This is a genomic window from Dyella sp. GSA-30 (genome assembly GCF_027924605.1).
Lineage (GTDB): Bacteria > Pseudomonadota > Gammaproteobacteria > Xanthomonadales > Rhodanobacteraceae > GSA-30.
Genome location: NZ_AP027042.1, coordinates 1,836,657 through 2,067,342 on the forward strand (window position 1 = coordinate 1,836,657; position 230,686 = coordinate 2,067,342).

The following is a 230,686-nucleotide window of genomic DNA, read 5'->3' on the forward strand; positions in this document are numbered from 1 at the left end:
GCGGCGACGTGGTGGTTTACGAATCGACCGTCTATCCCGGCTGCACCGAAGAGGTATGCGTGCCGATACTGGAGCGTGTGTCGGGCTTGCGTTTCAATCAGGATTTCTTTGTCGGCTATAGCCCGGAACGCATCAATCCAGGCGACAAACAACACCGGCTTACAGCCATTCTCAAGGTCACTTCGGGGTCGACGGCAGAGGCCGCCGACTTCGTCGATCGTCTTTATGGCAGCGTGATTCCGGCCGGGACGCATCGCGCCAGCAGCATCAAGGTGGCCGAGGCGGCCAAGGTGATCGAGAACACGCAGCGTGACTTGAATATTGCGCTGGTCAACGACCTGGCGATTCTGTTCAACAAGCTGGGCATCGATACGCTGGAAGTGCTGCAGGCCGCCGGCACCAAGTGGAACTTCCTGCCGTTCCGGCCGGGCCTGGTCGGCGGTCATTGCATCAGCGTTGATCCGTATTACCTCACGCACAAGGCGCAGGAAGTCGGCCATCACCCGGATGTCATTCTCGCGGGCAGACGCACCAACGACAGCATGGGTGCGCATGTGGCCAACGAGGTGATTCGACTGATGGTGCGCAAACGCATCAATCCGATACAAGCGCGCATCCTCGTGCTGGGCCTGGCGTTCAAGGAAAACTGCCCGGATCTGCGCAATACGCGCGTGCTTGATATTGTCGATGCGCTGCGCGGATACAACGCACAGGTGGATGTACATGATCCATGGGTCGATGCAGCCGAGGCCGAGCACGAGTACGCGTTAAAGCCGGTGGATGCACCTCGGCAGGACACGTACGACGCGGTCATCATTGCTGTTGCCCACCAGCAGTTTGCTGCACTTGGCGCCGAAGGCATCCGTGCGTTCGGCAAACCCGAATCCGTTCTTTACGATGTGAAATACGTGCTGCCGCGCGATGCGGTGGACGGGAGGTTGTAAGCGATGAAGATCCTGGTCACCGGCACGGCCGGCTTTATCGGATCGCATGTGGCGCTCAAGCTGCTCGAGCGCGGCGACGAAGTGATCGGCCTGGACAATCTCAACGACTACTACGATGTGTCGTTGAAGAAGGCGCGGCTGGCCCGCTTCGAGGGTCGCGCCGGTTATACGCATGTGCATGCCGACCTGGCCGATCGCATGGCCATGGAGAAGCTGTTTGCCGAGCACCGTCCGCAGCGTGTCGTGCATCTGGCTGCGCAGGCCGGTGTGCGTTACGCGGCACAGAATCCGCACGTCTACATCAGCAGCAATGTCACAGGCTTTCTGCACGTGCTTGAGGGCTGCCGCCACCACGGCGTGGAGCATCTGGTGTTTGCGTCGACCAGTTCGGTCTACGGCGCCAATACGACGATGCCGTTTTCGGAACATCAGTCGGCCGAACATCCGTTGACGTTGTATGCCGCCAGCAAGAAAGCCAATGAGCAGATGGCGCACAGTTACGCGCACCTGTACCGCATCCCCAGCACTGGCTTGCGCTTCTTCACCGTGTATGGTCCCTGGGGGCGCCCGGATATGGCGCTGTTCCTGTTTACCAAGGCCATCCTCGCGGGCGAGCCGATCAAGGTGTTCAACCACGGCAAGCACAAGCGCAGCTTCACGTTTATCGACGATATCGTCGAGGGTGTGATTCGCACGCTGGATAAAGTCCCCGGTCCCGATCCGGACTGGAACAGTGCTGCGCCCGATCCGGCCAGCAGTAATGCGCCATATCGTATCTACAACATCGGTAACGAGCGGCCGGTAGAACTGCTGCGCTATATCGAAGTGCTGGAAGAGTGCCTCGGGCGGAAGGCCCGGATGGAGATGCTTCCGCTACAGGCCGGCGACGTACCCGATACCGAAGCGGACGTGTCCAGTCTGATCGACGCCGTGGGCTATCGCCCGAAGGTGTCGGTGGAAGAGGGCGTTCGCCAGTTCGTCGATTGGTATTTGCAATACCAGCCTCGTTGATCGCTTGCCAACCGTTCCCACCCCTGTCCTGTAAGGAGATCCCCATGTCTACAGTCACTCTCAAAGGCAATCCCGTTCACGTCGACGGATCCCTGCCGGCCACCGGCGCTACCGCACCGGCATTCTCGCTGGTCGCCAAAGATCTCAAGAATGTCACGCTGGCTGACTTCGCCGGCAAGCGCAAAGTCCTGAATATTTTCCCCAGCGTCGACACGCCGACCTGCGCTACTTCGGTGCGTCATTTCAACCAGGATGCCAGCAGCCTCGATAACGCCGTGGTGCTGTGCATCTCCGCCGATCTGCCGTTCGCCCAGGCGCGCTTTTGCGGCGCCGAAGGCCTGGAGAACGTCGTTACGCTGTCGACCATGCGTGGTGCCGCTTTCCTGAAGGATTACGGCGTGGCCATCGCCGACGGCCCGCTGGCCGGTCTGGCAGCGCGTGCGGTCGTCGTGCTGGACGAGCATGACAAGGTGCTGCACACCGAACTGGTGGGCGAGATCGCGCATGAGCCCAACTACGATGCGGCACTGGCTGCATTGAAGTAACTCAAAAATAGAGCAAAAAAAAGCCGGGCGCGATGCCCGGCTTTTTTATCGGAACAAAGCTTACTTCGCGGCCATCAACGCCTTGGTCATATCCAACATGCGGTTGGAGAAGCCCCACTCGTTGTCGTACCAGCTCAGCACCTTCACCAGCGTACCGCCCATGACACGTGTCTGCGTCGCGTCGTAGGTGGAGGAGGCCGGGTTGTGGTTGAAGTCGATCGATACCAGCGGCTTGGTGTTGACGGCCAGGATGCCCTTCAGCGCGCCGTTGGCCGCTTCGTTGATCGCGGCGTCGATTTCTTCCTTGCTGGTTTCACGTGCGGCAACGAAGGTCAGGTCGACGACCGACACGTTGATGGTCGGTACGCGAATGGCGAAACCGTCCAGCTTGCCGTTGAGCTGCGGCAGCACCAGGCCGACCGCGGCGGCGGCGCCGGTCTTGGCCGGGATCTGGCTGTGCGTGGCGCTACGGGCGCGGCGCAGGTCCGGGTGATACACGTCGGTCAGCACCTGGTCGTTGGTGTAGGCGTGAATCGTCGTCATCAGGCCGTGCACGATGCCGATCTTTTCGTGCAGTACCTTGGCCAGCGGGGCCAGGCAGTTGGTGGTGCACGAGGCGTTGGAGATGACCTGGTGCTTGGCGGTCAGCTGGTCGTCGTTGACGCCGAAGACGAAGGTACCGTCCACATCTTTGTCGCCCGGGGCCGAGATGATCACCTTCTTGGCGCCGCCGGCGATATGCGCGCTGGCCTTGGCCTTGGAGGTGAAGAAGCCGGTGGACTCCAGGACCACGTCCACACCCAGGTCGCCCCAGGGCAGCTTGGACGGATCGCGTTCGGCCAACACCTTGATGCGGTCGCCGTTGACGATCAGGTCGCCACCGTCCACCGACACCTGGCCCGGGAAGCGGCCATGGGCGGTGTCGTACTGGGTGAGATGCGCATTGGTCTCGGCGTCGCCAAGATCGTTGACCGCGACGATCTGAAACTCGTTGGTGCGGCCGGATTCGTACAGCGCGCGCAGCGTATTGCGGCCGATACGACCGTAACCATTGATGGCAACCTTGATGGCCATGAGACAGCGTCCTCCGACAGTGATGGGGGCAGCAAAAGCGGCCCAGCTCGGGCCGCCAAAGCCGGCATTTTAGCGCGAACCGGGGGCGGACCCCAGCCGGCAGGGGCCGATGTCGCAAAAACAAGCGTCGAACCCTATGGCAGAATCCCAGGTTCACTCGCAGGGGAACCGACTTCATGACGATTCATCGCCGCCTGGCCGTTGCTGTGCTTGCCTTTCTGGGCGTTGCGCCCCTGGCCCAGGCTTGGGGGCCGCTCGGCCATAGCGTGGTCGCTGAACTGGCCCAGCGCCACTTGAGCCCGGCTGCCAAGGCCGAGGTCGAGCATTTGTTGTCGTTGGAGAACAAGACCAGCTTGGCCGACGTCTCCAGCTGGGCGGACGAAATCCGCAACGATGCGAATCAGCAGGACCTGTGGAAGAACACGCGCGGCTTGCACTACATCAACTTCACCAGCGAAAAATGCAACTACGTGCCACCGCGCGACTGCCCTGACGGCCACTGCGTCGTCGCGGCCATCGATCATTACGCCGAAATCCTGGCCGACAAGAAACAGTCCGACGCGACGCGTCTGGAAGCGCTGAAGTTCGTGGTGCACTTTATCGGCGACGAGCATCAGCCGTTGCATGCCGGTTACCGCGATGACAAGGGCGGTAACGACTACCAGGTGCAGATGAACGGCAAGGGCAGCAACCTGCATCGCGTATGGGATTCGAGCCTGCTGCTCACTCATAGCAACGACTGGAAAGCCTATGCCGACGAACTCGATAAACGCGGCATGGTGACCCTGCCTCCAACCATCGCGCCGTTTGACAACTCCTTCGCCCAGTGGGCGGAAGAATCCTGCCGCGCTACGGCGCAGCCGGGCTTCTACCCCAAGGGGCACAAGATCGACGACGCTTACGTAAAAGCCGAGTTGCCGCTGGCCGAGGAACGGCTGCGCGACGCCGGCAGGCGCCTTGCGGAAGTGCTGAATATTGCGCTGAGCAATTGATTCGGTCGTGACGGGATAGTGGGTCGCGGCTGAAGCCGCTCCTACAAGCTAGCGATGCTCAGCCAGTTTGTAAGAGCGACTTCAGTCGCGACCGGCAGTAACTCAAGGCGAGGCGTTGGCTACCGTTGTGGCCTGGCCGTGGCCGATATTGCGATCCAGGAACTCCAGCATTTTTTCATAGGCTTGCTGGCTGTGCTCCGGCACGAAGAAGCCGTGACCTTCGTCGGGCATGACCAGTTGCTCGTAGTGTTTGTTGTTCTTGTCGAGCGCTTTGGTCATCTCGTAAAAGTTCTTGATGGGAACGCGCGGGTCCTTGCCGCCATGCAGAAGCAGCACATTGGACTTGATCTTGGGCACGCCGCTAAGCGGTGATCGAGCCAACAGATCGTCGCGATCGTCACCCAGCGCCAGGCTCAAATAGCTGCGCCCCACTTTGCTTTCTCGCGTGTCGCTATCGTCAAGTTGCACACGCAAATCATATACGCCTGCATAACCTATGGCGCACTTGTAGAGATCGGGTTCGCGTACGACGCCTTCCAGTGCCGCATAGCCACCGTAGCTGGCGCCGTAGATGCATACGCCCTGCCGCGTAGCGTAGCCTTGGTCGATCGCCCAATGTGTTGCATCGGTCAGATCGTCCTGCATGGTGAGGCCCCATTTGCGGTACCCCAGTTGCTGGAACCACCCGCCATAGCCGCCCGATCCCCGATAGTTGATCTGCAGTACCGCGTAGCCACGCGAGGCGAACAGTTGTACTTCGCGGTTGTATCCCCATTCGTCGGAGATGCCATGTGGGCCGCCGTGAGGCAAAACGATCAGCGGGTAAGGCTTGCTGCCCTTGGGTAAAGTAATGAAGCCATGCAATGGAAGGCCATCACGTGAGGTGAGGCTCACGGGTTCCATGGCGTGCATCTGCTCCGGATCGATCTGCGGCATGACCTTCACGAGATGGCCAGCCTGCATCGTATCCAGATTGAAAATGTAAAAGTCACCAGGATTGCGATCGCTGCTCACCGACACCACGGCGCGTTTACCGTCGTCGGTGAAACTGGTGAAAAGGACGAGCTGCCCCGGGAAGCTGGCCTGGAGGGCTTTGGTGATTTTTGCCTCCTGACTATTTTCATCGAGGAAATGCAAGGACCTTTTCCCGTCTTGCGTGACGATGGCATAGAAGTCCTTGCCATCGGCCGTGCGCAGCATTTCACCCGGGTCGGAAAACTCTCCGCGGTAAACCGGGGTGCGGGCGAGCGAGGTCATATCCATCAATTCGATGGCGTCAGCCTTCTTTCCCTCCGAGACAAGCACGTAGAGTTTGCTGTTATCTCGGTTGAAGCCCACCGGAGTCATGTTGATATTGGTTTTTGCCGGATCGTTGGCAAGCGACCATTCCGAGTCGTTGTCTTTTCGTACCCAGAGCGAAACGTGGGACGCATCCGCGCTGGCGAAGGCGGCGCGTGCTTGTCCAGCGTGATCGCTGACTACGCTGGCCCCCTCGATAGGCGCTTTGCCAACTTGAGTCACCTGGCCAGTATCTACATTGACGCGCTGGATCAATGGCGCTGCATTGCCGCTGCGTTGAAGAGCGTCGCTTTCGACGAGAATTTCGTCAGGCGTTGCCAGTTTTCTCTCGATGACCCTGGCTCTTCCGCCATCGCCGTCATTCATGTGAATGAGATGTTTGCGGGCTCCAAACAGGTCAAGTTGCTTGTTCCCATCGACATCGATGGCAAAGATCTCGCCGGTTGCATACGGCGTGTCCAGTTTGTTGAACTTGACAGACAGCGAAGCGACCAGTCGCTCGTCATTGGCCCAGAAGTAGTTTGCAATGAGTGCGTCTTTACCCGAGTGAATAAACCGGATGATGCTGCCGGTTTTTCCGTCCAGAATGGCAAAGGCATTCTCGTGCGGGTTGTCCGGCATCGATATCACGGTCGCTATGTATTTACCGCTGGGTGACAGTTGCACCTCGGTAAAGTCAGCCTGCTTTACGAAATCAGCGATTGGCTTTTGTGTGGTGGTTGCGGTCGGTGTATCCGCTGCTGCGGCACTACCGATGGCACACGACAATATGACGGCCCATAGCCGCGTCCTGGCATACATAGTTTGTCCCTTCCCCTGTTGCGACTCATGACAATGCGTCAAGGCGTCGGCGGTCAATCGGTGTCTGTAGCGTCGGCGTGTCTCAGGCACTGTCGACGCGATCTCCCAGACTCCTCCGACTACCACAACGACGCGGAACCGACCCCTCGGTCCTGGTTCATCCTAGCTTTTCGGAAGCCTTTGCGAATATCCAATAAGTCAGGGTAGGCTCGAAATTTCTTTCGATCCGATATGCATGTCCAGAAAGTCGAGCATCTTCTGATACGCCTCCAGACGGTGCTTCTCCAGAAAGAAGCCATGCCCCTCGTCCGGTTCGGTCAATGACTCGTACGGTTTGTGCTGCTTGTCCAATGCGCGCGTGAACTCGCGGAAATTGGCGAAGGGCACGCGCTCATCTGCTCCACCATGGATCAGTAGCAGGGCCGCCTGGATGCGATCGACCCCGCTCAGCGGCGAGCGCCGCAACAGGTCGTCGCGATCATCGCCGAGCACCGTATTGAGGTAACTGGTGCCGCTGTTGGAGCGCTGCGTGTCGCTCTTGTCCAGCTGGATGCGCAGATCGTAGATGCCGGCATAGCCGATGGCGCAACGATAGAGCGACGGCTCGCGCACGGTCGCTTCGACGGCTGCATAGCCGCCATAGCTCGCTCCATAGATGCAGATGCGTTTGGGATCGGCATAGCCTTGCTTGATCGCCCATTGTGTCGCGTCGGTCAGGTCGTCCTGCATGGCCTGACCCCACTGCCGGTAGCCGGCTTGCTGGAATGCCTGCCCATAACCACCCGAGCCACGGTAGTTGAGCTGCAACACGGCATAACCGTGATGGGCAAACAGCTGGGCTTCGCCGTCGTAGCCCCATTCGTCATCGATGCCGTGCGGGCCGCCGTGGGGCATGACAATGAGCGGGTGGGGTTTGTCGCCGGCCGGCTCGGTAAGAAAACCGTGCAGCGTCATCCCATCGCGTGCCTCTACCGTGATCGGCTGCATCGGGCGCATCTGCGGCGCCTCGATCCAATGGCGCCGGCTCAGCAGGTACTTGGCGCTCCTCGTCTCGAAATCGAACAGGAAATAGTCCCCGGGATTGAGGTCGCTGCTGACGCTGAGGATGGCCTGCTTGCCGTCACGGGTGAAATTGCTGAAAGCCACCAGGCGCCCTGGAAATTTTTCGCTCAGCGCTTTGTTCATCAGCGCTTCGGGGCTGTTCTCGTCGATGTAATGCAGGCCTGGTATGCCGTCCCGGGTAACGACGGCGTAGTAGTCCTTGCCATCGGCCGAAGGCAACAACTCGCCCGGATCGGCGAACTGGCCGCGATAGACGAGTTCGCGCTTGCCGTTGTCCGGATCCATCAGCTCGATGGAGTCCGGGCCGGTGGCATGCGACACGCGAACATAGACCCGGCTGTTATCGCGGTTGAAGCCGATCGGCTCGATATTGATGCGCGACTTGTCCGAGTCGTTGAGCAGCCACCAGTTCTTGTCCTTTTCCAGGTCGCGACCCCATAGGCGTAGACCCAGGTAGTCGCCACTGCCCAGTGCCAGGCGTACCCGGCCGGCATGATCGGCAACGAAATAGGCGTCGGCCGCCGGGGAAGTGTCGATGCGGCGGCTTCTGCCGGTGTCCACATCGAGCCGCTCGATCGTCGGCACCGCGCCCTTGCGACTGGTGGTGAACTCGCGCGCGGCGATCAGAATGTCATGGTTGTCGAGCAGTTGCGTATCGATCACGGTGGCTGCCGCTATGCGCTGCTCACCGCCACGCCGGTTGACCGTGGCGTCGTTCTTTGACGAACCACGGACCCCGAACAGGTACATGCCATGCTTGCCGTCGACGTCGGTGGCGATCAGCTCGCCCGTGGGTACCGGCGTATCGAGAAAGCCCATACGCGTGCTCAGGCTGGCGACCAGGCGTCGGTTGCTTACCCAGAAATGGTGATAGATCTGGTCGCGGCTGCCCGAGGGGAAGCTATAGATCAGTTTGCTGGTATGCGTATCGATGATGGCCAGAACATTTTCGTAGGGACTGTCTGGCATCGGGATGACGGCGGAGACATAGTTGCCGTCCGGAGAAATCCGCACCTGGGTGAATTCGTCCGCGCGGACAAAGTCTTTCAGCGACGGGCTATGGGGTGGGGCAGTCGATGTCGACTCGGCGGGGTCAGCCTGGCTGGGCGACGTTGCGGTCAGAAAAACGATTAAGGCGGCGACGGCAAACCGATTCCATGACATGCAGTAACTTCCACAAGGCGAGCGGGCGGGTGACAACGTCCCTGTCATGCTAGCGCAACGTTTGGCCTCCCATGACAGGTGGCGCCGGCAGGGATAAGAACGAGGTCCCATCGATACATTCGTATGCAGAGGTTTAGACGGCCATAAAAGTTCTGGTAGTCTCCCCGGATGACCAATGAAACCTTCACGCGGCGCACCAAAATTGTCGCCACCCTGGGCCCCGCGACCGACGCGCCGGGCATGTTGCAACGGATCATCACCGAAGGTGTGGACGTTGTTCGCCTGAATCTCTCGCACGGCCAGCCGGACGATCACCGTGCGCGTGCGAATGCTGTGCGCGAGGCTGCCGCTACGGTGGGGCGCGAAGTCGGCATCCTTGCCGACCTGCAAGGCCCCAAGATCCGTGTCGAGCGTTTCGGTAACGGTCCGGTCGAACTGCGAGAGGGTGATCCCTTCGTGCTCGACTGCCGCCCCGGTACGCCGCCGGGCGACAACACGCGCGTCGGCGTGAGCTATTACGATTTGCCCAGGGACGTCAGCCCGGGCGACGTGTTGCTGCTCGACGATGGCCTGGTGGCGATGACCGTGGAAGAGGTCGTCGGCAGCGAAATCCGCTGTCGCGTGCTGATCGGCGGCAAGCTGTCCGACCGCAAGGGCCTCAATCGCCAGGGTGGTGGTCTCTCGGTCGATGCGTTGTCCGACAAGGACAAGGCCGACATCAAGCTCGCCGCGGAAATTGGCGCCGATTTTCTTGCCGTGTCCTTTGTGCGCTCCGCCGCGGATATGGAGCAGGCGCGTCGACTGATGCGCGAAGCGGGCGGTAATGCCGCGCTGGTGGCCAAGATCGAGCGCGCCGATGCGATCCCGGTGCTGGGCGAAATCATCGACGCATCCGACGTTGTGATGGTGGCGCGCGGCGACCTGGGCGTGGAAATCGGCGACGCCGAGCTGCCCGGCCTGCAGAAAAAGATCATTCGCGAAGCCGTGCAGCGTAATCGCGCGGTCATCACCGCAACGCAAATGTTGCAATCGATGGTGCGCTCGCCAATCCCGACGCGTGCCGAAGTGCTCGACGTCGCCAATGCGGTGATCGACGGCACCGACGCGGTGATGCTGTCAGAAGAATCCGCAGCCGGTGCGCATCCGGACAAGGCGGTGGCTGCCTTGCGGCGTATCTGTCTGGGCGCCGAGCGTCAGTTCGAGCCGAAGGAAGATCTCGCCACGGCCGGCCATCGCATCGACCGTACCGACCAGGCCATTGCGTTGGCCGCGATGGTGTTAGCGGGTGAGGTTGGTTGCCGCGCGATCGTGGCGTTGACCGAATCGGGCGCGACCGCGCAGTGGCTGTCGCGCTATCGCAGCGCTGTGCCGATCTATGCGCTGTCGCCGTTTGCCGATGCCCGTCGCCGCATGCTGATGCTGCGCGACGTGCAGCCGGTCGAGTTCACCCATGCCGGCCAGACCATGGCGGCATCGGCCCGTCAGGCGGTGCAGGAACTGTTCGCCCAGGGCAAGCTGGCTGAAGGCGATCGCGTGGTGGTGACGCATGGCGACCATGTCGGTCGCGGCGGTGGCACCAATACGGTCAAGCTGCTTTCGGTCGGCGCGGAAGGCATGGTGGAAAGCTTGCGCGATCTGTAAAGGTCGGTTCGGTGACGATTACGCCGAGTGGGCGGCCTCTGCCTTACACTCGGCGCATCTCCACTGCTAGCAGGCCGCTGTCATGCACAAGAAAAACCGTCTGGCCGCTCGCGGCCTCCTGCTCGGCCTGGCCCTGGTCTGTGCTGCTCCGGTGATGGCTCAAGCCGAGCACAAGGTCGCGCCGGAGTCACTTAATAACTACTGGATCCTGCTCAATACCAAGGTCGATGCGGACGTTCCCAACTCCGGCCGCAATCTGGACAAGCCGGTTTGCGCGGCGGTGACCTATAGCATCGGTTCGGATGGCGCCACGATGAACGTCCAGGTGGCCAAGGTCGTTCCCGATAGCGACCTGGGCGCCGTCGGCAAGAGCGTGGTGACCCGCTTCCACTATGGTCCGTCGCTGACCAACAAGGACAGCACCCCGGTCAGCACCTACTACGTCGTCTCCTTCAACCTGCCGGCCGACCCGGCCCAGGCCAAGCGGATCACCGACGCCTGCAAGCTGCCGGGCTATTCCAGCTGACCGGCTCTGAGCCCCTTGCTGCGCCCGGCCAAGACCGGCCGGGCCGATCGGGCTATAATCCAGCACTTTAAGCCTTGCCGGTCCTTTGAAGGCCGGCATCTCGTCATGTTGCGTGGCTACCGGGCCACGCTCGTTCTACGGAGTCGTCATGAGCATCGAAGATCTCGAAAGCATTGCCTTGGCAATGGTCGCGCCTGGCAAGGGCATCATCGCCATCGATGAATCGACCAACACCATCAAGAAGCGTTTCGAGGCCGTTGGCATCGACAACACCGAAGAAAACCGCCGCGCCTACCGCGAGCTCCTGCTGACCACGCCGGGTCTGGGCGAGCACATCTCCGGCGCCATCCTGTATGACGAAACCTTGCGCCAGTCGACCAAGGACGGCGTGCCGTTCACCCAGGTGATGAAGAAGAACGGCATCATCCCGGGCATCAAGGTCGACAAGGGCCCGGTCGCGCTGGCCGGTTTCCCGGGCGACGTGGTCACCGAAGGCCTCGACGGCCTGCGCGAGCGCCTGCAGGAATACGCCAAGCTGGGTGCCCAGTTCGCCAAATGGCGCGCGGTCATCAATATCAGCGAAGACAACCCCAGCTCGACCGCGATCGAAGCCAATTGCCATGCGCTCGCCCGCTACGCCGCGCTGTGCCAGGAAGCCGGTCTGGTACCGATGGTCGAGCCCGAAGTGATCATGGACGGCGACCACACCATCGAAGTCAGCTACGAAGTGCACGAAGCCGTGCTGCGCAGCCTGTTCAATGCCCTGTACGAGCAGAACGTGCTGCTGGAAGGCACCATCCTGAAGACCAGCATGGTCATCGCCGGCAAGGACTGCGATGAGCAGGCCGAAGTCGAAGAAGTCGCCGAGGCCACCGTTCGCGTGCTCAAGACCACCGTTCCGGCCACCTTGCCGGGCATCGTGTTCCTCTCCGGCGGCCAGACCGACGAACAGTCCACCGCCCACCTCAATGCGATGAACCGCATGGGCCCGCACCCCTGGCCGCTGTCGTTCTCCTACGGTCGCGCGATGCAGCAGGCCGCGTTGAAGGTGTGGTCGAAGGACATCAAGACGAACACCGCCGAAGCCCAGAAGATCGTCCACGCGCGCGCCAAGGAAAATGGCCTGGCGGCGCTGGGACAGTGGAACGGCTGAAGTTGATCGCTGTTAGAGAATAAAAAAGGGCGCCTCACGGCGCCCTTTCTTTTTGCCTTTTCTTGCAACGCTTAGAAACGATACTCGGCGCTGATCGACACCATGTCGGTGCTCAGGTCCACGTTGTGCTTCTTCGCATCGTAGTAGTCGTAGTTCAGACCCACGCTCATGTGGCTGGTGAAGTCATAGCCCACGCCGGCACCGGCATACCAGCTGGTGTCGTTGAGGTTATGACGGGTCGGCAGGTCGTCGTTGGACAAGCCGTGACCCTTCCAGCCGTAAATGCCGCCACGTGCGCTCAGATACCAGTTCGGCGTCAGGTTGAAATGACCGTTCACACCGGCAGTCCAGCCGTGCAGCTGCGTTTTGGTCCCATCAATCACGGGACGGCTGTTGAAGATGTTCTTGGCGTGGATGTTGCCCAGGTCGTTGTAGCCGGCTTCAACGCCCAGCGCGAGCGACGGATTGACCGCCCAACGGTAGCCGCCATTGATGGCGTAACCGGTATCGCTGTCGTTATAGGGACCCTTGTCGATCGAGGTGCGACCGACATTGCCGTTGACGAACCAACCGCCATTGCCGGTACCGGCATCTTGGGCGAAGGCAGGAACGGTCAACAGACCGGCGGTAGCGAAAGCGAGGGCAAGCAGCGTCTTTTTCATGGAGATTCTCCTGTTATACCAAGGCGGGGTTCCGGCACGAGAGGGGGAAGCCGGTTCCTCCGCGCACATGCAAATTGCGATGCGCTGACCCTTAGATGGTTCTGGCTTGCTTAAATTCAACACTCGTCAGTGCAGTATTAAGAATCCATTAACTTTCATGAATGAGCCTGCTACAAGTCTTTGAAAAACAAAAGGACGGGCCGCGAACGGCCCGTCCTTGGGTTTCACTTGGAAACAAGCGCTTAGAAGCGGTACTCGCCCGACAGCGAAACGATGCCGGTCGAACGCTTCAGGTCCGAGGTGACTTCGCCGGTGGCGGTGTCGATCAGCTTGCCGGCGTTGGCATGGAAGTAGTCATAAGACACGCCCACACCCCAGTGTTGGTTGATATCCCAACCGGTGCCCAGGCCGGCGTACCAGCTGCCACGGCCGGCGCGACCGCCGGTGGTTTCGCCCAGCGCAGCCGATTCGTCGGCAGTGAACTGGTGATCGTAGTTGTTCGCATGGAAATAACCGCCACGGGCACTGAGGTACCAGCCCTGGATGAGGTTCATGCGGCCATTCACACCAACCAGCCATCCGCGCAGGGCGTTGGTGCTGCTCGACTGGTTGACCGGCTGCGAGTTGAAGACGTTCTTCACGCGGAAATTGCCGAGATCGACATAACCCGCTTCCACGCCCAGGCCGAAGTCCTGCGCCACCTTCCAGCGGTAGCCGCCCGTGAGGCCATAGCCCGTGCGACGGTCGCGCTCGCCCTTGGAGAAATTGAAGGTGTCGAGGTTCTTGCCGAAACCGCCGTTACCGCCGCCGGTGCGGCCGGCATTGGCGTCAATGAACCAGTTGCCCGAACCGACCGCCTGGCCAGGCTGGAAGTTGTCCTGCTCGGGGCCAGTGTAGGTGGGGGTGTAGCCGGAGCTGGCTTGTTGTGCGAATGCCGCGGGGACGGCAACGAGACCAGCGGCCGCGATGGCCACAGCAAATAGTGTCTTATTCATCGGGGTACTCCTAATTTTTTTATTTCTGAAAGCAATCGGGCGGCCGTGAACAGGGGAAGCCATCCGATGTGGTGCATGCAGGGGTTTGCAGCACCGTGAGCTATTAGATAGGCCGATGCCTGAAGGGTTTCAAAGTCGGCATAAATATATTAAGGCCAAGTTAATTTCTTGCGCGCCGCAGCAACGCCGTCTTGACGAAATGGCGACAGTTTCACGTGGGATCGGCGACAATGCCGTTTTTCGCGTTGCCCCTTTGGAGAACATTGATGCCCTCTCGTCGCGAACTTGCCAACGCCATCCGCGCCCTTGCCATGGATGCCGTCGAGCAGGCCAATTCCGGCCACCCTGGCATGCCCATGGGCATGGCCGATATTGCCGAGGTCCTGTGGAAGGATTTCCTGCACTACAACCCGACCAACCCGAAATGGCCTAACCGCGATCGCTTCGTACTCTCCAATGGGCACGGTTCGATGCTGCAGTACGCGCTGCTGCACCTGACCGGCTTCGACCTGCCGATCGAGCAGCTCAAGCAGTTCCGTCAGCTGCATTCGAAGACCGCCGGTCATCCGGAAGCCAGCGAAACGCCCGGCGTGGAAACCACCACCGGTCCGCTGGGTCAGGGTTTTGCCAACGCCGTGGGTTTTGCGCTGGCCGAGAAGATTCTCGCCAATCACTTCAACAAGCCCGGCCACACTATCGTCGACCACCACACCTATGTGTTCATGGGCGACGGTTGCATGATGGAAGGCGTGTCGCACGAAGCCGCTTCGCTTGCCGGTACCTGGGAGCTGGGCAAGCTGGTCGCCATTTACGACGACAATGGCATCTCGATCGACGGGGAAGTGCCGGGCTGGTTTACCGACAATACGCCGGAGCGTTTCGAAGCCTACGGTTGGCAAGTGATTCGCAACGTCGACGGTCATGACGCCGATGCGGTCAAGCAGGCGATCGCCAAGGCGACCTCGCAGCACGCCAAGCCCACGCTGATCTGCTGCAAGACCACCATCGGCTTCGGCGCGCCGCACAAGCAAGGCAAGGAAGAAAGCCACGGCGCGGCACTGGGCAAGGATGAGGTTGCGGCCGCACGCGAATACCTCGGCTGGAAATATCCGCCGTTCGAAATCCCCGCCGATATCTATGCCGCCTGGGATCACAAGAAAGAAGGTGCCGCTGCCGAGCAGGCCTGGAACGAGCTGTTCGACAAGTACGCTGCCGCGCATCCGCAGCTCGCTGCCGAATTCAAGCGCCGCACCGCTGGCGAACTGCCCAAGGACTGGGCCGAGAAGTCGCAGGCCTTCGTCGACAAGATGCAGGCTGAAGGTCCGGACGTGGCCTCGCGCAAGGCATCGCAGATGTCGCTCGATGCGTTCGGCCCGCTGTTGCCCGAACTCCTGGGCGGCTCGGCCGACCTGGCCAGCTCCAACCTCACCAAGTGGAAGGGCAGCCTTGAAGCGGCGGTCGGCAACTCCAGCGAAGGTAACGGCAACTACATCCATTACGGCGTGCGCGAATTCGGCATGACCGCGATCGGCAATGGCCTGGCGCTGCACGGCGGTTTTATCCCGTACGACGCCACCTTCCTGGTGTTTTCCGACTACGCCCGCAACGGCGTGCGCATGAGTGCACTGATTCCGGCGCACACCATCCACGTCTATACGCACGATTCGATCGGCCTGGGCGAAGATGGCCCGACGCATCAGCCGGTCGAGCATCTCGCGTCACTGCGCCTGATTCCGAACAATCAACTGTGGCGTCCTTGCGACGTGGTCGAATCGGCTGTGTCCTGGAAGGTGGCGATCGAGCGCAAGGGCAACCCGGCTTGCCTGGTTTTCTCGCGCCAGACTCTGAAGCATCAGCAGCGCAGCGCACAGCAGGTGGCCGATATCTCTCGCGGCGGCTATGTACTGTCCGATCCGCAGGACACCAAGTTCAAGGCGATCCTCATCGCCACCGGCTCGGAAGTGGAACTGGCGATGGAAGCTTCGCGCACGCTGGCACAGCAAGGTGTGCCGGTGCGTGTGGTGTCGATGCCCTGTACCGAAGTGTTCGACGCGCAGCCGACCGAATACCGCGAAAGCGTGCTGCCTGGCTGGTGCCGCGCGCGCGTGGCGGTGGAAGCGGCCAGTGCCGACTACTGGTACAAGTACGTCGGCCTCGACGGCGCTGTGGTTGGCATGACGACGTTCGGTGCCTCGGCGCCGGCAAACAAGCTGTTCGACTACTTCGGCTTTACGGTGCCGAATGTGGTCGATACGGTGAAGCGCGTTATCGGTTGATGATGTTGCAGTGATGCAAAAAAAGCCGCGGCATGTCCGCGGCTTTTTTGCTTCGAACCTCAGTTTTTACCATCGTCATCCCGGCCTACGCCGGGATGACGAGTAGGAGGTTATTCGAGGTTCTCCAAGGTTGCTAGGCGAGCAATTCAGCCAGCGCCTCGGGCGTCGCGGCAATCGCATCGGCACCGGCTTCTTCCAGCTCGTTGCGATCGCCAAAGCCCCAAAGCACGCCAATCCCACGCACCTTGTTCGCCACCGCGCCTTCGATATCGAACTTGCGATCGCCGATCATCACGGTCTGCGCTGCGGGTATGGCGAAATCGCTCAGCGCGGCGGCAATCATCGACGCCTTCTCGCTCACCGCACTACGCGCGTCCGGGTTGTACATGCGCGCGAACAAATGGCCAAAGGGCAGGGCGGCGATGATCGGCTCGGCGTTGCGGGCGATCTTGCTGGTCACGATGACCAGCGTGTGCCCAGCAGCGTGCAGCTTGCGCACCAGCGCGTCGATACCCGGATACACCGCATACTCGCGGTGCCCATGGGTCTGAAAGCGATCCTGGTAGTGCTCGACGGCTGCCTCGATGCGCTCGGCATCGTGGTCGAGCAGCGGCGCGAAGTTATGGCGCAGCGGCGGGCCGATCCAGTGGCGCAGGTCCGCGTCACTGGGCACCGACACATGCATCTGGATCAAGGCATGTCGCACGCAGGCGACGATGCCTTCTTCCGAATCGATCAGCGTACCGTCAAGATCGAACAGGCAAAGCATCCTGCCTGCGCTCACTTTGCCGCACGAGCCTTGAGCGCGGCCACGGCCGGTAGCTCCTTACCTTCGAGGAATTCGAGGAAGGCGCCGCCGCCGGTGGAGATATACGACACGTCTTTTTCGATGCCGTACCTGTCCACTGCGGCGAGCGTATCGCCACCGCCGGCAATCGAGAATGCGTTGGACGCGGCAATCGCGCGCGCCAGCGTTTCGGTGCCGTGGCCGAAGGCGTCGAACTCGAACACGCCGACCGGGCCGTTCCACACCACCGTGCCCGCCTTGGCGATCAGTTCGGCGTAGCGCTTGGCCGTCTCCGGGCCGATATCCAGGATCATCTCGCCGTCCTTGACCTGATCGACCGGCTTGACTGTGGCTGGAGCATGCGCGGAAAACTCCGGTGCGACGATGACGTCGATCGGCAGCGGCACGTCCGCGTTGCGGCGCTTGGCGGCGTTGATGACTTTCTTGGCCGCATCCAGCAGGTCCGGTTCGTACAGCGAATTGCCGACGCCGTAACCGCTGGCGGCAATAAACGTGTTGGCGATACCGCCACCCACGATCAACTGGTCGACCTTGTCGATCAGGTTTTCCAGCAACTGCAGCTTGGTCGATACCTTCGAGCCGGCGACGATGGCAAGCAGCGGGCGTGCCGGCTGCTCCAGCGCCTTGCCTAGCGCATCGAGCTCGGCCGACAGCAGCGGACCGGCGGCGGCGATCGGAGCGAACTTGATCACGCCGTGCGTGGATGCCTGCGCGCGATGCGCGGTACCGAAGGCATCCATGACGAAGATGTCGCACAACGCGGCATATTTCTTCGAAAGGGCTTCGTCGTCCTTGCCCTCGCCGATATTCATGCGGCAATTCTCGAGCACTACCACTTCACCGTCGGCGACATCGACGCCGTCGAGATAGTCGCGCACCAGGCGAACGTCCTTGCCGAGTTTCTTGCCGAGCCATTGGGCGACCGGCGCCAGCGACGACTCCTCGTCGAACTTGCCTTCCTTCGGGCGGCCCAGATGAGACAACACCATGACCTTGGCGCCGGCGTCGCGAGCGGCCTTGATCGTGGGTAGCGAGGCTTCCAGCCGCTGGGTGGACGTGATGCGGCCGTTCTCGATCGGCACGTTCAAATCTTCACGGATCAATACGCGCTTGCCGCGCAGATCCAGGTCGCTCATACGGGTGACGGACACGATGGCTTTCCCTTTAAGGCTTCGAAGGACAGGCGGCACCGCTGGGCGGCGCGAACCGCCTATTGTCCCGCCGCCCCGGGAACGATGCAAACCGTGGGCCGGGTTATCCTGTTCTTCTCATCCCAAGCCTTGGCCCTCATGTCCGCACTCACGCTCTATGGTTACTGGCGTTCCAGCGCTGCTTATCGCGTTCGTATCGCCTTGAATCTCAAAGGTCTTGAGTATGGGAACAGGCCGATACATCTGGTCAACGACGGGGGCGAGCAGCATCGGGCGGATTACCGTGTGCTCAATCCGCAGGAGCTGGTACCTACGCTGGTTGACGGCGATCACGTGCTGACGCAATCGCTGGCAATCGTCGAATACATTGATGAAACCCACCCCGAGCCGCCACTCCTCCCGGCTGATCCGTTAGGTCGCGCCCGGGTGCGCGCATTGGCGCAGGTGATCGCTTCCGACGTGCATCCGATCGGCAACCTGCGCGTTCTGCAGTACCTCGAGGGCCAGTACGGCGACCAGGCCCGCAAGGGCGAATGGTCGAAACATTGGATTGCCAAGGGGTTGGAGGCGTTCGAGGCGATGGTGGCGAACCATCCGGATACGGGCCGCTTTTGCCATGGCGACACGCCGGGACTGGCCGACCTGGCGCTGATTCCACAGCTGTACAACGCGGTGCGCTGGAATCTGCCGCTGGATGTCTATCCGACGTTGCAGCGCATTCAGGCTGCTTGTCAGGAGCTTGATGCGTTTCGGCTCGCGGAGCCTGAGGCGCAGGGGGATGCGCCTGTTGCGGGTTGACCAGAGCGCCCCCTCACCCCAACCCTTTCCCCTGGCTTGCCGGGGGAGAGGGTTGGGGTGAGGGGGCCCTAAGCCATCAGAACCCCAACCCATACGGATCATTGCCCACCAGCTCGGTGTTGTTCACACCGCCGCCTTCGGACAAACGCACCTTCAACGCCAGGCCGTCGCGCGAATCGGCCTTGTTGAGCGCCTCTTCCAGTTCGATGCGGCCTTCCTTGTAAAGGCGATACAGCGATTGATCGAAGGTCTGCATGCCTTCCTGCAGGCTGCGATCCATCGCTTCCTTGACTTCGTGAATCTGGCCGCGGCGGATCATGTCGCGGATCAGCGGCGTATTGAGCAGGACTTCGGTTGCCGGGATGCGGCGGCCGTCCTTGCCCAGCACCAGGCGTTGGCTGATCACCGCGCGCAGATTGAGCGCAAGGTTCATCAGCACGTTCTTGTGCGCCGATTCCGGGAAGAAATTGAGGATACGCTCCAGCGTCTGGTCTGCGTTGTTCGAATGCAGCGTCGCCAGGCAGAGATGGCCGGTTTCGGAGAACGCGATGGCCGCTTCCATGGTGTCGGTGTCGCGAATCTCGCCGATCATGATCACGTCCGGCGCCTCACGCATCGCGTTTTTCAGCGCCTCGTGATAGCTGTGCGTGTCCAGGCCGACTTCGCGCTGGTTGACGATCGAGCGCTTGTGGCGGTGCAGGTACTCGATCGGGTCTTCGATGGTCAGGATATGGCCCGACGAGTTCTGGTTGCGCTGATCGATCATCGCCGCCAGGGTGGTCGACTTGCCCGAGCCGGTGGCGCCGACGACCAGGATCAGCCCGCGCGGTTCCATGATCAGGTCGCGGAAGATGCCGGGTAGCTGCAACTGGTCGATGCTGGGGATCTCGCTCTTGATGGCGCGGATCACCATGCCCACTTCGCCGCGCTGCTTGAACACGTTGATACGGAAGCGTCCCGCCTCCTTCACGGCCAGGGCCATATTCAGCTCGAGATCGCGCTCGAACTGCGGTACCTGACCTTCGTCCATCAGCGAATAGGCGATCTTCTTGACCATGCCGCTGGGTAGCCCGGTGTTGCCTAGCGGGTAGAGCTTGCCTTCGACCTTGATGTTCACCGGGGCGCCAGTCGTCAGGAACATGTCCGACGCGCCCTTGTCCACCATCAGCTTCAGGAAATAACCGATATCCACATTCTTCCCCTATAAGACCCGTTACATGGCTCCGGTCTATCCATCGGCCGGGCCGTGCGTTTTATTAAGGGTAGCCAACAAATCGACCGCGTGGCGCTTCGACGCATGGCCGATGCTCGGAATCGTGGTGTACGTACATGTACACTCGTGATGTCCGCGCGCCGTCCAAGTCCATCGAAGACAACGCTCGCCCTACGTGTAGGCGACCCCAAGTGCGCGTTGCAATCATGGATTATGCCCGCCCACAATACGCTGCAACACTCCGAGAGGAATGAGTGATGGTGCACATCTTTTCCCCGCTGAACGGGCGCTCCAGGCGCTTTCGGACAGCGGTTTCGACCCTGGCGCTGGCCACGGTAATGGCCACCCTGGCCGGCTGCGCAAGCGTGCCGCCGCCGGATGGGTCGATGAATCTGGCGCAATCGCAGCTCCAGGCGGCACGCGATGCCGGCGCGGCCGACTATGCGCCGGTCGACCTGGGTTTTGCCCAGAGCAAGTTCCAGCAGGCCCAGTCGGCCATGGCCAGCCGCAAGTACGACGTGGCTGGCCAACTGGCTGACGAAGCCCGCGCCGATGCCGAATTGGCCCGTGCCAAGGCTCGTCTGGCCGCCGCCCGGGCGCAGATCCAGCAAAAATCCGACGACAACGAGCACCTGCGTCAGCAGATCGAGCAGGCGCATGCTCACGACAACGATCCGCCGCCTGTCGCCGCGCCGGCCCCTGCGTCCAGCAACGGCCTGCCCCCGGCCCAGCCGATGGAAGACCTGCCGGCCCCACCCTCGTCGCAGCTGAGCTCGCCGCAGGATCAGGGCCAGGGCACCCAGACGCTGCCGGACCAGACCTTGCCCGATCCGAACCACCAGGGAGGCCAGCTGTGAAGCGCCGACTCGCCACCACCCTAAGCGCCCTCGTACTGGCTCTTGCCACCGTTGGTGTGGCGCATGCCGCCAAAGACGATTTGGACGTCAACCGGCTAAGCAACAGCCTGAACCAGCTATCCAACGATCCGAACCTCGGCAGCTATGCCCAGGCCGAGCAGGCCCGTGCCCGTGACGCGGTCAGCCGTCTGTCCCAGGTCAAGTCGAAGGAGCGCCCCCACGCGCTGTACATCGCCGAGCGGCAGGTCGATCTGGCACGGGCCTCGGCCCAGTTCCAGGTGGCACAGCTGAGGCTCAACGAGCTGGATCGCGAGCACGATCAGATTCAGCTGGAGGGCAGCCGCCTCGACGCCGAACAAGCGCGTCGCGAACTGGAACGCCAGCGCCTGCAGTACCAATTGGCTCAGGAAGAAGCCGCGCGCCTGCAACAGCAGGGCGAGGCCTCGGCCGCCGCTGCCGAGCAGGCCAAGGCCGAAGCCGAACAGGCCCGCAAGCTGGCCGCCGCCCAGAGCAAGGTCGCCAACGCAGCCAAGCGCCAAGCGGATCTGGCGGCTCAGGCCGCACGCGCCCTGCGCGCCCAGCAGCAGAATTCCAAGGGCGACTGAGGCCGGGCTGCACCGCCCAATAGCTACCTTGTAGGAGCGACTTCAATCGTGATCGGCCGTGATGTAACCGTTGGTCGCAGTTAAAGCCGTTCCCACAGTCTCAGGCAGGGCCGAAGAAAAGATTTGTTACGCAAAAGCCTGTTTCGACAGGCTTTTTGCTTTAAGTCCGTGTGACAAAAGATATTTCCGGACGCGCTTGCATGCCCTTCTTTCCGGGAGTAGGGTCAAGTTCCCATGGGGCATCAGCGCGCCATGGGTCACTGACCTGAATCATGCGCTCACTCTTCCCAACACCGTCGCTTCCTTCCGCCGTCGCGGATGGATGGTGCGCGAGTGCGCGCGTGCACATCACCGTTGGCAGGCGCACCGGTCACGCGCCTGCAGCCCCTAACGAGGAGGTCGGACTATGTTCGAAAACCAGCAGCGTGACGATGTCGAAGCCTTGATGAAAGCCGACGCCGAATTCCGTCGGCTCTACCTGCATCACAAGGAACTCGACAGCAAAGTGCATGACGCCGAGATCGGTGTTCTTCCCATCGACGACATCACGCTTCGTTGTATGAAAAGGGAAAAGCTACAAGCCAAGGAACGATTACAACGGATGTGGGACACCAAGCAACTAGCTCACTGACGCTGCGAGTTTTCGCACGAGCATCGGCCCCGGGGCGCGCACGCGCTGCCGGGGCCGAGTCGTTATGGCGGTGCAAACATGCCGGGTTATCATGCTCATCTTGCCGGCGAGCCATGTTGCCGTCCGGCGCAGTCTCAAAACGGAGCCCCTCATGACGGTCAACCAAAGTGTCCTCGAACTGATCGGACGTACCCCGATGGTACGCGCGCAGCGCCTGGACGTAGGGCCGTGTGAGCTGTTTCTGAAGCTGGAGAACAACAATCCCGGCGGCTCGATCAAGGACCGCATCGGCCTGTCGATGATCGAAGGCGCCGAGCGCGCCGGCAAGATCAGGCCAGGCGCGACCCTGGTCGAGGGCACCGCGGGCAATACGGGCCTTGGCCTGGCACTGGTGGCGCAGCAGAAGGGTTATCGCCTGATCCTGGTCGTGCCGGACAAGATGAGCCGCGAGAAGATCTTCAACCTCAAGGCGATGGGCGCCGAAGTGGTACTGACCCGTTCGGACGTCGCCAAGGGTCACCCCGAGTACTACCAGGACATGGCCGAGCGCATTGCGCGCGAAACCCCAGGTGCCTATTTCATCAATCAGTTCGGTAATCCCGACAACCCCGCCGCGCATATCGCCAGCACCGGTCCGGAAATTCTTGAGCAGCTGGATGGCAAGGTCGACGCCATCGTGGTCGGCTGCGGGTCGTCGGGCACCCTGAGCGGTCTGTCCAAGTTCTTTGCCGAGGCTTCGCCGAACACCGATTTCGTGCTGGCCGATCCGGTCGGTTCGATTCTTGCCCAGTACATCAACGAGGGCGTGCTTTCGACCAAATCCGGTAGTTGGATGGTCGAAGGTATCGGCGAGGACTTCCTGCCTTCGATCAGCGACTTCACGCGGGTCAAGAAGGCCTATGCCATCCCCGATAAGGAAAGCTTCCTGGCCGCGCGCGAGCTGCTATCGAAAGAGGGGGTGCTCGGCGGCTCGTCCACCGGTACCTTGCTTGCCGCCGCCTTGCGCTATTGCCGCGAGCAGACCACCCCCAAGCGCGTGGTGACCTTTGTCTGCGACACCGGCAACAAATACCTGTCGAAGATGTACAACGACTACTGGATGCTCGACAACGGCTTTATCGAGCGCGAACAGCATGGTGACCTGCGCGATCTGTTGCTGCGCCCGTTCTCGCAGCGCGACACCGTCGTGGTCGGCCCGAACGAGCTGCTGATGACGGCATACACGCGTATGAAGCTCTACGACGTGTCGCAGCTGCCGGTGATGGACGGCAGTCGTCTGGTCGGCATCCTCGACGAATCGGATGTGCTGATGCATGTACATGCCGATGAAGCACGTTTCCGTGACTCAGTCGCCACTGCGATGATCAGCAACCTGCAGATGCTCGATGTGCGCTCGCCGATCGAGTCGCTGCTACCGGTATTCGAGCGTGGGCATGTGGCGATCGTGGTCGATGGCGAGCAGTTTCTGGGCCTGATTACGCGCATCGACCTTTTGAACTATCTCCGACGCAAGGTGCACTAAACACCCCGTGCCGCGCTAGTCTGGGTGTGGCGAAAGTCTGTTGAAATGGATCGCCGCGAAAGTGGCGGTCTGTTATTGCAAGGATTACTGCCCATGTGTGGAATCGTCGCAGCCGCCGCCCAGCGTGATGTTGCCCCGTTGTTGATCGCGGGCCTGAAGGCTCTCGAATACCGTGGTTATGACTCGGCGGGCATCGCCGTCCTTGAAGACGGACAGATTCAGCGCGTCCGCGCCAAGGGCAAGGTGCGCGAAATGGAGGCGCTGTATCAGGCCGATCCGTTCCCTGGCGGTACCGGTATCGCGCATACGCGCTGGGCCACCCATGGCGTGCCGAACGAAGCGAACGCACATCCGCATGTGGCCGGCCGCGTTGCATTGGTACACAACGGCATCATCGAAAACTATGCCCAATTGCGTGAAGAGCTGCGCAAGGGCGGTCATGTATTCACATCCGAGACCGACACCGAAGTCATGGCGGCGCTGGTGGAGGCGCGCCTGAAGGATGGCTTGAGCCTGCGTGAGGCCGTGATCGCGACGGTGCGCAATCTGGAAGGCGCCTACGCGATTGCCGTGATCAGCCGCGATGAACCCGGCCGCGTCGTCGGTGCGCGTCGTGGCGCACCGCTGCTGGTCGGCGTGGGTATCGGCGAAAACTTTCTCGGTTCCGATGCGCAGGCCTTGATCCAGGTCACCAACAAGATCGTCTATCTCGACGAAGATGACGTCGTCGATATCACCCGCGACAGCATGCAGATCTATGGCCTCGATGGTGCGCTGGTCGAACGCGCGCAGCACGAGAGCGAGATATCAGCCGATGCTGTCGAACGCGGCGAGTATCGCCACTACATGCAGAAGGAAATCTTCGAGCAGCCGCGCGCGGTGGGCGACACGCTGGAAGCGCGCATCGGGCCGCATGGCGTGCTGCCGAATATCTTCGGCGTCGGCGGCGATGAATTGCTGGCCAAGGTCAAGGCGGTGCACATCATCGCCTGCGGTACCAGCTATCACGCCGGCATGGTGGCCAAGTACTGGATCGAAGACTACGCCCGCCTGCCGGTAAACGTCGAAGTTGCCAGCGAGTACCGCTACCGCGAAGCCGTCGTCTCCAACGACACGTTGTTCGTCGCTATTTCCCAATCGGGCGAAACCGCCGACACGTTGGCCGCAATGCGTGAATCGCGCCGCCGTGGCTACCTTGGGACATTGGCGATCTGCAACGTGCCCGAGTCGTCGGTCGTGCGCGAGTCGGATCTCAAGTTGATGACGCGAGCAGGCCCGGAAATCGGCGTGGCGTCGACCAAGGCGTTCACCACGCAGCTGGCGGCATTGGCGTTGCTCACCTTGCAGCTGGCGCGCCACCGCGGTCTGGATAACGCGCGCTACACCGATCTCTGCACACAGTTGCAGCGCTTGCCCCGCCTGATCGAAGAGGCGCTGAAGCTCGAGCCGAAAATCGTCGAGCTGGCCGAACATCTGATGCACCGCCAGCACGCACTGTTCCTCGGCCGTGGTGCGCAATATCCGGTGGCGTTGGAGGGTTCGCTCAAGCTCAAGGAAATCTCCTATATCCACGCCGAAGCCTATCCGGCAGGCGAGCTGAAGCACGGCCCCTTGGCCCTGGTCGACGAAGACATGCCCGTCATCGCGGTGGCGCCCAGCGGTCCGCTGCTCGACAAGCTCAAGTCCAATCTGCAGGAAGTCCGCGCACGTGGCGGGGAGCTACTGGTCTTTGCCGATTCCCATGCCGTGATGGACGAGGGCGTAAGCCGTGGCGCGATGCTTCGCCTCGATGGCGGTGGCGACTTCGTCGCACCTGCTGTGTTCACGGTGCCGTTGCAATTGCTGGCTTATCACGTGGCCGTGTTGCGCGGTACGGATGTCGATCAACCGCGTAATCTGGCCAAGTCGGTGACTGTGGAATAGCTGATCCCGCTGATTGCCAAATCAGCGGGAATTTCAGCTCCTTTCGCGGCCCGAACACGAGCCAGATGGCGCGCTCCAGCAGGTCCGTCGATCGACCGGCATGCCGGTAGTGAAGCAGGCGCGACGACAGGACCTGTCCATGCGATACATCAGCACCAGGCTGCTCGGTGCTCGCGCGAGCACGCTTGACGGCTCCTTGCGTGGCGCCCCGCGCCAACGCTTTCTACGGGCCTGCTAGCCGCTTTACCGGCCCCTGCTCATCTCCAGGCGATAGCGTCCATTGCGGGCTTGGAGAGCAGCGGCATGGTGCCTGCCATCCCCATTTTGTCGGTATCAAACGCATTGATCCGATATCGCGGCTAGCCCCATGCGAAGCTTGCGTAAGGCTGTCCTCGAAAAATTTTTCCGTCGCATTTCCGTCACGATGCCGTCAAACGTCTTTACTCTTTATGACTCCCTGACAGTGAAGGACGCCGGTGATCCGCAAGTTGCACGCAAGGATCCTTTTACAAAAGGGTCATCATCATGATCAATAATTTCACTTCGATGAATGCGTCCAACGCAGATCGGATCGTTAACGACTCTCTTCGGATTTCTTGAATCCATGCTCAAGTACTCAACAGTAGCTGCGATGTCTGACATCGCGGCAGCAACGCGGCGTATGCCGCTTGTCGGTATTCTCGGTTGGCAGGACGTTCGCCAGCGCTATCGAAGGTCAGCCCTTGGACCGCTATGGCTGACGATCAGCATGGGGGTGATGATCGCGACGATCGGCATCGTCTTCGGCTCACTCTTTCATAGCCCGATGACAGAGTTCCTGCCTTCATTGGCGATCGGTATCATCTTGTGGGGCTTCATATCGACGGTCATCAATGAAGGGTGTGTCAGCTTCATTGCCTCTGACGCGATCATCAGGCAGCTGCCGATTCCGCTGTTCGTTCACGTGCTTCGCATGACATGGCGCAACGTGATCATCCTCGGTCACAACCTGTTGATACTGCCGATCGTGTTTATTGCGGTCCGTAAATCCGTCCATCCCGTCATGGTCGTTTCCATCGTCGGATTTGCCTTGCTCGTTCTCAACCTTCTGTGGATCGCGCTGATCCTTGGCGTGGCATGCGCTCGTTTTCGAGATCTATCCCAGATGGTGGGCAGCATTCTGCAAGTCGTCTTTTATCTGACCCCCATCATGTGGTTGCCGCAAAGCCTGCCAGCGAGCGTGTCTGCGTATGTGCTGGACTTCAACCCGGTCTATCACTTGCTGGAAATTGTTCGAGCCCCACTGCTTGGTCACCTGCCGAGCACGATGAGCTGGGTCGTGTCAGGCGCACTCGCCGCCATCGGCTGGGCAGTGGCGTTGCTCTTCTATGGTCACTTTCGGCGACGTATCGCTTACTGGCTATAACGATGGGAAACGCATGTCATATCCAACCACCCTGCATTGATTGAAGTGACCTTATGGCGCTCATAGAATTTGAAAACGCGACTGTCGAATTTGCGATATACAACGCTACTGGGCGCTCGCTGAAAAAGCAGATCTTCCAGATGGCAACCGGCGGACAGATCGGCTCGGATGAGCGAGGTCGTGTCGTGGTACGCGCACTCGAGAACCTGACGTTCTCCTTGCGCGATGGTGACAGGGTGGGGTTGCTAGGTCATAACGGAGCAGGCAAGAGCACCTTGTTGCGAATGCTCAGTGGGGTTTATGAACCCTCGTCGGGGAGTGCGCGTATTCAGGGAAAGGTCGGCTCGCTTATCGACATATCACTGGGCATCGATCATGAAGCTACTGGGCGGGAGAACATTTATACGCGCGGTGCGCTACTTGGCATCACGCGCTCCAGCATGAAACAGCATATAGACGAGATTATCGAGTTCTCCGAGCTCGGCGCCTTTATCGACATGCCGTTGCGCACCTATTCGACGGGTATGCATTTGCGCCTTGTTTTTGCTGTTTCGACCATCCTGCGTCCTGAGATCCTGTTGATGGACGAATGGCTTTCCGTGGGCGACGAGGGATTCAAGCATCGCGCCGAAGCGCGACTGGCCAGCATGGTCGAGGCCACCAAGATCCTCGTGCTGGCGTCGCATTCCCGAGAGCTCATCATGAACACGTGTAATCGTGTCATTTGGCTGGAGCACGGGAAAATCCGCATGATGGGTGATGCCAGGACGGTAACGGATGCCTACTTCGGAGGCGTGTCCAGTGAGCTTCATGCTGCCTAGTGATGGCGCGCAGCGCCTTGCCGGGTTTGAATCCTCTTTTATCAGGAGCGGTTGAGGATTCAGGGGCGCTCGGCCAGAATGAGTGGCCCGAACAAAGAGATACGCTTCGATGAAGTGTTTCAAAGCCTATGACATCCGCGGCCGAGTCCCCGACGAATTGAACGAAGATATCGCCTATCGATTGGGGCGCGCTTTCGCGCGCACGGTCGAACCGGGTCAGGTTGTGGTTGGATATGATATTCGTCGCGATAGTCCTTCGTTCGCTCAAGCGATTGCACGCGGCCTGAACGATGAAGGTCGAGATGTCATCGATATAGGTCTTTGCGGCACCGAGGAGTCGTATTTCCAGACGTTTCACCGTGACGCCGCTGGCGGAATCATGGTGACCGCGAGCCATAATCCGATCGACTACAACGGGATGAAGCTCGTACGCGAGGGCGCGCGGCCCATCAGTGGCGATACGGGATTACGCGATATCGAGCGCATGGTGGAAGAAAACGCCTTCGAAACCTCCCAAGCGGCACGTGGAAAGATCATTCGAGATCACGACAAGACGGCATATGTGAACCACTTGCTGGGTTATATCGATACCTCCGCGCTGCGGCCGCTCAAGATCGTGGCCAACGCGGGTAACGGTGGCGCGGGTGCGGTGATCGATCTGCTCTCCGATCACCTGCCGTTTGAGTTCATACGCGTGAATCACGAGCCGGACGGCAGCTTCCCCAACGGTATTCCCAACCCACTGTTACCAGAAAACCGTGACGCTACTGCACAGGCTGTTATCGCGCATGGGGCTGATTTCGGCATCGCCTGGGACGGCGATTTCGATCGGTGCTTCCTTTTTGATGCACGGGGAAATTTTATCGAGGGCTATTACATCGTGGGTCTGCTTGCCGCCCAATTGCTGGAGAAGCACGCGGGAGAAAAGATCATTCATGATCCCCGATTGACGTGGAATACCATCGACATGGTCGCGGCTGCCGGCGGTGTACCCATCGAAAGCAAGACCGGCCATGCATTCATCAAGGAACGGATGCGCCTGGAAGATGCCGTCTATGGCGGTGAGATGAGCGCACATCACTATTTTCGCGAGTTCGCCTATTGCGACTCGGGGATGATCCCGTGGTTGCTGATCGCGGAGCGTCTATCGAAAACCAGAGTAAGCCTGGAGGATATGTTGGCCGAGCGCATGGCGGCCTATCCATGTAGCGGGGAAATCAATTTCGTCGTCGAGGATGCCGGTGCGACGGTGGCGCGCGTACTCGATTTCTATGGCAAAGAACATCCGCGTGTGGATCGTGTCGATGGCCTTAGCTTGACGTTTGCAAACTGGCGCTTCAATCTTCGGGCTTCCAATACGGAGCCGTTGCTTCGTCTGAATGTCGAATCTCGTGGCGATGAATCGCTCATGCGTGAGAGAACCGCGGAACTGTCCCGGTTGATCAAGGAATAAAAAAAAGGAGCCGCAAGGCTCCTTTTTTCCATCAGGCTCTGCCGTATACGTCATCGAATCGAACGATGTCGTCCTCACCCAAATAGCTGCCGGACTGCACCTCGATCAACTCCACCGGAACCTTGCCTGGATTTCGCAGGCGGTGCTTGCTGCCCAGAGGCAGGTAAGTGCTCTGATTCTCGGCGAGCAAGAACACTTTGTCATCGCAGGTGACTTCCGCAACGCCCTTCACTACGATCCAGTGCTCTGCACGGTGATGATGCATTTGCAGGCTGAGTGCCGCGCCGGACTTTACGACGATACGCTTCACCTGGAATCGGTCGCCGTTCTCCAGTGAATCGTAACTGCCCCAGGGGCGTCGTACGACGCGGTGAAGATCGTGCTCTGTCCGACCCGCAGATTTCAACGCATCGACGATTTTCTTGACGTCTTGTGATGCATCGCGTCGTGCTACAAGCGTGGCATCGGGCGTGGTAACGACGACGACATTGTCCAACCCGATGGTGGCGACGAGATGGCGAGGATGCGAGCGGACCAGCGAGTTGCTGGTGTCCAGCGCAATAATGTCGCCTTCAAGGCGATTACCGTGATGGTCTTTGTCCGCGGCCAGCCACAGCGCATCCCACGACCCGATGTCGCTCCAACCGCAGCTGACAGGGACGACCGCGGCGCGCGTTGTGCGCTCCATCACCGCATAGTCGATGGAATTGGAGGGCGACTCGCTGAAAGATGCCGCATCGAGCCGAATGAAATCGAGGTCCGCATTCGCCTTGTCATAGGCTTTTTGTGCGGCAGCCAACATCTCTGGTGCGTACTGACCGAGTTCTTCGAGGAAGCGGCGTGCGTGGAACAGGAACATGCCGGAATTCCAATCGAATTCGCCGCTTTCCACGTAGCTTTGGGCGACATCGGCGTTCGGCTTTTCGACGAATCGGCGAACCTGAAAGGTATCTTGACGAAGCGTCTCGCCTCGTTGGATGTAGCCAAAGCCCGTCTCAGGGCGATCCGGTCGTATGCCGAAGGTGACCAGCCAGCCGTCCTCGGCCAGCGGGCGGGCACGGCTGACGGCTTCTGCGAACAGATTATCGTCGCCGATAAGATGATCGGCCGGGAGCACAAGCAGGGTCGCATCGGGATCGCGCGACATGGCTTGCATCGCGCCGACGGCGATCGCCGGGGCGGTGTTGCGGGCTATGGGCTCGAGCAGGATGCTGGCACCTTCAACGCGAAGCTCCTGGAGTTGTTCGGCTACCAGGAACCGATGTTCGTCGGCGGCTACCACAATAGGCGCGGATGCATCGGGCAACTGCTGCGCGCGTGTCACCGTCTGCTGGAAAAGCGTTTGATCCGACGATAGCGCGAGGAACTGCTTGGGTAGATTCTTACGGGAAATAGGCCACAACCGCGTGCCGCTGCCGCCGCTTAGAATGAGTGGAATGAGCATGGTGCGTCAGTCCTGTGTATATGTGAGTGCTTTGAGTGTGCGATCCAGACCGACCTGCCAATCAGGCAAGGGAAAATCGAATGTGCGTGAGAAGCGAGTATTGTCGAGGACGGAGTACGCCGGACGCCGCGCTGGCGTAGGGAATGCCTCGGTGGGTATGGCATGGACGACAGGAGTACGCTGGATCAGCCTATGCTGCACGCCACCCGCCATGATTGCCGTGGCAAACCCATGCCAGGATGTTGAGCCGCTGGCGGTCAGGTGATAAGTGCCTTCGAGAGACGTGCGGCGGGCTGCATCGGCATCGAGCCATGTACGCAGCGCGACGAGTGTGCCCCGGACAATCAATGTGGTATCGGTTGGACTGCCCCACTGGTCGGATACGACGCGCAACTGGTCGCGTTCGGTGCCGAGCCTGAGCATGGTGCGGAGAAAGTTGTGCCCGATCGGGGCGTAGACCCATGCCGTACGGAAGATGAAATGATGTGCGCCACTGCTCCGTAAAGCGACCTCTCCAGCCAGTTTGCTGCGGCCATAGGCGCCCGATGGCCCTGTAGCTGCGTCTTCGACGTAGGGTTCGGTCGCGTCGCCGGCAAAGACGTAGTCGGTGGAGTAGTGGATGACCAGCGCACCGTTCGCAGCGGCCCAATGGGCGAGGACTTCGACGGCATCGCCGTTGATGTTCTGTGCGAGTGGCTCTTCCTGCTCTGCGCGATCTACCGCTGTATAAGCCGCCGTATTTACGATAACTGCGGGGTGTTCGCGTTCGAGCAGGCCGATCAGGCTGTCGCGGTCGCCCAGGTCAGCGGCAATGCCGGCTTGCCCGTTGGCCATAACGCCATCTCGCGATGCCGGCACGAGGTTACCGATAGCCGCCAGTCCACCATCGGCGAGAAAGCTCTGGCCGAGTTGGCCGTTGGCGCCAAGGAGCAGAATCTTCACGGTTCGAACTCGGGCAGGCGTTCGGCTGCGACATCACAGAGCAGCGGCGCGCGCGCATCCTTGTCCGAAAGCAGCGGCTCGCTGATCGGCCAATCAATACCGATGGCCGGGTCGTTCCAACTCACGCCGCCATCGGTTTCCGGATGATAAAGATCCGTGCATTGGTAAGTGAAGGTGGCGCGCTCGGACACGACGCAGAAGCCATGGGCGAAACCTTCGGGAATCCAGAAATGCCGGTGGTTTTGCCCGGTAAGCATGACGGCAGTCCATTGGCCGAATGTCGGCGAACCGCGGCGGATGTCCACCGCGACGTCGTAAACCTCACCCTCAAGGACGCTGACAAGCTTGCCCTGTGGATGGGGCCACTGGTAATGCAGTCCACGCAGGACACCGCGCGAAGAGCGCGATACGTTGGATTGGACGAATCGTCGATCGATACCTGCTTCGCGAAACTTGCCCTCGTTGTAGCTCTCGTAAAAAAAACCGCGCGTATCGCCAAAGACCTGCGGTTCGATCACCATGCATCCAGGCAAGGAGGTTTTGATGAACTTCATCCGACGTAGCCCTGCTTGATCAGAGTTTGCAGATACTGGCCGTAGCCGGTCTTGGCAAGCGGTTTGGCGAGTTTAAGGAGCTGCTCGGCATCGATCCACTTGTTGATGTAGGCAATTTCTTCCGGGCAACATACTTTCAGGCCCTGGCGGTTTTCGATCGTCTGGATGTATTCGCCCGCTTCCATAAGCGAATCATGTGTGCCCGTGTCCAACCAGGCATAGCCGCGACCCAACTGCTCCAGATGCAGGGAGCCATCGTCGAGGTAGCAGCGGTTCAAGTCGGTGATTTCGAGCTCTCCGCGCGGAGAAGGGCGCAGGCCGGCGGCGAAATCGGTGGCGCGGTTGTCATAGAAGTACAGGCCGGTGACCGCATAGTTGGACTTGGGCTGCGCAGGCTTCTCTTCGAGGCCGATGACTTTGCCCTGTGCATCGAATTCAGCCACACCGTAGCGTTCGGGATCGCGGACCCAGTAGCCGAATACAGTCGCGCCGAAATCGCGGGCGGCCGCTCGTTTCATCCGTTCGGTCAAGCCAACCCCGTAGAAGATGTTGTCGCCCAGAACGAGGCAGCTGTTGTCTTCCTTGATGAAGTCCTTGCCAATCAGAAAAGCCTGAGCAAGGCCGTCGGGTGATGGCTGGACCGCATATTGGATATTCAAACCCCATTGGCTGCCATCGCCCAGCAAACGCTCGAAGAGCACCTGTTCGTGCGGCGTATTGATCACCAGGATGTCGCGGATGCCAGCGAGCATCAGCGTGGCAAGCGGGTAGTAGACCATCGGCTTGTCGTACACCGGCAGCAACTGCTTGCTGATGGCCTGCGTGATCGGATAGAGGCGCGTCCCCGATCCGCCGGCAAGGATGATTCCCTTGGTCTTCTTCATGCGCCTAGTCGCTCCATCCGGTAGCTGCCATCCAGGACGCGCGCGACCCATGTCTGGTTATCGAGATACCAGCGCACCGTGTCGGCAATGCCCGATTCGAAGCTATGGGCAGGGGTCCAGCCGAGTTCGCGCTTCAACTTGTTTGCGTCGATGGCGTAACGGCGGTCGTGGCCAGGCCGGTCGCGTACGTAGGTCACCAGAGAGCGGCGGTCCGCCCCTGAAGGCAGACGCTGTTCACGGTCAAGCAGGTCGCAGATCGTATGCACGACGTCGATGTTCTGACGTTCGGCGTTGCCACCGACATTGTAGGTTTCGCCAACCACGCCCTTCTCAAGGACGCGGCGAATGGCGGCGCAATGATCGAGGACAAAGAGCCAGTCGCGAATATTCTTCCCATCGCCGTAGACCGGCAGCGGTTCGCCGGCCAGCGCCTTCTGGATGACCAACGGGATCAGCTTCTCGGGAAATTGGTACGGGCCGTAATTGTTCGAGCAGTTCGTTGTCAGCGTCGGCAAGCCATAGGTATGGTGGAACGCGCGGACCAAATGATCGGACGAAGCCTTGGAGGCGGAGTACGGTGAATTGGGGGCGTAAGGCGTGGTCTCGGTGAAATAGCCCTCGGCTCCAAGCGATCCGTAGACCTCGTCGGTGGATACATGCAGAAAGCGGAAGGCCGCGCGTGCCGTTTCGTCGAGTTCGTGCCAGTAGCCCCGCGTTGCTTCGAGTAAACCGAGGGTGCCCACGACGTTGGTATGGATGAAGTCGGCAGGGGAATCGATCGAGCGGTCGACGTGGGATTCCGCCGCGAAATTCAGGATCGCCGTTGGGCGATGTTCGGCAAGGACCCGCGCCAACAACTCGCGGTCGCCGATGTCGCCTTTGACAAAGATGTGGCGCTCGTTGCCGCTCAGCTTGCTGAGCGTGTCCGGGTTGCCGGCATAGGTCAGCTTGTCGAGGTTGATGACCTTCAGGCCATCGGCTACCGCCTGTAGGACGAAATTGGCGCCAATAAAGCCGGCGCCGCCGGTGACGAGCAGGGTCTGGTGACGCGAATTCGAATGGGTCATCTTGGTGTAGACGCTCGCTGTTGGGGGCAGGGGGCACAGGTGCGGAATAATGCCTTGTCTGGCCCGGTCCCACCAACCTGAACATGAACGGTTGGGAAACTTCAGAGGCCCGGCCGGCCGGCGTTCGGGGGCTGGCCTGGAGGAGCGGAGAGCGAGCATCAGGCGATGCGGTAAGATGAATGTCTTTTGATGCCCGGTCATTGCGATCTGGAAGCATGGAATCGACATGAGCAAAGCAAACGAGCCAACTAACCCGGCCTGGGGCATGGGCACCCGTGCGATCCACGCCGGCCAGTCCCCGGATCCGTCGACCGGGGCCATCATGCCCCCGATTTACGCTACCTCCACGTATGTCCAAAGCAGCCCAGGCGTTCACCAGGGATACGAGTATTCCCGCTCGCAAAACCCTACGCGGATGGCTTACGAGCGTTGTATAGCCGACCTTGAAGGCGGTGTAGCCGGATTCGCCTACGCATCGGGCCTTGCCGCCGCGGCTTGCACCCTCGACATGCTTGAGAGCGGCAGCCACGTCATCGCCATGGATGACCTCTACGGTGGTAGCTATCGCCTTTTCGAGCGAGTGCGCCGCCACTCGGCCGGTCTCGATTTCACATTTCTCGACCTCAACGATGAGGCCGCCATGTCGGCTGCGTTGCGTCCGACGACGCGAATGGTCTGGGTCGAGACGCCGACGAATCCGCTATTGAAGCTGGTCGACCTGCAAAAAATCGGGGCTTTCTGTCGCCAGCATGGCCTGATCATGGTCGTGGACAACACCTTCTGTACCCCGATGGTTCAGCGTCCGATTGAGTTTGGCGCCAACATCGTGCTGCACTCCGCAACCAAATACCTTAATGGCCACTCGGACATCGTAGGTGGCGTACTGGTCGCGGCTGACCAAGGCACGGCCGAGCGCCTGGCTTTCTTGCAGAACTCGACAGGTGCCGTGCAGGGCCCATTCGACAGCTTTCTTGCGTTGCGTGGCCTGAAGACCTTGCATCTGCGCATGCGGGCGCACCTCGAAGGTGCAGCTACGCTTGCCGCTTGGCTCGCGACCCATCCGGCGATCGAGAAGGTGGTCTATCCGGGTCTGGCATCGCATCCACAGCACGATCTCGCCAAGCGGCAAATGCATGGCTTCGGCGGGATGATTTCGATTTACCTGCGCGGTGGCGCGCAAGCGGCCACGCACTTCTGCGAGCGTACCGAACTGTTCGCGCTTGCCGAATCCTTGGGGGGGGTGGAAAGCCTGGTCAACCACCCCGCCATCATGACGCATGCCTCGATTCCAGCAGATATTCGTAGCCGCCTGGGCATTACGGATAACCTGGTTCGCCTGAGCGTAGGCGTCGAGGACGTCGAAGACCTTCGTCGCGAACTCGATGGAGTTCTGAGCAGTGTCTGAGGGCACGGCGCGTCGACGCCTGCTTTTGACGGGGGCCGGAGGATTTGTCGGCGCCACGATTCTGGATGCGGCGACGCGAGGTGGGTTTGCCGGGTGGGACATTGTTGCGGCACCCACAGGCATGGACATTCGTGACGAAAGCACGGTCCGTGACTGGGTGGCGTCCGTAAAGCCGGATGCAGCTTTGCATCTGGCGGCTCAGAGCTTCGTCCCTCGTTCGTTCGAGGCGCCGTGGGAGACCTTCGAGATCAATCTCGGCGGTACGCTCAATTTGCTGCAGGCGCTGCGCTTCTCCAAATTTGCCGGGCGTGTCGTGTACGTGAGTTCCGGCGACGTCTATGGTCTGGTTCCCGACGGGGAGCTACCCGTGGATGAGCACCGTTTGCCGGAGCCTCGAAACCCGTACTCGGTATCCAAGGTGGCGGCCGAGCAGTTGGTGCTGATGTGGCATCGAACCTACGGTATGGATGCGATGGTGGCCAGGCCGTTCAATCATATAGGTCCTGGGCAGGCCGTACATTTCGCGGTTCCCTCGTTCGCATCCCAGGTGGTGGCGGTCGAGCGCGGTGCCGATCCGGTGATCCGGACTGGCGACATCGACACTACTCGCGATTTCACCGATGTCCGTGATGTCGTGGCTGCCTATGAGGCGCTGCTGGACAAGGGCGTTGCAGGCTGCACATATGTCATCGGTAGCGGGCATGAGTATCGGATGCGTACGCTTATCGAAATGATGTGCGAACTGGCAGGCGTCAAGGTGACCCTGGAGCAGGACCCGACAAGGATGCGGCTCGCTGAACAGCGACGCATGGTGGCCAATGCCGCATTGCTGCACGAACACACTGGATGGGAACCCCGTATTCCCATCAAGAAAACTTTGAATGATGTACTTCTTGATGCGAGAGGCCGAGCATGAGCAATACCACCCGATCCGCGCTGATTACCGGAATTACCGGTCAGGATGGCGCATACCTTGCGCGGTTGCTGCTCGGCAAAGGTTATGAAGTCTACGGCCTGGCTCCGCGCCGAAGCACCGATACATCGTGGCGTCTGCGTGAACTGGGAATCCTCGATGGCGTCCACATGATCGATGGCGACCTGGCCGATCTTTCGTCGCTGATTCGTGCGATGGAGACGTCGCGGGCCGATGAGGTCTATAACCTGGGTGCGCAAAGCTTCGTGGGTACATCGTGGCAGCAGCCACTGCTCACAGCCGATGTCGATGGCACCGGTGCGATACGCATGCTCGAGGCGGTGCGCATCGTCAATCGCGAGGCGCATTACTACCAGGCATCGACGAGCGAGATGTTCGGCTTGATCCAGGCCGATCGCCAGGACGAGAATACGCCGTTCTATCCGCGCAGCCCCTACGGTGTGGCCAAGGTCATGGCTCATTGGGCCACGGTCAACTACCGCGAAAGTCATGGGATGCACGCATCCAGCGGGATTCTGTTCAACCATGAATCGCCGTTGCGCGGCATTGAGTTCGTCACGCGCAAAGTGACGCATGCGGTGGCATCGATCAAGCTGGGCAAGCAGAAGGAGCTCCGCCTTGGCAACATCGACAGCAAACGTGACTGGGGTTTCGCGGGTGATTACGTCGAAGCGATGTGGCTGATGACGCAGCAGCCATCCCCTGACGATTACGTTGTGGCTACGGGCATCACCGTCAGCGTTCGCGATATGTGCAAACTGGCTTTCGCGCATGTCGGTCTGAACTACGAGGACTATCTCGTGATCGATCCGAAGTTCATGCGTCCCGCTGAAGTGGATGTATTGCTCGGTAACCCCGCCAAGGCCAAGGCCAAGCTCGGTTGGACGCCACACACGCCTATCGAGGAACTCGTCGCGATGATGGTCGACGCCGACCTGCGCCGCCTGTCGGCTTGACGCGAAACTCCTCCCGCAGAGGCCGCCGGCGATAACTCGCCGGCGGCCCTTTTTTATCGGCTAGCGATAAATTGCCGGATATCATCGAATCGGCGGCGATAGGACATGCCGACGTGCCTGTATCCGACGGTGCCGCGTACCATGCGGCCAGCGCGCTTACCGATGGCGCGCCCTTCGGCCGGATCGTCAACCAGCCTGATCATGTGCTGCGCGGCCTGTTCGACATCGGCATCCGCCCATACCTGACCATCGTGCTTTGGATACTCGCCGTCCTGCACGGGGATCAGCTGGAAATCCACCAGGAGCGCTGACTGTGCATCCATGAAGTCCATGTTGCCCGAGTAAGCGGTGGCGATGAGCGGCTTCTCCAGGTACATGGCTTCCGCAAGCCCGCGGCCGAAGCCTTCGGAGCGATGAAGCGAGACAAAGCTGTCGCAGACCCGGATCAGGTTCTTGACTTCGTTGTCGGTGATTGTCCGGTCTATCAGGATGACCCGGTCATGGAACATGGCTACTTCATTGCGCAGGCGCGCCATGCTTTCCGGGTCGCGATCGCTGCCGTTCACTTTCACCACGAGCGCGCAATCGGCGGTTGGGCGTGCTGCCATCAGGCGCCGAAAAGCGGTCACGACCGCTTGCGGGTTCTTGCGCGTGGCGTATGAGCGAAAGTCGAAGAAGAACAGGAAGGTATAAGCGCTCTCGGGAATGCCGAAGTAGCGTCGCGACAGTAGCGAGCTAAGGTCTACTTCACAGCTGACAGGCATGTGATGCAGTGGCTTGGACAGGCGCCCTTCGAGGGAATCGGCGATGAACTGCGACGGCGCCCACACTTCGTCGAAGCGCTCGAGGTGGGGGATCCACTCGTTGGGAAATTTCGACAGCTCCCAATTCGGGTACAGGATGTTGTATCCGCGCGACAGGTCCGCCGAGCTCATGGTCGCCAAGGAGCCATCTACCTCATCGGCATTGAGATGGAACACGTTTATATGGCCCAGGCGCTTGGTCATGGCAGGACCGAACTCGCGTGCAGCGTCTTCCTCGGGCTGATTCAAGCCGTAGACGTCAAGCAAACCCGGTCGAAGCGCAACGGAGCGAAGCGCGCGATAAGAGCAGCGAAGGCTTTCGCCGCATCCTATGGCTGCGTATGGGTGCCCGACGAGGACAATTTCTTGGGTATCCATATGTCGCTCAGCCTAGTGAATATTTGTCTTTGCGCGAAAGATAATCCGCGTCCAGTGCATTGCGATGCGCCTCGAGGAACGTATGGCCAAAGCGTCGGTCCGGTTCGAGATAGGCGCCTTCGGCCCATTCGTTCCAGGCATTGATGAAGACCAGACGCTCATCGCCACTGAACTGCTGCTTGGTTCGCGTGACCGTGGCCTCCATCCATGCCTGAAAGGCACCAGGAGACGCGTTGCTAAAGCTAAAGCTGTTGTCCTGCCTGCGCGCGGTGTTGTCCCAGCCCGGCATGACGCCCATAAAGCGCTTGTAGGCAGGTAATTCGCGAGTGGCGTAGCGCACGGCGATATCGCGATAGTCGGCCACCGTTCCCTTGAAATCCGGGTTCAGCAGGGGCGAGTTCACCGTGATGGGGTTCGCCATGCCCTGGGGCGGGAATTCCACCGCGGCGTCGCAGCCCATGTCCTGCGGGTTGTGCCCGGCAGCGACGAGCTCGAACGATTCCACCTGGGTTATATAGATCTCGCCGATGCCTGCACGACGGCATTCCTCGCGCCAGATACGCGCGGTGCGCGCAAAGTCGGGGAACAGTGTGATGCGGTACACGAGGATCAGGGGCTTGCCGTTGATCTTGATGTAGTTGGGGCTGCGGAAATAACGCATGAGGTCGTGAATGACCGCAAGGTCGTCCTCGTCCGAGTGCTTCTGCGCCATGAGAATTTCGTTCTCCTGGCCATCCCAGCGGCGCGTCCAGTTTTCGTTCGCCCAGCAAAGGCAGAACGGAAAGTCCGGGCGTCCGGTTTCCAACATTTGTTCGATCGGTCGCTCCAGCAGGCGATGGCCGGCGAACCAGTAGTAGTAGTAGCAAAAGCCGCCGATACCATAGCGGCGTGCCAGCTCCGCCTGCTTCTCCATGACTTCCGAGAGGCGCAGGTCATAGTAGCCAAGGTCGGATGGCAGGCGCGGCTGATAGTGGCCGACGAAGTTGGGGCGCGCTTTGGAAACGTTCGTCCACTCGGTGAAGCCGGCTCCCCACCACGCGTTGTTTTCCGCAATGGGGTGAAACTGCGGCAGATAGAACGCAATGGTTCGTACTTCGTTCATGGCATCGAGCCGCTCGCGCCATTTATCCGTGAAGCGGTCGAGATTGCGGGTAACGCAACTGAACTTGTAGTCGCTCGGCATGGCGTCCGATGTCGTACTCAGTTGGTGGATCACTTCGGCTTCCGCGCAGTACACGATGCGACGACCTTCGTCGCGCAACCGCATGCAAAGATCGGAGTCCTCGCAATAGGCAGGCGCGAAGCCTTCATCGAAGCCTCCGAGTCGCTCGAAATCGGCACGGCGCAAGACGAGGCAGGCACCACTGCAATAATCGACATCACGAGAAAATGCATAGCGCGGCAGGTCGGCCTGATCGTTGAGCCCGAGCATTTCGGCCGATCCGTCACGATGGAGTCGGATGCCTGCCTCCTGGAGCCAGCCATTGGGATAGACGATTCGCGGGCCGACTGCGCCAATGCGCGGGTCGCTTTGGAGGGTTGCAATGAGTGCGTCCAGCCAGCCTTGCGTCACCTGAACATCGTTATTCAGCAGTACGAGAAACTCGCCGCGTGAGTGCTTCGCCGCTGTGTTGCAGTTGAGCAGAAAGCCCAGGTTCTTTGGTTGATTGAACACACGCAGGTTGGCAATGCCTCCCAGCACGTCGGCGCTTTCATCCGTCGACGCATCGTTGGCGATGAGTACCTCGAACGTCATACCGCCCTTGTCGGTAGCTGATGCGATTGAAGCGAGGCATTCGAGCGTAGTCGAAAGGTGGTTGTAGACAGGAACAAGAATCGTGACGCGCGGGGCCTCGACAGCTGGCAGCTGAATGTCGGCGGCGACCTTGCGCGGATCCATCTTGCTAAAATCCAGGCATGTCAGCTGCCTGGCCTGCCTGGTTTGGCGAATCTCGGCGAAGCCTGCTTCGATGCGTTGGTGCACGCCGGCGTAGTCCGTCCATTCGCGGATGCCGTCGGCCTGCCACAACGGGTTGGCGAGAGCGGCGTCGCCGGCCATGTACCGGCTTGTGCCATAGGGTGCGGCAAACGGAGCAAGGCCCTGCGAGGCGCGTCGTTCGGCATCCCAGCGTTGATATGCGCTCGTTTGGCGCAAAAGCGGGCCGCCTGCGCGGAACAGAACACCCTTCAAGGCGCGCTTTTGACGATGGCTGATGGGGGCTGCTTGATAGGCACGCCGTGCACTTGAGGCGAGGCGGCGGCGTAAACCTCCGCGCAAACGAACGGCTATCCGATTGATGCGACGTAGCGGCCCGGTAAGCCGCCAGCTCAAGGAATGCTTCATCAGCTCTACTTCGTTGCGATAGGCATCGGCTGCAGCGGAAAGTTCGCGGTTTTCCGTGCGCAGGACTTCGACGCGGCCCTGCAGACTCGAGCGTAGAGAAGTGGTCTCGTCCAGCATTGCTTCTAGCGTATGCGTCCGTTCGGCCAGGCCGTCGACGTCGCGTTGCGCGTGCGCATCTACATCTTCTTGCCGATCGCGTCGTTCGAAGGCGAGTGTCGCCGTTTCACGCATGACATTGGCGATGGCATCGGTGTGCTGTTGCAGCAGCAGCGAGACATTCGGCAACACGCCCAGGGCGTCTGTTCGGTAAGAGTCGTAAGGCAGATCGACATCCAGACAGCCCTGCACTTCGGCAACAAACGCCGCCTCAGTGTCCAGATAGTGCCTGATATTGGTCGACGTTACGATCAGCCCGGCACGACGCATGACGACGCGAATCAAGGTATCCGTATGCAGTAGCGAAGCGTCCTGCGGCATGCTTACGGCGGTGATCTGGCCGAGCGACAACTTTAGCGCACGAAATGCAAGGTAACCCACGGTAACCGGCGCGTGGAGTGACCATTCGAGATCGAAAAAATGCGTAGCATCGTCTTTTACGATGAGATTTCCCGGCATGGCATCGAACGACGCGCCAGGCATCAATGTTTCCGCGGTGATGGGTTCGTCTGTTTCAAGGAATACCCGAAGCGCCCCAAGCCAGGTCCTGAACCAGTGAGTTACCTCGTCGAGTGTCCAGCCGTCGCGGGTAACAATCCGGTCGAGCGCGTCCGCCCAGCGACGGCCTTCGACATAGGCTTCGCTCTCAATGACGTGACCAAGCAGTTGGGATGGATTCCTGCGATTCGGGCTCAGCGGATATCGCTCGACAGTGATGCCGTCGGCTTGCGCGCGAAAGCGTGCGCCCTTGATGAATGCCGCGTCGCGTTCCACCGCGAACTGTTCAGCCAAAACGTTCGGTGCGATGGTCGCGAAGGTGGGGGACGATTTGCTCTTGCGTGCCAGGATGAGGAACGAGTTGGCCATGTCAGCTAGCAGGCCATTGCGGCCTACTACTCCGAACGCACGGCTCATCGAGAAGAGCGTCCCTGATCGCAGTTGGCGGTCGGCACGCGCGGACTGCGCTCCTAACGTCGAAGCATCGAACCGGCTGTCACCTAGCCCGGCGGGAAGAACTACGTTCTGCGGTAGCTTATAGTCAGGAAAGGGCAGGGCAAATTCACTGCCGACGTAACCCGCTTGGCTGAGACGTTGTTCCAGCTCGGCCTTCCCGAACGTGGCCACGCTGTGGTCGGTATATTCGTCCTGGATGCCGACCATCGCTCGGCCGATGTGATCTTCCGGCATGCCCGCGAAATATTTCAGGCCCAACTGGTTCTCGATCGCGATGACGAGAACGCCATCGTCGGTAAGCAGGTTATACGCCCGCTTCAGGGTTTCCTGGATGGGATCGGCGCCGCCGGTGTACATGCGGGAGTATTCGAGCACTCCGATAAGCGTAACTACGTCAAAGCGTGCCGTGGGCTCGAATGCGTCGAAGCGCTCATGCACTACTTCGACGTCGGCAAGGTCCGCGCAACGCAGCGCTGCGATCGAAGCGCGCCGGGCGCTGCCTTCCAGGGCGACTACGCGAGCCCCAGCCTCGCCGAGATAGCGAGTGATAGCGCCGCAGCCCGCGCCGATTTCCAGCACATTTGCGCCATTGAGCATGGGGGCAAGAGGCCGAACGAGGTTAGCGCGAGCGGCGCTTAAGTGGTAGATCGACGGCCAGTCCGTCTGGTGTTTGCGAAGCTCCGGTGAATGAACGGAGCGATCGTCAGAGGATTCGATGGCCGTGGCGATACGTTGTTCGACTTCATCGCCGTCGGAGTACTGGAAAGGAGCGGACTCTTGAACTTCGCGTGCCCAGAGGCGATGTTCGGCGTGCATGGTGTAACCGGCATCGGCCAGGAGACGTCGTGCAAAGGTGGGCGAGGCGATCATTGGGGAAGCTCCTGGGCATCGATGCGAACGTCGAGCATGGTGAGACCGAAAAATCCTTTTCCATGGACATTAAGGTGGATGGAGTCGTAACGACGGTCGTGGGGAACGACCTCTTCGCCGTTGTGGCTCGCTACGCCGAGGGACAAGAAGTAGTCGCCCGGACCAAGCCGAGTTTCCAGATCGAAGACGACCCGCACCTGTGTGCCCTCTCGACCTATCCCGTTCGGTAGAACGGTTTGCGCCAATTCGGTATTCGTGCCGTATACGGTAACGCCATCTTTGGTCTTGATGGTCAGTCCGAAAATCGGGCGTTGCAGCGATCTGTTGAACTGGATGTTTATAGCCAGCCGCAGTGTGGTGCCGCTTTCGATACTGCTTGGCTCCTGGCCGTCAGGCGAAGTGAGTCTGAAATCGGTGATTTCCGCCGCTCTGTCGCCCCACCGATACTCGTATGGATTGTAGTTCGCGCGTTGTTCGAAGACGCCATCGACTGTTGCGTCGATCGCATCCTGAGTGCTGCTCAAGTCTTTGGACTCGCTCTGAGTCGTGGAGGAATCCTTCAAGGTGCGGGTCTTGCCGAACAGGAGATCCAGGTACGTATGGACCACGTCTTTCGGTATGCCATCCTGGTGAACGCGTCCATCATGAAGGAGGATCGCACGGTCGCAATGAGTGACGATCTGCTCGGTCGAATGCGACACGAAAAGAATCGAGGTGCCGTTCGACTTCAGTGTATGCAGGCGTGCAAAGCACTTCGACTGGAACTTCGCGTCGCCGACAGAGAGGGCTTCATCGACGATGAGGACATCGGGCTCTACCTGTGCCTGCACAGCGAACGCGAGTCTTACTACCATGCCACTCGAATACGTCTTGACCGGACGTTTGACGAAGTCGCCGATGTCGGCGAATGCGAGGATCGCGTCCATGCGTTGATCGATCTCGCTGGGCGTGAGGCCGAGAACGGTGGCATTCAGGCGGATATTTTCAAGGCCAGTGAAATCCGGATTGAAGCCCGAGCCGAGCTCAAGCAGAGCAGCGACCCTGCCAGCGACAGTGATCTCGCCCCTGGTAGGGGTCAGCGTCCCAGCGATCATCTGAAGCAAAGTCGACTTGCCCGATCCGTTGCGGCCGACAATGCCTACCGTCTCCCCACGGCGAAGTTCAAAACTCACATCGTGCAGGGCATGGAATTCGCGGAACCCTTTTCGCTCACGAAGTGAGCCGGCCAGCTGGCGCGCGCCGACCTTGTCCACAATGGCCGCTGCGCGAGGGTAGACGGATTGAAACAGACGATGGACGGGACTTTCGTAAATGCTGTACGACTTGCTGATGCCGCGTACGCTGATCGCGATCTCAGAGGACATCAGCAAAGCCCTTGCGCGTGCGTTGAAATAACCAATAGCCGAAACTTGCAAAGGCGAAAGCCGCCAGAGTAAACCATCCCAGAATATTCCATTGCGGCCAGTCGCCGAGTATCAGTACGCGACGTGATTGCGCGATGAGCATTGCCAGGGGGTTGATGTCGATGAAAAAACGAAAGCGCTCCGGCACGGCGCTTTCAGGATAGAACAGGGGCGAGAGGAACATCGTCATCATGACCAGGTGGCCGACGATCTGACCGATATCGCGCAGGTAAACGCCCAGTGCAGACAATATCCAGACCAAGCCAAGGCACATCAGCGATAACGGGGCGAAGACCACAGGTATCAGCAAGGCGGTCGCTGGCGGAAGCCCCTTCATGATGATATGGGCGCCTATGAGGACGATCAGGCTGATAGCGCTCTGGAAAAGAGCCGATCCAATGACGACGTAGCCTTGAATGTCCAACGGGAATACGATCTTTTTCACCAGATTCGGAGTGCCCGTGATCAGTCCGGGCGCGCGTGTAACCGTTTCTGAGAAAAAGCTGAATACGAGCATGCCTGCGAAAAGCATCAACGCGAATTCCGAGGGGTTGCTCGCGCCGCCCCATCGCATCTTGAACACCTGGCTGAAAACGAATGTATATATCGCCAGCATCAGCAGCGGGTTCAGTAGCGCCCAGACCATTCCCAGGACCGAGCCACGGTACTTGCTGGCGATATCACGACGAATCAACGAGAAAATAAGATCGCGATTTCGCCAGCCCTGGCCGAGCATAGCTCCAGGCGAGGCACGGTGGCGTGCGAGAGATGTGTAGGTCGAGATCGTCACATAGGTAGCTCACGGAGCCAGTCCCGAACGCGTTGGACGTCAGCGGGCGGATGGCGACCTTATATCTTATCGTTCCCTGGTGGGGGAACATAGCCGGTTGGGGCCGAAGGTAAAGCGCGCGTTAAGTGCGATGGCCAACGATTGTTGGCATTCTTAGCGTCGACACCGGATAATTTTACGTTTGGCAGCTTTTGGGAAGGCTGTCGCCGCAAAAACGGGAAAGTCATGCTAGATAACGACAGGGATAAGCCGCTTGGTGGCATGTTCACCGGGAAGATACCGCCAATCCTTGTGGTGGCCATGTTTGTGGCCGTCGTCTGGATGGCCTTCCGGATCGTTACGACCGTATCCCCGCTCATGGGGAGCGACGAGTTTGCGTACTTGCAGACGGCCCATTTCGACGCCCGGCACGATGTGCTGTTCCAGCTCGATCCCAACATGCAGCGCGTCGAGAATCGGGTGGTGCCATGGCTTTATGCGGCAAGTGCATCGATGGCGCCGACCCAGGCAAACGACACCTGGCGACTGGCTAACGCGATCGGGTTTTGTCTGGGGGCTGCGCTCATCTTTGCGATGCTTCGCCGCCCTCTGGGTGAGCGTGTCGCCACGGCGACGGCAGTGCTTTATCTGCTTTTCCCTTTTTCTTTTTTTGCGACCCTGATCCTTCCGGAGTTGCCTTTCCAGCTTTTTGTATACCTGCTTGCATGGATGCTGACACGTAGGGAAGGGCCCCCCTCGCTGCTCACGCTCTGCGGTGCTGCGGTCCTATGTGGTCTGGGATATCAGATCAAGCCGCATGCCTTGGCGGCTGTGCTGGCCACCGCTGCCTTCGCTGCAGCGTGGGAGTTGCGAGTGGCCAGGCATTCGATCTTCAAACGCCTGGTTCTCGCCCTGGCAAAGGCGATGGGGTTCCTGGTGGTTGCGGTTCTGGCAGCAAAAGCGTGGCATGCGCTGCTGTCGTTGGGACATGGCGGTGGGGAGGTAATGTCCAATTTCTACGCCAGTTACATCAAGCGCCTTGCTGATCCGACTTACCTGTTAGCCCATGCCGGCACAGTGGCGCTTTACGCTCTCGCGCATCTTGTCGTAATGGCGGCCTTTTTCGCGCCCGCGCTTGCCTGGCTGGGTGCTCGGATAGGGAGTCTCTGGCGGCCGGCGACATGGCGGACGCGTGAGCCGGCTGCTGCCGATTCACTAGCTATGTTCGTGGCCCTGTTCACGGTCGCCATGGTTGCCATGGTCGCCCTGTTTACCGATGTTGCCGTCACGCAGGAGTCGTCGGAGCCTTATAGGATGCACGGGCGCTATCTGGCCGCGTTGTTCCCGCTGCTTCTCGGGGTTGCTCTCGCGGGGGCGGCGGAGCGGCGGTCGGGCCTATGGGTAGCTTTGGCTGGCTTTGCCGCCACCGCCTTGGCCTTCTACCTGGGCAACCGTTATCTGCGGATCTATCCGTGGGACTACCCCGAACTCATGGCGCTGTTCCGTCCGCGTGAGGGACAGTGGGCGTTCGATGGTTGGCTGAGGTGGCCAGCCATGGTCACGCTGGCGGCCGCCCTCGTGTGCTGGGGCCTTTATGCGTTGGGACGTCGCGCGGCCTATGTGGCATTTTTCGCGATAGCCATGCTTTGCGGTCAGTTGCAGATGTCCCGCTGGATTGCTGCGCAATCGGCGGTTGCCGTGCCCATTGTCAGTGACGGTAGGGCGATTGCGGATTACCTCGGCGGACATCTGCGCGAGGGCAGCGGCGTGGTCATCACGCGGCAGCGTTGGGCAGAAATCACCTACCTGCTGGCCGCGCTTGATTCATTGCAGCACGTGATGCTTGTTGATGGCCGAAAGCCCATTCGAACAACTGACTTGCCCGGGAATGTCTCGTGGGTGGTGGTCGAGCCTGGCATTGACGACGTGATGTTTGCCGGCGCTGCCGAACTCCACTTTGGTAGACAGCGGTTGTTCTTGCTGCGCGACGACGTTCCTTGGCCGATGCCCGGACAAAAAGGAGTATGGAAAGGCGAGCCAATGAGTATTGCCCTTGCCGAGTTGCCGATTGGCGCGCACCTGGAGGGGTTCAATGCTCCGGAACCTTGGGGGGCCTGGACCGGGAACAAAGATTCGGCTGCCGTGTCCCTGCCCGTTGGTGTGTCCGGCCCGGTCGTGGTTCGTTTCTTTGGCTGGCTACCTGACCCAAATGGCGGCAACGTAGAAGTATCTCTTGGCGGTGCTTCATCCACCGTGCATGTGGGCGGAACAGGGGCCGATCATGAGGTTCGGCTGGATGTCCCTGCCCAATCGGACCGCCTCTATTTCAAGGCGCCAATAATCTTGAACGATGGCGGTCGTCCGCTTGGCGTGGCTATTGCTCGGGTGACATTGGAGAAAGCTCACTGACGGGAGTCGCGTCTGGTCTTGGGCGCCGGCAATGGATGGCCCGTTGAGGTACATGCGATACGTCGTAACCGATGAAGGCCAACAGGAGCTGGAGCCCGCACAGAATGGAAAGCGCGGCGATGGTCACCGTGCCGATAGGTGTCGCAATATGGTGGGTAGCGGAATTTGCCCAGTGCCATGCGCCGAATACGACGCCGAAAGTCATGATCGACAAACCCGCGACCAGTTCGATCGAGGCCACCGACATGTCGCGCAGAAAGTAGTTGTAGAACACCCGCTTGATAAAGTTGCGCGCATGCTTGCGCAGAAACTCGCCAAAGATGCGCGAGATCTTCAAGTTGCTGACTTCATCACCGTAGACCGCATCCATTGGAATATCCACGACTCGGGCACGGAAGGTGCCCAGGCGAAAAAGGATGTCGGTTTCAAAGAAGTAGCGGAGGCTGATCCGGTCGAAGGGTAGTCGTCGCGCAACGTCCGCATGGATAGCGGTGTAACCGTTGGTCGGATCGAACAGATCCCAGTAGCCGGTAGAGAGTTTGGCGAGAAGGGAAAGCGCAGCGTTGCCAAATACCCGGATGCCGGGCATGCTCGACAAGCTTTCCATGTCGTAGAACCGATTGCCTTTCGTGTAGTCCGCTTCACCAGTAAGAATCGGGTGGACGAACTCATCGATGAGTGTGGGATCCATCTGCCCGTCGCCATCGATTTTCACGATGACGTCCGCCCCGTCTGCAACCGCCGCGCGATAGCCTGTCATGACGGCGCCCCCTACGCCCTGGTTGACCTCGTGGCGAAGAACCCTGACTCGTGAATCCGTGCAATGGGCTTCAACATGCGCAGCCGAGCCCTCCGGGCAGCAGTCGTCTACTACGTATACCCGCCAGATATGCTCCGGCATGCTGGCGATGACATCGATGATGAAGCGCTTTACCTTGTAGCTTGGAATAACAACGGCAATGCGCTGCAAAGGGCGTTCGTCTTGTGAGGTCATCGATAAATCCAGTACTTGGAGACGAAAAAGCTGCATGCGGCGAGGAAGGCATCGATGAAGGGCTTGGCAGCCCATGAGGCTTCCACGCTGGCGAAGTGGGCAACCGCCGTAACCGCCGCCGTACTGATCAACGCCGTGGTTAGCCACCAGGTCACATAACGGCCTAAATGCCGGCGTTCAAGGCGTGCGCGATCAGCATCGCGAAAAGTCCATTTTCCATTGAGCCAGAATCCAACTGATGCGCCGGACACACGGCCGAGCATATTGGCGGCCGCTGCAATGACACCAAATTTCGTCAGGGTCACAAACACCAGCCAGTCGATACCAAGCTGGATGAGACCCGCGATGCCGAAGCTAGCCCCCTCCTTTAAAATCTTCATTTGTACTCAATAGCTCCCTCGCGCCGGCCATGATTCTAACCCGACTAAACGAGAGGATCATTCGGGCAGCTTTGGGCGGAGCCGTGGGACGAGGCGCATTCGTCGGCAGCAATCCAGTGAGAGAGCATCCCTCGAGGTGGCCGGAGGCTGAGCGTCAGACTGCAAGGGAACTTCTGACAAGTCCGAAGCCGAAGTCTGCCAGGCCTGTCACACCACAATGCCCGCTCGGCTGGTGAGATAGTGTCTGGCGATTACCGCAACGCCAGTTTCAATGATACTTGACGATCACGAAGACCTCGTTGAACGCGGCGTCAATAGCCTGGCTTCGATCCACCGTGTGATAGGTCGATACGGTAGCCCCTACCCATTCGCTGGCCATGCGCTCGAAATCGGAGCCATAGTCCCACGTCACCAATGCCTTCCCATCGCCCACCGGGTTACCGTGATATTGCTCCGGCAGGACGTGCGTAACGGTACCGTCTCCGGCGATAGTGGCGCGGCATTGGGTTACAGCCAGGGACTCATGTTTGGGTGCTGTGAATACATGTGCTCCACCGACTTTGAGCACGCGATGAATCTCGCGCAGCGCAACGTCAGGATGGAATACGTGTTCAAGAACATCCTGAGTTACGAACAGGTCGAGACTATTGTCGGCGAAAGTCAGTCCTTCGATGCTTTCGCAGCGAACGCCATTTTTTTTCGAGCCGGGCTGGACATCGGGAAAGTAATGCGAGTACGTGTAGCCAGGGCACTGATTCGCCAGGATGGGAAGCGAGGGCGACGATTCGTGCATCACCGACTCTCTCCATTGCGGAAACAGCGTATCGAGGATTCTAACCAGATGGCGCTGGCGCGGGATCGATTCGCAGCGGTCGCAAAGGTATTCGTCACGCAACCAGGGGCCGTGGATGGTAAAAGTAGAATCGCGCCGGCAGCAGGGACAGTAACCCGCGTGCGATTTCACCACTCCTGACTCAGCGTGCATATGTTGCGGTCCCTTAAACGAACATCAAGAAGTTGCGACCGTAGCATAATCTTCCCGATATGAGCGATCTTCTGCATCGACCATCGCCGATGGAAAGTGAGATGCCTTTCCATCGGCGAATAGCGTCTATCACAGTGCCGCTTCAAGCTCCGGTAAAATCTTGAAGAGGTCGCCCACTAAACCGATATCGGCGATCTCGAAGATCGGTGCCTCGCCATCCTTGTTGATAGCGACGATCGTGCCGGCGTCCTTGATGCCGGTCAGATGTTGAATAGCGCCCGAGATACCGACGGCGATGTAGAGCTCCGGCGCTATGATCTTGCCGGTTTGACCGACCTGCATCTCGTTCGGGCAGTAGCCGGCATCGACGGCGGCGCGCGACGCGCCGACGGCAGCACCGATCTTGTCCGCAAATTTGTAGATGATGTCGAAGTTCTCCTTCGATCCTACACCGCGACCGCCGGAGACAACCTTCGGCGCACCCTGCAGATCCGGGCGATCGCTCTTGCCCTGTTGCAGGTTCACGAAGCGCGTGTGCGAAGGTATGGCGGCGTCCACGCTCAGCGGCTGGACCGGTGCAGAGCCGTTTGACCCTGCGGCCGGCCAGGAGGCCGTGCGGATCGTGGCGACGACGATCGAGGCCGCATCCACTTCCACCGTGACAATGGCATTGCCCGCGTAGATCGGGCGCTTGAAGCTGTGCGCGCCTTCCACGGTCATGACGTCGCTCACCTGTGATACGCCGAGCAGGGCAGCCACGCGTGGGGCGAGGTCCTTGCCGAAGGTGGTCGAAGGTGCAAATACGTGCGAGTAGCCGGCAGCGGCCTTGGCGATCTGCGGAGCCAGAACGGCAGCCAGGGCGTGCGCATTCTCCGCATGGGCGATCGTCAGGACCTTGCTGACGCCGTCGATCTTCGCGGCTTCCGCGGCGACGGCATCGGGGGCATCGGATAGCACGATGACGTCGATGGATTCCGGTTTTACAGCGAGGGCGGCGCTTACTGCCCGTGCCGTAGCGCCATTGAGCTTGCCGTCCAGATGTTCGGCGATAACTAGGATCTTGGACATGTCGATTCTCCGGTCGGCTGCCTTACAGCAGGCCCTTCTGCTTGAGGGCCGCGACGAGTTCAGCGGCGTCCTTCACCATGACGCCCTTGCTGCGCTTGGGTGGGGCGGCATAGTGCGTAGTCTTGATATGGTCGGCAGCATCGATGCCCAGCCCACCGAGCTCGATCACATCGATCGGCTTGGACTTTGCTTTCATGATATCGGGCAGCTTGATGAAGCGCGGTTCATTCAGGCGCAGATCGGTGGTGATCACGGCGGGGAGGTCGGCTTCGATGGTTTCGAGGCCGGCGTCGACTTCGCGGGTTACCGTGGCCTTGCCGTCGGCAACCTCGACCTTGCTGGCAAAGGTGGCCTGTGGGCGGTCCCACAGTGCAGCGAGCATCTGGCCGGTCTGATTGGCATCATCGTCGATGGCTTGCTTGCCAAGAATTACCAGCCCCGGCTGCTCTTTCTCAATCAGCTTGAGAAAGGTGCGAGCGGCAGTCAGCGGAGAGACGGCTTCAGCGGTCTGGACATGGATGGCGCGGTTGGCGCCCATGGCCAGGCCGTTGCGCAAATGAGCCGTGAGATCGGCGGGGCCAATACCCACGACAACGACCTCCTCAGCCACGCCTTTCTCGCGCAAGCGGAGTGCTTCTTCGAGCGCGATGTCGTCGAAGGGGTTGGCGGAGAGCTTCACGCCATCGGTAACGACGCCGGTGCCGTCCGGCTTCACTTGGATGCGGACGTTGTAGTCCACGACACGCTTATAACCAACCAGAATCTTCATCAAGGACCTCGTTTAAAAGGGGCGGCGACCTACCATTCTAGCGCGTATGGGGGGGTCTGGGCCGCTGGTGAGTCTGACTGCGCCCTGCGTGGAAGGTGAATGGGCTTAGTGCGCCCCGCGCTTCGGCCAGGCCCTCCGGGCGAGCTTGAGGGCCGGTCGTATCGGTACCCTGGGCTCCATTCAGCCACCGGGGTCGCTGCAAGCGAAGGTTTCATGTCGTCGCCTCACGATGTTTCATTGCCACCGGTTTGAGTAGGCCAATGAGAGAGTGGCGCCTCGTTGAGCAATTCATTCGCCTGGACGGTGCGCAAGCCACGTTGTGCCACCCCCAGTGTGACGATCCGCTCAATTGCAATGGCCAGCGTGTCGTTTTCCTGGTTGTCTTCGAATTCCCAATCGCACAGGTTCATCTCAAAGAGCGTACGCAAGGCGTCGATACGAGCCAGGAACATGCCGCCTGCAATAAAACGATGTTCGTCGACACGGCCCAATCCCATGCGTTCGCGCAGGTTCTCGACCTCGCCGCCATGTGTGCCTGGATAGTCGGCAAACTCGAGCACGTGCCCATCCGGAGCGATGGTACCCAGACTCTTATCCTCGCCAAGGGCAGTGAGCAGTGGTGTGGCGCGGGAAGGTGCCGTCAAGGTGGCGAGCGGGTCGCCTTCCCATGAGGTGGCACCTCGTGGAGATTCGGTTTTTCGTGTATGCAGTTTGAGCACGATATCGGTCCCGTCGAGCAGCAGTCGTGCCAGGACTTTCAAAAAGGGGAGCATGTCGCGGCCGACATCCGCAAAGGCGACGACTTCGGCCTGGGGGTCGAGGCGCGCAAGCTCCGTTTTGACGACGGTCTCTTGCTCGTAAGTGGTGGTCACGATGATGCGCCAGTCGATGCCGGACTGGTGAAGTGCGGAGAGGACTTGTTCGATGGAGTCCACAGACTCGATATGTGCGACGGCGCAGGGCCTTGGGCGTGCGAGCGACGGCAGCAGTGCGGCGCGAGTCGCTTCGAGCCAAGCATGGCCACGCGTCGCATCGGGCTCAAGGACTGCGCCTTCCGCCCACTCGTTCCACGCATTGATAAAGACCAGCGGGGCGTCGGGAGTGCGGCGCTTCGCTACCGCGATCGATTCGCGCAACCACTGAAAATAGCCTGCGGGGGATTCGTGCACGTAGGTGCGCCCCTGGCCGCTGCGTCTGGCCTCGTTATCCCAGCCAGGATTGACCGCCGGATAGAGGGGGTAGGGCGGGTCATTGCACGGCCGGGTGAGCTCTCGCCAGTCGTAGACTTGCCCTGCATAGTCTGGATTGAGCAGGTGGCGGCGCGCGGTAACCGGTTTCTGCGTAGTATTGTTGGGCGGGAAAGATACGGCTGCGTCGAAGCCGATATCGCGCGGATCGACATTGTCGAAGCTCTGCACGTAGGCGAGGTGAATCTCGCCCAGACCTTGCTCGCGGCACCACTGGCGCCATCGATTTGCCGTTGCGCGGGCGTCGGGTAACAGCCCTGGACGGTAGACCTGCAGCATGGGTTTGCCGTCGACCCGCAGGTAGCGCGGATCGCGCATGTACTCAGCTACGTGACTGATGAAAGCCAAGTCGTCTGCTGCGCTATGTTTCTGAGCGATCAGGATCTGATCGGCACGGCCATCCCAGCGTCGTGACCAGTTTTCATTCGCCCAGCAAAGACAGATGGGAAAGTCCAACGATGGGTCGCCGAGCCACGTGCGCAGCGGCGCTTCAAGCAGCGTCTTGCCCGCAAACCAATAAAAGTAGCTGCAGAAGGCGCTCACGCCATAGTTGCGAGCCAACTCGATCTGCGCGCGGATCGTGTCGGGTAGTCGCAAGTCATAGAAGCCAAGCTCGCCGGGGAGTCGTGGTTGGATGTGACCTTCAAACTGTGGCAGCGCACGTGCCACGTTGCGCCACTCCGTGAAACCGACGCCCCACCAGGCGTCATTCTCCGCGATGGGGTGAAACTGTGGCAGGTAGAAGGCCACCAGCCTCGCCGGTAGCGCATCCGGCAACGCAATGGCTGTGCGCGATAGATAGTCCACGGCGCGGTGACCGGCATGATCACGTGGGCGTCGCTCCGCGTGCGTTCCTACACGCCCATGCGGGCCGGTAGGCACGAGATCGCCGTGGCGTTCCAGGAAGCGCTGGCGCAGACGATCACGGGTTGCCGGAGACATCGGCGTGACCCGAAACCCCAAGCGAAGGCTATGAAAAAGCAATGTGCGGATGCGACTTTTTACGGACATGATCGGAGTACGACAACGGTTCCAGCATCCTTGAGACCCCGGAGGGGACGGTGCTTTGCAATAACGAGAACTTTCCTCATGGCGCGTTTTTGCCCCGCAGGTTTATAGCGGACCTTCTGCTTGAGGTCGGTGATGCGCTTGGCTGCATCTTTTGCCATGACGCTCTTGCCGGGTCTGGGTATGCACGTTGTAGCCGACGACACGCTCGTAACCAACCGGAATATGCATGCTGATTCTTTCCTGACGGCGCCGATCAGCGATGGGCACAATGTGAGCCTGCCATACTATCCGAAGGGCCATCCTGGTACGAATGGCAACCTTGGGCCATATGGCGAGCCTCGGCGGACGCCCACGTAAAAGCGTGGAAAGATCAAAGGCCCCATGCCGTAGATGGGCGCACTGGAAACCGGGATAATCGGGCTGCTTTTTCGTTTCGGGAACGAGATTCATCAATGCAACGGGAGGATGCCAGGGCTATGCCTGTGACATTGGACGCCGCGCGCCTATCTGCCATCCGCGGTAGGCTGCTACGCATGCATTTTGAGAGTGGCGTTGGCCATATTGGTGGAAATCTGTCCTCCATCGATGCACTTGCGCTCATTTTTCACGAGTTTATGGGGGAAGGCAGCCGATTCGTTCTGTCAAAAGGCCATTCCGCAGGCGCTCTTTACGTAGCGCTCTGGAGTGCTGGCCGGCTCACCGACGAGGACCTCACGACTTTCCATCGGGACGATACCCTGCTCGCGGGCCACCCCCCGGCGAGCGGTATCGCCGACATCATGTTCGCCACCGGGAGCCTGGGACATGGCCTGTCGCTGGCCGCGGGGACCGCATTGGCGCTGCGTCTGAAAGGAGAGCCTGGCCATATTTACTGTGTGATGTCTGACGGAGAGTGGCAGGAAGGCGCGACATGGGAGGCTCTGATCTTTGCCAGTCATCATGCGCTTACAAATCTGACCGTACTGATCGATCACAACGGTCTGCAAGGTTTTGGCGCCACCGCGGACGTGGCATCGATGTTCCCGCTCCATGACCGACTGAAAGGTTTCGATGTTGAGATGCACGTGGTTCAAGGGCATGACCTTGCGGCGATGCGCGCGGCGCTGAACACAAGCGCCAGCAAGCTCAAGATCGTCGTGCTGCAAACCATCAAGGGCAAGGGCGTCTCTTTCATGGAAAACAAAATGGAATGGCATTATTTGCCTTTGAAGGAAGCCGATTATCTACGCGCTCTTGAAGAGATCGGCGGCTCATGAGGAAGCAGCTGTGCGATGCGCTCGTGGCGCGTGCCGATGATCCATCGATGGTCTTTCTGACCGGAGATCTCGGTTTCATGGCCCTGGAGGCGCTGCAGGCGAAGATGGGGTCGCGATTCATCAATGCCGGCGTGGCCGAACAGAACATGATCTCCGTAGCGGCGGCGATGGCGCGGCAAGGGCTGGATGCGTGGGCTTACAGTATTGCGCCGTTCTGTTACGCAAGACCGTTTGAGCAAATCAGAAACGACATCGCCTTCCATCGGTTGCCGGTCCGGTTGATCGGCAACGGCGGCGGTTATGGCTATGGTGTGATGGGGCCTACACATCACGCCATCGAAGACTATGGTGTGCTGCTTACGCTCCCCAATATGCGGGTCTATGTGCCTGTGTTCGACGAGGATGTTGCCGATGTCGTCACCAAGGCAGGTGCGAATACGCATTCTTCGTACATACGGCTTGGCCGTGGCGAGCCCCCCGCGGGCTATGCTGTTCCCGCATATGCGGCCTGGCGTCACCTGATAATCGGCGAAGGTCCACCCGTTGTTGTCATGGGGCCTATCGCAGGCACCTATATCGATGCTATCCGAGCTTTGCCTGATCGCCAGCGACCCAATCTATGGGCTGTCGCGGAGCTGCCGCTTTCCCTGAGCCCGCCACCGCAGGCACTGCTTTATCAGATCGAATCGAGTGAGCGTGTGCTCATCGTCGAGGAGCACGTGGCGCAGGGAGGTCTCGCGGCAGCGATGTCGCTGTACATGCTTGAGCACGGTCTCTACGCAACCGTAAAACATCTTTGTGCTCAGTCGCATCACTATCCACGGTATGGCTCGCAGGCCTACCTGAGAGAGAAATCCGGTCTGGCTCCACAGGCTCTGCTTAGTGCAATAGGTAGTCTCGGCTGATGAACGACTTGAACCAACACATCCTGGCATTGCGTGGCCCGATTCTGGTGACTGGCGCTGCCGGCTTCGTCGGGGCCAATTTGTTCCTCAAGCTGCTCGCCTGCCGTAGCGATGTTTACGCATTGGTGCAGAGCAAAGGCGGCTGGCGGTTGCCGGACAGTGCCGAGGCGAACATTGTTGTCGCCAATGTAAATGATCCGGCTGCCCTGACTCATCTGGTCGATGAGCTTGCGCCGCAGACGGTCTTCGATTGTGTTGCCTACGGCGCGTATTCGTTCGAACAGGACCCCAGGCTGATCTACGAGACTAATTTTCAGTCGATCGTCGGGCTGGTCGGTTTGCTGGCGAAGCGGTCTTGCGCCGCATTTGTACATGCGGGTACTTCGTCTGAATATGGTACCAATTGTACCGCCCCTTCAGAGGAAGACCGCCACGAGCCCAATAGCCACTACGCAGTTTCAAAGGTGGCTACCGCCGAATTTCTGCGATACATGGGCAAGCATCTAAGTTTTCCCTGTGTCAATTTGAGGCTCTATTCGGTTTACGGTCCGTTGGAGGATGGTTCGCGTCTCATTCCCAACCTGTTGCACAAGGCTTTGGCTGGCAAGTTGCCGCCATTTGTCGACGCTCGCACGTCGCGTGATTTTGTACACGTCGATGATGTCTGTTCTGCGTTTGTTTATGCCGCGGCCAAGATGAATCCGGACCTTTACGGTGAGAGCCTGAACATTGGCACCGGAATATGCACAACAATCGGAGCCTTGGCGAATCTGACGCGCGAGCTATTTGCCGTCGAAGACACACCGACATTTGGATCGATGGAAGGGCGCCAGTGGGATTTGGCCGAATGGTACGCCGACCCTGCCAAGGCGTCGCGCCTACTGGGTTGGCGTGCCACAGTGACGTTGAAGGATGGACTCGCATCGACCGCGCAGTGGGTCGCTACCTTGAGCGAGGGCGATCTGGCCAAGCATTCGAAGCAGCAGACCAATAAAAAACGCCGCAGCATATCGGCAATTATCGCCTGCTACAAAGATGAGCCCGCCATTCCTGTCATGTACCGCCGGCTCAAGGACACCTTCAGCCGCCTGGACATCGATCACGAGATCATTTTCGTCAACGATTGCAGCCCGGACGATAGCGCTGCAGTTATTCAGCAGATTTCTGCAAGCGATTCGGCGGTTATTGGCATCAGTCATTCGCGTAACTTTGGTTCGCAAATGGCTTTTCGAAGCGGTATGGAGTTGGCATCCAAGGATGCGGTCGTGCTGCTCGACGGCGACCTGCAGGATCCGCCCGAGCTTATTGAATCTTTCTTCGAAAAATGGGAAGAAGGCTACGATGTCGTGTACGGCAGGCGAGTGCAGCGGGAAATGCCTTGGCATTGGGGCTTGCTCTACAAGGCCTTTTATCGCGTATTCGCTGCTTTCAGCTACGTGAATATTCCACTCGATGCTGGCGACTTTTCGTTGATGGACCGCAAGGTCGTGCAGTGGATACTGGCCTGTACCGAGCGCGATCTTTTCATGCGCGGGCTACGCGCGTACGTGGGGTTCAAGCAGGTGGGAGTCGACTACGTTCGACCGGAGCGTATGTTTGGACATACGACCAATACGTTATCCAAGAACATTGACTGGGCCAAAAAAGGGATTTTTTCGTTCAGCAACGTGCCTTTGACGCTGCTTACCACCACAGGGTCGGTTCTGCTCGCATTGTCTATTATTGCAGCGATAACCGTTGCGGTGCTTCGTCTGGTCTGGCCTGACATCGCACCACGTGGCGCGACGACATTGTTGATAGCGCTTCTGATGTTCGGCTCGCTCAATCTTTTTGGAATAGGGCTCGTGGGCGAATACATCGGTAAGATCATGATCGAGGTCAAAGGACGGCCCCGCTTGATTCGATCGGCATTGATTCGACACGGCACAGTGACCGAACAACCGGCTAAGCCAAGCCAACGTTAGTCGGCGACTTTGGCAAGCCACGTTTGATTATTTGAACCCCTGCCAGGATGGCAAGCCATCCGGATACCCAGCATGCAGCGAGAAGTCCCTCCAGGCCAAGATACTCTGACCACCCGAGAAACCCGCACCTGCCCCGTGTGCGGCGGATCTTCGCTGGAGGCTGATTTGTTCCTTGAAGAAAAGGTCGATCTCACGAAGCTGAATCAGTTCAGTTTCGCCTCGCGAAAAGAGCCGGAGTACTTCAATTATCGGATGGTTTGTTGCAAGGTCTGCGACCTTGTCTACGTCGATTGCCCTCCATCGCAGCAGGCCTTGGCACAGGCCTACCATTCAGCAGATTACGATAGCGCCGAAGAAGCGGAAGACGCCGCTAACGCGTATCTGCGCGAAATGAAAACCGTGTTGGGGCGCGTGCATCCAGGGGCGGCGCTGGAGATTGGGACCGGTACGGGGGTGCTGCTGGACGGGTTGATGGCTGCGGGCTTCAGTCAGGTACAGGGGGTCGAGCCTTCCTCGGCTGCGATTGCGGCCGCTCCCTCACATCGAAAACCTTGGATAACGGAGGGCATATTCAACGAGCACGATTATCCGCCCGAATCCTTTGACCTGATTTGCTGCTTCATGACGCTTGAGCATGTGCGTGATCCGATGGATATCGTCAAGTCGGCTCTGCGTTTATTGCGTCCAGGTGGCGCTTTTGTATCAGTTACGCATGACTACTCGGCCCCCCTGAATCGTGCGCTGGGGCGGCGTTCGCCGATTATCGACGTCGAGCATATGCAGCTCTTCTCCCGGCGCAGTATCGAGGAACTACTGTCGCGCGCGGGTTATGGAGATATCGATGTAAAGCCCTTCTCCAACCGTTATGCGCTTTCTTATTGGATGCGCCTGGTGCCGGCGCCCGCTAGCCTGAAGCGCTCTGCAATCAGGGCGATGAATGCGCTCGGTGTGGGGCGCTTGAAGCTGTCGGCGAATGTGGGCAACACCATGGCCGTAGCCTATCGACCGATGGCCGGCAGGGGGCGTGGCGGGTGAGCCAGGGCAGGAAATTTATCCGTTTTCTGCTGGTCGGGGTACTCAATACCGCGTTTGGCTTCGCCGTGTATGCCGCATTGATCTATGCAAGGGTACCGGTTTGGCTTGCCCTGATTGGTGGCAATGTGGCGGGTATCTGCTTCAACTTCCTTACCACTGGGCACTTTGTATTCCTGGATGCCTCTCTTGTGCGATTGCCAAGATTTGCGGGGGCCTATCTGCTTTGCTATGCCGTCAACTACGTGGCGATACGAATGTTGATCCATATGGGACTCGGCAGCATCGTGGCTCAGGCACTGATATCCCCTTGTATGGCAGTGCTTTCGTTTCTTCTGATGTCAAAATATGTATTCAGCACGTCTCGCATGTCTGACGTGAGCGCTGAACAGTCGGAGAAGCCATGACTCCGATACGCCAGATCAAGCCGGCGATCGTGCAGCAGACTCTCAATACGAACAGAGATATGGTCTTCGCTTTTCTCGGTGGAATGATTCTGGTCCTCGTTGCGTTTGTTTGGGAGGGGCACCAGGGATTCAACCTTTGGGACGAAGGTTATCTCTGGTATGGCGTGCAGCGCAGCATGCTCGGAGAAGTTCCGCTTCGCGATTTCCAGGCGTACGACCCCGCGCGCTATTACTGGTGCGCGCTGCTCATGAAAATCACGGGCTCTCAAGGCATCATGGCCGTGCGTGCCACTGTCGCCGTTTTGCAAGCACTGGCGCTGGGCCTGGCGCTTACGACGTTGGCATCCGCTGCCAGAGGCCGTCGAAACGGATGGTTTCTTCTCATCTGCGGAATATCTCTTCTGGTGTGGATGGTTCCTCGACACAAATTGTTCGATATCGCCATCTCGATCGCACTGGTCTGTACATTTGCGCGATGGATACGTGTTCCTTCCGTAGCCAATAGCATCCTTGCCGGCATGGTCGTTGGAATTGCTGCCTGCCTGGGGCGCAATCATGGTGTCTACGGCTTGGCAGCCGGAGCCGGCATAGGAATATATCTGTCTCTGCGCTGCGAGGGCTGGCGGCGCTGGTCAGTTCAGATGATCGGTTTTGGTGCGGGCGTCGTAATCGGCTATCTGCCGATCGTTTTCATGATGATCTTCGTGTCCGGTTTCTATCAGGCATTTATCGAAAGCATAAGATTTCTCTTCGAGGTCAAAGCAACCAACTTACCACTTCCCATACCGTGGCCCTGGACTGTCGACTTCTCGGCGTTACCTCTTGTCGAAGCGTACAGGCAAGTTTTACTCGGCCTGTTCTTTATGACTACGCTTGTGTTTGGGGTATTTTCCATCCTCCATGTTGTCGCCCGACGGTTGAGAGGAGGGACGCCCAGTCCGCTCCTGGTGGCGTGTGCTTTTCTTGCATTGCCCTACGCGCATTATGCATTTTCCAGAGCTGATGCCGGACATCTGGCGCTTGGGATATTTCCCACGCTTATCGGCTGCATGGAACTTGCGAGTTCGCTGCATTCATGGCGGCGCATGTTGACTGTCTGCGTCCTGGCCCTGTCAGGCGTCTTCACCATGATCGCGTCTCACCCTGGATGGCAATGTCGCTCTTCGAATGCCTGTACCTGGATATCCATCGGCGATGACAGGCTTTATGTCGACGCTACAGCAGCGAGCAACGTTGGGCTTCTGTATAGGCTCAGAGACAGTGAATCGCAGGGACCGAAGAATTTCTTTGCCGCGCCGTTTTGGCCGGGTGCGTATGCGCTTCTTGGAAGGAGGTCGCCCACGTGGGAGATTTATACGGCATGGCCGCGTAGTGACGAATTTCAGCGCCGCGAAATCACCGATATCGAGCGATCGAAGCCTGCATTTGTGGTGATCTACGATCTGCCGCTGGATGGGCATGATGAACTGCGATATGCGAAGACTCACCCGCTGATAGATGCCTATGTGCGAACGAACTTCAATCGTACACAGGTCTTCTCGGATGATCCTGCCTTGCAGATATACCTGCCTAGAACGACGCCTTGAGGCGCCGGCAGGGTTTACCCTCGGATGGCTTGTACAAAGTAACCCAGCGGGTCTTCCTTGGCGCCGCCGCCGAATGCTTCGGCCATATGCGCGGCGATAAGGAAACCTGCTGTGATGGGTGCCAGCACTATCAGAGGAACTACCTTCCACAATGTCTGTATGTTTCTTGGCAGAAGACGTGCAGCAAGAACGACCAATTTACTGGCAATTGCCGAGATATCCGTGCCTCTTTCAGTGATTTCTATATGCTCAAAGCCGTGTGCGGATAGAAGCACGAGTAGTCGCTCGCGAGTAAAGCGGTGAAAATCGTAGGGTAAGTGGTGACGGCGTGCTGACCAAGGGACTGTCAGCAAAAGAGTGGCGCCAGGTTTCAGGCAGCGCGCTATCTCCGAGATCACCCTGTCGGGGTCGTCGACATGCTCGAGCACCTCAATGCACAACGCACCATCGAAGCTGGCGTCGCCAAAAGGAATCGTCTTGCCGTCGTAATAGGTGATTTCGGGACGGCTTGGCTCCATGCCGAACGCCTCGGCAGATGCCACATCAATGCCTTGATAGCGGGTAGTGGCGGGTAGCCATTCACGCCATGGTGATTCTCCGGCACCTACGTCTATGACCGTTCCTTGCAACCTCGCCATGGCCGGGCGAAGCGGTCGAACAATCGTCTTTAGTTGCAGATCAAGCAAACACCTGATCGCGAACAACAGCCGGTTCGACGAAGGAGCCTTGACCGAGATTGGCTTGAAATTTTCCTGTTGCATAAGATTCCACTATCCGCGCGAGCGCGCGTAGTTTCAGCTACTTCGGTACATACCGGATTGCGTAATAGCTGCCGAAGTCCAGTTGCTGATCGCGTCGATAAACGCTGTCGTAGTCATTCAACCAACTATCCGCCGCGAAGCTTCGCTGTATCAATAGCCATCCAGGCGACTTCAGTCTTTGCGCAACCCTGGTCAAAAACGTTCTGCGCAACGTCGGCGGAAGATATGCATAGTTTTCCGGGCCATGTAACGCGCTCCATGGTGCTCCCGAGGCTGACCTTTCAAGGTTGAGTGCCGTGTCGAGTACGGTGACGGGTTCGCCAAATTTCTGCGCAATAGTGAACATACCGCGCGCGCCATCCGCAGAAGACGGGATGGAATCGCCTTGCCCCGCAAAGCGTGCATTTGCTTGCTGTCCTTCCTTGGAGAGGTAGCTAAAACGGTCCGCTATCTCGCGAGGTCGAATTTGAAACAGTGCACCCGATCGAGCCACGTCCAGCCAGGTGGACCAGCCGGTTAGCGTTACATAAACCAATAGACAAGCCAGGAACCCTGAGGCAGCGACACGCAGGCTTCCAAACTGCCTTATCTGACGTATAGCGAGCAGCAGCAGTAGATAGAAGACGCTGATATTGAGCAGATTGTTGTCGTGGCTGCGACCAAGGTAGTAGGAGCTGGCGCCATAACAGGCCAACAGCACGATGACGAGGTTATGGGTCTGCCAGGTATCCGGTGCCTGCTGTAGTCTTCGATGAAGCGTATAGGTGGCGGCCAAAATAACTGCGCCAAAAAATAGCACGGCGCCATAAGGGTTGATCGGTAAAGGGCCCGGCGGGTACATCAGGTAAGCAAGATAGCCCTCGATGGAGGGCAGTGAGCCGTAGACTACTTTGTAGAACAGTAAGAAAGTTGCGATGGTGCTCGATAGCCATACCGTCAGCTTTGCATTTGCCCTGGCCAGCGCGCCGAAGGTGGAGACGTCAGGGTTGCGATCGCGGCACGCGGCCCAGCAGTAGTACGGCCACCAGAGTACCGTAACCTGGAAAGCGCTTTCTGGTGACCAAAGAACCCCCAATGCCCAGAGAAGATGAACAAACTCATTTGGGCGATGTGTCGCAGAAGCCGATTCCCGTCGTACAAGAGCAAACATGAGAAGGCCAAGCGGAAGAAACCTCAGCCCGGAGACCGATGGCGTTAGAGCGGGAGAGCCAATGTTCGGTGGATATGCGGTCCAAAGAAAGGATGCAATGAAGACGGCAATTGCAATGGCCGCGAGCTGCCAAGGCCGATCCGCCGATGTAAGCCGCAAAGCGATGGATAGGCAGATTGCACTGAATAGCAGCGTCGATGCGCCCGCCCAGAAATACATGGCAAGCCAGCAATCACCATGGCAGGTTGCTGCTAATAGCAAAGTCGGCCCAAGCCCGTATTGAGCAGGAAAGTCGAGCATCACTCTGGCGCCCGCCAGAACCAGTTGTGCCGGACCGATGTATGCGCCCCAGTGATGCCAACTTAGCCAGAGTGCCCAGGGACGACTGTACAGACCCGTTGAAAATACAATAAACGCGCCAAGCACCAAGAACACAAGCCAGATGGCGATCACCCATTGTCGACTGGGTTCACGCGCGCATTTGCTTGCAATGAAACTCCAGGTGAACGCAACAAGCAGGGCGTGCAATAGCAATAGCTGCTGCCAACTGACATCGAACGTGCCATTTGTCCGCCGCCACCAGGCAAGCGTTGTGGCGATACAGAAAATTGCCGCCAGGACCGCGGCGTTACCCAAGCTCATGCGGCGGTCGAGAAGCCGGCAAAGAAAGATGCAAAGCAGGGAAGCCGCACAGGCGCACGCCATCGAAACGATGCTCGGTCTGGGCGTAACCAGCAGAAGAAAGAACAGCAAAGTCAGCAGGGCGCCGCCCAATACCAGTTCGCGCTTGATCGGTGCTGGTATGGTGTTTCCTGCTCTAAAGATATTTTTTACCAGTAAGAGCGCAAAAACCAAGCCCACGCCGAGATACATTGCTATAACTGCGAATTTATCGGCCATGTACTTGTCTGTTACCCGTATTCAACGTGGCGAAATTTGGTTCGTTGGGTGATGCGGTAAGCTGACAAGCACTTGCAATGGGCTAGCCAGGCTTACTCAAGCGAACGACGTAGCGTATCGGCAGCTGCCTCAAACGAAAAATGACGCCTGACATTTTCCAGGCCGTTTACCGATAGTGTCGTCCATAGTGCTTCATCCTGCACCAGACGTCGCACCGCATCGACATAGTCCTCGACGCTTTCGGCAACCAGAACGTCAATGCCATTGTTGAGCTGCATCCCTTCGATGGCGATAGGCGTGGCAATGACCGGCACGCCGTAACTCATTGCCATATTTATCTTGCCTTTCACGCCTGCACCAAAGCGCAATGGAGCTAGGGAGGCCAGGCAAGCGTCCAGCCAGGGGGTGAGGTCTGGTACGCGACCGTGAAAATCGACATTCAAGGCTTGCAATGCCTGGCGGGCCGAATCTGGCATGTCACCAAGAATGTGGATGCGTACATCAGGCAGCCGCTCGGCAAGGAGGGGGGCCATCTCGCTAGCTATCCAGGTGATGGCGTCGGCATTCGGTGGATGGCCATATCCACCGATAAACACCAGGTCGCGACGTTCCGCATGGCCTGTCGCCGCGCCATGAACATCATGGATATTCGATAACAGCTCGACCTTGGCTTGCGGCAACTCATGGGCCAGTAGCGCTTGTTCATAGGGACTGACAACGAATGTCGTGTCACAAGTCGCGATGAGGGCTAACTCACTGCGGCGAGACGCCTGTGCCTGGCGAGTCATCGCTGCGCTGCCGCTAAGCGTCGCCGCGCGCTCTTCTCTCAGATAATGAAGGTCCACCGTGTCGAATATCAGCCTTGCCTGCGGCGCGTATTTACGCACGAGCGCAGCGTACTGTCCCGCTACTGCGTGGCGACTCAGTATGACAGCATGCAGCGTTTCCCCATGCGCACGCAGCCATTGAGGTAGATCTGCAGCCAAGGAGTCGTATAACAATTCGGTGCCTAGTGAACCGAGTCGTTTGATGTCCTCAGCTGTCACACGATGATCGTCCGGGAAAAAGCACGCGCTCCACCCTTGCTCATCGAGAATCTTGAATATCGAGCAAAGTCTCAGTGAGCCCGAGTCACGCGTGGGGTCGGGGACCGTGCTGTCCACGATGAGAACGCGGCCGCGCTGCCCCCAGCGAAGCGCATGTTCCAATGTGATATCAGTCGATGGTTGGTGTGCGAGCTGCGCGCGCCATTTATCGGAAAACTTTTCGCGGTTGATCAGCTGGTGACGTTTCACGCCGCTATCGCTATGCAGATCGATGCCCGAGCTGATGCCTTCGTAGTGGATGACGGTGCTCGCCGGTTCGTAGTACACCTTCAGGCCAATCTGCTGCACGGCAAAGGCAAGATCGGTGTCTTCGTAGTAGGCCGGCATGTAGCGGACGTCGAAACCGCCGACCTGCTGAAACACGGCGTGGCGAATCATGAGCGCCGCGCCGCTTACATAGTCCACTTTGCGGCGATAGCTCCACGCGGCCGCATCGCGCCGTTCGAATCGGCCGATATTCCAGCAGCTGCCATCCGTGAAAACCAGGCCGCCAGCTTCCTGTAAGCGTCCATCCGGATAAACGAGCCGGCTGCCGGCAATGCCGCAATCAGCGCGTTCTGAAAAGCAAGCCAGCAAACTGTCCAGCCAGTCTGGAGTGACTTGCGTATCGTTGTTGAGAAAGACCAGAAATTCACCGCGAGCAGCGTCGGCCCCAGCGTTACAAGTGCCAATAAAACCCAGGTTACGCGCATTGCGCAGTAAACGAAGTCCCTGAATTTGCGCGAACACGTGCTCGTTGTTTTCAGGCGAGGCGTCGTCGACAACGATGACTTCAATCGGTGCCTTTGAAGGGTGTCTGGAAAGAGAGCGCAGGCAGGAAAGCGTGTACTCCAATTTCCCGTAGACCGGGATCACGATGGAAACCAGAGGTCGCTCCGACGTCACCAGTTGGAATGGCTCGAAGAGAGTCTCCAATGGAGCGATGGGCAACGTATCGTCCAACGGGGGGCGTCGCTCGAATTCCTGGCCCAGGCGCGTCATCGTTCCGCGCCAGCCCCGCAACGCAATGCTGCCGCGAAAGCGCGACCACAAATAGCCTATGCGCTTCAAACGCCAATGGATGCGAGACACCCGCGACGTTACTCCCATCACAGATTCTGGTAGTTCGGCCCGGACCCGCCTTCCGGCGTCACCCAGTCGATAATCTGGTACGGGTCCTTGATATCGCACGTCTTGCAATGCACGCAGTTGGCGGCATTGATCTGCAGCCTCTTGCCGGCCTCGTCCTGGACGATCTCGTAGACGTTGGCCGGGCAGAAGCGTTGGCAGGGGTTGCCGTATTCGACGGTGCAGCGATCGATACAGATCGTGGTGTCGGCGACACGCAAGTGGATGGGCTGGTCTTCGTCGTGTTCGGTGGCGGCGAAGTAGACGCCAGCGAGACGGTCGCGCGGGGCGAGGTCGCGCTGCACGTAGTCGCGCTTGGGTTCTTCCTGCTGTCCTAGCTTGTGCAGCGAAGACCAGTCCGCCTTGTTCTTCAGCGTCCACGGTGAGGCGCCCTTGAGGACGGTTTCCCAGGCGGCGTTCAACATGCCGAACCACAGGCCTTTCTTGAAGCCGGGTTTGATGTTGCGCACCTGCTTGAGCTCGGCCATGACATCCGAACCGCGCAGCCTGGCGTTCCAGCCGGCGCTGCTCAGGGAGTCGGCGATGTGTTCGGCGGCAAGCATGCCCGAGCGGATCGCCTGGTGGGTGCCCTTGATCTTGGGCACGTTGAGCAGGCCGGCGGTATCGCCGATCAGCAAGGCGCCGGGCATTTCCACGTTGGGTAACGACTGGTAGCCGCCGGTAACGATGGCGCGCGCGCCGGCCGAGAGGATCGTGCCGCCTTCGAGCAGGGATTTCACCGACGGATGGTTCTTCCACTGCTGGAAGGCTTCCCACGGCTGGTAGTTGGGGTCGCTGTAGTCCAGGCCGCTGACGTAGCCGAGTGCAACGCGATCCTTGTCCAGGTGATAGAGAAAGCTGCCGCCATAAGTGTGGTTGTCGGCGGGCCAGCCGAAACTGTGCACGATCTTGCCCGGGTCAACGCGGCCGGCCGGCAACTGCCACAGCTCCTTGATGCCGATGGAGTAGCCCTGCGGGTCGCTGTCCTTGTCCAGCGCGAAGCGCTTGATCAGCTGCTTGGTCAGATGCCCGCGAGCGCCTTCGGCAAGCACGGTGAGCTTGGCCTTGATGTCGATGCCCTGGGTGTAGCCGGCCTTGTGAGTGCCGTCTTTTGCGATACCCATATCGCCAATGCGCACGCCAGCCACCGAGCCGTCGTCGTTATAGATGTTCTCGGAGGCGGCGAAGCCAGGGAAGACATCGACACCCAGCGCTTCGGCCTGTGGCGCCAGCCAGGCGCACATCGCACCCAACGAGACGATGAAGTTGCCCTTGTTGTGCATGCCCGGCGGCACCGGCAGCTTGCGGCCACCGGTCTTGCTGAGCAGCCAGAACTCGTCCTCCTTGGCAGCCACACAGATCGGCGGCGGGTTATCGCGCCAACCGGGCAGGAGCGCATCCAGCGGTTGCGGTTCGATCACCGCGCCGGAGAGGATCTGCGCACCGATGGTCGAAGCCTTCTCGATCACGCATACGGTGAGGTCCGGCTTGATCTGCTTCAGGCGGATCGCGAAGGACAGGCCCGCAGGGCCTGCGCCGACGACGATCACGTCGTATTCCATCGTTTCGCGTTCGCTCATGGCGGACTCCAATCAGGCTGACACGGAGAACCGTGCTGGCGGGTACGGATAATCCGCCATTGTCCGTTTTCGAAGCGATTGGGGCAACGCGTGCTGCAACATGCCAAAACAGAAAGGACTTGCAAACGTTTCACGTCTGACAGCGATAATCGGGTCAAGCCTGCAAGGAGAGCTTATGAATACATTGCCGCCGATCGCCGACCTGGATATGCGCCGCGCCAGTCTTTGCCAGCTGTTGCACTGGCTGGCCGCCGGGCGTGTACAGCCCGAGCCGCTGGCCGAGGTCTACCAGGACGCCATCGAACGGATCAACCCGCAGCTCAATGCCTACCTGGATGTCATGCCGGGACTGATACAGGAGCAGGCGCGGGCAGCGCAGCATCGCCGCCGAGAAGGGGTGATCGGGCGTCTGGACGGCATCCCGATCGCGCTCAAGGACAATTTCGACGTCGCCGGCTGGCCCACCCGGGCGGGTCTGGCCGGGCGGACACAGCCGGCCCAGGACGACGCCCACGTGGTCTCGCGCCTGCGCGCCTCCGGCGCCGTGCTGCTGGGCAAGACCAATATGGACGAGGGCGCCCTGGGCGCGGCGACCGACAACCCGCATTACGGCCCGACCCAGCACCCCTACCGGCATGGCTATTGCGCGGGTGGTTCCTCTGGCGGCGCGGCGGCGGCTGTGGCGGCCGGCTTGGCCGTGGCTGCGGTTGGCTCGGACAGCTTGGGCTCGATCAGGATCCCGGCCAGCTATTGCGGCGTCTTCGCGCTGAAGCCCACGCACGGGGAAATTTCCACGCGTGGCATGGTGGCGGCAGCACGCCGACTGGATGCCGTCGGCCTGCTGGCTCGCAGCGTGGACGACCTCACCGTATTGCTGCAGGTCCTGGCCGGCTACGACGCCGATGACGCCCGATCGCGTCGACGCCGGGTGGCGTTCTCTCCGCCCGATTGGGAGCCGGGCAACCTGCGTACCGGCCTGCTGGGTGACCTGGCGGGTGTCGGGGTGCAGCCTGAGGTGATCGAGGTGTTCGAGGCGGCCCTCGAAAAACTGCCGCGCGAGCTCGGCGAGCGGCGCACGGTAGATTTCTCGGACTGGAATTTCGCCCGCACGCGGCGCGCCGGCTTGCTCTTGATGGAAGCGGAAATGCTGGGCACGTTCGCGGCCGATCTGGAAAGCACAGGGCCGTCAGTGTCCGATCGCTTCCGTAGCATGCTCGGTTACGCGGCGACGAAGAGTGCGGCGGACTATGCCGTGGCCGATCGTGTACTCGATGCGGCGACCCTGAAGATGCGACGCCTGTTCGCGCAGGTCGACGTACTGGTGATGCCAACCACGCCGCAGGGTGCGTTCCCGCTGGGCGAGCCGGTGCCGGACTCGCAAGCGGATCTGACCAGCTTTGCCAGCCTTGCCGGTTGCCCGGCGGTGAGCATTCCTATGGGGACGCTACCCAACGGCCTGCCCATCGGCATGCAGTTGATCGGTGCGCGCGGTTCGGATTTGCGCCTGCTCGAGCTGGCCGCTGTCTGCGCCATGACTCTGGACGCCGAACCGGTGTATCCGGCGATAGCCTGATAGTGGATTTGTTCGGCCAGTCGCGTGGTTCGGCCTGGGAGCGCATCGAGCTTCCGGGCGCGGACCTGCGCTGGGTGCCGCACTGGTTGGCGCCGGACGAAGCAGGCCAATGGCTGGCCGATCTACGTGATGCGATTCCCTGGGAAGTCCATCGGATTCGCATCTTCGGTCGCGAGGTCGATTCGCCGCGCCTGAGTTGTTGGATCGGCGATGCGGATGCCAGCTATACCTATTCGCGCACCCGGTTCGAGCCGCACCCGTGGACGACTCCGCTGAGCGCCTTGCGCGAACGTATCGAGGCGGCCTGCGCAACACGCTTCAACAGCGTGCTGGCCAACCTCTATCGGGATGGCAACGATTCGATGGGCTGGCATAGCGACGACGAGGCGGAGCTAGGATCCCAGCCAGTGATCGCCTCATTGAGCCTGGGAGCGGCACGCAGCTTCAGATTCCGCTCGCGCGACGACAGGCGGACGGTGCGTTCGCTGGAACTGCCGTCTGGCAGCTTGCTGTGCATGGCCGGCAACACACAGCGTGTGTATCAGCACGATTTACCGAAACGGCGCGGCATGCGCGACGCGCGGCTGAATTTGACCTTTCGTTACATACGGCCGCGCAGCTGACTCGATCCCGAGTTAGTTTTTCGAAACGCTCTGCTGCAATGCCCAATCCACGACCTGCCGAGCTAGCGCATCGTCGGCACGGCCAAACGCGGCAACCACCTCGGGCACGGCCTTGCCGGTTGCCGGTTCGGTCACCTCGAAACTGCGCGCCGCGACAATGCGCATCCCATTGGTACGGACCAGTTGTGCGTCGTAGCGGATCACCACCGTCGGCTGTCCGTTTCGATATTCGGATTGAAAGGCGCTCAGGTTGCCGGTCAGGCTGATATCGGCCTGGAGCGCCGCATCGTCGTTGCTCAAGGCATTGATGCGGCCGTCATCGCGAAATGCATCGACCAGGCGGTTGCGGAACAGCACCGTGCCGCTATCGCTCCACCGCGCGCCTTGATACACGCTGACGACATCGCCCTCCGGCAGCACCACGATGCGTGGGCTATCGATCATGCGTCCGGCCTGCGGCGTATTGATGCGCAAGGACCAACGCACAGCGTCGCCCTGAGCGTGGGACAGAGGCGACGCCGGCAGACGGTAGATGCTCGGCGTTTCGGCCTTGGGCAGCACCGAACAGGCGGTAAGCCATGTCAGCAGCAGCGGGGCGACGATGCGGGGCATCTTCATGGCACAAACTCCTTGCTGCGGTCGCGGCCAAGCAGGTAGCCGGCCGGGTTTTCGTCGAGGCGACGGGTAATGCCGCGGAGCGAACCGGCGGCGTCGCGCAGTTCGTGCACGGCCGGGCCGAGTTCGTTCAGGCCTTGCAGGCCGCCATTCACCGCATCGCGGTTGTCGTTGAGCAGCCGGTCGATATTCGCCGTGGCGCGTTCGAGCGAGGCCATCGCATTCTTTGCGCTGTTAAGCGTTTCGCGTGCCGGGCCGTCGATCAGGCCATTGGCATTGCTGGCGAGCTTTTGCGACTGCTCCAGCGTCGCATTGGCCTGCTTGCTGGCGATGGCCAACTGGCGCAACAGCTCGCGGATATCCTCGCGCTGGTCGGCAATCACGCCGGTGGCCTTGTCCAGATGTTCCAGCGTGTTATCGATATGCGCCATATTGTCCGTCGAGAGCAGCTTGCTCACCCGTGCCACGACCTCGTTGATATTGGTCATCAGGTCTTCGCCGTTGGCGAGCAACTGGGTCAATGGCGAGGGATCGGCCACGATGATGGCGACGGACCCGTCAGGCGCCGTCAACGGCGGATTTCCCGGTGTACCGCCGCTCAACTGGATGATCGCCACGCCGGTGACGCCGGTGAGGGCGAGCTTGGCGCGCGTGTCCTGCAGCACCGGCGTGTCGCCGCGCAGGCGAATGCGCGCCAGCACGCGACGCGGATCGGCCGGGTCGAGCTTCAGATGGGTGACGGAGCCGACCTTGATGCCGTTGTATTGCACCGCGCTGCCTTGCGACAGGCCGGTGACCGCCTCGTTGAAGACGATGTCGTATTCCTCGAACTGGCGGTCCGCGCTGGATTTGACCAGCCATAGCGCGAACAGCAGCGCGGCGGCGACCACGATCACCGTGAAGGCCCCGATCAGGACATGATGTGCGCGGGTTTCCATCTCACTTCACCTCGTGCGTAGAGCCATCGGCGTGCCGCTCGGCGGCATCGATGGCGGCACGGCCGCGCGGGCCGTGGAAATAGGCTTGCACCCAGGGATCGTCGTTTTGCGCGACCACTTCCAGGCGGTCGCATACCAGCACCCTTTTCTGCGATAGCACGGCGACACGATCGCAGGTGGTGTAGAGCGTATCCAGGTCGTGTGTGACCAGGAACACGGTAAGACCGAGCGCGTTGCGCAAGGTCACGATCAATTGATCGAAAGCCGCCGCGCTGATCGGATCGAGGCCGGCGGTAGGCTCGTCCAGGAACAGAATCTGCGGATCGAGTGCCAGGGCGCGGGCCAGTGCCGCGCGCTTGATCATGCCGCCGGAAAGCTGCGCCGGATACTTGATTTCCGTACCCAACGGCAGGCCTGCCAGGGCCAGCTTTACGCCGGCCAGATGGGCGGCATCGTCGCGGCTCAGGTGCGCATGCTCGACCAGCGGCATGGCAATGTTTTCGCCCACGGTCTGTGACGAAAATAGGGCGCCGTTCTGGAACAGCACGCCGAACTGGCGTTCGACCCGGGAGCGCTGCTCCGGCGGCAGCGACAGCAAATCCTGCCCGAACACATGGACGCGGCCGGAGGTGGGGCGTTGCAAGCCGATGATGCTGCGAAGCAGGACCGACTTGCCCGTGCCGGAGCCGCCGACCACGCCAAGTATCTCGCCGCGTCGCACATCCAGATTCAGATGCTCATGCACGACCTGGCTGCCGAAGCGATTGGTCAGGTCGCGGACCTGGATGACGTCCTGCACGGCGTTCGCGGGCGCGGCGCTCACCAGCCCATCTCCATAAAGAACAGTGCGGCCAGAGCGTCGACCAGGATCACCACAAAGATGGACTGCACCACACTGGAGGTGGTGTGCTCGCCCACCGACTGCGCGCTGCCGGCTACCTTGAAGCCCTCCAGGCAGCCGATCACGCCGATCAGGAAGGCGAAGAACGGTGCCTTCACCATGCCGACCAGAAAGTTCCGCACGGCGATATCTTCCTTGAGCAGCGACAGGAACATCGGTGGCGAAATACCCAGGGTCACCGCGCAGACCACGCCGCCGCCGATCAGGCCGGCCATCATCGCGATAAAGGTGAGCATCGGCAGCGATATCAACAGTGCCATCACACGCGGCAATACCAGCAATTCGATCGGGTCCAGGCCCATCGCGCGGATCGCGTCGATTTCCTCGTTGGCCTTCATCGAGCCGATCTGCGCGGTGAAGGCGCTGGCGGTGCGTCCGGCCATCAGGATGGCGGTCAGCAACACACCGAACTCGCGCAGGAACGAAAACCCGATCAGGTCGACCGTGTAGATGGTGGCGCCGAAATCGGCCAGCACGGTCGAGCCGAGAAAGGCCACCACCGCGCCGACCATGAAAGTCAGCAGTGCGATGATCGGCACCGCATCCAGCCCGGTCTGCTCCATATGCGCGACCAGTGGCGTGACGCGCCAGCGTTTGGGGCGCGGCAAGGTCCGCGCGATCGTTTCCAGGGTCAGTCCGATAAATCCGAGCAGCTCGATCGTCTGTAGCCAGAACTTCTCCACCGCCGCACCGATGCGCTCAAGTACATCGACGATGGACGATCGTTTGGGCGGTTTGAGAGGCTTGCAGTAGGTGTCCAGTGCGCTGCCGACCGTCTGCAGCAGGGCGCGTCGGGCCGGTGTCATCGTAGGCGCTTCATGGGCGAGATCGGCCATCCGCTTGGCGCCCAATAGAGTCACCAGCAGGTAGGCGCCGGCAGTATCGAGTGCGCCGAGCCGGTCCAGATCGACGGTCACGTCATCGTGCAGCGTCGCCTTCAATGCATTGACGTGCTGCTCCAGCACGGCGTAATCGGCAAGCGTCCAATCCCCCGCGATGCGCAAACAAGGCGGCTGGGTGGTGACATCGAGATTGGCACTTCCCGCTGCGGCCGATGTGCTCATGAAGGGCGATCTTACATGGATTATGTGTATTTCCTGCGCAGCTTGGCCGTCCCGGGTCCACCAAACCAGCGTTGTCGCGTTAGCAGTCGCCTTGAGTTAGATTCTCGTCACCGATGGCGGCGCGGCGCGCCGATTTTCAAGCCTATGAACCCAACGATGCCCGCATTTTCCCGGCTGGATGCACTCGAAGCCGAGAGTATCTATATCTTCCGGGAGACCCTGGCCGCGTTCCGTCGACCGGTAATGCTCTATTCGATCGGCAAGGATTCCTCGGTATTGCTGCACTTGTTGCGCAAGGCCTGTTTCCCGGCGCGGCCGGCGATGCCGTTGCTACATGTGGACACCACCTGGAAGTTCCGCGAGATGATCGCGTTTCGCGATGACATCGCCTCGGCAGGCGACGTGGAACTGCGGATTCATATTAATGAGGACGGCGTCCGCCAGGGCATCTCGCCGCTGACGCATGGCTCGGTGGTGCATACCGACGTCATGAAGACCCAGGGCCTCAAACAGGCTTTGGAGAAATACGGCTTCGATGCCGCCGTGGGCGGGGCGCGGCGCGACGAGGAAAAGTCTCGAGCCAAGGAGCGCGTGTTTTCCTTTCGCAACGCGCAGCATCGCTGGGATCCGAAAAGCCAGCGACCGGAGCTGTGGTCCAATTTCAACACACATATATATAAGGGTGAGAGCGTCCGCGTGTTTCCTTTGTCCAACTGGACCGAGATGGACGTCTGGCAATACATCCGGCGCGAAAGCATTCCGGTAGTGCCGCTCTATTTCGCCAGGTCGCGCCCGGTGGTGGAGCGCGACGGCGCCCTGATTATGGTCGACGACGAACGTTTCGTTCTGCGTGAAGGCGAGCAGGTGCAGATGCGCAAAGTGCGCTTTCGCACGCTGGGCTGCTATCCGCTGACCGGGGCGATTCCTTCGGAGGCCGATACGCTGGACAAGCTCATCGAGGAGATGTCCGCTTCCCGCAGCTCCGAGCGCCAGGGGCGCGTGATCGATCACGATGGCGAGGCCTCGATGGAGCGTCGCAAGCAGGAAGGCTATTTCTGATGACGGCACGTTTTTCGGGCGGCATGCCCAGCCTGCTGCGCTTTATCACCTGTGGCAGCGTGGACGATGGCAAAAGTACCCTGCTTGGCCGACTGCTGTATGACACGGGCGCGTTGCCGGACGATCAGTTGGAAGCCCTGACACGCGACAGCCGGCACCTGCATGACGATGCGCCGACGGCGCTGGATTTCTCCCTGCTTACCGACGGGCTCGATGCCGAGCGCCAGCAGGGCATCACCATCGATGTGGCCTACCGTTACTTCCAGACCGCTCGGCGCAGCTTTATCGTGGCCGACTGCCCGGGGCACGAGCAGTACACGCGCAATATGGCGACCGGTGTGTCCCATGCGGAGGCCGCCGTGGTGCTCGTCGATGCCCGCAAGGGACTGCTGCCGCAGACGCGTCGGCATACCTATCTTTGCGCGCTGCTTGGCATTCGTCAGATCGTGCTGGTCGTCAACAAGATGGACTTGGTAGGGCACGACGAAGGTGTCTTTATGGGTATTGCCCAGGCCTACCGCGAGCTGGCTCAGTCGCTGGGGTTTGGCGACATACAGGCGCTGCCAGTGGTGGCGCCGACCGGCGAGAATGTCAGCCATCGCAGCGAGCGGATGGGCTGGTTTCGGGGCCCCACATTATTGGATTGGCTGGAAACCGCGCCGTCGTCATCAGGGCAAGCGGGCGAGTTCCGAATGCCGGTGCAGTGGGTCAATCGTATCGATTCCTCGACGCGCGGTTATGCAGGCACGCTTTGCGGCGGCTCCGTCGCGGCGGGTGACGACGTTGTCGTGCAACCAGCCATGAAGCGTGCGCGCGTCCAGCGCATCGTGACCGCCGATGGCGACCTCGCGCGGGCATGGGCCGGGCAGGCGGTAACCCTGGTACTCGACCGGGAGCTCGATATCAGTCGAGGCGACGTCTTGGCCGATGCAGCCAAACCCGCACCAGTGTCCGACCAGTTTGCGGCGCATATCGTCTGGATGGGCGATGAAGCACTTTTGCCCAATCGCACCTACTGGCTCAAGGTCGGGACGCGCACCGTCAATGCGCGCGTGACGGCCATCAAGCATAAGGTCGATGTCGACACGGGGGCGCAACTGGCGGCACGTCGACTGGAACTGAACGATGTCGGCTACGGCAATATCGATCTGGATCATCCGATTGCTTTTGAGACCTATCGCGACAACCGCGACCTGGGCGGTTTCATTCTGATCGATCGTCAGACTCACGCGACGGTTGGTTGCGGCATGCTGGATTTTGCCCTGCGTCGGGCGGGTAACCTGCATTGGCAGCACCTGGACCTGGACAAGGATGCACGCAGCGTCACCAAGGGGCAGCGTTCGCGCTGCCTGTGGTTCACCGGGTTGTCCGGTGCGGGCAAGTCGACGGTGGCCAATCTGGTCGAGCGCCGCTTGCATGCACTTGGCTATCACACCTATGTCCTGGATGGTGACAACTTGCGCCATGGCCTGAACAAGGACCTTGGCTTCACCGACGAGGCCAGGGTGGAAAACGTCCGCCGTGTGGCCGAGGTGGCACACCTGATGGTCGACGCGGGCCTCATCGTGCTGGTTTGCGTGATCTCTCCATTCGCCAGCGAACGTCAGTTCGCACGGGAGCTTTTCGACGAAGACGAGTTCGTCGAGGTGTTTGTCGATACGCCGCTGGATGAGTGCGAACGACGCGACCCCAAAGGGCTGTACCGCAAGGCGCGCGCGGGCGATATCCGCAATTTCACGGGCATCGATTCGCCCTACGAGTCGCCGGGGCATCCGGAAATTCACCTGCTTGCCGGCGGACGCCGTGCCGAACAACTTGCCGAAGACGTCGTGGCGTATCTGATCGAGGGACAGGGCATCGGTTGATGCTCATCGTGGCGCGGGAACGCCTTTTCGGGACGCTGATATCGCAAGGCTTGGATTGCCGCCGCCCGGCGGCGATAATCAATGACTTTCCCCAGAGCACGTCGCTATGACCGATAAGACCGTACTCAACGAGACACACCGCGCCCTGGGCGCGCGCATGGTCGATTTTGGCGGCTGGGACATGCCGATCAACTACGGTTCGCAGATCGAGGAGCATCACGCTGTACGCCAGGACGCCGGCATGTTCGACGTCTCGCATATGACCGTGATCGACCTGCACGGCGACGGCACGCGCGACTTTCTGCGCCATCTGGTGGCCAATAACGTCGACAAGCTGAAGGTCCAGGGCAAGGCCCTGTATACCTGCATGCTCAACGAGCACGGCGGCGTCATCGACGATCTGATCGTGTATTTCTTCGACGAGGCACACTTTCGCCTGGTCGTGAACGCGGCCACGCGTGCCAAGGATCTGGCCTGGATCCAGCAGCAGGCAGCGGCATTCGGCATCGAGGTCAAGGAGCGCCCGGACTTCGCCATGATTGCAGTGCAGGGCCCGCAGGCCCGCGCCAAGGTGCTTGGCTTGCTGCACGACATCGATCGTCCGCGCATCGAGAAGCTCGGCAAGTTCGCGGCGGCCGCAGGCCAGGGTCCGGGCGGCATGCCGCTGTTCGTGGCGCGCACCGGTTATACCGGTGAAGACGGTTTCGAGATCATCGTGCCGAACGAGCACGCTGTTGCCTTGTGGAACGCGCTGGCGGACGCCGGGGTTCGCCCGGCCGGCCTGGGTGCGCGCGATACCCTGCGTCTGGAAGCGGGTATGAATCTTTACGGCCAGGACATGGACGAGGACGTCTCGCCGTGGGAGGCCAATCTTGGCTGGACGATCGCCCTGGACGAGGGCCGCGATTTCATCGGCCGTGCCGCGCTCGAGAAGCAGAAGGCCGAGGGTGTAAAGCGCGTGATGGTCGGCCTGGTGCTGGACGACAAGGGCGTGCTGCGCCATGGGCAAAAGGTCCTGACCGCGAACGGCGAAGGCGAAATTCTTTCCGGCAGCTTCGCTCCCACGCTCAACAAGGCGGTTGCCTTTGCACGCATCCCCGTCGGTGAGCCGGGCGACGTACGCGTGGATATCCGCGGCCGCGAGGTGCCGGTGCGCATCGTGAAATATCCCTTCGTTCGCGACGGCAAGCCGCAACCTGGCATTTGACGTTTCCGTAGCATCCGGCTGTCGCTACAATCGGCCATCACCGTGCCTATCTGCCCCCACAAGCGCTTACCTAGGAGCCCAACATGAGCGAGATCCCCGGCGATCTGAAATTTCTCAAGTCCCACGAATGGGCCCGCGCTGAAGACAGCGGTCTGGTGCGCGTGGGTATCTCCGACCATGCCCAAGGTCAGCTTGGCGACCTGGTCTATGTCGAGCTGCCGGAAATCGGCAGCCAGGTGAAGGCGGGCGAAGGTGCTGCCGTGGTGGAGTCGGTCAAGGCCGCTTCTGACATCTATTCGCCGGTGACGGGTGAAGTCGTCGAGATCAACGAAGAGCTCAACGACAACCCGGAAACCATCAACGAAGACGCGTTCGGCAAGGGCTGGATCTTCGCCGTCAAGCCCAGCGACCGTGGCGAACTCGACGAGCTGCTGAGTGCGGACGAGTACGCCGAAGTGATGGAAAACGACGATCACTGAGCGTTTTCAGACACTCCGTTTTACGGACGGCGGTCGCTACGGCGACCGTCGTTTTTTATGGTTCGACGCGCCGGTGAATGTGTATTCGGTGGCGTGTCAGAGTCGATTTTTCTGTTGCGACGGTACCGTTTTTTTGTCGCATCGATCGGCTTGAAGAAGGTGATTTCGATCGCGCCGATGTGGATGGATTTGCGTCCACATCGACCACTCGACGAGACCGAGATGGGGGTGCGAGCGTTGGTGTCGAACCGTGCTTCGACCCTTTCAGCGGTCGATTGAGGGGTGCTGAAGGCCCTTCGGAAGGGTGTCCCGGAAAATTTTTTTTCGGGTTTCTCAGTCGACTTTCGTTCATCCAAATCGGCCGGTTCGACGGTGTCGCCGGCGTGGTTTTAGATGATGTGTTGATCTAGTTGATATGCAAGGAAAATAATTCCTTGTCGCGCTTAAAACCACTTGTTTTTAGGGGTTTTTGGCGTTTTTACGTGTTTTTGTCAGTTGCGGTTTTAGCTGTATGGACGTCCAAACGGAAATGCCTCCGGAAGGCCGCTAACCCTTGTGGGGCAGGGCTTTGGGGGGTGTTACAAGGTAGGTGAAACGCACTGATTTCACAGCTAAAATCAATTGACAGTAGAAATTTTCAGGAATAGCTTTCGCTTCAGATCACGGGGAACAGGTGTTATGACGTCATCGAAATTCATCAGGCCTTACGTCGACCACGGAGAGAAAGCCGGCGCAGTACGCAAGATCACGGTCTCGATTCCGTTGCATGTACTGAGGTTGCTGTCCGATGAACGCACCCGTCGCCAGGTGAACAATTTAAGGCACGCCACGAACAGCGATCTGCTGGTTGAGGCGTTCCTGCACGCTTTTACTGGGCAACCACTGCCAACTGATGAGGAGCTGAGACGAACTATGGCCACTGCCAAGAAAGCCACCAAGAAAGCTGCAAAGAAAGCCACCAAGAAGACCGCCGCTAAGAAGTCGACTGCAAAGCGCCCGGTCGCCCGTAAGCCGGCTGCCAAGAAGGCCGCCAAGAAGACTGTCCGCAAGACCGCGAAGAAGGCCGCTGCAAAGCGTCCTGCCGCTGCCAAGAAGGCTTCGGTGAAGAAGGTTGCGGTGAAGAAGGTTGCCAAGAAGGCTGCCAAGCGCACCGTGAAGAAGGCCGCTGCTGCCAAGGTGGTCAAGGCCACCCGCGCTGCCAAGGCCCCGAAGGCCGCCAAGGCCGCCAAGAAGTAATTCAAGCAATTATATAAGACTCGATTTTCTCTCCCTGCGGTGCCCAGCGCAGGGAGTACTTCGAAAGTGATTCGTCCCGGCCCATGGTCGGGACGCTTCGTTTCCGGGCCACGGAAACGTAAGAAAAATTCTTATCCGCCCGTTAGATGGCGCCGTACATAGCGTGAATCCCTTTCGATGGACTGTGACGAGTCTGGCGATTTGCCGTGCTGCTGCTTTGCGGGTACCTTTCTCACTATCCGCGCCGCGGTGGCCTGGGGAGGCCTCCGCTCCTGGATTCACAGGGGGAAAAAGCGCGGGTATCTGGTTCAGACTTACGCGAGAGACCATGGATACCCGAAATATTCGTCATGCGCGTCGCTACGCGCGCGGGGCTATACGCCCTGTCGCCATCGCCATCGTTGCGGTTGTTGCCTTGTTTGCCGCATGCGCCTGGTTCCTGATCATCAAGCCGCACGAAGATCTGGTGATGTCCGACTCCGGCGGTCATCCGTCGACGCCGGTCACGGCCAGCAAGGTTGCAGCGCCAGCGCCAGTCAATGTCGGCGCGATGAGTCTTAACGAACTGCTCGCCGAAGCCCGCAAGGCGATGAACGAGCAGCGGATGCTTACCCCGGCCGGCAACAACGCATTCGAGTTCTATCTGAAGGTGCTGGAGAAGCAGCCCGGCAACCAGGTGGCCGTCGATGCGCTGCGCGAGACCTTCCCGTTCGGCGCGAACTCGGCCGAGCAGGCGATCAACCAGCGTGATTTCGGTGAAGCCCAGCGCCAGATCGATCTGCTGGCCAAGGCCGATCCGGCCAACTACACATTGACGATTCTGCGTTCCAAACTCGACGCGCAGCGCAAGCTGCAGGATCGTGAACAGCAGTTGGCGTCCGATAAGGAGCGTCAGCAGCAACTGGCTGCGCAGAAGGCGGTGACGGACAAGGCCGAAGCCGACCGCGTGGCTGCCGAACAGCAGAAGACGGCATTGGCCGAACAGCAGCGCGCCGCGCAGGCGCGTGCGGCACAACAGGCTGAGGCGACGCGTCAGCAACAGCAGCAGGCAGCAACCCAGACGGCCAGTACCGGTGGTGCCAGCGCTGGTGAAGGCGGTGGCTCCGGCACGCATGGTCCGGTGTTGATCAAGGGTGGCCAGCCGCGTTATCCGACGGCAGCCATGCGGTCGGCGCAGGAGGGTTGGGTGGAGGTGAGCTTTACGATCTCGCCTGAAGGCACCGTCGGTAATGTGAAGGTGCTCGACGCACAGCCGCGCCACGTATTCGACCGCGCGGCGATGGACGCAGTGAGCCGCTGGAAGTACGAGCCGGCGACGCAGGCGGGCACGCCGGTGGCATCGGACCGGCAGCAGCGGATCGAGTTCAAGTTGAACTAATCAGGTCGGTGTGGGGCTCCCTTTCGGGGGCCTCGAATCACCTCGGTTTTTCCTATCGTCATCCCGGCGCAGGCCGGGACCCAGTGGCATCAGTTTTCAGTTTTCGCGATAGCACTGACTTTGTTGAGAGCTGTCGCGACAACCGACCGCAAAGTCACTGGGTTCCGGCCTGCGCCGGAATGACGAGTAGGAAGGGTTTTTCGAGCTTCCCTGAGGTGATTCCTACAGAGCGACATCTTCACCGGTACAGTTGAGAGGCGACGGAGCGCCGTCCTCATTGCGCCGCGCGCCGCTTCTTCTTAGGCGCGGTCTTCTTTCCCTTCGCCTTCTTCGCCTTGGCAGGCGCAGCAGCCACTGGCGCGGCACCCTCGACGTCGGCCCAGTCCACATGCGGCAGGCCGAGCATGCTGTCGAGCACCATCGGCATCAGGCCTGAAGGCACCGGGCCGGCCGAGTTCCACATCGTGACCACGCCAGCGTGATATTTCGGGAAGAAGCCGATCATCGTGCGATAGCCTTCGACCGCACCGGCATGAAAGATCAGTGTCTCGCCGCCGTACTCGAACACGCGCCAGCCGAGCGCGTAGTGCGCGTCGGTGATACGTGCGCGGCGCCATGGCGTGGAATGCATCTCCACCGGCGTGGGTACGCCCGGTTCGTGCAGTACATCGAGCAGGGATTGCGGCAGCACGTCCGGCCGGCCGCCCATCTGGGCGATCAGCCATTGCTCCATATCGTGCAGGCTGGCATTGACGCCCGCCGCCGGTGCAACGCGATAGTAGGTTTCGTTCGGCTCGAACGGTACCCACGAACCCCTGCCTGCAGCGCGGTGAGGGCGCGCCCAGCTCTTGCTCGACTCCAGCGCGTCGCGGCCATAACTGGCGGTTTTCATGCCCAAGGGAAAGAAGATGCGTTTGTCGACCAGGCGATAGAAGAAGTCGCCGGTCTGCGCATAGAGCACATCGCCGATCAGGCTGAAGGCGACGTTCTGGTAGCCGTAGCACTGACCTACGCCGCAGGCCATGTCGACTTCATCGAGCTTGCGCACCAGCTCCTCGTAGGAGATGTTGCCTTCGAGCATGTTGTCGTAAGTGTTGCGCGGCAGGCCCAGGCGCTGGCCGAGAATGTCGCGTACGGTCGCCTGGCTCGAGGCTTGCGCGTCCTTGAGCTTGAAGAACGGCAGCACGTCGGCCAGCTTGGTATCCCAGCCCAGCTTGCCGTCCTCGACCATGACGCCGGTGACGGCGGTGGCGAAGGCCTTGGACAGCGACGCGAGTCGAAAGACCGTATCGGGCGTGACCGGCTCGCGCGTGGCGGCATCGGCGTAGCCGAGGGTGTGCTCGAACACGACCTTGTCGTCGACGACTACTGCGGTGGCCATGCCGGCAACGGCATCGCGCTCTTCGAGTTTGCTCAGCCAGTCCTGGTACGCGGACACCGTTTCCTTGACGCGTTCGGGCGGGAGTTCTTCGCGAGGGAAGGTTACCGGGTGTGCGGCGGTGGTCTCGGCATTGCCGGTGACCTGGGCAAAGGCGGGCGCGCTGGCAAGGCCCACTGCGCCGGCTATCAACAGAAAAAGATTGCGGAACGGCATGCTGCTCAACAAAGGTCTCGGCGGCGGGGAACGCCTTGGCAGAAAGGGGGAGGGCGAGTGCTGCTTATTTCCCGATTGTCGTGCACTTCCTGGTGGCCTACAACGAAAAATGCAGACCCATCACGTCGATCGTCAGACCAGGGTTCAGCCGTCGCGCATCCACGACCGCGTGGGCTTCGACAACTTGCGCCGCGTGAAGGTTCGCGGCCTGTCGCTTGCTGCGAAGCAACAGACAAAGTTTGCGTGCTAGTCTTGCCGCGACCCACGCCGGATTCACGCCGTTGAACGCTCGCCCCACCGCCGCGTCTGCGAATGCCGCCCCTGCGTTGTCCGCGCTGGCATTTTTTTTCCTGATGACCTCGTACTACATCATTCGCCCGGTGCGCGATCAGCTGGGCGGTGCTGTCGGTTCGCAATCGCTGCCCATGTTCTATCTGGTCGTTTTCGTGGTGATGCTGGCGCTGACACCGGTCTTCGGCGTGCTGGCCGCACGTTTTCGCCGCAAGCAATTGCTGGGCTGGAGCTACTGCTTCTTCATCGCTTGCCTGCTGGCCTTCGTACCCGCCTTCATGGCGCAGGATCGGATCGGCGCGCGTTCGTTGGGCGTGGTGTTTTACGTTTGGGTGAGCATCTTCAACCTGTTCGTGGTGTCGCTGTTCTGGAGCTTCATGGCGGACATCTTCAACGGCCCGCAGGCGCGCAGCGTGTTTCCGTTGATTGCCTTGGGCGGCATGGCGGGTGCGATCTTCGGCCCGTTGGTCACCAAAGCCCTGGTGCAGACACTCGGCGTCGCGCCGCTGCTGGTGGTTTCGGCTGTGACGCTGGCGCTGGCATTGGGTGTGCTGCTGTTTCTTTCGGGCGAACAGGATCGATCCGGTGACCGACAGGGTGAGCCGGTCGGCGGTTCGCTATGGGCAGGCATCAAGGAGCTCGTGACAAAGCCGTTCCTGCGCTACATGGCCGTGTTGATGCTGTTGGGCGATGGCATTGGCACCTTGGCCTATGCCCTGCTGGCCGACTACAGCAAGGCGCACTTTACCGACAAGGTCGCGCGCACGGCCTTTTACAACGATCTGGATCTCTACACCAACCTGTTGGGCGTGGCGCTGCAGTTGACCGTCACCCGTTGGTTGATGATCCGACGCGGTGCGGTGGCTGCGCTGGTGGTGACCTCGCTGATCAACTTGTTGCTGTTGGCCGCCATCGTGGTATGGGGGCCGGGCGAAGTGTCTGGAATAACGCTGGGTCTGCCGTTGCTGGCCATCCTGACGATCGGCTCGCGTGGCTTTACCTATGGCATGACCAAGCCGGCCTCTGACGCGCTCTATACGCGCGTGCCGCGAGAGACCCGCTACAAGGGCAAGAACTTCATCGAAACGGCGGTATGGCGCCTGGGAGACGTGCTGGTCACCAGTGGAGTCAGCCTGTTCGGCACGCTGGGCGTAAGTGTCGCCGGCATGGCGGGCGTCGGTGTGGGCGTTTCGGTGCTTGCGACCTGGGTGGCGCGCCAGATCGGGCGCGCACCTGACCTGGCACCGGAGACCGCCGCTCAACCACCCGTTGCGCGGCGCGCCTGAAAGCTTTCCTTCCTCAGCTGGCGATGTAACGCTGCAGCTGTTCGATCTGCTCGGCTTGTTCGCCGATAACCTCTTTGACCAGGTCGCCGATCGAAATGACGCCTACCACGGTTTCCTTGTCGACCACCGGCAGATGGCGGATGCGGCTATCGGTACACAGCCGCATGCAGTCGAACACGTCGGTATCGGGCGATACGGTAAGCACTGGACTGCTCATGATTTCCGACACGGCCGTCTGTGCGGATGAGCGTCCCTGCAGGATCACCTTGCGCGCATAGTCGCGTTCGGAAAGGATGCCGACCAGAACTTCTCCGCGCATCACCAGCAAGGCGCCGACGCGCCGCTCGGCCATGTGCTTGATCGCTTCGAGCACCGGTACTTCCGGTGCGATGGCATAGATATCGCTGCCCTTGTTTTCCAGAAGATGCTTCACCTGACGCATGCTGATCGCTCTCCCTCCGGCCGCGGGCCGGCCGCGTGCGGATCAGTCTAACGCTGTCCCCGGTGGCAGATGTAGCCCGTTTGTGAAGCCTGCCGAGCCGGGGTCAGGCACGGAAATCTTCGTCGATAAAGTACAGCGGACGCTGCTTGCTCTCGGCATAGTTGCGGCCCAGGTATTCGCCGATCACGCCCAGCGCCAGCAACTGCACCCCGCCCAGGAACAGGATCACCAGCATCAGTGTGGGATAGCCGCGGACCGGGTCGCCGTAGATGATCGACTTGGTCAGCACCCAGAGGCCGTAAACAAAGGAAAGCAGTGAGGAAAACAGGCCCACCCAGGTCGCCAGTCGCAGCGGCGCGGTCGAGAACGACGTCACGCCCTCGATGGCCAGCTGCAGCAGGCGCCAGTAATTCCATTTGGTGGTGCCGGCCTGGCGCGGCTCGCGCTGGTAAAGCACGGCGGTCTGGCGATAGCCGATCCAGGCAAACAGTCCCTTCATGAAGCGCTGGCGTTCGCGCAACTGGCGCAGAGCGTCCAGCGCGCGGCGCGAAAGCAGGCGGAAGTCGCCGGTATCGCGTGGAATGGGGGTATTGGACAGTCGCTCCATGCCGCGATAGAACGCCGCGGCGGTGAAGCGCTTGAAGCGGGTCTCGCCCTCGCGCACGCTGCGTGTCGCGTACACCACGTCGTAGCCGGCCCGCCATTGCTCGATCAATTCAGGGATCAACTCGGGCGGATCCTGCAGGTCGGCATCGATCACCACGACCGCATCGGCGTCGGCCTTGTCCAGGCCGGCGGTCAGGGCTGCCTCCTTGCCGAAATTGCGTGACAGGCGCAGGCCGCTGACGTGCACGCCGCCGGTGTGCAGGCTTTTGATCAGCTCCCAGGTGTTGTCCGAGCTGCCGTCATCGACATAGAGCACCTCGCACTCGAGGGGCAGCCCAGCCAACACCGTGCCCAAGCGTGCGTGGAAAGCCTCCAGCACCGAGGACTCGTTGTACGCGGGCACGACGACGGCGAGTTTCTGCATGGACTCATCTGCTAGGGTGAAAATCAGCGCATCTTAAAGCTTTAACGCCGGTCAACGCTGGCGTTGCAGATACCCGGGCCCGCCCAACTGCCCCATCTGTTGCTGGATCCAGTTGGCGCGACGCTGTACATAGGCGCTGGGGTTGTCCACCCGGAAACGCCGCGGGTTAGGCAGCACTGCCGCAAGTCGTGCGGCCTGGGCAGGGCCCAGGCGCGCTGGTGGCGTGCCGAAATACGCATCGCTGGCCGCGCCCACGCCATAGATACCATCGCCCAACTCGGCGATGTTCATATAGACCTCGAGGATGCGCTGCTTGGGCCAGGTCAGTTCGATCAGGACGGTGAAGTACGCCTCCAGCCCCTTGCGTACGAAACTGCGTCCGTTCCACAGGAACAGGTTTTTCGCTGTCTGCTGGCTGATTGTGCTGGCGCCGCGCAGGCGTTTGCCGTCGTCGGCCGCATCGATGGCATCCTGAATGGCGTCGACGTCAAAGCCATGATGGAACGGGAATTTCTGATCCTCGCCGGCAACCATCGCCAGCGGCACATAAGGCGAGACCCTTTCCCAGGGGACCCAGCGTTGATGAATTTCAAACCCCGGCTGGCCGTGCACAAGCGCACTCAGCCGGCGCTCCATCATCACCGCCGAGGTCCAGGGTGGTACGAAGCGCAGGATCAGCACCACAAGCCAGCTCAGCGCCAGCCAGGCGACTATCAGGATGGCGACGGATCGCAGGATTCGGACGGGCAGCGAACGTGTTTGGGCCATGGCAACGCGGGCTTGAGGTTCGTTGCAGTATATAAGGCTCTCGCGTGGCCCTGAGACGTGGAGCCGGTGCCGGTTGCAGCGGGCGGCCTATGCCCCCATCTTCTCCCGCTTGGCCGTTGGTGGCTCATTGCTGTTCAAGAGGTTCGGACGTGGAAACCGTGTTGCTCGACGACGTATTGCATCGCTTTTTGCTTGAACGCGCCGGTGTGCGTGGCGTGCTGGTGCGCCTGGGGTCCTCCTGGCGCGAGGTAGCGGGTCGTGCCGACTATCCCGAGGCCGTTGCCACGTTGCTCGGCCAGAGTCTGGCTGCGAGCGCCATGCTGACCGGCAATATCAAGTTCGAAGGTGCGCTGTCGATCGAACTCAAGAGTTCCGGCGCCTTGCGCCTGTTATTCGCCGAGTGCACCGACCAGGGTCGCCTGCGTGGCCTGGCGCGCTGGAACGATCCGTTGCCGGAGCCATTGGTCGTTTCGGATCTGCCCGGTGCGGTGATGGCCATCACCATCGGTCATGCCGAGCGCGGTCAGCGCTATCAAGGGCTGGTCGATCTGAACCACCCGAACCTGGGCGAAGCGTTGGAAAACTACTTCAACCAGTCCGAACAGCTGCCGGCGAAGATCCTGCTTGCCGCCCATGGCGAACACGCGGTGGGCCTGATGCTGCAGCGCCTGCCCGGCGAAGGCGGCCATAGCGCGGCCGACGATGAGGACGGCTGGAATCGTATCGAACATCTGACGGCAACGCTGGGTGCGGACGAACTGCTGAACACCTCGCCCGAGCAGTTGCTCTATCGGCTCTATCACGAAGAATCCGTGCGTCTGTTCGAGCCACGTCCGTTGGTCTTCGGCTGCAGCTGCACGCGCGACCGGGTGGAGTCGATGCTGCGTTCACTTGGCCGCGAAGAAGTCGAGGCGGCACTGGAAGCACGAGATGGCGAGATCGAAGTTATCTGCGAGTTCTGCGCGCAGCGTTATACCTTCGATCGTATCGATGCGGAGCATTTGCTGAGTGCCAGTCATAACGCCGAGGCGTCGACGACGTCGCAGTGAGGGGCGCCATAGCGCCCCTTCATTCAAGGTACGGCAAACCGCTTCTCATGCTGCAACCATACCTCGGCAGGCCTTGGTGTGGCGAACAGGAAACCCTGTCCGAATCGGCAGCCGACGCGCAGCAAGGCCTGCCGTTGCGGTTCCTCTTCGATGCCTTCGGCAATCACCTGCATCTGCAGTGAATCGGCCAGTACCTGGATCGCGCGCACCACGGCCAGGCCGTTGCTGCTTTCGCGCGGGATTTCGGTAATGAAGGAACGGTCGATCTTCAGCGTGTCGATCGGGTACTGGTGCAGGTAGCTCAGCGACGAATAGCCCGTGCCGAAATCGTCCAGCGCAATGCCGACGCCCTGCTCGCGCAGGTTCGACAGAATGCGCTTGACCTGGGTCGGGTTCTCCAGCAGCGCGCGCTCGGTCACCTCGATACGCAGCGATTGAGGCGGCAGCCGGTGCGAAGCAAGCAGTTCGAGCAGGCGGTTGTCCAGATCCGGCGAGCGGAAATGCCGGCCCGACACGTTGATGCTGACGAAGCCTTCGTTGCCGACCAGCGCCTGCACCTGCGCGCAGGCCTGTTCGAAAATTTGCCAGTCGATGCTTTCCGCGCAGCCGCTTTCTTCGGCAATGGCGAGAAAATCGCTCGGCGTGAGCAGTCCGCGCTCGGGGTGGCGCCAGCGCAGCAGGGCTTCGTAACCGACCGTCTGGCCGGTTTCGAGCGCCACAATGGGCTGATAGAAGGGAACAAATTCGTTCCGGCTCAGGCCGCGGCGCAGGTCGCCTTCCATTTCCAGGAGCGACAACGCTTCACGGCGCAGGCGGTCATCGAACACGGCGGCGCGATGGCGGCCTTCGTCCTTGGCGCGATACATCGCTGCGTCCGCATCGCGCAGCAGTTCTTCCGGGCGCTGGTAATGCTGGCCGGGCAGGGCGATGCCGATCGATGCGGAGGTGAAAATTTCTTTGGCGCCGAGGCGGAAGGGTGCCTGCAGTTCGTCGATGATGCGCTCGGCGATCAACGACGCCATGCGGATATCGGTGATGCCCTCGGCCAGCACGGCGAACTCGTCGCCACCCAGGCGCGCTACCACGTCGCGCGTTTTCAGGCAGGCGCGAATGCGGCCGCCGACCTGGAACAGCAGGTCGTCGCCGACCAGATGGCCGACCGAATCGTTGATGACCTTGAAGCGGTCCAGATCGATGAACAACACGGCAAAGAGTTCTTGCGAATTGTTGTGATAGCGCTGCAGCGCCTGTTCGAGCCGCTGCAACAGTAGCGTGCGGTTGGGCAGGCCGGTGAGCGAGTCGTGCAAGGTTTCGTACTTGAGCCGGCGCTCGACGCGCTCGCGTTCGGCAATCTGTTCGCGCAGGTCGCGATTGGCCAATGCCAGCGCGCGCGTGCGCTCCGTGACGCGGCGTTCCAGGCTGGCGTAAGCCTGCTTGAGCGATTCGGTCGTGTGCTTGCGTTGCAGTGCGTTGGCGACGTGGTAGCCGACGAAGGTCAGCAGCTCCTGGTCGCGTTCGTCGTAGGTATGCTCGGGTGAGTAGCTCTGCACCGCCAGCACGCCCATGGCGCGCTCGCCCCAGATCAACGGCACGCCGAGCCAGCAGACCGAGCGCGTGCCGAACTGCCCAATTTCGCCGAGCTGGCACAGGCGGTCGATCTCCTGCGGATCGGCAAGCAGCGGTTTGGCGTGGCGTAGCACGTATTCGGTGGCGCCACGGCCGTGCGCGCGCGGCAGGCGCACGCTGTCGAGCTCGTCGATCGAGTAAGGAAACGTCAGCTGCTTGTTTTCGTCATCCAGCAGCGCGATGTAGAAGTTGCGCGCATACAACAGGCCGCCGATGACGCGATGGACCGCGGCATAGAAGTTATCCAGGCTTTCGGTGGCGTTGGCCAGCTCCGCAATGCGGAACAGCGCAGCCTGCAGGCGCTCGCCGCGCTGGCGCTGCAATACCTGCTGGCGCAGCACGCGGTTGGCTTCGCGCAATGCCGCCGTGCGGCTGGCGACGCGGCGTTCGAGTTCGGCATGCGCCTCGCGGCGTTCCAGGGCGGTCTGCACGTGCTGCGCGACGTAGCTGAGCAGTTCGCGATCATGCTGCGTGTAGTGCGTGTCCTCGCGATAGCTCTGCATCACGATGCCACCGACGACATGGCCTTCGCGCAACAGCGGTACGCCCAGCCAGTGTTCGCAATTGGGGCCCACCGGGCGCAGGTGCTCGCCAAGCTGATGGGTCAGCTCCTCGATCGAGCCCATGATCGGCTGGCCGCCCTGCAACAGATGCCAGGTCAGGCTGTGACGCATTTCCTGCAAGGGCTGGCTTGCGTCCGGCGCGGGTGGATCCTTGTCGACCGTGTCCACGTAATAGGGAAAGCGCACATTTCCGGTGGCCGCGTCGTGGAGCACGATGTAGAAATTTTCCGCGTACATCAGGCTGCCGAGGATGGCATGCAGAGAGCGCATCATCTCGGTCATGTTGTGCTCGGCACCGGCTTGCTCAGCGATCGCGTACAGAGCGCGCTGCAAACGCTCGGCCAGTGCCAGCCGCGAGATCGCTTCGTACAGACGTGAGGTCTCGGCGAGCTGGCGCAGCCGCGCGGATGCCAGGCGCCCCAGCCAGACCACTTGCTCGCGCAGGATGTCCGGCAGGGCGGGGCCATCGGGATAGACGTCGAGCACCAGTGTGCGAAGTCCCTGTGGATCATCCGCCAACTCGATGCGATGGCTGCTGACGGCTGCGGCGGTATCGGTGACTGCCTGCCAGTGCAGCAGGCCGGCGACCCTCAGCTCTTTCAATGCCGTGTCACAGATCTCGAATACATTGGCGGCATCGGAAGCCCTGAACAGCCGTTCAGCTGCGGCGCGCACCACGGCGATCCCCTCTTCGGAGAGGAGCAGGGGCGCACTGCTGATTGGCGCGGAATTCATCGGTCGCGGCCAGACTTCAAGGGTGGCTGATAGGGCAACTTTATATCCTGTCGATTCAGCTTTGTCGCCCAGTGTCTATCGGCCGGGAACCATGCAGGCTGAAGCGGTTCTAAGCGGCGGCCGAAATGACGTAAGTCTTTTCCGGGAAAGGGAAAAAAATTCTTCCGGTTTGGCTGTAAACCGGTTGTTATTAAAAAGTAAAATGTGCTACGCTCACCTCGCAAATCCCTCGGGGGAGGGATGGCCAACGGAACCTATCGAGCGCCATGCGTCGCCTTCTACTTTCATTGCCGATTCTGCTGATGCCGCTTGCTGCGGCGGGGCAGGTCGTGGCCAATGATCAGGCGTCGCGGCCCCTGCTGCTACAGCAGTCGGACCAGTTCCCTGCCACCAACCCGGACAGCACCAACAACGGCTTCAGCTCCGGCACGGGCGCAGCCCAACAGGGCGCCTCGCCGCTGGTCCTGCGTCCGGACGCAAAATCGAAAACCGCTGACACGCAGTACGGCCTGGGTCCCAACCTGCAGGCGCATGCCTCAGTCAGTGAACACTCCTGGGCCAATGGCGCCTCTACGCCGCGCGTGGTCAGCAGCGAGCTTGGCGCGACCTATAACGTTGATCGTTACAGCGTAGGCTTGAGCGTCAGTGCCAACGGTACGCCCAATAGCGCAGCGCTGCCGCGCCTGTTGCCCGGCGGTGCGCTTGGCAACGTCAACGGTCTGGCCAGCTTCGACAGCAGTGCCCAGCTCAATGCCCGGGGCCGTCTCGCCCTGGACAGCAAGAGCGGCATCGACCTGGGTGCCAGCGTGGGCCGGGTACGCCTGTTGCCGGGCAATCTGCTCGGGATCAGCACGCTGGACCAGAAGGCCTTGAGTTTCGGCGTCGACCGCGGTCCGTTGAGTGGCGCCATCATCGGCCGCTCGCTGCAGCCGCAGGCGGGCATTCCGGGCGCCTACAACCCGGACCGCCGCTGGAACAGCATCGATCTGGGTGTGACCTGGCGTCTGCCGTGGCAGGGCGAACTGAGCATCGGCGCGCAGAATGTGTGGTCCTCGGGCAATGGCGTGAATACGCCGACAGGCCCCGAGCCGGATCAGTCGCGCACTCCGTACGTGCAGTATCACCAGGATCTGTAAGTCGGGCCGGCGGCGGACGGGAAAGTCGTTCGCTACATGATGCCCCATAGAAAAAGCCGGCCTGCGAGCCGGCTTTTTGCATTGCGCAGTTTGCGGACAGCGAGTTGGCTTAGCCGCCTTTCTTGAGCCGCAAATCCCCACTGAACGTCTCAATCGTGATCTTGCCGCCGCCGTTGCCTGCGGTCGTATTGAGCTCGCTGCCAGGGCCGTTGTCGTTCTTCTTCGGTGTACCGAAGTCGCTGCGCATGTCGCCGCTGAAGCTGGTGGCATGGATGGTGGCCGAGAGGTCGGCAGGTAGCTGCAGCTGCACGTCGCCGCTCATGCTGTCGATGCTGTAGCTGCCGCTGCCGGCCACGCCGCCGCCGAGCTGGACATCGCCGGAGACGGTGCTGAGGTTGAGCTTGCGCCAGGGGCCACCGTTGACGTGGATGCGGCCGGAGACGGTCTGCAGTTCCGCGGCGTTGCCCACGCTGGGGGCGAGGATGTCGCCACTGACAGTCTGCAGATCGACGCTGTCGGCGTGCCCGGCCAGCTCGATGCTGCCGCTGACGCTGTTGGCCTCGAGCGATGGCGTACGTGCATTGATGCGGATCTTGCCGCTGACGCTGCTGACCTTGAGCTTGCCGCCCTCGATACCGTCGATACCCAGCGGCGCGCTGACCACTTCGACTTCGAGCGAGGCTCCCTTGGGGACGCGAAGGTCGAGCGTGCTCGGTTGCATCGAGGTGTCGCTGTTCCAGTTGAACCAGCCGGCCTTGCCGCCCTGCGGCTCTACCTTGATCGACATGTCGCTGTTGCTGCCGTCGATGGTCAGCGGCTTGGCGCCTTCACCCAGCCGGCCGGATACCTGTACCTGATTGCGATCCCAGGCGGTGACGGTGACGGCGCCCTTGATGTTGGTGATCTCGATACGCGCGTTGGCGGCGGCATCGTGGCTGATATTGATCGGCGTGTCGGCCAGCGCCTGGCCAATCGCGAAGCAGAGCAGCAATGGCGTGTAGCGAATGATTTTCATATGAGGCTCCTGCAAGCTCAGCCTGCCTGGTTTTCCATGTGGCGCAATTGCGACTGTTGGCGTTCGGTGCGGTCGAGCAAGCGTTGCAGTGCGACCGAATCGGGCGCCTGCTTGAGTGCCTGACGTAGTTCCAGTTGCGCGGCATCCAGTTCAATCGCCGCGCCTGCCAGACGCGGATCGGACGGCTTCCAGCGGGTCAGGTCGGGCGTCGTGGCCGTCGGCGTCGCCGTGTTCGCCAGTTCCGTGCCGTTGGGTACCTGCTGTTGCCTAAGATGAAAGACCACACCGCCGGCAAGGATCACCAGGCCGGCAAAGCTGGCCGCGAGCAGCCACACCCGATGGTGACGGCGTCGTGCCGGCGGCGTTGAAACCGTTGGCTGCGCGGCATCCAGGGCCGCATCAATCTGCGTCCACAGGTCGCGTTGCGGGGCGACCGGCTCGCGCAGGGCGCGCATCTGACGGTGCCATTCCAATTCGTTCATGAGCCTTCTCCCAACACGTTTCGCAGCAATCCACGGGCACGATGCAATTGTGCTTTGGATGATCCAACAGCCATACCTAATTCTTCGCCGATCTCTTCGTGCTTCCAGCCTTCCACGTCATGCAACACCAGCACAGCACGAGCGCGAGGTGGCAGCTTGGCGATGGCGCGTTCCAGTTCGTCGCGTTCGGCGGCGCAGAACGGCGTTTCGCCGTGATCGGGTACCAGCTCCTCATCCATCATGTAAACCGGGTCCGAACCACGTGAGCGGATGTCCATCAACGCGACATTGACCGCCAGGCGATACAACCAGGTACTGAAGGCGCTTTCGTGACGAAACCCGGCGAGTTTCTGCCAGCAACGCACAAAGGCTTCCTGCGTCAAATCTTCGGCGCGTGCATGGTCGTAACCGGCCAGGCGATAGACGGCGCCGTAGATGCGGTCGACATGCTGGCGATACAAACGCTGGAACGCCTGCCTGTCACCCGCTGCCGCTGCCTTCACGTCATCCGCATCGCTCCGGTCCGCGACATGCGCGGGCGGCGGGATGTTTCCGGATGTAGGGCTGGCAGCGATCATCTTGCTGGTTCTGATGCGGCTGATGCGTTGAAGGTTTAGATGATGGGCAAAAAAACGGGCAGCCAGGCTGCCCGTGTCGGAACAAAATGCATGGAGTTGCCCGCTGCGTCCAGAGGCAGAAGTACCGAGAGGCTCAGGACGCGACGGCGCGACGCGACGGCTGGGCCGCGTCGCCCAAGGCCTGGGCCACGCGTTGCTGCTCCGCGCGCAGGCGCTGCGGCAGGCGTGCACCGAAGCTTTCCAGATATTGACCGATGGCGGTGAGCTCGGCCTGCCAGCCGGCGAGGTCGATATCGAGCAGTTCGGTCAGTGCATTCGGAGATACGGCCAGACCTTCGGTACGCAGTTCTCCCTTGGCCGGCACAGTGCCGATCGGCGAATGGACGCCGTTGGCCGTACCGTCGATACGTCCGATCATCCATTCGAGCACGCGCAGGTTCTCGCCAAAGCCCGGCCACAGGAACTTCCCGTCCTCACCCTTGCGGAACCAGTTGACGTGGAAGATCTTCGGCAGCTTGGCGCCGGGTCGATCGAACGACAGCCAGTGGCTGAAGTAATCGCCGTAGTGATAGCCGCAGAACGGTTTCATCGCCATCGAGTCGCGACGCAGCACGCCGACGGCACCGGCAGCAGCAGCGGTGGTTTCCGAACCCATCGCCGCGCCCATCAAGACGCCATGGGTCCAGTCGTTCGCCTGCATGACCAGCGGGAGCAGGGATGGACGGCGACCGCCGAAAACGATCGCACTGATCGGCACGCCCTGGGCATCTTCCGCCTTGGGTGACCAAGTCGGACACTGTTTGGCGCTGACGGTGAAGCGTGAATTGGGATGCGCCGCCGGGCCGTTGGCCGGATCGTAGGGGCGGCCCTGCCAATCGGTGACGGGTGTGCCGGGCAGGCCCTCCCACCAGGGCTGGTTGTCGGCGGTGACCGCGACATTGGTAAAGATGGTGTCGCGCGCAATCGTGCTCAGCGCGTTGGGATTGCTGTCGTTGCTGGTTCCCGGCGCCACGCCGAAGAAACCGGCTTCCGGGTTGATCGCATAGAGGCGGCCGTCGTCACCCGGGCGCATCCAGCAGATGTCGTCGCCTACGGTCCATACCTTCCAGCCGTCGCGGCGATAGCCTTCCGGCGGAATCAGCATGGCGAGGTTAGTCTTGCCGCAAGCGGACGGGAATGCAGCGGCGATGTAATGCGTTTCGCCCTTGGGATTTTCGATACCCACGATCAGCATGTGTTCGGCCAACCAGCCTTCCTGGTTTGCCTGCCAGCTGGCGATGCGTAGCGCATGGCATTTCTTGCCGAGCAGGGCATTGCCGCCGTAGCCGGAGCCGTACGACTTGATCGCCAGCTCTTCCGGGAAGTGCATGATGAAGCGGCGTTCCGGATCGAGTTCGCCGGTGGAATGCAGGCCTTTGACGAACGTCCCTTCGCGCTCGATGCGCGCCTGCGCCAGTGCACCCATCCGGGTCATTTTGCGCATGTTGATGACGACGTAAGGACTGTCGGTGATTTCGACCCCGCAGCGAGCCAGCGGCGAATCGATCGGCCCCATGCAGTAGGGGATCACATACATCGTGCGCCCTTCCATGCAGCCGTCGAACAGCGCATCCATCTTGCTGTGCGCCTCGGCGGGAGCCATCCAATGATTGTTCGGGCCGGCGTCCTGTTCGTCTCTGGAGCAGACGAACGTCAGGTGTTCTACACGGGCGACGTCCGAAGGGTGAGAGCGATGAAGGTAGCAGCCGGGGTGCGTGTCCTGGTTGAGCTCGACCAGTTCGCCGCTGGCGAGCATCTGCTGGACCAGGGTCTGATATTCGACATTGGAGCCGTCGCACCAGTGGATGTGTGCGGGTCGGGTCAAGGCTGCGACGTCGTCGACCCAGCGCTGCAGCGCTTCCAGTGTGCTTGCCATGGATTCCTCTCTGGTCTTGCGGCAAATGATTGTAGAAACGCTAGTTTACGATCACTGGCATTGCAAGGCGCGGCGCAGCAAGCGAGCGCTGAGGGGTGCAATGAGAAACGCGTAGATGCCGCCGGCGCCCATGTCCGGGCACAGCGAAATTAGTCTTTAGGGGGTGAAGAAAAGCTCAGCGGGGCAGCGCGGCCCCACCTACTTCTCACTCCTGACAACTCACTTCTGCTCTCAGGCAGGGATCAGCGTTGCGATCATGTGCTCGACATAGGCGTCGAACTCGTCGTGGCTGATGCGGGGCAGGCCCAGGGTGAAATTGAGCTGCAAAAAGCCAACGTAGGCGGCGTAGGTGAGGCGGGCACGGTTGAGCGCTTCGACGGGCGGCATGCCCGCTTCGCGGTAGGCCGTGTGCAGAAATTCCATGCGCCGCTGCGACACGCGGGCCATGACCGGCACGACCTGTGGGTGATCGAGTGCCTTGAGCAGGGCGGCATACACGCGATGCGGTTGCAGCTCGTGGGCAACGCGGCGGAACAGTTCGGGCAGCCGCTCGCGCGGGTTCGGGATCGCTTCGATCTGGTTGATCACTTCGCGTTCGCCGTACTGCTCCCAGCGCTCCAACGAGGCTTGCAGCAGCGCTTCACGGGTGCGGAAGTGCCAGTAAAAGCTTCCCTTGGTGACGCCAAGCCGGCGAGCCAGCGCTTCGACGGCAACGGCGCCGACGCCTTGTTCGGCGATCAGGGCAAGGGCGGCGTCTTCCCAATCTTCCGCGGACAGGCGGCTGCGTTCGGTCTTGTTACTGGCATTCATCGTGGCATGGTAGCCGCAGTCCCGGGCATTGCAAGGGAGGGAGCAGGTAAGTGGTTGATTGAGGGTGTCTTTGAAAAGGCGAAGGATGAGGCGCGAGGTAGTTGACGATCGTCACGGCTCAACCCATACTCGTCCGTATGGTAACCCATTCACCGATTGACCGCCACACGGACGTTATCGCCATGCGCGATGGCTTGACGCTGTGTGCCGATGTTTTCAACGCCAATGGCACACCACCGATACTGTTTGCACACGGCTTTGGCCAGACCCGGGGCGCCTGGGGCGGTACCGCGCAGGCCCTTGCCGAGGTGGGCTATCGCTGCGTCACATTCGACGCGCGCGGCCATGGCGAAAGCGGCCGGGTGGCTGGCGGCGAATACTACATGGAACAATTCGTCGAAGACCTGACCACGCTGGCGCGCATGCAGCCGGAGCCGCCGGTGCTGGTGGGTGCTTCGATGGGTGGGCTGCTCGGCCTGGTTGTGGCTGGCGAGTTCGACCCCCAGGCGTTTCGTGCGCTCGTGCTGGTCGATATCACCCCGCGCTGGGAGTCCGCTGGCGTCGAGCGCATTCTTGCCTTCATGAAAGCCCACCCGGATGGTTTTGCCGACTACGCCGAGGCCGCCGAGCAGATTGCGCAATACCTGCCGCAGCGCCGCGAGCGTAAATCGGAAGAGCAACTCAAGCCGCTGCTGCGCGAAGGCGCGGACGGGCGCTTGCGCTGGCACTGGGACCCAGCTCTGCTCGACGGTCTGGTCAGCGAAAGCGAGCGCTATCAGCCGCGCCTGTTCTCGGCCGCGGCCAAGCTGCAGGTTCCGCTGTTGCTGCTTTCCGGTGGACGCAGCGATGTGGTGTCCCACGCGACCGTCAATGAATTTCTGCAACTGGTGCCGCACGCGCGACATGTCGAGCTGCCGCAAGCTACGCATATGCTGGCAGGCGACGCGAACGACGCATTCACGCGTGAAATCGCACGCTTCGTGCGTGATCTGGAATCGGCCGGCGTTCGGCATAACGCCGGTGCTGCGTAACGTAAGAGTGAGGTGTTGAGATGTCCGTTCTACTGACCCTACTGGCGGCGCTGATTGCGACAGGCGCCTGCGCCTACCATCGCAGCAGCCTGCGGACCTGGGCCATTGTCACCACGCTGACGACGCTGATCGTCGGCGTGATCGTGCAAGCGCCCTGGACGACGGTGATCCTGCTGATTATCGAGGCCCTCATCGCGGTGCCATTGCTGATGATCGGTTTCCGCCGCAAGAAGATCAGCGCGCCGCTGCTGAAGCTGTTTGCCAAGGTGACGCCCAAGCTGTCTGCCACCGAGCAGACCGCATTGGAGGCCGGTACGGTCGGTTTCGAAGGCGAGCTGTTCTCCGGCAAGCCGGACTGGCATGAACTCCTCAAGCAGCCCAAGCCCGAGCTGAGCGTCGAAGAGCAGGCCTTCATGGACGGCCCGGTCGAACAGCTATGCGGCATGATCGACGACTGGCAGATCACGCATGAGCTGGGCGACCTGCCGCCGGAAGTCTGGGACTTCATCAAGAAGAACAAATTCTTCGGCATGATCATTCCGAAGCAATACGGCGGCCTGGGCTTCTCCGCCCTGGCGCATTCGGCCGTGCTGCAGAAGCTGTCGACGATCTCGGCAACGGTTTCTTCCACCGTCGCGGTGCCCAACTCGCTGGGTCCGGCCGAATTGCTGCTGCACTACGGCAGCGACGAACAGAAGAACCATTACCTGCCGCGCCTGGCGATCGGTGAAGAGATTCCCTGTTTCGCGCTGACCGGCCCGTATGCCGGTTCCGATGCAACCTCGATCCCCGACTACGGCATCGTCTGCAAGCAGGTGGTCGACGGCGTGGAGACGCTGGGCATTCGTCTGACCTTCGACAAGCGCTACATCACGCTGGCGCCGATCGCCACGGTGGTCGGCCTGGCCTTCCGCATGTATGACCCGGACAAGCTGCTGGGCGATGTCGAAGATCTGGGCATCACCCTGGCCTTGCTGCCGCGCTCGACGCCGGGCCTGGAAATCGGCCGTCGCCATTACCCGTTGAACATTCCGTTCCAGAACGGTCCAGTGCACGGCAAGGACATCTTTGCGCCGATGAGCACGTTGATTGGCGGGGCGCATATGGCCGGTCACGGCTGGCGCATGCTGGTCGAATGCCTGTCCGTCGGCCGCGCGATTTCGTTGCCGTCCAACGCGACCGGTGCGGTGCGCATGTCTGCCGCAGCAACAGGCGCGTATGCGCGCATGCGCAAGCAGTTCGGTCTGGCGGTCGCGCGCTTCGAGGGCGTGGAAGAAGCCCTGGCGCGCATCGGCGGTCTCACCTACGCGACAGCAGCGCTGTCGCGTGCCACGGCGGCAGCGGTCGATCGCGGCGAGAAGCCGGCGGTGCCGTCGGCGATCGCCAAGTATCACGCCACCGAATGGGCGCGCATCGTCGCTGGCGACACGATGGACGTGCACGGCGGCAAGGGCGTGCAGCTGGGTCCGAAGAACTACGCCGGTCGTGGCTGGCAGTGTGTGCCGATCGCGATCACCGTGGAAGGCGCGAACATCATGACGCGCAGCCTGATGATCTTCGGTCAGGGTGCGATCCGTTGCCATCCTTATGTGCTGAAGGAAATGCAGGCCCTGTCGATCGCCGACTATGGCGATCGCCTGAAGACGTTCGACCGCCTGTTGTTCGGTCATATCGGCTTTGGCATCTCCAATGCGGTGCGTTCGTTCGCGCTGGGCATCACCGGTGCGCGTATCGGCGAATCGGCGGGCGATGCCTACGTACGCCGCTACTACCGCAAGCTCAACCGCTATTCGGCGGCGCTTGCGTTGTGCGCCGATACCTTCATGGGCGTGCTGGGCGGCAAGCTGAAGTTCAAGGAAAAGCTCTCCGCGCGTCTGGGCGACGTGCTCAGCTTCCTGTATATCGCCAGCGCCATGCTCAAGCGCTACGAAGACAGTGGCCGTCCGGAAGCCGACCGGCCGTTGCTGGCCTGGGCGTTTCACGAGTGCATGTGGCGGATCCAGATCGCACTGGACGGCGCGATCCGCAACTTCCCCGTGCGCCCGGTGGCTTGGCTGCTGCGCGCCCTGGTATTCCCGCTTGGTCGCCGCGAAGTGCCGCCGTCCGATCGCCTGGGTCGCCGCGTTGCAGCGATCATCACCGCACCGGGCGAAGCACGCGATCGCCTGTTGCAGTGGACCTATATGACGCCGACGGCCAACAACGTCGTCGGTCGCATGAATGCACTGCTGCCGGATGTGATCGCCGCCGAGCCGGTCGAGCGCAAGTTCGCAAAAGCACAGAAGTCGGGCCAGTTCAAGGCGCTCGATTACATGGGTCAGTTGGCGGAAGCCAAACAGGCCGGCGTGATCACCGACGCCGAGTTCGACTTGCTCAAGCGCGTGCGCGAAGGCGTATTCGAGTTCATTTCGGTGGATGATTTCGAGCCGGAAGAACTGCGTTCGGCACATGCGAGCGGTGCGAAGAAACCGGATGGCAAGCTGGCTGACGCCGCTTAGACCGGCTTGATCCGTGCCATGAAAGCCCGCTTCTGATCGAGCGGGCTTTTTTTATAACCATCGGTTGCTGCGCAGTGGGTGGTCGCGACCGCTACCCCGTCGAGCATCAGACGACCAGAACGCAGCGGTTCTTGCCGCCTTCCTTGGCCTGATAAAGCGCGCGGTCGGCGGCCTGGATCAAGGCTTCGTCGTTGCCCACGCTGTCGTCGTGATAAGTGATGCCGATGCTGGCGCTCACATTGGCGACGAAGTCGCCGTTTCGACCCTGTAGCGGGTAGGGCTCGGCCAGCATGGCGCCGATCGAGCGGCAGCGGTCCAGCAGGCTGCCGGTATCGCTGATGTCTTCGAGGATCAAGGCAAATTCGTCGCCACCCAGCCGCGCGACGGAATCGTTGACCCGCAGGTGTTGGCGCAGGCGCTCGGCAATAACGATCAGCAATGCGTCGCCGGCCGGGTGGCCATGGCGGTCGTTGACCTGCTTGAAGCCGTCGACGTCGAGCAGGGCCAGGGCAAAGCCGATGCCGTGTCGCGGTGCCCGCTGAATCGCCGTGCGCAACCGATCATGGAACAGCGTGCGATTGGGCAGGCCGGTCAGCATGTCGTGGGTGGCCTGGTGGCGTACCTGGGCTTCGGCGCGTTCGCGCTCGGCCACCTCTTCGACCAGTTGCTGGTTGCGCGCAGAAAGCTCATCCATCGCCAACTGCAACTGCGCGCGTGCACTGTAGAGTTCGAGGAACACGCGCACCTTAGATTGCAGGATGACGTCGTTGACCGGCTTGGAAATATAGTCGACCGCACCGAAGCGGTAACCCTTGAGCCGATTCATGTCGTCCGCGTAGGCGGCGGTGACGAAGATCACTGGCGTATCGCGCAGCTGGTCGGTTTCGGCAAGCAGCTGCACGACCTCGAACCCGTCCATATCCGGCATGTTCACATCGAGCAGGATCAACGCGAAACGATGGTCCAGGCATAGCGCCAGGGCTTCGTTGCCACTGGTTGCCTCGATCAGCTGTGCACCGCAGTCGGCGAGCAGGCGGCGCATCGCTACGAGGTTGGCTGGGGTGTCGTCGACGACGAGAATCTTCGGGAGCATGGGCTTTTCAGCTAAGGCAAAGTCGGTTGAGCAAAGGGGCCATGGCGGCCAACGGAATGCAGTAGTCGGCCCCGGCGATATCGAGCGCGGCCTGCGGCATGGTGCGTACTTCGGCGTCGTTTGGATCCTGCACGATGCTCAGGCCGCCATGGCGGCGGATGTCGGCCAGGCCGCGCGCACCATCCTGGTTTGCGCCGGTCATGACGATGCCGATCAGCGATGCGCGGTAGGCTTCCGCCGCAGAGGTGAACAAGACATCGATGGACGGTCGCGAGAAATTGACTTTCGGATCGACCGACAGCGAAAAGCGCTCGTCGTGTTCGACCAGCAGGTGATAGCCGCTGGGGGCGACATGCACCGTACCGTTCCGTGCCGTTTCGCGCTCCGCCGCTTCCACTACGGGCAACGACGTGTGCCGTGCCAGCAGTTCGCAAAGTATTTCGACATCGCTCGAGCCGGTGTGACAGCAGACCAGGACGGCCGACGGAATGCGCGGATCGAGCCCGCCGAGCAGGACTTCGAGTGCGGTAAGGCCGCCGGCCGAACATCCGATTGCGATGGCGCGCGGTGCGATCATGTCAACTCTTGTTGCCGAGCTGGTAGATGCGCAACTTGGCATCCACGGCCGAGAAGTCGCGTGCGGAGGGCGCAAAGTCGATGCTTTCGCGAATGCCCAGACAAAGGAAACCACCGCGGCGCAGGCTGTCGCGAAACAGGTTGAGCGCGCGGTCCTGCAAGGCGTCGCCGAAGTAGATCAGCACATTGCGGCACAGCACCAGATGCGCTTCGCAGAAGACGTCATCGGTGACCAGGTTATGGTTGGCAAATATGACGTTGCGACGCAGGCGCTCGTCGAGCTTGATCAACTCGTAGCGCGCACTGTAGTAATCGGCCAACGAATGAGCGCCGCCAGCCGCCGCATAGTTGCGCGACCACAACTGCGCCTCGCGTGCCGGATAGATCGCCTCCTGCGCCTGCCACAACGCGGCATCGTTGAAGTCGGTGGCGTATAGCTGGCAGCGATCGTAAAGCCCGGCTTCTTCGAGCAGGATCGCCAGCGAATAGACTTCCTGACCATGCGCGCAGCCGGCCAGCCAGATGTTGATCTGCGAATACGACGCGAGCACCGGCAGGACATGATCGCGCAGTGCGCGAAAGACCGGTGGGTCGCGAAACATCTCCGATACCGGCACCGACAAGCCTTCCAGCACGACCGACATGAAGCCCGGCTCGTACAGCACTCGCTCGATCAGGCCGGTGACCGTGCGCATGCCCTGGGAATGCGACAACTGTACGATGCGCCGCTTCAACGAAGCGGGCGCGTACTGGCTGAAATCGTAACCGTGGCGCAACTGCAGTGCGCGCAGGAACAGTTCGATCTCGATGTCGTCCGGCGTGACGGCCATGGCGGTCAGCGATGCAGCCACACACGCATCATCGACGACAGCTTGTCGATGTCGATCGGTTTGGACAGGTAATCATTTGCGCCCACTTCCAGGCACTTCTCGCGATCGCCGCGCATGGCCTTGGCCGTCAGCGCGATAACCGGCAGCTTGAAATGCTTGGGCTGCGCGCGGATCGCCTTGATGGTCTCGTAGCCATCCATCACCGGCATCATGATGTCGGTCAGCACCAGCTCGATATCGTCGTTTTCCGCGAGTACCTTGAGTGCCTTCTGGCCATCCTGCGCCATGGTTACGGTGAGGCCCCATTCGCGCAGCACCTTCGACAGCGCAAAGAGGTTACGCATGTCGTCGTCGACCAGGAGAATCTTGCGCCCGCGCAGCTCGTCGTCGATCGCCGTGCGCTGGCTGGCCGCTGCGGCATGGCGGCGATCATGGCGCACGCTGTGCAGGAACAGGCTTACTTCGTCGAGCAGGCGTTCCGGCGCGCGCGCGCCCTTGACCACGATGCTGTCAGTGTATCGGCGCAGCTTCAGGTTTTCTTCGCGACTGAGATCGCGCCCAGAGTAAATCACCACGGGCGGAATCTGGCCGCGGCTGGACAGTTGCTCCAGCAGTTCCATGCCGGACATGCCGGGCAAGCCAAGATCGAGCACCACGCAGTCGTAGTCCGCGTGAGCGATACGCTCCAGTGCCTGTTCCGCACTGGCGGCTTCGTCGATGGTCACACCATCGTCGTTGAGCAGCGTGCGGACGGCGGCGCGTGAATCCTCGTCGTCGTCGACGATCAACAGATGCCGGGTGCCACCTTCGGCAAAATGCAGCAGGCGTTCAAAGGCACCATTGATCGCCTCCCGGCTGACCGGTTTGGTCAAAAAGCCGACGGCGCCCATTTCGCGGCCGCGGTGAGCTTCGTCGACGGCCGAGATGAAATGCACGGGGATGTGACGGGTGACGTTGTCCGCCTTGAGACGTTCGATCACTGTCCAGCCGTCCATGCCCGGCAGCATCACGTCCAGCAGAATGCCGGCGGGCTTGTAGCGCTGTGCAAGTTGCAGTGCAGACTCGCCTTCCGCCGCGGCCAGCACGCGGTAACCCTTGCGATGGACCATGTCGGCGAGGATGCGAGCGAAGATCGGATCGTCCTCGACGATCAAGACAACCTTGTCGTCCGGTGTCACGTGCGCACGATCGTCTTCGATGGTTTCGGGCAGCAGGGCATTCGTCACCGGGGCGCGCGAGTAGCCTGTATCGGCCGCGCTTGGCGCTTTTTCCGTGGGCGCACTAACGGCTTCGGTAACCTCAGGCAACAAGATGGTAAAAGTGCTGCCGCGCCCTTCGCGGCTGCGCAGGTCGATGCAGCCTCCCAGCAGCTCGGCGATGCGCGTCGAGATCGCCAACCCCAGACCGGTACCGCCGTATTGGCGGCTGGTGCCGGAATCGACTTGCTCGAAGGCGTTGAAAATTTTCTGGAACTTGTCAGCCGGAATGCCGATGCCGGTGTCGCTGACGGCGATGGCGATGACCGGTTTGCCGGTCAACCGCTCGGGGAGCGCAATGTCGGCGGCGGGTCGGCCGATATGCACCGAGACCGTCCCCTGCTGAGTGAACTTGAAAGCGTTGCCGACCAGGTTGTTGATGACCTGCTCGAGCTTGGGTGAGTCGGTGCGTACGACGGCGGGCAGGGCCGGGTCGACGTCCACGTTGAAGCCGACCAGTTTTTCCTGCGCGACGTGATCGAAGGTGCGCTTGAGCGTGCGGATCAGATTGTTCAGGGGGAAGTCGGCCAGGTCCAGCTCCATCTTGCCGGCTTCGATCTTCGACAAGTCGAGGATATCGTTGATCAGTCGCAGCAGATTGCTGCCCGAGTCGTGAATGATGCGCGCCGATTCGACCTGCTCGTCGTTGAGGTTCTCTTCGCGGTTGTCGGACAGGCTGCGCGAGAGAATCAGCAAGCTGTTGAGCGGGGTGCGCAACTCGTGCGACATGTTGGCGAGGAACTCGGACTTGTACTGACTGGCGCGCGCCAGCTCTTCGGCCTTGTGTTGTGTGTCGCGTTGCAACGATTCGAGTACGCTCTTCTGCTCGTTGAGCGTCTCGGTTTTTTCCCGCAGTTCTTCGTTGGATGCCTGCAGTTCTTCGGTCTGCACGCGTAGCTCTTCTTCCGAAGCGACCAGGCGTTGCGATTGTTCTTCGAGTTCGGCGGTCTTGGCCTGCAGGGCGTCGTGGCTGTCGCGCAGCACCTCTTTCTGCTGCCGCATGACCAGTTCGGAGGTGCGAAGGTCGTCGGCTTGCTCCTGGGTCTGTTCCAGCAGGGCCTGCGTGCGGATGGCGCGAGTGAGGTTTTCCTGTGTCAGGCCGGCGATCGGTAGCAACTCGTCGAGCAATTGACGGTGCAGCGGAGCGAGCTGGCCAAAACTGGCCAGTTCAAGCACGCCGCAGAGTTCGTCGCGCACCATGACCGGCATGATGACGATGCAGCGGGGCAGTGCTTCGCCGCTGCTCGAATGGACGCGTACGTAGTTCTCCGGCACCTGATCCAACACGATCACCCGGCGTTCGATCAGGCATTGGCCGACCAGGCCTTCGCCGGGCATGTAGCTGTCAGGGCCCTGCCAGGTCTGGCGCAGTCCGTAGCTGCCGAGCAGGTCGAGTTGTTCGCGCTGGTTGTCGTAGAGGTAGTACATGGACAAACCGGCGCCGAGCAGAGGTACCAGCGATGAGGTGAGCTCGCGCGCGAAGTCGCGATGGCTGGCGGTCTGCTGCAGACGGCGGGCGATATCCGAAACCTGCGTTTTCAGCCAGGTCTGCCCCTGCGTTTCGATCGACATGCGCTTGAATACCTGCAGCGCACGGGCAATCTCGCCGACCTCGTCCTTGCGGGCCAGTTGGCCTACTTCGATATCGTGGTCGTGATTCGACAGGCGGGTCATCAGGTCGGTGATGCGGCGCAGCGGGCGCGTGATCAGCCGGTAGGTAAGGCTGATAACCGCGAGTCCGAAGATCAGACCGAGCAGCCCGAATACGATGTTGACGGCACGGGTGGCATTGAGGGTGCCGGTCAGCGTCGCGTTGCGTTTGGTCAGCAGCTCGTTTTCGGTACGCGCCATCTGGTCGATCAGCGCATACGCATCTTCGATGCGCACCGTGCGATGGGCGATATAGTCGTTGCGAATGCGCTGCAGTTCCTGTGCCGCCTTGGTCGGATCGGATTCGGTCATCTTGCCGATGGGGTCGACCGCATACGTGCTGACTTCACGTTGCCATTGTGTGATCAGGCCCTGGATGCGATCGATCCGTGTCTGCTGCACCGGGTTGTCCATGGTGAGGTTGCGCAGCGTGTCCAGATGCGTCGTACTGTCGGTGACGCCGGTGCGGAAGGCGGTGCGCTCCTCGTCATGCTGGTTGAGCACATAGCCGCGGACGCCGACTTGGCCGGTCTGCATGGCGAGACGCACCTGATCCAGTTCGAGCAGGACGTTATAGGTGTGAATGGCCCATTGGCGATTCTGGTCCTGCTTGTTCAGTGCGGAGAGCGTGACGACGCTCGCCAGCAGGAACAAGCCGACGAGCAAGCCAATGGCCAGCAGGATCTTGCGCTGGATAGGTTGATCGGCAAGCCAGGTTTCTTTCTTGGTATCCGCCGCCATGCAAACCGTCTTTGGTTTTGAACGGGAGCCTCGCTCGAGGCTGCACCGTCGGGTTTTTGTCTGCGTCCGCCATCCCAGTCGGTCGCGAGTGAAACTTCAGTGACGATGCCAGCTTGGTGCAATGAACGAGCGTCGGCGCCAGGCTACGATCAAGAGCGCCGTGGTGAATGTCGAACAGATCAGCAGTGCGACAACCGATGCCTCGGCGCCGAAGACGCCGCCGCTCAGCCAGCTCGGCCCGGTGCGATAGGACACTAGCCAGCCGTCGGCGTGTGTTCCGGAAACCGGGACGCCGAAGACGGTGCCTTGCATGAAGTTCCAGGCCGCGTGCATGCCCATGCAAGGCCATAGCGAGCGGGTGACGTGGTAGAGCATACCCAGCATCAGGCCGGCTTCGATGGCGATCGCCGCCGAGCTCCACAGCGTCGCGCCAGGATTGAAGATATGCGCCGCGCCGAAGAACAGCGCCGAGATCACCAGTGCCCAGACCGTTCCCATGCCCTCTTCGACGATGCGAAACAGCACGCCGCGGGTGATGATTTCTTCGGCGATACCCGCGCTCAGGCCCGTGGTCAGCAGGGCCGGTAGCCAATCGGCACGGGGGTTGGTGCCGGTCACGTGATACACGCCAAGCAGCCACAGCACGCCGGCGACGGCGCTGAAGAGCACGGTCCCGATAACGAGGCCCAGGCTGACGCCCAGGGGCAGGGTGCGCGGCGATAGCTCATGCGGACTACGCCGTTCTATCAGGCGCACCAACAGCAGGTAGGCGACGACTGCGGGGAGCACCTCGCTCAGCAGGTTGGCGAGCGCACGCTCTACCGGTGCTGCCTTGGAATCGCCGAATCCCGTTGCGGCCAGGCCCAGATTCATAACGGTGTTCAGGACAATCATCGTGATCGTGAAGAACACGATCCGCCCCAAGGGAGATAGCACTATCCACCGTTGCCATTCCGGGGCATCGGCCGGTGTCGTGAAGGCAAGTTCTCCCGGCTGCATATATTCCCCTGTCTGGCCGCGGTCTGTAGCCAGATTACCCAAGTTTGGAGATCACGTTTAGACGTCGAGCGAAGTGGCGTGCTCACGGGTGGCGGAAAAGCGTACATCGGGCCAGCGTTCCTGGGCCAATTGCAGGTTGACCCGCGAAGGGGCCAGATAGACCAGTTCGCCGGCCGCATCGATGCCAAGGTTCAAGGCATTCTTTTCGCGGAATTCGGCGAGCTTCTTGGCGTCATCGCAGTGAATCCAGCGCGCAGTGACGACGCCGACCGTGTCGAAGCTGGCATCCACGCCATACTCGTCCTTGAGGCGGTAGGCGACCACGTCGAACTGCAGCACGCCGACCGCGCCCAGGACCAGGTCATTGCTCATCAACGGGCGGAAGAACTGCGTCGCGCCTTCTTCGGACAGCTGGGCCAGGCCCTTTTGCAGCGCTTTCATCTTCAGCGGGTCGCGCAGGCGCGCGCGGCGGAACAGCTCCGGGGCGAAGTTGGGAATGCCGGTGAAGCTGATCGGCTCGCCTTCGGTAAAGGTGTCGCCGATGCCGATGGTGCCGTGGTTGTGCAGGCCGATGACGTCGCCCGGATAGGCCGACTCGACGATTTCGCGGTCGCTGGCCATGAAGGTCAGTGCATTGGCGATCCGCACCTCTTTGTTGGTGCGTGCCTGCACCATCTTCATGCCTGCGCTATAGGTGCCAGAGCAGATGCGCATGAACGCGATACGGTCGCGGTGGGCGGGGTCCATATTCGCCTGAATCTTGAAGACGAAACCGGTGAGCTTTTCCTCTTCCGGCTCGATCGTGCGGCCCAGGGTGGCCCGGGGCTTGGGCGACGGGGCGTTTTCGACGAAGAAATCCAGCAGCAGCTGGACGCCGAAGTTGTTCACCGCCGAGCCGAAGAACACCGGCGTCTGCTTGCCGGCCAGGTAGAGCTCGAGATCGAAGGGGTTGGATGCGCCCAGCACCAGCTCCAGCTCGTCGCGCAGCTCGGCCAGGGCCTCGGCGCCGACCAGGGCTTCCAGGCCGGGTGCGTCCAGGCCCTTGAAGATGGTCGAATCCTGGCGCGTGAAGTTCTTGCCCTGCTCGAACACGTGCACTTCGTCCAGCAACAGGTGATACACGCCCTTCAGGCGCTGGCCCATGCCGATCGGCCAGGTCAGCGGCGCGCAGGCGATGCCCAGCACCGACTCCACTTCATCGAGCAGCTCGATCGGCGAACGGCCCTCGCGGTCGAGCTTGTTGATGAAGGTCATGATCGGCGTGTCGCGCAGACGGCACACCTCCATCAGCTTGATCGTGCGTTCCTCCACGCCCTTGGCGCAGTCGATCACCATCAGCGCGGAGTCGACCGCGGTGAGCACACGGTAGGTGTCTTCGGAGAAGTCCGCGTGGCCTGGGGTATCGAGCAGGTTGACGATGCGTCCTTCATACGGGAACTGCATCACCGACGAGGTCACGGAAATGCCGCGTTCCTTTTCCAAGGCCATCCAGTCGGAGGTGGCGTGCCGCGCCGCCTTGCGTCCCTTCACCGAGCCGGCCATCTGGATGGCACCGCCGAACAACAGCAGTTTTTCAGTCAGCGTGGTCTTGCCGGCGTCAGGGTGGCTGACGATGGCGAAGGTGCGGCGACGGCGGGTTTCTTCGAGATGCGTGGACATGGAGGGCGGGCATGCGATGGGCGAACCGCCAATGATACCAGCCGGTTGGAGCCGGGAAGGGAAAACTTGAGGCGCGTCAGGTTCTTCCCCAGCCCTGGCGCACTACATCCGCACCACTTGCCCGCCCTCGGCCCGTCGCAATGGCGGCCGATAGGCCGCCACTCTGCCTTCGGCGCTCGCCGCATAGGCAGCTGCCCTGGCGCGACGTTCGTCCAGCCCGCTAACCGAGCAGCAGGTCTTCGTAGAACGCCCCGTAAGGTTCAGTCGGATGCGCAATCTGGATTTCCAGAATCCACAGTCCAGAGGACGGTGTGGCATCCAGTTCGCCAAGATCGCCAGCCTTATGAATCGAATGTGGAAAATCGCTAACCCTATGACCTTTGATCGCATGATTGAACCGCCACCCCATCGTCTCAGCCTGCTGTTCGGCAAACGCGTAGAGCGCCTGCCCACTGATGCCATCCCTGCGCCACGCCTCGGCGACGATTCGATGCAGCTCACGCGCGGCGTCGGCACAGGCCTGACGTTCGGGTGCGTGTCCGGTCACGAAGGTGTCGCCCACATCGCCCTCGTGGCCGTCGAAAACCAGGCCCAGGTCGATGAAATAGATGTCGTTCTCGCCGAGCCGCACGCTGTCGTCGGAGCGCTCGCGATAAATCTTGGTGGTATTGGCACCGATCCGGACGATAGTCGGGTGCCAGAGCCGTTCCATGCCGAGGCTTTCGAAAACGGCGGCCGCTTCGGTACGTGCCTCGGGTTCGCTGATGCCGGGGCGCATCCGTTCACGGATGCCTTGCAATGCCTGCCAGGAGAGTTCGCGCGCCCGCTGCATCAGGGCAGGGTCAAAGCGTGTACCGACGGCTTCTCGTTGGGGGGCTACTGCATTCAAAGGGGCTGTTTCGCTTGCGGCTTGGGGACATAAATGCGCGAGGCCTGCGGCCTTTTGTCGCGCACACCCCAAGCCTGCCACTTCGGTCGATGACATGCATGCGGCGGAGCACCATGCCGCTGTGTGGGCAGCAGCAAGCGTTCAACGAGGTGAAGCGTTGAGGGGTGTTCGAATAAACCTCAGTGTTCATCGTCGTCCCGGCGAACGCCGGGACCCAGTGTCTTGCTCGGGCGTGTCGAAGGCGCTGGGCCCCGGCGTTCGCCGGGGCGACGGACGGAGATGACGCTAGAGGTTCTCTTCAGCAGCTCAGACGAACAGCAGCACCAGCCCAATAGCCGCAGGCAAGGCCTGGACATAGAGAATCTTCCGGCTGGCGGTAAAGCCGCCATAGATGCCGGCGATCAGTACGCAGCCCAGGAAGAACATCGCCACATCGCTGCGATGCGCGGCCAGCGCCCACACCAGTCCGGCGGCGAGAAAGCCGTTATAGAGCCCCTGGTTGGCCGCCAGCGTCTTCGATTGCGCGGCGAATTCCGCAGTCAGGCCGAATGCCCGGCGGCCCGCAGGCTTGTCCCACAGGAACATCTCCAGCACCAGAAAGTAGACGTGCAGCAGGGCGACGATGGCAATGACGATGCTTGCGGCGATGGACATGGTGCTCCCCTTGTATTCGGCGCAGTTTTACACGCCAGCGCCGTAATAACGAAGAGGGCTGCTATGCCTCAGGGGGCGGGAGGGAAGGCTTGGTCCAGCCAATCCGGTACCGGAATGCCTTTGCTGCGCAAAAAAGCCGGGTTGAACAACTTCGCCTGGTAGCGCGTTCCTGCATCGGCCAGCACGGTGACGATCGTATGGCCAGGCCCGAGCTCACGCGCCAGGCGGATAGCTCCGGCGACATTGACGCCGCTGGAGCCGCCGACGCACCAGCCCTCTTCGTGCAGAAGGGTATGGGCGATGGGTACGGACTCCTCATCCGGGATCGACCAGGCCAGGTCGATCGGCGCGCCATCGAAATTCGCGGTGATCCGGCTTGATCCGATGCCTTCGCTGATCGAATTGCCCTCGGCGACCAGTTCACCGGTTCGTACGTAGTGCGCCAAGGCCGAGCCCGCCGGGTCGGCCAGGCCGATGCGGACCGATGGTTTCCGGGCCTTCAGGGCGCGCCCCACGCCGGCCAGGGTGCCCCCGGTGCCGGCGGCACAGACGAAGCCATCGAGCTGCCCCGCGGTTTCCTCCCAGATCTCGACACCGGTGGTGGCTTCGTGAAAATCGCGATTGGCGGTGTTGTCGAACTGGTTGGCGAACCAGGTGCTGCCCGGGTCGGCCTCGTTCATCGCCTGGGCCTGCGCCCGCGCATGGTGGGCGTAGTGGCCGGGATCCTTGTAAGGCACCGCGGGCACCAGGCGCACCTCGGCGCCGGACAGGCGCAGCGCGTCGATCTTTTCGCGGCTTTGCGTCTCGGGCATGAAGATGAGCGTGCGGTAGCCCCGGCTGGCGCCAAGCAGCCCCAACCCGATGCCGGTATTGCCGGCCGTGCCCTCCACGATGGTGCCGCCGGTGCGGATCAGTCCGCGCCGCTCGGCGTCATCGAGCAGACCTAGCGCGGTGCGGTCCTTGATCGAGCCGCCCGGATTCAGGAACTCGGCCTTGGCCAGAATGTGGCAGCCGGTGAGCTTGGACGGGCCACGCAGGCGCAGCAGCGGCGTGTGGCCCACGGTGGCGGGAAAGTCGGCACGAATGCTCATCGGATAGCCGGATTTTGAAGGTCTAGGAAGCCTCCAGCTTATGCCTTTGCGGCATGAGATGGCAGCGCTCCATGTTTTTGCGAATGCGGCGCAAACCCGCGCTGTGACTGGCCTTATGACATTTCGTTACAAGATGGAAAGATATACGCCTAGACGTTTAGACGTCTATTGACACACGAATGGATGGTCACTAAAGTCTGCTGCACTCATCGAGACCGGCTGAGGGACAGGCCCTTTGAAGCCGGGGCAACCTGCAGATTTCCTGCAACGGTGCCAACTCCTGCGGAGGCGTTCCCCAAAAACGCCGACGAGAGATGGGTTGAATTCCTTATGCCGCGCGTTCTGCGTGGCAAGGGCTTCAAACCTCTCTTAGGTCCGCAGGGCGATGGACGAACCGGAGAGCGTTTCAGATGCCCAGCCAAGCCAATCCCGTGCCGCCGCCAGTGTTCGCCGCAACCTCGTTGCCGGCTGCAGCTGCACGTGGGGATCTCACCGCTCAGCGCAGCACCCGGCGCGTCACGCTGACGCCCAAGTACGGCGCGACGCCGTGCGAAGTCGATGTGCGCTATCTCTGGTGCGGCGCGCCGGATGCGCCAACGGTGATCGTGCAGGGCGGTATTTCCGCCGATCGCGACGCGGTGACTTTCGGCGATCAGGCTGCCGGTTGGTGGCAGGAATTCATCGGTGCGGGCCGTACCGTCGATCTCGATCGTTATCGCGTGCTGTCGATCGACTGGCTGACGCCCGCCGAGCTGGGCCATGCGCAGGCCATCTCCAGCGAAGATCAGGCCGATGCGCTGGCGGCCCTGGTCGATGCGCTCGGGATCGGTCGCGTGCACGCTTTCATCGGTTACTCGTATGGCGGCATGACCGGCCTGGCATTTGCCGCACGTCATCCGTATCTACTCGATCGCCTGGTACTGCTGGGTAGCGCCCATCGTCCGCATCCGCTGGCGACGGCGCAGCGCTCCGTGCAACGCAGCATCGTGCGTCTTGGCGTGGAAAGCGGTCAGCCGGAGCAGGCGCTGGCGCTGGCGCGTCAGCTGGCGATGACCACCTATCGTGGCAGCGAAGAATTCGTGCGCCGTTTTGCCTCCGCACCCGAGTATCGCGACGGTCGTTTTCATTTCCCGGTCGAGGACTATCTCGAGCAGGCCGGGCGCCAGTTCGTCGCGCGCTTCGATATCGATCGCTATCTCGCCTTGTCCGAGTCGATCGATCTGCATGACGTGCGGCCGGAACAGGTGCCGACGCGCACCACGCTGATCGGCACGCCGTCCGATCGCCTCGTGCCACTGGCCGATCTGTGCGAATTGCAACGTCGCCTGCAAGGGCCGGCATCGCTGGAAGTGATCGATTCGCCGTACGGCCACGACGCCTTTCTCAAAGAATCCGACCGCCTCGCGCCGCTGTTGCGCGAAGCGCTGGCTTGAACCCAAGAAACGAGTATCCGGAGTTACCTTCATGAGCGACACCACCGCCCCCTGTACCCGCGCCGTGCGCGCCGGCATCGAATCGGATACGCAACACGGCGCGGTGGTGCCGGCTTTGCACCTATCGACCAATTACAGTTTCGAAGGCCTGGGCAAGAAGCGCGCGTACGACTATTCGCGCAGCGGCAATCCCACGCGCGACCTGTTGAGCGAAGCGCTGGCCGATCTGGAGCAGGGCGCGGGCGCGGTGGTGACCAGCAGCGGCATGTCGGCAGTGGCGCTCGCGCTGGAGCTGGTACCGGCCGGCGCAAAGATTCTCGCCGCACACGATTGCTATGGCGGTACCTGGCGCTTGTTCGATGCATGGGCGAAGAAGGGGCGCTTCAGCGTCGAATTCGTCGATCTCACCGATAGCCACGCCCTGGCCGCAGGCCTGGCCGGCAAGCCAGCGTTGGTGTGGGTGGAAACACCGTCAAACCCGTTGCTGCGCATTACCGATATCCGTCACGTGGCGCATGCCGCGCACGCCGCCGGCGCGCTGGTTGTCGTGGACAACACGTTCCTTTCGCCGGCGCTGCAGCAACCGTTGACGCTCGGCGCCGACGTGGTCGTGCACTCGACCACCAAGTACATCAACGGTCATAGCGATGTCGTCGGTGGCGCGGTGGTGGCACGCGACCCGGCTGTGGCCGAGCAGCTCAAGTGGTGGGGCAACTGCAATGGCCTGACCGGTGCCCCGTTCGACAGTTTCCTCACCTTGCGCGGCCTGCGAACGCTCAGCGTGCGTCTGCGCCAGCATCAGGAGAATGCGCTGCGCATCGCCGAGTTGCTCGACGGTCATGCCGCGGTACGCAAGGTGTACTACCCCGGTCTCGCGCAGCATGAAGGTCATGCGCTGGCGGCGCGTCAGCAGTCTGGTTTCGGCGCCATGCTCAGTGTCGAACTCGAAGGCGACTTCGCGCAGATCGAAGCCTTCGTCAATGGCTTGAGTTACTTCTCGCTAGCCGAGTCGCTCGGTGGCGTGGAAAGCCTGGTGGCGCATCCGGCATCGATGACCCACGCGGCGATGGCGCCCGAAGCCCGTCGTGCGGCGGGCATTGCCGATACGCTGATTCGTCTTTCTGTCGGCATCGAAGACGGCGACGATCTGCTGCGTGACCTGGGCCTGGGTCTGGAGCGTGCGCAGGCGGTGACCGCAAGTGAAAACAAACGCCGGGTGAGTGCATGAGCGCAGTGTTGGAGTCTGAGGCCTCCTCTTCTTCGCCTGTTGCCGCATCGAACGACATCGCCATCGTGCTGTTGGGCACAGGTGTGGTCGGTGGCGCTTTCCTCAAGCTCTTGTGTACACCCGCCGGCGCGCGTCTACGCCTGGTAGGGGCAGCCAACTCGCGTCGGCAGCAGGTTGAGCCCGAGCAACTGGCTGCCCGCGATCTGCGCGAGCGATTGAAGCAGCAAGGTGCCGCTCGGGACGACAAGATATTGCTGGCGACGCTCGATGCCAGTCGTGCATCGATCAAGGTCGTGATCGACGCTACCGCATCGGCCGATCTGGCCACGCGCCACACCGAATGGCTGGCGTGTGGTTATCACGTAGTGACGGCGAACAAGTCGCTGGCCGGTGGTCAGTTGAGCGGTTGGCGTGCCTTGCAGGCCGCGCGTGCCGGTGGTGCGCGCTATGGCGATGCCGCGACCGTCGGTGCCGGCCTGCCGGTGATCTCGACCTTGCGCCGTCTGCGCGATTGCGGCGACAGCCTGCTTACGCTCGAAGGCGTGTTTTCCGGTTCGTTGTCGTACCTGTTCAATCAATACGACGGCACGCGCCCGTTCTCCGCGTTGCTGCGCGACGCGCGCAAGCTTGGCTACACCGAGCCTGATCCGCGCGCGGATCTTTCTGGTGAAGACGTGGCGCGCAAGCTGCTCATTCTCGCGCGCAATGCCGGCTTTGCTCTGGGTTCGGACGAAGTGGTGGTCGAGAGTCTGGTGCCGGAGCATTTGCGTGATCTGAGCGCGGACGTCTTCCTCGATCGTCTGGAAGAGCTGGATGCACCGTTGGCAGCACGCCATGACGAAGCGCGTTCGCGCGGTCACGTACTGCGTTTCCTGGCAAGGCTCAATCAGCGCGGTCGCGCACGCGTGGGCCTGGTGGAAGTGCCTGTGACCCATCCTGCGGCGCGTCTTTACGGGACCGACAACCAGTTTGCGCTGACGACCACGCGCTACAACACCCAGCCGCTGGTGATCCAGGGGCCGGGCGCGGGTCCTGAGGTGACGGCGCAGGCGTTGTTGGGCGACGTGCTCGCGTTGGGCTGAGCGAAACTCTACCTAAGCTTGCAGGAGAGGTTGGCGGGATTTGTGGACGTAAAAAAAGCCGGGCATGTGCCCGGCTTTTTGCTTACGAATGCGCTTCGAGTTGCGCTTGTTCAACCGACGGTGTGCGCCAGCCCGACTTGGATCCCCAGATGAAAAAGATCAGGCCGACGACGGCGACGACGCCCAGGTCGATACCGTACGGAATGAAATCCTTGCCGCCGAAATTCTTGCTGCCGATCCACGATACGAAGGCGATGGTCGGCAGGTAGACGATCAGCCACCACGCGCCCTTTAGCTGACGACCGAAATCGTGCCAGCCGGCTTTGGCCTGGTAATACAGATACACCGGCAGGGCGACCACCATCAGTACGATGATTTCTCCGGTCAGCGGCCACGTCGCCCAGTACAGCAGTTCGGTCGCCAGGATAAACGCCAGCGCGGCCAGTATCGGCAAGCCGGCGATGCGCAGCGGACGGTGCAGGTCGGGCGCGGTGCGACGCAGCGTCATCGCACTGACCGGGCCGGTCAGGTACGAAATGATCGTGGCGACCGAGATCACCGCTGCCAGCGTGCCCCAACCGCGGAAGAAGAACAGGAACAGGAAGGACACTGCCAGGTTCAGCCACATCGCCGGACGCGGTACGCCGAACACGGGATGGATGTGGCCCAGCACCTTCGGCAGCGTGCCATTGCGCTCCATACCGTAGATCATGCGCGCAGTGGTAGCCGTATAGGTGATGCCGGTGCCGCTGGGGCTGATGAAGGCGTCCAGGAACAGCAGGTTCGCCAGCCAATGCAGATTCACCAGGATCGCCAGCTGCGCAAACGGCGAGCTGAAATCGATGCCATGCCAGCCGGCTTTGGCCAGCAGGTCCTGCGGCACCGAGCCGATATAGGCGACCTGCAGAATCACATAGACGACGGTCGCCAGCGCGATGGAGCCCAGCACGGCAAAAGGAATGCTCTTGCCGGGATTGCGCGCCTCGCCGGCTAGGTTCACCGGGCTTTGGAAACCATTGAAGCTGAAGACGATACCGGCGGTTGCGACAGCGGTCAGTACGGCCGCGATATCGATCGAATGCGCTTCGCCATGGATACCGACCGAGAAATTCTCCCGATGGAAGCCGCTGGCTATCAATGCGATGCCGGTAGCCGCAGGCACGATCAGCTTGAACACGGTGATCGCCGTGTTGGAGCGCGCGAACAACTTGACGCTCCAGAAGTTGATCAGGAAGTAGATGATGACCAGCACAGCGGCGATCGCCAGGCCTGGCGGTGTCAGCTCGCCATGGCCGCCCGGCGCGTGCATGTACAGGTCCTGGGCCCACTGCCATTTCCAGCCGGCCATATATTGCACGGAGGCTTCAGCCTCGACCGGAATTACCGAAACGATCGCGATCCAGTTGGCCCAGGCGCCGATAAAGCCAACCAGCGAACCATGCGAGTAATGGCTGTAACGCACCATGCCGCCCGATTCGGGGAACATCGCACCGAGTTCGGCGTAAGTCAGCGCAATCGTCATGATGATCGCCGCACCGAGCACCCAGGCCCATACCGCGCCAGGGCCCGCCAGACCGGCCGCCTTCCAGGCACCGAACAGCCAGCCTGAGCCGATAATCGAGCCGAGACCGGTAAGCATCAGAGCGAAGGGGCCGACGTCGCGGCGGATCGAGCTGGAGGACATGGCTAACTTTCCCGTTGCACGGCCCAGGGGGCCATAAAGTCCGGGATGGTCGCAAAGACGGGCGGTTATGTCACGTCGAGCCTGGGCCAGTCACGCGAACCTGGTGTAAGGCGCTCCCTCGGCCGGGGTGGATTCCGGCCGGAAGTGAGCCTGGATAGCGTCAAGGCGCGATCAGCACTCGATCACATTGACGGCCAGACCGCCGCGCGAGGTTTCCTTGTACTTGTCCTTCATGTCGCGGCCGGTGTCGCGCATGGTGGCGATCACCTTGTCCAGCGAGACGCGATGCTTGCCATCGCTCTTGAGCGCCATGCGGCTGGCATTGATGGCCTTGACCGAGCCCATCGCGTTGCGTTCGATGCAGGGGATCTGCACCAGGCCGCCGATCGGGTCGCAGGTGAGTCCCAGGTTGTGCTCCATGCCGATCTCGGCGGCGTTCTCCACCTGCAGCACGCTGCCGCCCAGTGCGGCGGTAAGACCGCCGGCCGCCATCGAGCAGGCGACGCCGACCTCGCCCTGGCAGCCGACTTCGGCGCCGGAGATGGAGGCGTTCTCCTTGTAAAGGATGCCGATTGCCGCAGCGGTGAGCAGAAAGTCGATCACGCCTTTCTCGTCGGATTTCGGGCAGAACCGCACGAAGTAATGCAGCACCGCCGGCACGATACCTGCTGCACCGTTGGTCGGCGCCGTGACCACCCGGCCGCCGGCCGCGTTTTCTTCGTTGACGGCCAGCGCGTAGAGATTGACCCAGTCCAGAATCGTCAACGGATCCTTCAACGAGGCTTCCGGCTCACGCCTCAGGTCTTCGGCCATGGCCGGAGCGCGGCGTGTCACTTTCAAGCCGCCCGGCAAGGTGCCCGGTGAGCGCAGGCCGCGTTGCACGCAATCCTGCATCGCCTTCCAGATCGTGATCAGGCCGTCGCGGATCTCCTGCTCGCTGCGCCAGACCTTTTCGTTTTCCAGCATCAGTTGCGCGATCGACAGATGATGCTGTTTGCACAACGACAGCAATTCGTCGCCGGTCGAGAATGGGTAGGGCAGTTCGGTGGTATCGGCAACGATGCGGTCTTCGGCCGCTTCGTCGGGGTTGACCACGAAGCCGCCGCCGACCGAGTAATAGTCGCGCGTGGCAAGCACGTTGCCATCGGCGTCATAAGCGGAAAAGCGCATGCCGTTGGTGTGAAACGGCAGTTTCTGGCGCTTGTTGAAGACCAGGTCGCTCTTCTCGTCGAAGTCGATCTCGTGCTTGCCGAGCACGTTCAAGCGATGCGTGTGACGAATGCGCTCCAGCGTCGCCGGAATACGGTCGGGGTCGACGCTGTCGGGGTGCTCGCCTTCGAAACCCAGCAGCACGGCCTTGTCCGTACCGTGGCCTCGGCCGGTCATGGCCAGCGACCCGAACAGCTCGGCGCGCACGCGCACCACGCGATCGAGCGCGCCTTTTTCCTCCAGCCAGTGCTCGCAAAAACGAGCGGCTGCGCGCATCGGTCCAACCGTATGCGAGGAAGACGGACCGATACCGATCTTGAACAAGTCGAATACGCTGACAGCCATGGTTTTCTTTCAGCTCAGGGGCGACGATGGGGGAACCGGCTATTCTACGCGTGCTGCATCCCGGTAACAGCCATGGCCGACCTGACCCTCTATCAACGCGATTATTGCCACCTCTGCGACCAGGCGCTTGCGGTAATGGCGCAAGCCCGTGCGCCGGATTTCGACAGCGTGTGGGTAGACGATAGCCCGGCGCTGGAAGGCCGCTACGGCACGCGTGTCCCGGTCTTGCGGGACAATCGCGACGGGCGCGAACTGGATTGGCCCTTTGATGCCGACGCAGTACAGGCTTTTGTTGCTGCGCTGCAGCAGCTTTAGCGAGCTGCCGAGGTTTTCAGCCGCCTGAGAATTTCCTCGCGCGCTTCGCGCAGGATGGAGTCGCGATCCAGGCTGGCGACGACCTCGGCCACGGCACGCTTGGCACCGAGCTCGCCCCAGGATTTGCCGGCGACCAGATAGCGCTCCGCCGCGCGACCGATCAATACGGTGGCGTACCAGGCCATCGCGCCCTGTGCGGCGGCGGTGACCAGCACCGACAAGCCGGCACTCACGCCCTTCAATGCCGATGCGGCGAGCTGCATGCCCCAGATCGCCCCCATCAGCGCCGCCAGTTGGGCGGAAATCACCGCGACCAGCCGGCCCGACTCGGCGCGTGTCAGCGGCAAGCCGTACAAACGCGAAAGCTGTACCACCATCGCGGCATCCAGGCCGGCGGCGGCGAGCAGGTCCGCTACCGGGATCGGATTCAATGCGACCGCGACACCCTTGGCCAGGCAGTAGTTGCGGATCAGCCGCGTTGCCATGTGGCGGCGGGTGTCGGCGATGCGTGCCGATACCTGATCGGTCAGCCGGCCGGCGTAGAGCCCGGCATTGAGTGCGGACAGCGTCTTGCCTTCGCGCCGGGCGATGTCCAGCAAGCGTTCGCGCAAGGCGGCCACATCCGGTGGAACGGTTTGCGTATGCGTGTGCTCGTGACCCGCGGCATCCGTGTCGATCGTCTGGCGCGGTGTGGGACGCGCAGCGACGGCAATCACATCGTCGGCGAGCAGCAGGCCGCGGGTGCGTTCGCGCAAATGAGCAAGCAGCGATTGCCGTTCATCGTCGCCATAACGGTCGGCTTTGTTCAACGCCAGCAGCAGCGGCCGCTGCGTCTGTGCCAGTACTTTCAATGCATCGAGTTCGTCACGGGTGAGGTCGCCGTCGGCGACGAACACCACCAGGTCGGCGATCTCGGCGACATCGAAGGCGAGACGCTCGCGCGCTTCGCCGTCCAGTTCGTTGATGCCGGGGGTGTCGATCAAGACCAGGCCGTCGTGCTCGGCTTCATCGAGCGTGGCCTGTTCGGCGAGGGTGGTCGTGCCGTGAAGGACGCCCACTTCGAACGCTTCGCGACCCAGCAGGGCATTGCCGAGCGCCGATTTGCCCGCCGATACGCGGCCGAAAACGGCGATATGCAATTCACCGCGATCGAGCCGCTCCAGCATGTTTTCGATACGGGTGAAATCGCCGGCCAGCTCGCTGCGAATAGCCGGCGGAATCGTCGGGTCGTCCAGTAGCTGACGCAGACTGTCGGCTACCTTGCCCTGAGCGCTCGTGCTCGACCCGCCGCTGGGGTGAGGGATATCAGCGGGCTGGCCGGCTGTTCCCAGCCAGCCGCGCATGCGTTGCCATAGCGTGTCCATCGCCATGGCCCGGAGCTTACTTTGCCGTGAGCGTCAGGTGCGCGTTGATCTTGACGTCGGGGCCGATGACCGACGTGTCGGCATACTCGCCGCTACCGACGCCGAAATCGAGGCGCTTGACGCTACCGGTGACATCGAGCGTGGCGCCGGTGCCCTGCGGCTTGAAGGTCACATTGAGGCTGACCGGCTTGGTGACGCCGTGCAGGGTCAGGTTGCCGTCGGCCACGACCTGGGCGCCGTTCTGGCGAAAGGCCGTGGTCACGAAATGCGCCTTGGGAAACTTGGCCGCGTTGAAGAAGTCCGGACCCGGCAATGCGCCGTCGCGATCGTTGTCGCCGGTCTTGGCGCTGGTCAGATCGACTTCGACATCGAACTTCGAGGTGGCGAGCTTGGCCGCGTCGTAGCTGATCGCCGCCGTCCACTTGCCGAACGTACCGTCGAAGCTCTGTCCCTGGAAATTGCTGGTAAAGCCAAGCTTGCTCGATGCCGGTTGCACGGTGTAGTCGGCAGCGCCGGCAACACCAGGAATCGCTGCGGCAAGCAGCAGGGGGAGCAGTTTGCGGGCGAACGAGGTCATGGTTTTTCTCCTTGTGAATTCGTATCGCGCAGTTTGCCGAACGGCAACATGCGGCGCAGGACATTATCTTTGTCGAACACGTGATGCTTCAGTGCGGCGCCGGCATGTGCCACCAGCACCAGCAGCAGAAAGTAAAAGAGATACTCGTGAATGCCGATCACGGTATGGGCGAGGTCCTCGTTCTTGCTCGCGATCGCCGGTAGGTTGAACAGCTTGAACCATTGCAGCGGAAAACCGCGCAGCGAATTGAACCACCAGCCGCTGAGCGGCAACGCCACGATCAACACATACAGCAGGCCGTGCACGACATGCGCGGAAACATGTTGCCAGCGCGGGCCCGGTTCGTCGGGCGGGCGACGATCCGCTACGCGCCACAGCAAGCGCAGCAGGAAAAGCGCGAGCACGGTAAGGCCGATGGACTTGTGCCAGGCGAACCAGCCGATCTTCTGCATGGGCGAATGCGCCAGATCCATGCACAGGCCGAAGATGCCGTTGCCAAGGATAGCCAGCGCCATCAGCCAATGGAAAAACTTGGCGACCGAGCCCCATTGATGGTCGTTGCTGCGCAGGCTCATGGTGATTCCTTCGGGTTCGGGTCTGTGGATGAAGTCGGCGCCGGAGCTTCGCTTGCCTTGCCGGCATCATCGTCCTTGATGGCTTCCAGTTCCAGCCACACGCTGACGCTTTGTCCGATCGAACCCTTGAATGCAGTCATGCCGAAATCAGCGCGGTTGAGCATCGCGTTGCCGGAAAAGCCGGCGACCGTATGCAACCCATAGATGGTCTTGGCGGCGCGATTGAAGGTGAAGTTGATGTCGATCGGTCTGGTGACGCCGCGCAGCGTCAAATTGCCATGCAAGACGCCATGGTTGGCGTCTTTCGACTCGACGCCGGTGCTGACGAAATGCGCGTAGCGGTTCTTCCCGCTATCGAGGAAATCGGGCTTGAGCACGGCGGTATTCCAGGCCGCGTCGCCCATGTCCAGGCTGGCCAGATCGATATCCAGCTCGGTGGATGCCTGGCTCAGGTTGGCAGGATCGAGGTGCAATACACCCTTGGCAATGTGCAGCCGCCCAAAAGGGCGTGAATAACCGTTGTGGTCGATGCTGAAAAGGATCTGGCTGTGCACGGTGTCGTAGCGATAGCTCGACTCGGCCGCCTGGACGGCACCGAACGAGCCAAGGCTCAGGAACGCATAGCAAAGCAGGGTTTTGATAGGCATAAGGGAAAGTCTGGCCGATGAGAGGGGGAACGCCAAGCTTCGAACTTGAAACGGATTGTTTCTCCCGTGAATAGTTCCAGCGATATCCCCCGGTTCAAATCCCGGCTGTCGTGGTCACGCTATCGTTCAGACTGGCCATCCAGATCACGGCGTTCCCGCCACGCATCGGCGGTCAAGGTAGCCAGTTGGCGCATCCGTCCGGCGCTGGCCTCGGTCAATAGTGCCTTCAGTTTGTCGCCGGCGTCCGCCTGGTCCAGCGTCTTGCGCTCGGCCAGCGACGCGGCCAGCGCGCGTCCCATGCTGTCGAAGATCAGCGCATAGGCGAAAGCATGCAGAACGCCGCCACCCAGCGTACCCAAGCCGGGGAAAGCCTTTAGTGCGTTGCCGGCAATCGCCAGCACGATCGAGCTGCCGGTACGCAGGGTGAGGCGTGCCTGCTGCAGGAAATCTTCGATCTGCACATCGGTGACACGAATGTCGTAAAGCGTTGCCAACTCCCGCGTCAGCGCGGCAGCCAGGGCCCCCTGGATCACCAGGTCGCTGCCCGGTGCGACAGCGGCGAGCGCGCCGATGATGGCGCGACGGGCGTACTTGCGCACGATCTTTTCGGCATCGGCCGTGCGCGTGGCCGATTCCAACGAACCGGTGCTTTCATGCAGTCCTGCCAATACCGCCTGCTCGCGCGACGGTTCGAGGGCGCTGGCGCCGGGCGCGGTCAGCCGAACCAGGGCATGGAGCAGCGGCTCGATCGACGGTCGGCGCTGGCGTTCCACCTGTTCGCTGCCACCGTCAACCAACGGACGCTCGAAGCGCTCGCTGCCGCCAGCGCTGATGGCGACCACGGTTGCGGCGATGTCGCGGGTTTGCTGCTGCAGTCGTTTGACAATCAAGCTGCGCTCACCTTCATTCCATTGATCGGCTTTGTTCAAGGCCAACACCAGCGGCTTGCCGAAGTCGCCCAGCCAACGTACCTCCTCGACTTGTGTTCGCGTAAGGTCGCCTGCACAGAGATAGATAACAGCGTGTGCACGCAGCGCCTCCTGCCGTGCAATGTGTTCATGGGCCTCGCCACCGGCTTCGCGACTGCCAGGAACATCGGCCAGCGTGAGCCGACGGCCATCGGGCAGGTTGGCGTCGACATGTTGGACCTCGCGCGTGGTGCCGCCGCGGGCATCGCTGCGAGTGAGCGCGTGGGGCGCGATGGCTCGGATCAGGGTCGACTTGCCCGTCGAGATTTCACCAAACAAAGCGACATAGACACGATCTCCCTGCTTGCGCCGATCCAGTTCGATCAGCTCGCGATCGAGCATTGCCGTGTCGACGTTGCGCTCGCGCAGGCGTTGCAGCCGGTTTTCCACATCGGCGCGATCGGCGACCTTCAATGCGCGACGCCTGCGGCGTGGACGCAGAAGCCACCACAGCAGCATCAGCCCCGCTAAGGCAAACAAGACCAGCACGGCCCCGAGCAGCCATTGCAACGCCAGCGGCAGTGCCAGGTAGCGCTGCATCAGTGCGAGCGCGCGTTCGATAACGGCAAAAAAAAGCCAGATCAGGGCGAGCGCGGCGATGGCGGCCAGAGCCAGACGAAAGCGAAATGTCATGTCAGGCGGATACTCCCAAGCAGCAAGCCAGATTGTTGTCGTGCGGAAAGACAAGTTCTTGGCTTACATAGTAAATAGAGTTTAGATGACTTACCGCCAGCGGAGCCTGGCTATGCTGGCGAGCGTAAAGGAGAGGGAGCCTCCATGATTTTTCAATGGTTTATAGGGGTAGTGCTGACGGTGTTGTTGGCCGCGCAGGCGGTTTGGGCGCAACCGCCGGCGCCTGGGTCGACCAAGTTCGCCGAGCCACGCCCTACGCCGCAGTTTCGCCATTTTGACAAAGCCGACGGATTGGCTGGTTCAGCCATCAATACCGTGGCACAAGATGCCACAGGCTATATGTGGTTTGGCGGCTCGGCAGGTTTGACGCGCTACGACGGTGTCGACTTCGCCACATTCAGGCATCAGCACAGCGACGCAAGTACGTTGGCGAGCGACGAAGTGACCCGATTGGCGCCGATGTCTGACGGCCGATTGTGGGTAGCTACCGCCAATAGTGGGGTCGATCGCTACGACCCTCGCCATCATCGCTTCGAGCATTGGCGCCACAGTGATGATCCAGGCAGCTTGTCCGATGACAGCGTGCTTGCGTTGGCGCTCGCTCCTGACGAAAGCCTGTGGGTCGGCACCAAGGCCGGGCTCGATCGTCTGCTTCCGGATGGCTCGCGCTTCGAGCACATAGCGTTTCCGCATGGCGATCAACCGGATGACCGCACCGTGAGCGCACTGATGGCGCAGCCCGATGGCACGCTCTGGATCGGTACGCGTTCGGGGAAATTGCTCAAACGTACGCCACGCGAATCGTGGCAGTCGATCGACGTGCCTTACGAGTCTTCGGACAGCAATGAAATTCACCGCATCCAGGGTGACCAGGGAGACATCCGCATCAGCACACGGCAGGGGCTTTTCCTGGTCGGCTCGGACGATCAAGCGCGTCCGGCGTTTTCCCATACGCAGTTGCCAGCATCTTTCTATGTATTTGGCAGTGCGCGCGATTGGAAGGGACGGCTGTGGCTGGCCACCATTCATGGTCTGGTGATGGAAGACGAGCGCTCGAGGATTCATCGCTTTCACGCAAAGCCGACGGTGATCGCCGGTTTGCCCTTCGAGTGGGTGTTGAGCGTGACAAGCGACCGCGAGGGCGGCTTGTGGTTTACCTCTTACGAAGGCGGAGTAGCCTATTTGCCGCCGGGATGGGAGGGATTTTCGCGTTACACGCATATACCGGATGATCCGTCCAGCTTGCCGGACAATCCACCGTCCGTGGTAGCACCGAGCGCGGATGGCAAGCTCTGGGTCGGTAGTTACGGTCGCATCGATAAATTCGACCCGACCACCGGCAAGACCGAGCGGGTCATCGGCGATCTGCAACATAACGTCATACACATCATCGATAGCGGCGATGCATTGTGGTTTACCGTGCGTGGTGAATTGCGGCGTTTCAAGGACGGCAAGGTTGAGCAGATTGACCCCGAGCGGCGATGGATCACGCGGCCTGAACTATTGGCACGCGGGGACGACGGCACTATTTTTCTTACCGTTGCGCGTCATGGTGTCGTGCGCATTGACCCCGACTCCAAAAAAATAAGCGCTGTACCGATGGCGCCGGATATCCAGAACGTCGATCTGCAACCGGGCCTGCTTGCTGTACACGGAGGCAGACTCTGGTATGGCAATCACGAAGGGCTCTTACGCTGGAGTCTGCACCAGGACAGGATGAACTGGGTCCCCGGGGTCGAGCGCGGCAAGCCGGTCACTGCATTGACGTTCGATGGTCAGGGATTCTGGTTGGCCCGGGTGGGACGACTTCAGCGTTATCGGTGGGACGGCGACAGGGCCACATCCCTGGTCAACCTGACGGCACAAGACGGCTGGCGCGATTCGGCCATTACGGATCTGGACGTGGACTCGTCCAATGTGCTGTGGATTTTCAGTGAATCGGGCTTATGGAGCTTCGATGCGCAGAATGGCGCTCTTCAACGATTTGGCGCCAAGACGGGCCTTATGGAGGGGACCGTAGGGCCGGGCGCGGTGAACGTGGCCGTGACGCAGAATACGGAGCCGTTGTATGTACCCACACGGCGCGGTGTGATCGGGTTTCGTCCCGGGCATGCCGCGCATCTGCCTGCATCGCCGCCACCGCTGATATTTACCCAATTGCATGTCGAAGGTAGTCGCGGTCAGCGCGATCTGATTCCGGAAAATGGTGGTGCGACGATCCAATGGTTTGATCGTGCGCTGCATGTCCAGGCGCGGATGCTTTCCTATGTGGATGCAGGCGGTATCCGATACCGATTCCGCCTGTCCGATTTCGACGATGAATGGGTCGATACCGGAAAGCACGGTTCGCGCGATATCTCCGGCCTTGCTCCTGGCATGTATCGTCTGGATGCCGCTGCATTTGACGCGTCGGGAGCCTTCTTGCAACAGGCTTCGATATGGCTGCATGTGGAACTGCCGCCGTGGGGTCGCTGGTGGGCGTGGTGCAGCTACCTCGTCCTTGCGCTGTCGATGGCCTGGGTGGTCTTCAGAGTGTTGCAGCAGCGCGCGGCGGAACGTCATGAGATTCTTTTTTCGGAGCAGCGCCGCGTTCTTGCGGAGCAGAGCAATGCCGCGAAAACGCAGTTCCTGGCGACATTGGGGCATGAAATTCGTACGCCGATGACCGGCGTCCTGGGCATGGCCGAGCTCCTGCTGCACACCCCTCTGACGCCGTTGCAAAACGAGTATGCCAAGGCCATGCGCCGCTCGGGTGCGTTGCTGCTCAAACTCGTCAATGATGCGCTGGATCTGGCTCGCATCGAAACCGGGCGGCTCGAACTCGAGTCGGTACCTTTCGATGTCGAGGATCTGATCGACGATGTAGTGCAGCTGGAGCGTCCACAGGCAGAGAAAAAGGGCCTGACATTCGAGATCGAGGTGATCGGGTCCATGCCATCGCATGTGTTGGGCGATGCCGTACGCATCAAGCAGATTCTATTGAACCTCATCAACAATGCGCTGAAGTTCACTGAAGCGGGCAAGGTGGTTCTGCGTGTGGAACGTGTGGACGACGGTCTGGCTTTTACGGTGATCGATACCGGTCCTGGCGTCCCGCCGGAAAGTCAGGAGCGGATATTCGAGCGTTTCGAGCAAGGGCTGAGCCCGGAGCGGAGGAACGGCAGCGGTCTGGGTCTGGCCATCTGTCGCGAACTGGTCGCTTCGATGGGCGGCACACTTTCTCTGCAGTCCTCCACGGTCATGGGTAGCCGTTTTCAGGTCCATCTGCCTCTCCCCGAGGCGGACAAGGCGGCATCGTCTTCGAGCTCGGACAAGCCAACGGCGGATTCATCCGCGTTGCGATTGCTGCTGGTGGAGGACGACCTGATTGTTGCGGCCGTCGTGCGCGGGCTGCTGGAACACCAGGGGCACACCGTTCGTCATGTGCTCAACGGGCTGGCCGTTCTGGTCGAGCTGGAACAGGAACGCTACGACGCCATCTTGCTCGATCTGGACTTGCCCGGCCTCAGTGGTTTCGAGATTGCCCGCATGGTCCGCAAGCGCGAAGGTGCCGGACCGCATATCCCGATGATTGCCGTTACTGCACGTTCGGCGGCAGACGACGAGCAGCGGGTTCGGCTTGCCGGTATGGACGGTTTTCTGCGTAAACCGTTGAGCGGGCGTGAGTTAAACAAGATGCTGGCGGAGGTGGTCGAGCGAAAAAGTGCGATGCTGTCGACATAAATGCTCGTGCTTGCCCCGACGTTTTGGCATGATCGCCGCGTTAGGGAGAGAACATGCTGTCGTCAGTGCTGTTAAGTCTCGGGCTGCTGGTTGGAACCAGCCAACCGGTGCCTCCCTCTCCGGTGGCATCGACGAGTGCCCCTGCCATTTTGCTGACGCCGCAGTTTCGTCGGTATGGAACCGCCAACGGCCTGCCCAGCAGTAGCGTCTATGTGGCCGTACAGGACCGCGAGGGCGCGATGTGGTTCGGTACGAAGGGCGGTATCGCACGCTTCGATGGCCTCGCTTTCCGGGTCTTTCGCCATGTTGCCGGCGACCCCGGTTCCCTGATCAATAACGGCATTTCGGCGCTGCTGGTCGACCAGAGCGGTCATCTATGGGCCGGCGGCCTGGAGGCCGGGCTCAATCGCTACGATCCGATGCGCGATCGCTTCGAGCACTGGGGTCACAACGCCAGCGATCCGGGCAGCCTGGCCAGTGAAAAGGTCTGGGCGATCGCACAAACATCCGATGGCGTGATCTGGGTCGGGACGGCTGGCGGCCTGGAGCGCATGAAGCCCGACGGCAAAGGCTTTACGCATATCGTCAATCCGTTGCTCGGCGACAAGCCCGAAGCGTTCGGCATGATTGCTGCGCTTTATGTCGATACGCGCGATCGCTTGTGGATCGGCAGCAACCTGGGCGTGTTTCGCCGCGACCCCGACGGGACCTTCCATGCGATCCATCGGGCGGACTCCGATCATGTGATCGACGCCTGGCGCATCGAGGGCGATGGCGACGAAGTCCGCGTCAGTGCGGTCAGGGGTTTGTTCTTCGTCGGGCCGGACGATATCGCGCGTCCTTACGCGCAGGACAAGATCGCCAACGTCAATGTGCTCAGCAGCGTGCGCGACCTCAACGGACGCCTGTGGGTCGGCACGCAACGTGGCTTGTTTCTGCAGAACGGCGGTACCGGCCAGCCGATGACGCCGATCGTCGATCAACCGCTGTTGCCCGGTAACCTGCCGGGTACCTGGGTGTTCAACATCATCATGGACCGCGAAGGCGGCATGTGGATCACCCTGTTCGATGGTGGCATCGCCTATCTGGCGCCAGGGTGGAGCCGGATCAGCCGATTCAGCCATGTTCCCGAGGACCCCAGCAGTCTGCGCGATTCGGAGGCTACGGCAGTCGCGCGTTCGAAGGATGGGAAGATCTGGGTCGGTGGCCGCGCCTCCGTCGTCGACAAGCTCGATCCAGTCACCGGCATCGCCGAGCACGTGCTCGGCGGCAAGCGCGGTGACGTGGTCGGGATCACCGAAGACGCGCAGGGGCGCTTGTGGGTGGTAACGCAGGGCGCGATCTACCGCTATGTCGACGGCAAGCTCGATGAGGTCAAACCAGCCCCGGAAGGCATGCAGCATCCGCTGGAAGTGGAAGTAGGGCCGGACGGCAAGCTTTATGCCCGCACGTTCGGCGAGGGCCTGTACCGGATCGATCAGGATACCTTGCAAGTTACGTCGGCGCCGATTCGTCCGGCCGATGAGAAGGCCCGCTGGGGTAGTCAGCTTACGCTGCGAAATGGGGTTTTCTGGTACGCCAGCGATGGCGGCCTGTTGCGTCTGAACAGCACGCACGAGTACTTCGAACCGGTGCCGGGGGTGACCAACGACCGCGTCGTCGATGCCTTCGACTTCACCGATGACGGTCTATGGCTGGCCAGGCCCGACGGACTGGAGAGATACACGTATGCAAAGGACGGCCTGACCCTTGTTCAAAAGGTCGATGCCTCGCATGGCTGGCCGTCGATCGGCGTCTATGACCTGGCCGTCGATGCGCAGCAACGCGTATGGATATTTGGCCGCGACGGTTTATGGCGCTTCGATCCTGCCGACGATCAGTTCCGTCGCATCGGCTTGCAGGATGGCCTGATCAACGGCGAGTTCGCGCGCGGCTTCGCGCGCATGCCCAACGGTTACATCTATTCGCCGACCCTGGGCGGCGTGGTTGCGTTCAATCCGAACTTTCCCGATGTCAGCCCCTACGAACCGCCGCTGGCGATCACTGGCCTGCATATTCTGCGTCACGGTGCGCAGGTCGATCTGCCGTTGCACGACGACGTTATCAATCTGGGCTGGGAGGATCGAGGGCTGACGGTGACCGCACGCGTATTTTCCTATGTCGATACGTCATCGAATCACTATCGTTTCCGTCTGACCGATTTCGATAACAACTGGGTCGATACTGGTAACGTAGGCGTGCGCGAATTCGCGGGCCTGGGCGCCGGCGATTACACGCTGGAAGTGATGGGTGCGGGCGCGGATGGACAATGGAGCAGTTTGCGTCAGCCGTTGAAGATCCATGTCGATGCGCCGCCGTGGGTGCGCTGGTGGGCATGGTGTGCGTACAGCCTGTTTGCCGCCCTGCTGGTCTGGCTGGTGCTGTTGATCTGGCAACGTCGCTTGTCCAACCGTCACCGTATCCAGCTCGCCGAACAGCGCCGCCATCTGGCCGAACAGGCCAGTGCCGCGAAGACGCAGTTCCTGGCGACGCTGAGCCACGAAATCCGTACGCCGATGACCGGCGTTATCGGCATGTCCGAATTGCTGATGGGCACGTCGCTGTCGCCGCCGCAGCGCGAATACACCGAAGCGATGCAACGTTCCGGCAGTTTGCTGTTGAAGCTGGTCAACGATGCGCTCGACCTCGCACGTATCGAGGCCGGTCGTCTGGAGCTGGACATGGCGCCGTTCGATCTGCGTGCGCTGGTCGACGATATTGCCAAGCTCGAGCGCAATCAGGCGAAGAAGAAGGGGTTGCGCTTTGAAGCCTCCTGTTCCGACGACCTGCCACAGTATGTGCAGGGCGATGCGATGCGCATCAGGCAGGTGTTGTTGAACCTGGCGAACAACGCGTTGAAGTTCACCGAGCGCGGTCAGGTCGTATTGCGTATCGAACGTGGCAGCGATGGCATCGTGTTCAGCATCACCGATACCGGTCCGGGTATTTCCGAAGCCGGGCAGGCACGACTCTTTCATCGCTTCGAGCAGGAGAACGGACCGCAACGCAATTCGGGTAGCGGTCTGGGGCTGGCGATCTGCCGGGAGCTTGTCAGCTTGATGGGCGGCAGTATCGAGCTGGAGTCGAAGCTCGGGCAGGGCAGCACGTTCCGCGTGCGCTTGCCGCTTCGCGAAGTCGAGCCGGAAGCGCCCGCGGCGGTGGTGCCGGCGGCCGCTACGCAGGAGCGATCACTGCATGTGTTGCTGATCGAGGACGACGCGATCGCTGCAGCGGTGATTCGAGGCTTGCTGGAACAGCAGGGGCACCAGGTTCGTCACGTCAATAACGGCCTGGCGGCGTTGGCCGAGCTGGCACAGGGCGGCTGCGATGTCGTGCTGCTCGATCTGGATCTGCCTGGTGTCGATGGTTTCCAGGTGGCGCGCCTTATCCGGCAACGCGAAGCGCAGGGCGTGCACCTGCCGATCATCGTGGTGACGGCGCGTTCGGGTAGCGACGAGGAATCCCATGCGCGCGAGATGGGCATGGATGGCTTCCTGCGCAAGCCGTTGACGGGCGAGCAGCTCGCCCATGCCTTGCGCATGGTCCGCGTTGTTGGCGAGCCGGTAAACTAAAGCGCTCGCGCGCTCACATGTCGAACTTGGCCAGTTCGAAGCCCAGGCGTTTGTATTCGGCCCAGCGTACGCGCGAGCCGTCGCGCTCGGCCGGGTCGGCTGCGACTACTTCCAAGACACGCTCGTAACGGCCGGGTGGGCAGGTGTCGCGCAAGTTGATGACCATCGGGCGATCGTCGGTATCGACACCCGGCGGTACGATCAATACCGCGGTATGCATATCGTCGTCGTCGCCCGCCAGTTGATGCGGGATGTAGACGTCTTCGTCGAAATCCCACAGCAAGGAATCCAACGCTTCGGCCTGCTCGAAATCGCGCGTGAGCACCAAGGTCGGCTTTTGCGCCGCATAGGCGCGTTTGGCCAGCTCGCACACCAGCAGCAGTGGCTGTTCGCGAAAGCGTGGCTTGTCGATCAGGTAGAAGTCGGCGCGGGGCATACAGAGCAGTGTCGAGTGAATAGGAGTGAGAAAAACGTAGAGCGGGTGCGCCGCTCTACGTTTCTTGCTACTTAGTGACTCGTCGCCGTTCTGTCGATCAGCCACTGCGTCAGCAGCGAGACCGGCCGGCCGGTGGCGAGACCCTTGCGGCCCTCGTCCCACGCCGTGCCGGCGATATCCAGGTGCGCCCAGCGCTGGCCTTCGGTGAAGCGGGCGAGGAAACAGCCGGCGGTGATCGCGCCGGCGCTCTTGCCACCGATATTGGCGACATCGGCAAAACCGGAATCGAGCTGGGTCTGGTAGTCGTCCCACAACGGCAGGCGCCACGCCCGGTCGAGCGTGAGTTCGCCGGCGGCGAGCAGCTCCGCGGCCAGATCGTCATGTTTGCTCATCAGGCCGGTGGCGTGTTTGCCCAGCGCAATGACGCAGGCGCCCGTCAGCGTGGCAGCGTCGATGATCGCCTGCGGCTGGAAGGTCTGCGCGGTGTAGGTCAGCGCATCGCACAGAATCAGGCGGCCTTCGGCATCAGTGTTGAGCACTTCGATGGTCAGGCCGGACAGGCTGGTCAGCACATCGCTGGGACGGTAGGCGTCGCCATCGGGCATGTTCTCCACGGCCGGCACCACGCAGACCAGGTTGACCGGCAGGTTCATCTTGACCGTGGCCACGAACGCGCCGAGCACGCCGGCGGCGCCACCCATGTCGAACTTCATTTCTTCCATGCCCGGACCGGGCTTCAGGCTGATACCGCCGGTATCGAAGGTGATGCCCTTGCCGACGAAGGCATACGGCTTGTCGTCCGCGTTGCCGCCCTGGTAGTTCAGCACCACCAGCTTGGGCTTGTTGACCGAGCCGCGGCCCACCGCCAGCAGCGAGCCGAAGCCGAGCTTTTCCATCTCGACGTGATCGAGCACGTTGCAACTGACCTTGTCGTGGCGTTCGGCGAACTGGGTCGCCTGCTCGGCGATATAGGCCGGGTTGCAGATATTCGGCGGCAGGTTGGCCAGCTCGCGCGCAAAGCGGATGCCTTCGGCCATGGCCTTGGCCTGATCGAGGCCGGTGACGGCATCGTCGCTGGCGGTGAACTGGATCGCGCCAAGCTCGGTCTGCGCGGGCTTTTCGCGCGGCTTGAAGGTGGCGGTGTAGCGGTAGGCGGCATGGTCCGCGCCCAGGGCGGCCGTACGCACACGCCAGGCGGCGTCGCGGTTGGGGACGTCCACTTCGGAAAGATAGGACACGGCACTGTCGATCGGCAGGCGGCCGAGCGCGCGCGTCGATTCCAGGCAGATCTTCTGGTAACGCGCCGCGTCGAAGCTCTTCTGCGCGCCCAGGCCCACCACCAGGACGCGCTTGGCGGCCAGGCCGGCCGGCGCGAACATGACCGTGGTACTGCCGGCCTTGCCGGTAATGTCGCCGCTTTCCATCTGCTGCTTGATCGCGCCCTGGGCGGCGGTATTTACGCGGGCAGCGGCACTGGTAAGTACGCCGCCTTCGTACACGCCGACCACGACGCACGGGGTCTCGACGGTTTCGGGGGCGGCGGAGCCTAGGCTGAACTGAAGCGTCATCGGGTACATCCTGCATGGGGTCCGGAGGGCGCCGGACCGGCTAAACTTGAGGTTTGCCGGCCAGGCCTTGGGGGCACGGCGCGGAGCCAAGTATCCTAACGCATGTCGAGTACCTATCCTTATGAGCCGTACCGTCCGAGCGTTCCCGGGGCTGTCGTAGCCGGGTTGGGGGCGGTTTTGTCATCCGTCAGCGCAACCGCGCGTTTGAATTCGTTTTTTCCCGTTGCCGGGTTTTGCCTGGTAGCGCCTGCGCGCTTTCCCGCCGAGGTCCGGTTCTGAACATTCTCGATCGCTACTTTTTGCGTGAACTGGCGCAGACCGTCGCCGCGACGACGATCGTGCTGGTGGCGATCTTTGCCGGTACCTCGTTCGCGCAGGTGCTCAAACAAGTCGCCAACGGCAGCTTCCCCGCCAGCGTGATGTTCCAGGTGCTGGGCCTGAACATGCTCGACGGCCTGTCCACGCTGCTGCTGCTGGCCGGCTTTGTCGGTGTGCTGTGGAGCCTGGGCCGCATGTATCGCGAGAGCGAAATGCACGTGCTGTCCTCCTCGGGCATGGGTCCGAGCGGCCTGCTGCGGCCGGTGGCGATCCTTGCCGTACTGCTGGCCATCCTGGTCGGCGTGGTGGCGATGTGGCTCGGCCCCTGGGCGGCGCGTACTTCCGATAGCCTGGTCGCGGCCGCCAACCGTTCGGTGATTGCCGCCGGCCTCGATGCCGGCCGCTTCACCGAGTTGCCGGGACGTGGCGGCATCATCTTCGTCGATAACCTGAGCCGCGACGGCAGTCTGCTGGGCAATACCTTCATTGCGACCGAGCGCGATTCCACCGATGGAACCCGGCGCCTGAAGGTCGTCACCGGCAAGCACGGTCAGCTCTACCAGGAAAGCGATGGCGATGGCCGTTTCCTGGCGCTCTACGACGGCTGGCAATACGAGATGCCGCTTGGCGCCGACAACTGGCGCAAGATGAAGTACGAGCGCAACGACACGTCGCTGTCCAATATCCAGTCCGATGACAACGACGAAGATCCGGCGCACTCGTTGACCACCATGCAGCTGTTCGCCGTCGACAACGGTGACGCGCGCGCCGAGCTGGCGTGGCGCACGATCGCGCCGGCGATGATGCTGGTGCTGATCATGCTGGCGGTGCCGCTGTCGCGTCAGCAGCCGCGCGAGGCCCGTTCGGCCAGATTGATCATTGCCTTGCTCGTGTTCTATCTCTATTACCTGTTGCTGGCGCTGTGCCGCAGCCAGTTGATCAAGGGCAAGTGGCATCATTCCACGCCGATGTGGATCGTCTGCATCCTGGTGTTCGGGCTGGGTGTCTGGTTGTTCCGCAATCAGTATGCGATCCGCAAGCCGAAGGTAGTGAAGGCGACGAAGGCGGTGGCACGATGAGCGCCTTGCGCATCAAGCGCGTCGACTGGCTGGTCGGCATCACGGTATTGAGTTCCCTGGTCACGGTCTGGCTGGTGCTGACCGGCCTGGACGTGGTGTTTCAGTTGATCACCCAGATTGGCCGCATCGGCAAGAACGGCTACACGCTGACCAACGCCATCGTGTACGTGCTGGTGACGACGCCGCGCCGCATGTACGAAATGTTCGGCAACGCGGCGCTGATCGGCGGTCTGCTTGGCCTGGGCGGCCTGGCCGGCAGCGGTGAGCTGACCGCGCTGCGCGCGTCGGGCATGTCCAAGTTGCGTATTGCCACCTCGGCCGTGGGCATCGTCGCGGTGCTGATCGTGGGCGTGGTGATTCTCGGCGAGACCGCGGCGCCGTGGGGCGATCAACAAGCGCAGGCGATGCAGCTGCGCATGAAGACCAACAACATCGGCATGGCCGGCAACAGCGGCCTGTGGGCGCGCGACGGCGACCGCATCATCAATGCCAAGACGGCGATGGCGCGCCAGGGCGATACGCATACCACCGTGCAGTTGGTCGATGTGCGCGTCTTCACCATGACGACGGACGGCCAGCTGAGCCGCTTCGACTGGGCCAAGACGGCCGAACACGACGGTCATCAATGGGTGATGGACGATGTGCGCACCACGACGCTGGACGATGCCGGTGCACACACCACGCTGGCGCCCAAATCGGTATGGGATTCGCGTCTGAATCCGCAGGTGCTGGAGCAGTCGCTGATCCAGCCGCAGTATCTGTCGATGCGCGACCTGCGCCGCAATATCAACTACAAGCAAAGCCTGGGCGAGGCGCCGGGCGAATACGCCGTAGCGTTCTGGACACGTGCGCTCTATCCGCTGAACGTGCTGGTGCTGGTGCTTTGTGCGATGCCGTTCGCGTTCGGCGCATTGCGTTCGGGCGGCCTGGGCAAGCGCATGTTTATCGGCATGCTGCTGGCGATCGGCTGGTACTTCTTGCAGAAGGCGATGGTGAATTTCGGTACGGTGTATGGCGTGCCGCCGCTATTGGCCAATCTGTTGCCGGCGCTGATTCTGGCGTTGATTGCGTGGTTCTATTTCCGGCGAAGCGGCTAACGCCGGCTTACGCCGTTGCCTCTTCCGCGTCGGGCGCAAATTTCCCATCCGCTGCCAGCTGCGCAAACAAGCCGCCCAATCGGATCAACTCGTCGAAACGGCCGCTTTCCACCAGGCGGCCCTGGTCCAGTACCAGGATCATGTCGGCATGGCGCACCGTCGACAGGCGATGGGCGATTACGAAGGTCGTGCGCCCCTTGGTCAGCGCGTTCAGTGCGCGCTGGATCCGCACTTCGGTCGCGTTGTCCAGTGCGCTGGTGGCTTCGTCCAGCACCAGGATCGGTGCGTTCTTGAGCATTGCACGGGCAATCGCCAGACGCTGGCGTTCGCCGCCTGAGAGCGAGCGGCCGCGTTCGGAGACCATGGTCTCGAAACCTTCCGGCTTGCGTGCGATAAACCCGGTCGCCTCGGCCGCGGCGACCGCGGCTTCGATCTGGGTGAGGTCGGCGTCGGGATTGCCTACGCGCAGGTTTTCCAGGATCGACCGGTAGAACATGCCCGGGTCCTGGAACACCACGCCGATATTCTTGCGCAGCGATTCCAGCGAGACCTCACGAATATCCTGGCCATCGATCGTGATGCGCCCCTCACTGGGATCATAGGCGCGGTAAAGCAGGCTGAGCGCCGTCGTCTTGCCTGCGCCGGTCGGGCCGACCAGCGCGATGGTGCTGCCGGCGGCGACGTTGAAACTGAGATCATGCAACGCCGGCTGCACCGGGTCGTAACCGAAACTGACATGGTCGAACACCACCTCGCCGCGCACGCCGGTGAGGGCCGGGGCGTTCGGCTTGTCGACAATGGCGGGGCGCTCGTCCAGTACGGCGAAGAAATCCTCCAGCGACTGGGTCTGGAAGAACAGCGTGGAGATAAACGCGGCGAACTGCTCCAGACGGCCAATCAGCAACATCGAAAAGCCGACGAAGCTGACAATCCCGCCGACGGTGATTTCGCCCTGCGTATGCAGCGAGCTGCCCAAGGCGAAGATCGCCACGATGGTCAGCGTGCTGGCCGCGCGGTTGAGCACCGACAAGAGAGCCCAGCCACGTAGTACCGGGTATTGCGCATCCAGCACGCGCGCCATCATTTCCTTCAGCGCCACCGCTTCGGCGGCCAGCCGGGTGAAGCTCTGCACGATCGATACATTGCCGAACACGTCGCCCGCGCGCGTGGCGATCTCATTGTGCAGATCCTCGACTTCACCTTGCGCCTTGTGCGTGCGACGGATCGCGACGGCGTTGGTCACGGCGAACATGATCATCAGCGCGATCATCAACAGCGCCAGCTTCCAGTTCATCCATAGCGCGACCGGGATCATCACCACGATCGCGAACAAGGTGGAAAGGTGGTCGCGAAAGAAGCTCAGCCACAGGCCGAACAGGTTGCCCACGCCCATGTTCATGATGCGTGCCAGCCGGCCGGTGTGGTGATCGCTATGAAAACCCAGCGACAACGCCGAGGCATGTTCGAAGTAAAGCGCGATGGCGGCCAGCCGTCGACGGTGCGCAAGCCGGTCCGCGTACAAGGACGTCCATACGCCCGCCGCGACACCCAGGAAACCGACGATGGCCCAGAGCACGATCAAACGCATGGCGCGCCCGCTATCGCCGCTCAGCGCGTCGACCACCTTGCCGAACAGCATGGGTTCGATAAAAAACACGCAAGCAACCGCAAGATTGGTCAGCGCCAGCGTGATCGCCAGCGTGCGTTCGGCAGCCAGCAGGCCCAGCACGCGTACATACAGGCGCAAAATCGGCACGGTTGCTCAAGTCCTTGCGGCGATGGGCAAGAGCTTACCTCCGTCGAGGCCGCGACGGAATTTCCGCGATGACTTGTGTGACCTGGATGTTCAGGCCAAGCTAACGCGCTCTACCGAACTTCAAGAGGCATCCCATGAGCTGGGTCGATCTGCGCAGCGATACCGTCACGCGTCCCACCCCCGCGATGCGGCAGGCGATGGTCGATGCCGACGTCGGTGACGACGTGTATGGCGAGGATCCCACGGTCAACGCCTTGCAGAGCCGGCTGGCGGCGGACCTTGGCTTCGAGGCTGGCTTGTTCGTGCCGACCGGCACGCAGTCGAACCTGCTCGCGCTGATGTCGCATTGCGAGCGCGGTGACGAGTACCTGGTTGGTGCCGACGCGCATACATACAAGTTCGAAGGTGGCGGCGCGGCGGTGCTCGGCTCGATCCAGCCACAGCCGATACCACACGACGCCGACGGTTGCCTGCCGCTCGACAAGGTCGCTGCGGCGATCAAACCCGTCGATCCGCATTTTGCTCGTACGCGCCTGTTCGCCTTGGAGAACACCTGGCATGGCCGGGTGTTGCCGATGGATTACCTGCGCGCCGCGCAAGATTTCGCGCAGTCGCGCAAGCTGGCATTTCACCTGGATGGAGCGCGGTTGTTCAATGCGGCGATCGGTGCGGGCGTCCAGGCACGCGCGATCGCGCAGCATTTCGACAGCGTCTCGATATGCCTGTCCAAGGGCCTGGGTGCGCCCGTAGGGTCGGTATTGGTCGGTTCGGCCGCCTTGATCGAGAAGGCGCGACGCTGGCGCAAGGTCGCCGGTGGTGGCTGGCGACAGGCCGGCATGCTGGCAGCAGCGGCGACCTATGCGCTCGATCATCATGTGGCGCGGTTGGCTGACGATCATGCGCGTGCGAAGCGCCTGGCGTCGGAACTGCGTGAGATCGGCGGCTTAAAACTTCTGGGGCATCACACAAATATGGTGTTCGTCGATGTGCCGGCCGATCGGTTGCGTGAGTTGGACGTCCATTTGAAAACGGCGCAGATACGCATCAGCATCGGTTATCTGCCGACGCTGCGGCTGGTGACGCATCTGGATATCGACGATGAAGGCGTGGAGCGCGTGGTGCAGGCGTTTCGGGCGTTCTTCGGCTGAGCCGAAAGCCCCCTTACCCCAGCCCTCTCCCCCGGCAAAGCCAGGGGGGAGGGGGCACGTTGCGCGAGGTTGATCGGTTGCCTCAGTCAGTCCCCTCTCCCCTGGCTTTGCCGGGGGAGAGGGTTAGGGTGAGGGGGGCTTTTGTTTCAAACCGCCCGATCAAACTTCTTGATGAAATCCCGCACCTGCGGATAAACCGTTTCACGCCAGCGACGGCCGCTGAAAATGCCGTAATGCCCCGCGCCTTCGATCACCTTGTGCGCGCGACGGTTGGCCGGAATGCCGCTGCACAGGTCGTGCGCCGCTTCGGTCTGGCCCAGGCCGGAGATATCGTCCAGCTCGCCTTCGATCGTGAGCAGGGCGGTGTCCTTGATCGCGCTCGGCTTGACGCGCTCGCCATTGACGTCCCACAGGCCACGCGGCAGCAGGAACTGCTGGAACACGGTGCTGATGGTGTCGAGGTAGTACTCGGCTGGCATGTCGAGTACGGCGTTGTATTCGTCGTAGAACTTGCGATGCGCCTGGGCGTCGTCAAGGTCGCCGCGCAGCAGGTTCTGGTAGAAGTCCCAATGCGAATTCATATGCCGGCTGGGGTTCATCGCGACGAAGCCGGCGTGTTGCAGAAAGCCCGGATACACCTCGCGGCCGTGGCCCGGATAATTCGGTGGCACGGTATGAATCACATTGCCCTTGAACCAGGACAGCGGCTGCGTGGTGGCAAGGTTGTTCACGCCGGTGGGATTGCTGCGCGGTTCGATCGGGCCGCCCATCATCGTCATCGACAGCGGCGTGTCTTCGCCACGCGCGGCCAGCAGCGAAATGGCGGCGAGCACGGGCACCGTCGGCTGGCATACCGAAATCACATGCACGCGTTTGGCGCCAATATGGCGGATGAACTGCTCGATGTACGCGACGTAGTCGTCGAGATGGAACGCACCGTGCTCGGCCGGCACCATGCGTGCATCGGTCCAGTCGGTGATGTAGACCTTGTGGTCGGACAGCAACGAGCGCACCGTGTCGCGCAACAACGTGGAGTGATGTCCCGACAGCGGTGCAACCACCAGCACCGACGGGTCGTTCTTCATCTGCTCGATGATTTCCGGCTCGTCGCTGAAACGCTTGAAGCGCTTCAACTGGCAGAACGGCAGTTCCATCGCCGATTGCTCGACGATCGCGATTGGCTGACCGTGCGCAACGACGCTGTGGATACCGAACTCGGGCTTTTCGTATTCCTTGCCCAGGCGATACATCAGCTCGTACCCGGCCGCCGCGCGTTGCGCGCCGGGCAGGTTCGACAGCGGGCTGCTCTGATCGGAGAGCATGCGTGCGCTTGCTTGGGCGAAATAACTCAGCGGGCCGAGGACGGCGCGCTGCCACTCATGAATCTGATAAAGCATGGGCGGGGACCGGGGGTGTGCAAAAAACCAGTTTAGCCTGTTTCGCCATTGGGTGTTGCGCTGCGTCACGACAGTCTCAGTTGTCTATGCGACGCACTTCCGTCCCGGCAAATATGTCGTGCAGTGCGCGCCGCCGCCGATCGATCAGGGCAACTGCGAACCACAGCGCCCAGCCGCCAAGCGCGGCATAGATCGCCCCGCGCATGCCGATCGCCGTTTGCAGTTCCAGTAGAAAAACCGGCAGCCAGGCAACGATCAATCGGATCAGCGCCTGCCGCCACGACGGTGCCGTGCCGGACGCCGAGGTAACACGAATACGCCACGGCCGCATGCCGAGCGTCTGTCCGCCGCGCAACCACGACACCACGAAATACGCGCTGATGGTCAGGTACTGCAGCGGTTGGAACCACCAGGTCAGTGCATGACCCTGTGCATCGAACAGACGCCCGTGCGTGGCGATCTGGCAGACCAGGCCCATGACCGCGGCGATGGCGATGACGGCCAGCAGGTCGTACAGCAGCGCCAGTAGTCGGCGCCATAGCGGGCAGGGCAGTGCATTGACGGTGTCGTGAGTCATGGTCTCGCTTGCGTCTTGAGCGCGGGGTGTCCAGCATGTCGCGCATGGAACAAACCGCAAGTATCGCCGAAGCCGACCAGCGCAGCATCGCCGCGTTCATCGAACGCGTCTGGTCGGAAGACGGCCTGGCCAATCGCACGCTCGAAGCCTACCGACGCGATCTGGAAGGCCTTGCCGTATGGCTGTCCGGTCGGCAACGCAGCCTGCTGACTGCACGGCGCGAAGATCTGTCCGCCTATCACGGTGCACAGCCCGTCGCGGTGCGCTCGATGGCGCGTCGTCAATCCTCGTTTCGCCGTTACTACGGCTGGCTGGCACGTAGCGAGAGCGGTTTTGACGATCCGACCCTGCTGATCGAACGCCCGCGTACACCGCGCAGCCTGCCCAAGGCGTTGGCCGAGCGCGAAATCGAGGGTCTGTTGAATGCGCCGGATCTGACCGCGACGCTGGGTTTGCGCGATCGCGCCATGCTGGAATTGATGTATGCATCCGGCCTGCGTGTTTCCGAGCTGGTCGAACTGCCGCTGGCGGCGCTCAATATGCGCCAGGGCGTGCTGCGGGTCACCGGCAAGGGCGGCAAGGATCGGCTGGTTCCGGTGGGCGAAGTGGCGCTGGAGCGCATCGAGGATTACCTGAAGACCGCGCGCCCCGTGCTTGCCAAGGGAAGGCAGCCCAAAGCGCTGTTTCTGAGCAAGCGCGGCGAGGGCATGACGCGCCAGATGTTCTGGACCCTGGTCAAGCGTTATGCGGTAACGGTTGGCATCGCGCCCAAGCGCATCTCGCCGCATGTGCTGCGCCATTCGTTCGCCACCCATCTGCTCAACCACGGCGCCGACTTGCGCGCGCTGCAGATGTTGCTCGGACACAGCGCCTTGAGCACCACGCAAATCTATACGCTGGTCGCCAAGGAAGGGCTGAAAAGGTTGCATGCGCAACACCATCCGCGTGGCTGATCGCGTGGGCGTAAGGCTCGGTTACAAAAAAAATGACCGAACCGTAAAGCTGCGAAACTGTCACACCTGCCACGCTTCATTCAGCCTACTATGCGAGAATCCGCAGTTCCCGCGCCCCCGGCGGTGAATGGATGCACGTGAGGTTCCCATGTCCAAATTTTCGATGTTCAAAAAGCTGATCCTGACTCTCTCCCTGACCGGTCTGGCGTTTTCCGCGCTGGCCGCCGACGATGCGACCGAAGCGGTCGTCCGCAAGGCCGTCATGGGCTTAGCCCCGGGCGTGCAGGTCGACAAGATCGAGCCTGCGCCGCTGCCGGGCTTCTACCAGGTCATCGCCTCGGGGCAGTTGGTCTACGTCAGTGCGGATGGCAAGTATCTGCTCAATGGCGACCTGCTCGATCTCAGCAGCAAGAAGAACATCAGCGAACGCGCCTGGGCGGATTTCCGCAAAGTCCAGCTCGACAAGCTGCCCGAGTCGCAGCGCATCGTATTTGCCGCGGCCAATCCGAAATACAAGGTCACCGTGTTCACTGACGTGAACTGCGGTTATTGCCGGGCGCTGCATGAGCACATCGCCGATTTCAACAAGGCCGGCATCTCGGTCGAGTACGTGGCGTGGCCGCGCGAAGGCGTGACGAGCACGTCGGGTGCGCCGACCGCGACCTACACGGAAATGGTCAACGTCTGGTGTGCCGCCAACCCGAAGATGGCCTTTACCGAGGCCAAGCAGGGCAAGGTACCCAAGGCCGCTACCTGCACCAATCCGGTCAAGGACGAATTCGAGCTGGGTGTGAAGCTGGGCGTGACCGGCACGCCGACTATCGTGGCTGATGACGGACGCGTTGTAGGCGGATACGTCACTCCTGATCAGCTGATCAAGGCGCTCAACAAGACCAACGGTAGCTGAGACGACGGTCACTCGCGCCGCTATCTCGACATGTTGGAAGTGAAGCGCCGCGGAAGCGGCGTTTCGCTTTTATGGAGATAGCTATGATGGAAGCAACAAGGAGTTTGCCGCCATTCGCCTGCTGGCGCTGGTGCATGTGTAAGGTCGATCTGTTCGAGAAGCAGGGAAATGACTTGAATTTGCTCGCGTCGCCCGAGCTGAAATCCACGTTGGACGACCCGGCCCAGGCGCAAATAACCCTGCCGCATGCCGCTGATGGGTCTTCGACCGAATTTACGGTCGGCGTGACCCGAAAATCAGGCGGCTAGCGGGTATTTTTACGGTCCTGATGCGCAAATCCGGACCGTAATCTTAATGAAATGAATAGCTTGTACGAGCCGCCCTTTGCTGTCTTGCAGCATGGGGTAGAATGGGCGTTTTCGCTGCCTTGCGCGTCAAGCGCCATTCCCCGCAATGATCGTACTCGACGGGCAGAGTGCCCTATCGCCGTTTCGCCTCGAACGTCTGAATGCCCGCCTGGATGCCCTGCATCGTGGCGCGCGTGTGCAGGCGGCCTGGCATGTCTATTTCATCGATACCGATACGGCGCCTGAAGGCGAGCAGCGGAAGCGCTTGCTGGAGGTACTCGAAGCGAAGGACGCCACGCCTGAGCCGGCTTCGCTGTGGGTAGTACCGCGACTGGGCACGATTTCGCCCTGGTCGAGCAAGGCCACCGATATTCTGCATGGTGCGGGTTTTCAGGTACGTCGCGTCGAGCGGGGCATGGCCTGGCAGCTCGCACATATGCCCGACGCCGGTGCGCGCGATTACGACGCGGTCATGGACGTGCTGCACGACGCGATGACGCAGTCGGTGCTGACGCAACTGGACGATGCCAAGGGTCTGTTCCTGGCCGGCAAGCCCGGTGATCTGCTGCACATCGCCCTGGGCAGCGATGCGCAGGCCGCGCTGGCCAAGGCCAATAGCGAGCTGGGACTGGCGCTGGCCGACGACGAAATCGAGTATCTGGCCGAGCGCTACGCCGAACTGGGGCGCGACCCCACCGACGCCGAACTGTTCATGTTCGCCCAGGCCAATTCCGAGCATTGCCGCCACAAGGTGTTCAACGCCAGTTGGACCCTGGACGGTCAGCCGCAGGACAAGAGCCTGTTCGGCATGATCAAGAACACGCACCAGCATTCGCCCGCGCATACCTTGTCCGCGTACAAGGACAATGCCGCGGTCATCGAAGGCAACGAAGGCAAGCGCTTTTTCGCCGACGCCGATGGTGTGTGGCGCGCGCATGGCGAACGCATCGACTACGCGATCAAGGTGGAGACGCATAACCATCCCACCGCGATCGCCCCGTGGCCGGGTGCGGCCACCGGTGCGGGCGGCGAGATTCGCGACGAAGGTGCGACCGGTCGCGGCGCCAAGCCCAAGGCGGGTCTGACTGGCTTCTCGGTCTCGGACCTGCGTATTCCCGGTCATCCGATGCCATGGGAAGTGGATCGTCCGCTGCCGCCGCGCATGGCCAGCGCGTTCGAAATCATGCGCGACGGCCCGCTCGGCGCGGCCGCGTTCAACAACGAATTCGGCCGTCCCTGTCTGGGCGGCTATTTCCGTACCTACGAACACGAAACCGGCGAAGCCGGCCTGCGTCGCGGCTACGACAAGCCGATCATGATTGCCGGCGGTCTGGCCAATATCCGCGCCGACCATGTGCAAAAGCGTGAGCTGCAGCCGGGCCACAAGGTCATCGTGCTGGGCGGTCCGGCGATGCTGATCGGCCTGGGCGGCGGCGCTGCGTCGTCGGTGGCGTCGGGTACCTCGAGCGCGGAACTGGATTTCGCCTCGGTGCAGCGCGACAACGCCGAAATGGAACGCCGTTGCCAGCAGGTGATCGACGCCTGCTGGGCACGTGGCGACAACAACCCGATCGTCAGCGTGCACGACGTCGGCGCCGGCGGTCTGTCCAACGCGATTCCCGAACTGCTCAACGATTCCAATGTCGGCGGCCAGATCGATCTGTCGAAGATCCCGTGCGACGATCCGCAGCTCTCGCCGATGCAGGTATGGAGCAACGAGTCGCAGGAGCGCTATGTGCTCGGCATCGATGCGGCCGACCTGGCCGAATTCGAAGCCTATTGCGTGCGCGAACGCTGCCCGTATGCTGTCGTCGGCGAAGCGACTGCCGAGCGTGTGCTGGTGGTGCGCGATCCGCGCCGTGACCTCACCGTGATCGACCTGCCGATGGATGTACTGTTCGGCAAGGCGCCGCGCATGCATCGCGATGCCAAGCACGTCAAGCCGCGCATCGACCTGGTGCCGGATCTTACCGGCATCAGCATGGACGAAGCGCTGATCCGCGTGCTGAAGCTGCCGACCGTGGGCAGCAAGAACTTCTTGATCACCATTGGCGACCGCACTGTCGGTGGCCTGTGTTCGCGCGATCCGATGGTCGGCCCGTGGCAGGTGCCAGTGGCAGACTGCGCCGTCACCATTGCCGATTTCGACGGTTATGTCGGTGAAGCCATGGCGATGGCCGAGCGTGCGCCGGTCGCCTTGCTGAGCAGCGCCGATGCGGCACGTCTGGCGGTGGGTGAGGCGATCACCAATCTGGCCGCGGCATCGATCGCCTCGCTGGGCGAGGTACGCCTGTCGGCGAACTGGATGGCGGCGATCAACCATCCGGGCGAAGACGCGGCCCTGTTCGACGCGGTCAAGGCCGTCGGCATGGAGCTGTGCCCGGAGCTGGATATCTCGATCCCGGTCGGGAAGGACTCGCTGTCCATGCAGACCGTGTGGAAGGATGGCGAGACCAAGCAGCGCACGGTGTCGCCGGTGTCGCTGGTCATCACCGGCTTTGCGCGCGTCGACGACGTGCGTCGCACGCTGACGCCGCAGATTCGTCTCGATCGCGGCGACTCCGAACTGTGGTTGATCGATCTGGGCGGCGGACGTGATCGCCTTGGCAGCTCGGCGCTCACTCAGGTATTCAATCGCGGTGGCGGCGTGCCGCCAGATCTCGAAGACGCCAAGCAGCTGAAGGCCTTGTTCGATCTGGTGCAGGAAGCGAATCGTTCGGGTCTGCTGCTCGCCTATCATGATCGCTCCGACGGTGGCGCGATCGTCACTCTGCTGGAAATGGCTTTCGCTGGCCGCTGCGGCCTGGAAGTTCAGCTCGAAGGTTGGGGCGAGGCAACCTTGCGCGCGCTCTTCAACGAAGAGCTCGGCGCGGTGATGCAGGTGGCCAGCGCCAATCGCGAAGCGTTCGAAGCGTTGCTGGTGAAATACGGCCTTGCCGGTATCGCCCATCGCATCGGCCGTCCGAAGGAAAAACTCGGCATCAAGCTGTTCCTGGGTGGCGACACCTTGTTCAAGTGGAACTGGAGCACGCTGTTTGCCGCGTGGAACGACACCAGTTACTCGATGCAGCGCCTGCGCGACAATCCGCAAAGCGCCGACGCCGAACGCGAATGGCGCCTGGACGATGCCGATCCGGGCATCAGCCCCAAGCTCGGTTTCGATCCCGCCGAAGATATCGCCGCGCCGTTCATTGCCAAGGGTGCGCGCCCGCGTGTGGCCGTGTTGCGCGATCAGGGCGTCAACGGTCAGGCCGAGATGGCGGCGGCGTTTACGCGCGCCGGGTTCGACGCGGTCGACGTGCATATGTCCGATCTTGCCGAAGGTCGCATCAAGCTGGCCGACTTCCGCGGTTTTGCCGCGTGCGGCGGATTCTCCTTCGGCGACGTGCTGGGCGCGGGCCGTGGTTGGGCGACATCCATTCTCTACAACGACTACCTGCGCGCTGAGTTCTCCGCCTTCTTCGCCGACACATCCAAGTTTGCGTTGGGCGTATGCAACGGTTGCCAGATGATGAGCCAGCTCAAGGACATCATTCCCGGCGCCCAGCATTGGCCGAAGTTCCTGCGCAACGCGTCCGAGCAGTACGAAGCTCGCGTGGTGACGCTGGAAGTACTCGACTCGCCGAGCATCTTCTTTAAGGGCATGACCGGTTCGCGTATTCCGGTGGCGGTCGCGCACGGCGAAGGCCGGGTCAGTTTCCCGCAGGTGTGCAGCCCGTCGAAGGCTGGCGGCGCGTTGCGCTTCGTCGACAATCGTGGGCGCCCGACCGAAGACTATCCGCTCAACCCGAACGGCTCGCCCGGTGGCCTCACCGGCTTCACCGCCGCGGAAGGTCGCGTGACGATCCTGATGCCGCATCCGGAACGCGTGTTCCGTAGTGCACAGATGAGTTGGCATCCGGACCCGTGGGGCGAGGATTCGCCGTGGATGCGGATGTTCCGCAACGCACGCGTCTGGTGCGGTTGATCGAGCGATAAAGCCGGCTTTGTTGCCTTTACAGGTCGTATCGGAGCCGGCTTTACTAACGCATGTCCCAGCTCCCCTGGTATCTGCGTATCCCGCTTGGCGCGCTGGCGATCACGCTGTGGATCGGCGTGTTCGCCTTGCCGCCCTGGTGGCTCGGATTGCCGTTGCTGCTGGCGCTGGCATTGGGTTCGGCCGTATTGGCATCGCGGCGCCACGAGTGGGCGTTGTGGTGTCGGCGCGCCTTGAAATGGGGCCTGCCTGGTTGGTTGTTCGCCCTGCAGCGAGCCTTGGGTGGCGACCTGCTGGCCTGGGGCGCGGCTCTGCTTGGAGCACTGGTCGGCTTTTCGCTGGTCGCCTTGCTGGAATCCCTGCTGGACCACCGTGTCAGGCGCACACCGCGCACCGCGCCACAGCCCGAATGGAGCGAATGGAGCGAATTGGCGATGGCACCGGTCGGCCCGGTGGCGCATATCGTCGAGCTGGAACCGGCACGCTGGCAGGACGCGAAGGGTCGGCTCGACGATCCCCTCGGCGATTCGGTGGATTATCGGCCGGCTAACGACGAAAGCGGCAGTTACCGTTTCGGCGATGGGCGGACCCTGGAACGTTTGAGTGCGCGCTGTGCTTTCAGCCCTCAGGGCCGCTGGTTCGTGGCCAGCACGCCGCAAGGGCGCGGCGACCTGCTGTGGGATCGGCACGTGGACAAGGTGCACCGTCTGCGCGGCTGGCAACTTTACGGCTGGGACGGCGAGCAACCCTGGCTGGCGCGCGGTCTCGACGGCGCTCCGGCGCGGCTGCACGAAGTGCTTGGTGACAAACCAAGCGATTGAGGCACGTGCTCCATGCGCGGACTATCGCGCATAATTGGCAAGTGAGTACCCCCACCCCAAGCCCCGGCGCGTCCCCCGCCGTCAGCATCATTGTCGTTTCCGCCGATAGCGGAGCGTCGTTGCGCGAATGTGCGCGACGCGCGCTTGCCTGCACGTTGCCGCTGCAGTTCATCCTGATCGACAACGATTCGCACGACGGCATACCGCAGGCGATCGAGCGCGATCATCAAGGCGACGAGCGCCTGCTGGTGATCTACAACGGCGCCAATCTCGGTTTCGGGCCGGCAATTAATCGCGCCGCGGCCAAGGCCTCCGGCGACACGCTATTGGTGCTCAATCCCGATTGCCTGCTCGAAGACGATACGCTGCAGCGCCTGCTCGATCATCTCGAGCAGACTCCCAAGGCCGGCGTCATCGGTGCAGTCGTATGCGATGAAAGCGGCCACGCCGATCCGGCGTCGTTCCGGCGCGACCCCTTGCTTGCGCGATCGTTGCGCACCTTGATCGGTGCCGAAGGCGAGGGCGTCAATATCGCGGGGCCGGCGCCTGATCGCATGGTGCAGACGGAGGCCGTTTCCGGCGCCTTGATGCTGATGCCACGCGATGTGTTCCGCCGCATCGACGGTTTCGACGAAGCCTATTTCCTGCATTGCGAAGACCTGGATATCTGCCGTCGCGTGCGCGACGCCGGCTATGAAGTGTGGCTGGCCGGGGACGTGCGTGTACTGCATGGCAAGGGCACCTCGAGCCGGCACCGGCCGGTCTTCGTCAGTTGGTACAAGCATCGCGGCATGTGGCGCTGGTTCCGCAAGTTCGATCCGGCGGCGCGTAACCCGCTGCTCGTTGCGATCGTGTGGCTGGGCATCTGGGCACATTTTCTGTTGAAGATACCGGGGCAATGGTGGCGATTGGCTAAGCGCAAGCGGCGCGTCGCCAGCGATGTGACGGCATGAGCGAGCCGCAGGCACGAGGCGCGACCCTCGCGACACTGGGCTTGATGGCGGTTACGGCCATCTGGGGTTCGACCTTTTTCCTGATCAAGGACCTGGTCGGCCGCCTGCCGGCCGCGGATTTTCTCGCGATACGTTTTCTGATCGCCGCCGTGGCAATGTTGCTGCTTTTTTTCCGGCCCTTGCTGCGCCTGAGTGCGCGCGAGTGGTGGCAGGGCCTGTTGTTGGGCGCGGTCTATGGTGTCGGTCAGCTGTTGCAAACGAACGGCCTGGAACACACCGACGCCAGCATCAGCGGTTTTGCCACGGGCATGTATGTGGTTTTCACGCCATTGCTGGCTACGGTTCTGCTGCGTCAGCGATTACCGTCGATTGCCTGGATCGCCGTGCTGCTGTCGCTGGGCGGTTTGGCCGTATTGGCGTTGCGTGGTTTGAGCCTCGGTTATGGCGTGTGGATCACGCTCGCGTCGGCGGTGCTGTATGGCCTGCACATCGTGGGCTTGGGGCAGTGGTCCAGGCCGGGTAGCGCGTTTGCCTTGTCGACCGTGCAGATGTTTGCGATATCCGCGATTTGCCTGCTTGCGACCCTGCCGCATGGCCCGCGTTTGCCGCCCGATACGAATGCGTGGATCGCCGTCGTCTATATGGCGTTGGCGGCGGGCGCCGGCGCGATGCTGATGCAGACCTGGGCACAGGCCCATCTCAGCGCCACGCGTGCGGCCATCGTGATGACGCTGGAGCCGGTCTTTGCAGCGGGGTTTGCGGTGGCCTTCGGTGGCGAGGCGTTTACGTGGCGTATGCTGGTCGGCGGCTTGTTGATTCTGGCCGCGATGTATCTGGTGGAACTGGCGCCGCGCAGAAAGGCCGAACCTTCGGCTGAGGTCCTGCATCACGAAGTTTGATGGGGCGGCTTCGGTTATTCGAAGTTCTCTTACGCCGTGGTCTTCACCGGCTTCTTGCGCGGTTGCATCGCGATACGCACCAGATAGATAACGATGGCGATATTGCCGATCAGTACGGCCAGCTTGATCCAGTTGAAGCGCTCGATCACTTCGTAAAGCTCGACCGGAATCAGCGAGCCGGTAGCGATCACGGTAAACCACTCCGCCCAATGCTTGCGCAGCCACAGGCCGGTACCCTCGGTCGCGAAAATCGCCGCGTAAGCGAGTGCCACCAGCCCGATCGCGACAAACTTGCTCGGTCCCCATTCTTGCAGGGTCGCGACGAGCTTCCAGCGCAGGCTGTTGCTGTCGGTCAGGGACAGATGCTCCAGCCAGGTCACCAAGCGCGCAAAGTTCTCTTCGCGATCCAGGCGGAAGGCGAAAATGGCGATGGCGATCAGGCCGACCGTCTTGACCGCCTTGTAGATCGCAATGATGCGCAAGCCAAGGTTGTGCTGCGGCTCGATCGGCGGGATCGGCTCAGGGTGGGTCTGGGACATGGAGTACCGGATCAGCGGGGGACCACTATTGTCCCGGCCGGGGCGTGAATAGGGAATATGCCGGGAGGGGCAAGTGACGGGCGGCAAGGGGGTGAGAAACGCGTCGGACACGGTATCCGCTCGATTCTCACCCCCTCTTTACTCGGGCCTCACCTAGCAGCAACGGCCTCCGGTTCCCTTGTATCGGGCCACCTGCCGCTCACGAAAGAACTCTTTGTAACTGGGCACCTCCCGCTCAGGGTGGTGCTCGCGCAGGTGCTTGACGTAGACGTCGTAGTCGGGAACCCCGCAGCAGAGGCGAGCGGTTTGCACCGCCCACTTTCCGATGGCTTGCAGATCGATGTTCATATCGGCTCCTTCAGCGGGCCACGCTGGTCACGGCCACGTAGGGTTCTTCGTGCGCCGTCGGGTGATTTTCGCGCCATGCCCGGATCATCGAGCGCAGCGCGAACAGGGTCATCGTTATCACCAGCAGCATGAACAGGGCGGTGAGCGCCATGTCCACCCGGTTATTGGTGATGATCCGCTGCATTTCCTCGGCAGTCTTGGCCGGTGCGAGCAGCTTGCCGGCCTGCAACGCATCGGCGTACTTCTGGGCGGCAGCGGTGAAGCTGATCGGCCCGGACAGCTTCTGCCAGCCCGCGGCCAGAGTGCAGGTCACCAGCCAGATCGCCGGAATACCAGGGACCCATACATAGCGTTCGCGCTTGAGCTTGACGATGACCACCGTGGCGAGCATCAGCGCGATCGCCGCCAGCATCTGGTTGGCGATGCCGAACAAGGGCCACAAGGTGTTGATGCCGCCGAGCGGATCGACTGCGCCCTGGTAGAGGAAATACCCCCACAGACCGACGCAGATCACCGTGGCAAGCAGGTTGCTGGTCCACGATTCGGTCTTTTTCAGCGGCGCGTAGATCAGGCCGGCGATTTCCTGAATCATGAAGCGGCCCACGCGCGTACCCGCATCTACCGTGGTCAGGATGAATAGCGCTTCGAACAGGATCGCGTAGTGGTACCAGAAGGCCATCATGCCTTCGCCCGGAATGATCCCATGCAGCAGTTGCGCCATGCCGACCGCAAGCGTCGGCGCGCCGCCGGCGCGGCTGAGGATGCTGCTTTCGCCGATGTTCTTGGCGGTATTGAGCAACTCGTCCGGCGTGACCACGAAGCCCCACTGGCTGATCGTCGTTGCTGCCTGTTGCGCGGTAGTACCGATCAAGGCGCCCGGCGAGTTCATTGCGAAGTACACGCCCGGATGCAGCGACGACGCAGCGATCAGGGCCATGATGGCGACGAAGGCCTCCATCAACATGCCGCCATAACCGACCATGCGTGCCTCGCCCTCATTGGCGAGCAGTTTCGGCGTGGTGCCCGAGGCGATGATCGAGTGCCAGCCCGATACCGCGCCGCAGGCGATCGTGATGAACAGGAACGGGAACAGGTTGCCCTGGAACACCGGGCCGGTGCCGTCGATGAACTTGGTGATCGGCGGCATCTGCAAGGTCGGTGCGGCCAGAAAAATCGCCAGCGCGAGCAGGGCGATGGTGCCGATCTTGAGGAAGGTGGACAGGTAGTCGCGCGGCGCCAGCAACAGCCATACCGGCAGGACCGAGGCGCAGAAGCCGTACGCGATCAGCAGCCAGGCCAGCGCCTTGGGATCGAAGTCGAAGGCCGGCGCCCAGCTCGAGGTCGAGACGATCGAACCGGACCAGATCGACACCAGCAGCAGCACGATACCGATGATCGACACCTCCAGAATCCGCCCCGGTCGGAACCAGCGCAGATAGATACCCATCAGCAGCGCGATCGGGATCGTGCATGCCACGGTAAACGTACCCCATGGGCTGTGCGTCAGCGCCTTGACCACCACCAGCGCCAGCACCGCCAGCACGATCATCATCAGGACGAGCACGCCGAACATGGCCACGACGCCGGCAACCGGTCCCAGTTCGTCGCGCAGCATGTTGCCGAGCGAGCGGCCGTCGCGGCGAAGCGACAGGCCCAGGATCATGAAGTCCTGCACGGCGCCGGCAAAGATCACGCCGAAGATGATCCACAGCGTGCCGGGCACGTAGCCCATCTGTGCGGCCAGCACTGGGCCGACCAGGGGGCCGGCGCCGGCGATGGCGGCAAAGTGGTGGCCGAACACCACCCATTTGTCGGTCGGTACATAGTCCAGACCATCGTTGCGCAGCACCGCGGGGGTGGCGCGACTGGGGTCCATCTTCAACACCTTCGTGTCGATGAACTTGCTGTAGAAACGGTAGCCGATGACGAACAGGCCGATCGAGGCGGCGACCAGCCAGATCGCATTGATCGGCTCGCCCCGGCGCAATGCGACGACGCCAAGGCACCAGGCGCCGATAATGGCAATGACGGCCCAGAGCAATTTCGCTGCCGTGCCGTTGTGAGTTGTGGTTTGCATGGATGGAGCTCCCCGGGAGATGCCGTAACAGGTTCGTCCCGGCGCTGGCGGGGGTCAAGCCGCAGGGCCGCACCGGGCATTAGCTATTGGTCGAATAGATGACAGCCCGTTTCGCTGCCCTGCAAACATTCGGGTAACACCTCGTCGGCGTAGACTGAGAGCCCCGCATTGCTTAAGGAAGACCCATGCGTCCGACAAAACGTAGTGTTGCCACCGGCCTTGCGCTTGTCCTGCTGATCGCTCCACTCGCCGGTTCGGCATTTCAATTCAAGGATTTGCTCAACAAGGCCAAGTCCGCTACGCAGCAAAGCACCTCCGGCCAGCCCAATGGCGTGAACCTGCCCAATAGCGATGTGGCCGCCGGTCTGAAAGAGGCTCTGGCAAAGAGCACCACCGATGCCATCAATACCTTGGGCCGTAACGACGGCTTCTGGAACAATCCCAAGGTACGCATTCCGTTACCCGGCAAGCTGGAACAGGCCGGTAACCTGGCGCGCAAGATGGGGCAGGGGGCGAAGGTCGACGAATTTCAGCTGAGCATGAACCGCGCCGCCGAGAAAGCCGTGCCTCAGGTCGCCGACCTGTTCGGTGATGCGATTCGCAAGATGACCCTCGACGATGCGCGCGGCATTCTTACTGGCGGCGATCATGCCGCCACCGATTATTTCCGCCGCGTCGCCGGTCCTGCGCTGACCGAGCGTATTCGCCCAATCGTGTCCAAGACCACCGACAGCGTTGGCGTCACCCAGAAGTACAAGGCGTTTACCTCCGGTAGCGGTGGCGGCGCGTTGGGTGGCAGCCTGGGCAAGCTGAGTAGCTTGGGCGGCAAGAGTGGTGGTTCCAGCTCGCTGGATCTTGATGACTACGTCACCAAGGAAACGCTGGATGGCTTGTTCGCCACGATCGGCGATCAGGAAAAATCCATTCGCGATAATCCGGCGCAGCAAACCACCTCACTATTGAAAAAGGTGTTCGGCAAATAAACGTTTCGATCTACCGGTGAAACTCAAGAGATATCCATGATCCACGAGATTCTGAAAATGGGCGATCCTCGGCTGCTACGCATCGCACCGCCGGTGCCGCAGTCGATGATCGGAAGCCCCGAGCTGGACACCCTGATTGCCGACATGTTCGAGACCATGCATCACGCCAGCGGCGTCGGGCTGGCTGCGCCACAGATCGGCGTCGATCTGCAACTGGTGATCTTCGGCTTCAACAGCTCCGAGCGTTATCCCGATGCGCCACCCGTGCCGCAAACCATTCTGATCAATCCGGTGATCACGCCGTTGTCGCAGGACATGGAAGAAGGCTGGGAAGGTTGCCTCTCGGTGCCGGGGCTGCGTGGCGCAGTCAATCGCTACACCCTGATTCGCTACGAAGGCATCGATCCCAAAGGCGAGCGTATCGAACGCACTGCTGAGGGATTCCACGCACGGGTGGTGCAGCACGAGTGCGACCACCTGATCGGGCGCCTGTATCCGTCGCGCATTACCGATTTTGCCAAGTTCGGTTACACCGAAGTGCTGTTCCCGGGCATGGACCCGAACGCGGACGACTGAAGGAAAAGCCGTTCCTGATCACCATTTCGGCCTTGGCCGGGATGGTGATCTTTTGTGCCGAAATGCCTGGGTCGATCAAAATTCCGGACATGCATCGCAGTGTGTGCGATGAGGTATTGCGATCATCTTGTGTTGTGTGGACGTGTTGCATTTAACACTTTAACTGTTATCTAAAATGGACGCTGACTATCTATGAATACGGTTGCCTCACCACCCGTACCGAAGAAATTGCATGACATGTTCGTGTCATACCCAGGTCATCTGGCAAAACTGGATCGGGTATTGCATGACGCCGTAGCCCATCCATCTGCCGGTGTGCCTGTTTTTGAACAGGCTTTATGGGCGATTGAAGAAGCGCTCAGTTCGTTTGTCGGCGACGCCCAGGCTGAGGCCAGTGCGGCCGAGGCGTCCGGCAATCAGGCCAACATCGAACGTGCCCGTCAGAAACTCAAGCTGATGCAGGCTGCGACGTTCAAGCATGTATGGGTTGGCGACCAGGACCTCTGGGCTTTTTTCCACGGTGCATCTGACAAGGGTGTTGTATGACCGAGCTGACGAAAGAGGAGCATGACAAGATTTTCAGGGAGCAGATCGCCCCGAATCTGGATGGTGCGACCTCGCAGGAGAAGCCGCACGCCATCATTCTTGCCGGCCAGCCTGGGGCTGGAAAGGGCGGCGTAGCGTCTGCCGCCATGCGTGAGCTCGGTGAGAACGCGGTGGTCGTCGACCCGGACCAGATGCGCGACTTCTACCCGAACGTGCGTGCTTTGAAAGCAGAGAGCCCTTACGCCTGGGCCGATGAAACGCATGCGGATGCCAGCAAGTGGGCGGGAGAGTTTCGCTCGGCGGCGATCGACCAGAAAAAGAATCTCATCATCGATACCACGCTGGGTAAATACGAGAGCGCATCGAGGCTGGTCGGTGAGTTGCGCGATAAAGGCTATACCGTTGAAGTGCGTGCCCTGGCCACCCATCGACTCGAAAGCGAGCTTGGCGTAGAAGCGCGTTTTTCCAAGACCATGGGTGTGGAAGGGCATGGTCGGTATGTTCCTGCAGCCATCCAGGAGCAGGTTTATGCCAAGCTGCCCGATAACCTGGACAAGCTCAAAGCCGTCGACAATGTGCCGATTCGCATCTTCAATCGAGAAGGCCAGGAGCTCTACGACAGCGCGAAGCAAAGCACCGCGCCGAGCGTGACGCTGCAGTCGGCACGCGCTGGCAGATTGGACGATGTCACGCGTTCGGCCGAAATCGCACGAGGTTGGCAGCAGCAGGTGAGCTGGCACCAGGGCGCCACCAAGACGCTGGAAGGCATCCCTGGCGTCGAACCGAAAACGGTCGCGAAGTTCGTCCAGGAGCGGGAGACTTTCGGCGTCGTTGAGCGCTTGAACATAGGCTCTCACGAAGCTGAGGCCAATCTGCGCAGGCTCACTGCGCCGGTCGCCAGCACATCGCAGTCGCAGGACCCGACGCACGACCGCGGTCCGAGTTCAGGTCCATCGGGCCCGGGATCGGGCCCGAGTTCTTCAAGCCCGGGCAGTCAACCCGGTACGTCCGGAAGCACATCGTCGCCGAAGCAACCCGATGCGCCGACTCATGGCGGTGCGTCATCTTCCTCTTCCGGCGGTACGGTGCTTGGTCTGGACCACGCCTCGCATCCCGATCATGCGATCTACAAGCAGGCCCTCGATCATGTGCATGAGCTGGACAAGTCCAAAGGGCATACGCCCGATGTGCACAGTGACAATCTGGCCGCGGCGCTGACCGTGGCGGCACGCAACAATGGGATGGAGCGAATCGATCGCATTGCGCTTGACGATAAGGGGGCTACCGTGGTGGCCGCTCAAGGTCAGGTGGCCCTGGGTAACTTCGACAAGTTCGCGCGCGTCGACACCATGCAGGGGTTGAACACGCCGGTAGCGGAGACCTCGGCAAAGTGGCCGCAAGCCATGGAGGCCTTCAAACAGCAGCAACAGTCGCAAACGCAGACACAGGCGCAACCCCAGCAAGTTCAGGCGCAACATACCGCAAAGGTATAAGCGTCGCCGGCCCACGGGGCATAACCCGTGGGCTGGCCTCGCCTGTGGCAAGGCCAGCTCCAGGCAAGCGTCGAGCCTGCCTTGCCGGATCCGATGAGAGCGAGAGGGCCGGGTGCTGGACGGTTTCTGTCCGTCAGGCGGTGTACTGGGCGATTTTTAAGGTGGCCCGGGAGATTGTCACCGGTAATAGGGTGTGAAAATATAAACCCGCTACCGCGTTGCGTTTTTTTACCTGCACCATGTTCCAGCGCAACGTGCTTCTGGATGATTTTGTTGATTTATCTTCCGTGATCCGGAGGTGGCTTCACGTGTTTGTGCGTCGCGTCTTCTCGCTTTGATGATTATCAAAAGGGATATTGACTATGAATACGATTGCTTCGCCGCCCGTGCCGAAAAATCTACGCGACCGGCTTGCTGCCTATCCCGCTTATCTGACAAAGCTGGAATGGCTGTTGCATCACGCGGTATCGCACCCATCCGCTGGCGTACCCGTTTTCGAACAAGCGTTATGGGCTATTGAAGAGGGATTAAGTTCGTTTGTCGGCGATGCCCAGGCCGAGCTCGATGCCGCGCGCGCCTCCGGCGATGCCGCGCATGTGGCTTACGCCGAGGAGAAGTTGAAGCTGCTGCAGCGTGCGACGTTCAAGCAGGTGTGGATCGGCGACGAAGAACTCTGGGCGTATTTCCACGATGCATCCGATAAGGACATTTTATGAGCAAGCTTGACGCCGAGCTGCACAAAAAGATCTTTGACGAGCAGATCGTTACGGTATTGAACGATGTGGGATCGCAAGACAAGCCGCGAGCCGTCATTCTGGCAGGCCAGCCCGGGGCCGGTAAGGGGGCTGTAGCGGCGGCCGCGCTGCACGAATTCGGCGGCCACGCGGTGGTCGTCGATCCAGATCAGATGCGCGATTTCTATCCCGATGTGCGCGGTTTGAAGGCACGTAATCCTTATTCGTGGGCCGATCAGACGCATGAGGATGCAAGCCAGTGGGCGAAAGAGCTTCGTGCCGCGGCGATAGGTCAGCAGAAAAATCTCATCATCGATACCACCTTGGGTAAGTATGAGAGCGCGGCGGAACTCGTTTCCGAACTGCACAAGAAAGGCTACGAGGTCGAAGTGCGCGCCCTGGCAACGCACCGGCTGGAAAGCGAGCTGGGCGTGGAAGCGCGCTTCGCGATGACGATGGGTACGGAGGGGCACGGACGGTATGTTCCGGCGCACATCCAGGAGGAGGTTTATGCCAAGTTGCCGGGCAATCTGGACCAGCTTCGCAAGAATGATGGTGTGCCCATCCGGATTTTTGATCGAGAAGGCAGGGAGCTCTACGACAGCAAGAAGCAGGATGCGACACCTGGAGCATCGTTGAAGGCGGAGCGCGAGCATCGGCTGGAAAGTGTCGACCGATCTCGCCAGCTTGCCGAGGGCTGGAGCAGCCAGGTGGCCTGGCATGCGGGTGCGAAGACCAAGCTGGAAGGTATCCCGGACGTCAAGCCGGCGACGGTGGCCAAGTTTCTGGAGCAGCGCGAAGAGTTCGGCATCGTGCGTCGCACGTCGGAGAGGGCTGCCGAAGCGCAGACGAATCTGCACCGGTTGGCGCCTCCGACCATGGCCGCATCGTCGTCAACAGTTGCACCTGTTCGTCTGGACAATAGTGCGCATCCCGATCACGCGATGTACAAGCAGGCCTTGGGTTGGGTGCAGGCAATGGACAAGAAATATGCGCACCCGTCGGATGAGCGCAGTTCCAATCTGGCAGCCTCGCTGACCGTGGCCGCGCGCGCAAGCGGTATGGAGCGGATCGACGGGGTGGCGCTCAATGCCGACCGCAGCAAGGTCGTCGCCGCTCAGGGTCAACCATCGATGGGCAACTTCAACAAGTTTGCCGCGGTAGACACCGTAAAGGGTTTGGATACGCCTTTGGCCGAAAGCTCGAGAAGGTGGCCGTTTGCCATGGAGAGGTTTCAGCAACAACAACCGGCCCAGGCCGAACCATCGCAAGCTCAGACGCATCTTCGGGCCAAGCTGTAGCAGTGAGGACAGAGGGCGCCAGCATCACTGGCGCCCTTTGCGTTACATCAGGGGACCTCGAAATGAAGAAAATAGATTTCCGGCGACGGTATCAGGCCGTCATGCCGGGACGCGAAATAGCGCGCCCGCTGCGCATCCGGAGAAAGGCTTTCGCGTAGCTTCAGACCCAGGCTCTGGGCGCGCGCAATGAAGCTGCCCGGATCGAAGTCGCTGATCATCGGCTCGCCGCGCTTGCGCGTGAAGCGCTCGGTCTTTTCGAACGTAGCCAGATAGTCCGTCGCAATGAACTGTCTGCTGACCCGTATGTCCAGCACCAGCTGCGAACCGGACGCGAAGTATTTGGCGATGTCGCCGATTAGTGCGAACAACGCGGTTTCGTTGATGTAGTAGGACACGCCAAGCAGTGAAATGAACGAGGTCGACTGAAAAGGAAAGCCGTGCGTGCCTAATGCCTCAGCCAGAGGCGTGGCCTGCAGGTCGACGGGAATGAATCGAACGTTGTCAGGGATGGCTACAGCCAGCTTTTTGAGTTTGGCCAGCTTCTGCGCCTGGCTGTCTGGATGATCGACTTCCCAGATGTGCAGGCGTTCGGGCGATGGGTTCTGTCGCAGCGCGTAGGAATCCAGGCCCGCACCCAGGATGACGTATTGGATATCGCCGCCTGACGCTTGGGCGAGCTTTTCTTCCACATAGCGCGCTCGCCCCAGAATATTGCCCTGCACGGGTCGCAATGCGGCCAGCAGGTGGCCGAACACCAGCCAGCTGAGCATGCGGCTGCGACAGATGCGCCGCCACGCCGCACTGGTGAGTTCGATCGCCCAGGGATCGTCCACTATCAGCGGCGAGTCGTAGATCCGGTGTCTGGCGCGCACAGCGGCAACGGCTTCGGCGGTCTTGCTGGCCTGGCCCGATTTCATGCCATGACACCGAGGTGCTCATACGGCCCGCAGTTGGCCTCATGGCTAATGTCGCGGCCGGCGAAGAAGTCTTCGCAAAGCCGGCTTACTGTATCGAATTGCTCCAGGTTAGCCAGATGGTCGGCGTGCTTGATCAGCGTGTAGTGGGCCGAAGGCAACAGCTGCGCTACTTCGCGACAGTATTCGGGGCGGGTGTAACTGTCGTATTCGCCGGTAAAGATCAGAAACGGAAGGTGAGCGCAGTCGCTGTAGTTCAGATGCGGCGTGTTGATCATGCGCAAGGTATTTTCGACATAGTTCTTGCGCCGCACGGCGCTCAGCTTCGAGATGCCGATACGCAGGAGCTTCTGTGCGAGCCGACTGTTCTGGATGTCGTCCTGCTTGTCCGTACACAGGAACATGCGGGTGAACAGGGCGATCGCCTGCTCGCGGTCTTCACTCTGCATGATGCGGATCGATGCGAGCGTATCGTCCATGACGGCGTCGGGAATCCGCTTCATGGTGCCGGCGAGAATCACCCGGTCGACCTGCTCCGGGTACTTGTTGGCAAAGAGATAGGTGATCGGCGTGCCGTAGGAAACCGCCTTGATATGCACGCGCGCAATACCGAGCGAATCGAGCAGGTGCTTGAGGCAGTCGGCAAGAAATTCCATCGGGTAACCACGGGGCAGGGTATCGCTTTCGCCCATGCCGGGCAGGTCGCAGACCACGACCCGGAAGGTCTTGTTGTAGTAATCGAGATAATTATCCCAGGAGTTGAGGCTTTGCAATGCGCCGCCCAGAATGACCAGCCATTCGCCCTGAGGTTTATCGCTCAGCTTGTAACGATAGCGAAATCCTCGAAAATCGAGCTCGCCAAGGATGGACATATGCCGCTCCAATGGTTGGGCAGTCAGCGTGATGTAGGCTCGGTTATTAGCGGGCGAACAGTGAGTGCGTGGCGTTCGGCATTCACATAATGCGATTACATATTTTTAGAAGCTATTGAATTGTGATTTTGGTCAAAATAATGCATGCCATTTATTGGAGTGGCGCCCTCTGCGTGAGGCGATGGCCCGAATGGAGTGATTCGCTGCCTCAGGACATATTCGAATACCGGTCATTCTGAAATCTATTTTTTGCCCTACAGGAAAATCTCGAACTGGGCACGAACCTCCTGCGGGCTTTTGCCTATCTTCTTGCAGGCAATCCCCTCGTCTGCTCGTACGCTCCGTACGTCTCAAGCACATCGGGCACGGATTGCGTTTTTCTCTTATTCGGTCACAAGGAATCTAGACCATGATGCGCAAGAAATTTTTTGCGGCAGCGATCCTTTTCGCTTCGTGTATTTCCGGTTCGGCCCTCGCGGCAGGCCAACAGATCAACGAGCCGGTCGCTCCCGGCACTCGCTACTTCTCCTTTGTCACGACCGGGGCTCCTTTTCGGGAGCCGCACGAATTCATTTTCGGGACGGCCGATCCGGTGCTGCAGGACAAGATCGTATCCATCATCAATGGAACGCCCGCGTTCGAGCAGCGCGTCAAGGGAAGGATCGTTCGGGGGCGTGCCGCGTACAACGAAGCGTGGCCATTCCACCTCGACCCGGATTCGATCGAACTGTTCGGCTACAGCACCGAGCTTTGCGATGCGGTGCCGATGGAGATCGAGGAACACCTTTCCGAGGTGGGTGGCTCCTACCTGCCCGGTAACGAGTGGTGCCCCTGGAGCATGCGCCTGGTGCGCGAAGTGAAGATATAAGCGGAAATCGCCGCATCGTGGGCTGGCTGCCCACGGTGCGACGACGCCGGGCGTTGGTGTTACTGCCCGGGCTGGGTATGCTCTGGGGTATGCCGGGTCGGCGCGGGGTGTCCGCGATCGACGGGGAGCAGGCGATAGGCGCGGGCCTCGGGTTCGTTCGCCAGGTAGGGTGTCGCAGCTTTCAATCCGCGTTTTTCGCCCAGCCGAGGATATCTATTTGTGAGCGCAAACCTTCCGCCCGTTGACGACAACCGTACTGAGCTGACCGCTCGCGGCGTGATCCTGGGTGTGGTCATCACCGTGGTATTCACGGCGGCCAACGTGTTCTTCGGCCTGAAGGCCGGCCTGACCTTCGCCACCTCGATCCCGGCAGCGGTGATTTCGATGGCGATCCTGCGCTACTTCAAGGGCGCGACGGTGCAGGAAAACAACATCGTGCAGACGATCGCCTCGGCGGCCGGCACCTTGTCCTCGATCATCTTCGTGCTGCCCGGCCTGATCATGATCGGCTGGTGGACCGGCTTTCCCTACTGGGTGTCGTTTGCCATCTGCGCCTTGGGCGGCATTCTGGGCGTGATGTATTCGATCCCGCTGCGGCGCGCGCTGGTGACCCTGTCCGACCTGCCGTATCCGGAGGGCGTGGCCTGTGCCGAAGTGCTCAAGGTCGGCGGCGGTGAAGATGCCAGCGCCGATTCCGATGCCGAGAACAAGGCTGGCCTGATGGCCATGGTGTGGGGCTCGGTGGTGGCGGCGGTGTTTGCGGTCGTGGTGCAGACGAAGGTGTTTGCCAGCGACGTGGCGCAGTACTTCAAGCTCAACGACCGTGGCTCGGTGAGCGGTTACGACTTCAATCTGTCCTTCGCGCTGTTTGCTGTGGGCCACCTGGTCGGCCTGTGGGTCGGCGTGGCGATGCTGGTTGGTGCGATCATCGGTTGGGGCTGGGCGGTGCCGCATTACTCAGGGCTCGCTGCGGTTGTCGGCGCGGCGGCGGATGTGGCCCAGGAGACCTGGAGCCACAAGGTGCGCTTCCTCGGCGCCGGTACCATCGGTGTTGCCGCGATCTGGACGCTGCTCAAGCTAGTCAAGCCGGTGGTCAGTGGTCTGGCCGGTGCCATGGCCGCCGCACGCGTGCGTGCAGCCGGTAACGCGCATACCTTGCCGCGCACCGAGCAGGACATGCCGATCGGTATCGTCGCGCTGATCACCGTGCTGTGTCTGGCGCCGATTGGCTGGCTGCTGGGCAGCTTCGGCGCGGGTGCCGGGCTGGGCTCGTCGCTGACCACGCTGGTGATCGGTGGCGTGGCCTTCGTGGTGCTGATGAGCTTCTTCGTGTCGGCGGTGTGCGGCTACATGGCCGGCCTGATCGGTTCGTCCAATAGCCCGCTGTCGGGCGTGGGCATCCTGGTGGTGCTGGCCGCGGCCATGCTGCTGGTCGCAGGGGTCAAGCCGCATTTGCCGCCGGAAAGCGGCAAGGCCCTGGTGGCCTTCGCGCTGTTCGTCACGGCGGTGGTATTCGCGGTGGCGGCGATCGCCAATAACAACCTGCAGGATCTCAAGACCGGTCAGTTGGTCGATGCGACGCCGTGGAAGCAGCAGGTGGCGCTGGTGATCGGCGTGCTGGCCGGTGCGGTGATCATTCCGCCGGTGCTGGACCTGCTCAACCACGCCTACGGCTTTGCCGGTGTTCCGGGGGCCGATCCCGCCAAGGCCCTGGCCGCTCCGCAGGCCGGATTGATTTCGGCCCTGGCGCAGGGCGTGATCGAAAACAATATCGACTGGAGCCTGATCGCCGTCGGCGCGGTTATCGGCGTGGTCATCATCGTGCTCGATGCCGTGCTGGGAGCCACGACCAAGTCGGTGCGTCTGCCCGCGTTGGCTGTCGGCCTGGGCATCTACCTGCCGACCTCGACGACCTTGATGGTGGTGGTCGGTGCCCTGGTGGGTGCGTACTTCGACCATCGTGCCGACCGCGGCCCGAAGCCGGAGGCGACCAAGCAACTGGGCGTGCTGCTGGCCTCGGGCATGATCGTGGGCGAGAGCCTGATCCTGGTCTTGATCGCCGCTATCGTGGCCTTCACCAGCAATGCTGCACCCTTGGCCCTGGTCGGCGACAGCTTCGCGGTACCGGCCGTATGGATCGGCGGCATCGCGTTTGCGGCGGTTATGTTCGTGCTGTATCGCTGGATCAGCCGGTTGGCGCTGGGCAAGGCTTAAGCCTGGGCAATGCATGCCGTCTAAGAAGGGAGCGGCTAAACACCGCTCCTTTTTTTGTCCGGGGCGAGTGGAAATGTCATTTAGCTATGTGACGATGAAGCCTACGGGGGCCTGACAGGCTATGCTTCGCCGTTCGCAGAAACGACCTGCGACGGTTGTAATAGTGTGGAGGCGTTAGTCGCGTGGTGGAACAAGATGGGGCGGAGGCTCCGATTTCAGGTAATGGCTTGACCCAGGTGGGCGTTGGCGCGCTGTGGCTGCGCCGGCTGGCCGGGCCGTTCCTGTCGCTGGCGATGCTGTGCCTGGCGTTGTGGGCGCTGCACAAGCTGGCCCGTGAAGTCAGCTATCACCAGGTGGCCCGCTTCGTTCACGGCCTGCCGGATTGGCGCATCGCGCTGGCGGTGGTGTTGACCGCGTTGAGCTACGTGGCGATGACGCTGTACGACTGGTTCGGTGTGGCCTCGATCGGCAAGCGGCTGCCGCGCGCGCAGGTGAGCTTTATCTCTTTCCTCAGCTATGCCTTCAGCAACACGCTGGGCATGGCCCTGCTGATCTCCGGATCGATCCGGTACCGCTTTTATATCCAGGCCGGCCTGTCCACCGCCGAGGTGGCCAAGGTCGTGCTGTATTGCACGCTGAGCTTCTGGCTGGGACTGTGCACGCTGACCGGCGTCACGCTGCTGATCGTGCCGGTGCCCGCCACGCTGCCGTTTGCCGAGCTGCGCCTGCCGATCGGCGCTCTGCTGACCTTGCTGCCAGTGGTGTGGATGGCCGGCAGCCTGTGGCTGCGCAAGCCGGTGCGGGTATGGCGCTGGCCGGTCAGCATGCCGACCCCGCAGAACGCGCTGCGCCAGATCATCGTCGGTACGGTCGATTGGGGTCTGGCCGCGAGCGTGCTCTACCTGCTGATGCCCAACGAAGTCGACACCGGCTTCGGGCATTACCTGGCGATCTTTGCCTTGGGTCAGATCGCCGGCCTGATCAGCCATGTACCTGGCGGCCTGGGCGTGTTCGAGGCGGTGATGCTCGCCGGCTACGGCGCTACCGGCAACGAAGGCCTGGAAGCACCGATCCTGGGCGCGCTGGCGGCGTACCGCCTGATCTACTACTTCCTGCCGCTGTGCGCCGCGACCCTGATGGTGTTGCTGCGCGAAGTGCGCGGCTTGCGCACCAAGAGCCTGTTGTCGCCCTGGTTCACCGGCCTGCTGCCGCCGTTCTTCGCCGGCCTGACCTTGGTGTCAGGTGCGGTGCTGGTGTTCTCCGGCGCTACCAGCGCTATTCCGGACCGCATGGCGATCCTGCGCAATGTGCTGCCGCTGCCAGTCCTCGAAGTCTCGCATCTGCTCAGCAGCGTGGTCGGCATGTTGCTGCTGATCCTGGCGCGCGGCCTGCAGCGCCGACTCGACGCGGCCTATGTGCTGACGCTGGTGTTGCTGGTGGTCGGTGCGGTGCTGTCGCTGCTCAAGGGCATCGATTACGAAGAAGCGACGCTGTTGTCGCTGCTGGCACTGGGCCTGGCGCCGGCGCACCAGTTGTTCTACCGGCGTGCGTCGTTGTTCAGCACCAATTTCTCGGTCGGCTGGATCATCGCCATCCTGGCCGTGCTTGGCTGTGCGAGCTGGCTGGTGGTTTTCAGCTACAAGCATGTCGAATACAGCAGCAACCTGTGGTGGGAGTTCAGCTTCCTGCACGGTGGCGCGCCGCGCGCCTTGCGTGCGCTGGTCGGTGCGGCAGCGGCAGGTTTGCTGTTCGCCCTGGCATCGCTGATCCGCCCGGCACCGCCGCGTCTGCAACTCCCGGACGAAAGCGACCTGGTCAAGGCGTTACCGTTGATCAAGAACTACTCGTCCGCGCAGGCGCATCTGGCCCTGATGGGCGACAAGACGCTGCTGTTCGATGCGGACCACACGGCCTTCATCATGTACGACGTGGAGGGCCGCAGCTGGATCGCCATGGGCGACCCCGTCGGTGAGAACGACGATGCGCGGCGCGAGCTGGTCTGGACCTTCCGCGAATTGTGCGAACGCGCCGGCGGCTGGCCGCTGTTCTATCAGGTGCGGCCTGAAGACCTCGACCTGTATCTCGAAGTGGGCATGAATCTGCTCAAGATCGGCGAGGAAGCGCGCGTCAAACTGGACGAGTTCAATCTCGACGGCAAATCGAAGAAAGTGCTGCGCAACACCGTCAACAAGCTCACCCGCGACGGCCTGCGCCTGGAGATCATCCCGGCCGAGGCAGTACCGGCGATGCTGCCGCGGCTGAAGCAGATCTCCGATGCCTGGATGCGCGATAAGCGTGTGCGAGAAAAAGGGTTTTCGCTGGGCACCTTCGAACCGGCTTACCTGAGCCGTACGCCGATGGCGATTATCTGGCAGGGCGAGGAGCCGGTGGCGTTCTCCAATCTGTTCCTTACCGACAGCAAGGAAGAAGCCTCGCTGGATCTGATGCGCCACATGCCCGACAGCACCTCCGGCATCATGGACTTCATGTTCATCCAGCTGATGATGTGGGCCAAGCAAGAAGGCTATCGCTGGTTCAACCTCGGCATGGCACCCTTGTCGGGCTTGCAGAGCCGCCGCACCGCGACCCTGTGGAGCCGCTTCGGCGCGATGATCTTCGGCCGCGGCGAACGTTTCTATAATTTCCGCGGCCTGCATCGCTACAAGGACAAGTTCGATCCCGAGTGGGAGCCGCGCTATCTGGCGGTGCCGGCCAATATCGCCTTGCCGGTAGCGCTGGCCAATCTGGCCAGTCTGATTTCCGGTGGCCTATCGGGTATGGTTCGTCGATGAAAAAAGTCTTGTGGACGGTATTTGCGCTGGTCGTTATTGGCGCCGCAGTGGGCGTGCTTTTGTGGCAGCCCTGGCATCACACCAGCATGGCCGAGTCGTTGACGGTCATTGAGCCCGCGCCGGGCGCTACGCCGCCGGCGGGGCGTGAAGACGTGCTGGCCATCGTGTACTCCGGCGATGGCGGCTGGCGCGACCTGGACAAGCAACTGGGCGCCAAGCTGAGCGAGCGCGGTGTGCCGGTGCTGGGCGTGAGCGCGCTGAGCTACTTCTGGCGGACGCGTTCGGCGGCCGATTCGGCGGTCGATCTCGATGCGCTGATCCAGCAGAATCTGGCGACATTCAAGAAAAAGCGCGTGTGGCTGATCGGCTTCTCGTTCGGCGCCGATGTGCTGCCTTCGATCATCGGCAAGCTGCAACCCGAAAACCGCGCCACCATCGCCCAACTGGTGCTGCTGTCGCCCACCCGCGACGCCAGCTTCGAGATCGAGATGGAAGGCTACATGCGCGAGGGCTGGTTCAAGACCCACACGCAGGAGTGGCTCCAGAAGTTCAACCCGGTGCAGCACTACGACGCCTTGCCGCCGCTGCTGGCGCTCGACGCCCACCCCCCGGTGGTCTGCTACTACGGCAAGGACGAGAGCGACGACACCATCTGCACCGAGCCCTCGTTGCCGAGCTGGATCCGTGTCGACGCCAAGCAGGGTGACCATCACTTCGATGGCGATTACGGCAAGCTGGCTACGGAAATGCTCGAGCAGTTGCCTGCTGGGCAGTAAGATTCGAAGGCATCTCCTAGCCGTCATCCCGGCGAACGCCGGAGGCGCTTTACAACAGCGAAGCTGGTCATCTAGTGACTTGCGCTCAACGCGCTGAAGACGCCGGGCCCCGGCGTTCGCCGGGGCGACGACGGAAACTGAGGTCCTTACTGTGACCCTAAAGTAATTCCCCCGCAGGACGATAAACCGGCGACACACCGGAGTCCGTAAGTTCATGCTGCCACGCGTCCGCACAGGGGCCGACCATATTTATCTTGGCGTCACCCGCATTTCGCGGGGGACTGGCATCATGCCGACTAATGCGGGCAGCGTTGCCGCGGGTAACCGTGGTGCCGTGATGACGCGCATGAACGGGTTGTCGCGACTATGAGCCATTACAACAAGCCGCCGCCGGGCCCTTCGGGCAACGTCGTCAACTGGAGCGATCCGCATCTGGAGTCGCTGCTGCGCAAGACCGAGAGCTGGAGCCTGGACAACCGCGGCGTGTTTACGCCCATTCCGTGCGAGCTGCATATCGGCTGGGGCGCCAGCCTGGGCAAGGCCGCAACGCTGGTCTTCGAGCGCGAAGGCGTGATGGTGGTCGAGGCTCGCTTCATCATTCCGCAGGGGGAGCAGGTCCGGGTGGACCGCGTGCAGATCGGCGCCCTGCGTTCGACCTGGGGCACCGTGGTGGAGGGGCGCGAAGGCCAGCGTGCCGAGGATCGCGCCAACGGCATCCAGGTGTACTGGTTGCACACACGCTGAGCGTGCCGGTCGTCAGTAGCGCTTTTTTTTCGATGGCCTCAGTATCGCCGGCAGACGCCACCAGCCGATACCGACCATGCCCGCTCCGCGCGACATCCAGCTCCTGGCTCGTTACAACCAATGGATGAACGACAAGCTGTATGCCGCCGTCGCCGACTGGGACGACGTGGCGCTAAACGAGCATTGCGGCGCGTTTTTCGGTTCGGTGTTCGGCACGCTGGATCATCTGCTCAAAGCCGACACGATCTGGATGAAGCGCTTTGCCGAGCACCCGGCCGATTTCAGCGCATTGGCGCCGGTACACGCCTTGACCCATCCCTATCTGCTCACCGGGCCAGTGCATGAGGATTTCCCCTCTCTGCGTGCTGCCCGGATAGTGATGGACGAGACGATTCTTGCCTTTGCCGGGCAGTTGACGGCGGCCCATTGCGATCAGCCGCTGACCTATCTCAACCGGGCCGGCGAATCGTTCGAGCGCCCGCTGGGCTTTGTCCTGCTGCATTTCTTCAATCACCAGACGCACCACCGCGGCCAGATCACGACCTTGCTCAGCCAGGCCGGCATCGATGTCGGTGCGACCGATCTCATTACCTTGCTCTAGCCACGAATGCAGACGATGAAACAAGTCACTCAGGGACGTAACCCGGGCATCGATGCCTTGCGCGGCCTGTCGATCCTGCTGGTGGTGTTGCACCATATCGGCCTGCGCATCCCATTCAAGAAAACCATGCTGGCCGACGTGCTGCCCATGCCTGTGTTGCGCGCGCTCAATTACAACGGCTATGAGGCCGTGTTCGTGTTTTTTGTGATTTCGGGATTCCTGATCGCCGGCAATGCCTTGCACCGCTGGGGTTCGTTTCGGCATATCGACGCGCGTGCCTTCTATGCGCGCCGGTTTGCGCGCATCGTGCCTTGCCTGCTGGCTTTGCTGGTCGTACTCAGCGTTTTGCATCTGCTGGGCGTCGACGACTATGTGATTCATCGTGACGGACAGTCGCTGCCGGGTGCGCTCTTGGCGGCACTGGGCTTACACCTGAACTGGTACGAAGGCGTTACCGGCTACCTGCCAGGGAACTGGGATGTACTGTGGTCGTTGTCGATCGAAGAGGTCTTCTATCTCGGCTTTCCGCTGCTATGTCTGCTGATCCGCCGCGATGCAGTGTTGATCCCGCTATTGATGTTGCTGGCAGTCAGCTTGCCATGGACGCGTGCCGCGCTGGAAGCGAATGAGATCTGGCAGGAGAAGGCGTATCTGCCCGGCATGAGCGCCATCGCGATCGGCGTTATTGGCGCGTGGCTGATGCCACGCTTGCGCTTGCCCAGACATGGTGTACTCGTCTTGCTTGTGGTCGGCTGGGCGGGTCTTGTTTGCACGTTCGTCGCGGGCGGCTGGATCTGGCAGTACATCCACAACGGCTACATGTTGCTGCTGACCTTGTCGGCGCTGGCCTTGCTGATCGCTTTTGCGGAGCAGGCGCGCCGCGGCGATCGCAAGCCGCTCCCTGGCTTTGGCTGGCTGCGTAGCTGGGGCCGCCTGAGCTACGAGATCTATCTCACGCACATGTTTGTCGTCTTCGCGGCGGTGCGCGCGTATCGCGCCTTTGGCGGGGATGAGCGCCTGGGCTTTCTCTGGTACGTGCCGGCACTGCCTTTATGTTGGCTGCTGGGCGTGGCGGTGGAGCGCTGGCTCTCGCTGCCGGCGGAGCGTTGGTTGCGTGCCCGCTTGTTACCGGCTCGTACCGAAAGCTCGCTGGCCAGCGAGCCCGGTTGAGGTTCAGCGGTAGCGGTTGATCGTGTCGCGCAATTCGATGGTGGCGGCGCGCGATGCCTGAGCGAAATCTTCGCCGTTGCCCGCATAGAGGATCGCGCGCGAAGAGTTGATCATCAGGCCGTTGCTGTCGGCTGTGCGGCCATGACGCACTACCGCTTCGACGTCGCCACCCTGCGCACCGATGCCGGGCACCAGCAGCGGCATATCGCCGACCAGTGCGCGCACTTGGGCCAACTGCTCCGGCCAGGTCGCGCCGGTCACCAGCGCGCAGTTCCCGTTCGCGTTCCATTCCTGCGCCACCAGCCGGGCGACATGCTGGTAAAGCGGCAGGCCGCCGACATCGAGATCCTGCAGATCGGATGCACCGGGGTTGGAGGTATGGCAAAGCAGGATCACCCCCTTGTCGGCGTGGTCGAGGAAGGGCTGGATCGAGTCGCGGCCAAGATAGGGATTGAGCGTCACCGCATCGGCTTCATAGCGCTCGAAGGCCTCGGTGACATAGTGCTGCGCCGTGCTGCCGATATCGCCGCGCTTTGCGTCGAGGATCACCGGCACATGCGGAAACATTGCATGCGCATGCGCAATCAGGCGTTCCAGTGCGTCTTCCGCGCTGAGCGCGGCAAAGTGCGCGATCTGTGGCTTGAACGCGCAGACCAGGTCGCCGGTAGCGTTGACGATGGCCCGACAGAACTCGAACACCGCATCGGGATGTTCGCGCAGGTGCGCGGGGAATTTCGACGGCTCCGGATCGAAGCCGACACAGACCAGCGAGTTGTTGGCGGCCCATGCGCGTTTCAGGGATTGCATGAAGTGCATGGTGTCCTCCGGAACTTGTTGGGGCGGGTGGGCAGCGGTCAACGCTACCCACCTCGCATTTTCGCGATTACGCCAGCTTCTTGTACTTCACACGCTTGGGCTTGGAGCCTTCCTCACCCAGACGACGCTTCTTGTCCGCCTCGTACTCGTTGTAGTTGCCGGGGAAGAATTCCACGTGCGAGTCGCCTTCGAACGCGATGATATGCGTAGCGATACGGTCGAGGAACCAGCGGTCATGCGAGATGACCATCGCGCAACCGGGGAATTCCAGGATCGCGTCTTCGAGCGCGCGCAACGTTTCCACGTCAAGATCGTTCGACGGTTCGTCGAGCAGCAGTACGTTACCGCCCTGCAGCAGTGTCTTGGCCAGGTGCAGGCGACCGCGCTCACCGCCGGACAGGTTGCCGACGATCTTCTGCTGGTCGGTGCCCTTGAAGTTGAAGCGGCCGATGTAGGCGCGCGACTGAATCTCGAAGTTGCCGACGGTGAGGATGTCGGCGCCGCCTGAGATCTCCTGCCACACGTTGTTCTTGCCATCGAGCATGCCGCGGGACTGGTCGACATAGGCAAGCTTGACCGTGTGGCCGAGCTTCACCTCGCCCTGGTCGGGCTGTTCCTTGCCGGTGATCAGCTTCATCAGCGTGGATTTGCCGGCGCCGTTGGGGCCGATCACGCCGACGATGGCGCCCGGCGGCACCTTGAACGACAGGTCGTCGATCAGCATGCGGTCGCCGAAGGACTTGCTGACGTTCTTGAACTCGATCACTTCCTGGCCCAGGCGCTCGCCCGGCGGAATGAAGATTTCATTGGTTTCGTTACGGCGCTGGTATTCGACCGCATTCAACTCTTCGAAGCGGTTCAAGCGCGCCTTGCCCTTGGACTGGCGGCCCTTGGCGGCCGAACGGACCCATTCCAGTTCCTTCTCGATGGCCTTCTGGCGGGACTTTTCCTGCGAGGCTTCCTGCTTGAGGCGGGCGTCCTTCTGCTCCAGCCACTCGGTGTAGTTACCCTTCCATGGAATGCCGCGGCCGCGATCGAGTTCGAGAATCCACTCGGCAGCGTTGTCGAGGAAGTAGCGATCATGGGTCACGGCCACCACGGTGCCCGGGTAGTTCTGCAGGAACTGCTCCAGCCAGTCCACCGACTCGGCGTCCAAGTGGTTGGTCGGCTCGTCGAGCAGCAGCATGTCCGGCTTGGACAGCAGCAGGCGGCACAGCGCGACGCGGCGCTTTTCACCGCCGGAGAGCGGCCCGATCTTGGCGTCCCACGGCGGCAGGCGCAGCGCGTCGGCGGCCACTTCGAGCTGGCGCTCCAGCGCATGGGCGTCGTTGGCAGCCAGGATGCTTTCCAGCGCCTCCTGCTCCTTGGCCAGCTTGTCGAAATCGGCGCCTTCCTCGGCATAGGCGGCATAGACTTCTTCGAGGCGCTTCTGCGCGTCGAGTACGACGGAGACGCCTTCCTCGACGGCCTCTCGCACGGTCTTGTCCGCGTCCAACTGGGGTTCCTGCGCCAGGTAGCCGACCTTGATGCCCGGCTGCGGGCGGGCTTCACCCTGAAAATCGGTATCGACGCCGGCCATGATGCGCAGCACGGTCGACTTACCCGCACCGTTCAGGCCCAGCAGGCCGATCTTGGCGCCCGGGAAAAACGACAGCGAGATGTCCTTGATGATCTGACGCTTCGGCGGGACGATCTTGCTGACCCCGTTCATGGTGTAGATGTACTGCATGCTTCGCTCCCTTAAGGGCGGTCCGTCGGCCCGCTAAAGCGCGGTCCGGCAAAGGAAATGGGGAATTGACCGCCAATTATCGCCGATCGGAGGTCGCGCTGCCACGGTGAAGATGGCCGGACAAGGCAGCGGCAGCGCCTGGTTTGTCATACCGACGCCATAACCGCGAGGCTTACGGCCCTATTGGCCCGCCATGCTCGTTCGGACATCGGCCGGGCGACGGGACATGGCGGAAATCTACGGGACATCGGGGGCGACGGCGCTGCTGGGCGCTTGGGATCGGGCCGCCGCGCGCTGGGCGGCTACACGTGGCGCTTGGGCGGTGACGCTGCACGAATTGCTCTGTTTTGGCATCAAACAGGCCTACGCCTGCTTGTTTGGCGGTTGCATGTTGGCGTTGCTCTTGTCGAGCTGGCTGCTGTATCCGGCTGATGCGTGGCTCAGCCGCTATGACTTTCTGACGCTTGCCGCGCTGGCGATACAGGTTGCCTCACTGGCATGCGGGCTGGAGACGCGCGAAGAAGCGTCGGTCATTCTGCTGTTTCATATTGCCGGCACGGTCATGGAAGTTTTCAAGACCTCGGTCGGTTCGTGGATGTATCCCGAGGCTTCGTTCTTGCGCGTGGGCGGCGTGCCGCTGTTTTCCGGCTTCATGTACGCATCGATCGGCAGCTATATCGCGCGCGCCTGGCGGTTGTTCGATTTCCGCTTCGTGCGACACCCGCCGTTTGCCGCCACCGTATGGCTGGCCATCGCGATCTACATCAATTTCTTTACCCATCATTATCTGCCGGACATGCGTCTGCTGTTATTCGCCTGCACCGCCAGGCTGTTCGGCCCCGCCTGGATCGAATTTCGCATTCGTGATGTGCATCGACGCATGCCGTTGCTGCTGGGCCTGGTGCTGGTCGCCACGTTTATCTGGTTGGCTGAAAATATCGGTACGTTTACTGCGGCGTGGCGCTATCCCGCGCAACGCGATGGCTGGCATATGGTGCCGTTGCAAAAGCTCGGTGCGTGGTTACTTTTGATGATCATCAGCTATGTCATGGTGTCGGCAGTAGCCCGCCGTCGACCCATCACGGCGCTGGCGGACGCGCCGAATCGATCAACGCAGTGACCGTACGCGTATGCAGCGATGCCGCATCAAAGCCGGGTGGCAGCATGCCGGCGATTTCCAGCATGACCGCGCCATGCAGGGCTGCCCAGATCTGGTGGCCGAAGATCGGTGCGTCGGCCTGGATCCTGCCCTCGTCGATCATCACATCGACATGCGCGACTACCGTGCGCAACATGCGTTCGTGCGCTTCGCGGTAGGCGGTATCGTCCTTGTGCGGCTCGGGGTATTCGAACATCAGTCGATAGGTGGCGGTATTGGCGCGTGCAAAGGCGATGTACGCATCACGCACCGCCCGGCTGCGGGTACGGCCGTCGCCGGGCGAGCCGAGCGCATCCTCCAGCACCTGTGAAAACCGGTGCATGCCGCGCGTGCGCACGGCGGTCATGATGCTTTCCTTGTTCGGGTAATAGCGGTACGGGGTCATCGTGCCGCAACCCAGATCGGTCGCGATTCGGCGCATGGTGACTGCCGCCGGGCCTTCTTCGACGTACAGCCTTGCCGCACAATCGCAGATGCGTTCGCGAAAGGCTTCGGTTTCGTGTTCGCTCAGCGCTTTGGGCACGCGGATTTTTCCGTCATTTCAAGGCGAAACATGCAGCGTCTTGCGGAAGAATGCCAACGCATCTTTCTGTATCTGCGCGTGCACCTTGACGCGATCTACACCGGCCGGGTCGCTGCAGATCACCGGCGCCTCCTTGGCCAGTTCGGGCGAGCAGGGTGCGAGAAAGACCCAGTGATCGGCTTTCGGCACCACGGTCCTGCCTTCGAGCGTATGCAGCAGGGGCGCTAGGCGTGCGGCGTTTTCCTGAGGTATCAGGACGTGGTCGTCCTGACCGTAGTAGAGATAAACGGGGCGCGTGATGGCGGCAACGCTGGAGGCGTCGAACGGGATGCTCAACGGTGCCATGGCGAACGCGGCCTTGACGCGCGGATCGGCCGTATCGCCCCACTTGAGCAGGTCTTTCTGGAAGAGGGCGACGATAGCCTGGTCGCTTTGTCCATGCCTGGCCGCGGAGGCAAGCAGCCTGCGCAGTGGGCCGCACGCGGGTTCATCGCCCGGGTACTTTTTGCAGTATCCGATGAAGCGTTCCAGATGAGGCTTGGCGCCCACCACCATCAGCGCCGTGTAGCCGCCGGCGGAGAAACCGGCAACGCCGATGCGTTCGTCGTCGATCAGCGTCTTCCAGTGGGGGTCGGCGAGCAGGGTGCTGATGGTGGCAGCGACCTGGATCGGCCTGCCGCCCAATACTTGCGGATACCCGACCCCGCTCTGGTCGTGGAAGTTGTCGCCCGTGTGCTCCAGTGTGGCGACCACGAAGCCGTGGCTGGCCAGATAGGTAGCCAGGTCGTGGTGTCCCATGTTCGAGCCGCCGTTGCCATGAGAAATCACGACCAGCGGTTTGGGGCCGGGGATGGCTGGCGCATCTACCGTAGCCTCGATCCGATAAGGGCCGCGCACGGTGACGCCTTTGGCCTGGGCGGATGGGTAAAACACCAATCCCGGCATCTCGCCGCCGCTTACCGGGTCGTGGATCCGGATGTCACCCAGGCCGACGCCGGTCGTGGCGGGCGAGGCAGCCTGGGCGGCGAAGTGGGTAAGGCATAGCGCAAGAAGAGCAAGCCAGCGCACAGCGCGAAAGCGGTCGGACATGAGCGTTAACCCCGAGAATGGTATTGCGTACATAGTACCGTACATCGTACGAAATGCCTCATGCAAGTGCTGCCATTGGCCGTAACCTTCCCTGAGCGTTACAATTTCGCGTCTAAATCCCCGCTTGCCACCCAGAAGAGGTCAGGATGTTCCCCAAGAACGATACGATCGCCGGTTATGACGACGAATTGGCCCAGGCCATTGCCGCCGAAGCCCGTCGCCAGGAAGACCACGTCGAACTGATCGCCTCGGAGAACTACGCTAGCCCCCGCGTGCTCGAAGCGCAGGGTTCGGTATTGACCAACAAGTACGCCGAGGGTTATCCGGGCAAGCGCTATTACGGCGGTTGCGAATATGTCGACATCGCCGAGAAGCTGGCGATCGACCGCCTCAAGCAGCTGTTCGGCGCTACCTATGCCAACGTGCAGCCGCATTCGGGCTCGCAGGCCAACCAGGCCGTGTACCTGGCGCTGTTGCAGCCGGGCGATACGATCCTGGGCATGTCGCTGGCCCATGGCGGTCATCTGACGCACGGCGCCAAGGTCAATATCTCCGGCAAGCTGTTCAACGCCGTGCAGTACGGCGTCAACGACCAGGGCCTGGTCGATTACGACGAAGTCGAGCGCCTGGCGGTCGAGCACAAGCCGAAGATGATCGTCGCCGGCTTTTCCGCTTACTCGCAGGTGATGGACTGGGCACGTTTCCGCGCCATCGCCGACAAGGTCGGTGCCTATCTTTTCGTCGACATGGCGCACGTCGCCGGTCTGATCGCCGCGGGCGTGTATCCGAACCCGGTACCGCATGCGCACGTGGTGACCTCGACCACACACAAGACCCTGCGCGGCCCGCGAGGCGGTTTTGTCATCGCCAAGGACCTGGGCGAAGAAATCGAGAAAAAGCTGCAGTCGATCGTGTTCCCCGGCATCCAGGGCGGCCCGCTGATGCACGTGATCGCCGCCAAGGCGGTGGCCTTCAAGGAAGCGTTGGAGCCGTCCTTCAAGGACTATCAGGCACAGGTGATCAAGAACGCCAAGGCCATGGCCAAGACGTTGATCGAGCGTGGCTACAAGGTGGTTTCCGGCGGTACCGAGAACCACCTGATGCTGATCGACCTGATCGGCCGCGACGTCACCGGCAAAGATGCCGAGGCGGCCCTGGGCAAGGCGCACATCACGGTCAACAAGAACGCGGTGCCGAACGACCCGCGCTCGCCGTTCGTGACCTCGGGCCTGCGCGTTGGCACCCCGGCGGTGACCACTCGCGGCTACAAGGAAAGCGATGTGGTCGAACTGACCAACTGGATCTGCGACGTACTCGATGCGCCGGCCGATGACACCGTCATCAAGAAGGTGCGCGAGCAGGTCACGGCGCAGTGCAAGAAGTTCCCGGTTTACGGTTGACGAGTGCATTGTCCCTTCTGCCAGCATGAAGACACCCGGGTCATCGACTCACGCCTGACCGAAGACGGCGCCACCGTGCGCCGTCGTCGCGAGTGTCCGCAATGCGGCGAGCGCTTCAACACCTTCGAGACGGCGGAGTTGAAGTTGCCCAGCATCGTCAAGAGCGGCGAGCGGCGGGAGAGTTTTGACGAACGCAAGCTGCGGGTGAGTTTCGAACGGGCGCTGCAGAAGCGTCCGGTCGCTACCGAGGCGGTCGACGATGCGGTACGCGCTATCGTCAACGATCTGCGCAAGAGTGGCGAACGCGAAGTGCCTTCACGGCAGATCGGCGAGCTGGTCATGCGTGAGCTGAAGAAGCTCGACCAGGTGGCGTACGTGCGTTTTGCTTCCGTCTATCGCAAGTTCGAGGACGTGCATGCGTTCCGCGAGGAGATCGAGAAGCTGGAGCGCGATCTGCCGGGGTTGGAAAGTTTGCAGTTGTCGTTGCTCGGCGAAGCTGCGGTCAAGCGGAGCAAGAAGGGCTAGGGCTCGCTTCGCGTCGCCTCTTGCGCCCCCTCACCCCAACCCTCTCCCCCGGCAGAGCCAGGGGAGAGGGAGTCGACTGAGGTGACCTCAATGTTTCGCACTTGCGCAACTTAGCTCCCTCTCCCCTGGCTCTGCCGGGGGAGAGGGTTGGGGTGAGGGGGCTCTAGGAGGGCCTCAGCAACACAAGCCATTCTGGCAAAATCCCCCCTCATGACCGCCCCGACCTTCTCCGCCCTCGACCATCTCCACATGGCGCACGCATTGCGTCTTGCGGAACTCGGCCTCTACACCACCCAGCCCAACCCCCGCGTCGGATGCGTGATAGCGCATGGCGATGACATCGTCGGTACGGGCTGGCATCAGCGCGCAGGCGAACCTCACGCCGAGGTCTACGCATTGCGCGAAGCAGGCGAGCGTGCACGCGGCGCGACCGCTTATGTGACGCTCGAGCCCTGCGCCCATCACGGACGCACGCCTCCATGTGCCGACGCGCTCGTCGCCGCCGGCGTGGCGCGCGTAGTGATCGCTGCGGAAGACCCTTTTCCCAAGGTCGACGGACGCGGCATCGAGAAGCTCCGTGCTGCCGGCATCGTCGTCGAAACCGGTCTGATGCGCGATGCCGCGCGCGAGCTCAACATCGGTTTTTTCAGCCGCATTGAACGAGGTCGCCCCTGGGTGCGCGTCAAGCTGGCGATGAGCCTGGACGGCCGCACCGCGCTGGCCAATGGCGAATCCAAATGGATCACCGGCGAAGCCGCACGCGAAGACGTGCAGCGTTGGCGTGCGCGCAGCTCGGCCATCCTGACCGGCAGCGGTACGGTGCTGGCCGATAACCCCAGATTGACGGTGCGCATGAAAGGCGTCACCACGCAGCCCATGCGTGTCGTGCTGGATCGTTTGTTGCGTACGCCCAAAGGCAGTCAGGTATTGGATGGCCAGATGCCGACGCTGATGTTGCACGGACACAGCGCCAAGCCTGATGTGCGCTTCGCGAATGTCGAATGCATCCCGGTAGCCGAGTCCGGTCACACTTTTGATCTTGCTGCGGCGCTGGCCTTGCTGGCCGAGCGTGACTGCAATGAAGTGCAGGTCGAATCCGGTCCGACCCTGTGCGGTGCGTTGATCGCCGCCGGTCTGGCTGACGAGTTGCTGTTATATGTCGCGCCGGTATTGCTGGGTGACCACGCCATGCCGTTGCTGGGTTTGCCGGCGTTGACGGATATGTCCAGGCGCTGGAACTTGAAGATGGTGGATCAGCGGCAGGTAGGAGCGGATTTGCGTCTTCGCTTGCGACCGGTGTAGGGAATTCTTTGACATAGAGGGAAGGGGAATGAGCAAGGATTTGGGCGATAACGTCTACGCGCCTTCGCCGGCCGCGCACGAAAACGCATTCGAGAGCGACGCGCATCGTCGCGGGTTGCGCAGTTTAACTGTCTGGATACTTTCGATTTACTGCCTGCTCAACTCGATGGGTGGTGCATCTGTCTTCATTTTCAAAGGACACTATTTGCAGATGGTGGCCAACGGCGAGATGTCCGTCCTGGCGGCTGTCTTCATTTTCCTGCCGCGTCTGCTGTTGTTCATGGGGGGTATTGCGCTCTTTTTCTTGCGAAAGTTTTCTTTGTGGGTTTTGGTCGCGGCTCTGGCCGTGCAAAGTTCGATGCTGCTGATGCCCATGCTGGTCCATCTTCTGGGGCTTGGTGCCTTGCTCTTTAGCGTCGTTATCTACGCGGCGGTGTGCGGCTACGTTGTCGTCCTGTATCGCAACCAAACACTGGATTGAGAGCACTAAGGAAACGCTGTTTCCTGTACGGCGGGGGCCTCCAGCCGCCATCGGTGCTAAACTCCATCAGCCGGCTTGCCGGTGAAAACCCATACGACGTCTTCAGGGCGGGGTGGAATTCCCCACCGGCGGTAGGTGCCTTCAAAGCACGAGCCCGCGAGCGCTTCCGGCACCCGCCGGAAGGTCAGCAGATCCGGTCCCATGCCGGAGCCGACGGTAAAGCGGTCCCCCACGTCGAGTGGCTGGGGCGGCTCATAGTCCGGATGAAAGAAGACGGCAAGAGGGACGGCCTGACGGCCGTCCGTCTGCCTCATGCCTTGGGGCGTTCTCGCTTTTTTGATGCGGAGAACGTTTCATGTTTACCGGAATCATCCAGACCGTAGGCCGTATTGCGCGCCTTGAACCGCGTGGCGGGGACGTGCGCCTGTACGTCGACACCGCCGGGCTCGACCTCACCGATGTGCAGTTGGGCGACAGCATTGCCGTTTCGGGCGTCTGCCTGACCGCCGTTACGCTCGAAGCGCGTGGCTTCAGCGCCGACGTATCCAACGAAACCCTGTCCCTGACCACCTTGGGCAAGCTCAAGGCCGGCGACCCGGTCAATCTGGAAAAGGCCTTGCGCCTGGCCGATCGCCTGGGCGGCCACCTGGTGTCCGGCCATGTCGATGGCCTGGGCAAGGTGGTGTCGGTCACCCCCGATGGTCGCTCGCAACGCTGGCTCTTCGAAGTGCCGGCGACGCTGTCGCGTTACATCGCCGCCAAGGGCTCGGTCTGCATCGACGGCACCAGTCTGACCGTGAACGAGGTGGCCGGACATCGTTTTGGTGTGAACCTTATCCCCCATACGGTGGAACACACAGCGTTCCATGCGCGTCGCCCCGGCGATGCGGTGAATATCGAGGTGGACGTGGTCGCACGCTATGTCGAGCGCCTGCTGTCCAGCGGCGAGGCGCCGCGCCTGGACGAGGCTTTCCTCAAGCAGCACGGTTTCGCCTGATTTGTGACCTGGCCCTGCCTCAACGGCAGGGCAGGCTTAACGACTACAAAGAGTTTCCATTCATGGCTTTCAACACCATCCCCGAGATCCTCGAAGACATCCGCGCCGGCCGCATGGTCGTCATTCTCGACGACGAAGATCGCGAGAACGAAGGCGACCTGATCATGGCCGCGCAGATGGTGCGGCCCGAGGACATCAACTTCATGGTGCGCGAAGCGCGCGGCCTGGTCTGCCTGACCCTGACCGAACAACGCACGCGTCAGCTGGGCCTGCGCCCGATGGTCAGCGACAACACCTCGCAGTACCACACCAACTTCACCGTCTCGATCGAGGCGGCCGAAGGCGTGACCACCGGCATCTCCGCGCACGATCGCGCACGCACCATCCAGGTGGCGGTCAAGAGCGATGCGCAGCCACGTGACCTGTCTCAGCCCGGCCATATCTTTCCGCTGACCGCGCAACCCGGTGGCGTGCTGACCCGCGCCGGGCATACCGAAGCCGGTTGCGATCTGGCCGGCCTGGCCGGATTGGAGCCCTCCGCCGTGCTGATTGAAATCCTGCACGAAGACGGCTCGATGGCCCGTCGTCCGGAGCTGGAAATCTTTGCGGCAAAACATGGTTTGAAGATCGGTTCCATCGCCGACCTGATCCGTTATCGGCTCGAAACCGAAAAGACCGTGCAGCGCGTCTACGAGGAGCAGGTCGACACCGAGTTCGGTCCGTTCCGCCTGGTCGCTTATCGCGATGCGATCCGCCATGGCCTGCATTTCGCACTGGTGCGCGGCAAGGTCGATGACGGCGCGCCGGTGCTTTCGCGTGTGCACGTACGCAACACCTTGTCCGACGTACTGCATCTACAGCGCGACGACCTGGGGCTGACCGTCACCGCGGCGCTGCGCCGCATTGCCGACGAAGATCGCGGCGTGTTGCTGGTGCTGTCGGGCGAAGACACACCCGATGCGTTGCTGCGCCGCCTGACCCGCCAGCCGACCCAGCAGGCGCCTGAAGAGGTGCAGCAACAGGAATGGCGTCAGCATGGCCTGGGCGCGCAGATCCTTACCGACCTGGGCGTGCAGCGACTGCGCGTGCTGGGTACGCCGCGCAAGCTGGTGGGTCTGGCGGGCTTTGGCCTGGAAGTGGTCGAGCACGTATAAAGTGCGATGACCTTGCCATCCTTTGCAGGAGCGACTTCAGGGAACCTCTAAAAAACCTTTCCTACTCGTCATTCCGGCGAAGGCCGGAATCCATCCCTCAGCGCAGATACTTGTCATATGTTGTCTGACAAGCGAGAGACTGAGGAATGGGTCCCGGCCTTCGCCGGGATGACGATAAAAACTGAGGTTATTCGAGGTTCCCTTCACTCGCGACAGGTCGTGACGTAACCGTGGGTCGCGACTGAAGTCGCTCCTACAAACTTAGGAAGTTTCTCGAGATTCCCTGATGACACGCATCCGTCTTATCGCTCCCTCCGGTTACCCGCATGATCGCGCCGCGATGGCGCGCGGCGTCGCGCGCCTGCACGACGAAGGCTGCGAGGTGGAAGGTGCCGACGTGCTCGATCGGGTCGATCTGCGTTTTGCCGGTAACGATGCGGAACGTGCGGCCGACATCAACGCATTGGCCACGATGGACCATCTCCCGGATATCGCGCTATCTGTACGCGGCGGCTACGGTGCGACGCGCCTGCTGGAACACCTGCACTACGACGCGCTGCGCGAACGTCTCGCTGGCACGTCGACCGTGCTGGTCGGGCATAGCGATTTCACCGCCATCCAGATGGCACTCCACGCGCGCAGCGGCCTGGTGACGTTCGGTGGGCCGATGCTCGGGCCCGACTTCGGCGCCGAGACGCTGAGCGAACTGACCTTGCCGCATTTCTGGCGCACCGTGCGTTCGCCTGCAGCGGAGGCGCGCTGGGAATGCGGAGGCGATGCCAGCCTGAAGGCCGAGGGCATGCTGTGGGGTGGCAATCTGGCGGTGCTGTGCAGCTTGCTGGGCACGCCGTATTTCCCGCGCATCGATGGCGGCATCCTGTTCGTCGAGGACGTCGGCGAGCCGCCGTTCCGCATCGAGCGGCTGCTGTACCAGTTGCATCTTTCCGGTGTGCTGGGGCGGCAGCGGGCGCTGATTCTGGGCGATTTCACCCATTGCCGTCACAGCGCCTACGACAACGGCTACGACCTGGATGCGGCCTTCGCGCAGATCGAGCACGTCACCGGCATCCCCGTGCTGCGCGGGCTGCCCTATGGCCATGCGCCGGACAAGTTCACGCTGCCGTTCGGCGTGCCGGCCCGCCTGACCGCTGCAGGCGGCCAGGCGACCGTCGCGTTCGAGGCGTACCCCCATTTAGCCACCTGACCCCGGTGCCGGGCACGCCCGGCCCCAAAACCCGTAAAATACCCAACTGCATGGGGCGAGCCTGCCCCTAGGAACCGTTTCCACATGAAGATCATCGAAGGCGATTTCGCCACGCCCAAAGGCCGCTTTGCCATCGTTGCCGGCCGTTTCAACGGTTTTGTCGTCGAGCCGCTGGTCGCCGGTGCGCAGGACGCGCTGGTCCGCCACGGCGTCAAGGACGATGCGATCGACCTGATCCGCGTGCCGGGCGCCTGGGAAATCGCGCTGGCCGCGCACAAGCTGGCCAATTCCGGCAAATACGTGGCGGTGATCGCGCTGGGCGCGGTGATCCGCGGTTCCACCCCGCATTTCGACTACGTGGCCGGCGAGTGCGCCAAGGGTCTGGCCCAGTCTGCCTATAGCTCCGGTGTGCCAGTGGCCTTCGGCGTGCTCACCACCGACAGCATCGAGCAGGCGATCGAGCGCTCCGGCACCAAGGCCGGCAACAAGGGCGCCGATGCCGCCATTGCTGCGCTGGAAATGGTCAACCTCTACGCGCGGTTGAAGTGATGAACCAGCGTCCGGAAGGCATCGACCTGGCCGCCCGCTCGCGTGCACGTCGCCGTGCATTGCAGGCGATCTACGCCTGGCAGATGAGCGGCAGCAAGATGAACGCGGTGATCGACCAGTTCCGCCATGAGCAGGACATGGAAGTAGCCGATCTCGAATACTTCGAAGACCTGCTGCGCGGCATCGAGCAGCACGTGGCCGAGCTCGATGAAGCGCTCACGCCGTACATCGACCGCGAAGTGGGACAGATCGATCCGATCGAGCGTGCTGCGTTGCGTATCGCTGCCTACGAGCTCAAATTCCGTCCGGACGTGCCGTATCGCGTGGTGATCAACGAGGCGATCGAAGTCACCAAGCGCTTCGGTGCTGACCACGGCCATAGCTACGTCAACGGCGTGCTCGACAAGCTGGCCAGCCAGCTGCGCGGTACCGAGAAACGCGGCTAATCGCCGCGTTAAAGCCTGATGGAATTCAGCCTGATCGAGCGCATCCGACAGCGCACCGCCCAAGGGCGCGAGGATGTGCGCGTAGGCATCGGCGATGACGCCGCGGTGCTCTCGATGCCAGCAGGTCAGGAGCAGATTGCGGCCATCGACACGATGGTCGAGGGCGTGCATTTTCCCGTGGGCACCGCGCCGGCCGATATCGGCTGGAAAGCGCTGGCGGTGAACTTGTCCGATCTCGCCGCGATGGGCGCCAGCCCTGCGTGGGCGCTACTTGCGTTGACCATGCCGCAAGCCGATGCGGATTTCGTCGATGGCTTTGCCGAAGGCTTTGCGCAACTGGCGCAGCCGTATCGACTGGCCTTGATCGGCGGCGACACGACGCGTGGCGCGTTGACGATCAGCGTGGCCGTGCATGGCTTCGCACCACCCGGTAAGGCTCTGACGCGTGATGCCGCCTGCGTGGGTGATGCCGTATTCGTGACAGGTACGCTCGGCGACGCAGCAGCCGGGCTGCATTGTTTGCAGCAACGCTTGCCCGAGAGTGCGCACAGCAGCTATCTGATTGAGCGACTGAACCGCCCGACGCCACGTATCGCTGCAGGCATTGCGCTGCGTGACGCTGCGCATGCCTGCATCGATGTTTCCGATGGTCTGCTCGCCGACCTTGGACATATCTGTCATGCCAGCGGCGTCGGCGCTGAAATCGATGCGGCGTTGTTGCCGCAATCGTCCGCTTTGCTGAGCCTTTACGACGATGCCACCGCGCGTGATTTTGCGCTGAGCGGCGGCGACGATTACGAGTTGTGCTTTACCGTGCCGGCAACACGCGTGGCCGAAGTGTCGGCGGATCTCGCGCGCCTTGGCTGCGGTGCGACACGTATCGGCCGCATCGTTGCGGGCGAGGGCGTGCGCGTGCGCGGTGCCCAAGGGCAGTGGCTCGAAACATTGTCGAGCGGTTGGGAACATTTTTCGGCATGAACGAGCGCAAGACCCTGACATCGGAACAGCGGCGTCTGTTGCTGACGTCGCCCGCCGGTTGGGTGGCGTGCGGGTTCGGCTCCGGGCTTGCGCCGGTCGCACAGGGCACGTTCGGATCGCTTGCCGCGTTGATTCCTTGGCTTGTGCTGCGTGAACTGAGTCTGCCGATCTATCTGGCTATCGTCGTGATCGGTTTCGTCCTGGGCGTATGGGCATGCGATGTCGCCGGCAAACGCTTGCAGGTGGACGATCATCGTAGCCTGGTCTGGGACGAATTCATCGGGCAATGGATCGCGCTGATTCCAGCGTTGTTCGCGCCATTCGCATGGTGGCAGCTGGCGGCCGGATTCGTGCTGTTTCGCCTTTTTGACGTCGCCAAGCCCTGGCCCATCGGCTGGGTCGACCGGCGCGTCAAAGGCGGTTTCGGCGTCATGATCGATGACGTGATTGCAGGTGTTTTTGCCGCCGTGGTGCTCGCCTTGCTGCGCTATTTCCTGCGCTGATCGCTTAAGTACATTTCATCCACGGCGATCCGCTTATAGTGGATGCTTACGTCTTTCGCTTGCCAAGGATTCGTCATGCTATATCGTCGACTCGGCCGTTCCGGTCTGCAACTTTCGGCTTTGTCATTCGGGGCGTGGGTAACGTTCGGTCAACAGGTCGACCGGTCTGCTGCGCGTGACATGCTGGCGCTGGCGCATGATCGCGGCGTCAATTTTTTCGATAATGCCGAGACGTACAACAACGGCGTCGCCGAACAGGTCATGGGCGACGTGCTGGCCGATCTGCGCTTTCCGCGTGACAGCTACTGCGTATCGAGCAAGGTGTTCTTCGGTGCGGTAAAGAATCCCCTGCCGACTCAACGCGGCCTGTCACGCAAGCATGTGATCGAAGCCTGCCATCAGGCCTTGCAGCGGTTGCGCCTCGAGCATCTCGATCTGTATTTCTGTCACCGCCCCGATCCGGATACGCCGATCGAGGAAACCGTCGCGGCGATGGACACGCTGATCCGTCAGGGCAAGGTGTTGTACTGGGGGACCAGCGAGTGGTCGGCGCCGCAGATCGAAGAAGCGCACCATATCGCCAAGCAGGGCCACTTCTATGCGCCGGTGATGGAGCAACCGCAGTACAACCTGCTGCATCGCGAGCGTGTCGAGCGTGAATACGCACCGCTGTATCGGCATTTCGGCATGGGTACGACGATCTGGTCGCCGTTGGCGTCGGGCTTGCTCAGCGGCAAATATAACGACGGTGTGCCGGATGACTCGCGTCTGGCGCAGCCGGGGTATGAGTGGTTGCGTGAGGCGGTGATCGGGAAAGGTGACGAGCGGATCGCCAAGGTACGGCGTTTGCAGCCTATTGCTGACGAGCTGGGTGTTTCGTTGGCGCAGCTGGCGATCGCGTGGTGTCTGGTCAATCCGAATGTGTCGACGGTGATGCTTGGGGCTAGCCGGAGTGAGCAGTTGGCGCAGAATCTGGATGCGGTGGATGTGTTGCCGCGGTTGCAGGGGGAGGTGTTGGTGGCTATTGAGAAGGCGATTAGCTGAGCTGTCTCGATTTACTGGTCATCCCCCTATTCTCGTCATCCCCGCGTAGGCGGGGACCCAGTGGCTTCGGTGTTGGATTGTCGCTGGAGCGTGCATCGCTCTGGCTTGGCGCTCGGGCTAGAAAGTCGCCTACGGCGTGTTTCGCCCGCCTGCCGGCGCGCGAGTTACTTTCTTTGCTTGTCCACGCACGCAGTGCGAACGGCGTTAGCCGGCCCGAAGGGCGGAGGGCCGTAAGGCCCGGAGTAAAGAAAGCTAACCAAAGAAAGGACACCCCGCCTCCGCCGTCCTTCGGACCGTGAGGTTTGGCCGAGTCCCTCCTTCGGGGGCCTGATCGTCCAAACCTCACTCGGCTCCCGAGGGGGCCCGAAGAGCTAACCGCTCGCTGCGCATCGCTTGTCGAGAGCACAGCTGCGCTGTGGTGATGTTCTCGCGAGCACCCGGCCCCCTCACCCCAGCCCTCTCCCCCGGCAAAGCCAGGGGAGAGGGAGCAGGTTGCGCAAGTGCGCAACACAGAAGCTCGCCTCAGTCAGTCCCCTCTCCCCTGGCTCCGCCGGGGGAGAGGGTTAGGGTGAGGGGGGCTTTAAGTCCTCACCGCCACGACGCCTCGCGCACAAATCCGGCGCACCTCAGAAGCGCCAGAAGTGTCCCCTGTCGATTCGAGTAGGCGGCACGAACGGTTTTATCCCTCAATGCTGCTCAGAGCTCTTGATCCATAGGCCATTTCTCTTGGGTTACTTCCTCTTTACTCCGGACCTAAAGGTCCTCCGCCCTGCGGGCCGGCTTCGCCGTTCGCACTGCGTGCGTGGGCCAGCAAAGAGAAAGTGGCTCGCTCGCCGGCAGGCGAGTGAAACGCCCGCTGCGTAAGCGGCCAGATCGCGAAAGGCCCCAGCCATGAAAGCGCCCCCCACCATAGACAAAACCAATCCCCCCAACAGCCCTTGACTATCAAATGAGAATCATTATCATCAACTCCGTCCTTGGCCGATGGCGGAACGCATCCCCATGTCTACCCTGACTTTGCACCGACACAACGAAGCAACCCAACCGCTGCGTCTGCTCAGCAATGCGGCCTCCGCCGCCACCCAGGCCGTAACCATTACGGCCAAGAAGATTTCCAGTCAGCTGTTGCTCGACGGTGCCCGTGAGCTGGTGATCCAGCATCAGGGCAATGAGTACCACCTGCGCCTGACGCGCAACGACAAGCTGATTCTTACCAAGTAACTCCCCCAGGGCAGGGACGCCCGCTTTTACTCGGCAACGTCGGCTTGGCCGGCTTGCCCAAGGCCTATCGCCAGCGTCGCGATGCGGCGCCCAGCCAGGTCTCCTTTCGGAGCATCGCTATGTTCGGCTGGTTTTCTCATGCACTTACCCAGGTCTGTCCGCAGGCCCTCGGCAGCGGTTGTCATCGCCGCTGGTTACGTGTGTCGCCTGGTGCGATGGCAAGGCAGCTGCCTCTGCTTGGCACCGTGCTTTACCTTCCATCGTGCACGGCGTTGAGCAGTGCCAATACGATGCTGCCGGGCTGGCTGGTCGAGCGGATCGAGCTGGTGCCGTTGTTGCGCACCTGTTGGATCGCGGCAGTGAGCGAGATCGGCGCCGAAGGTCCGCGCGAATGGCTGGAATGTTTCGATGCGCAAGGCGTGCTGCAGGCGCGGCTTTATCTGTTGCCCGATACCGACTATCTCGCGTGGGACGCGCTGCTCGCAGCCGCCGAGCCTTTGAGCGAAGCGCCCTTGGTTCGTAAGCTGCGCCCGACACGCTGTGCGATGGCATGGCTGGTATGTTTTCGCCACCGCCAACTGGGCGGTCTCAGGTTATTGAACGCTATTGATGTGCAGCAGCTCTCGCCGCTGGGGCAGGACATCGCCAACCAGGTGGCGCGCGTTGCGGGTGTCTACGCCGTTTGACCGTCCGGACGCTTGTCCGCCTGTCCGTGCGACTGTCCGCGGACAGCAACGCTTCCGTGAATCGCTTATATAACATGTTGTAGATAAAAGATTTTATCGGGAATTTCGGTTTGGCACGCGGATTGCTGAAGTAATCCCGGGGGGCGCACTGCTTGCGGCCTTAAGGGACAGCTCGATGATTCGCGATACTTCTGCTCAAGACCGTCTGGTCGAAGTCAAACCCAATCACAAGCGCCGCTTGCTGTGGATCGGTGTTGCCGTGGCCGTGGTGGTCATTGGCGCGCTGGTGCTGCCGCAGGCAGGCCGCATTTTCTCGGCCGACGCTTCGGTCAGCGCTTCACGTCTCGCCTTCGCTACGGTCGAGCGTGGTCCGTTCGTGCGCGACATCGCTGCCGAGGGCAAGGTGGTCGCGGCGGTCAGCCCGACGCTCTACGCCACGTACGGTGGCGCGGTGGTGCTCAAGGTGCACGCCGGCGACCAGGTGAAAAAAGGGCAGGTGCTCGCTGTCGTCGACAGCCCCGAGCTGATCAACAAGCTTGCGCAGGAGCAGAGCGCTGCCGACGCGATGCAGGTGGACTATCTGCGTGCACAGATCGATGCGCGCAAGAAGCGCGGCGAACTGCAGAAGGCCTACGACAACGCGCAGATCGATCACGAGACCGCGCAACGCGATCTGGGTCGCTACCAGAAAGCTTTTACCCAGGGCGCGGTGCCCAGCATGGACGTGGATAAAGCCAAGGACACGTTGAAGAAATCGGAAATCACCGAAATGCATGCCAAGGCGGACCTGGGCATGGACAACGACAGCCTCAGCTTCGACATCCAGTCGAAGAAGCTCGCTCATGATCGTCAATTGATCATGGTCAAGGATCTGCAGCGCCAGGTCGAAGATCTGAATGTGCGTTCGCCTGTCGACGGCCAGGTCGGTCAGTTGTTTATCGCCGAGCGCGCCACGGTCGCCAAGGACGCGCAGCTGCTCAGCGTGATCGACCTGTCCGCCCTGGAAGTCGAGATGAAAGTGCCGGAAAGCTTCGCCCGCGATCTGGGCATCGGCATGGGCGGCGAGATCACCGGTAACGGCAATACCTGGAAGGGCCTGGTCAGCGCCATCTCGCCGGAAGTCGTCAACGGCGAAGTCGCCGCACGTCTTCGCTTCGAAGGCGAGACGCCCAAGCAGCTGCGCCAGAACCAGCGCCTGTCAGTACGCGTGCTGCTGGACAAGCGCGACAACGTCATGACGGTGCAGCGCGGCTCGTTCGTCGACGAATCGGGCGGCAGCTATGCCTATCTGGTGCACGACGGCATTGCCGAGAAGAAGCCGATCCGCGTCGGCGCCAGCAGCATCGACAAGGTCGAGATTCTCGACGGGCTCAAAGAAGGCGATCGCATCGTGATCTCCGGTACCGACAACTTCAAGAATGCGGCACGCGTCGCCATCAGCCGCTAAACCACCACCGAAGGACGAAAAAACCATGCTGAAGATGACTCACCTGTCCAAGGTCTATCGCACCGAAGTGGTGGAGACCTATGCGCTGCGCGATTTCAATATCAACGTGACCGAAGGCGAGTTCGTTGCCGTGACCGGCCCATCCGGTTCGGGCAAGACCACCTTCCTCACCATCGCGGGCCTGCTGGAAACCTTCACCGGCGGCGAGTATCACCTGGACGGCGTCGAAGTGAGCCGGCTGGACGACAACGCACGCTCGAAGATCCGCAACGAAAAGATCGGCTTCATTTTTCAGGCCTTCAACCTGATCCCCGATCTGAACGTGTTCGACAACGTCGAAGTGCCACTGCGCTATCGCGGCATGAAGGCGGCCGAGCGCAAGCAGCGCATCATGGATGCACTGGAGCGCGTCGGCCTGGCCTCGCGCGCCAAACACTATCCGGCCGAACTCTCCGGCGGCCAGCAGCAGCGTGTCGCTATCGCGCGTGCACTGGCCGGTTCGCCGCGCCTGCTGCTCGCCGACGAACCGACCGGCAACCTCGATACGCAGATGGCGCGTGGCGTGATGGAACTGCTCGAAGAGATCCATCGCGAGGGTGCCACCATCGTGATGGTGACGCACGATCCCGAACTGGCTGCGCGCGCACAGCGCAACGTACACATCATCGATGGCCAGGTGGTGGATCTCGCCGAGGATCCGCGCTTCCACGCGCAGGTTCACGCGGCGCGCTCGCCAGCCTGAACGTAACGCTGAATCGGCATGGATGCCGGATGCGCCTCCCGCCACGCGGGAGGTTGTCGCCACCTCATCGAGCCATTGCCGATGTTCGCTTATTATTTTCAATTGGGTGTGCGCAGTCTCCGCCGCAATCCCGTGCTGACGGCCTTGATGATCATGGCGATCGGCTTCGGTGTGGCGGCATCGATGACGACTTACTCGGTCTTTCGCGCCACGTCGAACAATCCGATTCCGCAGAGATCCTCGGTGCTGTTCGCGCCGCAGATCGATAACTGGGGGCCGGAAGATAACGACAAGGGCGAGCCGCCTTCGGCGATGACCTATACCGATGCGATGGCGCTCATGCGTGCGCACAAGGCGCAGCGGCAGACGGCGCTGTATCCGATCGCCATTTCGGTTGTGCCCGATGACGCGAACATGCTGCCGATCATGGAAAACTCGTACGCGTGGTATGGCGACGCCTTTAGCATGTTCGATGTGCCGTTCCTCTATGGCAGTGGCTGGACCTCGGCCGAAGACGATGCGCATGCCGCCGTCACGGTGATCAGCCGCGCCCTCAACGAGAAACTGTTCCATGGCGCCAACAGCGTGGGCCGTGCGCTCAATATCGATGGTCACAGCTACCGCATCACCGGTGTGATCGATACCTGGAACCCGCAGCCGCTGTTCTTCGATCCGGTCAATACCTCGGGTTTCGACGATCCGACCCAGGTCTTCATTCCGTTCACTCGCGCAATAGATCTCAAGCTCCCCACCGCCGGCAACAACAACTGCAATAAGGATGCGGGCGACGGATACGAGGCCTGGCTGCGTTCGGAGTGCATCTGGATTCAGTACTGGGCGGAACTTCCCCAGAGCACGGCGGTTGCCAGCTACAAGGATTTCCTGGCCGGCTATGCCGCGGAGCAACAGCGGGCCGGGCGTTTTCGCTGGGCACCGAATGTTCGTTTGAACGACGTCATGAAGTGGATGGATGTGCAGAAAGTCGTCCCGCCGGAGTCGAAGATTTCCCTGCTCGTGTCCCTGGGTTTCCTGCTGATCTGTCTGGTCAATACGGTCGGTCTGCTGCTGGCCAAGTTCATGAAGCGGTCGTCGGAGATTGGCGTGCGGCGTGCACTCGGTGCCTCGCGACGCGAAATCTACGCGCAATTCCTGATCGAGTCGGCGACCGTGGGCCTGGCTGGCGGCTTGCTTGGCTTGATCCTGACTGGCGTGGGCATGCTCGGTATCGGCCTGGTGTTCGAGCCGCAGATTGCGCGCCTGGCACACCTGGATGTGAAGTTGATCGCGCTTACGTTGCTGGTGGCGATCATGGCGACCGTGATGGCAGCGTTCTATCCGACCTGGCGTGCCGCGCAAGTGCAGCCGGCCTGGCAGCTGAAATCCAACTGAGGGGACGACCATGCTGCAGATCAAGCCCATACTCGTCGCCCTGAAGCGACACAAAGCCGGCACCATCCTGATCGCGCTGCAGATTGCGCTGACGCTGGCGATCGTGTGCAACGCGTTGTTCATCATCCAGCAGCGCGTTACGCGTCTGCAGCGCCCCACGGGGCTGCAGGAGAGCGATCTGCTGACCATTCAGAGTCGCTTTGTCGGTGTCGCCGATGACGGTGTTGCGCCGCTGATTCGCTCCGACGTGTTGGCGTTGCGCCAGGTGACAGGGGTCGAAGATGCTTACGCGACCAATTCGTATCCGCTGCGCGGCGGTGGCTGGTCGACTGGTGCCCGGTTGAACCCGGATGCGAAAAAGCCGACAGCGCAGACCACGCAGTATTTCGTCGACGAGCATGCGCTGGCGACCATGGGTGCCAAGCTGATTGCGGGGCGCAACTTCAACGCGGGCGAAATCGTCGTTGCCGATCCCAAGTCGCTGAAGACGCCGCCGCAGGCCATCGTCACCAAAGCGCTGGCGGAAAAGCTCTATCCAAAGGAATCCGCACTGGGCAAGCCATTCTACCTGGGTGACGACAAGACGCCAGCCACGATTATCGGCATCGTCGAACGGCTCCAGGTACCGTGGTCGGGGACCTGGACGGACAACTTCAACGACAACGCCGTGCTGCTACCGGTCCAGCTGACCAGCAATTTCACCGTCTACCTGATTCGCGCCAAACCAGGTCAGCTGGCCGACATCACCAAGTCGGTGCCAGCGGCATTGTTCAAGAACAACCGCATGCGTGTGATCACCGGCGAGCGCGGCATTCGCACGTTCGCCACGGTACGCGAGCAGGCCTATAAGAGCGACCGAGGCATGGCAATTCTGATGGGCGTGGTCTGCCTGGTACTGCTCGCCATCACGGCGGCAGGCATCGTCGGCCTGACCAGTTTCTGGGTCGGTCAACGGCGCAAGCAGATCGGCGTGCGCCGCGCGTTGGGTGCGACCAAGCGCGACATTCTCAGTTACTTCCTCACCGAGAATTTGCTTATCGGCATCGTCGGCGTGGTGATTGGTGCGGGGCTTGCCATTGGCATGAACCTCTGGCTGGTAAGCCACTTCGAGATGGCGCGGCTTTCACTGGTGTATGTGCTGGCGGGTGTCGTGTTGCTGCTGCTGTTGGGGCAGGGCGCGGTGCTGGCACCGGCGATGCGTGCCTCGCGCGTGTCGCCGATCGAAGCTACGCGGTCGGTCTGACGGTCATCCATCGGGAGCAATGATGTTCAGCTACTACGTCCAATTGGGTGTGCGAAGCTTGAAGCGCAATCCGTGGTTGACGGCGCTGATGGTCATGGCGATCGGCTTTGGCGTCGCTGCGTCGATGATTACCTATTCGGTATTCCGCGCGGTCTCGGGCAATCCCATTCCGGAAAAGTCGGAGCGACTGTTCATACCGCAGATCGACAGTTGGGGACCGAAGTACAACCTGCTGGGCAACGAGCCGCCTTACGCGCTGAACTATGTCGATGCCATGGCGATGATGCGTACCCACAAGGCGAAGCATCAGACCATGCTGTATCCGATCGGGTTGTCGGCACTGCCCCGTGGCGGTCAGTCCATACCGTTCACCGTGGAAGGCTTTACGGTGCAGAGCGATTTCTTTGCGATGTTCGATGTGCCTTTCCAATACGGCGGCGCGTGGCCGACCTCGGATGACGACCAGCGTGCGGCCGTTGTGGTGATCAGCCGAAAACTCAACGACAAGTTGTTCGGCGGAGAAAACAGCCTGGGCCGCGAGATCACGCTGAGCGGGCACAATTACCGTGTGGTCGGGATCACCGAAAACTGGAATCCCAAGCCGCGCTTCTTCGCTGTCTGGGGTGGCTCGAGCTTCGGCAATCCGTCGGATATCTACATCCCCATCAGTCGCGCCATGGATCTGAGAATCGATACGGCAGGTAACAACAGTTGCCGCGGCCGCATCGATTACAGCGATTGGGATGGATGGTTGCAGAGCAATTGTGTGTGGGTAACTCCCTGGGTTCAGCTCGACAGTGCGGCAGAGGTTGCGCAGTACCGGCAGTTCCTCGAAGGCTATGCCGCCGATCAGCAGCGTGCCGGACGCTACGGCTGGGCACCTAATGTGCGTCTGCGCAACGTCATGGAGTGGCTCGATTACATGCAGGTAGTGCCCAAGGAAAGCAGCATCTCGCTGCTGGTGGCACTGGGTTTCTTCGCGATCTGCCTGATCAATACGATCGGTCTGCTGCTGGCCAAGTTCCTGCGTCGTGCCGGTGAAATCGGTGTGCGCCGTGCGCTCGGGGCATCGCGCAGGGAGATCTATGTGCAGTATCTGATCGAGGCTGGTGCGGTGGGTCTGGCCGGTGGTGTGCTCGGACTGCTGCTGACGGCCTTGGGTATCTCCGGTGTCGGTCTGCTGTTCCAGCCACAGATCGCACGCCTTGCACATCTGGATTTCACCCTGGTGGGTCTGACTTTGCTGGTGTCCATCTTTGCCACCATGGTCGCCGCGCTGTATCCCACCTGGCGCGCCGCTCAGGTGCAGCCGGCGTGGCAGCTCAAATCCAATTGAGGTCGCAATGATGCTGCAGATCAAGCCCATTCTTTCCGCATTGCGCCGCCACAAGGCCGGTGCCGTGTTGATTGCGCTGCAGACCGCGCTGACCCTGGCGATCGTCTGCAATGCGCTATTCATTATCCAGCAGCGCGTCGCACATCTTTCCGCACCCAGCGGTATCGACGAAGCGAACCTGCTGGTGATCGAAAACAACTGGGCGAGCAAGTTGAGCAAGGACGATGCCGATGCGCAGCAGCGGGCGGACCTGATTGCGCTGCGCCAGCTTCCCGGTGTGCACAATGCCATCGCCAGCAATTCCTACCCCATGCGGGGAGGCGGCTGGGATCAGTTCATCACCTTGACGCCGGATCAGACCACGGCGATCGGCGATCCGGCGGTCTACCTCGGCGATGAACACTTTCTGGATACGCTCGGCGTCAAACTGATCGCGGGGCGCAACTTCCGTCCGGATGAAATCCACCCGATCGCCAATCGCGAAAATGTCATGCCTCCGGTGACGATCGTGACGAAGGCACTGGCGGACAAGCTGTTTCCCGATGGCTCGGCGTTGGGCAAGTCGATCTATGCGATGAGCAGCACCCCCACGGTGATCGTCGGCATCGTCGATGTATTGCAGACACAGAGCCTGGAGAACTGGCAGATGCGCAATGCCTACCAGTCGCTGATCTGGCCGATGCGCCAGGTGGGAGATGCCTATTACATCCTGCGGGCCGAGCCTGGTCAGCTCGCCGCGGTCAGGCAGGCGGCGGTCAAAGCGCTCTACGCGCAGAACCGCATGCGCATCATCAATGACGACGGTGTGCTGGATTACGCCCAGATACGCCAGCAGGCCTATGACAGCGATCATGGCATGGCGGTGCTGATGGGCATCATCTGCGTGGTGTTGCTGGCGATCACCGCAGCCGGCATCGTGGGCCTCACCAGTTTCTGGGTAGGCCAGAGGCGCAAGCAGATCGGCGTGCGGCGTGCGCTGGGAGCGACCAAGCGCGACATTCTCAGCTACTTCCTTACCGAGAACCTGCTTATCGGTATCGCTGGTGTGATGATTGGTGCGTGCCTCGCCATTGGCATGAACCTGTGGATGGTGAGTCACTTCGAGATGGCGCGCTTGTCGTTGATGTATGTGCTCGCCGGCATCGTGCTGCTGTTGTTGCTGGGGCAGGGGGCGGTGCTGGCCCCTGCGGTGCGCGCCTCGCGCGTGTCGCCGGTCGAAGCGACGCGGTCGGTCTGACGGCCACCCATCGGGAGCAATGATGTTCGGTTATTACGTCCAACTGGGTGTGCGAAGCTTGGGGCGCAATCCGTGGTTGACGGCGCTGATGGTGATGGCGATCGGCTTCGGCGTTGCCGCGTCGATGATTACCTATTCGGTGTTTCGCGCAGTCTCGGGCAACCCCATTCCGGAAAAGTCCGAGCGCCTGCATGTGCCGCAGCTGGACAATTGGGGGCCGCAGCATGCGCGTTCCCTGGGCGAACCCCCCGAAGCGTTGACGTACACGGATTCCACGGCATTGTGGAAGGCGCATCAGGCCAGGATGCAGACGATTTTCTACGAGGTCACGCTCTCGGTCATTCCCGAGCATGGCGGCGGCTCGCTGCCATTCAATGTCAGCGGCTATGCCGCGACGGGCGATTTCTTCCAGATGTTCGACGTGCCGTTTCTTTATGGCTCGGGCTGGAGTCAGGCGGACGATGAAGGGCATGCGGACGTCGCGGTCATCGGCCGCAGTCTCAACGAGCGCCTGTTCCAGGGCGCCAATAGCGTGGGTCGCGAGATCAATATGCGTGGCCATAGTTATCGCATCGTGGGTGTAACCGATCAATGGGATCCCAAGCCACGTTATTTCGACCTGTTCAGCATGTTTACCGTCAACGGCATGGGTGACGCGTCGGAAATCTACGTGCCTTTCAGCAAAGCGATCGACCTCAAGATCGACACGGGTGGGCGCAATAGCTGCGGTGGTGCGTCGAGCTTGAATGCCGGCTGGGATGGCTGGTTGCACGGCGAGTGCGTATGGATCTCGATGTGGGTGCAGCTCGATACGCCGACGGAAACGGAGAGCTATCGCGAGTACCTGCGCAACTATGCGGCACAGATGCAGCAATCGGGTCGCTTCGCATGGGCGCCGAACATACGCTTGCGCAACGTCACCGAATGGCTCGATTACGAGAAGGTCGTCCCTCCGGAGAGCCGCATTTCCCTGATCGTTGCGTTGGGCTTTTTTGCCATCTGCCTGATCAATACGATTGGCCTGTTGCTGGCCAAGTTCATGCGACGCGCCGCGGAAATCGGCGTGCGTCGGGCGCTCGGTGCATCGCGGCGCGAGGTTTACCTGCAGTTTCTGATCGAGGCCAGCACTGTCGGTCTGGCGGGTGGTGTGCTGGGGGTATTGCTGACCACCATCGGGATGTTCGGTGTCGGCCTGATTTTCGAGCCACAGATTGCCAAGCTCGCGCATCTGGATGCCAGTCTGGTGCTACTGACCATCGTTGTGGCGATGGCGGCCACGGTGCTCGCCGCTTTCTATCCGACCTGGAAGGCTGCGCAAGTGCAGCCGGCCTGGCAGCTGAAATCGAACTAAGGGCGACGAGACGATGCTACAGATTCGCCCCATTGTTACCGCGTTACGCCGCCACAAGGCGGGTACGGTTCTTATCGCGCTGCAGATCGCCCTGACGCTTGCCATCGTCTGCAACGCTTTTTCGATCATTCAGCAGCGCCTGCAACATCTATCGCAGCCCACCGGCATCGACGAAGCCAATATCATCGTGGTGCAGAACGAATGGGCGCGATCGATGAGCACGCAGCAGGTCGACGCGCAGGTCAATACCGATCTGGAGGCGTTACGTCATCTCGCCGGCGTGCGCAACGCGGCGATCTCCAACGCATACCCGCTGCGCGGCAACGGCTGGGACGATCGCATCATGCTGGAGCCCGATCAGCTCAAGCCGACGACGTCCACGGCGCTGTTCTTTTCGGACGAGCGTCTGCTCGATACCTTGGGCGTACATCTGATCGCCGGCCGTAATTTTCAGCCAGGCGAAATCAAGGCCATGGATGTGCGAGACAAGCTTTCGCCGCCATCGGCGATCGTCACCCAGGCGCTTGCCAGGCATCTGTTTCCTGATGGCTCCGCCTTGGGCAAGTCGATTTATTTTGGCGATGCGCATCCGGTTGCGATCATAGGTATCGTCGACACCTTGCAGCCGCACAGCGTCGACCGCTGGGCTTCGGGCTTTGCTTCGCAAACCACCATCCTGCCGTCTCGCCTGTTGTCTGAATGGGGCAACTATTACCTCATCCGCACCGAGCCGGGGCAGATCGATGCGGTAGCCGCCAAGGTTCGCCAGACGCTGTTCGCACAAGACGTGATGCGGGTTATCAGCGACAAGGATGGTATCCAGAAATTTCCGGATATTCGTCAGGCAGCCTATGACCGCGACCGCGGTATGGCGGTGCTGATGGGTATCGTCTGCGTAGTGCTGCTGTCGATCACCGCTGCAGGCATCGTGGGCCTGACCAGTTTCTGGGTGGGGCAACGACGCAAGCAGATCGGCGTGCGCCGTGCGCTGGGTGCCACACGCGGTGACATCCTCAATTACTTCCTTACCGAGAACCTGCTTATCAGCAGCGGCGGCGCCCTGTTCGGCATCGTGCTCGCGGTAGGGCTGAATCTTTGGCTGGTAACCCGTTTCGAAATGCAGCGGTTGTCGTTGGCTTACGTATTGATCGGCGTGGTGATGTTGCTGTTGTTGGGGCAGGGCTCGGTGTTGGCGCCGGCGATGCGTGCATCGAAAGTGCCGCCGGTCGAAGCGACGCGTTCGGTGTAGTCATTTTTCATACGGCTTGGGGGAAGGGCAGCATGTTCGGGTACTACCTTGATCTGGCGCTACATAGTCTTAAGCGCAACAAGGTGCTGACGGCCTTGATGGTGGTCGCGATTGCGCTGGGCATTGGCGCGAGCATGACGACGTTGACCGTGCTGCACGTGCTTTCGGGCGATCCGCTGCCTGGCAGCAGCGCCACCTTGTTCAATCCGCGCATCGATCCTTTTTCGATGGATGGCTACGAGCCGAACAAACCGCCGCCGGAACAGGTCACCTGGACCGACGGCATGAATTTGCTGCACGCGGCACGCGCAGATCGGCAGGCGCTGATGACCGGCGGCGCCGTGCCGATCCAGCCCACGCAGTCGAGCATCGACCCGTTTTATACCGACGCGCGCTATACCACGGCCGACTTCTTTCCCATGTTCAGCGTGCCGTTTCTGTACGGCCGTGGCTGGAATGCCAGCGACGACGATGGCAAGGCGCGGGTGGTGGTGATTTCCAAATTGCTCAACGACAAGTTGTTCGAGGGCAAGGATAGTACCGGCCAGACGCTGCGCATGAAGGATACCTCGTTCCAGATCGTCGGCGTGCTGGGCGACTGGCGCGTCAACCCGCATTTCTACGATCTGAACATCGGCGACTACGCTGAAGCCGAAGATGTCTTCGTGCCGCTGTCGACGTCGCGCGACATGAAGCTTTCCTTGAACGGCTCCACCGATTGCTGGGGTTCGGGCGGCGATCCCGAGCACGCCGAGAACACGCCTTGTGTGTGGCTACAGTTCTGGGTGCAGATCGTCGACCCGGCCAAGGTCGAAGCGTACAAGACGTTCTTGACCCATTACTCGCAGGAGCAGAAAACCCTTGGCCGTTTCGAGCGTGAGCCGAATGTGGCCTTGCTCGATGTCATGCAGTGGCTGGATTACAAGAAGGTGGTGCCCAGCGACGTGCGTCTGCAAACGTGGCTGGCGCTTGGCTTCCTGCTGGTCTGTCTGGTCAACACCGTCGGTTTGATGCTGGCCAAGTTTCTGCGCCGGTCGGGCGAGCTTGGCGTGCGACGCGCTCTGGGGGCCTCCCGCCGCGACGTGTTCATGCAGTTGCTGATCGAGGCCGGAGTCATTGGCCTGGCAGGCGGCATGGGGGGGCTGATGCTTGCCTATACCGGCTTGTGGCTGGTGCGTCGGCAGCCATCCAGCTACGCCTCGCTCGCGCATCTGGATATGACGATGCTCCTTTCCACATTCCTGCTCGCCCTGATCAGCACGCTTTGTGCCGGCCTGTTGCCGGCGTGGCGTGCCTGCCAGATCACTCCCGCGTTGCAACTGAAGAGTCAGTGAGAGCCGATATGGAAATTCTTCCCATCCTTTCGACGTTGCGCCGCCACAAGATCACCGCAGCGCTGTTGATCCTGGAGATCGCACTGACGTGCGCGATCGTCTGCAACGCCGTGTTCCTGATCACCCAGCGCATCGACCGCATGAACATGCCCAGCGGCGTGGCGGAGAAAGAGCTGGTGCGTATACGTTTCGCCAGTATCGGCGCCAACGACGACAAATACGCTCGTGACCAGGAAGACCTGCAACTGTTGCGGCAGATTCCCGGGGTCACTCAAGTCGCTTCGGTCAATCAGGTGCCGTTCGGCAACTCGTCCAACAACAGCGGCGTGAAGATCGATCCCGATCAGAAGAAGTCGACCATTAACGCAACCAACTATTACGGCGTGAATCTTGCCGAAACCTTGGGTACGCAGCTGGTCGCCGGGCGCAATCTTCGCCCGGACGAATACGTCGACATGAAGACGATCATGGCCGCGCTGCAGACCAAGAACGACAAGGCCATGCCCAAGACGGTGGTGATCACCCAGGCGATGGCGAATCGTTTGTGGCCAGGGCAAAACCCACTGGGGAAGCCGATCTATCTTGACCAGACGCCGCTATACGTCGTTGGTGTAGTCAAAGAGCTGGTGCGCCCGTCGATCTGGGACGACTCGATCGCGAAGTACAGCATGATCCTGCCCGCGCGTGTTGCCGAGGGTCAGTATCTGATTCGTACGTCGCCGCAAGATCGCGACCGCGTACTCAAGACAGCGCTGGAGAAGCTCAAGGCGGCCGATCCGCATCGCGTGATATTGAGCAAACAGGTCTGGGAAGACGTTCGCACGCGTTTCTTCGAGGACGATCGCGCGATGACCGGCCTCCTGGCCGGCGTGTGCGTCGCGTTGCTGGTTGTTACCGCGTTGGGCATTGTCGGCCTGGGCAGTTTCTGGGTGGCACAACGGCGTCGTCAGATCGGCGTGCGTCGCGCACTCGGTGCCACGCGCGGCAATATCCTGCGCTACTTTCAGACGGAAAATTTTCTGCTGGCCACGATAGGCATCGTTCTGGGCATGGCGCTGGCGTACGGCATCAACTTGTTCCTGATGGTGCATTACGAGCTGCCGCGATTGCCCGGATCCTATTTCCCGATCGGTGCCATCGCCTTATGGGCGGTAGGACAGATTGCCGTTCTGGGGCCGGCCATGCGTGCGGCAGCCGTGCCGCCCGTGGTGGCGACGCGGGCGGCCTGATCGATCGGCGAGGAGAGGCTGATGTTCGGTTATTACCTGGATCTTGCACTGCGTAGCTTGAAGCGCAACCGCGTGCTGACCGCGCTGATGGTGATTGCCATCGCAGTCGGCATCGGTACGAGCATGACCACGCTGACGGTCATGTATCTGCTGTCGGGCGATCCGCTGCCTGGACGCAGCGAGCACATCTTCTATCCGCAGCTCGACGCCGAAACCGGCAAGGGGATGGTGCGCAGCCGTCCGGCCGATCTGCTCGATTACCCCAGTGCCAGGGATCTATGGAGTAGCGGCAAGGCCGATCGCCAGACGATGACGGCCGAGGCGCTGGTAAAGATTCAGCCGGTCGAGGCCGGTCGGCATCCGTCCATGATCGACACGTTGACCACGACCAGCGCCTTCTTTTCGATGTTCAACGTACCGTTTCGCTATGGCGGCCCGTGGCAGCCGGCCGATGACGAGGCGCGTTCGCGAACGGTAGTCATCAGCGAACGCCTCAATCAACAGCTGTTTGCCGGTGCAAACAGCGTCGGTCGCACGCTGCGTGTCGATAGCAACGATTTGCGTATCGTAGGCGTGCTTGATCATTGGCGCCCGTCGCCTCGGTTCTATATGGTCGTGGGTGGGCATGGTGCCAGCGATACCAGCGATCTCTATAAGCCGCCGCATGATCTCATGCTGCCGTTGTCGACCGCGCTGGATCTGCATTCGCAGTTCAGCTGGTTCAGCTGCTGGGGCAATGTCGATCCAAAGAACATGGCGGCCGCGGCTTGTGAATGGGTGGGATTGTGGGTGCAGCTGGATACGCCGGCCACGCGTTCGGCGTACCGAGACTACCTGCGCGACTACGATGCGCAGCAACGTAGCCTGGGCCGTTTCGATCACCCACCCAACATTCGCATGATGTCGCTGATGCAATGGCTGGACTTCAATCAGGTGGTGCCCAAGGACGTGCAATTGCAGACCTGGCTGGCCTTCGGCTTTCTGGTCATCTGCCTGTGCAATACCGTGGGTCTGCTGCTGGTGAAGTTCCTTGGTCGCAGCGGTGAGATCGGGGTGCGTCGCGCCATGGGCGCTTCGCGGAGCGACATCTTCATGCAGTGTCTGGTGGAGGCTGGTGCCGTAGGCCTGTTGGGGGGCATCGGTGGCCTGCTGCTCGCATGGTTCGGACTTTGGCTGGTCCGTCAGCAGAAGGTGGCGTACGCCGATCTGGCACAGCTCGATCCGATGCTGCTGTTGGTCACCGTGGCGATGGCCATCCTGGCGAGCCTGCTTGCCGGCCTGCTTCCGGCGGTGCGCGCAAGCCGTGTCCCACCCGCTCTTCAGATCAAGGTGAGCTGAGCCATGCGTATGGATATCCGTCATGTCGCCGCTGCACTGCGCCGCCATCGCATGGCAACCCTGTTGATCGGCCTGCAGATCGCGCTTGCATGCGCGGTACTGTGCAATGCGCTCTTTCTACTCAGCAATCGCCTGCAATTGATGAGCATGGCCTCGGGGGTGGACGAGTCGCACCTGGTGGCGCTGTCGTTGCAGGGTACGGGCAATGACCTGGGGCGCGATACCTTGCTACGTATCAAGCAGGGCTTGCGTGGGATCGCCGGCGTCGAATCGGTAAGCATGACCAATGCCGTGCCCTTCACCCAGCAGGCGGGCGAAATCGGTTTTCGAAGCGTTCTCGATGATCCTCAATACAATCAGCAAGGTCATTTCTACGTCGCCGACAATGACTTTATTCGTACCGTCGGTGTGCATCTGGCCGACGGCCGCTGGCTGGGCGACGATGAAGCGGCCAACTCGACATCGTTCCTGCCCTCATCGCCATCGATCCTGATGTCGCGTTCCTACGCGCAGCATATCTGGCCGGGGCAGCCCTCCCTGGGCCAGGTGCTCTTTGCCGACGGCGCGCAACGCCGCGTGGTGGGATTGATCGAGGACCTCGCACGGCCCAACCCCGAGCCGCTGATATTGCATAACACGGTGCTGATCACCGGCAGCAATGTCCTCGGGCAGGTATTTGTACTGCGTACCGGTCCGCTCTCGCGAGACCGGGTCTTGCGTCAGGCCCTCGACGCAGTGGCGCGCATCGCACCGGATGTCGTGGTCGACCTGGATTATTCGGGCACGCTCAGCGAATTGCGTGATCGCTATTTCGCTTCCAATCGGGCCATGGCTGCCATGCTTTGCGGGATCATCGCCGCCATGCTGCTGGTGACCGCACTGGGTATTGTCGGGCTGGCCAGTTTCTGGGTGCAGCAACGGCGGCGTCAGATCGGCATCCGCCGCGCCATCGGTGCTCGCCGCAGCGATATCCTCAGCTATTTCCAGACCGAAAACTTTCTCATCGTCAGCGGCGGTATCGCGCTGGGCATGGTGATGGCCTTTGCGCTCAATATCGTTCTGATGAAGCTCTACGAAGTACCGCGCCTACCGCTGGCCTATCTACCCTGGGGCGCGGTCACGCTTTGGATACTGGGGCAATTGGCAGTACTCGGGCCGGCCATTCGCGCCGCACGCGTGCCGCCCGTAGTAGCGACGCGGTCAGTCTGACATCGAGGGAGCGAGAGCGTGTTGAGTTATTACTGGTCGTTGGCGCTGCACAGCATGTGGCGCAGCAAGGTATTGACCGTCTTGATGGTGGTGGCGATAGGACTGGGCATCGGCGCGAGCATGACGATGCTCACGGTGCTGCATGTGATGTCGGGCGATCCGCTGCCTGGGCGAAGCCATGTGTTGTTCTATCCGCATGTCGATCCACTGCCGCTGAAATTCAGCACGGCGGCCGATTACGATCCCGCCGACAATATGACCTGGCCCGACGCCATGGCCTTGCTTAAAGCGCGTCGCGCCACCCGTCAGGCGGCGATGGCCGGTGGTGAGGTGCTGGTGCGTGCGCCGTTGCACGGCAACAGCCCGTTTCTCATCGATGGGCGCTATACCACGGCGGACTTTTTCGCGATGTTCGGCGTGCCCTTTGCGGCTGGCGAAGGATGGTCGGCCGATGACGATGCCGCACGTGCGCGCCTGGTGGTGCTGTCGACGTCATTAGCGCGCAAGTTGTTCGGCGATGCCGGGGCCGTCGGTCGTTCGGTACGCCTGGACGATACCGACTATCGCGTCGTGGGCGTGATCGCCGACTGGCAGCCCGAGCCGTTGTTCTACAGCGACAGCGTGTCTCGCACCTTTGGCGCCACGGATCAGTTCTTTATGCCGCTGAGCGTTGCGGTGGACCTGAAGCTGGCGGGCACTGGCAATTTCTCCGGCTGGGGCCATGACGAGGACAACACGAAGATGGTCAGTCCGACCACCTCCTGGCTGCAGTTCTGGGTCCAGTTGGACAGCCCGGACGCGGTAGCGGCGTATCGGCAGTTCCTGGTGGACTATTCGGCGCAGCAGAAGGCGCTGGGACGTTTCGAGCGGGAGCCATCGCAGGCGCGGCTCGATACCCTGGCACAGCGGCTGGACCATCAGCATCTGGTGCCGGGCGATGTACGCCTGCAGCTGTGGCTGGCGCTGAGTTTCCTGGTGGTCTGCGTGCTGAACATCGTGGCCTTGCTGCTGGCCAAGTTTCTGCGCCGCAGTGGCGAGCTCAGCGTACGCCGGGCGCTGGGTGCTCGCCGACGTGACATCTTTCTGCAACTGGGCATGGAGGCCCTGGCCATCGGCGTCATCGGCGGCGTTCTGGGCTTGCTGCTTGCTCAAGTGGGCCTATGGAGCGTGAGGCAGCGCCCCGATGACTATGCGCAACTGGCCAGCATGGACGTGTCGATGCTGGCGATGACCTTCGCGCTGTCGATCGCGGCCTGTCTTTTGGCGGGTTTCATTCCGGCCTGGCGCGCGTCGCGCGTGCCGCCCGCGCTGCAGATGAAACAGCTTTGAGGTGCCCGCCATGACGCTCAATCTTCGTCCCATCCTGGTCAGCCTGCGGCACCACAAGCTCACCGCCTTTCTGCTTTTGCTGCAGGTCGCCGTAACCTGCGCCATCGTCTCCAACGTTACCTTTATCGTCGAACGCAGGATCGAGCGGGTCAACGTGATCAGCGGCGTGGACGAGTCGTCGCTGTCGGTGATCGGCAGCGCGGTGACGCGAAAAGACGAGAACCTGCCGGCGCGCTATGCCACCGATCTGACCGCGCTGCGCACCATTCCAGGCGTGCAGATGGCCGTTGCGGTAGATAGCGTGCCATTCGGCGGGAGCGAGTCGTCTTACGGCACCTGCGCCAGCAAACAGGACTTCGAACAGGCGATGGCGTCGCGCACGGCTTTTTCCAAGCAGGGCGGGTGCCTGCAGGTGGATACATACGCAGGCAGCGCCGGTCAGATCGAGGCCCTGGGCCTGAAGCTCGTCGCCGGCCGCGATTTCGTCGACGACGACTATGTAACCGATAGCGACCACGTCCATTCGACCGTCATCAGCCGCGAGCTTGCACAACGTCTGTTTCACGGTGAATCCGCCTTGGGCAAGGAGCTCTACAGCGGATCGGGCAAGCCCATCCGTGTCGTGGGCATTGTCGACACGCTGCTGCGTCCGCAGCTGCGCGGGGACAAGAATCAATACACGATGCTTTGGCCGATGTCGCCTGGCTATGGCAACGTGATCTATCTGCTCAAGAGCGCGCCGGGCGATCGCGAACGCATCCTGAAGCAGGCGCCGGATGTTCTGCTCGGACAAAGCCGGGAGCGGATCATCGATGTCGACGGCGTGAGCACGTTCACGCAACTGCGGATGAAGTATTTCCGGCGCGACGTGACCATGATCGGCCTGCTGATCGCCTCGGCGCTTGGCCTGCTGTTCGTGACGGCGCTGGGCGTGGCGGGGCTCGCCAATTTCTGGGTGCAGCAACGGACCCGGCAGATCGGCATCCGCCGCGCGATCGGCGCCACGCAGGGCGACATCCTGCGCTACTTCCATGTCGAGAACTTTCTAATCGTGACCGGCGGCATCGTCCTGGGCATGTTCCTGGCCCTGATGCTCAATATCTTCCTGATGAAGTACTACGAGCTGCCGCGCCTGCCGGGCGTCTACCTGCCGATCGGAGCCATCCTGCTCTGGACGCTGGGTCAGCTGGCTGTCCTGGGGCCGGCATGGCGTGCCGCCCGGGTGCCTCCGGTGGTGGCGACACGGTCCTCGTGAACTACAGTAAAGTCGGTCGCTGGCACGACCGGCTTTTCACTCCATGACCAAAGTCATGGCAACCTTTTGGCATGGAGCTGCATCCATGTCGGCATGTGTAGACGAAAAATGCGAACTGTCCTGATCATTGATGACAACCCCACCGTCGGCGAGGCGCTGTCGCTGGCCTTGTCGCTGCACGAAATCCGGCCGCTGGTGGCGCTGACCCAGGAGCAGGGGTTGGAGATGCTGGAGCGCGAACGGATCGACGTGGTGATCCAGGACATGAATTTCACCGCCGATACCACCTCGGGCGAAGAGGGCGTGGCGCTGTTCCGCGCGATCCGCCAGCGTCATACCGATCTTCCGGTGATCCTGCTGACCGCGTGGACGCACCTGGAGACGGCCGTCGAGCTGGTGAAGGCCGGTGCCGCCGACTACATGGCCAAGCCCTGGGACGATGCCAAGTTGCTGGCGACGGTGGAGAACCTGCTGGAGCTGTCCGAATCGACCCGTGAGGTAAGCCGCGCACGCAACGAACGGCGCAAGCGTCGTGAAGACCTGCAGCGCCGCTACGATCTGGACAATCTGGTCTTTGCGTCCGAGTCGATGGCGCGCACGCTGGACCTGGCCTGTCAGGTCGCGCGTTCGGAAGTGCCTGTGCTGATCACCGGCCCCAATGGCGCTGGCAAGGAGCGGATCGCGGCGATAGTGCACGCAAACTCGCCAGCCAAGCGTGGTGCGTTCATCGCGGTCAATTGCGGCGCCCTGCCGGGGGAACTGATCGAAGCCGAACTCTTCGGTGCCGACGCCGGTGCCTATACGGGTGCGAACAAGGCACGCGAAGGCCGTTTCGAGCTGGCCGATGGCGGCACCTTGTTTCTGGACGAGATCGGCAATTTGCCGCTGTCGGGCCAGGTGAAGCTGCTGCGCGTCCTCGAAACGGGTCAGTTCGAGCGCCTGGGTTCGGGCCGTACGCGCCAGGTCAAGGTGCGCGTGCTCAGCGCGACCAACGCCGACCTCAAGGCGATGATTCGCGCCGGTACGTTCCGCGAGGATCTCTACTATCGCCTCAATGTGATCGAAGTAAACCTGCCGCCGCTGGCCGAGCGCGTCGACGATATCCTGCCGCTGGCCGAGCATTTCCTCGGCGGCCGCGCGGAGCTCAGCGACGCCGCACGCGACGCGTTGTTGAACTATGCGTGGCCGGGGAATGTGCGCGAACTCAAGAACGCGATCGAGCGCGCATCCCTGCTTGCCTCCGGTGGCCGCATCACGCCCGAACAACTCAATCTGCCGCAACAGGCGGCGGCCGCCGCGCGTAACCTGGACGAGCCCAGCCGTGAGGCCGTCGAGGCTGCTCTGGGCAAGGCCGACGGTGTCGTCAGCCGTGCCGCCCAGGCGCTGGGGCTGTCCCGCCAGGCGCTGTATCGAAGGATGGAGCGTTACGGTCTGGCGACGCAGACCTGAGCCAGGCTTCTGGCCTATGCGACGCCTTGGGCTTGGCTCTAAGATCGGGCATCCGTGAAAACCCAAGGGAGCCTGCCATGCGTCGTTCATTCGTGTTGATCGCTTCGGTCGTGCTCGCGCTGGCTGCCCAGGCGGCAGGCGCGCAGTCCGCCACGCAGGCCAGCGACAGCTGGAGCAAGCCGGCCAGCGCCAGCACCGTCAAGTACGGCGATAGCAATCGTGCCGGCGACTCGCAGCAGAATGGCCGCTTCAAGTTCAAGGACAACCGCCCTCACGTCACCGACACCGCGCGTCCGGATCCCAATCGTCCCAAGGCGATCAACGACAACAGCGTGTTTGGCGACAACGAACGCCCGGCGGCCAATTGCGCGGCCGATCCGCGAAATTCCAAATGCCACTAAGCAGGTCGCGCGCATGAAGGGGACGGCATGGCGCGTAGTCTGAGTCTGCAGCTGCGGCTGACCGTGCTGCTGGTGGTGGTCGGTATCGCCGGTGCATTGATCTACACCGGCGTAACCCAATGGCCGCTGCCGCAGCTGATTGTGTGGATGAAAAAAGACCTGTCGCTGGTGGTGCCGATGCCCACCGGTCCATACAGCGGCTTCATCGTTACCCTGATCGTGCTGTTGCCCTTGTCGCTGTGGCTCGGGCATTTGGTGATGTCGCCGGTCAACCGCATGTTGCGGGCGCTGGAGGGTGCGGTAGCGAGTTATCGCGACGGCGACTTCAGTTTTTCGATCGCCGCCGATCGTCGCGATGAGTTGGGCGACCTGATCCGCATGCACAACGCGCTTGGCCAGACGTTGCGCGAGCAACGCCAGAATCTGGCGCAGCGCGAGCTGTTGCTCGACACCGTTGTGCAGAACACACCCGTTGCATTGGTGCTCAGCGATGCGAGCAGCCGCGTGGTGTATGCAAATATCGCCGCGCGGCATCTTTTCAACGATGGCAAATCGCTGCAAGGTCTGGACTTTGCCGAACTGCTGCAAAGCACACCTGAAACGCTGCGTCGTGCCGCGCTCAGCGGTGAGGACGCCTTGTTGACTGTCGAGATGGATGGCAGCGAAGAAACCTTCCATCTATCGCAACGCAACTTCCGCTTGCAGGGACGTCCGCATCGCCTGCAACTGTTCCGCCGCATGACCCGCGAACTCTCGCGCCAGGAAGTGGCGACCTGGAAGCGCGTGATTCGTGTGATCAGTCATGAATTGAACAATTCGCTCGCACCGATCTCTTCGCTCTCCCATTCGGGTGCGGAACTGGCGCGGCGCGGCGACACCGAACGTCTGCCCGGCGTATTTGCCACCATTGGCGAGCGTGCGCGTCATTTGCATGGTTTTATTGCCGGCTATGCGAGTTTCGCCAAGCTGCCTGCACCGCAGGCGACGAAGATCGAATGGCCGCAGTTTTTGCAGGGCCTGGCCTTGCACTGCCAGTTCCGTCTGGTCGGCAAGGTACCCGAACAGCCTGGCTGGTTCGACGCGGCGCAGATCGAGCAGGTCCTGATCAACCTGATCAAGAATGCGCACGAATCAGGCAGTGCCGATGACCAAGTGACCTTGTCGTTGGCAGTGATCGGCCACGAGCTTCGTATCGAAGTGGCCGACCATGGTCCGGGCATGACGGAAATCGTGCTTGCCCAGGCCTTGTTACCGTTTTATTCGACGAAACGATCGGGTACCGGCTTGGGTCTGGCGCTTGCGCGTGAGATTGCCGAGGCACATGGCGGGCGGATTGCCTTGGCCAACCGGGATGAAGGTGGGCTGCGGGTGACGCTGTTGTTGCCGCTTATGCTGGTTTGAATTTTTACGCTCCGCCGGACGAGCTCCTTACCAACGCTTAACCCGCCGCACCCCCACACCTCGCCTATACTCCGCTCCAATCGTCGAAAGGAGTCGTACCATGGGTCAGATTTTTGCGCTGATTGTCGTTATCGTCGCTGTCGTCGTCTTGGCCAAGCTGGTGCGCATCGTGCCGCAGGGCTACGAATGGACGGTAGAACAGTTCGGCAAGTACACCCGCACGTTGTCGCCGGGTCTGCATTTCCTGTTGCCGTTCGTGTACGGCATCGGGCGCAAGATGAACATGATGGAGCAAGTGCTCGACGTGCCCAGTCAGGACGTCATCACCAAGGATAACGCGGTGGTGCGTGTCGATGGTGTGGTGTTTTATCAGGTGCTGGATGCGGCCAAGGCGGCATACGAAGTCTCCAACCTGGAGCAGGCTGCGCTCGCGTTGATCATGACCAATATCCGCACCGTGCTCGGCTCGATGGATCTGGACGAATCGCTGAGTCAGCGCGATGCGATCAATGCCAAGCTCCTGACCGTGGTCGACGAAGCCACGCATCCTTGGGGCGTCAAGGTCAACCGTATCGAGATCAAGGACATCGCGCCGCCGCGCGATCTGGTCGATTCGATGGCACGACAGATGAAAGCAGAGCGCGAGAAGCGCGCGAATATTCTTGAAGCGGAAGGTTTCCGCCAGGCGGCCGTGCTCAAGGCCGATGGCGAAAAGCAGTCGGCCATTCTTGCCGCGGACGGCAAGAAGGAAGCCGCGTTCCGCGAAGCCGAGGCACGTATCCGCCTGGCCGAGGCCGAAGCCCAGGCGACCAAGCTGGTGTCCGAAGCGATCGCCAACGGTAACGTCAACGCGCTCAATTACTTCGTCGCCAACAAGTACGTCGAAGCCTTGAAGGAAATGGCGAACTCGCCGAACCAGAAGATGCTGATGTTGCCGATGGAAGCGACGGGTATCTTGGGTTCGCTCGCCGGTATCGCCGAACTGGCGAAAGAATCGCTCGGACAGCAGCAGGAGACCCTCGCTGCAAACCGCCGTACGCCACCGCCGGTCAATCGCTGAGCGATCTCAAGGAGAGGGACATGTTCGCAAACGTCGCCTTGCACTACCTCTGGTGGATTCTCGCCTTGATCCTGATCGCGATCGAGGTGGTGCTGCCCGGGTATTTCATGTTGTGGATCGGCATCGCCGCCGCGGCGACCGGTGTCGTGGTGTTGGTATTGCCGGATATGTCGATGCTGGCGCAGGCGGTCACGTTTGCGGTGCTGGCGTTCGCGTCCTGCGCAGTCTACTGGTATGCGTTGCGCCCCAGGTTGCAGCGTAGCGAGCCGGGCGACGAGCGGCTCAACCGCCGTGGCGAGCAGTTGATCGGGCGGCGTTATGTGTTGATCGAAGCCATCGTCAACGGTCGCGGTAAGGCCCGCGTGGGCGATGGACAATGGCTGGTCAGCGGACCGGATCTTCCGCTTGGCACGACCGTCGAGGTGGTCGATGTGGACGGTACGACATTGAAGGTCAGAGCGGTGTCGTGACATGGACGGTCGCGGTGGTCACTCCCCATCGCGAATTACCGGTGTTCAAGTTGCGTACTTCCGGGTAAGAATGCGGTCATGCACCGTATTCCTTCTCCCATCCATGTACCCTGGCGCGCCGCGCCGCCGCAGGCTTTCCGACCTTCGTTCGAGGGTACCGAGCTCAAGACGCGGATTGTCTTCATCATGGAGCTGGCGCGCCAGTTGCATCAGTACGGCACCTCTGCGCCGCGCCTGGAGATGGCCATTTCCGGTGTGTCGCAGCGTTTCGGCCTGCAAGCGGATATCTGGTCCAGTCCGACGGCGATCATCGTTTCGTTTGCCGAGCTTTCGCAGGGCGACGAAGCGATTGCCCAGGTAACGCAGGTGATGCGTCTGTCGCCGGGCGATGTCAATCTCGGGCGCCTGTGCGAAGCCGATACCATCGCCGATCGTGTTACCGACGGCGAGCTGGACATGCGCGAGGGCTTCCGTCTGCTGCGTCAGCTCGGCAAGCCTGATACGCGCCAGGCGCAGGCCAGCGTGATTGCGACCTACGGTCTTGCCGCGGCCAGCGTGGTGGCGTTGCTGTTGCACTGTGCCTGGACGGATCTGGTCACCGCAGGGGTGATCGGGCTGATCATCGGCTGGATCATGGTCTCGTCCGCAACACGGCCTCGGCTGGCCATCGCCAGCGAAGCGATCAGCGCGCTGGTAGCCACCACGGTGGCGATCACCGTCAGCGCGTATATCGTGCCGTTGGCGCTCAAGTCGGTGATCCTTGCCAGCCTGATCGTGCTGGTGCCCGGCATGGCCTTGACCACGGCGGTACGCGAAATCTCCAGTCAGCATCTCGTGGCCGGCATGGCGCGCATGGGCGGTGCGATCTCCACCTTGCTCAAGCTCACCTTCGGCACGGTGGCCGCGACCCAGCTTTGCGAAGCGCTGGGCATTCACGCGCGCGATTTCGCGCAGACGCCACTGCCATCCTGGACCGAGGCGGTCGCTCTCATCGTGGGCGCGTTTGCCTGGGCGATTGCGTTTCGCGCTGCGCGTCGCGACTGGCTCACCGTGATGGGCGCGGTCATTCTCGGCTATCTCGCCACGCGCTGGGGTGGCCAGATCGCCGGTTCGCTGCCCAAGGCGCCGTTCGGCGTTTTCCTGGGCGGTTTTTTGCTTAGCGCGCTGGCGAATGCCTATGCGCGGTATATGCATCGTCCCGGGTCGGTCATTCGGGAGCCGGGCATTATCTTGCTGGTTCCCGGCAGCGTGGGCTTTCGTAGCGTTTCCTATTTGCTCGAACGTGATACCGAGCTGGGCATGGATACGGGGTTGCTGCTGGTGACGCTGCTGGTTTCGCTCGTGGCCGGCCTGCTCTTTGGCGACCTGCTGGTTTCACCGCGCCGATCGTTGTAGCAAAGCGCAACACCTAAGCGACACCTGCGTGCGACCTACAAAAAAGGGGGCGCGTACCGACTGCGTGGTCAAATGTATTTTGCTGTTATTCGCTTACCCACACAGACTCGTACGAGTCAAGGAGCGAATATGAGCGATAAACTCGAAAACACGGAAATCCATTCCCTTTCGCGGCGCCGCGCGATGAAAACGAGCCTGTTGGCCGGTAGCGCACTCGTATCGGGCGGCCTTCTGGCACAGGGACGGCGTATGGTGCCGGCGCCGGAGGAGATCATGGGTCCCTATTATCCGGTGCTTAAGCCGCTGGATCGGGACGCGGATCTGACCCGTATTGCCGGGCGGCATGGCGTGGCGTTGGGACAGGTGATCGAACTGAGCGGCCGCGTTCTCGATGGCGACGGCAAGCCGGTGGTCAATGCAAAAATCGAGCTGTGGCAGGCTAACGTACATGGCCGCTACGATCATCCCAGCGATCCCAATACGACCGCGCCCTTGGATCCCGGTTTTCAGGGCTATTCCATACAAAAGACCGATGCATGGGGGCGTTACCGGTTCCGTACGATCAAACCCGGCGCATATCCGGCCACGCCGGAGTGGACGCGTACGCCGCATATTCATTTCGACGTTTCCGGTCGCGCGGACCGCCTGGTCACCCAGCTTTATTTCGCCGGCGAACCATTGAACGACAGCGATTTATTGTTCCAGGCGCTGAGCGAAGACGATCGGCGACGGGTGCTGGTGCAATTGCAGCCAGTACCCGGGACCGAAAAGTTGGCGGGCGAATGGGACATCATTCTCAATAACGGCTAGCCTCGACAGCCATAAAAAAAACGCCGGCACGAAGGCCGGCGTTTTCTTGCAGGGCGTCTAAACACTAATCGTCAGATCAGCAGGCTCTTTTCCGACTTGCCGGCCTTCAGGGCATCGTTGAACCAGCGCGGGCGCTTGCCGCGGCCGGACCAGGTCTGCTCCGGGTTGGCGGGGTTCTTGTACTTCGGCGCGACAGTGCCGCCCGAACGGCGCTTGCCGGGTACCTTGCCGCCGAAAATATCGTCGAACGAATAACCTTCGGCCTTGATCAATGCATGGATTTTCTCACGCAGTTTGCCGACCTTTTCCTTGCGCAGTTCGTTCTGGCGAACCTGAGCCTTGGTGATGAGATCATTCAGCTGTGTGTGATTGAGACTTTTGAGGTCTACGGCCATGGGTATAACTCCCGGGTGAGTGAGTGATTAACGGCTTTTTTGATTTATTTGTTTTGTAGCAATTGGCGTCCCAATTGCGGGATCGATTTTCCCCGAACCCCTACCCGATTGTAAAGTCGGGTTGCAAGAGGGTTGGGTACTACCAAAGGTGTAATTGTCAGATATGCCCCGAATGTGCTGTAAGGGTTTTGCTCGATTATTGTCGAGGGCAGAATGGCGCATGCAAAAAAGGCCGCGAGAGGCGGCCTTTTTTGCATGCGTTTAAATGGCGGATATTCTTTAATCTGCCATGGCGGCCGGGTTATTGTCCCAGCAGGGCCAGAAGGTCATCTTGAGTAAGGTTACGCGCTTCGCTTTCATGGCGGGCGCGATATTCCAGGGTGCCGGCGGCCAGGCCGCGTTCGCTGACGACGACGCGGTGCGGAATACCGATCAATTCCATATCGGCAAACATGGCGCCAGGGCGCAAGCCACGGTCGTCCAGCACCGTATCGATGCCCAAGTCATTGAGTTGCTTATAAAGAGACTCGGCTGCCTCGGCGATATCCGGGGCATTTTTGGGGTTGATCACGCAAACGGCGACGCGCCACGGCGCCATCGCTTCGGGCCAGATCATGCCGGCGTCGTCATGGCGCTGCTCGATCGCGGCGGCCACGATGCGGCTGACGCCGATGCCATAGCAGCCCATGAACATCACCTGCGGCTTGCCCTGATCGTCCAGCACGGTGGCCTTCAAGGCCTCGGCGTACTTCTGGCCCAGCTGGAATACATGGCCAACCTCGATGCCTCGCGCAATGCGCAAGGTGCCTTTGCCATCGGGCGACGGGTCGCCGGCAACGACCTGGCGCAGGTCTTCGATTCGGGTGATGCTTGCATCGCGCTCCCAGTTGGCGCCGCTGTAGTGCTTGTCGTTGGCGTTTCCGCCGCAGATGAAGTCAACCAGGACTGCGGCGCTGCGGTCGACGATCACCGGGATCGACTCGGGCAGGCCGACCGGGCCGATAAAGCCCGGGCGGGTCTGGGTAGCGGCGAGGATCTCCTCTTCGCTGGCCAGCACGGATTCGTCCGGCAGCTCGGCCAGCTTGGCGGCCTTGACGTCGTTGATGTCGTGGTCGCCACGCAGGCACAACGCCACCAGACCGTCCTTGCCGCGGACCAGGATGGTCTTGAGTACGCGATCGGCGGGGACGCCAAAATGCCGGGTCACATCCTCGACGCTACGCACGGCCGGCGTGTCCACCAACTGCAGCTCAGCGCTGGCAGCCGGGCGGCCTTGTGCCGGCGCGAGGGCTTCGGCCTTCTCGATATTGGCGGCGTAGTCGGATTGGTCGGAAAACGCGATCGCGTCCTCGCCCGAATCGGCCAGCACCTGAAACTCATGGCTCGCATTACCGCCGATGGCCCCGGTATCCGCCTGCACGGCACGGAAGGTCAGGCCCAGGCGGGTGAAAATGCGCGAATAGGCCTGGTACATCACTTCGTAGGTAGCGGCCAGCGAGCCGGCGTCCAGATGGAAGGAATAGGCATCCTTCATCAGGAACTCGCGCGCACGCATGACGCCAAAACGCGGGCGTATCTCGTCGCGGAACTTGGTCTGGATCTGATAGAAATTGACTGGCAGCTGCTTGTAACTCTTGAGCTCATTGCGCGCGAAATCGGTGATCACCTCTTCGTGCGTCGGGCCGTAACAGAATTCCTGCTCCTTACGGTCCTTGATCTTCAGCAGCTGTCCGCCGAATTTCTGCCAGCGCCCGGTTTCTTCCCACAATTCCTTGGGTTGCACCGAGGGCATCAGCATCTCGATCGCGCCGGCGCGGTTCATTTCCTCGCGCACGATGCCCTCGACCTTGCGCAGCACGCGCAGGCCCAGCGGGCTCCACGTATACAGCCCCGAGGCCAGTTTGCGGATCATGCCGGCACGCAGCATCAGGCGATGGCTGGCGATTTCGGCGTCGGCGGGGACTTCCTTGACGGTGGCCAGGTGGAATTGGCTGAGGCGCATGCGAGCGAATCCGGCGTGTAAAAGAGTCGATTATAGCCCGGTGTGGCCCGCGCCCGGCCGGTGGCTGTGCGCACCGGACGGGATCGATACGGGTTTACTTACCGCTGCAATACTGCTGGTACTGAGATTGGGCGATGTTCATCTGGCTCTTGCGCTGGTCCTCATCGACCGTTTTCTGCTGGCCGTCCTGCTGAATCACCAGGGGGCCATCACCCTTGAGCATGTCCAGGTTGGTTTTCAGCGTGCTGCAGAATTTCGCGCGATTGGCCGGGGTATCGGCCACCGGCTGGGCCGCCGCGGTCGCGGCGGTGGCTGGCTTGGCGGCAGTCGAGGCGGGCTGCGCCAGGGGTTCGGAGCTGCCGGTGGTCGTCATGCGCTGGTACTTGGTGCCGGTCGGCGGCGGCGTCTCGGAGTAATGCACCGTGCCGGCGCTGTCGGTCCACTTATAGGCCTGGGCGAAAACCTGGGGCGCGAGCAACAGCAACGCGGCGGCGAGGAACGGACGGCGCATGAATATCTCCGGGCGGGATGAATGCGCCGTAGTTAACACCCCCGGTGGCCCCGGACTCAAGCCAACATGGAACCTGAGTGCGATCAGGCTCTAAACTTCGGGTATTCCGTCACGGATCGATTCATGAGCGATAGCACACCCGTTCGCACGCCACGGCACCGGGGCATCTACCTGCTGCCGAACCTGTTCACCACCGGCGCGATGTTCGCCGGGTTCTACGCGATCGTGACCAGCATAGGCGGCAACTACAGCGAAGCGGCCATCGCCGTCTTTATCGCTGCGCTGCTGGACGGCATGGATGGGCGTGTCGCACGCGCCACCGGGACGCAGAGCGAGTTCGGCGTGCAATACGACTCGCTGTCGGACCTGATCAGTTTTGGCCTGGCGCCCTCGCTGGTGATGTACACCTGGTCGCTGTCGTCGCTGAAGGACTTCGGCCCGACCTGGGGCAAGATCGGCTGGGCGGCCGCCTTTATCTATGCCGCATGCGCGGCGCTGCGTCTGGCGCGCTTCAACACCCAGGTGAAGGTGATCGACAAGCGTTACTTCCAGGGCCTGGCCAGCCCGGCCGCGGCGGCGGTCTGCATGGCCTTTGTGTGGAGCATGGACAAGTTCGGCGTTGCCGGCAGCGACGTTTCCTCGGTCACCTTGCCCATGGCGGTGATCATCGGCCTGTTGATGGTCAGCCGGTTCCGCTATTTCAGCTTCAAGTCGTTGCCGACCGGCGAGGGCGGCCGGGTGCCGTTCCTGTGGATGATCGCGGGCGTGCTCGTGCTGATTCCGTTTTTTGTCGATCCGCCGCGTGTTCTGTTCGTGGTATTCCTGCTCTACGCGCTCTCGGGTCCTGTGTTCACGCTCTGGGGCGTGGCCACACGCCGTCGCCGCCGGAATGTCGGATGAGTATTTCCACGCTTTCGCATGATCCGCATCGCGCACGTCTGCTGCGCGCGCTCGGCGTGACGCCATGGGTCCGTCGCCAGCCTTTTGCGGACCCGATACCGGCCGTGTTCGATACGAACGAAGCCGTGGCCGCGCTGCAGGGAACACCAGGCGACAGCATCGTGGTTTTGCCGGCCGGCTGTCCGGTCGCGCTGCTCGACCTGCTGGGGCGGGCATTCAGCGCCTACGGTCCGTCGCTGGCGCGTGCGGCACGCATCGAAGTCGGTGTGGATGGGCAACTGGGGCATGTTCCCGAAGCGCGCGCCTATCTGGTCTTCGGTCAGGCCCAGGCGCACGCGTTAGGACGTGTCTTGCCCGCGGCGGTGTTGAATCGCGCGCAGATCGTGCTGGCCGATGAGCCGCACGAGATTCGCGCCAATGGCGCGGGCAAGCGTCGCCTGTGGAACGCGTTGCGCAGCCTGCGCCGCGCGCTCGCCAGTGGGGGCGCGGCGTGATGGTTGCGGTAGCACGCCCCCAGTCGCAGGTGCGCGCCATGCGTCGCGAGGATCTCGCGGCGGTTGCTGCGTTGGAGAGTGCTTCCTATGACTTTCCGTGGTCCCCGGGCATCTTTGGTGATTGCCTGAAGGCCGGTCATCCGTGCTGGGTGATGTGCATCGAGGACGAGGTCGTTGGCTACGGCATTCTTTCCGTGGGGGCGGGCGAGGCGCACATTTTGAACGTGTGCATTGGCCAGTCGTATCGCGGGTTGGGGTTGGGACGGCATCTGATGCGTCGCCTGATCGACGTGGCGCGTTGGCATGCGGCTGAGCGCGTCTTTCTTGAGGTGCGGCCGTCGAATCCTGTGGCGCAGGCGTTGTATCGCTCGATGGGGTTTAACGAGATCGGGCAGCGGCCGAAGTATTACCCGGCTCGCGAAGGGCGAGAGGATGCCATTGTGATGGCGTTGGATTTGGTGGCTGGGAAGGTGTGAGTGGTCTCTTCCTTCTTTTTATCCGAGTGAACGCCTGTACCCGGACATTTGCCGCAAGTTTTCCTACTTCGTCATTCCGGCGCAGGCCGGAAGCTTTTGACGTGACGGTCTGGTTCTTGCCTGGGTGTTCGGGCGACCTGGCCGCCTACGCAGCGGGCGTTTCACTCGCCTGCCGGCGAGCGAGTCACTTTCTCTTTGCTGGCCCACGCTTGCGCGTAGCGCATGCGAACGGCGAAGCCGGCCCGGAGGGCGGAGGACCTTTAGGTCCGGAGTAAAGAGAAAGTAACCAAAGAGAGAATGGCCTTTAGAGCCAGGGCTCTGAGCAGCATTGAGAGATAAAACCGTTCGGACCGTCTACTCGAACCGATAGCGGACGCTTCTGGCGCTTCTGAGGTACGCCGGATTGGTGCGCGAGGCGTCGTGGTGGTGAGGACTTAAAGCCCCCTCACCCCAACCCTCTCCCCCGGCAAAGCCAGGGGAGAGGGGGTAGGTTACGCAAGTGCGAAATACTGAAGTTGCCTCAGTTAGCTCCCTCTCCCCTGGCTTTGCCGGGGGAGAGGGTTGGGGTGAGGGGGCGGGTGCTTGCGGGGTGCTCTCCTAAAAGAATCAACCCAGCTTCTGCATCTGCTCGCGCAATGCACTCACCTGCACACTCCAATCGGCAATGCGCTGGCGCTCCTGCTCGACCACGGCGGCAGGTGCATTGGCGACAAAGTTGGCGTTGCCCAATTTGCCTTCGCACTTCTTGATCTCGCCCTCGATGCGAGCGATCTCCTTGGCCAGACGCGTTTTTTCCGCGCTCAGATCGATCAATCCAGCAAGCGGGATCATCACGCGCAGCGAACCGACAACGGCTGCCGCAGCGGCCGGTTCATCCGTGCCGGCTTCGATCCATTGCGGTGTTTCAACGCGTGCAAGGAAGCTGATCTGCGCGGCAAACTTTGCCGCGCGCGCACGATCGCTGGCATCGCCATCGGCCAGCAACAGCGGAATCGTCTTGCCCGGTGCGATGTTCATTTCCGCACGGATGCGGCGAATGCCGCTCAGCACGTTCTTGAACCACTCGATCTCGGCCGTGGCTGCGTCGTCCGCGACGATGTCTTCGGCACGCGGCCATGGACGTTGCATCAAACCGCTTTCGTGCAGGCTCAAGCGCGGCGCGACGTTCTGCCAGATTTCTTCGGTGAGGAAGGGCACGATCGGATGCAGTGCACGCAGAATGGTTTCGAGCACGACAAGGAGCGTGTGACGCGTGGATGCTGCCGCTGTCGCGTCATCACCGTTCAACGCCGGCTTGGACAGTTCCAGGAACCAGTCGCAGAACTCGTTCCAGGTGAATTCGTACAGTTCCTGCGCAAGCAGATCGAAACGGTAGCTGGTGAAATGCTGCTCGACGTCGCCCAGCGTCTGCTTCAGGCGCGTGAGAATCCAGCGCTCGGCTTCCGTGGCCGGCAAGCCGGTGGGCGCGGGTAGCTCGCCTTCGGGCAGATTCATCAACACGAAGCGCGCCGCGTTCCACAGCTTGTTGCAGAACGCCTTGTAGCCTTCGGCACGCTTGATGTCGAAGTTGATCGTGCGGCTGTAGCTGGCCAGTGCGGCGAAAGTGAAGCGCAGCGCATCGGTGCCGATCGCCGGGATGCCGCTGGGGTAATCCTTGCGGATGCGCTTTTCGACTTTCTCGCGCACCTGCGGGATCAACAGCGACCGGGTGGATTTCTCGACCAGCGGTTCGAGCTCGATACCGTCGATCAAATCCAGCGGATCGAGCGTATTGCCCTTGGATTTGGACATCTTCTGGCCCTCGGCGTCGCGCACGATGGCGTTGATGTACACCTCGCGGAACGGTACCTGGCCGGTGAAGTACTTGGTCGCCATCACCATGCGCGCGACCCAGAAGAAGATGATGTCGAAGCCGGTGACCAGCACGGCGCTGGGCAGGAACAGCTTGTCGTTTTCCCAGTTGGCAACGATCTCGCCGCGCTCGTTCTTGATCGGCCCATTGGCCGGCCAGCCGAGCGTGGAGAACGGCCACAGCGCCGAACTGAACCAGGTGTCAAGCACGTCGTCGTCCTGGCGCAGCGTGCCGACCGGTTCGACCGTGGCATGCGCACGCGCGTCGGCTTCGTTCTCGCCGACGAAGATATTGCCCGCCTCGTCGTACCACGCCGGGATGCGGTGGCCCCACCACAGCTGGCGGCTGATGCACCAGTCCTGGATGTTGTCGAGCCACTGCGTATACGTGGTGGACCAGTTTTCCGGCACGAATTTGATCTCGCCGCTGCGCACGGCGTCGAGCGCGGGCTCGGTAATGGCCTTGCGGCCGCCGGGACGGCCGTCGGCCTGCACGTCGGTGGTCAGGTCGACAAACCACTGGTCGGTCAGCATCGGCTCGATCACCGCGTCCGAGCGCTGGCTCACCGGCACCTGCAACTTGTGTGGCTTGGTTTCGACCAGCAGGCCGGAGGCTTCGAGGTCGGCAAGAATCTGCTTGCGCGCGTCGTAGCGGTCCAGACCGCGGTATTTCTCCGGCGCGTTGTCGTTGACCTTCGCGTCCAGCGTGAAGATATCGATCGGTGCAAGGTTGTGACGCTGGCCGATCGCGTAGTCGTTGAAGTCGTGCGCGGGCGTGATCTTGACGCAACCGGTGCCGAACTCGCGTTCGACATAGTCGTCGGCGATCACCGGGATCTCACGGCCGGACAGCGGCAGGTGCAACATCTTGCCGACCAGATGCGCATAGCGCTCGTCTTCCGGATGCACGGCCACGGCGACGTCGCCGAGCATGGTCTCCGGGCGCGTGGTGGCTACCACGACGCTATCGCTGCCATCGGCGGTGAGATAGCGGATCGACCACAGGTGGCCGTCGCGCTCGACGTTGTTCACCTCAAGGTCGGACACCGCCGTCTGCAATGCCGGGTCCCAGTTCACCAGGCGGTTGCCGCGGTAGATCAGGCCCGCGCGATACCACTCGACGAACACCTTGCGCACGGCGTCGGACAGGCCCTCGTCCATGGTGAAGCGCTCACGCGACCAGTCGGCGGCCACGCCCAGGCGGCGCATCTGATTGGTGATGGTGGAGCCCGACTCTTCCTTCCACTGCCACACGCGCTCGACGAACGGCTCGCGACCCAGGTCGTGGCGGGTTTGACCCGCGGCGGCGAGCTGGTTCTCGACGATCTTCTGGGTGGCGATGCCGGCATGGTCCGTACCCACCTGCCACAGCGTGTTGAAGCCGCGCATGTTGTGGTAGCGGATCAGCATGTCCATCACGGTCTGCTGGAAGGCATGGCCCATATGCAGCGTGCCGGTCACGTTCGGCGGCGGCAGCAGGATGCTGTACGGCGTGCCCTTGCCCGACGGCTTGAAGTCGCCGCTGGCTTCCCACCGGGCATACCACCTGGACTCGATCTGGCTGGGCTCGAAACTCTTTTCCATCGGGGACTCGCGTTGGCGCGCCGGGGCGCGCTGGATAGGGGCTAAGCCCTCTATTGTAAGGGGTGGGGTGGGGTGTGCCAAAACCGGGCCGCCGGGCGCCTTCTAGCGCCCAAATTGGCGCTGTTGGGCGCGGCATACGCTCAGGACTACCGCCAGGAAAAGGGCCAGCGCGAACAGGCAGAGCAGGCCGTGCGCGGTGTCCATCTGGAGATAGAGGCGTTGCTGTTCCAGCGTGGCGTCGACGTAAATGCAAAACGTCAAATACACGGCGAGGAGGCGAGCTACCCACATCGGCCACCAGGCCCACAACAGGATTGGTGAGCTTCGGTGAGCCCACCCGTGCACATCAATACTCGCTCGCCACAGCCGGCTCATATAGAGCGCCGGCAGCACGAGATTGGCCAGAGGCACAAAATACCAGCCCACTGCCCAGCTTGGCCGGCCCACCTCTTGAGCCGCATTGGCGTTGACGTTCTGCATGGCTCGATAGATCCAACATGCCGTCAGCATGTATAGCAGGAGCTGCAATGGCAGATGCATGCTTTCTGGCCAGTACTTCAGCGCGTACGCAAGCCCGGTGGGACCCATGGGGGCTGAAACGAAATCCGGTGTCACCGGAGACGAGTGTACGATCGGTGGCGAGAGTTCCGGTAAAGCCTTCAAGTCTGCGCGGATGTGTACCAGTAACGAGGCAGCATCCGCCAACGCACCGGCCGCGATCAAGCCAGCGAGTGGCCACAGCGACCTCCATCGAGGCCTGCTCAAGGCTGCATGCTCGAGAGGCTCAGCATTGTTGCCCGATATCGCCATGGAGGCCTGCAGGAGTGACGAGCTGTGAGGCAACCGTAGGTAGCGGCTAACACCGCTCTACCCCGCATCACCGAACCGGCGCGAGGCCGGGGTTCGACGATCATGCATGGCAAGTTCGATACGCACAAGCTGCCCATGCAACAGTCGACACTAGGCTCCGAACTGTCGCCGTTGGGCCTGGGTAACGCGCAGGACCACGATAACGGACAAGACTAGGGCGAGAAGGGAAATCAGATCGTGCTCGATGAGCCGCTTTTCGAATCGAATGTGATATTCGATCGAGTTGCCGAGGAATATCGAGAGCTTGATGCTGAGCACGCTTGCCAGCCACACCATCCACCATATCGGTAACAGTAGAGGTGTGCTTCGCTGTTTCCAGTCATGTATGTCGATGCTGGCTCGCCAAAGCCGATCCAGGAAAAAAATGGAAGAGATCAGATTGACCGCAGGAATCAGGCACCAGATTGCCGCTCGTGCAGGCTTGCCGATACTGCTGGCATATCTAGCGTTGAGGTTTTCGATACCTTGATAGAGCCAGCACGCGGCCAGGATGTATAGCAGTACCTGGAGTGGGTAATGCATGTTTTGCAGCAAATGATCTAGCCAGTATTGGAAGCCCATGGGCCGCATGGATTCCGCATTGCTCGTACCACCGGATGAGGGTGAAGCCACAATGATCGGCTGAAGCATCCGATGGATGTCTTTCGTCCTGGCGACAATATCGGCTATCAACGAGGTGATATCGACCACTGCACTGATGCCAAACAAACCAGCAAGTATCGATAGCGAAGCCCATCGAGGCGGTAAGGCCCCGGCCTTGTGCCGATGGTCAGCAAGAACTCCATCATCCCCTGACATCGCGATCGCTCCTTGAATGGGAGGGCTATGTCGGGAAAGTATCACGCCACCTCAGCCCGCAATCTTTGTAGGAGCGACTTCAGTCGCGACAAGCCTTGACGTAGCCGCCGGTCGCGACTGAAGCCGCTCCTACAAACCAGGTGGCTTTTCAGGGAAAGAGGGCACACTCCTGGCGAGCCGTGAGGGCGGCTCGCCAGGGGCGCTTGGCTTCAGGATGCCTGCTGGGTTGCCGGCATGCCGAAGGCGGGTGGTCGGTCGGTGAGGGCCGAGCCGAACGAGGGGTTGGGCTTGTCGCCCATCTGGAACGAGAGCGTGCCGCCGGCGGTCAGCTCGGCGTGGCTGATCCAGCTCTTTGTCCACGGCTTGCCGTTCCAGGTGACCGACTGGATATACGGCTTGCCGGGGCCATTGCCCTGCGTCTGCACGATCAGGCTCTTGTTGCCACCAAGCTGCACTTCGGCGCGATCGAGCAAGGGACTGCCGAAAACGTAGTTGGTGCTGACCGGATCGACCGCATAAAGCCCGAGCGCGCTCATCACGTACCACGCGCTCATCTGGCCGCAATCCTCGTTGCCGGGCAGGCCATCGGGTGCGGGCAGATACATGGTTTCCAGCAGCATGCGCACACGCGCCTGCGTCTTGTGATGCGCGCCGCTGTACGCGTAGAGATAGGGCACGTGATGTGCCGGCTCGTTGCCGAAGGCGTACTGGCCGACCATGCCGGCGATATCCGGCGGCGCATCGTCGGGCAGTTCGGACGATGCCGCAAACAAGGCATCCAGCTTCTGCTCGAACGCCTTGGCGCCGCCGAACAGTTCCATATACGCGTAAACGTCGTGCTGATTGAGGAAGGTCGCCTGCCAGGCATTCGACTCGGTGAAGTCGCGCCACTTCTTCGAATGCCCCATCGCACGCGGATCGAACGGCTCCAGCCACTTGCCGTCGCTACCGCGCGGACGCACGAAGTTCTTTGTCTTGTCGAACACATTGCGATAGTTGCGCGACCGCTCGCGCAACGCCTTGGCGTCACCATGTTCGCCCACCGCATCGGCCATATGCGCCATGACCCAGTCGTCATAGGCGTACTCGAGCGTTTTGCTGACCGCTTCGTTTTGCAGATCGCTGGGGATGTAGCCGCGCTTGCGGTATTCGGCCAAGCCGAAATAGTCGTCGTCCATCGCGCGCTTGCGATAGATCGGCCAGGCCTTGGCGTAGTCGATGCCAGTAAAGCCCTTGGCCTGCGCTTCGGCGATCACGACCGCCGAGTGATAGCCGATCATGCACACCGTCTCGATACCCTGCAGCGGCCATACCGGCGGCCCGGCGGGGCTCTCGGCAGCCATGCGTACGAGTCCGTTGACCAGATCGGGCACACGATCGGGCTGGAACAAGGTCAGCAGCGGATGCTCGGCGCGATACGTATCCCACAGCGAATACGTGCTGTAGTTGTGCTGGCCGGCCGGAAGCTGGTGCACCTGCATGTCCATGCCGCGATAGCGGCCGTCGGTATCACTGAACAGCGTCGGTGCGACCATGGTGTGATAAAGCGCGCTGTAGAACGTGCGCTTGATATCGTCCGATGGCGTGTCGATACGAATGCGGCTCAGCTCTCGCTCCCAGGCTTCCTGGGCGTCGTTGCGCACACCATCGAAATCCCAGGCGGGAATTTCCGCGGCGAGGTTGCGCAGTGCGCCTTCGACGTCGACGCCGGAGATGCCGACCTTGACCAGCAAAGGCGCGCTATCGGCCTTGTCGAAAAACAGCGCGGCCTTGAGGTCGATGCCCTTGGCCTGCGCGCTGCCGCTGGGCAGCGGCGCATCGTTCGAATACAGCGTCGAGCGATTGAACGGGCGCGATACTTTCAGCGCGAAATAGATATGCCGCCCATTGGCCCACTGATGCACCACGCGCGAACCGACCAGCGTGTCGTTGCCGATCAGTTTGAGCTCGGCATCGGTCACCTTGGTCGGTGTTTTCGGATCGTCGTGGAAACCATGCGCGAGATCGATCAGCAGATGTGCTTCGCCGCTGTCCTGGAACGTGTAGCGATGGATGCCGGCGCGCTCGGTGGCGGTGAGTTCCGCCAATACCTTGGTATCGGTCAACTGCACGCTGTAGTAGCCAGGGTGCGCCTGCTCCTGCGTGTAGCGCGAGCGATAGCCTTTCAGGTGCGTCTTGTAACCCTTCGGCTCGGTCTTGCCGGGCCGTACGCCGTCGAAACGCGAGTGATAGTTCACGCCGTCGTACTGGCGATCACCGGGCTGCAGGCGGACCTCGCCGATGGCCGGCACGACGAGCACGTCGAGCATGTCGGCGGCACCGGTGCCGCTCAGATGGGTATGCGAGAAGCCCATGATCGATCCGTCGCCCTGGTGATAGCCGGAGCTGCCGTCCCATTGCGAGTCGTTGGTGTCGGGGCTCAACTGCATCATGCCGAAGGGCATCGTCGGGCCGGGATACGTGTGGCCATGGCCGCCGGTGCCGACAAAGACGTCCACGTGGCGCGACACGCGATCGGTGGGGACATTCCTGCCTCGCGTGACAGGCATCGCAAAGGCAGGGAGCGCGCCAAGCTGGCTGCCCAGGACAGTGAGGGAGGCCATGCCTTGCAAGAACCGGCGACGCGTCAACATGTGTTTGTACTCCTCAACGATTTAAGCCTGCCGCAGGACGGCGGGATGATGTTCGGCCAGTTGCACGATCAGTTCGCCGAACAAGGTGTTAGCCCAGGCGAACCATGCACGGGTGAAGTTGCCGGGGTCGTCCTGGTCGAAACTTTCGTGCATGAAGCCGGTGCCGGCGTGGGTGCTTTTCAGCCAGCCCACGCATTGCCCGATCTCGCTTTCGTCGGCGCTGGTCAGCGCGCGCATCATGATCGACATCGGCCAGATCATGCGCAGCCCTTCATGCGGTCCGCCGATGCCGGAGGCAGCCTTGCCTTCGAAGAAATACGGATTGCGCGCACTCCACACGGCCGCGCGTGTGCGCTGGTACCGGGCGTCGTCGCGCTTGCAGCTTTCCAGATACGGCAGGGCGAGCAGGCTCGGTACGTTGGCGTCGTCCATGAACAGCTGATTGCCGTAACCGTCGACCTCGTAAGCCCAGCAATCGCCCTGTTCGCCACGGATCACGCCATAGGTTTCCACCGCGTGTTGTATTTCATCGGCCAAGGCTTCGCATTCGCCGGCAGTGTCATGGTCGTTGCGTAGCGCGCGCAACATCTCGGCCATCCGATGCAGCGTCGTGACTGCGAACAGGTTGCCGGGGATATTGAACGGATACAGGCAGGCGTCGTCCGACGGCCGGAACATGGCGTGGATCATGCCCACCAGTTTGGTGGGGTTGCCATAGCCGTGCAGGAACTGCGTCTCGGTCGGATTGGGAGATGTGCGCTGGAACTGATAAGGGCCGTTGCCCTGCTTGCGCTGCTGTTCCTTGAACGTCGCCAGCACCTTGCGCATCGACGCGTGCCAGTCGTCGTCGAACGGCGTAAGGTCGCCGGTCGCCTGCCAATAGCCGTGCGCAAGGCGCACCGGATAGCACAGCGAGTCGATTTCCCATTTGCGCTCGGCGACGCCGGGACGCATGTCGGTGACGTCGTGCTGCGCCCAATCCAGGTTGCTCTTCGCTTGCGGGTCGGGCATGAAGGCATTGGCGTAGGGATCGATCGAGATGCATAGCGTATGGCGGTGGATCAAGCCGCGGAACAGACGCTGCAGGGCAGGGTCGTGTTTGGCCAGCTGCACATACGGCCAGACCTGCGCGGACGAGTCGCGCATCCACATCGCATCGATATCGCCGGTGACCACGAAGGTGTCGGGCTTGCCGCGCAGTGTGCCGACTTCCACCGTGGTATCGAGCGTGTTCGGAAAGCAGTTCTCGAACATCCAGGCCAGTTCGGGATCGCCGATGCGCGACTTGGTCCTGGCGATCAACTGCTCGACCGCCGGACTGGTGAACTTGCGCTTTGCCAGTGGCGGGCGATGGCTGGTGAACGTCTTGCCGCTCTTGGCGGTAAACGCGAATGCGTTACCGCCGAGCGTAGCCATCGCCGGGGCCAGCGCCATCCACTTCAGCAGATTGCGGCGCGATGTCATCATGGTTTGGTCTCCGCCGCCGCCGGCTGCACCGCATCCACCAGCGAGGTCAGCTTGAGTGCGGCCTGCAGGCTGGCAAGGTCGGCCTTGCTCTCGATCGCGATATCCACGTGCTCGCCGGGCAACAGATCGAAAGCGTTTTCCGATAGCTGCGCGTCGATGGCGCCCAGATCGACCCACACGGCACGGGCCAGTCGCTTGGTGCTGATACGCAATACATGGCCATCATCGAGCCACTCGGCTTGCAGCTCCGGCCGCGACGGCAAGGTCAAGCTTTTCGCCACACCGAAATAAAGCAGATGACGGGCAACCGGCTTGCCTTGTTCGAGCAGCTCGAACGAAGCGACCGTGCGCTTCGGATCGGCACCGTGCAGCCACTCCTTATCCGTCAGCGTGCCAGCCGGCGTGCTGCTCAATGCATCGGCTTTGATGGGCTTGGTGCTCTCATGCAGGAGCTTGCCGTCCATGTCATACAGGCGTGTGCGCAGTTGCGCGGCAAATGGCTCCGTGCGATCGGAGACGACAAAGACATTTGTCGTACCGTCGCGGCGGATTGGCACCACATCGACCGGTGCATAGAAACGCTTGGCGTGAAACTGAAGGGCCTTCCAGCGGCCGTAGTAGTCGACGCTCGACCAGGACGGGCCCGGCCACACATCGTTGAGCTGCCAGTAGAGCGACCCCATGCTCTGCGGACGCGCGCTGCGCAGATGTTCGGCGGCCAGTTCGATGCCTTCGGCCTGCATCACCTGGCTCAGGTAGACGAACGAAGCGAAATCCTTCGGCTCGCCGTAGTTGTCGCGGATATACAGCAAGGCGCGGTCGTTGCCGTTGCCGTTGGCAAACTTCTGGTGCGCACGCATTACCGTTGAATTCGGCGAGCGATCCTCCGGCTGGGTGAAGCTGTCGATCGTCGCCATCACCGGGAATGACTGCAGGCCGTATTCGGACTGGAAACGCGGCGTGGTCTCCAGGTATTTCTCGATCGGCTTGGAACCCGACCACACGTCCCAGTAGTGGTAATCGCCATCGGTCAGGACGTTGGCGGGGCCCTCGTAATCGGTGCTGGGCGAGCTGGCCCAGTAGGGCACTTCCGGCGCGAGCTTGTTGGCTACGCTGCGCAGGGTGTGGCCAAAGAGTTCCTTCATGCCTTGCTCGACCTTGGCGCGCTCGTCGGCGGAGATCGACTGGCGGAACGTCTCGCGATCGGGCCAGGATTCCCAGCCGGTCTGCACCTCGTTGTTGCCGCACCAGAGCACGATGCTGGGATGATCGCGCAAACGCAGCACCTGCTCGGTCGCCTCCACTTCGGTGTTCTTGCGGAAGGCTTCGTCATACGGCGGCACGGCACCACCAAACATGAAGTCCTGCCAGATCATGATGCCGAGCCGGTCGGCCATGTCGTAGAACGCATCGCTCTGGTAGTAGCCGCCGCCCCACATGCGCAGCATGTTCATGTTGGCGTCGCGGGCGGAGGTGAGGATCTGTCGCAGGCGTTCGGGCGTGGTGCGCTCGGGAAAGCTGTCGTAGGGAATCAGGTCGGCGCCCTTGGCGAAGATCGGCACGCCGTTGACCACAAAAGCGAAGCTGCGCCCCCATTGGTCGTGTTCGCGTCGTAGTTCGACGGTGCGCAGACCGGTATCGCGATCGGCGCTCGCCACGACCGCATCGCCGGCGGTGACGTCGACATGGAAGTGATAGAGGTTCTGTGCACCATAGCCGGCCGGCCACCAGCGTTGCGGGTGAGCAATGCTGAGCGGAAGCTCGATCTGATTGTCGCCGGCGGTCAGCGTGACTGCCTGGTTGATGTCGCCATGGCTGCCATCAGGCGCGGTCCAGCTCAGCTTGACCTGTGCATTGCCGGCCTTGTCCGATTGCAGCTTAAGCTCGCCCTGCAGTTGCGCCGTGGCCTCATCGACGTGCGGTTGCGCGATATGGAAATCGGCCAGGCGTACATCGTCCCAGCTCTCCAACTTTACCGGCTGCCAGATGCCCAAGGTGACAAAGCGCGGGCCCCAATCCCAGCCGTACTGGTAGTTGGCTTTGCGTACGTAGTTGGAGGTCTGTTTGCCCTTGGGTTCGTCGCCGAAGCTGGAGTCGAACTCGCCGGGCAGGGCATAGGGCTGCTTGAGCAGCCATGGCAGCAGGCGCGCGATCGGCGAATGCAACTGCACCAGCAAGGTGTTCTTGCCGGGATGCAGTCCTTTCCTGGCCGAGATGCGCCAGCGGCGAAACATATTGTCGGCAGCCAGTACATGCTTGCCGTTGAGCGATACGTCGGCAAAGGTATCGAGGCCTTCGAAAACAAGATCGACATGGCCGCGTTTCAAGGTGGCGGCATCGACGTCGAAGGACAACCGATAGTCCCAGTCGGTCAGGCCGATCCATTGCAGGCTGGCTTCGTTGTCACGATAGAACGGATCACCGATCTGGCCGGTGGCCAGCAGGTCGGTCTGTACGCTGCCGGGTACCTTGGCCGCTTGCCATTGCGTCTGCGCGGCATGCTGTGCGGCTTGTGGCGAATGCTCGGCGAGCCGTAGCTGCCAGCCCGTATCGAGGGGGCGCGATGTCGCCGACGCGGCGAGCGCGCTGCCGCACGCTGTGATCCACAGGGCGGCCGAGAGGCCGAGGGAGAGACGTGTCATGGATGACAAGGCGTAGCGCTCCGCAGCAAGCTTTGGGATGTTCGTTATCGCATGACCCTGCCCGGGCGCCAAGCGCCCGGGCAGTGGCCGGTTACAGCTTCAGACCCAGGTTCAACGTATACGTACGGCCGTTCTTGTACGCATTCAGCGGTTCGCTCGGCGTGTTGTTGTAGACGAAATAGGTTTCGTCCAGCAGGTTGGTGCCATCGAGCGAGATGCGCATATGGTCGTTGATCTGGTAACCGATCGATGCGTCTAGCTCGCGGAAGATGCCGGTGATCTGCGCCGACTGCAGCTGCGCGATCTGGGTGAAGTACGACGAGCGCCAGCTATAGGTCACGCGCGCGCTCCACGGGCCCTGCTCGAAGTACGGCGTCAGATTGAACGAGTTCTTCGAGTTGTACGGCAGCGGGAAGCTGTTGCTGGTGTCCGCATCGGAGTAGGTGTAGTTGGCCAGCATGCCGAAGCCGTAACCGAAGTTGCCCTGGTAGGTCAGTGACAGGCCCTTGACCTTGGCGACGCCGGCGTTGACCGGAATCTCCATCGAGTACACCGAATCCTGCAACTCGGTCAGATTGAAATGCGTCTGCTCGACGTTGGTGTTGAGGATGTAGCCGGAAATGCGGCGGAAGAAGAACTCCGCCGACAGCAGGCTGTTATCGGTGAAGTACCACTCGGCGGTCGCGTCGTAGTTGGTCGACTTGTACGGCTTGAGGTCGGTGTTGCCACCCGAGCCGGTCAGCGTGCGATCGTCCAGCGCAATGTACGGCGTCATTTCCTGGAAGCGCGGGCGGGCGATCGTCTTGGCTGCCGCAAAGCGCAGGGTCAGGTCGTCGCGCAGGTCGTAGGCGATGTTGAACGACGGCAGCCAGTCGTTATAGCTGCTGTGCTTGTCCAGCGGCGCGTACTGGTTGTCGCCGATGCTCTGGTAACCGGTGACTGCATCGCGGGTATGGAAGTAACGCACGCCCAGGTTGCCGCGGTAGTTGTCCCCACCGAAATCGCCCTGCACATAGAACGCGCGGTTCTGCTCGGCGATGCTGTAGGTGGCTTTCGGATCCATCGGTGCGCTGGTGTACAGGCTCTGCACGTAGTTCTTCAGGGCACCCTGATTAATCTGCGTCCAGTTGCTCATGCTCTGGGTGGCATTGAGCCCATCCAGATAGCCGCTGGGCGTCATGCCGCCGGCCAGGTCGGCCAGCGATACGCCGCTGCCATCGGGCGAGGGGATCAATGCCGCATAGCCGGTCTGGCCGTTGTAGTGGTTGCTCGACTTGATGCCGAACTCGATTTCGTTGAGCGGCCCCAGCGCCAGGTCGTGATTGAAATCGGCCTGGAAGTAGCGCTCGCGATCGAAGCTGGGCGCATAGCTGAAGCCGGCGCCGTGCGCGAGCATCTGGCTCGGATCGTTCGGGCTGTTGAAGTTGATCTGCGGATGCTGGCCGGCGAGGTTCCAGTCGTAACCGCCGAAGCCCTGGAACTGCACGTTGTAGATGCCTTGCGAACCGCCGGTCGAACCGGTGTAGCCGATCTGGCTCGATGCGTTCCAGCCGTCACCGTGCCAGTCCGCGCGCAACTGCGCGGTGCCGGTGTTCACCTTGGAGTAGCGCTCGTAGCCATCGAGGTAGGTCGGCGCGCCGGCACCGTACGAACCGCTGGTGGCCAGGCCGTTGTTGACGTTGAGCGAGGTGGCATCGGGTGCGCTGCCGGACCAGTCGCCGTAGTGGCTCTGGTTGAAGTTGTTGAACTTCTCGGTGACGTACAGGCCGGTGAAGTTCAGCTCGAAGTTCTGGTTCGGCTTCCACTGGATACCGGTCGACACGCCGTCGCGCTTGCGTTCCTGCTCGAACAGCGCTGTGTTGATCGCGGTCGGATACACGGCGGTGGTGCCCGGAGGAACCACGGTCGGCGAGAACTGATGATTCGGATCGGTATCGGTCGGATCGCCCGCGCGCTGATAGCCGAAAATTTCCGTGCCTTCGCGATGGATGATGCGGTCCGAATGCATCACCGAGCCGAGCACGCCGAACGTGTTGTCGTCGTTCTTCCAGCTGTAGAGCACCGAAGCGTTTGGCTTGCCGGTGCTGGCGCGATCGTTGTAGTTGTAGCTCACCGTGCCGGTCAGGGTATTGGCCTTGAGATCCAGCGGACGGCGCGTGTTGATAATGACCGTGCCGCCGATGCTGCCTTCGTCGATGCGCGCCTGCGGGGTCTTGTAGACCTCGGCGGTGCCGATGATTTCCGAGGTGAGCAGGCTGTAGTCGAACGAGCGGCTGTCCGGGTTGTTCGGATCGGAGGTCCAGTTGGTCGAGGCCAGCGTCTGACCATTGAGCAGCAGGCGGTTCAGCGCCGGGTCGGTGCCCAGGATGCTGACCTTGTCGCCTTCGCCGAAGTTGCGGTCCACGCTGATGCCGGGCAGGTGCGACAACGATTCGGCGACGTTGGTGTCGGGGAACTTGCCCACGTCTTCGGCCGAGATCGCATCGATGATCGAATCGGAGTTGCGCTTGAGGTCCAGCGACTTCTGCAGGCTGGCGCGGATACCGGTGACGGTCACGCCTTCGAGCTGGGTGGCCTTGTTCTGGTCGGCAGCCTGCGGCTGATTGTTGGCGGCCGGCTGGCTGCCGTTGGTGTTGCTCTTGCTCTGGGGCTGGCTGTTAGTGCCGGCATCCTGGGCCATCGCGGCGGTGCTGAAAAGCAACGCGGCGGCAATACCCATCGAAAGAGCGCTCTTACGGTAATTCACGCCGACCTCCCTACAAAGACGTGCGTAAAACTGACTGATCGGAGGACGGCGAGCCGGGGGCGCACGCATCCTTGTTTTTTTGCGACAAAGCGAACCCGCACTGCCTTGCGGCGGTGGCGTCGTTCATCACGGTTTTTTTTGAGTCGCATCCCGCGAAGCGGATTGGGGCTCCCCAATTCAACGTGTCTTGCCTATGTCCGCAGCGCGATTGGGGTGGGGGAGCGCCGGCGCGGGCATGGGCAAGACACCGCGGTGATCCAAAGCCGCGACCGGCAGACAAAAGGTATCTACCGACGGCGCAATTCTTGAGGGCCGCCGACAACGTTGTCAATAAAAATTTCACTCGATCTAAAAATTAGATCGATGGTCCAAGGCATTGATTCTGTGAATGAAAAATCAGAGCCTTGTTTTTGCGCCGCAATAAAAATCGACCATTTTTGGATCGATTCAAGTGCCGATTGGGATAAGGCCTGACGCAACGCTTGAAGGGCCGCGCCGTCGATCGCTTGTTGCTGTGCGGCTTTGCCGCTTTATGAACGAGATCGACCCGGGTCGCTTCATCGCCGCAGGCCTGATTGCTGCAGTGCGTCGAAATACGATGGCCCTGGGGATATGAAGTACACCAA

190 protein-coding genes and 2 riboswitches (1 of these 192 running past the window's edge) are annotated in these 230,686 nt (G+C 61.5%); of the genes, 109 read left to right on the top strand and 81 right to left on the bottom strand.

What is annotated here, in order from left to right; all coding sequences use genetic code 11:
* The 3 genes in view from tviB to tpx are tightly spaced (at most 44 nt apart) and all read left to right on the top strand, a layout consistent with a single transcriptional unit that may run on beyond the window.
* Positions 1-944, top strand: partial view of a Vi polysaccharide biosynthesis UDP-N-acetylglucosamine C-6 dehydrogenase TviB gene (tviB, locus tag QMG46_RS08180; RefSeq protein WP_281852007.1) — the 3' portion only. The gene continues 334 nt to the left of window position 1, outside the view; the window shows 944 of its 1,278 coding nt (coding positions 335-1,278); the start codon falls outside the window, past its left edge; the stop codon is at positions 942-944.
* Positions 945-947: 3 nt separating this feature from the next.
* A complete protein-coding gene (locus QMG46_RS08185) occupies positions 948-1,955 on the top strand; it encodes an NAD-dependent epimerase (RefSeq protein WP_281852008.1) in 1,008 nt (335 codons plus the stop codon).
* Positions 1,956-1,999: 44 nt separating this feature from the next.
* Positions 2,000-2,500 carry a thiol peroxidase gene (gene tpx / locus QMG46_RS08190; protein WP_281852009.1) on the top strand — a complete coding sequence of 167 codons (501 nt, stop codon included), beginning with the start codon at positions 2,000-2,002 and terminating at the stop codon, positions 2,498-2,500.
* Positions 2,501-2,560: 60 nt separating this feature from the next.
* On the opposite strand, the gene gap is transcribed toward tpx, so the two are convergent.
* Positions 2,561-3,574 carry a type I glyceraldehyde-3-phosphate dehydrogenase gene (gap, locus tag QMG46_RS08195; RefSeq protein ID WP_281852010.1) on the bottom strand — a complete coding sequence of 338 codons (1,014 nt, stop codon included), beginning with the start codon at positions 3,572-3,574 and terminating at the stop codon, positions 2,561-2,563.
* A 176-nt stretch (positions 3,575-3,750) separates the two neighbouring features.
* Here gap and QMG46_RS08200 point away from each other — a divergent pair, with 176 nt between their 5' ends.
* Positions 3,751-4,566, top strand: coding sequence for a S1/P1 nuclease (locus tag QMG46_RS08200; RefSeq protein ID WP_281852011.1), 816 nt, complete (start codon positions 3,751-3,753; stop codon positions 4,564-4,566).
* A gap of 102 nt (positions 4,567-4,668) precedes the next feature.
* On the opposite strand, the gene QMG46_RS08205 is transcribed toward QMG46_RS08200, so the two are convergent.
* Both QMG46_RS08205 and QMG46_RS08210 read right to left on the bottom strand, forming a co-directional pair.
* Entirely contained in the window at positions 4,669-6,666 is a 1,998-nt protein-coding gene (locus QMG46_RS08205; protein ID WP_281852012.1) for an alpha/beta hydrolase family protein, read from the bottom strand.
* Between the two features lie 198 nt (positions 6,667-6,864).
* Complete coding sequence (locus QMG46_RS08210; protein WP_281852013.1) at positions 6,865-8,892, bottom strand: alpha/beta hydrolase family protein; 2,028 nt, start codon at positions 8,890-8,892, stop codon at positions 6,865-6,867.
* A gap of 168 nt (positions 8,893-9,060) precedes the next feature.
* Between QMG46_RS08210 and pyk the strand changes: the two genes are divergently transcribed.
* From pyk to QMG46_RS08225, 3 genes are all read left to right on the top strand, one after another.
* Positions 9,061-10,533, top strand: coding sequence for a pyruvate kinase (gene pyk, locus QMG46_RS08215; protein ID WP_281852014.1), 1,473 nt, complete (start codon positions 9,061-9,063; stop codon positions 10,531-10,533).
* Between the two features lie 82 nt (positions 10,534-10,615).
* Positions 10,616-11,059, top strand: a complete 444-nt coding sequence (locus QMG46_RS08220; RefSeq protein WP_281852015.1) for an energy transducer TonB — start codon at positions 10,616-10,618, stop codon at positions 11,057-11,059.
* A gap of 148 nt (positions 11,060-11,207) precedes the next feature.
* Positions 11,208-12,212 carry a class I fructose-bisphosphate aldolase gene (locus QMG46_RS08225; RefSeq protein ID WP_281852016.1) on the top strand — a complete coding sequence of 335 codons (1,005 nt, stop codon included), beginning with the start codon at positions 11,208-11,210 and terminating at the stop codon, positions 12,210-12,212.
* Between the two features lie 71 nt (positions 12,213-12,283).
* On the opposite strand, the gene QMG46_RS08230 is transcribed toward QMG46_RS08225, so the two are convergent.
* On the bottom strand, positions 12,284-12,874 hold the full coding sequence (locus QMG46_RS08230) for a porin family protein (RefSeq protein WP_281852017.1): 591 nt from the start codon (positions 12,872-12,874) through the stop codon (positions 12,284-12,286).
* Between the two features lie 242 nt (positions 12,875-13,116).
* Complete coding sequence (locus QMG46_RS08235; RefSeq protein ID WP_281852018.1) at positions 13,117-13,869, bottom strand: outer membrane protein; 753 nt, start codon at positions 13,867-13,869, stop codon at positions 13,117-13,119.
* 266 nt (positions 13,870-14,135) lie between these two features.
* Between QMG46_RS08235 and tkt the strand changes: the two genes are divergently transcribed.
* Positions 14,136-16,145, top strand: a complete 2,010-nt coding sequence (tkt, locus tag QMG46_RS08240; RefSeq protein WP_281852019.1) for a transketolase — start codon at positions 14,136-14,138, stop codon at positions 16,143-16,145.
* Between the two features lie 133 nt (positions 16,146-16,278).
* Here tkt and QMG46_RS08245 read toward each other — a convergent pair whose 3' ends face one another.
* Positions 16,279-16,914 (bottom strand): HAD hydrolase-like protein, encoded by a 636-nt coding sequence (locus QMG46_RS08245; RefSeq protein ID WP_281852840.1) that lies wholly within the window; start codon positions 16,912-16,914, stop codon positions 16,279-16,281.
* A gap of 11 nt (positions 16,915-16,925) precedes the next feature.
* Positions 16,926-18,104, bottom strand: a complete 1,179-nt coding sequence (locus tag QMG46_RS08250; protein WP_281852020.1) for a phosphoglycerate kinase — start codon at positions 18,102-18,104, stop codon at positions 16,926-16,928.
* A gap of 138 nt (positions 18,105-18,242) precedes the next feature.
* Here QMG46_RS08250 and maiA point away from each other — a divergent pair, with 138 nt between their 5' ends.
* Positions 18,243-18,902, top strand: a complete 660-nt coding sequence (maiA, locus tag QMG46_RS08255; RefSeq protein WP_281852842.1) for a maleylacetoacetate isomerase — start codon at positions 18,243-18,245, stop codon at positions 18,900-18,902.
* A 76-nt stretch (positions 18,903-18,978) separates the two neighbouring features.
* Here maiA and QMG46_RS08260 read toward each other — a convergent pair whose 3' ends face one another.
* Positions 18,979-20,094: a PilT/PilU family type 4a pilus ATPase gene (locus QMG46_RS08260; RefSeq protein ID WP_281852021.1), complete on the bottom strand. Its 1,116-nt coding sequence runs from the start codon at positions 20,092-20,094 to the stop codon at positions 18,979-18,981.
* 278 nt (positions 20,095-20,372) lie between these two features.
* On the opposite strand from QMG46_RS08260, the gene QMG46_RS08265 reads away from it, so the two are divergent.
* From QMG46_RS08265 to QMG46_RS08300, 8 genes are all read left to right on the top strand, one after another.
* On the top strand, positions 20,373-20,972 hold the full coding sequence (locus tag QMG46_RS08265) for a DUF4398 domain-containing protein (RefSeq protein ID WP_281852022.1): 600 nt from the start codon (positions 20,373-20,375) through the stop codon (positions 20,970-20,972).
* Entirely contained in the window at positions 20,969-21,577 is a 609-nt protein-coding gene (locus QMG46_RS08270; protein WP_281852023.1) for a hypothetical protein, read from the top strand. The genes QMG46_RS08265 and QMG46_RS08270 overlap by 4 nt, the downstream gene beginning before the upstream one ends.
* A 406-nt stretch (positions 21,578-21,983) precedes the next feature.
* A complete protein-coding gene (locus tag QMG46_RS08275) occupies positions 21,984-22,208 on the top strand; it encodes an HP1242/YdcH family protein (RefSeq protein ID WP_281852024.1) in 225 nt (74 codons plus the stop codon).
* Between the two features lie 151 nt (positions 22,209-22,359).
* Positions 22,360-23,730 (top strand): pyridoxal-phosphate dependent enzyme, encoded by a 1,371-nt coding sequence (locus QMG46_RS08280; protein WP_281852025.1) that lies wholly within the window; start codon positions 22,360-22,362, stop codon positions 23,728-23,730.
* Between the two features lie 93 nt (positions 23,731-23,823).
* Positions 23,824-25,653, top strand: coding sequence for a glutamine--fructose-6-phosphate transaminase (isomerizing) (gene glmS / locus QMG46_RS08285; protein WP_281852026.1), 1,830 nt, complete (start codon positions 23,824-23,826; stop codon positions 25,651-25,653).
* Positions 25,654-26,257: 604 nt separating this feature from the next.
* Entirely contained in the window at positions 26,258-27,058 is an 801-nt protein-coding gene (locus tag QMG46_RS08290; protein WP_281852027.1) for an ABC transporter permease, read from the top strand.
* A 53-nt stretch (positions 27,059-27,111) separates the two neighbouring features.
* Positions 27,112-27,879, top strand: a complete 768-nt coding sequence (locus QMG46_RS08295; protein WP_281852028.1) for an ABC transporter ATP-binding protein — start codon at positions 27,112-27,114, stop codon at positions 27,877-27,879.
* Positions 27,880-27,988: 109 nt separating this feature from the next.
* Complete coding sequence (locus QMG46_RS08300; RefSeq protein ID WP_281852029.1) at positions 27,989-29,332, top strand: phosphohexomutase domain-containing protein; 1,344 nt, start codon at positions 27,989-27,991, stop codon at positions 29,330-29,332.
* A gap of 31 nt (positions 29,333-29,363) precedes the next feature.
* Here the strand turns inward: QMG46_RS08300 and QMG46_RS08305 are convergent, their stop codons facing one another.
* Genes QMG46_RS08305 through rfbB form a run of 5 tightly spaced genes read right to left on the bottom strand, consistent with a single transcriptional unit; the run spans position 29,364 to position 34,223 of the window.
* Positions 29,364-30,776, bottom strand: coding sequence for a mannose-1-phosphate guanylyltransferase/mannose-6-phosphate isomerase (locus tag QMG46_RS08305; protein ID WP_281852030.1), 1,413 nt, complete (start codon positions 30,774-30,776; stop codon positions 29,364-29,366).
* 6 nt (positions 30,777-30,782) lie between these two features.
* Complete coding sequence (gene rfbD / locus QMG46_RS08310; RefSeq protein ID WP_281852031.1) at positions 30,783-31,718, bottom strand: dTDP-4-dehydrorhamnose reductase; 936 nt, start codon at positions 31,716-31,718, stop codon at positions 30,783-30,785.
* On the bottom strand, positions 31,715-32,272 hold the full coding sequence (rfbC, locus tag QMG46_RS08315) for a dTDP-4-dehydrorhamnose 3,5-epimerase (protein WP_281852032.1): 558 nt from the start codon (positions 32,270-32,272) through the stop codon (positions 31,715-31,717). The genes rfbD and rfbC overlap by 4 nt, the downstream gene beginning before the upstream one ends.
* Positions 32,269-33,156 carry a glucose-1-phosphate thymidylyltransferase RfbA gene (gene rfbA, locus QMG46_RS08320; protein ID WP_281852033.1) on the bottom strand — a complete coding sequence of 296 codons (888 nt, stop codon included), beginning with the start codon at positions 33,154-33,156 and terminating at the stop codon, positions 32,269-32,271. Before rfbA ends, rfbC begins: the two co-directional genes overlap by 4 nt.
* The gene (rfbB, locus tag QMG46_RS08325) at positions 33,153-34,223 is read right to left on the bottom strand and encodes a dTDP-glucose 4,6-dehydratase (protein WP_281852034.1); all 1,071 of its coding nucleotides are present in this window, start codon (positions 34,221-34,223) and stop codon (positions 33,153-33,155) included. Before rfbB ends, rfbA begins: the two co-directional genes overlap by 4 nt.
* A 226-nt stretch (positions 34,224-34,449) precedes the next feature.
* On the opposite strand from rfbB, the gene QMG46_RS08330 reads away from it, so the two are divergent.
* Genes QMG46_RS08330 through QMG46_RS08340 form a run of 3 tightly spaced genes read left to right on the top strand, consistent with a single transcriptional unit; the run spans position 34,450 to position 37,518 of the window.
* Entirely contained in the window at positions 34,450-35,628 is a 1,179-nt protein-coding gene (locus QMG46_RS08330) for a trans-sulfuration enzyme family protein (RefSeq protein ID WP_281852035.1), read from the top strand.
* Positions 35,621-36,544 (top strand): GDP-mannose 4,6-dehydratase, encoded by a 924-nt coding sequence (locus QMG46_RS08335; RefSeq protein ID WP_281852037.1) that lies wholly within the window; start codon positions 35,621-35,623, stop codon positions 36,542-36,544. Before QMG46_RS08330 ends, QMG46_RS08335 begins: the two co-directional genes overlap by 8 nt.
* A complete protein-coding gene (locus tag QMG46_RS08340; protein WP_281852038.1) occupies positions 36,541-37,518 on the top strand; it encodes a GDP-mannose 4,6-dehydratase in 978 nt (325 codons plus the stop codon). Before QMG46_RS08335 ends, QMG46_RS08340 begins: the two co-directional genes overlap by 4 nt.
* 53 nt (positions 37,519-37,571) lie before the next feature.
* Here QMG46_RS08340 and QMG46_RS08345 read toward each other — a convergent pair whose 3' ends face one another.
* The 4 genes from QMG46_RS08345 to QMG46_RS08360 are packed head-to-tail and all read right to left on the bottom strand — an operon-like array spanning position 37,572 to position 45,216.
* On the bottom strand, positions 37,572-38,699 hold the full coding sequence (locus QMG46_RS08345; RefSeq protein ID WP_281852039.1) for a glycosyltransferase family 4 protein: 1,128 nt from the start codon (positions 38,697-38,699) through the stop codon (positions 37,572-37,574).
* 7 nt (positions 38,700-38,706) lie between these two features.
* Positions 38,707-43,023: a glycoside hydrolase family 99-like domain-containing protein gene (locus tag QMG46_RS08350; protein ID WP_281852040.1), complete on the bottom strand. Its 4,317-nt coding sequence runs from the start codon at positions 43,021-43,023 to the stop codon at positions 38,707-38,709.
* Positions 43,020-44,387, bottom strand: a complete 1,368-nt coding sequence (locus tag QMG46_RS08355; protein ID WP_281852041.1) for an ABC transporter ATP-binding protein — start codon at positions 44,385-44,387, stop codon at positions 43,020-43,022. Before QMG46_RS08355 ends, QMG46_RS08350 begins: the two co-directional genes overlap by 4 nt.
* A complete protein-coding gene (locus QMG46_RS08360; RefSeq protein WP_281852042.1) occupies positions 44,377-45,216 on the bottom strand; it encodes an ABC transporter permease in 840 nt (279 codons plus the stop codon). The genes QMG46_RS08355 and QMG46_RS08360 overlap by 11 nt, the downstream gene beginning before the upstream one ends.
* 225 nt (positions 45,217-45,441) lie before the next feature.
* On the opposite strand from QMG46_RS08360, the gene QMG46_RS08365 reads away from it, so the two are divergent.
* Positions 45,442-47,604, top strand: coding sequence for a glycosyltransferase family 39 protein (locus QMG46_RS08365; protein ID WP_281852043.1), 2,163 nt, complete (start codon positions 45,442-45,444; stop codon positions 47,602-47,604).
* Here QMG46_RS08365 and QMG46_RS08370 read toward each other — a convergent pair.
* From QMG46_RS08370 to QMG46_RS08395, 6 genes are all read right to left on the bottom strand, one after another.
* The gene (locus tag QMG46_RS08370) at positions 47,570-48,598 is read right to left on the bottom strand and encodes a glycosyltransferase family 2 protein (RefSeq protein WP_281852044.1); all 1,029 of its coding nucleotides are present in this window, start codon (positions 48,596-48,598) and stop codon (positions 47,570-47,572) included. The genes QMG46_RS08365 and QMG46_RS08370 overlap by 35 nt on opposite strands.
* Positions 48,595-48,978: a GtrA family protein gene (locus QMG46_RS08375; RefSeq protein ID WP_281852045.1), complete on the bottom strand. Its 384-nt coding sequence runs from the start codon at positions 48,976-48,978 to the stop codon at positions 48,595-48,597. The genes QMG46_RS08370 and QMG46_RS08375 overlap by 4 nt, the downstream gene beginning before the upstream one ends.
* A 268-nt stretch (positions 48,979-49,246) precedes the next feature.
* Positions 49,247-49,873, bottom strand: a complete 627-nt coding sequence (locus QMG46_RS08380) for a class I SAM-dependent methyltransferase (protein WP_281852046.1) — start codon at positions 49,871-49,873, stop codon at positions 49,247-49,249.
* A 219-nt stretch (positions 49,874-50,092) separates the two neighbouring features.
* Positions 50,093-51,031: an electron transfer flavoprotein subunit alpha/FixB family protein gene (locus tag QMG46_RS08385; protein ID WP_281852047.1), complete on the bottom strand. Its 939-nt coding sequence runs from the start codon at positions 51,029-51,031 to the stop codon at positions 50,093-50,095.
* A 22-nt stretch (positions 51,032-51,053) separates the two neighbouring features.
* Positions 51,054-51,800, bottom strand: a complete 747-nt coding sequence (locus QMG46_RS08390) for an electron transfer flavoprotein subunit beta/FixA family protein (protein ID WP_281852843.1) — start codon at positions 51,798-51,800, stop codon at positions 51,054-51,056.
* Positions 51,801-52,024: 224 nt separating this feature from the next.
* Complete coding sequence (locus QMG46_RS08395) at positions 52,025-53,797, bottom strand: glycoside hydrolase family 99-like domain-containing protein (protein ID WP_281852048.1); 1,773 nt, start codon at positions 53,795-53,797, stop codon at positions 52,025-52,027.
* 737 nt (positions 53,798-54,534) lie between these two features.
* Here QMG46_RS08395 and QMG46_RS08400 point away from each other — a divergent pair.
* The 6 genes from QMG46_RS08400 (at position 54,535) to QMG46_RS08425 (ending at position 61,208) form a co-directional block, all read left to right on the top strand.
* Positions 54,535-55,314, top strand: coding sequence for a transketolase (locus QMG46_RS08400; protein ID WP_281852049.1), 780 nt, complete (start codon positions 54,535-54,537; stop codon positions 55,312-55,314).
* Positions 55,311-56,219, top strand: coding sequence for a transketolase family protein (locus QMG46_RS08405; protein WP_281852050.1), 909 nt, complete (start codon positions 55,311-55,313; stop codon positions 56,217-56,219). The genes QMG46_RS08400 and QMG46_RS08405 overlap by 4 nt, the downstream gene beginning before the upstream one ends.
* The gene (locus QMG46_RS08410; RefSeq protein WP_281852051.1) at positions 56,219-58,183 is read left to right on the top strand and encodes an NAD-dependent epimerase/dehydratase family protein; all 1,965 of its coding nucleotides are present in this window, start codon (positions 56,219-56,221) and stop codon (positions 58,181-58,183) included. Before QMG46_RS08405 ends, QMG46_RS08410 begins: the two co-directional genes overlap by 1 nt.
* Positions 58,184-58,255: 72 nt before the next feature.
* The gene (locus tag QMG46_RS08415) at positions 58,256-59,218 is read left to right on the top strand and encodes a class I SAM-dependent methyltransferase (RefSeq protein ID WP_281852052.1); all 963 of its coding nucleotides are present in this window, start codon (positions 58,256-58,258) and stop codon (positions 59,216-59,218) included.
* A complete protein-coding gene (locus QMG46_RS08420) occupies positions 59,215-59,622 on the top strand; it encodes a GtrA family protein (protein WP_281852053.1) in 408 nt (135 codons plus the stop codon). Before QMG46_RS08415 ends, QMG46_RS08420 begins: the two co-directional genes overlap by 4 nt.
* Positions 59,619-61,208: a hypothetical protein gene (locus QMG46_RS08425; protein ID WP_281852054.1), complete on the top strand. Its 1,590-nt coding sequence runs from the start codon at positions 59,619-59,621 to the stop codon at positions 61,206-61,208. The genes QMG46_RS08420 and QMG46_RS08425 overlap by 4 nt, the downstream gene beginning before the upstream one ends.
* A 14-nt stretch (positions 61,209-61,222) precedes the next feature.
* On the opposite strand, the gene QMG46_RS08430 is transcribed toward QMG46_RS08425, so the two are convergent.
* From QMG46_RS08430 to QMG46_RS08445, 4 genes are all read right to left on the bottom strand, one after another.
* On the bottom strand, positions 61,223-61,969 hold the full coding sequence (locus tag QMG46_RS08430) for a class I SAM-dependent methyltransferase (RefSeq protein WP_281852055.1): 747 nt from the start codon (positions 61,967-61,969) through the stop codon (positions 61,223-61,225).
* 37 nt (positions 61,970-62,006) lie between these two features.
* A complete protein-coding gene (locus QMG46_RS08435; RefSeq protein ID WP_281852056.1) occupies positions 62,007-64,019 on the bottom strand; it encodes a hypothetical protein in 2,013 nt (670 codons plus the stop codon).
* A 92-nt stretch (positions 64,020-64,111) separates the two neighbouring features.
* Positions 64,112-66,106, bottom strand: coding sequence for a glycosyltransferase (locus QMG46_RS08440; RefSeq protein WP_281852057.1), 1,995 nt, complete (start codon positions 66,104-66,106; stop codon positions 64,112-64,114).
* Positions 66,107-66,213: 107 nt separating this feature from the next.
* Positions 66,214-67,812 carry an electron transfer flavoprotein-ubiquinone oxidoreductase gene (locus QMG46_RS08445; protein WP_281852058.1) on the bottom strand — a complete coding sequence of 533 codons (1,599 nt, stop codon included), beginning with the start codon at positions 67,810-67,812 and terminating at the stop codon, positions 66,214-66,216.
* A gap of 175 nt (positions 67,813-67,987) precedes the next feature.
* Between QMG46_RS08445 and QMG46_RS08450 the strand changes: the two genes are divergently transcribed.
* Positions 67,988-69,385 carry an amidase gene (locus tag QMG46_RS08450; protein WP_281852060.1) on the top strand — a complete coding sequence of 466 codons (1,398 nt, stop codon included), beginning with the start codon at positions 67,988-67,990 and terminating at the stop codon, positions 69,383-69,385.
* Between the two features lie 2 nt (positions 69,386-69,387).
* On the top strand, positions 69,388-70,008 hold the full coding sequence (locus tag QMG46_RS08455) for an alpha-ketoglutarate-dependent dioxygenase AlkB family protein (RefSeq protein WP_281852061.1): 621 nt from the start codon (positions 69,388-69,390) through the stop codon (positions 70,006-70,008).
* A 12-nt stretch (positions 70,009-70,020) separates the two neighbouring features.
* On the opposite strand, the gene QMG46_RS08460 is transcribed toward QMG46_RS08455, so the two are convergent.
* The 4 genes from QMG46_RS08460 to QMG46_RS08475 are packed head-to-tail and all read right to left on the bottom strand — an operon-like array spanning position 70,021 to position 73,526.
* On the bottom strand, positions 70,021-70,626 hold the full coding sequence (locus QMG46_RS08460) for an ABC-type transport auxiliary lipoprotein family protein (RefSeq protein ID WP_281852062.1): 606 nt from the start codon (positions 70,624-70,626) through the stop codon (positions 70,021-70,023).
* Positions 70,623-71,561: an MlaD family protein gene (locus tag QMG46_RS08465; protein ID WP_281852063.1), complete on the bottom strand. Its 939-nt coding sequence runs from the start codon at positions 71,559-71,561 to the stop codon at positions 70,623-70,625. The genes QMG46_RS08460 and QMG46_RS08465 overlap by 4 nt, the downstream gene beginning before the upstream one ends.
* Before the next feature lies 1 nt (position 71,562).
* Entirely contained in the window at positions 71,563-72,384 is an 822-nt protein-coding gene (locus tag QMG46_RS08470) for an ABC transporter ATP-binding protein (RefSeq protein ID WP_281852064.1), read from the bottom strand.
* Positions 72,381-73,526, bottom strand: coding sequence for an MlaE family ABC transporter permease (locus tag QMG46_RS08475; protein WP_281852065.1), 1,146 nt, complete (start codon positions 73,524-73,526; stop codon positions 72,381-72,383). The genes QMG46_RS08470 and QMG46_RS08475 overlap by 4 nt, the downstream gene beginning before the upstream one ends.
* A 144-nt stretch (positions 73,527-73,670) precedes the next feature.
* Here QMG46_RS08475 and cysD point away from each other — a divergent pair, with 144 nt between their 5' ends.
* The 6 genes from cysD to QMG46_RS08505 all read left to right on the top strand — a co-directional run bounded on the left by cysD (position 73,671) and on the right by QMG46_RS08505 (position 80,750).
* A complete protein-coding gene (gene cysD, locus QMG46_RS08480; protein WP_281852844.1) occupies positions 73,671-74,585 on the top strand; it encodes a sulfate adenylyltransferase subunit CysD in 915 nt (304 codons plus the stop codon).
* Positions 74,585-76,450 carry a sulfate adenylyltransferase subunit CysN gene (gene cysC / locus QMG46_RS08485; protein WP_281852066.1) on the top strand — a complete coding sequence of 622 codons (1,866 nt, stop codon included), beginning with the start codon at positions 74,585-74,587 and terminating at the stop codon, positions 76,448-76,450. Before cysD ends, cysC begins: the two co-directional genes overlap by 1 nt.
* Positions 76,451-76,556: 106 nt before the next feature.
* A complete protein-coding gene (gcvT, locus tag QMG46_RS08490) occupies positions 76,557-77,657 on the top strand; it encodes a glycine cleavage system aminomethyltransferase GcvT (protein ID WP_281852067.1) in 1,101 nt (366 codons plus the stop codon).
* Positions 77,658-77,740: 83 nt separating this feature from the next.
* On the top strand, positions 77,741-78,136 hold the full coding sequence (gene gcvH, locus QMG46_RS08495; RefSeq protein ID WP_281852068.1) for a glycine cleavage system protein GcvH: 396 nt from the start codon (positions 77,741-77,743) through the stop codon (positions 78,134-78,136).
* A gap of 678 nt (positions 78,137-78,814) precedes the next feature.
* Positions 78,815-79,372 (top strand): met regulon transcriptional regulator MetJ, encoded by a 558-nt coding sequence (gene metJ / locus QMG46_RS23650; protein WP_345781789.1) that lies wholly within the window; start codon positions 78,815-78,817, stop codon positions 79,370-79,372.
* A 328-nt stretch (positions 79,373-79,700) separates the two neighbouring features.
* Complete coding sequence (locus QMG46_RS08505; protein WP_281852069.1) at positions 79,701-80,750, top strand: energy transducer TonB; 1,050 nt, start codon at positions 79,701-79,703, stop codon at positions 80,748-80,750.
* Between the two features lie 274 nt (positions 80,751-81,024).
* Here QMG46_RS08505 and QMG46_RS08510 read toward each other — a convergent pair whose 3' ends face one another.
* A complete protein-coding gene (locus QMG46_RS08510) occupies positions 81,025-82,344 on the bottom strand; it encodes a serine hydrolase domain-containing protein (protein ID WP_281852070.1) in 1,320 nt (439 codons plus the stop codon).
* Between QMG46_RS08510 and QMG46_RS08515 the strand changes: the two genes are divergently transcribed.
* The gene (locus QMG46_RS08515) at positions 82,343-82,594 is read left to right on the top strand and encodes a hypothetical protein (RefSeq protein WP_281852071.1); all 252 of its coding nucleotides are present in this window, start codon (positions 82,343-82,345) and stop codon (positions 82,592-82,594) included. The genes QMG46_RS08510 and QMG46_RS08515 overlap by 2 nt on opposite strands.
* 103 nt (positions 82,595-82,697) lie before the next feature.
* Positions 82,698-83,921 (top strand): NTP/NDP exchange transporter, encoded by a 1,224-nt coding sequence (locus tag QMG46_RS08520; RefSeq protein ID WP_281852845.1) that lies wholly within the window; start codon positions 82,698-82,700, stop codon positions 83,919-83,921.
* 13 nt (positions 83,922-83,934) lie between these two features.
* Here the strand turns inward: QMG46_RS08520 and QMG46_RS08525 are convergent, their stop codons facing one another.
* The 3 genes from QMG46_RS08525 to mtgA form a co-directional block, all read right to left on the bottom strand.
* On the bottom strand, positions 83,935-84,363 hold the full coding sequence (locus tag QMG46_RS08525) for a CBS domain-containing protein (protein ID WP_281852072.1): 429 nt from the start codon (positions 84,361-84,363) through the stop codon (positions 83,935-83,937).
* 103 nt (positions 84,364-84,466) lie between these two features.
* Positions 84,467-85,393, bottom strand: a complete 927-nt coding sequence (locus tag QMG46_RS08530; RefSeq protein WP_281852073.1) for a glycosyltransferase family 2 protein — start codon at positions 85,391-85,393, stop codon at positions 84,467-84,469.
* 51 nt (positions 85,394-85,444) lie between these two features.
* On the bottom strand, positions 85,445-86,161 hold the full coding sequence (mtgA, locus tag QMG46_RS08535) for a monofunctional biosynthetic peptidoglycan transglycosylase (protein ID WP_281852074.1): 717 nt from the start codon (positions 86,159-86,161) through the stop codon (positions 85,445-85,447).
* 149 nt (positions 86,162-86,310) lie between these two features.
* Here mtgA and QMG46_RS08540 point away from each other — a divergent pair, with 149 nt between their 5' ends.
* Positions 86,311-87,210, top strand: coding sequence for an Hsp33 family molecular chaperone HslO (locus tag QMG46_RS08540; RefSeq protein WP_281852075.1), 900 nt, complete (start codon positions 86,311-86,313; stop codon positions 87,208-87,210).
* A gap of 23 nt (positions 87,211-87,233) precedes the next feature.
* Here QMG46_RS08540 and QMG46_RS08545 read toward each other — a convergent pair whose 3' ends face one another.
* Complete coding sequence (locus QMG46_RS08545) at positions 87,234-90,134, bottom strand: bifunctional diguanylate cyclase/phosphodiesterase (protein WP_281852076.1); 2,901 nt, start codon at positions 90,132-90,134, stop codon at positions 87,234-87,236.
* A 266-nt stretch (positions 90,135-90,400) separates the two neighbouring features.
* Between QMG46_RS08545 and QMG46_RS08550 the strand changes: the two genes are divergently transcribed.
* Positions 90,401-91,270 (top strand): hypothetical protein, encoded by an 870-nt coding sequence (locus QMG46_RS08550; RefSeq protein ID WP_281852077.1) that lies wholly within the window; start codon positions 90,401-90,403, stop codon positions 91,268-91,270.
* Between the two features lie 109 nt (positions 91,271-91,379).
* Here the strand turns inward: QMG46_RS08550 and QMG46_RS08555 are convergent, their stop codons facing one another.
* From QMG46_RS08555 to QMG46_RS08575, 5 genes are all read right to left on the bottom strand, one after another.
* Positions 91,380-92,285 carry a DUF4097 family beta strand repeat-containing protein gene (locus tag QMG46_RS08555; RefSeq protein WP_281852078.1) on the bottom strand — a complete coding sequence of 302 codons (906 nt, stop codon included), beginning with the start codon at positions 92,283-92,285 and terminating at the stop codon, positions 91,380-91,382.
* Between the two features lie 17 nt (positions 92,286-92,302).
* Positions 92,303-92,767 carry a hypothetical protein gene (locus QMG46_RS08560; protein ID WP_281852079.1) on the bottom strand — a complete coding sequence of 155 codons (465 nt, stop codon included), beginning with the start codon at positions 92,765-92,767 and terminating at the stop codon, positions 92,303-92,305.
* The gene (locus QMG46_RS08565) at positions 92,764-93,345 is read right to left on the bottom strand and encodes an RNA polymerase sigma factor (protein ID WP_281852080.1); all 582 of its coding nucleotides are present in this window, start codon (positions 93,343-93,345) and stop codon (positions 92,764-92,766) included. The genes QMG46_RS08560 and QMG46_RS08565 overlap by 4 nt, the downstream gene beginning before the upstream one ends.
* A gap of 133 nt (positions 93,346-93,478) precedes the next feature.
* The gene (locus QMG46_RS08570; protein WP_281852081.1) at positions 93,479-95,260 is read right to left on the bottom strand and encodes a phosphoenolpyruvate carboxykinase (GTP); all 1,782 of its coding nucleotides are present in this window, start codon (positions 95,258-95,260) and stop codon (positions 93,479-93,481) included.
* 231 nt (positions 95,261-95,491) lie between these two features.
* Positions 95,492-96,070, bottom strand: a complete 579-nt coding sequence (locus tag QMG46_RS08575) for a TetR/AcrR family transcriptional regulator (protein ID WP_281852082.1) — start codon at positions 96,068-96,070, stop codon at positions 95,492-95,494.
* 182 nt (positions 96,071-96,252) lie between these two features.
* On the opposite strand from QMG46_RS08575, the gene QMG46_RS08580 reads away from it, so the two are divergent.
* On the top strand, positions 96,253-97,101 hold the full coding sequence (locus tag QMG46_RS08580; protein WP_281852084.1) for an alpha/beta fold hydrolase: 849 nt from the start codon (positions 96,253-96,255) through the stop codon (positions 97,099-97,101).
* 20 nt (positions 97,102-97,121) lie between these two features.
* Positions 97,122-99,599, top strand: a complete 2,478-nt coding sequence (locus QMG46_RS08585) for an acyl-CoA dehydrogenase (RefSeq protein ID WP_281852085.1) — start codon at positions 97,122-97,124, stop codon at positions 99,597-99,599.
* A gap of 106 nt (positions 99,600-99,705) precedes the next feature.
* On the opposite strand, the gene QMG46_RS08590 is transcribed toward QMG46_RS08585, so the two are convergent.
* From QMG46_RS08590 to QMG46_RS08630, 9 genes are all read right to left on the bottom strand, one after another.
* Complete coding sequence (locus tag QMG46_RS08590) at positions 99,706-100,692, bottom strand: two-component system response regulator (protein ID WP_281852086.1); 987 nt, start codon at positions 100,690-100,692, stop codon at positions 99,706-99,708.
* Between the two features lie 7 nt (positions 100,693-100,699).
* On the bottom strand, positions 100,700-101,269 hold the full coding sequence (locus QMG46_RS08595) for a chemotaxis protein CheB (protein WP_281852087.1): 570 nt from the start codon (positions 101,267-101,269) through the stop codon (positions 100,700-100,702).
* Between the two features lies 1 nt (position 101,270).
* On the bottom strand, positions 101,271-102,119 hold the full coding sequence (locus tag QMG46_RS08600) for a CheR family methyltransferase (protein WP_281852088.1): 849 nt from the start codon (positions 102,117-102,119) through the stop codon (positions 101,271-101,273).
* Positions 102,104-105,745 (bottom strand): response regulator, encoded by a 3,642-nt coding sequence (locus QMG46_RS08605; protein WP_281852089.1) that lies wholly within the window; start codon positions 105,743-105,745, stop codon positions 102,104-102,106. The genes QMG46_RS08600 and QMG46_RS08605 overlap by 16 nt, the downstream gene beginning before the upstream one ends.
* Positions 105,746-105,841: 96 nt before the next feature.
* Entirely contained in the window at positions 105,842-106,744 is a 903-nt protein-coding gene (locus QMG46_RS08610; protein ID WP_281852090.1) for a CPBP family intramembrane glutamic endopeptidase, read from the bottom strand.
* Positions 106,745-106,801: 57 nt separating this feature from the next.
* On the bottom strand, positions 106,802-108,403 hold the full coding sequence (locus tag QMG46_RS08615; RefSeq protein ID WP_281852091.1) for a peptide chain release factor 3: 1,602 nt from the start codon (positions 108,401-108,403) through the stop codon (positions 106,802-106,804).
* 220 nt (positions 108,404-108,623) lie between these two features.
* A complete protein-coding gene (locus QMG46_RS08620) occupies positions 108,624-109,388 on the bottom strand; it encodes a M24 family metallopeptidase (RefSeq protein WP_281852092.1) in 765 nt (254 codons plus the stop codon).
* A gap of 210 nt (positions 109,389-109,598) precedes the next feature.
* Complete coding sequence (locus tag QMG46_RS08625) at positions 109,599-109,946, bottom strand: DUF1304 domain-containing protein (protein ID WP_281852093.1); 348 nt, start codon at positions 109,944-109,946, stop codon at positions 109,599-109,601.
* Positions 109,947-110,014: 68 nt separating this feature from the next.
* Positions 110,015-111,037, bottom strand: coding sequence for a cysteine synthase A (locus QMG46_RS08630; RefSeq protein WP_281852094.1), 1,023 nt, complete (start codon positions 111,035-111,037; stop codon positions 110,015-110,017).
* Positions 111,038-111,240: 203 nt separating this feature from the next.
* Positions 111,241-111,358: riboswitch (SAM riboswitch) on the top strand.
* Between the two features lie 89 nt (positions 111,359-111,447).
* On the opposite strand from QMG46_RS08630, the gene QMG46_RS08635 reads away from it, so the two are divergent.
* The 3 genes from QMG46_RS08635 to QMG46_RS08645 are packed head-to-tail and all read left to right on the top strand — an operon-like array spanning position 111,448 to position 114,780.
* Positions 111,448-112,470 carry a homoserine O-succinyltransferase MetX gene (locus tag QMG46_RS08635; protein WP_281852095.1) on the top strand — a complete coding sequence of 341 codons (1,023 nt, stop codon included), beginning with the start codon at positions 111,448-111,450 and terminating at the stop codon, positions 112,468-112,470.
* Between the two features lie 31 nt (positions 112,471-112,501).
* Positions 112,502-113,698 (top strand): cystathionine gamma-synthase, encoded by a 1,197-nt coding sequence (gene metB, locus QMG46_RS08640; RefSeq protein WP_281852096.1) that lies wholly within the window; start codon positions 112,502-112,504, stop codon positions 113,696-113,698.
* Complete coding sequence (locus QMG46_RS08645) at positions 113,695-114,780, top strand: homoserine dehydrogenase family protein (RefSeq protein WP_281852097.1); 1,086 nt, start codon at positions 113,695-113,697, stop codon at positions 114,778-114,780. The genes metB and QMG46_RS08645 overlap by 4 nt, the downstream gene beginning before the upstream one ends.
* Before the next feature lie 82 nt (positions 114,781-114,862).
* Here QMG46_RS08645 and QMG46_RS08650 read toward each other — a convergent pair whose 3' ends face one another.
* The gene (locus QMG46_RS08650) at positions 114,863-116,464 is read right to left on the bottom strand and encodes an APC family permease (RefSeq protein WP_281852098.1); all 1,602 of its coding nucleotides are present in this window, start codon (positions 116,462-116,464) and stop codon (positions 114,863-114,865) included.
* Between the two features lie 171 nt (positions 116,465-116,635).
* Positions 116,636-118,018 carry an L-serine ammonia-lyase gene (locus tag QMG46_RS08655; RefSeq protein ID WP_281852099.1) on the bottom strand — a complete coding sequence of 461 codons (1,383 nt, stop codon included), beginning with the start codon at positions 118,016-118,018 and terminating at the stop codon, positions 116,636-116,638.
* 72 nt (positions 118,019-118,090) lie between these two features.
* Here QMG46_RS08655 and QMG46_RS08660 point away from each other — a divergent pair, with 72 nt between their 5' ends.
* On the top strand, positions 118,091-118,333 hold the full coding sequence (locus QMG46_RS08660; RefSeq protein WP_281852100.1) for a glutaredoxin family protein: 243 nt from the start codon (positions 118,091-118,093) through the stop codon (positions 118,331-118,333).
* Here the strand turns inward: QMG46_RS08660 and QMG46_RS08665 are convergent.
* From QMG46_RS08665 to QMG46_RS08685, 5 genes are all read right to left on the bottom strand, one after another.
* Complete coding sequence (locus QMG46_RS08665; protein ID WP_281852101.1) at positions 118,330-119,703, bottom strand: GTP-binding protein; 1,374 nt, start codon at positions 119,701-119,703, stop codon at positions 118,330-118,332. The two genes, QMG46_RS08660 and QMG46_RS08665, sit on opposite strands and share 4 nt — an antisense overlap.
* Before the next feature lie 10 nt (positions 119,704-119,713).
* A complete protein-coding gene (locus QMG46_RS08670) occupies positions 119,714-120,274 on the bottom strand; it encodes a YceI family protein (RefSeq protein WP_281852102.1) in 561 nt (186 codons plus the stop codon).
* Positions 120,271-120,849: a cytochrome b gene (locus QMG46_RS08675; protein ID WP_281852103.1), complete on the bottom strand. Its 579-nt coding sequence runs from the start codon at positions 120,847-120,849 to the stop codon at positions 120,271-120,273. The genes QMG46_RS08670 and QMG46_RS08675 overlap by 4 nt, the downstream gene beginning before the upstream one ends.
* Positions 120,846-121,496, bottom strand: coding sequence for a YceI family protein (locus QMG46_RS08680; RefSeq protein ID WP_281852104.1), 651 nt, complete (start codon positions 121,494-121,496; stop codon positions 120,846-120,848). Before QMG46_RS08680 ends, QMG46_RS08675 begins: the two co-directional genes overlap by 4 nt.
* Positions 121,497-121,615: 119 nt before the next feature.
* Positions 121,616-123,097 (bottom strand): GTPase, encoded by a 1,482-nt coding sequence (locus QMG46_RS08685; protein WP_281852105.1) that lies wholly within the window; start codon positions 123,095-123,097, stop codon positions 121,616-121,618.
* 144 nt (positions 123,098-123,241) lie between these two features.
* Here QMG46_RS08685 and QMG46_RS08690 point away from each other — a divergent pair, with 144 nt between their 5' ends.
* Together QMG46_RS08690 and QMG46_RS08695 are read left to right on the top strand one after the other, a co-directional pair.
* On the top strand, positions 123,242-126,820 hold the full coding sequence (locus QMG46_RS08690) for a hybrid sensor histidine kinase/response regulator (protein WP_281852107.1): 3,579 nt from the start codon (positions 123,242-123,244) through the stop codon (positions 126,818-126,820).
* A gap of 53 nt (positions 126,821-126,873) precedes the next feature.
* Complete coding sequence (locus tag QMG46_RS08695) at positions 126,874-130,431, top strand: hybrid sensor histidine kinase/response regulator (protein ID WP_281852109.1); 3,558 nt, start codon at positions 126,874-126,876, stop codon at positions 130,429-130,431.
* 13 nt (positions 130,432-130,444) lie between these two features.
* On the opposite strand, the gene QMG46_RS08700 is transcribed toward QMG46_RS08695, so the two are convergent.
* Positions 130,445-130,867 carry a DNA polymerase III subunit chi gene (locus tag QMG46_RS08700; protein ID WP_281852110.1) on the bottom strand — a complete coding sequence of 141 codons (423 nt, stop codon included), beginning with the start codon at positions 130,865-130,867 and terminating at the stop codon, positions 130,445-130,447.
* A 71-nt stretch (positions 130,868-130,938) separates the two neighbouring features.
* Positions 130,939-132,435 carry a leucyl aminopeptidase gene (locus tag QMG46_RS08705; RefSeq protein WP_281852111.1) on the bottom strand — a complete coding sequence of 499 codons (1,497 nt, stop codon included), beginning with the start codon at positions 132,433-132,435 and terminating at the stop codon, positions 130,939-130,941.
* 299 nt (positions 132,436-132,734) lie between these two features.
* Between QMG46_RS08705 and lptF the strand changes: the two genes are divergently transcribed.
* Both lptF and lptG read left to right on the top strand, forming a co-directional pair.
* Positions 132,735-133,832, top strand: a complete 1,098-nt coding sequence (gene lptF / locus QMG46_RS08710; protein WP_281852112.1) for an LPS export ABC transporter permease LptF — start codon at positions 132,735-132,737, stop codon at positions 133,830-133,832.
* Complete coding sequence (lptG, locus tag QMG46_RS08715; protein WP_281852113.1) at positions 133,829-134,929, top strand: LPS export ABC transporter permease LptG; 1,101 nt, start codon at positions 133,829-133,831, stop codon at positions 134,927-134,929. The genes lptF and lptG overlap by 4 nt, the downstream gene beginning before the upstream one ends.
* 7 nt (positions 134,930-134,936) lie before the next feature.
* Here lptG and QMG46_RS08720 read toward each other — a convergent pair whose 3' ends face one another.
* Positions 134,937-136,685 carry a glucan ABC transporter ATP-binding protein/ permease gene (locus QMG46_RS08720; RefSeq protein WP_281852114.1) on the bottom strand — a complete coding sequence of 583 codons (1,749 nt, stop codon included), beginning with the start codon at positions 136,683-136,685 and terminating at the stop codon, positions 134,937-134,939.
* Between the two features lie 134 nt (positions 136,686-136,819).
* Here QMG46_RS08720 and ltaE point away from each other — a divergent pair, with 134 nt between their 5' ends.
* On the top strand, positions 136,820-137,833 hold the full coding sequence (ltaE, locus tag QMG46_RS08725; protein ID WP_281852116.1) for a low-specificity L-threonine aldolase: 1,014 nt from the start codon (positions 136,820-136,822) through the stop codon (positions 137,831-137,833).
* Positions 137,834-137,979: 146 nt separating this feature from the next.
* On the opposite strand, the gene phaZ is transcribed toward ltaE, so the two are convergent.
* Positions 137,980-139,230: a polyhydroxyalkanoate depolymerase gene (gene phaZ, locus QMG46_RS08730; protein WP_281852118.1), complete on the bottom strand. Its 1,251-nt coding sequence runs from the start codon at positions 139,228-139,230 to the stop codon at positions 137,980-137,982.
* Between the two features lie 76 nt (positions 139,231-139,306).
* Entirely contained in the window at positions 139,307-139,807 is a 501-nt protein-coding gene (locus QMG46_RS08735; protein ID WP_281852120.1) for an RDD family protein, read from the bottom strand.
* A 35-nt stretch (positions 139,808-139,842) separates the two neighbouring features.
* Between QMG46_RS08735 and xerD the strand changes: the two genes are divergently transcribed.
* From xerD to QMG46_RS08770, 7 genes are all read left to right on the top strand, one after another.
* Positions 139,843-140,760, top strand: a complete 918-nt coding sequence (gene xerD, locus QMG46_RS08740) for a site-specific tyrosine recombinase XerD (RefSeq protein ID WP_281852121.1) — start codon at positions 139,843-139,845, stop codon at positions 140,758-140,760.
* 148 nt (positions 140,761-140,908) lie between these two features.
* Positions 140,909-141,667 carry a thioredoxin fold domain-containing protein gene (locus QMG46_RS08745; RefSeq protein WP_345781790.1) on the top strand — a complete coding sequence of 253 codons (759 nt, stop codon included), beginning with the start codon at positions 140,909-140,911 and terminating at the stop codon, positions 141,665-141,667.
* Positions 141,668-141,750: 83 nt separating this feature from the next.
* On the top strand, positions 141,751-141,975 hold the full coding sequence (locus QMG46_RS08750; RefSeq protein WP_281852122.1) for a hypothetical protein: 225 nt from the start codon (positions 141,751-141,753) through the stop codon (positions 141,973-141,975).
* 145 nt (positions 141,976-142,120) lie between these two features.
* Entirely contained in the window at positions 142,121-145,981 is a 3,861-nt protein-coding gene (gene purL, locus QMG46_RS08755; RefSeq protein WP_281852123.1) for a phosphoribosylformylglycinamidine synthase, read from the top strand.
* A 62-nt stretch (positions 145,982-146,043) separates the two neighbouring features.
* Complete coding sequence (locus QMG46_RS08760) at positions 146,044-146,811, top strand: hypothetical protein (protein ID WP_281852124.1); 768 nt, start codon at positions 146,044-146,046, stop codon at positions 146,809-146,811.
* A 41-nt stretch (positions 146,812-146,852) separates the two neighbouring features.
* Positions 146,853-147,764: a glycosyltransferase family 2 protein gene (locus tag QMG46_RS08765; RefSeq protein ID WP_281852125.1), complete on the top strand. Its 912-nt coding sequence runs from the start codon at positions 146,853-146,855 to the stop codon at positions 147,762-147,764.
* Positions 147,761-148,663, top strand: coding sequence for a DMT family transporter (locus tag QMG46_RS08770; protein WP_281852126.1), 903 nt, complete (start codon positions 147,761-147,763; stop codon positions 148,661-148,663). The genes QMG46_RS08765 and QMG46_RS08770 overlap by 4 nt, the downstream gene beginning before the upstream one ends.
* Before the next feature lie 29 nt (positions 148,664-148,692).
* On the opposite strand, the gene QMG46_RS08775 is transcribed toward QMG46_RS08770, so the two are convergent.
* From QMG46_RS08775 to QMG46_RS08785, 3 genes are all read right to left on the bottom strand, one after another.
* On the bottom strand, positions 148,693-149,202 hold the full coding sequence (locus tag QMG46_RS08775; RefSeq protein ID WP_281852127.1) for a DUF2127 domain-containing protein: 510 nt from the start codon (positions 149,200-149,202) through the stop codon (positions 148,693-148,695).
* Between the two features lie 153 nt (positions 149,203-149,355).
* On the bottom strand, positions 149,356-149,550 hold the full coding sequence (locus QMG46_RS08780) for a YbdD/YjiX family protein (RefSeq protein ID WP_281852128.1): 195 nt from the start codon (positions 149,548-149,550) through the stop codon (positions 149,356-149,358).
* Positions 149,551-149,560: 10 nt separating this feature from the next.
* Positions 149,561-151,627: a carbon starvation CstA family protein gene (locus tag QMG46_RS08785; protein ID WP_281852129.1), complete on the bottom strand. Its 2,067-nt coding sequence runs from the start codon at positions 151,625-151,627 to the stop codon at positions 149,561-149,563.
* A 185-nt stretch (positions 151,628-151,812) separates the two neighbouring features.
* On the opposite strand from QMG46_RS08785, the gene QMG46_RS08790 reads away from it, so the two are divergent.
* The 6 genes from QMG46_RS08790 to QMG46_RS08815 all read left to right on the top strand — a co-directional run bounded on the left by QMG46_RS08790 (position 151,813) and on the right by QMG46_RS08815 (position 157,260).
* A complete protein-coding gene (locus QMG46_RS08790; protein ID WP_281852131.1) occupies positions 151,813-152,610 on the top strand; it encodes a DUF4197 domain-containing protein in 798 nt (265 codons plus the stop codon).
* A 36-nt stretch (positions 152,611-152,646) separates the two neighbouring features.
* Positions 152,647-153,186, top strand: a complete 540-nt coding sequence (gene def / locus QMG46_RS08795; protein ID WP_281852132.1) for a peptide deformylase — start codon at positions 152,647-152,649, stop codon at positions 153,184-153,186.
* Positions 153,187-153,378: 192 nt separating this feature from the next.
* Positions 153,379-153,732, top strand: a complete 354-nt coding sequence (locus QMG46_RS08800; RefSeq protein ID WP_281852133.1) for a hypothetical protein — start codon at positions 153,379-153,381, stop codon at positions 153,730-153,732.
* On the top strand, positions 153,729-155,225 hold the full coding sequence (locus QMG46_RS08805; RefSeq protein ID WP_281852135.1) for a zeta toxin family protein: 1,497 nt from the start codon (positions 153,729-153,731) through the stop codon (positions 155,223-155,225). The genes QMG46_RS08800 and QMG46_RS08805 overlap by 4 nt, the downstream gene beginning before the upstream one ends.
* Before the next feature lie 362 nt (positions 155,226-155,587).
* Positions 155,588-155,941 carry a hypothetical protein gene (locus QMG46_RS08810; RefSeq protein ID WP_281852136.1) on the top strand — a complete coding sequence of 118 codons (354 nt, stop codon included), beginning with the start codon at positions 155,588-155,590 and terminating at the stop codon, positions 155,939-155,941.
* Complete coding sequence (locus QMG46_RS08815) at positions 155,938-157,260, top strand: zeta toxin family protein (protein ID WP_281852137.1); 1,323 nt, start codon at positions 155,938-155,940, stop codon at positions 157,258-157,260. Before QMG46_RS08810 ends, QMG46_RS08815 begins: the two co-directional genes overlap by 4 nt.
* Before the next feature lie 47 nt (positions 157,261-157,307).
* Here the strand turns inward: QMG46_RS08815 and QMG46_RS08820 are convergent, their stop codons facing one another.
* Together QMG46_RS08820 and QMG46_RS08825 are read right to left on the bottom strand one after the other, a co-directional pair.
* Complete coding sequence (locus QMG46_RS08820; protein ID WP_281852138.1) at positions 157,308-158,177, bottom strand: class I SAM-dependent methyltransferase; 870 nt, start codon at positions 158,175-158,177, stop codon at positions 157,308-157,310.
* Entirely contained in the window at positions 158,174-159,046 is an 873-nt protein-coding gene (locus QMG46_RS08825) for an alpha/beta fold hydrolase (RefSeq protein ID WP_281852139.1), read from the bottom strand. Before QMG46_RS08825 ends, QMG46_RS08820 begins: the two co-directional genes overlap by 4 nt.
* A gap of 409 nt (positions 159,047-159,455) precedes the next feature.
* Here QMG46_RS08825 and QMG46_RS08830 point away from each other — a divergent pair, with 409 nt between their 5' ends.
* The 7 genes from QMG46_RS08830 to QMG46_RS08860 all read left to right on the top strand — a co-directional run bounded on the left by QMG46_RS08830 (position 159,456) and on the right by QMG46_RS08860 (position 168,211).
* The gene (locus QMG46_RS08830; RefSeq protein ID WP_281852140.1) at positions 159,456-159,914 is read left to right on the top strand and encodes a BP74-related protein; all 459 of its coding nucleotides are present in this window, start codon (positions 159,456-159,458) and stop codon (positions 159,912-159,914) included.
* 219 nt (positions 159,915-160,133) lie between these two features.
* Positions 160,134-162,128 carry an OPT family oligopeptide transporter gene (locus tag QMG46_RS08835; protein ID WP_281852141.1) on the top strand — a complete coding sequence of 665 codons (1,995 nt, stop codon included), beginning with the start codon at positions 160,134-160,136 and terminating at the stop codon, positions 162,126-162,128.
* Between the two features lie 236 nt (positions 162,129-162,364).
* On the top strand, positions 162,365-164,920 hold the full coding sequence (gene mprF / locus QMG46_RS08840) for a bifunctional lysylphosphatidylglycerol flippase/synthetase MprF (protein WP_281852847.1): 2,556 nt from the start codon (positions 162,365-162,367) through the stop codon (positions 164,918-164,920).
* Positions 164,917-165,696 (top strand): AcvB/VirJ family lysyl-phosphatidylglycerol hydrolase, encoded by a 780-nt coding sequence (locus QMG46_RS08845; RefSeq protein WP_281852142.1) that lies wholly within the window; start codon positions 164,917-164,919, stop codon positions 165,694-165,696. Before mprF ends, QMG46_RS08845 begins: the two co-directional genes overlap by 4 nt.
* Before the next feature lie 366 nt (positions 165,697-166,062).
* Positions 166,063-166,440: a hypothetical protein gene (locus tag QMG46_RS08850; RefSeq protein WP_281852143.1), complete on the top strand. Its 378-nt coding sequence runs from the start codon at positions 166,063-166,065 to the stop codon at positions 166,438-166,440.
* Positions 166,441-166,516: 76 nt separating this feature from the next.
* Positions 166,517-167,041 carry a DinB family protein gene (locus QMG46_RS08855; RefSeq protein WP_281852144.1) on the top strand — a complete coding sequence of 175 codons (525 nt, stop codon included), beginning with the start codon at positions 166,517-166,519 and terminating at the stop codon, positions 167,039-167,041.
* 15 nt (positions 167,042-167,056) lie between these two features.
* Positions 167,057-168,211: an acyltransferase family protein gene (locus tag QMG46_RS08860; RefSeq protein WP_281852145.1), complete on the top strand. Its 1,155-nt coding sequence runs from the start codon at positions 167,057-167,059 to the stop codon at positions 168,209-168,211.
* 3 nt (positions 168,212-168,214) lie between these two features.
* Here QMG46_RS08860 and pyrF read toward each other — a convergent pair whose 3' ends face one another.
* The gene (gene pyrF / locus QMG46_RS08865) at positions 168,215-169,027 is read right to left on the bottom strand and encodes an orotidine-5'-phosphate decarboxylase (RefSeq protein ID WP_281852146.1); all 813 of its coding nucleotides are present in this window, start codon (positions 169,025-169,027) and stop codon (positions 168,215-168,217) included.
* Between the two features lie 67 nt (positions 169,028-169,094).
* Positions 169,095-170,756: an energy-dependent translational throttle protein EttA gene (gene ettA / locus QMG46_RS08870; RefSeq protein WP_281852147.1), complete on the bottom strand. Its 1,662-nt coding sequence runs from the start codon at positions 170,754-170,756 to the stop codon at positions 169,095-169,097.
* A gap of 226 nt (positions 170,757-170,982) precedes the next feature.
* Here ettA and QMG46_RS08875 point away from each other — a divergent pair, with 226 nt between their 5' ends.
* Positions 170,983-171,876 (top strand): DUF817 domain-containing protein, encoded by an 894-nt coding sequence (locus QMG46_RS08875; protein ID WP_281852148.1) that lies wholly within the window; start codon positions 170,983-170,985, stop codon positions 171,874-171,876.
* Here QMG46_RS08875 and QMG46_RS08880 read toward each other — a convergent pair.
* Both QMG46_RS08880 and QMG46_RS08885 read right to left on the bottom strand, forming a co-directional pair.
* On the bottom strand, positions 171,836-172,438 hold the full coding sequence (locus tag QMG46_RS08880) for a TetR/AcrR family transcriptional regulator (RefSeq protein ID WP_281852149.1): 603 nt from the start codon (positions 172,436-172,438) through the stop codon (positions 171,836-171,838). The two genes, QMG46_RS08875 and QMG46_RS08880, sit on opposite strands and share 41 nt — an antisense overlap.
* Positions 172,439-172,456: 18 nt before the next feature.
* Positions 172,457-173,527: an alpha/beta hydrolase family protein gene (locus QMG46_RS08885; protein WP_281852150.1), complete on the bottom strand. Its 1,071-nt coding sequence runs from the start codon at positions 173,525-173,527 to the stop codon at positions 172,457-172,459.
* 146 nt (positions 173,528-173,673) lie between these two features.
* On the opposite strand from QMG46_RS08885, the gene glyA reads away from it, so the two are divergent.
* The 35 genes from glyA to QMG46_RS09060 all read left to right on the top strand — a co-directional run bounded on the left by glyA (position 173,674) and on the right by QMG46_RS09060 (position 210,691).
* Positions 173,674-174,927, top strand: a complete 1,254-nt coding sequence (gene glyA, locus QMG46_RS08890; RefSeq protein ID WP_281852151.1) for a serine hydroxymethyltransferase — start codon at positions 173,674-173,676, stop codon at positions 174,925-174,927.
* Between the two features lie 3 nt (positions 174,928-174,930).
* A complete protein-coding gene (nrdR, locus tag QMG46_RS08895) occupies positions 174,931-175,452 on the top strand; it encodes a transcriptional regulator NrdR (RefSeq protein WP_281852152.1) in 522 nt (173 codons plus the stop codon).
* 210 nt (positions 175,453-175,662) lie between these two features.
* On the top strand, positions 175,663-176,754 hold the full coding sequence (gene ribD, locus QMG46_RS08900; protein ID WP_281852153.1) for a bifunctional diaminohydroxyphosphoribosylaminopyrimidine deaminase/5-amino-6-(5-phosphoribosylamino)uracil reductase RibD: 1,092 nt from the start codon (positions 175,663-175,665) through the stop codon (positions 176,752-176,754).
* 28 nt (positions 176,755-176,782) lie between these two features.
* The gene (locus QMG46_RS08905) at positions 176,783-177,235 is read left to right on the top strand and encodes a hypothetical protein (protein WP_281852154.1); all 453 of its coding nucleotides are present in this window, start codon (positions 176,783-176,785) and stop codon (positions 177,233-177,235) included.
* A 94-nt stretch (positions 177,236-177,329) separates the two neighbouring features.
* Positions 177,330-177,514, top strand: a riboswitch (FMN riboswitch).
* A gap of 76 nt (positions 177,515-177,590) precedes the next feature.
* Positions 177,591-178,232 carry a riboflavin synthase gene (locus tag QMG46_RS08910; RefSeq protein ID WP_281852156.1) on the top strand — a complete coding sequence of 214 codons (642 nt, stop codon included), beginning with the start codon at positions 177,591-177,593 and terminating at the stop codon, positions 178,230-178,232.
* A 62-nt stretch (positions 178,233-178,294) separates the two neighbouring features.
* Positions 178,295-179,386, top strand: coding sequence for a bifunctional 3,4-dihydroxy-2-butanone-4-phosphate synthase/GTP cyclohydrolase II (gene ribBA, locus QMG46_RS08915; protein ID WP_281852157.1), 1,092 nt, complete (start codon positions 178,295-178,297; stop codon positions 179,384-179,386).
* 286 nt (positions 179,387-179,672) lie between these two features.
* Positions 179,673-180,590, top strand: a complete 918-nt coding sequence (gene ldcA, locus QMG46_RS08920) for a muramoyltetrapeptide carboxypeptidase (RefSeq protein ID WP_281852158.1) — start codon at positions 179,673-179,675, stop codon at positions 180,588-180,590.
* An 84-nt stretch (positions 180,591-180,674) separates the two neighbouring features.
* Positions 180,675-181,139, top strand: coding sequence for a 6,7-dimethyl-8-ribityllumazine synthase (gene ribE / locus QMG46_RS08925; RefSeq protein ID WP_281852159.1), 465 nt, complete (start codon positions 180,675-180,677; stop codon positions 181,137-181,139).
* Entirely contained in the window at positions 181,139-181,585 is a 447-nt protein-coding gene (gene nusB / locus QMG46_RS08930; protein WP_281852160.1) for a transcription antitermination factor NusB, read from the top strand. Before ribE ends, nusB begins: the two co-directional genes overlap by 1 nt.
* Before the next feature lie 18 nt (positions 181,586-181,603).
* A complete protein-coding gene (thiL, locus tag QMG46_RS08935) occupies positions 181,604-182,563 on the top strand; it encodes a thiamine-phosphate kinase (protein WP_281852161.1) in 960 nt (319 codons plus the stop codon).
* Positions 182,560-183,066, top strand: a complete 507-nt coding sequence (locus QMG46_RS08940) for a phosphatidylglycerophosphatase A family protein (RefSeq protein WP_281852162.1) — start codon at positions 182,560-182,562, stop codon at positions 183,064-183,066. The genes thiL and QMG46_RS08940 overlap by 4 nt, the downstream gene beginning before the upstream one ends.
* A 75-nt stretch (positions 183,067-183,141) precedes the next feature.
* Complete coding sequence (locus tag QMG46_RS08945; protein WP_281852163.1) at positions 183,142-184,110, top strand: potassium channel beta subunit family protein; 969 nt, start codon at positions 183,142-183,144, stop codon at positions 184,108-184,110.
* A 1,002-nt stretch (positions 184,111-185,112) separates the two neighbouring features.
* Complete coding sequence (locus tag QMG46_RS23655; RefSeq protein ID WP_345781791.1) at positions 185,113-185,331, top strand: hemin uptake protein HemP; 219 nt, start codon at positions 185,113-185,115, stop codon at positions 185,329-185,331.
* A gap of 44 nt (positions 185,332-185,375) precedes the next feature.
* Positions 185,376-186,017, top strand: a complete 642-nt coding sequence (locus QMG46_RS08955) for a hypothetical protein (protein ID WP_281852164.1) — start codon at positions 185,376-185,378, stop codon at positions 186,015-186,017.
* Between the two features lie 175 nt (positions 186,018-186,192).
* Positions 186,193-187,464 (top strand): efflux RND transporter periplasmic adaptor subunit, encoded by a 1,272-nt coding sequence (locus QMG46_RS08960; protein ID WP_281852165.1) that lies wholly within the window; start codon positions 186,193-186,195, stop codon positions 187,462-187,464.
* 25 nt (positions 187,465-187,489) lie between these two features.
* A complete protein-coding gene (locus QMG46_RS08965) occupies positions 187,490-188,206 on the top strand; it encodes an ABC transporter ATP-binding protein (RefSeq protein WP_281852166.1) in 717 nt (238 codons plus the stop codon).
* A gap of 81 nt (positions 188,207-188,287) precedes the next feature.
* Positions 188,288-189,595: an ABC transporter permease gene (locus QMG46_RS08970; RefSeq protein WP_281852167.1), complete on the top strand. Its 1,308-nt coding sequence runs from the start codon at positions 188,288-188,290 to the stop codon at positions 189,593-189,595.
* Positions 189,596-189,605: 10 nt separating this feature from the next.
* Positions 189,606-190,838 (top strand): ABC transporter permease, encoded by a 1,233-nt coding sequence (locus QMG46_RS08975; protein ID WP_281852168.1) that lies wholly within the window; start codon positions 189,606-189,608, stop codon positions 190,836-190,838.
* Positions 190,839-190,860: 22 nt separating this feature from the next.
* Positions 190,861-192,174 (top strand): ABC transporter permease, encoded by a 1,314-nt coding sequence (locus QMG46_RS08980; RefSeq protein WP_281852169.1) that lies wholly within the window; start codon positions 190,861-190,863, stop codon positions 192,172-192,174.
* Between the two features lie 7 nt (positions 192,175-192,181).
* A complete protein-coding gene (locus tag QMG46_RS08985; RefSeq protein WP_281852170.1) occupies positions 192,182-193,411 on the top strand; it encodes an ABC transporter permease in 1,230 nt (409 codons plus the stop codon).
* A gap of 22 nt (positions 193,412-193,433) precedes the next feature.
* A complete protein-coding gene (locus QMG46_RS08990; protein WP_281852171.1) occupies positions 193,434-194,762 on the top strand; it encodes an ABC transporter permease in 1,329 nt (442 codons plus the stop codon).
* 13 nt (positions 194,763-194,775) lie between these two features.
* The gene (locus tag QMG46_RS08995) at positions 194,776-196,011 is read left to right on the top strand and encodes an ABC transporter permease (RefSeq protein WP_281852172.1); all 1,236 of its coding nucleotides are present in this window, start codon (positions 194,776-194,778) and stop codon (positions 196,009-196,011) included.
* A gap of 32 nt (positions 196,012-196,043) precedes the next feature.
* Complete coding sequence (locus tag QMG46_RS09000; RefSeq protein ID WP_281852173.1) at positions 196,044-197,345, top strand: ABC transporter permease; 1,302 nt, start codon at positions 196,044-196,046, stop codon at positions 197,343-197,345.
* A gap of 8 nt (positions 197,346-197,353) precedes the next feature.
* Complete coding sequence (locus tag QMG46_RS09005; RefSeq protein ID WP_281852175.1) at positions 197,354-198,574, top strand: ABC transporter permease; 1,221 nt, start codon at positions 197,354-197,356, stop codon at positions 198,572-198,574.
* Between the two features lie 21 nt (positions 198,575-198,595).
* On the top strand, positions 198,596-199,912 hold the full coding sequence (locus QMG46_RS09010) for an ABC transporter permease (RefSeq protein WP_281852176.1): 1,317 nt from the start codon (positions 198,596-198,598) through the stop codon (positions 199,910-199,912).
* A 3-nt stretch (positions 199,913-199,915) separates the two neighbouring features.
* Positions 199,916-201,121: an ABC transporter permease gene (locus QMG46_RS09015; RefSeq protein WP_345781792.1), complete on the top strand. Its 1,206-nt coding sequence runs from the start codon at positions 199,916-199,918 to the stop codon at positions 201,119-201,121.
* Positions 201,122-201,139: 18 nt separating this feature from the next.
* Entirely contained in the window at positions 201,140-202,450 is a 1,311-nt protein-coding gene (locus QMG46_RS09020; RefSeq protein ID WP_281852177.1) for an ABC transporter permease, read from the top strand.
* Positions 202,451-202,460: 10 nt separating this feature from the next.
* Entirely contained in the window at positions 202,461-203,705 is a 1,245-nt protein-coding gene (locus QMG46_RS09025) for an ABC transporter permease (RefSeq protein ID WP_281852178.1), read from the top strand.
* A gap of 108 nt (positions 203,706-203,813) precedes the next feature.
* Positions 203,814-205,154: a sigma-54-dependent transcriptional regulator gene (locus QMG46_RS09030; RefSeq protein WP_281852179.1), complete on the top strand. Its 1,341-nt coding sequence runs from the start codon at positions 203,814-203,816 to the stop codon at positions 205,152-205,154.
* 77 nt (positions 205,155-205,231) lie between these two features.
* Complete coding sequence (locus QMG46_RS09035) at positions 205,232-205,555, top strand: hypothetical protein (protein WP_281852180.1); 324 nt, start codon at positions 205,232-205,234, stop codon at positions 205,553-205,555.
* Between the two features lie 27 nt (positions 205,556-205,582).
* Entirely contained in the window at positions 205,583-206,956 is a 1,374-nt protein-coding gene (locus QMG46_RS09040; RefSeq protein WP_281852181.1) for a sensor histidine kinase, read from the top strand.
* Between the two features lie 100 nt (positions 206,957-207,056).
* Entirely contained in the window at positions 207,057-208,016 is a 960-nt protein-coding gene (locus QMG46_RS09045) for an SPFH domain-containing protein (RefSeq protein ID WP_281852182.1), read from the top strand.
* A gap of 20 nt (positions 208,017-208,036) precedes the next feature.
* Positions 208,037-208,486: an NfeD family protein gene (locus QMG46_RS09050; RefSeq protein WP_281852183.1), complete on the top strand. Its 450-nt coding sequence runs from the start codon at positions 208,037-208,039 to the stop codon at positions 208,484-208,486.
* A gap of 186 nt (positions 208,487-208,672) precedes the next feature.
* Positions 208,673-209,881 (top strand): threonine/serine exporter family protein, encoded by a 1,209-nt coding sequence (locus QMG46_RS09055; RefSeq protein WP_281852849.1) that lies wholly within the window; start codon positions 208,673-208,675, stop codon positions 209,879-209,881.
* Positions 209,882-210,010: 129 nt separating this feature from the next.
* Positions 210,011-210,691 (top strand): dioxygenase family protein, encoded by a 681-nt coding sequence (locus QMG46_RS09060; RefSeq protein ID WP_281852184.1) that lies wholly within the window; start codon positions 210,011-210,013, stop codon positions 210,689-210,691.
* Between the two features lie 71 nt (positions 210,692-210,762).
* On the opposite strand, the gene QMG46_RS09065 is transcribed toward QMG46_RS09060, so the two are convergent.
* The 3 genes from QMG46_RS09065 to QMG46_RS09075 all read right to left on the bottom strand — a co-directional run bounded on the left by QMG46_RS09065 (position 210,763) and on the right by QMG46_RS09075 (position 213,599).
* Positions 210,763-211,086 carry an H-NS histone family protein gene (locus QMG46_RS09065; RefSeq protein WP_281852185.1) on the bottom strand — a complete coding sequence of 108 codons (324 nt, stop codon included), beginning with the start codon at positions 211,084-211,086 and terminating at the stop codon, positions 210,763-210,765.
* Between the two features lie 301 nt (positions 211,087-211,387).
* On the bottom strand, positions 211,388-213,088 hold the full coding sequence (locus QMG46_RS09070; protein ID WP_281852186.1) for a proline--tRNA ligase: 1,701 nt from the start codon (positions 213,086-213,088) through the stop codon (positions 211,388-211,390).
* 94 nt (positions 213,089-213,182) lie between these two features.
* Positions 213,183-213,599 (bottom strand): DUF4124 domain-containing protein, encoded by a 417-nt coding sequence (locus QMG46_RS09075; protein ID WP_281852187.1) that lies wholly within the window; start codon positions 213,597-213,599, stop codon positions 213,183-213,185.
* Positions 213,600-213,722: 123 nt separating this feature from the next.
* On the opposite strand from QMG46_RS09075, the gene QMG46_RS09080 reads away from it, so the two are divergent.
* Genes QMG46_RS09080 through rimI form a run of 3 tightly spaced genes read left to right on the top strand, consistent with a single transcriptional unit; the run spans position 213,723 to position 215,469 of the window.
* On the top strand, positions 213,723-214,499 hold the full coding sequence (locus QMG46_RS09080; RefSeq protein WP_281852188.1) for a CDP-alcohol phosphatidyltransferase family protein: 777 nt from the start codon (positions 213,723-213,725) through the stop codon (positions 214,497-214,499).
* On the top strand, positions 214,496-214,993 hold the full coding sequence (locus QMG46_RS09085) for a hypothetical protein (RefSeq protein WP_281852189.1): 498 nt from the start codon (positions 214,496-214,498) through the stop codon (positions 214,991-214,993). Before QMG46_RS09080 ends, QMG46_RS09085 begins: the two co-directional genes overlap by 4 nt.
* A complete protein-coding gene (rimI, locus tag QMG46_RS09090; RefSeq protein WP_281852850.1) occupies positions 214,993-215,469 on the top strand; it encodes a ribosomal protein S18-alanine N-acetyltransferase in 477 nt (158 codons plus the stop codon). The genes QMG46_RS09085 and rimI overlap by 1 nt, the downstream gene beginning before the upstream one ends.
* A 606-nt stretch (positions 215,470-216,075) precedes the next feature.
* Here rimI and QMG46_RS09095 read toward each other — a convergent pair.
* The 7 genes from QMG46_RS09095 to QMG46_RS09125 form a co-directional block, all read right to left on the bottom strand.
* Positions 216,076-218,904, bottom strand: coding sequence for a valine--tRNA ligase (locus tag QMG46_RS09095; protein ID WP_281852190.1), 2,829 nt, complete (start codon positions 218,902-218,904; stop codon positions 216,076-216,078).
* A gap of 102 nt (positions 218,905-219,006) precedes the next feature.
* Positions 219,007-219,384 carry a DUF4328 domain-containing protein gene (locus QMG46_RS09100; protein WP_281852191.1) on the bottom strand — a complete coding sequence of 126 codons (378 nt, stop codon included), beginning with the start codon at positions 219,382-219,384 and terminating at the stop codon, positions 219,007-219,009.
* 480 nt (positions 219,385-219,864) lie between these two features.
* Positions 219,865-220,572: a DUF4328 domain-containing protein gene (locus tag QMG46_RS09105; RefSeq protein WP_281852192.1), complete on the bottom strand. Its 708-nt coding sequence runs from the start codon at positions 220,570-220,572 to the stop codon at positions 219,865-219,867.
* A gap of 209 nt (positions 220,573-220,781) precedes the next feature.
* Positions 220,782-223,205: a GH92 family glycosyl hydrolase gene (locus tag QMG46_RS09110; RefSeq protein WP_281852193.1), complete on the bottom strand. Its 2,424-nt coding sequence runs from the start codon at positions 223,203-223,205 to the stop codon at positions 220,782-220,784.
* 21 nt (positions 223,206-223,226) lie between these two features.
* Positions 223,227-224,669, bottom strand: a complete 1,443-nt coding sequence (locus tag QMG46_RS09115) for a glycoside hydrolase family 125 protein (RefSeq protein WP_281852851.1) — start codon at positions 224,667-224,669, stop codon at positions 223,227-223,229.
* Positions 224,669-227,314, bottom strand: coding sequence for a beta-mannosidase (locus QMG46_RS09120; protein WP_281852194.1), 2,646 nt, complete (start codon positions 227,312-227,314; stop codon positions 224,669-224,671). Before QMG46_RS09120 ends, QMG46_RS09115 begins: the two co-directional genes overlap by 1 nt.
* 91 nt (positions 227,315-227,405) lie before the next feature.
* On the bottom strand, positions 227,406-230,060 hold the full coding sequence (locus tag QMG46_RS09125) for a TonB-dependent receptor (RefSeq protein ID WP_281852195.1): 2,655 nt from the start codon (positions 230,058-230,060) through the stop codon (positions 227,406-227,408).
* Positions 230,061-230,686: the final 626 nt, after the last annotated feature.

Excerpts from the sequence above, each read along its gene's own strand:
- QMG46_RS08185 (WP_281852008.1), top strand. The coding sequence starts at position 948 with ATGAAGATCCTGGTCACCGGCACGGCCGGCTTTATCGGATCGCATGTG.
- tpx (WP_281852009.1), top strand. The coding sequence starts at position 2,000 with ATGTCTACAGTCACTCTCAAAGGCAATCCCGTTCACGTCGACGGATCC.
- gap (WP_281852010.1), bottom strand. The coding sequence starts at position 3,574 with ATGGCCATCAAGGTTGCCATCAATGGTTACGGTCGTATCGGCCGCAAT.
- QMG46_RS08200 (WP_281852011.1), top strand. The coding sequence starts at position 3,751 with ATGACGATTCATCGCCGCCTGGCCGTTGCTGTGCTTGCCTTTCTGGGC.
- QMG46_RS08205 (WP_281852012.1), bottom strand. The coding sequence starts at position 6,666 with ATGTATGCCAGGACGCGGCTATGGGCCGTCATATTGTCGTGTGCCATC.
- QMG46_RS08210 (WP_281852013.1), bottom strand. The coding sequence starts at position 8,892 with ATGTCATGGAATCGGTTTGCCGTCGCCGCCTTAATCGTTTTTCTGACC.
- pyk (WP_281852014.1), top strand. The coding sequence starts at position 9,061 with ATGACCAATGAAACCTTCACGCGGCGCACCAAAATTGTCGCCACCCTG.
- QMG46_RS08220 (WP_281852015.1), top strand. The coding sequence starts at position 10,616 with ATGCACAAGAAAAACCGTCTGGCCGCTCGCGGCCTCCTGCTCGGCCTG.
- QMG46_RS08225 (WP_281852016.1), top strand. The coding sequence starts at position 11,208 with ATGAGCATCGAAGATCTCGAAAGCATTGCCTTGGCAATGGTCGCGCCT.
- QMG46_RS08230 (WP_281852017.1), bottom strand. The coding sequence starts at position 12,874 with ATGAAAAAGACGCTGCTTGCCCTCGCTTTCGCTACCGCCGGTCTGTTG.
- QMG46_RS08235 (WP_281852018.1), bottom strand. The coding sequence starts at position 13,869 with ATGAATAAGACACTATTTGCTGTGGCCATCGCGGCCGCTGGTCTCGTT.
- tkt (WP_281852019.1), top strand. The coding sequence starts at position 14,136 with ATGCCCTCTCGTCGCGAACTTGCCAACGCCATCCGCGCCCTTGCCATG.
- QMG46_RS08245 (WP_281852840.1), bottom strand. The coding sequence starts at position 16,914 with ATGCTTTGCCTGTTCGATCTTGACGGTACGCTGATCGATTCGGAAGAA.
- maiA (WP_281852842.1), top strand. The coding sequence starts at position 18,243 with ATGTCCGCACTCACGCTCTATGGTTACTGGCGTTCCAGCGCTGCTTAT.
- QMG46_RS08265 (WP_281852022.1), top strand. The coding sequence starts at position 20,373 with ATGGTGCACATCTTTTCCCCGCTGAACGGGCGCTCCAGGCGCTTTCGG.
- QMG46_RS08275 (WP_281852024.1), top strand. The coding sequence starts at position 21,984 with ATGTTCGAAAACCAGCAGCGTGACGATGTCGAAGCCTTGATGAAAGCC.
- QMG46_RS08280 (WP_281852025.1), top strand. The coding sequence starts at position 22,360 with ATGACGGTCAACCAAAGTGTCCTCGAACTGATCGGACGTACCCCGATG.
- glmS (WP_281852026.1), top strand. The coding sequence starts at position 23,824 with ATGTGTGGAATCGTCGCAGCCGCCGCCCAGCGTGATGTTGCCCCGTTG.
- QMG46_RS08290 (WP_281852027.1), top strand. The coding sequence starts at position 26,258 with ATGCTCAAGTACTCAACAGTAGCTGCGATGTCTGACATCGCGGCAGCA.
- QMG46_RS08295 (WP_281852028.1), top strand. The coding sequence starts at position 27,112 with ATGGCGCTCATAGAATTTGAAAACGCGACTGTCGAATTTGCGATATAC.
- QMG46_RS08300 (WP_281852029.1), top strand. The coding sequence starts at position 27,989 with ATGAAGTGTTTCAAAGCCTATGACATCCGCGGCCGAGTCCCCGACGAA.
- QMG46_RS08305 (WP_281852030.1), bottom strand. The coding sequence starts at position 30,776 with ATGCTCATTCCACTCATTCTAAGCGGCGGCAGCGGCACGCGGTTGTGG.
- rfbC (WP_281852032.1), bottom strand. The coding sequence starts at position 32,272 with ATGAAGTTCATCAAAACCTCCTTGCCTGGATGCATGGTGATCGAACCG.
- rfbA (WP_281852033.1), bottom strand. The coding sequence starts at position 33,156 with ATGAAGAAGACCAAGGGAATCATCCTTGCCGGCGGATCGGGGACGCGC.
- rfbB (WP_281852034.1), bottom strand. The coding sequence starts at position 34,223 with ATGACCCATTCGAATTCGCGTCACCAGACCCTGCTCGTCACCGGCGGC.
- QMG46_RS08330 (WP_281852035.1), top strand. The coding sequence starts at position 34,450 with ATGAGCAAAGCAAACGAGCCAACTAACCCGGCCTGGGGCATGGGCACC.
- QMG46_RS08340 (WP_281852038.1), top strand. The coding sequence starts at position 36,541 with ATGAGCAATACCACCCGATCCGCGCTGATTACCGGAATTACCGGTCAG.
- QMG46_RS08345 (WP_281852039.1), bottom strand. The coding sequence starts at position 38,699 with ATGGATACCCAAGAAATTGTCCTCGTCGGGCACCCATACGCAGCCATA.
- QMG46_RS08350 (WP_281852040.1), bottom strand. The coding sequence starts at position 43,023 with ATGATCGCCTCGCCCACCTTTGCACGACGTCTCCTGGCCGATGCCGGT.
- QMG46_RS08355 (WP_281852041.1), bottom strand. The coding sequence starts at position 44,387 with ATGTCCTCTGAGATCGCGATCAGCGTACGCGGCATCAGCAAGTCGTAC.
- QMG46_RS08365 (WP_281852043.1), top strand. The coding sequence starts at position 45,442 with ATGCTAGATAACGACAGGGATAAGCCGCTTGGTGGCATGTTCACCGGG.
- QMG46_RS08370 (WP_281852044.1), bottom strand. The coding sequence starts at position 48,598 with ATGACCTCACAAGACGAACGCCCTTTGCAGCGCATTGCCGTTGTTATT.
- QMG46_RS08375 (WP_281852045.1), bottom strand. The coding sequence starts at position 48,978 with ATGAAGATTTTAAAGGAGGGGGCTAGCTTCGGCATCGCGGGTCTCATC.
- QMG46_RS08385 (WP_281852047.1), bottom strand. The coding sequence starts at position 51,031 with ATGTCCAAGATCCTAGTTATCGCCGAACATCTGGACGGCAAGCTCAAT.
- QMG46_RS08390 (WP_281852843.1), bottom strand. The coding sequence starts at position 51,800 with ATGAAGATTCTGGTTGGTTATAAGCGTGTCGTGGACTACAACGTCCGC.
- QMG46_RS08400 (WP_281852049.1), top strand. The coding sequence starts at position 54,535 with ATGCCTGTGACATTGGACGCCGCGCGCCTATCTGCCATCCGCGGTAGG.
- QMG46_RS08405 (WP_281852050.1), top strand. The coding sequence starts at position 55,311 with ATGAGGAAGCAGCTGTGCGATGCGCTCGTGGCGCGTGCCGATGATCCA.
- QMG46_RS08410 (WP_281852051.1), top strand. The coding sequence starts at position 56,219 with ATGAACGACTTGAACCAACACATCCTGGCATTGCGTGGCCCGATTCTG.
- QMG46_RS08415 (WP_281852052.1), top strand. The coding sequence starts at position 58,256 with ATGCAGCGAGAAGTCCCTCCAGGCCAAGATACTCTGACCACCCGAGAA.
- QMG46_RS08425 (WP_281852054.1), top strand. The coding sequence starts at position 59,619 with ATGACTCCGATACGCCAGATCAAGCCGGCGATCGTGCAGCAGACTCTC.
- QMG46_RS08430 (WP_281852055.1), bottom strand. The coding sequence starts at position 61,969 with ATGCAACAGGAAAATTTCAAGCCAATCTCGGTCAAGGCTCCTTCGTCG.
- QMG46_RS08435 (WP_281852056.1), bottom strand. The coding sequence starts at position 64,019 with ATGGCCGATAAATTCGCAGTTATAGCAATGTATCTCGGCGTGGGCTTG.
- QMG46_RS08440 (WP_281852057.1), bottom strand. The coding sequence starts at position 66,106 with ATGACGCGCCTGGGCCAGGAATTCGAGCGACGCCCCCCGTTGGACGAT.
- QMG46_RS08445 (WP_281852058.1), bottom strand. The coding sequence starts at position 67,812 with ATGAGCGAACGCGAAACGATGGAATACGACGTGATCGTCGTCGGCGCA.
- QMG46_RS08450 (WP_281852060.1), top strand. The coding sequence starts at position 67,988 with ATGAATACATTGCCGCCGATCGCCGACCTGGATATGCGCCGCGCCAGT.
- QMG46_RS08460 (WP_281852062.1), bottom strand. The coding sequence starts at position 70,626 with ATGAAGATGCCCCGCATCGTCGCCCCGCTGCTGCTGACATGGCTTACC.
- QMG46_RS08465 (WP_281852063.1), bottom strand. The coding sequence starts at position 71,561 with ATGGAAACCCGCGCACATCATGTCCTGATCGGGGCCTTCACGGTGATC.
- QMG46_RS08475 (WP_281852065.1), bottom strand. The coding sequence starts at position 73,526 with ATGAGCACATCGGCCGCAGCGGGAAGTGCCAATCTCGATGTCACCACC.
- cysD (WP_281852844.1), top strand. The coding sequence starts at position 73,671 with ATGAACCCAACGATGCCCGCATTTTCCCGGCTGGATGCACTCGAAGCC.
- cysC (WP_281852066.1), top strand. The coding sequence starts at position 74,585 with ATGACGGCACGTTTTTCGGGCGGCATGCCCAGCCTGCTGCGCTTTATC.
- gcvT (WP_281852067.1), top strand. The coding sequence starts at position 76,557 with ATGACCGATAAGACCGTACTCAACGAGACACACCGCGCCCTGGGCGCG.
- gcvH (WP_281852068.1), top strand. The coding sequence starts at position 77,741 with ATGAGCGAGATCCCCGGCGATCTGAAATTTCTCAAGTCCCACGAATGG.
- metJ (WP_345781789.1), top strand. The coding sequence starts at position 78,815 with ATGACGTCATCGAAATTCATCAGGCCTTACGTCGACCACGGAGAGAAA.
- QMG46_RS08505 (WP_281852069.1), top strand. The coding sequence starts at position 79,701 with ATGGATACCCGAAATATTCGTCATGCGCGTCGCTACGCGCGCGGGGCT.
- QMG46_RS08515 (WP_281852071.1), top strand. The coding sequence starts at position 82,343 with ATGCTGCTCAACAAAGGTCTCGGCGGCGGGGAACGCCTTGGCAGAAAG.
- QMG46_RS08510 (WP_281852070.1), bottom strand. The coding sequence starts at position 82,344 with ATGCCGTTCCGCAATCTTTTTCTGTTGATAGCCGGCGCAGTGGGCCTT.
- QMG46_RS08520 (WP_281852845.1), top strand. The coding sequence starts at position 82,698 with ATGACCTCGTACTACATCATTCGCCCGGTGCGCGATCAGCTGGGCGGT.
- QMG46_RS08525 (WP_281852072.1), bottom strand. The coding sequence starts at position 84,363 with ATGCGTCAGGTGAAGCATCTTCTGGAAAACAAGGGCAGCGATATCTAT.
- QMG46_RS08530 (WP_281852073.1), bottom strand. The coding sequence starts at position 85,393 with ATGCAGAAACTCGCCGTCGTCGTGCCCGCGTACAACGAGTCCTCGGTG.
- mtgA (WP_281852074.1), bottom strand. The coding sequence starts at position 86,161 with ATGGCCCAAACACGTTCGCTGCCCGTCCGAATCCTGCGATCCGTCGCC.
- QMG46_RS08545 (WP_281852076.1), bottom strand. The coding sequence starts at position 90,134 with ATGAATTCCGCGCCAATCAGCAGTGCGCCCCTGCTCCTCTCCGAAGAG.
- QMG46_RS08550 (WP_281852077.1), top strand. The coding sequence starts at position 90,401 with ATGCGTCGCCTTCTACTTTCATTGCCGATTCTGCTGATGCCGCTTGCT.
- QMG46_RS08555 (WP_281852078.1), bottom strand. The coding sequence starts at position 92,285 with ATGAAAATCATTCGCTACACGCCATTGCTGCTCTGCTTCGCGATTGGC.
- QMG46_RS08560 (WP_281852079.1), bottom strand. The coding sequence starts at position 92,767 with ATGAACGAATTGGAATGGCACCGTCAGATGCGCGCCCTGCGCGAGCCG.
- QMG46_RS08565 (WP_281852080.1), bottom strand. The coding sequence starts at position 93,345 with ATGATCGCTGCCAGCCCTACATCCGGAAACATCCCGCCGCCCGCGCAT.
- QMG46_RS08570 (WP_281852081.1), bottom strand. The coding sequence starts at position 95,260 with ATGGCAAGCACACTGGAAGCGCTGCAGCGCTGGGTCGACGACGTCGCA.
- QMG46_RS08575 (WP_281852082.1), bottom strand. The coding sequence starts at position 96,070 with ATGAATGCCAGTAACAAGACCGAACGCAGCCGCCTGTCCGCGGAAGAT.
- QMG46_RS08580 (WP_281852084.1), top strand. The coding sequence starts at position 96,253 with ATGCGCGATGGCTTGACGCTGTGTGCCGATGTTTTCAACGCCAATGGC.
- QMG46_RS08585 (WP_281852085.1), top strand. The coding sequence starts at position 97,122 with ATGTCCGTTCTACTGACCCTACTGGCGGCGCTGATTGCGACAGGCGCC.
- QMG46_RS08590 (WP_281852086.1), bottom strand. The coding sequence starts at position 100,692 with ATGCTCCCGAAGATTCTCGTCGTCGACGACACCCCAGCCAACCTCGTA.
- QMG46_RS08595 (WP_281852087.1), bottom strand. The coding sequence starts at position 101,269 with ATGATCGCACCGCGCGCCATCGCAATCGGATGTTCGGCCGGCGGCCTT.
- QMG46_RS08605 (WP_281852089.1), bottom strand. The coding sequence starts at position 105,745 with ATGGCGGCGGATACCAAGAAAGAAACCTGGCTTGCCGATCAACCTATC.
- QMG46_RS08610 (WP_281852090.1), bottom strand. The coding sequence starts at position 106,744 with ATGCAGCCGGGAGAACTTGCCTTCACGACACCGGCCGATGCCCCGGAA.
- QMG46_RS08615 (WP_281852091.1), bottom strand. The coding sequence starts at position 108,403 with ATGTCCACGCATCTCGAAGAAACCCGCCGTCGCCGCACCTTCGCCATC.
- QMG46_RS08620 (WP_281852092.1), bottom strand. The coding sequence starts at position 109,388 with ATGTCATCGACCGAAGTGGCAGGCTTGGGGTGTGCGCGACAAAAGGCC.
- QMG46_RS08625 (WP_281852093.1), bottom strand. The coding sequence starts at position 109,946 with ATGTCCATCGCCGCAAGCATCGTCATTGCCATCGTCGCCCTGCTGCAC.
- QMG46_RS08630 (WP_281852094.1), bottom strand. The coding sequence starts at position 111,037 with ATGAGCATTCGTGCCGACTTTCCCGCCACCGTGGGCCACACGCCGCTG.
- QMG46_RS08635 (WP_281852095.1), top strand. The coding sequence starts at position 111,448 with ATGCCCAGCCAAGCCAATCCCGTGCCGCCGCCAGTGTTCGCCGCAACC.
- metB (WP_281852096.1), top strand. The coding sequence starts at position 112,502 with ATGAGCGACACCACCGCCCCCTGTACCCGCGCCGTGCGCGCCGGCATC.
- QMG46_RS08645 (WP_281852097.1), top strand. The coding sequence starts at position 113,695 with ATGAGCGCAGTGTTGGAGTCTGAGGCCTCCTCTTCTTCGCCTGTTGCC.
- QMG46_RS08650 (WP_281852098.1), bottom strand. The coding sequence starts at position 116,464 with ATGTCCTCCAGCTCGATCCGCCGCGACGTCGGCCCCTTCGCTCTGATG.
- QMG46_RS08655 (WP_281852099.1), bottom strand. The coding sequence starts at position 118,018 with ATGGCTGTCAGCGTATTCGACTTGTTCAAGATCGGTATCGGTCCGTCT.
- QMG46_RS08660 (WP_281852100.1), top strand. The coding sequence starts at position 118,091 with ATGGCCGACCTGACCCTCTATCAACGCGATTATTGCCACCTCTGCGAC.
- QMG46_RS08665 (WP_281852101.1), bottom strand. The coding sequence starts at position 119,703 with ATGGCGATGGACACGCTATGGCAACGCATGCGCGGCTGGCTGGGAACA.
- QMG46_RS08670 (WP_281852102.1), bottom strand. The coding sequence starts at position 120,274 with ATGACCTCGTTCGCCCGCAAACTGCTCCCCCTGCTGCTTGCCGCAGCG.
- QMG46_RS08675 (WP_281852103.1), bottom strand. The coding sequence starts at position 120,849 with ATGAGCCTGCGCAGCAACGACCATCAATGGGGCTCGGTCGCCAAGTTT.
- QMG46_RS08680 (WP_281852104.1), bottom strand. The coding sequence starts at position 121,496 with ATGCCTATCAAAACCCTGCTTTGCTATGCGTTCCTGAGCCTTGGCTCG.
- QMG46_RS08685 (WP_281852105.1), bottom strand. The coding sequence starts at position 123,097 with ATGACATTTCGCTTTCGTCTGGCTCTGGCCGCCATCGCCGCGCTCGCC.
- QMG46_RS08690 (WP_281852107.1), top strand. The coding sequence starts at position 123,242 with ATGATTTTTCAATGGTTTATAGGGGTAGTGCTGACGGTGTTGTTGGCC.
- QMG46_RS08695 (WP_281852109.1), top strand. The coding sequence starts at position 126,874 with ATGCTGTCGTCAGTGCTGTTAAGTCTCGGGCTGCTGGTTGGAACCAGC.
- QMG46_RS08700 (WP_281852110.1), bottom strand. The coding sequence starts at position 130,867 with ATGCCCCGCGCCGACTTCTACCTGATCGACAAGCCACGCTTTCGCGAA.
- QMG46_RS08705 (WP_281852111.1), bottom strand. The coding sequence starts at position 132,435 with ATGACGCTTCAGTTCAGCCTAGGCTCCGCCGCCCCCGAAACCGTCGAG.
- lptG (WP_281852113.1), top strand. The coding sequence starts at position 133,829 with ATGAGCGCCTTGCGCATCAAGCGCGTCGACTGGCTGGTCGGCATCACG.
- ltaE (WP_281852116.1), top strand. The coding sequence starts at position 136,820 with ATGAGCTGGGTCGATCTGCGCAGCGATACCGTCACGCGTCCCACCCCC.
- phaZ (WP_281852118.1), bottom strand. The coding sequence starts at position 139,230 with ATGCTTTATCAGATTCATGAGTGGCAGCGCGCCGTCCTCGGCCCGCTG.
- QMG46_RS08735 (WP_281852120.1), bottom strand. The coding sequence starts at position 139,807 with ATGACTCACGACACCGTCAATGCACTGCCCTGCCCGCTATGGCGCCGA.
- xerD (WP_281852121.1), top strand. The coding sequence starts at position 139,843 with ATGTCGCGCATGGAACAAACCGCAAGTATCGCCGAAGCCGACCAGCGC.
- QMG46_RS08745 (WP_345781790.1), top strand. The coding sequence starts at position 140,909 with ATGTCCAAATTTTCGATGTTCAAAAAGCTGATCCTGACTCTCTCCCTG.
- QMG46_RS08750 (WP_281852122.1), top strand. The coding sequence starts at position 141,751 with ATGATGGAAGCAACAAGGAGTTTGCCGCCATTCGCCTGCTGGCGCTGG.
- purL (WP_281852123.1), top strand. The coding sequence starts at position 142,121 with ATGATCGTACTCGACGGGCAGAGTGCCCTATCGCCGTTTCGCCTCGAA.
- QMG46_RS08760 (WP_281852124.1), top strand. The coding sequence starts at position 146,044 with ATGTCCCAGCTCCCCTGGTATCTGCGTATCCCGCTTGGCGCGCTGGCG.
- QMG46_RS08770 (WP_281852126.1), top strand. The coding sequence starts at position 147,761 with ATGAGCGAGCCGCAGGCACGAGGCGCGACCCTCGCGACACTGGGCTTG.
- QMG46_RS08775 (WP_281852127.1), bottom strand. The coding sequence starts at position 149,202 with ATGTCCCAGACCCACCCTGAGCCGATCCCGCCGATCGAGCCGCAGCAC.
- QMG46_RS08780 (WP_281852128.1), bottom strand. The coding sequence starts at position 149,550 with ATGAACATCGATCTGCAAGCCATCGGAAAGTGGGCGGTGCAAACCGCT.
- QMG46_RS08785 (WP_281852129.1), bottom strand. The coding sequence starts at position 151,627 with ATGCAAACCACAACTCACAACGGCACGGCAGCGAAATTGCTCTGGGCC.
- QMG46_RS08790 (WP_281852131.1), top strand. The coding sequence starts at position 151,813 with ATGCGTCCGACAAAACGTAGTGTTGCCACCGGCCTTGCGCTTGTCCTG.
- def (WP_281852132.1), top strand. The coding sequence starts at position 152,647 with ATGATCCACGAGATTCTGAAAATGGGCGATCCTCGGCTGCTACGCATC.
- QMG46_RS08800 (WP_281852133.1), top strand. The coding sequence starts at position 153,379 with ATGAATACGGTTGCCTCACCACCCGTACCGAAGAAATTGCATGACATG.
- QMG46_RS08805 (WP_281852135.1), top strand. The coding sequence starts at position 153,729 with ATGACCGAGCTGACGAAAGAGGAGCATGACAAGATTTTCAGGGAGCAG.
- QMG46_RS08810 (WP_281852136.1), top strand. The coding sequence starts at position 155,588 with ATGAATACGATTGCTTCGCCGCCCGTGCCGAAAAATCTACGCGACCGG.
- QMG46_RS08815 (WP_281852137.1), top strand. The coding sequence starts at position 155,938 with ATGAGCAAGCTTGACGCCGAGCTGCACAAAAAGATCTTTGACGAGCAG.
- QMG46_RS08820 (WP_281852138.1), bottom strand. The coding sequence starts at position 158,177 with ATGAAATCGGGCCAGGCCAGCAAGACCGCCGAAGCCGTTGCCGCTGTG.
- QMG46_RS08825 (WP_281852139.1), bottom strand. The coding sequence starts at position 159,046 with ATGTCCATCCTTGGCGAGCTCGATTTTCGAGGATTTCGCTATCGTTAC.
- QMG46_RS08830 (WP_281852140.1), top strand. The coding sequence starts at position 159,456 with ATGATGCGCAAGAAATTTTTTGCGGCAGCGATCCTTTTCGCTTCGTGT.
- QMG46_RS08845 (WP_281852142.1), top strand. The coding sequence starts at position 164,917 with ATGAAAAAAGTCTTGTGGACGGTATTTGCGCTGGTCGTTATTGGCGCC.
- QMG46_RS08850 (WP_281852143.1), top strand. The coding sequence starts at position 166,063 with ATGAGCCATTACAACAAGCCGCCGCCGGGCCCTTCGGGCAACGTCGTC.
- QMG46_RS08855 (WP_281852144.1), top strand. The coding sequence starts at position 166,517 with ATGCCCGCTCCGCGCGACATCCAGCTCCTGGCTCGTTACAACCAATGG.
- QMG46_RS08860 (WP_281852145.1), top strand. The coding sequence starts at position 167,057 with ATGAAACAAGTCACTCAGGGACGTAACCCGGGCATCGATGCCTTGCGC.
- pyrF (WP_281852146.1), bottom strand. The coding sequence starts at position 169,027 with ATGCACTTCATGCAATCCCTGAAACGCGCATGGGCCGCCAACAACTCG.
- ettA (WP_281852147.1), bottom strand. The coding sequence starts at position 170,756 with ATGCAGTACATCTACACCATGAACGGGGTCAGCAAGATCGTCCCGCCG.
- QMG46_RS08875 (WP_281852148.1), top strand. The coding sequence starts at position 170,983 with ATGGCGGAAATCTACGGGACATCGGGGGCGACGGCGCTGCTGGGCGCT.
- QMG46_RS08885 (WP_281852150.1), bottom strand. The coding sequence starts at position 173,527 with ATGTCCGACCGCTTTCGCGCTGTGCGCTGGCTTGCTCTTCTTGCGCTA.
- glyA (WP_281852151.1), top strand. The coding sequence starts at position 173,674 with ATGTTCCCCAAGAACGATACGATCGCCGGTTATGACGACGAATTGGCC.
- ribD (WP_281852153.1), top strand. The coding sequence starts at position 175,663 with ATGACCGCCCCGACCTTCTCCGCCCTCGACCATCTCCACATGGCGCAC.
- QMG46_RS08905 (WP_281852154.1), top strand. The coding sequence starts at position 176,783 with ATGAGCAAGGATTTGGGCGATAACGTCTACGCGCCTTCGCCGGCCGCG.
- QMG46_RS08910 (WP_281852156.1), top strand. The coding sequence starts at position 177,591 with ATGTTTACCGGAATCATCCAGACCGTAGGCCGTATTGCGCGCCTTGAA.
- ribBA (WP_281852157.1), top strand. The coding sequence starts at position 178,295 with ATGGCTTTCAACACCATCCCCGAGATCCTCGAAGACATCCGCGCCGGC.
- ldcA (WP_281852158.1), top strand. The coding sequence starts at position 179,673 with ATGACACGCATCCGTCTTATCGCTCCCTCCGGTTACCCGCATGATCGC.
- ribE (WP_281852159.1), top strand. The coding sequence starts at position 180,675 with ATGAAGATCATCGAAGGCGATTTCGCCACGCCCAAAGGCCGCTTTGCC.
- nusB (WP_281852160.1), top strand. The coding sequence starts at position 181,139 with ATGAACCAGCGTCCGGAAGGCATCGACCTGGCCGCCCGCTCGCGTGCA.
- thiL (WP_281852161.1), top strand. The coding sequence starts at position 181,604 with ATGGAATTCAGCCTGATCGAGCGCATCCGACAGCGCACCGCCCAAGGG.
- QMG46_RS08940 (WP_281852162.1), top strand. The coding sequence starts at position 182,560 with ATGAACGAGCGCAAGACCCTGACATCGGAACAGCGGCGTCTGTTGCTG.
- QMG46_RS08945 (WP_281852163.1), top strand. The coding sequence starts at position 183,142 with ATGCTATATCGTCGACTCGGCCGTTCCGGTCTGCAACTTTCGGCTTTG.
- QMG46_RS23655 (WP_345781791.1), top strand. The coding sequence starts at position 185,113 with ATGTCTACCCTGACTTTGCACCGACACAACGAAGCAACCCAACCGCTG.
- QMG46_RS08960 (WP_281852165.1), top strand. The coding sequence starts at position 186,193 with ATGATTCGCGATACTTCTGCTCAAGACCGTCTGGTCGAAGTCAAACCC.
- QMG46_RS08965 (WP_281852166.1), top strand. The coding sequence starts at position 187,490 with ATGCTGAAGATGACTCACCTGTCCAAGGTCTATCGCACCGAAGTGGTG.
- QMG46_RS08970 (WP_281852167.1), top strand. The coding sequence starts at position 188,288 with ATGTTCGCTTATTATTTTCAATTGGGTGTGCGCAGTCTCCGCCGCAAT.
- QMG46_RS08975 (WP_281852168.1), top strand. The coding sequence starts at position 189,606 with ATGCTGCAGATCAAGCCCATACTCGTCGCCCTGAAGCGACACAAAGCC.
- QMG46_RS08980 (WP_281852169.1), top strand. The coding sequence starts at position 190,861 with ATGTTCAGCTACTACGTCCAATTGGGTGTGCGAAGCTTGAAGCGCAAT.
- QMG46_RS08985 (WP_281852170.1), top strand. The coding sequence starts at position 192,182 with ATGATGCTGCAGATCAAGCCCATTCTTTCCGCATTGCGCCGCCACAAG.
- QMG46_RS08990 (WP_281852171.1), top strand. The coding sequence starts at position 193,434 with ATGTTCGGTTATTACGTCCAACTGGGTGTGCGAAGCTTGGGGCGCAAT.
- QMG46_RS08995 (WP_281852172.1), top strand. The coding sequence starts at position 194,776 with ATGCTACAGATTCGCCCCATTGTTACCGCGTTACGCCGCCACAAGGCG.
- QMG46_RS09000 (WP_281852173.1), top strand. The coding sequence starts at position 196,044 with ATGTTCGGGTACTACCTTGATCTGGCGCTACATAGTCTTAAGCGCAAC.
- QMG46_RS09005 (WP_281852175.1), top strand. The coding sequence starts at position 197,354 with ATGGAAATTCTTCCCATCCTTTCGACGTTGCGCCGCCACAAGATCACC.
- QMG46_RS09010 (WP_281852176.1), top strand. The coding sequence starts at position 198,596 with ATGTTCGGTTATTACCTGGATCTTGCACTGCGTAGCTTGAAGCGCAAC.
- QMG46_RS09015 (WP_345781792.1), top strand. The coding sequence starts at position 199,916 with ATGCGTATGGATATCCGTCATGTCGCCGCTGCACTGCGCCGCCATCGC.
- QMG46_RS09025 (WP_281852178.1), top strand. The coding sequence starts at position 202,461 with ATGACGCTCAATCTTCGTCCCATCCTGGTCAGCCTGCGGCACCACAAG.
- QMG46_RS09030 (WP_281852179.1), top strand. The coding sequence starts at position 203,814 with ATGCGAACTGTCCTGATCATTGATGACAACCCCACCGTCGGCGAGGCG.
- QMG46_RS09035 (WP_281852180.1), top strand. The coding sequence starts at position 205,232 with ATGCGTCGTTCATTCGTGTTGATCGCTTCGGTCGTGCTCGCGCTGGCT.
- QMG46_RS09040 (WP_281852181.1), top strand. The coding sequence starts at position 205,583 with ATGGCGCGTAGTCTGAGTCTGCAGCTGCGGCTGACCGTGCTGCTGGTG.
- QMG46_RS09045 (WP_281852182.1), top strand. The coding sequence starts at position 207,057 with ATGGGTCAGATTTTTGCGCTGATTGTCGTTATCGTCGCTGTCGTCGTC.
- QMG46_RS09050 (WP_281852183.1), top strand. The coding sequence starts at position 208,037 with ATGTTCGCAAACGTCGCCTTGCACTACCTCTGGTGGATTCTCGCCTTG.
- QMG46_RS09055 (WP_281852849.1), top strand. The coding sequence starts at position 208,673 with ATGGAGCTGGCGCGCCAGTTGCATCAGTACGGCACCTCTGCGCCGCGC.
- QMG46_RS09060 (WP_281852184.1), top strand. The coding sequence starts at position 210,011 with ATGAGCGATAAACTCGAAAACACGGAAATCCATTCCCTTTCGCGGCGC.
- QMG46_RS09065 (WP_281852185.1), bottom strand. The coding sequence starts at position 211,086 with ATGGCCGTAGACCTCAAAAGTCTCAATCACACACAGCTGAATGATCTC.
- QMG46_RS09070 (WP_281852186.1), bottom strand. The coding sequence starts at position 213,088 with ATGCGCCTCAGCCAATTCCACCTGGCCACCGTCAAGGAAGTCCCCGCC.
- QMG46_RS09075 (WP_281852187.1), bottom strand. The coding sequence starts at position 213,599 with ATGCGCCGTCCGTTCCTCGCCGCCGCGTTGCTGTTGCTCGCGCCCCAG.
- QMG46_RS09080 (WP_281852188.1), top strand. The coding sequence starts at position 213,723 with ATGAGCGATAGCACACCCGTTCGCACGCCACGGCACCGGGGCATCTAC.
- QMG46_RS09085 (WP_281852189.1), top strand. The coding sequence starts at position 214,496 with ATGAGTATTTCCACGCTTTCGCATGATCCGCATCGCGCACGTCTGCTG.
- rimI (WP_281852850.1), top strand. The coding sequence starts at position 214,993 with ATGGTTGCGGTAGCACGCCCCCAGTCGCAGGTGCGCGCCATGCGTCGC.
- QMG46_RS09095 (WP_281852190.1), bottom strand. The coding sequence starts at position 218,904 with ATGGAAAAGAGTTTCGAGCCCAGCCAGATCGAGTCCAGGTGGTATGCC.
- QMG46_RS09100 (WP_281852191.1), bottom strand. The coding sequence starts at position 219,384 with ATGCAGAACGTCAACGCCAATGCGGCTCAAGAGGTGGGCCGGCCAAGC.
- QMG46_RS09105 (WP_281852192.1), bottom strand. The coding sequence starts at position 220,572 with ATGTCAGGGGATGATGGAGTTCTTGCTGACCATCGGCACAAGGCCGGG.
- QMG46_RS09110 (WP_281852193.1), bottom strand. The coding sequence starts at position 223,205 with ATGTTGACGCGTCGCCGGTTCTTGCAAGGCATGGCCTCCCTCACTGTC.
- QMG46_RS09115 (WP_281852851.1), bottom strand. The coding sequence starts at position 224,669 with ATGACATCGCGCCGCAATCTGCTGAAGTGGATGGCGCTGGCCCCGGCG.
- QMG46_RS09120 (WP_281852194.1), bottom strand. The coding sequence starts at position 227,314 with ATGACACGTCTCTCCCTCGGCCTCTCGGCCGCCCTGTGGATCACAGCG.